This is a genomic window from Haemophilus sp. oral taxon 036 (genome assembly GCF_002998595.1).
Lineage (GTDB): Bacteria > Pseudomonadota > Gammaproteobacteria > Enterobacterales > Pasteurellaceae > Haemophilus > Haemophilus haemolyticus_K.
Map to the genome: position 1 here is coordinate 1,359,899 of NZ_CP027235.1, position 230,686 is coordinate 1,590,584.

A 230,686-nucleotide genomic window follows, 5' to 3' on the forward strand; every position below is an offset into this window, starting at 1 on the left:
AGCAGGGGAAAGTAGGGTGGTTACCACGTAGAAACCCACAAGACCAGAAAGTGCGGCGGAACCGTGTTTGTCTTTTGCAAGACCAAACGCGACACCCACAGCGAAGAGTAAGCCCATGTTGTCAATAATTGCTGCGCCAGATTTAATTAATAATGCCGCTAATTGACTGTTTGCCCCCCAACCATCCGGGTCGATCCAATAGCCAATACCCATTAATAATGCTGCAGCAGGTAGGGCTGCCACTGGCACCATTAAGGCTTGACCGATTTTTTGTGCGTAACTAAGTACACTCATATAATCTCCTTAATTTTTATATTTTGATGAAATCAAAAGGCTTGAGCCCATTCTTGCCTCAAGCCTTATACATTATTCTATGCCAAATTATTCAACGGTCAATTTTTTACCATCGTAGCTAATGGCTTTGACGCTGGTTAATGCTTTACCACCGTCTGTTTCACCACCGATGAGCAATACTTTATTGTTGTAAGACACAGAGAAGCCATAGCCAATATTCATTGGTAATTCACCAACGATACTCCATTTACCGTTATTTAAAGTGTAAACTTCGTTATGCCATGTTTTGGTTAAACCTTTATGTGCATGAAGTTTACCTTCTTTGAATTGTTTAATTGAACCAGGGAAGTTAGCTCCACCCGTGACTAAATAATGGCCATGGCTATAGCCTGCGAGAGCACCAGCTAAACCATCTTGTGATTTACCTTTTGGCGCAGGTAAGTCAGGTAAGTTTTTCCATTGCACACCTTTAGCAGTGAATTTACCTTGATGCGTTTCTGCGGTACGAAGACCTGGTTTAATTTCACCATTGACCACCACTAAGTCATTACCTTGGATGGTGAATGCCGCACCAGCACGACCAGAGAATGGAATACGACCTTCATTGCGCCATTTATTGGTTGATGGTTCATAGCTCAATAATTCTGTTGTGAAGAAATAATCTTCTGGGCGTTGATCAAAATAAGCTGCTGCGATTTCATCTTTTTTCGCTTTATCTTCGCCTGCTGCCACGGTGTCTTGAAAGAAACCATTAAATATAGAGAGGTTAGAACCACCTAAAATATAAACTTTATCACCATGAGATGCACTGCTTGAGCCCACTAAACCACGCGGAGAGCGAGTAGGAAGTTTCACCCAAGTATTATCAGCTGGATTGTAGCTGTAAGCGTCATTAACAAGTTGGAGTTCGCCCTTTTCATTTTTTTGCAAGCCACCGAATACATAAAGTTTTCCATCTACGGCTGCTGCAACAGGTTGGTTACGTTCACCACCAGGGAATGCAGCAATTTCTTTCCATTGTGCAGCAGGATCTTTTAAGTCTAAAGAATAGAATTTATTGCCACCAGAACCTAAGCCTACATATACGGTATCACCGATGAGTGCACCTGTTCCGCTTTTGATACCTACTGGTAAATCTGGATAGGCTTGTGCGCTAGCTGAAAATGCAACAGTTGCAAAAAGTGCGGCGCATAATGCTGTTTTTGTCAATGTCATAATAAACCTCATTTATTAAGTTATGTTTATGCTTTGCTATTCATAAAACTGCATTGAATAGGATTTATTTTATAAAAAAAGTGCGGTTATAAAAGCCTTGCTTTTTTTAACCGCACTTTAGTGTTAAGACATCAATAGATTTGGTACAAAAGTAATGATTTGTGGGAAAATCGTAATTAATACTAATGTTAAGAATATTGGTATTAAGAACGGCAATACACCTTTAGTCACAGTGGATACTGACATATTACCCACACGCGCCACCACAAACAGAGCCATACCCATTGGTGGTGTTAAGATACCGATCATCATATTCAAGGTAGTCATTACACCGAAGAATACTAAGTCGATATTAAATTGCATTGCGATTGGAATTAACATTGGTAACACTAAGAATTGCAATGCTAATGCATCAATGAACATACCCAAGAAGAGCAAGAGGGCATTGATCATGACTAATACCATAAGTGGAGAATCAGCTACGGCAACGAATACATCTGCAATACGCATTGCAACTTGTTCACGTGCGATCATATCTCCGAAGAAGGTCACAGTCATAATCATTAATGCAACCACACCAGTAATTGCCATCGCTTCAACACAGCTATTAAAGAGCATTTTCATAGTTAATTCTTTATAAACGAATTTACCAATGATGACGGAATAAGTCGCAGCAACAACGGCAGATTCTGTTGGGCTAAATAAGCCAGAGAAGATACCACCGATGATGAGCAATGGGGTTAAAATTGCCCAGAACGCTCTTTTGAATGATGTGCAAAGTTCTTCACGAGTTGCTTTTGGTGTTCTTGGATAGCCACGTTTTTTCGATACGTAGTAGTTCATGATCATCAAAGCAATTGTTACAAGTATGCCTGGTACAAAACCTGCAACGAAGAGTTTCGCAATAGATTCGTTGGCAATTACACCGTAAATAATCATGGCGATACTTGGTGGAACTAATGGACCGATGATACAAGATGCTGCAGTGATACCACCACAAATATCATCATCATAGCCTGCATCGCGCATAGCCTTGATTTCTAACTGACCTAAGCCACCCGCATCAGCAAGTGCAGAACCTGACATACCTGAGAACAATAAACTTGCGCCAATATTTACATGCCCCATACCACCAGTGTAGTGACCGAGTAAGGCTTTTGCGAAGTTAAAGATACGTTCTGTGATACCGCCAGTATTCATTAAAATACCCGTTAGAATATAGAACGGCACAGCAAGTAATGAGAAACTATCTAAACTCATGGTCAGTTTTTCAGCCGCTGCGTTTACTACGTTCCATCTGGTCATAGAGAAATAAAGCAATGTAGTGATAAATAATGACCAACCTACTGGCACACCGAGGAACATAATAACCAGCCAGAATATTAGCGCAACATATACAGAGTTAGAACCAAATTTCACATATTCTGTGATGCGTAATACTTTATACCACTCTGGGAACGTAAATAAAATGCCTAATAAAATGACCGCACTTATAATGAAGAACGTCGCCGGTAAATAGCTTTTATCTTCTTTAAAATTGTCTGCTTGTGCTTGGAAGAAGCGCACTAACATTAGGATAGAAATGATTGGCAGAGAAGCATAAATCCATTTCTCTGAAATTCCGCCTAATGCGTCAATAGGGAAATCTGCACTAAGGAACGTTTTAATACCAAAATGGATAAAGAAAATAATGCCGAGGAAAATCACTAACTGTACAAAAGAGTTTGTTACTTTTTTGACAGATGCAGGCATTAAATTGGTTAAGAAGTCGATGTAAACGTGTTCTTGTTTGCGGATAGCCACACTAATACCGAGCATACCTACATATACAAACAATAATTTAGCGAGTTCTTCACTCCAAATTAATGGTGATTGGAAAGCTTGGCGAAATAGGATTTGAGCAATAAGAATACCGAAGATGGCAAGGAATAGCGCGCCGCCAATCCATTCTTCAAGTTTGTTAAAAAATTTCATACTTCACTCCGAGAGATTGTGGAGAACGAAAACGAATGCGCCAACTAAATTGCTGGCGCATATAATAGGCGGTTATTTAATCGCTTGGATTTCTTTTAATGCTTTTTCACCTTTCTCACCAGTTTGTTTCACAAACTCAGCATAGAATGGTTTCATCGCATCTTTGAATGGCGCTAAATCCGGATGGGTTACTTTTACACCTTGTTTTTCAAAGAATTTCACCAAATCTTTTTCGCCATCTACGAATAATTTAGTGTGGTATTTTGCTGCATTTTCAGCGGCGTCTTTGACTACTTTTTGAAGATCTTCCGGTAATTCTTTATAAGTTTCGTTACTCACTAAATAAAGTTGGTCATTCAAGATGTGGTTAGTCATCGCTAAGAATTTTTGCACTTCATAGAATTTTTGTGCTTGTACGGTCGCTAATGGGTTTTCTTGACCATCGACAGAGTTAGTTTGAAGTGCAAGATATACCTCAGAGAATGCCATAGGTGTTGGCGATGCACCTACATATTTTGCGTATGCTAAGTTAGTTGCGGCATTGGGTACACGAAGTTTTAAACCTTTCATATCAGCAATGCTATTGATTGCTCTATTTGAAGTTGTTTGGCGAGTCCCATTATAGGCCTGAGAAAGTAGCGTGATGCCAAGCTCTTTATTCATTTTTTGAACTAAATCTTTACCAAATGCGGTTTCTTGTAATGCTTTTTGTGCAACGTTGTAGTCGGTAATGACATATGGTAACGCGAACACTGCTGCTTCAGGATAGAATAATTGGAAACGAGCTGATTCAGCAAAAGTGAAGTCAAGAGAACCGTCTTTTAATTGTTTTAACATTGCACGGTCGTCACCAAGTTGTGAACTCGGATAAAGTGAAACTTCAATTTTACCATGTGATTTTTCTTTTACTTCTTTCGCAAACATTTCAGCTGCTTTGTACTCATTAGATGAAGTACCTGCATTCATACCAAATTTTAAGTCATAATCTGCGGCAAAAACGGCTGAAGAAACGCCTAATGTGATAGCAGTTGTAAGGAAAAGTTTAGTAAATTTCATAATGTTCGCTCCTGTGTGAACCTATGTTGATATAAGCCATAATTGGCTTGGATTGAAAGTGAATGCCCGATGTTTTAGACATCAAAAAAACTACTCGGACGCTATTCTAAAGTAAAAAAATACTTTTTGAACTGCCCTTTGAAGTTTTATTTCAAAATTGAGAGGTGGATCACATTTGTAAAAAATACTTCAAAAAAACTTTTAAAATGGAGTTATGTTTTTATATAATGCTGAGCACTGACGAAAATGCAGGCTCAGTTATATTTTTGAGGATAATTGAGTCTAAATAATGCTAACGCCTAGATGGCTTGTAATAAAGCATTTGAGCATTATCGGCCTCAATATATTTAGGAGTGATATTATGTCGAAATTATCTCATCAAGATGTGCTTTCTCAAATTCAATATGGTCTCATTGCTTCTTGCCAACCTGTTGATGATGGCCCAATGGATAAACCAGAAATTGTTTCTGCTATGGCCCAAGCTTCCGTTGCTGGTGGCGCATCAGGTTTACGTATTGAAGGTGTAGATAACCTTAAAGCGACACGTCCTTTCGTAAACATTCCAATTATCGGTATTGTAAAACGTGACTTACCTGATAGTCCGATTCGTATTACGCCATTTCTGCAAGATATTGAAGATCTTGCCAATGCAGGGGCAGATATTATTGCGGTAGATGGCACTAGCCGCCCTCGTCCAGTTGATATTGAAAGTGCGGTGAAAAAAATCCATGAAATGGGCTGCTTGGCAATGGCAGATTGCTCTAATTTAGAAGAAGGCTTGTATTGTCAAAAACTCGGTTTTGATATTGTGGGCAGTACAATGTCTGGTTATACAGGTGGTCCAGTTCCTGAAGAACCTGATTATCAATTAGTAAAAGATTTAAAAGCTGCAGGTTGTTTTGTGATGGCAGAAGGTCGCTATAACACCCCTGAATTGGCAAAAGTGGCGATTGAAATTGGCGCAGATTGCGTAACCGTTGGTTCAGCCTTAACTCGCCTTGAGCATATCGTGAGTTGGTTTGCTAATTCTGTGAAATCTGCAAGATAGTCGTAAGACGTGTGAGAAAATACTTCATACTATTAAGGATAAGTTATGCGTTGTTTAGCTCTAGACATTGGCGGTACAAAAATCGCAGCGGCTATCGTAAAAAATGGCGAAGTTGAACAACGCCAACAAATTCATACGCCGCGTGAAAATGTGGTAGAAGGAATGCATCAAGCATTAGAACAACTTCTTACTCATTATGCGGGGCAATTTGATTATGTGGCGGTGGCTTCAACAGGCATTATAAATGACGGTGTTTTAACCGCACTTAATCCTAAAAATTTGGGTGGTTTGAATCAATTTCCACTAAAAGAAAGTATTGCTAAACACACGGATAAACCAATTGGCTTATTAAATGATGCGCAAGCCGCAACCTATGCGGAATACCAACTCCAAGATTCAGAAAAAGTATCAAACTTTGTTTTTATTACAGTTTCTACTGGCGTCGGTGGCGGCCTCATATTAAACCAACAATTACAAACTGGTCCAAAGGGAATCGCGGGGCATATCGGGCATACATTAGCGGATCCTAATGGTCCAATGTGTGGTTGTGGTCGTCGTGGTTGTGTAGAAGCCGTTGCTGCTGGTCGAGCTATTGAAGCGGTGTCTTCTCAATGGGACGATCCTTGCGAACCAAGAGAAGTTTTTGAACGTTTTAGAAAAAATGATGAAAAAGCTACCGCACTTATAGAACGTTCAGCCCAAGCCATTGCCAATTTAGTGGCGGATTTAGTGATTGGATTGGATGTGCAAAAAGTTGTTGTAGGTGGTAGTGTCGGGTTGGCTGAAGGTTATTTATCATTAGTCAAACGTTTCTTACAGGATATGCCTGCTGTATATAGCTGTGACATTGAATCAGCTAAATTTGGTCAAGATGCAGGATTAGTCGGCGCAGCTTATTGGGTGAAAGATGTTCTGCTTGATAAACCAAAAGGAACAATTTATGGCTAAATCCGGAAATGTGTTAAATACCATTAGTTCGCTTTACCACAGCCTCACCAAGTCAGAGAAAAAAATTGCTGATACGATTTTACGTTCGCCTGATTTGGTGTCTCAATGTCCCCTTTCAGAAATCGCTAAACATTTGGAAGTTGGAGAAGCTACGCTCGTCCGTTTTTGTCGAACCATTGGTTTTAAAGGTTTCAGCGATTTTAAATTAGAACTTTCCATTGAGCTTGCTACGAAAGATAACAATGATGAAACTGTGCTCGAAACAGAAATTATGCCGAGCGATGATTCTTTAACGATTGCACAAAAGTTGCAAGCGGCAGTTTCTAATGTAATGGAAGAAACGGTTAATTTATTAGATTTGAAACAGCTTGAGCAAGTGGTTAAAGCCATTAAAAAAGCACGTCGTATCTTTTTATTTGGCGTTGGGTCATCAGGTGTGACAGCTGAAGATGCGAAAAATAAATTGATGCGTATTGGTTTCCAAGTGGATGCAACAGGTAATAATCATTTTATGTATATGCAGGCGGCATTACTTACGCCTTCTGATGTGGCAATTGGTTTAAGTCATTCAGGATATTCCGCCGAAACAGCACATACACTCAAAATTGCTAAACAAAATGGCGCAACGACAGTGGCATTAACTCATAGTTTGCGTTCCCCCGTTACAGAATATGCTGATTATGTTTTGGTAAATGGTAATAAACAAGGGAAGCTACAAGGTGACTCCATTGGTACCAAAATTGCACAGCTTTTTGTATTAGATTTAATTTATGCTTTGTTAGTACAGGGCGAAGAAGAGCTTGCAGCTCAAACCAAGCAAAAAACTCTCAATGTGATTCTTGAACAACGTATAAAATAGGAGAAAACTTATGCGTGATTTAAAAGGTATTTTCAGTGCATTATTAGTGTCATTTAATGAAGATGGCACAATTAATGAAAAAGGTTTACGTCAAATTATCCGCCACAATATCGACAAAATGAAAGTTGATGGTTTATATGTGGGTGGTTCAACAGGCGAAAACTTTATGCTTTCAACTGAAGAGAAAAAAGAAATCTTCCGTATTGCAAAAGATGAAGCAAAAGATCAAATCGCGCTAATTGCTCAAGTGGGCAGCGTAAACTTAAAAGAAGCGGTGGAATTAGGTAAATATGCGACAGAATTAGGCTACGATAGCTTATCTGCAGTTACTCCGTTCTACTACAAATTTAGTTTCCCTGAAATCAAACATTATTACGACACCATTATTGCAGAAACGGGCAATAATATGATCGTGTATTCTATTCCGTTCTTAACTGGCGTGAATATGGGAATTGAACAATTTGGTGAACTTTACAAAAACCCGAAAGTATTAGGGGTAAAATTCACAGCAGGTGACTTCTATTTATTAGAACGTTTGAAAAAAGCTTATCCAAACCACTTAATTTGGGCAGGTTTCGATGAAATGATGTTACCTGCGGCCGCACTTGGTGTAGATGGTGCAATCGGTTCAACTTTCAACGTAAACGGCGTTCGTGCTCGTCAAATTTTTGAATTAACCAAAGCGGGTAAATTAGCCGAAGCGTTAGAAATTCAACACGTAACCAACGATTTAATCGAAGGCATTTTAGCGAACGGTTTATATTTAACCATCAAAGAATTGCTTAAATTAGAAGGTGTGGATGCGGGTTATTGCCGTGAGCCAATGACAGCAAAAGCAACAGATGCTCAGCTTGCAAAAGCAAAAGAGTTGAAAGCGAAATTTTTATAATTAATGGAATATCGTGAGAACCTAGGGGAGTGATTTCCCTAGGTTACTCATAATTTATCCCTATTGGGGTAGCAATTCTCGTTTCCTGCTTCTCAGTTTTTCTATTTCGTAGTGGGGAACCATTATGTTTGACCGTTGGTTTGTTTGTCCACGGTATTAAAAATAAAGGAAGTATAGTATGCGTCTTATCCCTCTACACAACGAACACCAGGTGAGTCGTTGGGCTGCACGCCATATTGTTGATCGTATCAATCATTTTAATCCTACGGTTGAACGTCCATTCGTTCTCGGCTTACCAACTGGTGGCACACCATTAAAAACTTACCAAGAATTAATCGCACTTTGTAAAGCGGGAGAGGTGAGCTTTAAGCATGTGGTAACATTCAATATGGACGAATATGTGGGTTTACCAGAGGAACATCCTGAAAGTTATCATAGTTTTATGTATAACAATTTTTTCAATCATATCGATATTCATCCAGAAAATATCAATATTCTTAATGGCAACACGGATGATCATGATGCAGAATGTCGCCGTTATGAAGAAAAAATTAAATCTTACGGAAAAATTAATTTATTTATGGGCGGAGTGGGCAATGATGGTCATATTGCCTTTAATGAACCTGCCTCATCATTAAGTTCCCGTACTCGTATTAAAACGTTAACTCAAGACACGCTGATCGCAAATTCACGCTTTTTTGATAATGATGTAAATAAAGTGCCAAAGTATGCTTTAACTATTGGTGTAGGCACATTATTAGATGCCGAAGAAGTGATGATCCTTGCGACAGGACATCATAAGGCACTTGCTGTTCAAGCTGCTGTAGAAGGTGGTGTGAACCATATGTGGACAGTGAGTGCACTTCAATTACATCGCCATTTTGTGTTAGTTTGTGATGAACCTGCACAGCAAGAATTGAAAGTAAAAACGGTTAAATATTTTACTGAATTAGAACAACGCGCCATTCATAGCGTGTTATAAGATCCTGCCGCTCAAAAGAGTGGTAATTTTTCTGATTATTTTATTTAAGGACAAAAAATGAGATATGCATTAACAAATTGTGTGATTTACACAAAACATGATGTTTTACGTGATTTTGCTGTAATTATTAACGGTGAAATTATTGAAGCGGTAGTTCCACAAGCTGAATTAGAAACTGGTATCAAAACCATTGATTTGCAAGGTAATAATTTAACGGCTGGTTTTATTGATCTTCAATTAAATGGCTGCGGTGGCGTGATGTTTAACGATCAAACTAGCGTTGAAACCTTGGAAATTATGCAGGAAACTAACTTGAAATCAGGTTGTACAAGTTTCCTTCCTACTTTTATCACGGCACCAGATGAAAACATAAAAAGTGCGGTGAAAATTATGCGTGAATATTTAAACAAGCATAAAAACCAAGCTCTTGGTTTACATATTGAAGGGCCGTTTATCAGTGTTGAGAAAAAAGGGGTACACCGTCCTGAATATATTCGTGAAATTACGCCTGAAATGAAGGATTTCCTCTGTGAAAATGGTGATGTCATTACAAAAATTACCATTGCCGCAGAAAACCCAACCATTAACTATACGCCTGATTTTGTGAAAGCGGGCATTATTGTCTCTGTAGGGCATTCTAATGCGACTTATGAAGTCGCTAAAGCTGCATTCCACAAAGGCGCAACTTTTGCGACGCACTTGCATAATGCAATGTCGCCAATTAGTTCTGGACGTGCAATGGGCGTAGTGGGTGCAGTACTAGATTCTGATGTTTACACTGGTATTATCGTGGATGGTGTGCATATCAATTACGGCAATGTTCGCATTGATAAAAAAATCAAAGGTGACAAACTTTGTATTGTGACGGACTCTCTTGCTGCAGCAGGTGCGCCACCTGAATTGGAAACCTTCACCTTCGTAGGAAAAACCATTTATATCCGAGATGGCCGCTGTTTTGATGCGAACGGTACGATCGCTGGTGCATCAATTACCATGATAGAATCTATTAAGAATGCAGTAGAGTTTGTAGAAATTCCACTTGTTGAAGCAATTCGAATGAGTAACCTTTATCCAGCACGAGCAATTGGTGTGGATGATCGTTTAGGTTCGGTAGAAAAAGGAAAAATCGCGAATTTAGCCGTGTTTACGTCAGATTATAAAGTGACAGCAACCGTGCTCAATGGTGAATGGAAACCTAATTGATTTAAAGTGCTGTAAATTTTTCTGATCTTTTATAGCCCAACCAATCGGTTGGGTTATTTTTTGCTTTACTACTTTAATAAGAATAATTTTCATCTATAATATAAAAACCAAGTTAATTACTAGGAGATAGATATGGCAAAAGATGAAGTAGGGCATAATTTTCTTGCACGTTTAGGTAAAACTCGTTTGCGTCCAGGCGGTAAAAAAGCGACAGATTGGTTAATTGCCAATGGCGATTTTAGCCAAGATAAAAAAGTGTTAGAGGTTGCCTGTAATATGGGAACGACAGCCATTGGATTGGCGAAACAATTTGGTTGTCATATTGAAGGTGTTGATTTAGACGAACATGCGTTAGAAAAAGCACAAGCAAATATTGAAGCAAATGGCTTGCAAGAAAAAATTCATGTACAGCGTGCGAATGCGATGAAGTTGCCTTTCGAGGATGAAAGTTTTGATATTGTCATCAATGAAGCGATGCTCACGATGTTACCCGTGGAAGCGAAGAAAAAAGCCATTGCAGAATATTTTCGAGTGTTAAAACCGAATGGTTTATTGCTTACTCACGATGTTATGCTAGTGGGGAATGATCATCAAACTATTCTAGAAAATATGCGCAAAGCGATTAACGTGACGGTTACGCCATTAACGAAAGATGGCTGGAAAGGAATATTCCAAGAAAGTGGCTTTAGAAATGTTGATACTTTCTCTGGTGAGATGACCTTACTTTCACCAAAAGGAATGATTTATGATGAGGGAATTCTTGGGACGTTAAAAATCATCCGTAATGCTATGAAAGCGGAAAATCGTGAGCAATTTAAAAGAATGTTCAAAACCTTTAATGATCCTGAACATAAATTACATTTTATTGCTGTATGTAGCCAAAAATAATATAAAAAACAAAGGCCTAGTTTTCTAGGCCTTTATCTTTCATTATTTAGCACAATTACATTCTGAATGGGCTATTTTTTGTTCAAAACGTTCTGCAACGAAATCCCAGTTTACCACGTTCCAGAATTCTTTAATGTAGTCTGGACGACGGTTTTGGAATTTTAAGTAGTAAGCGTGTTCCCAAACGTCTAAACCTAAAAGTGGGAAACCTTCACAACCTGCCACTTCTTTACCCATTAATGGGTTATCTTGGTTTGCTGTTGATACCACGGCTAATTTACCTTCAGCAGTTAATACTAACCACGCCCAACCTGAACCAAAACGAGTTGCGGCTGCTTTTTCAAATTCAGCTTTAAATGTTTCTACAGAACCGAAATCACGTTCAATCGCATCTTTTAATGTACCTTGTAAAGTAGTACCTTTTTTCAAACTTTTCCAAAATAAACTGTGGTTTGTGTGACCGCCTGCATTATTGCGTAATGCACCACGTTTTTCTGCAGGGATTTTGTCAAGGTTAGAAACTAATTGACCTGGGCACATTTCCACTAATTCAGCGGGTAAACCTTCTAATGCAGCGTTTGCATTGTTTACATAAGCTTGATGGTGTTTGCTGTGGTGGATTTCCATTGTTTGCGCATCGAAATGTGGTTCTAATGCATCGTAGGCGTAGCCTAATTCAGGTAGAGTGTAAGCCATAATTTATTCCTTCTATGTAAAGACAAATTTCGTTGAGGGTTTTGGTCTATAACCAAAAGTGAGCAAATAATAGCAAAAAATTTGATTTAGATCATTAAATGTTTTTCCTTTTGCATTAATAGACGAATTTATTAAACCTTGTTTTAAATCAATAAACCTATCGATCTACACCTAAATAGTTATTTGTTTTGAGGGCTAAAATCTCGTCAAATATTTCCCTTGTGATAGAATATCGCCACTTTTTATTTTCCCTTTGCAATTATGTTTGAACCACACAAGTTATCTCTGCAAAATTTATCCTGCCAACGTGGTGAGCGAGTACTTTTTCGTGCTTTGACTTGCGATTTTAATAGCGGTGATTTTGTGCAAATTGAAGGGCATAACGGCATAGGTAAAACCAGTTTATTACGTATTCTTGCGGGTTTAGCCCAACCTTTAGAAGGCGAAGTGCGGTGGGATGCTGAAGCAATTTCTAAACAACGTGAACAGTATCATCAGAATTTGCTTTATTTAGGTCATCTTTCGGGCGTAAAACCAGAGTTAACCGCATGGGAAAATTTGCAGTTTTATCAACGAATTAGCCAAGCGGAACAAAATACTGATATTTTGTGGGATTTGCTTGAGAAAGTGGGATTGTTAGGTCGTGAAGATTTGCCAGCTGCACAACTTTCTGCAGGACAACAAAAGCGTATCGCATTAGGTCGCTTATGGCTGTCTCAAGCGCCCTTATGGATTTTAGATGAGCCGTTTACTGCGATTGATAAAAAAGGCGTGGAAATTCTAACCGTACTTTTTGATGAGCATGCTCAACGAGGTGGTATTGTGTTGTTAACCAGCCACCAAGAAGTGCCAAGTTCTCATCTGCAAAAATTGAATTTAGCGGCTTATAAAGCGGAATAACTTAATGATTTTTTTAGAAATAATTAAACGAGAACTTCAAATTGCGATGCGCAAAAATGCGGAAATTTTAAATCCGCTATGGTTCTTTTTGCTTGTGATTACTTTGTTTCCGCTTGTTATTGGGCCAGATCCAAAATTGCTTTCCCGTATCGCACCGGGTATTGCATGGGTAGCAGCATTACTTTCAGCATTGCTTTCTTTTGAACGTTTATTCCGTGATGATTTTATTGATGGTTCTCTTGAACAATTAATGTTAATTGCACAGCCCTTGCCTATGACGGCTTTAGCCAAGGTAGTTGCTCATTGGTTGCTCACTGGTTTGCCACTTATTTTGCTATCACCCATTGCCGCTTTGTTGCTTTCTCTTGAGGTCAATATTTGGTGGGCATTGGTTTTGACATTGTTACTGGGCACCCCAGTATTGAGTTGTATTGGTGCAATTGGCGTGGCTTTAACGGTGGGATTGCGAAAAGGGGGCGTGTTGTTGAGTTTGCTTGTTGTTCCGTTGTTTATTCCTGTTTTAATTTTTGCCTCATCAGTATTAGAGGCAGCAGGACTAAATGTGCCTTATGGGGGGCAACTGGCGATTTTAGGTGCCATGATGGTTGGCGCAGTAACGCTTTCGCCTTTTGCCATCGCCGCGGCACTGCGAATTAGTTTAGATAATTAATTTCATTTCACCGTATAAAAGTGCGGTGGTTTTTCTCTTTAATTTTTAAGGATCTTTTTTATGTGGAAGTGGTTACATCCTTATGCAAAACCTGAAACTCAGTATCATATCTGCGGTAAATTGAGTCCGTTATTTGCATTTTTAACGCTTATTTTACTCGGTGTTGGCATTGTATGGGGCTTAGCATTCGCCCCAGCAGATTACCAACAGGGTAATAGTTTCCGAATTATGTATGTTCATGTGCCGACAGCGATTTGGTCAATGGGAGTGTACGGTTCAATGGCGATTGCGGCTGTGGTTGCCCTTGTGTGGCAAATTAAGCAAGCTCACCTCGCCATGATTGCAATGGCACCAATTGGAGCATTGTTTACTTTCTTATCGCTTGTTACGGGCGCAATTTGGGGTAAACCAATGTGGGGCACTTGGTGGGTGTGGGATGCTCGCTTAACTGCAGAATTGATTTTATTCTTTCTTTATCTTGGTATTTTAGCGCTTTATTCTGCTTTTTCAGATCGTAATGTAGGGGCAAAAGCAGCCGGAATTTTATGCATTACAACGGTCGTGATTTTACCGATTATTCATTTTTCTGTGGAATGGTGGAACACGCTACATCAAGGTGCGAGTATCACTAAACTGGAAAAACCATCCATTGCAATTCCAATGTTGGTTCCATTAATTTTGTGTATCTTCGGTTTTTTAACCTTGTATATTTGGCTTACTTTAGTGCGTTATCGTGTGGAATTATTGAAAGAAGATGCGAAACGTCCTTGGGTTAAAGCATTGGCTCAAACACTGAAATAAAGTGCGGTTAGTTTTTTAGCGATTTTTTATAAGGAATATTTTATGTTTTTCCAGACTTGGAGTGATTTTTTTAATATGGGTGGCTACGGTTTTTACGTATGGTTATCCTATGCAATAAGTTTAGTGGCAGTTATTGCCTTAATTGTTCAAAGTGTAAAACAACGCAAGACCGTGTTACAAAATGTATTGCGTGAGCAACAACGCGAAGAACGTTTACAACAAGCAAATAAAGGGAACACACTATGAATCCAAGACGTAAATCCAGATTTAAATTAGTCATTTTTGTTGTGCTCGGCATTGCTATTGCAAGTGGGTTGATGCTGTATGCGTTGCGTCAAAATATCGACTTGTTTTATACGCCATCTGAAGTGATTCAAGGTAAGGATAATAACCCGAATCAAAAACCCGAAGTGGGACAACGTATTCGTGTTGGCGGTATGGTGGTTGAAGGCTCAGTAGTGCGTGATCCAAAAAGCTTGAAAGTGCGATTCGATTTGAATGATATTGGCCCTGCGATCACTGTGGAATATGAAGGCATTTTGCCGGATCTTTTCCGTGAAGGACAAGGTATTGTGGCTCAAGGTGTATTAACTCAGCCAACCGTTTTAACCGCGACAGAAGTATTGGCTAAACACGATGAAAATTATGTGCCACCAGAACTTGGTGAAAAAATGCAAAAAGTGCATAAACCAATGGGGATTGGTGATGCTGATTTAAAAGGCGAAAGCACACGTGATCGTCAAGAAAAAGAAGGCGCAAAATGATTGCTGAATTAGGAAATTATGCGCTGGCTTTAAGTTTGGCCGTATCGCTTATGTTGGCGATTTTCCCTTTGTGGGGGGCAGAAAAGGGCAATGTACAATTAATGGCATTAGCTCGCCCAATGACTTATGGTTTATTGGCAAGTTTAAGCATTGCTTTTGCTGCATTATTTTATTTATTCGCAGTAAATGATTTTAGTGTTCAGTATGTCGTGAATAACTCTAATACGGCTTTACCTATTTATTATCGTTTGTCTGCCGTATGGGGTTCTCATGAAGGTTCTTTATTACTGTGGATTTGGTTACTGGCCGTTTGGTCATCTGCTGTTGCTTTATTGAGTAAACATTTACCTCAAGAAGCGGTTGCTCGTGTACTTGGTATAATGGGGATTATTAGCGTCGGTTTTGTGTTGTTCGTCTTGTTCACCTCAAATCCTTTTACGCGTACTTTCCCAGATTTCCCAGTGGACGGAAAAGAACTTAATCCAATGTTGCAAGATGTAGGATTAATTTTCCATCCGCCATTACTTTATATGGGCTATGTTGGTTTTTCTGTGGCATTTGCGTTTTCGATCTCATCCTTAATGACCGGAAAATTAGATTCAGCTTGGGCGCGTTGGTCACGTCCTTGGACGCTTGCTGCTTGGGTGTTTTTGACTTTAGGTATCGTACTCGGTTCTTGGTGGGCTTATTATGAGCTTGGCTGGGGCGGCTGGTGGTTCTGGGATCCAGTTGAAAACTCCTCGTTTATGCCTTGGCTTGCTGGTACTGCATTGATTCACTCTCTTTCTGTGACAGAAAAACGAGGTTCTTTCAAAGCTTGGACGGTATTACTTGCGATTTTAGCCTTTTCACTTTGTCTGCTCGGCACGTTCTTAGTTCGTTCTGGCATCTTAGTTTCAGTTCACGCATTTGCATCGGATCCAACTCGCGGTTTGTATATTTTAGCTTACCTTGTTGTGGTGATCGGTGGTTCGCTTGCGCTCTATGCGTATAAAGGAAGTCAAATTCGCTCCCGTGATAATGCAGAACGCTATTCACGTGAAAGTATGTTGTTATTAAATAATATCTTATTAATGACCGCACTTTGCGTTGTATTCTTAGGAACGTTGTTACCACTTGTTCACAAACAACTTGGTTTAGGTTCTATTTCTATTGGTGCGCCATTCTTTGATCAAATGTTCTTAATTATTATGACACCATTTGCATTATTGCTTGGTATTGGACCTTTGGTGAAATGGCGTAGAGACCAATTTTCTGCAATTCGTACGCCTGTTGTTATCAGCGTATTTGTTATGCTGATTGCAGGTTTTGCGTTACCTTACTTCTTGCAAGATAAAATTACCATAAGTTCGGTGCTGGGTTCAATGATGACTGTAATTATTGCGTTACTTGCGCTTTATGAATTGCAACAACGTGCGACGCATCGTGAATCATTCTTTGTTGGCGTACGCAAACTATCTCGTTCTCATTGGGGAATGATGTTAGCTCACTTAGGCGTAGCAATGACTGTGTGGGGGATCGCCTTTAGCCAAAACTTCAGCGTAGAACGTGATGTTCGAATGAAGGTCGGCGAGAGTGCACAAATCGGTCGTTACGATTTTAAATTCGCTGGTGTGACGGATGCAAATGGCCCAAACTATATTGGTGGAAAAGCTCAAATTGATATTTCAAAAGATGGGAAACCAGAAGCAAGCTTATTTGCAGAAAAACGTTTTTACACAGTAAGTCGGATGTCTATGACGGAAGCCGCTATTGCTGGTGGTTTAACTCGTGACCTCTATGTGGCTCTCGGTGAAAAGATTGATGATAATTCTTGGGCGTTACGCTTATATTACAAGCCGTTTATTCGCTGGATTTGGATTGGCGGCTTGTTTATGGCGTTAGGTGGATTGTTGTGTATGTTCGATCGACGCTATCGATTTAACGCTTTATTGAAAAAATAATATGACGGCGCACCTTGATTAAGGTGTGCCTTAACTTTTAATTAGCTTATGTGAACAATGCGGGCTTTTATAAAAGTCTACTTTAGTTTTTTATATTTAAAGTGCGGTAAAAAATGAAAAAAAAATTACTCGTTCCTCTTATTCTCTTTTTATCGATAACAATTGCATTTTTAGTGCAATTAAAACGCAATGCGCAAGGTGAAGATATTAAAGCACTAGAATCTGCTTTGGTTGGAAAGCCTGTGCCGGCAAAAAATTTAACGGAGCTTTTTGAAAATAAAGCTTACACGAATGAGTTGTTTCAACAAGGTAAGCCAGTTTTGCTTAATGTCTGGGCGACGTGGTGTCCGACTTGTTATGCCGAACATCAATATTTAAACAAACTTGCTAAAGACGGTGTGCGAATTATCGGTTTAGATTATAAAGATGAATCACCTAAAGCAATGAAGTGGTTAAAAGATCTTGGCAATCCTTATAAAGTTGTTTTAAAAGATGAAAAAGGTTCTTTCGGTTTGGATTTAGGAGTATATGGGGCACCAGAAACTTTCATTGTAGATGGAAAAGGTGTGATTCATTATCGTTATGCTGGAGATGTAAACGAAAAAGTTTGGACTCAGACTTTAAAACCAATTTATGACAAACTTTCGGAGCAACAATAATGAAAAAAACATGGCTATTTTTGACCGCACTTTTGTTTAGCTCAGTGGCGTTTTCAGCTATTGACGCATTAAATTTTAGTTCTCCACAGCAAGAGAGTGATTACCACCAATTAACACAATCTTTGCGTTGCCCTCAATGTCAAAATAACAATATTGCGGATTCTAACGCAACTATTGCTGTGGATATGCGAGGCAAAGTATTTGAGCTTTTACAAGAAGGCAAATCGAAAAATGATGTAGTGGATTATATGGTGGCACGCTACGGCAATTTTGTAACTTACGATCCCCCTATGACAGCGAGTACATTAGTGCTATGGATTGCGCCATTATTGCTTGTGTTGTTAGGTGTGGTATTTTTATTAAGACGTAAACCAAAAGCTCAAAACGCGGTGAAATCCCAAGATGTTTTAACTGATGAAGATAATACGCGTTTGGCAGAATTATTAAACAAGGATAAATAGATGAATTTTGCATTAATTTTTATATTAACCACTTTAGTTGTGGCGTTAATTTGTTTTTATCCTTTATTGCGTCAATTCAAAGCGAAACATGGGCAAAAACGTGATGATTTAAATAAGGCCTTATATTTCTCACGCTTGGAAGAAATTGAGCAAGATAATTCCCAAGGTTTAGTTGAAAATGTTGAGCAGCTCAAACAAGAATTACAGAAAACTTTGCTTGATGATGTGCCGAGCAAGGTTCAAGAGAATGTGGATTCTTCAGGCAAATCTTATGGAAAAGTGTGGTTTGTATCTGGCGTGTTGGCGCTAGGAATTATCGCGGGCTCTTCTTATTTTATGGTTGGCTCTTGGCAAGCTGAGTCTATGTTAGAGCAAACTTATGAGAAATTGCCCTATTTCTTTGATCGAATGAAAGATGAAGATAAAAATCCATTTTCTGATGCAGAAATGCAGCAATTTTCTACCGCACTTCGAATCGATTTGCAGAAAAATCCAACTGATGCAAAAAAATGGTGGATGCTCGGTCAGATTGGAATGAATTTAGGTGATGTACGTTTAGCATTTGATAGTTATCAGAAGGCCAACAAGTTAGAACCAGATAATGTGCAATATAAATTAGGCTATGCTCGCGTGTTGATGTTCTCTGATGATGCGACTGATAAACTAAAAGGTGGCGATTTATTACGTGAAGTGATTCGTCAAGATCATACTAACGTTGAGGCCCTAAGTTTGCTCGCATTCCGTTATTTTGAAACGGAAGATTATAAAATGGCAGCAGTGACTTGGGCGATGATGCTGCGCTTAATGCCGAAAGATGATGAGAGGGTTCCATTAATTGAAAAAAGTATTCGTGCCGCGCGTGATGCTTTAGAAGCGCAAAACGAAGAAAAATCAAAAAGTATTACCCCTGAAAAATAACCTAGAGCATTGTAGTACTTTCTGATATAGTGCGGTAAAAATGATTATTGGTGATGAACCTATTTATTAGGTTTTCATTATGTTACTATCATAATTAATACAAATTAATTCGAACAGATAATTTATCGCTTGAAATGTTACTCTTTTTTAAGCCTGATGGTTTGAGGTTAGAGCGATATCAATATAGTAAAGACTAAGGAAAAAATAAACATGAAGCATCAATCTTATATTTCGGTTCCGTTATTTTTTCTTATGGTTAGCAGCCTTGTTATTGCTCGGGTTTCTATTGCAAGTAATATTACTTATGTTGATTCGACAGATCAAAAAAGCTTTTCGTCTGAAATTTCAGATAATGATGTACAGCTTTTGGGGCAGAGTATTGAATTAAAAGTTTATAAAATGGATGAGATGAGTTCATCTCAAACTATTTATGAATCTCCAGCTGGGATTTGTAAAGGGTTTAAGGCTAGAGGTGTAAACTATACAAATTCAACCCACAATTATCTTTCACCCAATGATAAAACAGAATATTATGGCAGCGTAACTGGCGCTACAATTTATGGTGGGAAGAATACGCAAAATTTAAGTTATGTACCCGTTTATTCTATTTCTGATAAAAAAGTATCTGATCGCATTCAAATTATAGAAAATAAGAAATTGAAGGAAAAGGCTGTTAATAATGTATCAGAAGGGAAAGCGGTGTTAACAGAAGTAATTTGTAAATAGAGGTGGATATGAAAAAAAATATTTTAGTATTAGGTATAACATGTTTATTAGTCGCATGTTCTTCTGATAATAAGCCAGATAATGGCATTTATGATATGAAAACAGTTCAGGAATATAACGCCCGAGTGCAGAGTGGAAATACTGTTGTGGCCTCACAAAAAGCTCGGGTCTCTAAACAAGAAGAAACACCACTAAAAATGAATGCGAGTGATGAGAAAGCGAAAGTAAGAATTATTAGCCCTACTCTTCCTGTGGTCCCCGCTGTTGGTGTCGGTTATTATCATTATCATAATTGGTAATAGAAATTTGTGAATTTAGACAGCTATATTTTTATAGCTGTTTTTTTTTGATTGTAAGGGTTAGAAAGGACGATAATTTTATAGCAAAAAGCGAGCTTAAGCTCGCTTTTTTATAATGAATCTAGCTCTTATAGACTCGTTACCGCAAATAACACCCAAACGGTATAAATTGTGGCTAAACCATAAAAGATAAATCCACCAGCTGGCACATGCACTTTAAGATCATGCATACCGTGGTGAATACGGTGTAAACCACACCACATTGGGAAAATAGTAAGCACTAAAATAACTAATTTACCAATCCAAGAATAAGCAAAAGTAATTAAATTATGTGCATCAACTAAACCAAATGGTAATAACAAACCGATGATTAAAATAACGACAGGGAAGAAAATTGCACTCACTGTGCCGCCTGCACCGAACATTAACCATACTGGCGGTTCGCCGGAGCGTTTTGGATTTTGATCAACCATTTTTTCTCTCCCTTAAATATAAACTAAAACTAAAGCAATCACGCTAACTAATGCGGTTACCGTCCAAAGTGCATTTCTTACAACAGTGTGTGGTAAGCGTTCATTTTTCACAATGATATTCATTACTTTTGGTGTCATTAAGAAATATGTTACCGTATGGTAAAGCGTTGCGATAAGCGTAATAATATTTAAGAACACCACAATTGGGTTTCTTAAAAACTCAATAAAACTCAAGATGCCTAAGCCTGGCATTGGATTGCTTGCGAGGCAAAGAACACCATAAAGCAACACGATACAAAACCATACAGCAAAGATTGAAGTCGCTTCACGTAGCATATAAGCTTTGTAGAAGTCCAATTTTTGCCACCAAGTCGCTGTCATTGGACGAATATATTTTTTACGTTTACTAACTGTTACTGACATTCCTTCCCCCTTAGCTTTTTGGTTTTAGCATAGAGATAACATAATCTTTGGCGCTTTCCACTTTTCCTTGGTTAATTGCAGAAGCAGGATCCACATGTTTTGGACAAACTTCTGAGCAATAGCCAACGAAAGTACAACTCCAAACCCCATTTTTACCATTTAATAATGACATACGTTTTGCTTTACCATGGTCACGGTTATCAAGATTATAACGATGAGCCATAGTAATAGCTGCAGGGCCTAAGAATTCAGGATTTAAACCAAATTGAGGGCAAGCGGCATAGCATAAACCACAGTTGATACACATTGAGAATTGACGATATTTCTCAAGCTGTGCTGGCGTTTGTTTAGTACGGCTTACTTGCAATTCTTTTGATGGATGTGGTTTACCATCTAATGCAGGTGCTTCGTTACCAATAATATAAGGTTTAATTGCCTCTAAACTTTCGATAAAGTGGCTTAAATCAACCACCAAGTCGCGTTCAATTGGGAAGTTTGCTAACGGCTCAATACGCATATGGCCGCTGTAATCACGTAAGAACGTTTTACAAGCCAATTTCGGTTTGTTATTCACCATCATCCCACAGGAACCGCAGATCGCCATGCGGCAAGACCAACGATAAGAAAGAGAGGGTTCAAGTTTATCCTTAATATAACCTAACGCATCAAGCAAGGAGGTTTGGTTATCATAAGGTACTTGATACGTACTTAGATGTGGCTCTTGATCGATTTCAGGATTGTAGCGTAATACTTCAACATTCATTACTGGTGAATTAGCCATTTGCTTGCTCCTTAGCTTTCGCAGCGGCTTCTTGAGCTTCTGCTTCCGCACCGTAAACACGTTTTGCAGGTTGAGATTTAGTAATTTTCACCGGGCTGTATTCGATGCGCGGTGCACTATTCTCATTGTAGAAAGCAAGTGTGTGTTTTAAATAATTTACATCATCACGTTCAGTGTAATCTAAGCGTTGGTGAGCCCCACGAGATTCTTTACGTTCAATCGCTGAATTTGCAATAGATTGTGCAACATCTAGGATGTAGCCTAACTCAACTGTATAAAGTACATCTGTATTGAACACGCTTGAGTTATCTGCTACACGAATACGTTTGTAACGTTCTTTTAATTCTGCAATTTTATCTACTGATTTTTGCATGCTTGCTTGGTCACGGTAAATACCACAGCCTTCTTCCATTACAGAACCCATTTCGTCACGGATTTCAGACCAAGATTCATTACCTTCTTGTTTATGAAGTGCTTCTAAACGAGCAACAACATCTTTTGCTTGAGCATCAACCGCACTTTGATTTACAGATTGAGCCTCTACAGCACGTTGTGCCGCATATTCGCCAGCAACACGACCTAACACAACAAGTTCAGCTAAAGAGTTAGATCCTAAACGGTTTGCACCATGTAAACCTGAAGATGCACACTCACCTACAGCAAATAAACCTTTGATACGAGTTTCGCTATTGAAATCAACTTCAATACCGCCCATCGTATAGTGAACAACTGGACGAACAGGGATTGGCTCATTCACTGGATTTACACCTTCATAAGCACTTGCTAATTCACAAATGAATGGCAGACGTTCATGTAAATATTTTTCACCAAGATGACGTAAATCTAAATGCACAACATCTACGCCTTTCGCAGTTTTTAAGGTATTACCTTTTTTCCATTCTTGCCAGAATGCTTGAGAAACTTTATCGCGAGGACCAAGTTCCATATATTTATTTTGTGGTTTGCCAATTGGTGTTTCTGGTCCTAGACCGTAATCTTGAAGATAGCGATAACCATCTTTATTCACTAAGATACCGCCTTCACCACGACAACCTTCTGTCATTAAAATACCAGTATTCGGTAAACCTGTTGGGTGATATTGAACAAACTCCATATCACGAAGTGGTACGCCATGACGATACGCCATAGATAAGCCGTCACCTGTTACAATACCGCCGTTGGTATTGAATTTAAATGCACGACAGCCACCACCCGTTGCAATCACAACCGCATTTGCATTAATTTGAACAAGGGAACCTTCCATCATGTTCATTGCAACCATACCACGAGCATGGCCATCATCAACAAGAATATCTAATACGAAGTGTTCATCAAAACGTTGGATTTGTGGATATTGAATAGAAGTTTGGAAAAGCGTGTGTAATAAGTGAAAACCTGTTTTATCAGCGGCGAACCAAGTACGCTCAATTTTCATTCCACCGAAACGACGTACGTTTACATCGCCATCAGCTTTACGGCTCCAAGGACATCCCCAACGTTCTAATTGAGTCATTTCTACTGGTGAATGTTGTACGAAATATTCGACAACATCCTGTTCGCAAAGCCAGTCACCACCTGCAACGGTATCTTGGAAGTGTTTATCGTAAGAATCTTCCTCTTTGATAACTGCCGCTGCGCCACCTTCTGCTGCCACGGTATGGCTACGCATTGGGTACACTTTTGAAACTAATGCAATTTTTAAGTTAGGATTTGCTTCTGCTGCTGCAATCGCTGCACGTAAACCGCCGCCACCAGCGCCAACAATCGCAATATCGACATTAACTGTTTGCACGATATCCTCCAATAAATGTAGAAAGTAAAAAATAGAAATCACCCTAAAAGGGTAATCTAGTGAGTCCATTCTGCCATTTTTTGTTACAAATTAATAACGTTTTTTATGTAGGGAAAGGGGAAAAGAACGATTTTGTGATCTACCTCAAAAAAGCTTAGATTGAGTTGAGAAGGGCTCTCGTTTACAATGATGCAAATTTAAAAATGGGAATAAAAATGACCGCACTTACTCATTGGCAACCTTCTGCCGATATAAAAAATCTTCTTAAACGTGCAAAAATTATTGCTGAAATTCGTCAATTTTTTACAGAGCGAGGATTGCTTGAAGTTGAGACGCCAGTTCTGAGTGAATTTGGCGTTACTGATTTGCACCTTTCCACATTTAGCACAGAATTTTTTGCACCTTTTGGCGAACAATCGAAAACACTTTGGCTTTCTACAAGCCCTGAATATCACATGAAACGCTTGCTTGCCGCAGGCAGTGGACCGATATTTCAAATTAGTAAAGTGTTCCGTAATGAAGAAGCCGGTAATCGCCACAATCCAGAATTTACTATGTTGGAATGGTATCGACCGCACTTTAATATGCATCGTTTAATTAATGAAGTAGATGATTTACTCCAACAAATTTTAGATTGCCCATCTGCAGAAAGTTTAAGCTACCAATTTGTTTTCCAAGAATATGTAGGTTTAGATCCTTTATCTGCAGAACGTTCAGAATTAATCGAAGCGGCGCGTAAACATAACTTTATGGCTGAAGATAATGAAGAGCGCGATACTTTATTACAGTTCTTATTTAGTGAAGTCGTTGAACCTCAAATAGGAAAAGATCGACCTGTTGCGGTTTATCATTTTCCTTCAACACAAGCCGCCCTAGCACAAGTTAGCCCAGAAGATCAGCGAGTTGCAGAACGCTTTGAGTTTTATTACAAAGGATTAGAACTGGCAAATGGTTTCCATGAATTGACAGATGCACGAGAACAAAGACATCGTTTTGAATTAGATAATCAGCAAAGGAAGAAACATGGATTGCCAATTCGAGACGTTGACGAACGTTTTCTAGCTGCATTAGAAGCAGGTTTACCAAACTCTTCTGGCGTGGCGCTGGGAGTCGATCGCCTAATTATGGTTGCGTTAGGTTGTGAGAAAATTAATGAAGTGATTTCTTTTTCCGTGGATAATGCCTAGACGAGAAGTGCGGTAAAAAATCTACCGCACTTTTGATTTTTAGTGACTGATCCATAATGGCAATCGTATAGTAACAGCAAGCCCGCCTAGTGGACTTTTTTCCGCCCAAACTTTACCCTGATGCTCTTTAATAACATTAGATACAATCGCCAGTCCCAGCCCTGTGCCACCAGTCGTCCTAGTTCGTGTTTCATCAACTCGATAAAACGGTTTGAAGATTTTTTCAAATTCATCTGGATGGACTCCAGATCCGTTGTCATCTATACGGATCCTGAGAAATTCTTCTTCTTCTTCTTCTTCTTCTTCTTGTATAAAAATATGAAGTTCGATCTTATCCTTGGTGTATTTAAGTGCATTTGTCACAATATTTTCAACCGCACTTTCCAGCAATCTAAAATTGCCGTTAAGTTGTAATTCATTTTTGGGTAAACGAATATTTGTGAGAAACGTTATACCACGTTGCTCTGCCTCAAATTTTGCATCGTTGATAATATCAGTCCAAAGCGTATTAGCATAAAAAATATCCCGTTCCATTTGGCTATTCATTTGCTGGCGTGAAAGTAGGAGCAATTCACTAATCATTTTATCCATTCGCCCAATTTCTCTTTCAATGCGTTTTACGCTATCTGTTTCACCACATTCATGGCGAACAAGCGCTGTAGCTAGTTGTAAACGTGCTAGTGGTGTTTTAAGCTCATGTGAAATGGAAGACAGTAAAGATTGTTGATTGGAGATAAGATTGTCAATCGCCGTTGACATTCTATTAAAACTTCTTCCAACTTGTCGAAGCTCAAGAGGGCCTGATAGGGATAAGTTACGATCAATTTTAAAGTTCCCTAAGGCGACAGAATTTGCGGCTTCTTGTAAACGAGATATTGGGTTGACAATGGTTTTTGTGAACCACCAGAGTAATGGTGTAGTAATTAATAAGATTAAGAAACCAAGCATAGCTGGGTTATCAAATAAATAATTTAAAATTGCTTGTTGTGGATTTATATGATTAATGAAGAATAAAGCATATTTGTCAGGTTTATCACTAAGATAAATTTGGAATGGGCCAACAATTTGTAAATCATTGAAAGTTTTTTGTTTGGGATGAGAAAAATCATCAGAAACAACAGAGAATGCTAAAATCGCATCACGCTCTTCCGGTAATTCACCTAATATATTTTGGGTTTGTAAATTGACTAAAACAGGACGATATGGGTTGTATTTATCTGTTGGCAATACGGGGGCCTCTACGAGTAGATTACTAAGTTGTTTATTCCGTATTGTATCCATAATTCTTTTCTGGTAGTTGATTACTTCAGATTCTTTTAAAGGAGTATAAATTCGAAGATCAAAATAAGGCATGATAACAATAAGTGTCATCATGGCAAAGAATGCTATCCAGAAAACTGAAAATGTACGTATGGCTAATTGGTTAATATTAAAAATCTTAGTGAGTTTCATTATTCTATGGCACTAAAAGATATCCACGTCCACGTAATGTTCTAAACCAAGGTAGATCATTCTCTCGGAGAGGGAGTTTTTTACGTAGATTTGACATATGCATATCAATGGAACGGTCAAAGGGAGTAAGAGGCTTGCCCAATACTTTCTCACTGAGTTCATCTCTGGTTGCGCTACCATTTGGAGATTGAATTAATTGGTAAAATAGTAAAAATTCGGTGCTAGTTAAATTTAAATCTTTACCTTGATAAATAGCTCGTTGAGAAATTGGATGTAATTCAATCCCGTGAAAGGATATTACTGAATTTTCATTTTCAGAATTTTTTGTAGATTCCCCGTTTTCTGTTTTGAGGAGGACGCTACGGCGTAAAATAGCTTTTATACGGGCAATAAGTTCACGATCATTAAATGGTTTAGGCAAATAATCATCCGCACCCAATTCTAAACCAAGCACGCGATCAATGTCTTCGCCTCTTGCAGTGAGCATCATCACTGGCACATTAGAGACTTTACGAATTTCTTTTAATGTATCAAGACCATTTAACTTCGGCATCATCACATCAAGTAAAACCAACTCATGGCTTTCATCAAGTTTTTGTAATGCCTCTAATCCATTATTTGCTGTTTGAACATCAAACCCTTCTAGCGTTAAAAGGGATGAAAGCAATTCTGTCAATTCAACGTCATCATCAACGAGCAAGAGTTTTGACATTGGGGATTCCTTTTTATCAATCGTTCTTGTTGTAGTGCGGTGAAAATAGAAAGATTATTTCCAGAATTGCCACCAGCTTGATTTTGGTTGCTCACCAGTTTGAATAATGGTGTTGTTCTCGCCTTGTTGCGAAACTTCTGGCAAAGGTTTATCAAGATTGGTTTCTGTCACAATACCACGTTGATCAAATTTTACAGTGAAAGTATGTTGAACAGGTGTTTCATAAGCACGTTGTTGTAAGAACACATAATACCAAGTCTGACTATCATAAGGATCGATTAATACTGGTGTACCCAACAAATATTGTACTTGTTGAGCAGTCATGCCTTCTTTAACTTGAGCAACTGTAGTCGCTTCTAAATAGTTGCCTTGCGGTACATCAATTCGATATACAACTTTTTCAACGGTGGAACAAGAAGCGACGCTTAATGCTAAAAAGGTTGCGCCTAAAAGTGTTTTAACTTGCATTTTCTTTACCTTATTTGTGCAAAAGTACTGTCAAATAATACCCAAGTTTGAGCATATTTCCAAATTAATTCTCTGATTTTAAAGCCTTTTGTAATTGATCTTTTAAATTCGGCGGTAAACCCTTGATAGTAAGTGTATCCGTCATCGGTTCCCATTGAATTCGAGTATTTAATAAATCAGCATCGAAACTAATACTCACCCCCTTTCCTGAACCCGTGAATTTCGTTAGGGATTTTAAGGTTGAACGTACTGGCGGAATGCTGTCTTCCAAGCCATAATTCTGTTCTCCCGCAAAGGTAACAAAAGGCTGTTCGTTTAGAGTGGGTAAGGAATCAGAAAGTTCCTGTAATTCAATTTCATCACCGCCAGCAAGTTGAGCTTTGCAATATTCAAACACTTGTTTTTTCACCGCTTGAGTTTGCTCTTTGTTAAGTTCACCTTGATCACAATAATCACTCACTGCTTGCAATAAACATTGGTTTTGGACTTGTGGATTTAATCCTTCTTCGGCACCTAAAAAATCCATGAAAAAATCACTAATTTTGCGACCGACACGGCCTTTTATGAAAGTTAAATAACGATTAGAGTTTGCATTCACCTGCAAATCCGTCAAATTCACTCTTGCCGCAATATCAAACTGAGTAATATCAAGATATTCTGTACGGCGAATATCTAAATACTCATCGACTAACATACTACGACGGCTATCAAGCAATGCAATAAACAAATAATCTGTCGCTAAGAAATTATATTGACATAAAATCAAAGTACCACTTTCAGCAAAATTATATTTACCTAGCTCATCTGCAAGCAATTTTGTTGAATATTGACTAAAACCTAAAAACTCAATTTCTTGTTCCAATAAACGATTTAAATGTTGTGCAAAGATAGACTTTTCCTGAAACACGCCAAAAGCCTTAGCTTTATTTTGATAGCCTTGATGAAGTTGCAACATCATTTGTTCTACTTCTGGCGTAATTGACAACAACTCATCGCGTAATACGCTTTCCATTTTTATGCTGTCGCCATCCACATTTTTGACTAACTGATGCAAAACAATTTGATTAACGGTAATACTCATTTTTGTCACCTTTGAAAAACTTGCTGCAAATTATAACCGCACTTTTTAAGCAAGAAAAAAGAAATTATTTAGGTTCTACCAAATAATCAGGTATCATAAGCCAAATTTTTTGTTTTATTTTTAACATTATGGCTCAACATTCTAAATATTCTGATGCTCAATTAAGTGCGATTGTAAACGATATGATCGCAGTGCTAGAAAAGCATAAAGCCCCTGTAGATCTCTCCTTAATCGCACTTGGGAACATGGCAAGTAATTTATTAACCACCAGTGTGCCACAAACTCAACGCGAACCATTAGCTCAAGCGTTTTCTAATTCCTTAATTAATGCGGTAAAAACACGTTAATATGAAATGGATTAAAAAAGGCACCTTCAGCGGCAAACAATACCGCGATGACGTTTCACGAAAAATTTCGTGGGGCCATTGGTTTGCCTTTTTTAATATTATTGTTGCTATTCTTATTGGCACTCGTTATGCCTTTATCATTGACTGGCCGGATACTCTCGCAGGAAAACTTTATTTCTTTGTGAGTTTGCTCGGGCATTTCAGTTTCAACGTTTTTGCGTTGTACTTACTCGTTGTCTTTCCACTGAGTTTCATTGTTAAAAATCACCGCACTTTTCGCGGATTAACCGTGATATTTTCCACGATTTGTACAACCTTATTATTATTTGATACCGCCGTTTTCAATCGTTTTAATCTGCATTTATCCTCTGTTGTATGGAATTTGCTGGTCAACCCAGAAAATGGTGAAATGTCACGCGATTGGCAAATTTTCTTTGCACCAATGCCAATAATTTTACTGGCACAAATGTTATTTTCTCGCTGGAGTTGGGAAAAATTACGCAGTCTTGAACGCCAAAAATGGCTAAAAGGCACTGGTATATTCTTAACCGCAACGTTCATTGCGACGCATTTAATTTATGCTTGGGCGGATGCTTATTTGTATCGCCCGATCACCATGCAACGCTCTAATTTCCCTTTATCTTATCCAATGACAGCTCGTTCTTTTTTAGAAAAACACGGTTTCTTGGATGGAGAAGAATATACGCAAAAATTGGCGCAAGAAGGCCGTTTAGATGCCTTAAAAATTGATTATCCGAAAAAAGAACTCACTTATGCACCAATTACGCATAAACCTAATATTCTGATCGTAACGGTTTCGGGTTTACGCCATGATGCGATTTCTAATGAAAAGATGCCAAAACTTGCTGAATTTGCAACAAGTTCAACGGAATTTACTAATCATTACAGCACAGGCAACAGTAATAACGCAGGCTTAATTGGGTTATTTTACGGGCTAAATGCAAATTACACCGATAGCATTTTAAGCAATCATACCCAATCTGTTTTAATCAAAAAATTACGTGCTGAAAATTATCAATTGGGTTTATTTTCTGCTACGAATTTCAAAGATAGCGTATTCCGCCAAGCATTATTTCGTGAAATGAAACTTTCATCGAATAAAACCAACAAACCAAATAATGAAAGTGCGGTAAAAAATCTCAATGATTTTATTAAAGCACAAAAAACTGACTCACCTTGGTTTGCTTATTTGGATTTAGCCTTGGAGGCTAAAAAACCATCAGACTATGACCGCACTTTGCAGGATATTGATTCTCTTTTAGCAAAAGCGTTAGAAGCTACACCGCTTGAAAATACATTAGTCATTATCACGTCAGAGCATGGTTTAACCTTTAATGAAATTAATGAAAAAGAGCGAGAAAACTACTTTGGGCGCGATGAAGTTCAAGTGCCATTGCTTGTATATTGGAAAGATTTACCAGTAGGCAAACAAAATGGATTAAGCAGTCATACCGATATTTTACCTGCATTGATGAGACAAATTTTCCATGTAGAAAATAGATTAATGGATTATACACAAGGGTCTAATTTATTTGACCTGAGCGGGCGTGATTGGGTTCAAGCGTCTAATTTCAATTGGAATGTAATTATTCAATCAGATGGCACTCAATATCATATTAATCGTAAAGGTAACTACAAAAAATTTAACCCTAACTATGAGGAGCAATCTTCGGATAGACCGCCGTTAGGCTTATTCTTGGAAACGTTTCAACTTGAAAATCAATTTTTTGAAAAATAGATAGATAAAATAATATGAACGATGAACAGCAAAATTTAAACCAATCTGAAAATACGAAAAAACCTTTTTTCCAATCTTTATTTGGTCGTTTTTTTCAAGGTGAACTAAAAAATCGTGAAGAACTTGTGGAAGTAATTCGCGATTCAGAACAAAACGATTTAATTGATCAAAATACTCGTGAAATGATTGAAGGCGTGATGGAAATCGCGGAGCTTCGTGTTCGCGATATTATGATTCCTCGTTCACAAATTATTTTTATTGAAGATCAACAAGATTTAAATACTTGTTTAAACACAATTATTGAATCCGCTCATTCTCGTTTCCCTGTGATTGCCGATGCGGATGATCGCGATAATATCGTAGGTATTTTACATGCGAAAGATTTATTGAAATTTTTACGTGAAGATGCCGAAGAGTTTGATTTATCTTCATTATTGCGCCCCGTCGTGATTGTGCCAGAAAGCAAAAGAGTGGATCGTATGTTGAAAGATTTCCGCTCTGAGCGTTTCCATATGGCTATTGTGGTGGACGAATTTGGTGCGGTATCAGGCCTTGTTACCATTGAAGATATTTTGGAACAAATTGTTGGCGATATTGAAGATGAGTTTGATGAAGAAGAAGTCGCGGATATTCGTCAGCTTTCTCGTCATACCTATGCTGTGCGTGCGCTCACAGATATTGATGATTTCAATGCGCAATTTAATACAGATTTTGATGATGAAGAAGTCGATACCATTGGTGGGCTGATTATGCAAACTTTTGGTTATTTACCAAAACGTGGTGAAGAAATTACGTTGGAAAATCTTCAATTTAAAGTCACCTCGGCAGATAGTCGCCGATTGATTCAACTTCGAGTCACAGTGCCAGATGAACATTTGGCAGAAATGGATGATGTGGAAGAAAAAGCCGAATAGCATTTTATCATCCTCAATGATGGCGCGCGTTTTCTAACGCGTGCTTTTTATTTACTTGAAATGGGATTTCAAATTCCAATACAAAAGATGCTCGTAAGGGCGTGCAAAATATATTGAATTTATGAATAAATATTTTACTTATCTTATTGCGATTATATCTGGTTTAGTCGGTGTTTTTGCTTTTTCGCCATTTGATTATTGGCCTTTAGCCTATGTTTCTTTACTCGGTTTACTTTATGTCGCTAAAAATCCTAAAAAATCCACCGCACTTTTAGCGACGTTTTTGTGGTCGATGGGATTTTTCTGCTTTGGGGTAAGTTGGCTTAATGTCAGTATTCACCAATTTGGCGGCGCGTCTTTAGGTGTGAGTTATTTCCTTGTCGGTTTACTTGCGGCTTATCTTGCACTATACCCGATGCTCTTTACCTATTTGGTTCAGCATTTCCAAGTTCAAAGTGCGGTAATTTTTGCCGTGATTTGGACATTTACAGAGTTTTTACGTGGTTGGATTTTTACTGGTTTTCCTTGGCTTCAGTTTGGTTATACACAAATTGACAGCCCATTTTATGGCATCGCCCCGATTTTTGGGGTAACAGGATTGACGTTCTTTAGCGTTTGGGCAAGTGCGGTAATTTTTAATCTCGTTTCGTCTTTGTTTAAAACGAGAAATCTTAAATTAGTCTTGGCGAACGTTTTGTTATTGATCATAGTGGGAGGGGGGAGTGCTTATTCATCCCGAATTCACTTTGTAAAATCTGTTAAAGATAAGGCAATTTCAGTCACGCTTGCTCAAGGAAATATTGAACAAAATCTCAAATGGGATCCAGCTTATTTTTATTCTACTTTGGAGATTTATCAAAAATTAATCGCAGAAAATCTTGGTAAAACAGATTTAATTATTTTGCCTGAATCCGCATTGCCAACTCTTGAAAATGCGATTACGCCATTTTTTGAAGAATTAGATCGAGTTGCTAAAGAAACGAAAACGGAGATAATGGTTGGAACGGTATTCCAAGATATGAAATCTGGTAAATTGCTTAATTCCATTATGACCGCTGGAAACCCAGACTTTCCTTATCAGCCAGATACGTCAAATCGTTATAGTAAGCATCATCTAGTGCCTTTCGGTGAATATGTTCCGCTAGAAAGTATTTTGCGACCACTTAATTCAGTGTTTAATTTACCGATGTCTGCATTTCAAAGCGGGGATGCGATTCAGCCATCTTTAATGGCAAAAAAACGCACTTTTTCGCCAGCAATTTGCTATGAGATTATTTTTGGTGAACAAGTGCGGCAAAATTTGAAACAAGATACAGATTATTTGCTCACAATTTCTAATGACGCTTGGTTTGGTGATTCGATTGGACCTTGGCAACATTTACAGATGGCAAGAATGCGCGCTTTAGAATTGGGGAAACCGCTTATTCGTGCAACGAATACGGGGATTTCAGTCTTTGTTGATGCACAAGGTAAGGTGTTAGCGCAGGCACCGCAGTTTATTGAAACAACGTTGACGCATAAAATTGCACCTGCGGAAGGTAAAACGCCTTATTCTGTGTTGGGAAATATGCCTTTATATGCTTTATCATTGTTGTTTTTAGTATTACACGGCATGATGGCGTTTGTTCGTCGTAAGATGAACCTTTCACAAAAACGCTAGTCAAAACGACCGCACTTTTTATTTATAAACGAGATTTTAATGAATCAAAATCTAATTGAAGTTAAGGATCTCACCTTTAAACGCGGTGAACGCGTGATTTACGATAACCTGAATTTGCAAGTAAAAAAGGGAAAAATCACTGCGATCATGGGGCCGTCGGGGATTGGTAAAACCACCTTACTTAAATTGATCGGTGGGCAGTTAATACCAGAACAAGGTGAAATTTTGTTTGATGGGCAAGATATTTGTCGCCTATCTAATAGTGAACTGTACGAAGTACGCAAGCGGATGGGGATGTTATTTCAATCCGGTGCGCTTTTTACGGATATTTCTACTTTTGATAATGTCGCCTTTCCAATTCGTGAACATACGAATTTGCCTGAAAGTTTAATTCGTCAAATTGTGTTGATGAAATTAGAGGCGGTTGGGTTGCGAGGCGCTGCCGCATTGATACCTTCAGAACTTTCTGGTGGTATGGCTCGTCGAGCTGCATTAGCACGCGCTATTGCTCTTGATCCAGATTTAATTATGTTTGATGAGCCATTTACAGGGCAAGATCCGATCAGTATGGGCGTAATTTTGAGCCTAATTAAACGATTAAATGAAGCGTTAAATTTGACTTCTATCGTAGTGTCACACGATGTGGAGGAAGTATTGAGTATTGCAGATTATGCCTATATTATTGCAGACCAAAAAGTCATCGCAGAAGGGACATCTGAGCAGCTTTTACAAAGCCAAGATCCGCGAGTGGTGCAATTCTTAAAAGGTGAATCTGATGGTCCAGTGCGCTTTAAGTACCCAGCGCAAGATTATGTGAAGGAATTGTTTGAATGATCGTCAATTTTATTTCTGCTTTAGGAAAACAGGTGATCGACTTTTTCCGTGCATTAGGGCGAGCAGGTTTTATGTTATTTGGCGCATTGATCGGCAAGCCACAAATTCGTAAGCATTTTCCTTTGCTTGTGAAGCAAATGCATGTTTTAGGTGTTCAATCGTTACTCATTATTTTGTTGTCTGGTTTATTTATTGGAATGGTATTAGGACTACAAGGTTATGTCGTGTTAGTCGATTTTTCTGCTGAAACAAGTCTGGGGCAGCTTGTAGCACTTTCTCTTTTGAGAGAATTAGGCCCTGTTGTTACCGCACTTTTATTTGCTGGTCGAGCGGGGTCTGCATTGACGGCTGAAATAGGCTTAATGAAAGCCACTGAACAACTTTCTAGTCTTGAAATGATGGCTGTTGATCCTTTACGTCGAGTGATTGCACCTCGTTTTTGGGCAGGCGTTATTTCCATGCCAATTTTGTCAATCTTGTTTATCACGATTGGTATTTGGGGTGGTTCCTTAGTTGGTGTGGATTGGAAAGGTGTTGATTCAGGCAGCTTTTGGTCTGTGATGCAAAATTCTGTGAGTTGGAGCTATGATATTTTAAATGGTTTTATTAAAGCGGTTTTCTTTGCGGTAGCCGTAACTTGGATTGCGCTGTTCAATGGTTATGATTGTATGCCAACATCAGAAGGTATCAGCCAAGCTACAACACGAACAGTTGTGCATGCCTCTCTTGTTGTTCTAGGATTAGATTTTATTTTGACTGCTATTATGTTTGGAGCAGGTTAAGGATTTTTTATGAGACAAACAATTAAATATGAATTTTGGGTCGGGTTATTTTTATTACTTGGTATTGGCGCCTTAGTTTTTTTAGGTTTACGCGTAGCCAACGTACAAGGTTTTGGTGAGACGAAATCTTATACTGTGACGGCAACTTTTGATAATATTGGTGGACTAAAAGTACGTGCACCATTAAAAGTCGGTGGGGTCGTTATTGGGCGAGTGAGTGCTATTACGCTTGATGAAAAAAGCTATTTACCAAAAGTTAGTATTGCGATTAACCAAGAATATAATGAAATCCCAGAAAACAGTTCTTTATCAATTAAGACATCTGGCTTATTGGGTGAGCAATATATTGCATTGACAATGGGATTTGATGATGGTGAATCGGCTATGCTTAAAGAAGGTAGCCAAATTCAAGATACAAAATCTGCAATGGTGTTGGAGGATTTAATCGGCCAATTCCTTTACGGCGATAAAAAATCTGATGGTAACAGTGAAAAGACTGAGCCTACAGTACAATAACAACTAACATTTATTTAGGAGATTTATGATGAAATTTTTCCAAGTGAAAAAATGGTTTGCAATTTTAACCTTAGTATTTACCGCACTTTTTGCTGCAGGTACTGCTATGGCTGAAACAAATCCTTATGTATTAATGCAACAAGCGTCAGATAAATTGTTTTCTGATATTCAGGCAAATCAAAGCCAGATTAAAAAGAATCCAAATTATTTACGTACTATCGTTCGTAATGATTTACTGCCTTATGTTCAAGTCAATTATGCAGGTTCTTTAGTTTTAGGTTCTCATTTCAAATCTACTACGCCTGAACAACGTGAAAAATTCTTTAAAGCTTTTGGTGATTTTATTGAACAAGCTTATGCACAAGTATTAACGGCATATTCAAATCAACAAATCCAAATTGAGCCAGAAAAAGCATTAGGTGATAAAAACTTAGTAAATATTCGTGTGAATATTATTCAAACCAATGGTGCAGCACCAATTAAATTAGATTTTAAATGGCGTAAGAATGGTAAAACGGGTGAATGGTTAGCTTATGACATGGTTGCTGAGGGCGTGAGTATGGTTGTAACAAAACAACAAGAATGGAGTAGTATCTTACGTCAACAGGGTATTGATGCATTAACGGCTCAAGTACAAAAATCAGCCGCTCAACCTGTAACATTCAGCAAATAATTTTGTTGCCATGTTAAATTGGGATTTAAAGAAAAATGATGATAAGATAGCGCTCCTTTTGTCAGGGGAGCTATCTCGCAACACGTTGTTGCCTATGTGGCAGCAACGTGACGTTTTTTTATCTGCTAATGCGTTGGATAAAACAGTTGTTGAATGGGATTTGTCTGGTATTCAACATATTGATTCAGCCGGTTTTGCAGCGCTTTGTGATTTTTTAAGAGAGTGTCAAATGCTTAACAAAACAGTGCGATTAGTTTATCCACCAAAACAATTATTAACCCTTGCAGATCTTGTTGGTTTGTCTGATTGGATCGCAAATTTTACAGATATTAATTAAACGGAAATTTGATGGAACTTCAAGAAATTGAACGAATTTTAAAAGATGCGCTAAACGTAGAAGAGGTTTATGCTCAAGGTGAAAATGCGCATTTTGGCGTGATTGTAGTGAGTGATGAAATTGCTGCACTGTCTCGCGTAAAACAACAACAAACAATTTATGCTCCGTTAATGGCTTATTTTACCACTGGCGAAATTCACGCGTTAACAATTAAAACTTATACCACTGAAAAGTGGAAACGTGATCGTGCATTAAACCAACTTAATTAAGGATTCAAAAATGGAAAAATTTCGTGTTTATGGGCAATCTCGTTTAAGTGGAACCGTGAATATTTCAGGTGCAAAAAATGCCGCACTTCCAATTCTTTTTGCCGCTATTTTAGCAACAGAACCAGTTAAACTCACGAACGTTCCTGCGCTTAAAGATATTGAGACCACGTTGAAAATTTTACGTAAATTAGGCGTGGTGATAGATCGTGATGAAACTGGCGCAGTTTTATTAGATGCATCAAATATCGATCATTTCACCGCACCTTATGAATTGGTTAAAACCATGCGTGCTTCGATTTGGGCATTGGCGCCTTTAGTCGCTCGTTTTCATCAAGGCCAAGTATCTTTGCCTGGTGGTTGCTCTATCGGTGCTCGTCCAGTTGATCTCCATATTAGTGGTTTAGAAAAATTAGGCGCGGACATCGTTCTTGAAGAAGGCTATGTAAAAGCACAAGTATTAGATCGTCTTGTGGGAACTCGCATTGTAATGGAAAAAGTGAGCGTAGGTGCAACTTTATCTATTATGATGGCAGCAACGCTTGCGAAAGGAACCACCGTAATTGAAAACGCGGCTCGTGAGCCTGAAATTGTAGATACCGCTGATTTCCTCAATAAGATGGGCGCGAAAATATCTGGTGCAGGTTCTGATCACATTACGATTGAAGGTGTTGAACGTTTAACTGGTTGTGAACATAGTGTCGTACCAGATCGTATTGAAACGGGTACATTCTTAATTGCCGCAGCAATTTCGGGCGGTCGTGTTGTTTGTCAAAATACTAAGGCTGATACTTTAGATGCAGTGATCGATAAACTTCGTGAAGCTGGCGCTCAAGTTGATGTTACTGAGAATAGTATCACTTTAGATATGCTTGGAAATCGCCCTAAAGCAGTGAATATTCGTACTGCACCACATCCAGGTTTCCCTACTGATATGCAGGCGCAATTCACCTTATTAAATATGGTAGCAGAGGGCACAAGTATTATTACTGAAACGATTTTTGAAAATCGCTTTATGCATATTCCTGAATTAATTCGCATGGGCGGAAAAGCTGAAATTGAAGGAAATACTGCCGTATGTCATGGTGTTGAACAGTTATCTGGTGCAGAAGTGATGGCGACAGATTTACGCGCATCAATCAGTTTGGTTCTTGCAGGTTGTATCGCAACAGGTGAAACCATAGTAGATCGTATTTATCATATCGATCGTGGTTATGAACATATAGAAGAGAAACTTCGTTGTTTAGGTGCTAGAATTGAACGTTTCTCTGGAGAGAGCTAAGTTTAATAAAATAAACTAACTATTAGATTCATTTAATATAGGGGCTAATTTCGAGTTTTTCAGAAATTAGCCCTCTGTTTATCAGTAATTATTACTTTTTAAAAAACTTAAACTCCGTCCATTGATAATATCGCTCGCCTGCTTTTTGAATTCCGCCGTAATTTTGCCATTCAGGATGATTAGTCGTGTCAGGTAAACATTGAGTTTCCAGTGCTACGCCAGAAAAATCAGCATATTTTCCGCCGTTTCTCGTTGGTGTACCGGCAAGATAATTACCCGTATAAACCTGCAATGCGGCTTGCGAGGTTCTTACTTCTAAACTTAAATCACCAGTTGGAGAAGTCAGTAACACGCAAGGCTTTTGCCAAGCTTTGTTGACAATAAACGAATGATCGTAACCTTTTGTTGCTTGCTGATCCCCTTGCAAAAAATCTTGTTTGATGGGTTTAGCAATACGGAAGTCAAAACTCGTATTCACTACGTGCTTTAATGGAGAATTAGGAATCCCATCATTATCTACAGGCAGATAAAAATCACCATTTAAACGTAATGTATGTTCACGCACGTCACTGCCTTGCTCTGCATTTTCTAAATTGAAATAAGCATGGTTCGTTAGGTTCAATGCGGTATCCTTATCACACATCCCTGCATATTCAATTTTTACGCTATTATCATCTGTTATCGTATAGGTTACAGATACATCCACATTACCAGGAAAACCTTGATCACCATCCACTGAATATAATGAAAAACACACAAAATTCTCACCGCACTCTTGAATTTTCCAACGGCGTTTATCAAAGCCCTCTCCACCGTGAAGCTGGTGTTTTCCTTGATTACTTCTCAATTGAATGAGTTCACCATTCAATTCAAATTGTGCATTTGCAATACGATTTGCGTAACGCCCAACACTTGCGCCTAAATAGCTTTGATGAGTGGGATAATCCTCTACCTTACAACCCAATAAAACTTCGCGTAAAGTGCCATTTACTGGCACTTTACAGGAAAGCCAAGTTGCGCCCCAATCCATAAATTGAACACGCATCCCATTTTCATTTTGCAGTGTTACAAGCTGATAAGGTGCACCATCAGGCGCATTAAAAGTGGTTTGTTCTAACATCATTTTCTCTTAAATCACTCGAACACCTTGTGATGCAGTGCACACATAAAAAGTTTCTTTTAAACCAGTCGTTTTCTCGTAATTATCCGCAATAATTTTACGAACTGCATCGACTTTATCATGTGGTGCAAGTGCTACAATACAACCACCAAAACCGCCGCCCGTCATACGTGCCCCGCCACCTTTGCCAATAACAAGTTGGGCCAATTCAACTAAATAATCAATTTGTGGCACGGTGATTTCAAAATCATCACGCATTGAATCATGAGATTCCACCATTAACTCACCTAAACGGGTCAAATCATTCTTCTTCAATGCTTCCACTGCATCGAGTACTCGTTGATTTTCTGTGACGACATGACGAGCACGTTTTGCTGCTAATGGTGAAAGTGCGGTCAATTCTGCTTCTCTTTTTCGGAATTGTTCAACTGAAACATCACGCAATGCTTTTACTCCAAAAAATTTTGCTGCGTCTTCACATTGCTGACGGCGAGTATTGTATTCACCCGTTACCAAATCGTGCGGTACGTTTGAGTTCACAATAATAACGGCGACATCTTGTGGCACGGGTGTTGGAATGGTTTCAAGACTACGACAATCGATCATCAGTAAGTGATTTTCCTGCCCAAGTGCGGAAATTAACTGATCCATATTGCCACAATTTGCGCCAACAAATTGGTTTTCCGCTTTTTGCCCATTCAATGCAATATCCGTGTGAGAAAGTGGTAAATCGCCAAGTTGTTGGCAAAATTTACCCACCGCAACTTCTAACGCTGCAGATGAACTTAATCCAGAAGAAAGCGGCACATTTCCAGAAATCACTAAATTTGCACCTTGTTGAAAGTGCGGGTAACGTTCTTGGATAAATTTTACAACCCCACGCACGTAATTAGCCCACTTGTGTTCACTCTTAGGAATTTCAGTATTGAGAGAAAATTCATCAGTTTCATCAAGATCCGCTGCATAAACATTCCAAATATGATCATCTCGTTTTGTACCAGAAACGGCCGTACCAAAATTAATCGCACAAGGCATAACAAAGCCGTCGTTGTAGTCGGTATGTTCGCCGATGATATTTACTCGGCCAGGTGCATAGATGGTAATTTCTGGCAAATTTTTATTCTGTTTATTGAAAATTTGTTGAGCATTTTGGATTGGGGTCATATTTCTATCCTTTATATTAAATCTGTACTCGATCTACCCCCTCTTTTGTAAAGAGAGGGACTGGCTATATTATTTAGTTCTTTCTTTATAATGAACTTCACTCAAAGCACATAATCGCTCTGCGGCCTGTTCCGCCGTTAAATCGCGTTGGCTTTCGCCTAACATTTCATATCCCACCATAAATTTACGCACGGTTGCTGAGCGTAAAAGAGGAGGGTAAAAATGAGCATGTAGCTGCCAATGTTCGTTATCTTCGCCATTAAATGGTGCGGCATGGAATCCCATTGAATATGGGAAAGAGGTCTCAAATAGATTGTCGTATTTGGTCGTCAATTTTTTCAAAATAACCGCAAGATCTTTTGATTGTTCGTCACTTAATTCAGTTAAACGTTTTACATGAGCTTTTGGTAAAAGCAATGTTTCAAATGGCCAAACAGCCCAATAAGGCACTAAAGCTACCCAATGCTCAGTTTCAACGACAATACGTTCCTGTAACTCCAGTTCTCGTTTCACATAATCAACCAACATTACAGAACCATGTTCTAGTAAATAATCACGTTGTGTGCGATCTTCACGAGCAACTTCATTTGGTAAGAAACTGTTCGCCCAGATTTGGCCATGCGGATGTGGGTTCGAACAACCCATTGCCGCCCCTTTGTTTTCAAAAATTTGCACCCATTGGTATTTCGCGCCAAGTTCACGAAGTTGCTCTTGCCATACTTTAATCACTTCTTCAATCTCAAGTGCGGTCAATAATGGCAATGTTTTACTATGATCTGGAGAGAAACAAATGACTCGACTTTCACCACGAGCTTGAGAACTCTGGAAAAGTGGATCTGAGGATTTTTCAGGGGCTGGCGTATCTTCTAAAAGCGCGGAAAAATCATTTTTAAACACATAAGGTTTACGATAATCTGGATTTAATTCACCTGTAATACGCTTATTACTCGGGCAAAGATAACAAGTTGGATCATAACTTGGTTTTTGTTCTTCATTCACTTTTTCTTGTTGCCCTTGCCATGGACGCTTAGCACGATGTGGTGATACCAAAACCCATTGATCAATTAACGGATTATAGCGACGATGTGGATGCTCTGTTGGTTCAAAAATATCACTCATAATTGGCTCCCTTTCTAAATTGTAAACGATTACACAAAATACTGCGCATAAGATAGCAAATTCAAAAAAATAAACCGTGATCAGTATCACATAATGGGAAAATCTCTGAAAGTTTTTTGTGATCTCGGTTACAAATCAGAAAGTAACCGCTTTCAATTTTATTTAGAAAGAACATAATAAGAAACGTGATTTCATTATGGAGAGCATTCTATGAGCACCATTCATGATGTAGCCGAATTAGCCCATGTATCTATTGCTACTGTTTCTCGCGTTGTAAATCAACATCCCTCAGTGAGTGAAGATACCCGCCTTGCCGTAAGACAAGCAATTGAGCAACTTAATTATCAACCAAATGCAAATGCTAAAGCCCTTGCAATACAAAACACCGATACGATTGGTGTGGTTGTTACCGATGTAACAGACTCGTTTTTTGCTATTTTAGTGAAAGCCGTAGATAAAGTTGCAGAAGCACACCGTAAAACAATCTTGATTGGTATTGGCTATCACCATGCAGAGAAGGAACGTGAAGCTATTGATACTTTACTTCGCAAGCGTTGTAGTTGTTTAGTTGTGCATTCCAAAGCATTATCTGATGATGAACTTAGCCATTATTTGAAAACAGTACCAGGAATGGTGATTATCAACCGAGTGATTCAAGGCTATGAAAATCGTTGCGTAAGTTTAGACAATAAAAAAGGAACCTACTTAGCAACGGAAATGCTTATCCGTTGTGGTCATAAACATATCGCATATATTGGATCTAACCATGCAATTTTCGATGAAATTGAGCGTCGAGATGGTTATCTGACTGCATTAAAAGATCACAATTATCCAATTATTGAGCATGCCATCACGCACAATTCACCAGACTTCGAAGGTGGAGAAAAAGCTATGATTGATTTGCTTAGTTATAACAAAGATCTCACTGCAGTTGTGGCTTATAATGATTCGATGGCTGCGGGAGCCATTTCAGTTCTCAATGAAAACAATATTAGTGTACCAAGCCAATTTTCAATCATTGGTTTTGACGATATGCCAATTGCTCGTTATTTAATTCCTAAATTGACGACTATTCGCTATCCTATTGATTTAATGGCAACTTATGCAGCTAATCTAGCATTAAGCCTTGTCGATAATGAGGTGAGAACGCCATCAACAATTCAGTTTAACCCAACATTAGTACGTCGTTTTTCTGTGAAATCTATCTAAATTTGAAGATAAACACACTCATAAAATGTGATAGTGATCACAAATCCGAATTTTTAATGTAATCGTTTTCATTTTATGTGAGTTTGATCACAGATTCCGAGTAAATTATTCGCTAATATGGCATCAATTGCAGAATGTCATGCAATATTTATCTCTAACATCAACATTCCAAAATAGGAGCGTTATTATGAAAAAAACAGCAGTATTAAGTGCGGTTGCTTTGGCTATCGGTTTAGGAGCAGTATCTTCAAGTTTTGCAGCTGATAGTAAAATCGGCGTCACTATTTACAAATATGATGATAATTTTATGTCATTAATGCGTAAAGAAATCGACAAAGAGGCTAAAGCAGTTGGCGGTATTAAACTTTTAATGAATGACTCCCAAAATGCACAATCAATTCAAAATGACCAAGTTGATGTATTACTTTCCAAAGGTGTGAAAGCTCTTGCAATTAACTTAGTTGACCCAGCTGCAGCACCAACCATTATTGGCAAAGCAAAACCAGATAACATTCCTGTTGTATTCTTTAATAAAGACCCAGGTGCAAAAGCTATCGGTTCTTATGAACACGCTTACTATGTAGGTACTGATCCAAAAGAATCAGGCTTAATTCAAGGGGATTTAATTGCAAAACAATGGAAAGCGAATCCAGCCCTAGACTTAAATAAAGATGGTAAAATCCAATTCGTATTATTAAAAGGTGAACCAGGTCACCCAGATGCTGAAGCGCGTACAAAATTTGTAGTTGAAGAACTTAATGCGAAAGGTATCCAAACTGAACAATTATTTATTGATACTGGTATGTGGGATGCTGCAATGGCGAAAGATAAAGTAGATGCTTGGTTATCTAGCTCTAAAGCGAACGACATTGAAGTAATTATTTCTAACAACGATGGTATGGCACTAGGCGCATTAGAAGCAACCAAAGCACATGGTAAAAAACTACCTATCTTCGGTGTGGACGCATTACCAGAAGCATTACAACTAATCAAAAAAGGGGAGCTTGCTGGTACTGTGTTAAACGATGGTGTGAACCAAGGTAAAGCAGTTGTTCAATTATCTAACAACTTAGCACAAGGCAAAGCAGCTACTGAAGGCACAAAATGGGAATTAAAAGATCGTGTTGTACGTATCCCTTATGTTGGTGTAGATAAAGACAACTTAGGCGACTTCTTAAAATAATTTCTCATCAATTTTTGTTGTAATCCAAGGGGAAGTTGCCCTTCCCCTTTTTAACGAGGTTGGATATGACATCTCAAACTCAAAGCCAAGACAGCCAAGTGCTGCTCACAATGACCAATGTCTGCAAGTCCTTTCCTGGCGTAAAAGCCTTAGATAACGCAAACTTAACGGTTCGTTCACATTCTGTTCATGCTTTAATGGGTGAGAACGGCGCGGGCAAATCTACATTGCTAAAATGCTTATTCGGCATTTATGCCAAAGATGAAGGTGAAATCCTTTTCTTAGGTCAACCTGTCAATTTTAAAACATCTAAAGAAGCCCTTGAGAATGGTATTTCAATGGTGCACCAAGAACTCAACCTCGTGCGCCAAACTAGCGTAATGGATAACTTGTGGCTTGGACGCTATCCACTTAAAGGACCTTTTGTCGATCACGCAAAAATGTACCGTGATACTAAAGCGATTTTTGATGAATTGGATATTGATGTAGATCCTAAAGAAAAAGTCGCCAAACTTTCAGTTTCTCAAATGCAGATGATCGAAATTGCGAAGGCGTTCTCGTATAACGCTAAAATCGTAATCATGGATGAACCCACATCCTCGCTTTCTGAAAAAGAAGTTGAGCATCTGTTTAAAATTATCGACAAATTAAAACAACGCGGTTGCGGCATTATTTATATTTCTCACAAAATGGATGAAATCTTCAAAATCTGTGATGAAATTACTATTCTACGCGACGGTAAATGGATCAACACGGTAAACGTGAAAGAATCCAGCATGGAACAAATTGTCGGAATGATGGTAGGGCGTGAATTAACACAGCGTTTCCCTGAAAAAACAAATACGCCAAAAGAAGTAATTTTACAGGTGGAAAATCTTACCGCTAAAAATCAACCATCCATTCAAGACGTATCTTTTGAATTACGAAAAGGTGAAATTCTCGGTATTGCAGGCCTTGTGGGGGCTAAACGTACTGATATTGTTGAAGCTGTTTTTGGCGTACGTGAATTAACCGAAGGAACTATCAAGTTACACGGAAAAACCGTAAAAAATCATACCGCACTTGAAGCGATTAATAATGGCTTTGCATTAGTAACTGAAGAGCGTCGCTCAACTGGTATTTACTCTAATTTAAGCATTGAATTTAACTCATTGATTTCAAATATGAAATCTTATCTCACCCCATGGAAATTACTTAGCACGAAGAAAATGAAAAGTGATACCCAGTGGGTAATTGATTCAATGAATGTTAAAACGCCATCACATAGAACAACAATTGGTTCTCTTTCTGGCGGTAACCAACAAAAGGTCATTATCGGTCGTTGGCTTTTAACTCAACCTGAAATTCTGATGCTTGATGAGCCGACTCGCGGTATCGACATTGGAGCAAAATTTGAAATTTACCAACTCATTCAAGAGCTCGCTAAAAAAGATAAAGGCATTATTATGATTTCATCAGAAATGCCTGAATTACTAGGTGTAACTGACCGTATTTTAGTGATGAGTAACGGTAAATTGGCGGGTATTGTAGAAACTGCAAAAACTTCACAAGAAGAAATTTTGCAACTCGCTGCGAAATATTTATAACAAAAGGAACAGATTATGAGTGCCTTACAAAAAAACAAATCCTTTGATTTCTTAAAGCAAAATGCCATTTATTTTGTGCTATTGATTTTGCTCGGTATTATTATTGCGCAAGATCCAACATTCTTAAATTTGATGAACTTTAGTAATATTTTAACTCAATCTTCAGTTCGTTTAATTATTGCACTTGGGGTTGCTGGTTTATTAATTACACAAGGAACGGACTTATCTGCTGGTCGTCAAGTAGGTTTGGCTGCAGTTATCTCTGCAACTATGTTGCAATCAATGGAAAATATGAACCGCGTATTTCCTGAAATGGGTGAAATTCCAATCCCAGTTGTTATTCTTGCCGTTTGTGCTGTAGGAGCAATTATTGGTTTAATAAATGGATTGGTTATTGCTTACTTAAATGTAACACCGTTTATTGCAACTATGGGAACCATGATTATCGTATATGGTTTCAACTCACTATACTATGATGCTGTAGGTGGATCGCCAATCGCTGGTTTTAGTGAAAATTTCTCAACATTTGCTCAAGGCTTTTTCCGAATTGGGAGTTTCAAACTTTCTTATATTACTATTTATGCTGCAATTGCTTCATTTTTGGTATGGATAATGTGGAACAAAACCCGTTTTGGTAAAAATATCTTTGCTATTGGTGGAAATCCGGAAGCAGCAAAAGTTTCAGGCGTGAATGTTGCACGTAATTTAGTTGTGATTTATATGATCGCCGGTGTGTTTTATGCCTTTGGTGGTATGCTCGAAGCGGGCCGTATCGGTTCTGCAACTAACAACTTAGGTTTTATGTATGAATTAGATGCGATTGCCGCTTGCGTAGTGGGTGGCGTATCCTTCGCGGGTGGTGTAGGTACCGTAATTGGTGTAATCACAGGTGTTATCATCTTTACAGTTATCAACTACGGCTTAACTTATATCGGTGTAAACCCTTACTGGCAATACATCATCAAAGGTAGCATTATTATTTTAGCGGTAGCCATTGACTCATTAAAATATGCGAAGAAGAAATAATTATTCTAGATAAAAAGAGTAGAGAAAATAACCGCACTTTGTAAAGTGCGGTTATTTTTTTGGGAATATTTTATATAATATTCATTATATAAAATAAACATCTATATTTAGAAAAACTAAACCTAGCTAATTTTATGGTTAATTAAAAGGTTACATTAAGATTTGTCCATAAGCGACGACCATCTTCAACAGTCCAGCTCCCCCCATTTGTATTTACTCTTTCACCTATTTCATTACCAATATTCAGAATAGCAATACTTAATGAGACGTTTGGATTAAATTTATAAGTAGAACCTAAATCTATAGTAGTATAAGCTCCACGAGTACGATATTGATGTTTGTTGTCGCCATTTCGAGGGTTTGCCCAAATTTGTTTACCTTTGTAAGCAACTCGTGTATAAGCACTAAAGGAATCATTTATTTCCCAATTTAATTTTGCACTGGCTGAATGTTTTGGGGTGTTATCAAGCGGTAACCCTCGCAAACTTATTTTAGAGGCTGAGATATCTTCATCTGATTGACGTTTAGAATCTTGATAAGTATAAGTTAAATCAGCATTCCAATAAGAATTAAATGGAATATGAGATGAAATCTCTATACCTTTAATATTAGCACGCCCAACATTAGCATATTTATAGAGTTTTGCTCCAGTTGCGGTATCTTGTAATCCGCTATAATAGCTTGTAAGTTTATTTTTGAAATCTGTATTAAATAATGTTATACCTGCGTTATATCCATTTTCATTGCTGTAAAGTAATGCGACTTCTTCATTTAAGCTAGTTTCTGGTTTTAAATTTTTGTTTCCGTAAATGACTCCAGCCCCAGCTTCAGTGGATGTTACATAACTTTCACTAATTTCTCGAATACTAGGTGCTTTAAAGGCTTTACCTAATCCACCTTTAATACTGAAATTATCATTAATGTGATATACCATATAAGCACGAGGACTCCAATAAGAACCATATTTTTCATGGTGATCTAAGCGAGAACCTAAAGTTAATAAAAAATCTTTGCTTAAATCAATGCGATCTTCTAAGAAAATTGCAGATTGTTTTATACTATTTTTACTACCTTCAAAAACTGCTCTTGAGGATTTTTTACCATTTGGTAATGATTTAATTTTTACTTGTGTGACCGAATCATCTTGTAATTTTGATTGCTGTACTTGCCCTCCAAAAACAAAGAAATGATTCGATAGCGGTAGCATAAATTTAGCATCAAAAACATTATTTTTAATTTCTGGTTTACGGCTATTTGTTACATTATTTGTACTTACTTCACGTTTTGCTATTTCCTGTAAGAAGCTTAATTCAGATGTTATAAACTCCCAGTCAGCTTGATGGGTTAATGACCAATGACTACGAGTAGCATGAGTTGAAGTAGGGTTATTTTTTGTAATGCTTGTGCCACGTGTTGTTGTTAAATCAATAGTTTTACCTGGAGTTTCATCTTTTTCTAAACTATGGCGTCCACCTTCTAAAATAAAGGTTTGTTTATTTACTGGGGTAAATGTAATTTTGGTATTGAGATTTTGATCTTTATTTTTATTAGATGCACCAATTAAATTATCTTCTTGGCGATAGTTACCTCCACCATAAATTTGAATGCCTAAAATATCTTTCATGATTGGGCCAGATACAAAAAAATTACCTTGGTAACCATTTCCAAAATCTGATTTATCATGAGCTGTAAACCCTGTTGAAATGGATCCTATCCATTTACTTGTTGCATTTTTGGTAATAATATTTACTACACCACCCATTGCATCTGAGCCGTAAAGTGATGACATTGGCCCCCTCACGATCTCAATACGTTCAATAGCATTAACAGGTGGAATAAAGCCTCCTTCAAAACCACCATTACCGTTTGGACGAGATTCTCGGGTATTTTGGCGATGTCCATCTACCATAATTAATGTGTAATCAGCAGGTAAGCCTCGAATTGAAATATCTGTTCTATTGGCATTGCTACCGCTTAAATTTACGCCAGGAATATCTTGTAAAGCATTTTCTAACCGATAAGATGGACGTTTTTTGAGTTGTTCTTGGTTAATTACGCTGATACTAGCGGGTGCATCACGAAATTCTTGAGATGAGCCTGATGCAGTTACAACAATTGGAGCAAGTATTTCTGTTTTTTGCTCGCTTGCGATTGCGGCTGTAGTTAGAAATGTAAGAATTGCTAGGTTCAAGGGTGATAGTTTCATTGTTATTGATTTCATGGGTTATCCTTAAATAGTTTATTGTTTCAAGCATGATACCTTTTAAGTAAAATTAAAAGTGCCAATCGAATTTCATCATAACTGTACGTGGACGACCATAGAAATTATTCATACCACGTGTTCTATTATAATTGTTCTCGAAATAAGTTTTATCAGTTAGATTTATGCCAATAAGGCTAAGATTAGCATTAGCTCCCAATGAATATTGGATATTGGCATCCCATAATGTATATCCAGCTTGCTCTATGTTATATAGACTACTTGTTGAACTTTGAGCTGATATTCCTCCTCCAATAGTCCATTTAGAGTTAGGAATTCGATATGATGTCGCTAATCGGAACATTTGTATCGGTGTGAAGTTACTGAAGTTATAAGGGTTAGCTTTTGAATTTTTAGCTAATCGTTCAGCATTAATTTCTTGTGCATTTTTATATTTACTTTTATTGTAAGTATAGCCTAGAAAGATTTGCCAATTCTCAGTAAGATTACCTGCAGTTTCAATTTCAAACCCTTTACTAACCACTCGACCAATTGGTTTCGCAATAGTTTCAAATGAGCCAAGTTTCCCTGATTTTCCAGGTATATAAGCAAAATCTACTACAGTTCGGTTTTTTTGTTCAATATGGAAGAATGCTATAGAACTATTTAAACGTTCTTCAAAGAAAGAGCCTTTCCATCCTATCTCAGTATTAGTTCCCATTAATGGAGGAAGAGCAGTTTTACTAGTAACATCGACATTGTCTTGTTGTTTAAAGATTTTTGTATAGCTCGCATATAGGCTCTGGTTATCTGTAAGATCATAAGTTATACCAAAGTAAGGAGTAAATTTATGCCCTTTAGCTCGTGCAGTATAATGCTCATGATCTTGTGCTAAACTAGATTGTGTTTGAAATGTACTTGCTGGTTTACCGTCATAAACGAGCATATCTTTGCTTTGTAATGTTGAGAAATGAGTAAATTGTAAACCTGTTAATAAATGCCATTTATCAGTAACATTAAAACGTGAACTCATTACTATTGAATGTGTACGGTTTTTGTTAAGATATTTAGAGTAATTGTAATTAGCAAGTTGCATATTATCTGGTTCTTGAACGTGTTTGTATAACTTGCGTCTACCATATTCGGTTGTACCGATTACTATTTTATTTCCATGTTCATCAACTTCATCAACTGGATCATAAATTGGCTCATGAGTTTCAGGATCTCTTGCTACAGTCCCGTCAGCATTATGTCTTAATACTAATTTATCTTTTTTGGAATCCTTGCAGCCAGACATATATACTTTATGATTACCTTTTTCATCATAAAGCCCCCAATTAGGTTCAGGAGTATTTTTTGTAAATGGTGATTTTTCACGCCCATTAGGATCTGGTTCACAAATACCTGCTAGATGCGCATGCACTCCTTCTGCTTCACTCTTAGGTTTTGCTCGATATGGAGTTTGAAAAATTTCAACATAATCAGATTCAATAGATTCGTTATTAAAACCATAACTCATATAAAAATCATGGGTACGATCTAATAATTGATAGTTACCTGAGAGATTTAGTTTAATTGCATATTGCTCATCTTTTTTACGATAATGAATAGGAGTTAAAGAGAATTTTCTATTCGTAGTACCTTTGGAATTAAGGGCAGAACCATACATCCAATTAGCAAACCTAGAATTAGCATCATTTGATATTCCAGATTCTTGCAATTTTTTGTCGACATAATCATTTTTATCTTGCTCAATACCAGGATCGAGCCAATCACTACATAAAAAATCTAGACCAACATCAGACATACATTGTTTAAATCCCTGTTTACGGGATTCGATACGCATATTTCTATAGTTAGTAAAATCTTTTTCATCAAGATGATGTTGAATATATTCTAATTTTTGTTTTTTATATTCAGCCTGAGCTTCATCACGGTAAGATTTTAATTTTTCTAATGCTTTATCTTTAGGCTCAAAAGGAATAACTTCCCCTTTTTCGGTTAAAAAGCCCGTAGCATCTTCTCCAGATAAACCAGCGGCATGTTCATCCTTAATAAAGTATTGGCCAATTTTCGCATCAGAATTATTTTGGGTATAAGATGCCTCAATACTAAATTCCCAATTATTATCTAGAAAGAATTTCGTTTCTGAAAAGAGATTGTATTTATCTCCTTTTAAGCGTGACCAACTTTCACCTAGGTAAGTATTTCTTGGTAAGACAATAGGATGATTACAAGCCGGACGAGAAGAAAAAGGAGCTATCTTAGGATCTTTACAAGGTAATATAACACCTGCAAAATCGGGAACTTCATCTGTTTTTTGATACATACCACCTAATGTAAACAAACCTTTATCATGAATATTGGTTTCAAGTACACCATAAATCAATTTTTTTCGGCTTTTTACATTATCTTTAAAGGAGTTTGTTTTTTCATCCACTCCAACTAAGCGTCCACGCACGCTTTTTTCAGTATTCATGGGACCCGATATATCAAGCATTGTTCTAATGCTTCCTCGTTGATCTGTTGTGAATTCTCCTAAATGTTGAAATTTTTCAGTTGGGCGTTTTCGGATAAGATTAATAGTTCCACCAGGCTCTGAATTAGATTGAGTCAATCCAGTTGCCCCACGTACAACTTCAATATGATCATAAACAGCTAAATCCGTACTTGGTAGGACATCAATTTTAGCTGTATAACCAGAGCGACCACCAACATTAGTTGTAATATTATCTTCTGCAATTTGATCTACATAGAATCCACGAGAAAGAAAACGAGTTTGTAAGCCTGAATCACGAACAACATTGATACCGGTAGCATTTCTCATAGCTTCTTCAAGAGAATGAATTGCACGATCATCAAGTTGTTTTCTTGTAATAACGCTAACTGATTGAGGTGTATTTTTCCCTGAAATATGTAATCCAGTTGCTGTATTCATTGATTTAATTGAATATCCTTTACTTCCAGATGTCGAATTAACAGGGCTTTCATCTACAACATTAATTTGTTCTAAAGATTCAGCAAAAGCAGAAATATGAAAAGAAAAAATTGCTAAAGATATAAGACTCATTGAAAAGACTGGAACATGGTTATTTTTTTGTTGATTTTGGGGTTTATTAAACATTGCATTATTCAACATAATTTACTCCTGTTATTTTTGTATCCATTACAATCCCTTTTAATTTTAATGATAACAATTATCAAAATCAATATTTTAATTACAAAAAGTAGAGAGACGTTTTAGATTTAGAAAAATAAAGCGACTTACTTTTACATAAGTCGCTTTCAGGAAGGGCTAATTAATGTTTAGGTCTGAAGAAAATCATTGTAAAGATTTGCCAGAAGAAGGCTAGTGCACCGAAGATGAATACCACATCACCGCCTAGACGTACCCAACGTAAGGTATCGAATAATGGCTGTTGCATAAATTCTTCACTACGTGCATACCATAAGCCTTCTGAGATACTTGCATATCCTTGGATAACGCCGATAGGTAGTAAGCTTGATACGATCATAAGCACTAAACCGCCGTTTAATAACCAGAAGCCCCATTTCATTAACTTATCGTTAAATGGTGTATCTGGACGTAAATAACGAGCAATTAAGAAGACGAAGCCTAATGCTAAGAAACCATATACCCCGAATAATGCGGCGTGAGCATGAACGGCAGTGGTATTTAAGCCTTGAACATAGTAGAGTGAAATTGGAGGGTTGATTAAGAAACCAAATACGCCAGCACCTAACATATTCCAGAATGCGACGGCTACGAAGCAGTAAAGAGGCCATTTTAAGCGTTCCATCCAAGGTGCTTTTTGTTTCATTGCCCAATGTTCCCACGCTTCGTGACCTAATAATACTAAAGGTACTACCTCAAGTGCAGAGAATGATGCACCCACAGCAATAATTGGAGTGGTTGCACCCGCGAAGTATAAGTGGTGGAAGGTACCAGGAATACCGCCGATTAAGAACAATGCTGCTTCAGTAATGGTTGCCACAGTTGCAGTACGACGTGAAACTAAACCTAAACTTACGAAGATGAATGAGAGTGCCGCTACAGAGAATACTTCGAAGAATCCTTCTACCCATAGGTGAACTACCCACCAACGCCAGTATTCCATCACAGAAATATGAGTGTGCTCGCCGTAGAATAATGCTGGACCATAGAATAACCCGATCGCAATGACGGAAGCGAAGAACAATGCTAATAAGTTTTTATCACCGGGTTGTTTGAATGCATTCACTGTGCCGCGAAGCATTAAGACTAACCAGAACAAGATGCCTGCGAATTTCACTGCTTGCCAGAAACGACCTAAGTCAATGAATTCGTAACCTTGGTGACCGAACATAAAGCTCCATTCTTCAGGAAGAATATGCGCAATCGCTAAGTAGCTACCAGTAAATGAACCCACTACTAATACCACTAATGCCCAGTAGAGAACATCTACACCCAATTTTTGGAATTTCGGATCTTTACCACCATTGATGATTGGTGCAAGGAATAAACCGCCAGCTAAGAATGCCATTGCAATCCAGAATAATGCTGCTTGAATATGCCATGTACGCACTAATGAATAAGGTAAGTATTGAGAAATATCAATACCATAGAATTCTTGACCTTCAACGGTATAGTGAGCAACAATCGCCCCTAAGTTCACTTGCAGTAAGAATAATGCAAGCACCGTAAAGAGATATTTGCCTAATGCGCGTTGAGAAGGGGTAAGTTGTAATTTTGTAAGCGGATCGAATTCAGGTGTTGCTGGTTCTTTTTCATCTTCACGTTTTTTGAATGACCAAATCCATACCACGAAACCAATACCTGCAATGAGGAATACGACACTTGCAATAGACCAAATGACGTTTTCTGGTGTTGGTACGTTGTTGATTAACGGCTCATGTGGCCAGTTGTTGGTGTAACTTGCGTGAGTATTTGGACGTTCAGCTGAGGCAGTCCACGCTGTCCAGAAGAAGAATTTAGCTAAGTCTTTACGAGCTTGTAAATCAGGAAGAGTATTATCCTTCATCGCAAAGTGTTCACGAGTCACTTTAGTTGCAGGATCATCACTATATAAAGAGATGTAGTATTGTGCCGTTTTTTCCATTGCTGCTAAACGGGTGTTAGAAAGCACAACGGTACCGTTTTCAACTTTACTACCACGATATTCTTTGGTTAAACGCGCTTTTAATAAAGTTTGTTGTTCATCATTTAAATCAGCGAAGTTTTTACCAAACTCTTGATTCGCTGTAATGTCCAACCAGTTGGTTAGTTCACGGTGAAGCCAATCCGCTGTCCAGTCTGGTGCTTGATATGCACCATGACCCCAAACTGACCCCACTTGCATACCGCCTGTAGTTTGCCAAGCGGTTTGACCATGTAAAATATCATCGTGTGTAATCACTTTTTCACCAGATTCAGAAACATATTGTTGCGGAATCGGCGGTGCTTCACGATATACTTCGAACCCGTAGTAGCCTAAAATTGAGAATGACCCAATCAATACGGCAACTAATAGGTACCAGAACTTTTTATACTGTCCCATTTTATCACTCCTAGGTTATTGAAAAATTAACTTCCTATTTAAAATCATAGGTAAATATTTTACATAAAGCAAAATACCCGACTAATTATATCGGGTATTATGGCGTTAAAATAATACCCCAAACAAAGTAATTGACTAAATTAGTAGGTTATTTTGATTGGAATCAAAAAAAGTGTGATTAAAAAATGATTTAACCACACTTAAATGTTTAGTAATCAGATGCTTATTCAAAATTAAAATTGGAGTGATTGGCGAGATTAAAATTGGTTTGTGTAATTCTAATACAAAGAGCGGTGAAATATCACCGCTCTTTTATCTTTAAAGTTAATTAACGTTCATTCCAACGTTTAATAGACTCACGAATCACTTCTTTCGCTTCTTCTACATTGCCCCAATGCGTTACTTTCGTTGAGCCAGGTTTCTTAAGCGCTTTATAGTTATTGAAATGGAACTCAATTTGTTTAATTAAGTTTGCCGGTAAATCTGCTAATGAATTGTATGCATTGCCTGTATCACGATCATCTGCAGGAACACAAACGATTTTGTCATCCACTTCACCATCATCAACAAATTTCATGACACCAATTACTTTAGCCTCAAGGAATACACCTGTTGCTAATGGTTGACGAGTGATTAATAACACATCTAACTCATCGCCATCTTCATCTAAAGTTTGTGGAATGAAACCATAGTTAGTTGGTTTTGCAAAAATTGCAGGCTCAACACGATCTAATTGGAATGCCGCAACTTTACGATTCCATTCAATTTTATGGCAGCTACCTTCTGGAATTTCGTTTACTACATTGATAATGCCAGCATCTACATCGCCTGGCGTTAAAATTTGATTAAAATCAGCCATTTTGTTTCCTTCATTTTATCAAGTTAAAAAACGTGACAAGTATAGCAGTTTTTCTGCTGACTCGCAGTCTCATTTGTAGAGAAAATCAGCAAATAGATTATTTCATAACTATTCATAATTTTGACCACACTTTATTCTAAACAAAACTAACGCAAACGTTTACTTCTCATTTTTATGATGTAAAATAGCGCGCCTTATTCACTTCAATTTTTCACTCAACTTTAAGGAACACTATGCCAACTTTAGAAAAAACATTTGAGCTCAAGCAACGTGGTTCAACTGTTCGTCAAGAAATTATCGCGGGTTTAACCACGTTCTTAGCAATGGTTTATTCTGTAATCGTGGTACCCAATATGCTAGGTGCTGCAGGTTTTCCGGCGGAATCTGTCTTTATTGCCACCTGCTTAGTTGCAGGATTAGGGTCTATCTTAATCGGCTTATGGGCAAATGCACCAATGGCAATTGGTTGTGCAATTTCTCTTACAGCTTTTACAGCATTTAGCCTAGTAATTGGTCAAAAGGTTGCCATTCCTGTTGCGCTAGGCGCAGTATTCTTAATGGGGGTTGTGTTTACCTTAATTTCTGCCACGGGTATTCGTGCATGGATCTTGCGTAATTTACCATCCAGTATCGCTCACGGAGCAGGCATTGGTATCGGACTCTTTTTACTTTTAATTGCGGCAAACGGCGTTGGTTTAGTCGTCAGCAACCAAGCTGGCTTACCAGTAAAATTAGGCGATTTCACCTCATTCCCAGTCATGATGTCCTTAATTGGTTTGGCGCTCATTATCGGCCTTGAAAAAATGAAAATTAAAGGCGGTATTTTATGGGTAATTATCGCTATTACTATCGTAGGTTTAATTTTTGATCCAAATGTAAAATTTGGCGGAGAGATTTTCAAAATGCCAACATTTGGTGAAAATTCTCTTTTCTTACAATTAGACTTTATGGGCGCACTACAACCAGCAATCTTGCCTGTCGTATTTGCTTTGGTGATGACCGCCGTATTTGATGCAACGGGTACAATTCGCGCAGTTGCAGGTCAAGCAGACTTGCTTGATAAGGATGGTCAAATTATCAATGGCGGTAAAGCTTTAACTTCAGACTCAATCAGTAGCTTATTCTCAGGCTTATTCGGTACAGCACCAGCTGCTGTTTATATTGAATCAGCAGCAGGAACAGCAGCAGGCGGTAAAACAGGTATTACTGCAATCGTTGTTGGTGTGTTATTCCTATTAATGCTTTTCTTTCAACCATTAGCTTTCTTAGTGCCTGGATACGCAACTGCCCCAGCATTAATGTATGTTGGTTTATTAATGTTAAGCAATGTAAGCAAATTAGATTTCGATGATTTCGTTGGCGCGATGAGCGGATTAATCTGCGCAGTATTTATCGTACTTACCGCAAACATCGTAACAGGCATTATGTTAGGTTTTGCGGCATTAGTGATTGGAAGAATCGTGAGTGGCGATATTAAACGCTTAAATGTAGGGACTGTGATTATTGCAATCGTACTCGTTGCATTCTATGCAGGCGGTTGGGCATTGTCATAATTAAATAACAAAAGGGAGTATCTCATTTGCTACTCCCTTTGCTTATTGATGTAAATGACAAATATTATATAACTTTACTGATAATTCTTCCGTCTTTAACTTGCGTCGTGATACATTCACCTTTCTTCACATCTTGAGTACTTATTATTGCTTTTCCTTGAGCATTTTCCGCAATGGAATAACCTCTTGCCAATACCTTCAACGGGCTTAAACCATCCAATTTTCCGCATAACGTTGCCAGTTTATTTTGACGTTCCGTCACTTGGCGATTTACGAAAAAATTTAACCGCACTTGTAACTGCTCTAAGCGTTGTTGGTGACGTTGCACTCGATATGGCAATGGATTTTGTTTCAAACGAGAAGAAAGTGCGGTGAATTTTTGTTGTGTATTTTCAAACTGACGTAACATAGCAAGTTGCAAGCGATGCGTAAGCTGTTCATTTTTCGCTTGTTGAGTGCGTAACTGATTCTGTGGATGTTGATTTTGCAATCGTAAGGTTAGTTGTTTCAAACGCTGGCTTTTTCGCGTAAATAAACGATCAAATGCCATATCTAAACGTTGTTGTTGATGGCGAAGTTGTTGCAATAATTCATCTTGATTACGACTCACTAATTCAGCCGCAGCAGAAGGAGTCGGCGCACGAAGATCTGCCACAAAATCTGCAATCGTTACATCCGTTTCATGACCTACCGCACTGATAATGGGTAAGGTTGAACGAAAAATCGCTCTCGCCACTTCTTCTTCATTAAAACACCAAAGATCTTCTAATGAACCACCACCACGTCCAACAATTAATACATCCACTTCTTGTCGCAGATTGGCAAGTTCAATCATTTGCACAATTTCTGCGATCGCCTCTTTACCCTGAACCGCAGTGGGATAAATAACAACTTTTAAACTTGGATCACGGCGTGCCAAGATATGCAAAATATCTTGCAATGCCGCACCTGTAGAAGACGTAATAATCCCAACCGCTTTACTAAAGTGCGGTAGATTTTTCTTAAGATTTTGAGAAAACAATCCTTCCGCAGCCAACTTCATTTTTAATGCTTCAAACTGCTGTTGCAACAGGCCTTCACCAGCTGGATGCATGGAATCAATAATAAGCTGATAATCACCACGAGGCTCATATAAACTCACATTGGCACGCACAAGCACTTGCATCCCATTTTGTGGACGAAAAGCAACACGCAAATTCTTCATACGAAACATTGCACAACGCACCTGTGCATTTTCATCTTTCAGGGTTAAATACCAATGCCCAGACACGGGTTGCGTAAAATTAGAAATTTCACCCGTTAGCCAAATTTGTGAAAAATTCCCTTCGAGCATCTGGCGCGCAGCAGAGTTGAGTTGAGAGACGGAATAAATATTGTCTGACATGTTATTCAATTAACGCCCAACCATCATCAACCCAGTTACAAATTGAATCCAACAGTAAATCCATTGAGGTTTCAGGATCTTCGGTTTCATTAACTAAATTAGATAGAAATGCCCAATCCAAACTTTCACCATCAGATAAGCGTTTCAATACTTCAGTCTCAATCACATTAAGTTCATCTAACCACTCACCATTAGCATAAATTCGCAGTGGATTTTCGGTGTAAAGCAATTTACAATTGTTGTCTTGAGAAAGGAATGCCCCATCCTCTTCTAAAATTGACCGCACTTCATCAGGATCACACATTTCATCAGAGACTAATAACTCGTAACGACGAGAACTCACTGCACTTGCTACGGCTTGCTTAAACAATGCATCAAAAGCTTCTGAATGAGCCAATTTATCTAATAAAAGCTGTTTCATCGCTTGAATATTTTCATCCGTAAGTTTACCTGTACGTTGTTCAGACTGTCTTAAACGTAGCGGCAAATCAAACTCGCTTAAATTCAAATCAGGATCTTGATGACAAAAACCTTTACTTATACCATCAATTAAATTGCTTAAATTTGGATAACGCAAACCAAAAGAAAAGGTTAAACAATCATCTTCAGCCACACCATAATGCGCCATACGCGCTGGAATATAGAGAATATCGCCCGGATTCATGACTTCATCAATCACCAATTCACCCATATCATCAAAAATTCGGATTGGCTGATTGGGTTTAAATTCGGTACTTGGATCACACCATTTACCTAATTGCCAACGACGATGACCATATCCTTGCACCAGGAATACATCATACTCATCATAATGTTTACCAACAGAGCCACCTTTCGGCGCGTAAGACACCATAATGTCGTCACGTTGCCACTGAGGAATAAAGCCAAATTTGTTCCAAAGCTGTCCTAATTCAGGCGACCATTGCTCCAAATTTTGAACTAACACCGACCATTTTTCAGGTAATTTTTGAAAATCCTTGTCGCTTAAAGGGCTAAAAAAAACTTTCCAATCATCATCAGAAAATGTCTTCACTAAACGAGCAGTAACATCTTCATTTTGTGCAAGCTCAATAATATCTTGTGGCTCAAACTGCCCAACAATTTCAGGCAAACCGTTACGAATCACAAGTGGCTTTTTCTGCCAATAATCGCGTAGAAAAATTTCTGGTGTGATATGTTCAGGTAAACAAAAATCAACAGATGAAAGTGCGGTCATTTTTAAGCTCCTTTTTCTTTGTCTTTGGCTGCTGCAGCTTGCTCTGCTGCACGTTTACGGCGAATTTCTTTCGGATCAGCAAGTAATGGACGGTAAATTTCAATACGATCGCCCTCTTTTAATACATCAGTCAATTTAATTGGACGACTGAAAATCCCAATTTTATTTGTGCTCAAATCAATATCAGGAAATTGGCTTAAAATCCCTGATTGTGTAATCGCCGTTTGCACGGTGATTCCTTCATCAACTTGAAAAGATTTCAAATAATAACGCTCCGGCAAAGCATAAGCGATTTCAATGTTAATCTGATTCATTTTTACTTCTTCATAAAAAAAATTTCCGTTATTATAGCGGAAAAGTATAGCGAATTTTAGGGGCTGTGGGTAAATAAGGAAAGAGTATGAATTGGGTATTTTTTGCGATAGGTTCTGCATTTTTTGCAGGGCTCACGGCGATCTTAGGCAAGCTTGGCGTAGAAGGGATGAATAGTAATCTTGCCACCTTTATTCGAACTCTTGTCATTTTATTTGTGACGGCAGGCATTCTATCTGCTCGTAACGAGTGGCAATTGCCACAGCATATTGCAGTAAAACCGTTTAGTTTTCTGATTTTATCAGGTATTGCAACTGGGTTGTCTTGGCTTTGTTATTATCGCGCGCTCCAACTTGCTCCTGCCTCTTGGGTTGCTCCGATTGATAAATTAAGTGTAGTTATTGCAATTATTCTAGGGGTTGTCATTTTAGGTGAGCCACTCAGCCTAAAATTAATTATCGGTAGTATTTTAATTCTATCAGGCGTGCTTGTTTTAGCGCTATAGTGAAAATATGATAAATCAAATCAGTGTTTACGATAAGGAAAATTTCTTTGAGCTTTACCAAAAGCTTCGTTCTAATCCTATTAGTTTAAATGAAGTTGTTGAGAAACCGACAATGCTTTCACTTTTGCCAGACTTACAAGGAAAAAAAATACTTGATCTTGGGTGTGGGGCTGGTGAACATTTAGCACTTTATTTATCAAGAGGCGCTAAATACGTAGTTGGAATCGATCTGTCCGCAAATATGTTAAAGCAAGCTAAAATTGATTTAGAAAAGTGCGGTGAATTTAAAGATTGTTTTTCTCTTTATCAATTATCTATGGAAAAACTTATTGAATTGCCAGAAGATAATTTTGATGTAATTACGAGTTCTTTTGCTTTTCATTATGTAAAAGAATTTCCTCAATTGTTATCTGCAATTTTTAATAAGTTGAAAGCAAATGGTGTGCTTGTTTTTTCTCAAGAACATCCTATCACGACCTGCCATAAGACAGGGGAACGTTGGGAAAAAAATGAGAATAAACAGCAAATTGCTTACCGTTTGAATCATTATCGAGATGAAGGAGAAAGAGAACGGAGTTGGTTTAAGCAGACTTTTAAGACTTATCATCGTACGACTGCAACGATTATTAATAATTTGATTAAAGTAGGTTTTCAAATTGAGCAAATGGAAGAACCTATGTTAGCAGATCAGGTTCAATGGCATCATGAATTTAAAGATTTACAGCATCGCCCCGTTTTGCTTTTTATACTTGCTAGGAAGGTTGTGTGATTTTGTGGCTAAAAAGATAAGAAATACCCGCATCTTGATGCGGGTATTATTTTTTAAAGATTGTTTAATTTCATTTTGGCCATTTGTTGTTCTAATTGGCTACCACTTTGTTGTGCTTGCTCAAAGCTGTTTTTAGCCGCAACTTTATCTCCTTTGGCGACTTGGATATCGCCAGTTAAAATCGCTTTACGAGCATTAAAACTTTCACCTTTCACTTGATTTAAGCTGGTTAACGCATTATCTAATTGACCTAATTGAAATTGCACCGCACTCAGACGTAATGCAACAATAGATGTTAATACTTCATCTTGAGACTGAGTTAATGCTTGATTTAAATTTGCTTCTGCTGCAGCAAAGTCTTGTTTTTCAGTCTCTTTTTTCGCTTCATCTAATAAAGCAAAGACAGCGTATGCCGTTTTACTGTTAGCTTGCACAAATTGTTCTATATTTGCTTTTTTAGCTTGTTCATCTTGTTGTGCAGAATAGATTAACGCATCATACTGTGCAGAAGCTTGAGCGATTTGTTCTGCTTGGTGGGCTTGCCAATAACGCCATCCAAACATACCACCAACACCTAAGATAAAAGCGACAATAATTGTTTTGCCATTTTCTTTCCACCAGTCTTTTAACTGGTTAATCTCTTGTTCTTCTTCAATGGAATAAGCCATGTTTTTCCCCTTTTAAATTAAAATTGAGTTTGAATATAGTCGATTACATTCACTAAATCTAAGGTTTGCTGATCTGAGCCACCTTGCAAGTGTTTAATAACGACTTGTTTATTTTGTACTTCGTTTTCTCCGATAACTAATGCTAATGTTGCTCCTGATTTATCTGCACGTTTGAATTGTTTTTTGAAATTACCGCCAGAGCAGTGCAACATGGTATTTAAGTGCGGTAATTCTGAGCGTACTTTTTCTGCTAATTCAAAAGCGGCTAATGTTGTGCCTTCACCTTGATAAACAACATAAATATCTACCGCACTTTTAACAGGAACATTTGGATTCACTTCTTGTACTAACAATACTAAACGTTCTAATCCCATCGCAAATCCGATGCTTGGCGTTGCGTGCCCGCCAAGTTGTTCTACTAAACCGTCATAACGACCGCCGCCACACACGGTACCTTGTGCACCAAGAGCGGAGGTTACCCATTCAAATACAGTTTTATTGTAATAATCTAAGCCACGAACGAGTTTAGGATTAATTTCATATTGAATACCCACTGCATCTAATAATGAACATAATTGTTCAAAATGCTCACGGCTTTCATCATCTAAATAATCAAGTAATTTTGGCGCGTTATCTAATACTTTTTGTAATTCTGGATTTTTGGTATCTAAAATACGAAGCGGATTTTTTACCAAGCGATCTTTTTCTTCATCGCTCATTAAATCTTGATGGTTTTCTAAGAATCCAACCAAAGCTGAGCGATAATTTGCTCGTGCTTCTAAAGAGCCAATTGAGTTAAGTTGAAGTGTCACATCTTGATCGATACCTAACGCTTTCCATAAACGATAGGTAAGCATGATTAATTCTGCATCGATTTCTGGATTCGCAATACCGAATACCTCAACACCTGCTTGATGGAATTGACGGTAACGACCTTTTTGTGGACGTTCATGACGGAACATTGGTCCCATATACCACAAGCGTTGTTCATTGTTATAGATCCAACCGTGTTCAATGGCAGCACGCACGCAACCTGCAGTGCCTTCAGGGCGTAAGGTTAATTGTTCATCGTTATCCCAAAATGTGTACATTTCTTTTGAAACAACATCGGTTACTTCACCGATTGCACGAGCAAATAATGGCGTGCTTTCTACAACTGGCATACGCACTTCGGAATAACCGTAATTGTTTAATACCTGGCGTACTTGCGCTTCAATCCATTGCCATAATGGAGATTCAGTAGGGGAGCAATCGTTCATTCCGCGAATTGCTTGAATAGTTTTAGCCACGAGCTTTCCTTAAATAATTCTGTTTTTAGGATCTTGTTGTGCGACTTTTGCACGAATTTTTGCTTCTAATTGGTTAACAATATCTTCGTTATCGAAGCGTTCTTTTTGGCGTTCGCCATTAAGATAATAACCGCTTTTTTTGTTACCACCAGTTACCCCGAGATCAGATACGAGCGCTTCGCCAGGACCATTCACTACGCAACCGATAATTGATACATCCATTGGTGTAATAATATCTTCAAGGCGTTGTTCTAACGCATTTACTGTACCGATTACATCAAACTCTTGGCGAGAGCACGTTGGGCACGCAATAAAATTAATGCCACGAGAGCGAATTCGTAAAGATTTAAGAATATCAAAACCTACTTTAATTTCCTCTACAGGATCGGCTGCTAATGATACACGTAATGTGTCACCAATACCCTCGGCAAGTAACATACCTAAACCTATTGCAGATTTAACCGCACCTGCACGTGCGCCCCCCGCCTCTGTAATACCTAAATGTAATGGCTGCTTGATAGATTTGGCAAGTAAACGATAAGCTTCTACCGCTAAGAACACATCAGAGGCTTTTACACTCACTTTAAATTGATCGAAATTAAGACGGTCCAGAATTTCTACATGACGTAATGCTGATTCTAATAATGCTTCTGGTGTTGGCTCGCTGTATTTTTCTTGCAGATCTTTTTCTAAAGAGCCAGCGTTTACGCCGATACGAATCGGAATATTTTTGTCACGAGCACAATCAACAACGGCACGGATGCGATCTTCACGACCAATATTGCCTGGATTGATACGTAAACAATCTACTCCATATTCTGCGACTTTTAGCGCGATACGATAGTCGAAATGAATATCTGCCACGAGCGGGACATTCACTTGTTGTTTAATTTGTTTAAATGCTTCTGCGGCATCCATTGTTGGAACAGATACGCGAACGATATCTGCGCCAACACGTTCTAATGATTTAATTTGAGCAACAGTCGCCTCCACATCAGTGGTGCGAGTATTTGTCATTGATTGCACGGCAATTGGTGCATCACCACCAACGGGTACATTTCCTACATAAATTTTTGTCGATTCACGACGCTTAATGCTTGGTTGAAAAGCTGACATCTTTTTCCTTATTAAGGCTGTGAAAGTTTGAATTTTGCAATGCGGCCATCCACTTTTAATGGATAATTTTCACCTTTATAGGTGATACGCACATTACTTGGTGCGCCAACAATTAATGAAAACTCATCTCCATTAAAAGTTAATACTTCACCTTTTTTGTACTCTTTTTGTGCTAATACTCGGCGATTTTTATCTTTTACGCTGAGCCAGCTCGTATTATTTAAAATTTCTACAATCAAGTCTCCTTTTACAGTAGGAGCTGCTGGAGAAATTGATGGATTTTCTACCGCACTTTGAGTGTCAGAAACTGATTTTTCATCGTTTTTTGTTTGTGGAACGGCATTTTCTTGTGCTATTTCTGGTAACACATTATTTGTTATTTCTACTGGTTGTGAGACTGCTGCGGTTGTTTCTGGTGCAGTTTTATTACTTTCTTCTGTCGTCACAAGAGCTGTGACTGGCTGATTGTTTTCGGTAGAGGCAACATAGCTTTGTACTAAGTCATCACGTTCTTGGTTATTTTGCTGATAACTTTGCCACCACCAAAGTCCAGTCATGCCAAGGACTAAAATAAGTACAATGATAGATAAACGCCCGACCCAACGAGAGTGGGAAGAATATTGATTTACTTCACGAGTTGAACGAGCATTTTTACTCAGATCGTTTTTATCGTTCTCTGCAAATGTAATATTTTCCCATACAGAATCAGGTAAGCGTAAGAATTTGGCATAACTACGCACGTAACCTTTTACAAAGATTGTAGGGGTAGATTTTTGAATAAATTCGTTGTTTTCAAGTTGTTGTAATATGGAGGGACGCAGCGAAATTTCTTTGGCGACGTCTTCGAGAGAAAGATTCAAGTTTTCACGTGCTTGGCGAAAAATCTCACCTGGTGAAAGTTCTTGCTCAGTTGTTGGATTCATAAATTCAATTAAATAATATGCGATAAATAAAGACTAAATTTTAAAGTCCAACGCTTGATTTGGCAATGCTTTATTTAAAGGTATTAAATTTTTCCGCTCGTTTACTATCTGTTTGTCGCAATTTTTGTAATGCTTGTTGATAAATATCCATTTTTTTAGCGGAATAAGCACAAAGGGCCATATTTTCAAATGTATCTGCTTGATGATAATAATTAGGTGAATTCAGTGCGAGTTGAAATTGCTGCTGAGCTTGTTCAAATTGCTTTTGACGACATAAAAATGTGCCAAAATTATTATGTAAATCCCCCTGTTGATTATTGAGCTTTAAAGCTATTTCATATTCACGATGTGCATTCTCTATTTCCCCTTGTCGCTGATAATAATGTGCAAGAGCTGAATGCACGAGATAGTAATCTTTATCGTGTTGAAGTGCTTTATCTAAGTTGATTTTAGCGAGTTGAGGATTATTTTGTTGAAGGTAACCGAGGGCAAGTTCTACGCGAGCTTTCGCTGCAGATTGTTGATTGAAATCTTGAATGGTTGATTGAGAAACGCAAGCAGAAAAAATGAAAGGGGAAATAACCGCACTGAGTTGTTTACTTATTTTTTGCATTTTTTCTCCTTTTAAGAGGGCAGGAAGAAATATTTAATATGCTTTAATTTGTATGAAAACATAGGGCATGTGAACTTGATTAATTCACATGCCTAGAATATTAATTAACTTCTGTCACCCCAATATTTTGTCCAAATTGGCGTTTCATTGCCGTACGTTTAGTACGATCGATAACATCTCCTGCTAACTGTCCGCAAGCTGCATCAATGTCATCTCCTCGCGTTTTACGAATAATCACGGTAAAGCCATATTCCATTAAGGTTTTTTGGAATCGGTCAATACGTGTATTCGAGCTTTTTGCATAAGGCGCTTCAGGGAACGGATTCCACGGAATTAAATTAATTTTACAAGGCGTATTTTTTAATACTTCTGCAAGTTGATGAGCATGTTCTACGCTATCATTTACATGATCGAGCATGACATATTCAATTGTCACTTTGCCGTGATTCGCATTTGATACACTCAAATAACGATTTACTGAGTCAATCAAAGTTTTGATATTATATTTTTTGTTGATTGGCACAATTTCATCACGTAATTCATCGTTTGGCGCATGTAATGATATAGCCAAAGCCACATCGATCATTTTGCTTAAATTATCCAATGCCGGCACAACGCCAGAAGTCGATAAAGTGACACGACGTTTTGATAAACCATAAGCAAAGTCATCTAACATAATTTCCATTGCGGGGACAACATTAGCAACATTTAATAAGGGTTCACCCATTCCCATCATTACCACATTTGTAATTGGTCTAATGCCAGTCACTCCAAAGTTGCCAATAATTTTAGAGGCTCTCCAAACTTGGCCGATAATTTCTGAAACCGTCAAATTTCGATTAAATCCTTGTTGTGCTGTTGAACAGAATGTACAAGCTAAGGCACAGCCAACTTGGGAAGATACACAAAGCGTAGCGCGATCTGCTTCGGGAATATACACGGTTTCAACTTGCTGTTCGCCCACTTGCATTGCCCATTTTATCGTGCCATCGGCTGAACGCTGTTCAACGGCAACTTCTGGGGCTTTAATTTCTGCAACAGCCTTAAGTTTTTCACGTAATTTTTTATTAATGTTTGTCATATTGTCGAAGTTATCTTCGCCAAAATGATAAATCCATTTTACTAACTGATCTGCTCGGAATGGTTTTTCGCCGAGTTCTTTAAAAAATTCGCGCATTTGTTGGCGCGTTAAATCCATTAGATTAATTTTTTTAGCTGGTGCATCTGATTGCACAGACAATAATTCTGACATTTTAGCCTCGTTATTACACATTGTGGCGATAGCGTTGTGTTGGTGTTTTATCAAAAAACTCACAACGAAAAATTCGCAATTAAAAAATGAACGGCGATTGTACAGATTTGTCACCGCATAATCTAGCGGAATTGAAAAACGATAGAAAATATCACCGCACTTTTTTGCGATCTAGATCGCAAATATTTCCAATTACAGCGTAAAAAGTGCGGTAAAATGTAAGCCTATTTTCTAAGGTGACCAATAATGTTTAAAAAAGCTTTATTTATTTTATCTTTGTGTCCTTCTTTTGCGGGGGCACAGTCTTATGTTGTGTATGATTTTACGCATAATCGAGTGTTGGAAAGCCATGCGCCTGATAGCGTTCAGCCCATTGCTTCTGTAACGAAATTAATGACGGCGAACGTTTTTCTAGAGAATAATACAAATCCTAATTGTACCATTGCGATAACCAGTGACGATCGTGATTACATTAAAGGTACAAGCACCAAGTTGCCGATGAATGTTCCGATGGCTTGCAGAGAATTATTAAAGGCGATGCTTGTGCATTCTGATAACTATGCCGCTCATGCGCTTTCTCGTGCTGCAGGAATGAGCAGAATACAATTTATTCATAAAATGAATGAAAAAGCTCGCCAATTAGGCATGTATTCTACTCGTTTTCATGATAGTTCTGGTTTATCGAGTAGCAATATTTCCAGTCCTATGGATTTAGTTAAACTTGCTAAACATTCTTTAAATAAGCCTGAAATTCGACAATTATCTAACATCAGCGCTACGAATATTCAAGCTGGAAGACATAGCGTATTAATGAAAAATACAAATAAATTAGTGCGTGATGAAATTTTTGATGCGGTAGTAAATAAGACAGGCTACATTCGAGAATCTGGTTATAACCTTGTTTTTATCAATAAACACCCATGTAAAAGTTCCACCATTGGTGTAATTAGTCTCAATAATTCTTCTTCTGCATATCGTTCTAGCTTTACTAAAAACAAATTAGAAAAATATGGTTGTACGGCATTGAATGGACGAACCATTCATGATGTTGAAGGTGAGGCACAATATGAAGATGGCTATGATGAAGAAGGCTTAAATGACCTAATAAAGAAAGTATCAGGCTAATAGAATAACCATTGAACACATAGGGAAAATCTATCACATTTTTTGTTATTCTCTATGTAATTAAAAATAATCACATAATTTGATAATTATTTTCATTTGAAAAACGTAATAAAAATAGTACTATTACCCATGATGAATAATTGTTGAGCAGTTGAGCGATTATTCAGGCATCCAACCTCTATACTTTTTTATAAGGACATATTATGCGTAATTCATTAAAAATTATGACCGCACTTGCACTTGGTTTGTTTGCAATGCAGGCTAATGCAAAATTCAAAGTCGTCACCACCTTCACTGTGATTCAAGATATCGCACAAAATGTGGCGGGTAATGCGGCTACAGTGGAATCTATCACCAAACCAGGTGCTGAAATTCATGAATATGAACCTACTCCAAAAGATATTGTGAAAGCACAGTCTGCCGATTTAATTCTATGGAACGGCTTAAATTTGGAACGTTGGTTTGAACGTTTCTTCCAAAATATTAAAGACAAACCAGCAGTAGTGGTGACTGAAGGTATTCAACCATTGTCTATTTATGAAGGCCCGTATAAAGATGCGCCTAATCCACATGCGTGGATGTCGCCATCTAATGCATTAATTTATATTGAAAATATTAAAAATGCATTGGTGAAATACGATCCACAAAATGCAGCAGTGTACGAAAAAAATGCCGCTGATTATGCTCAAAAAATCAAACAACTTGATGAACCACTTCGTGCAAAATTGGCACAAATTCCAGAAGCTCAACGCTGGCTTGTGACAAGTGAAGGTGCTTTCAGTTATTTGGCGAAAGATTACAACTTAAAAGAAGGTTATTTATGGCCAATCAATGCTGAACAACAAGGCACACCACAACAAGTGCGTAAAGTGATTGATTTAGTTCGTAAAAACAATATTCCTGTTGTGTTTAGTGAAAGTACAATTTCAGCAAAACCAGCACAACAAGTAGCGAAAGAAAGTGGCGCAAAATACGGTGGCGTGTTGTACGTTGATTCACTTTCTGCGAAAAAAGGCCCTGTGCCAACTTATATTGATTTGCTTAACGTAACTGTATCAACCATTGTTAAAGGATTCGGAAAATAATGGACTCTTTCTCGACATCAATTTGGGTTAATGATGTAACTGTTCGTTACAACAATGGCCACACAGCTATTCACAATATGACGTTCTCATTAAACAGTGGAACTATTTGTGCATTAGTGGGTGTGAATGGCAGTGGTAAATCCACGTTATTTAAAAGCATAATGGGGCTTGTGAAGCCACAACAAGGTGAAATCAAACTTTGTGATCTGCCAATTTCCCAAGCACTGAAACGTAATTTGGTTGCTTATGTTCCACAATCTGAAGAAGTAGACTGGCAATTTCCTGTGTCAGTGTATGATGTCGTGATGATGGGGCGTTATGGGTACATGAATTTCCTTCGTATCCCCAAAGCGATTGATAAACAAAAAGTTCAAGAGGCGATGCAGCGAGTGAACATTGAACATCTCGCGCATCGTCAAATCGGTGAGTTATCTGGCGGGCAGAAAAAACGCGTGTTTTTGGCCCGCGCTTTAGCACAACAAAGTCCAATTATTTTATTGGATGAACCTTTCACTGGCGTTGATGTAAAAACTGAAAATGCCATTGTTGATCTTCTCCAACAGCTTCGAGAAGAAGGCCATCTTATTCTTGTTTCAACCCATAACTTAGGGTCTGTCCCAGATTTCTGTGATCAAGTAGTGATGATTAATCGTACGGTGATTGCAGCAGGGAAAACGGAAGATACCTTTAACCAACATAATTTGGAAATTGTGTTTGGTGGGGTATTACGCCATATTAAATTGTTGGGTGAGGATTTACATAACGATGAAGATAAACGTGCGGTTACTGTCTTAACGGATGATGAAAAAGCCGTTGTATTCTATGGCGAAACTAAGCAAGATCCTCCAGCGCCAACAACACAGGATTGTCATTTTGAAGACTGTCCTTGTAAAAGTGCGGTCAAAAAAGAGAAGGATTAAGGCATGTTAGCATTATTATTAGAACCTTTCTCCTATGATTATATGCTCAAGGCGATGATCTTGAGTACCGCAGTTGGTGGGATTTGTGCTTTTCTGTCTTCGTATTTAATGCTTAAAGGCTGGTCTTTGATTGGCGATGCACTTTCTCATTCTGTTGTGCCTGGTGTCGCGATAGCTTATGCCTTTTCTTTGCCTTATGCACTTGGTGCATTTTTTGCCGGGATTTTAGCCGCACTTTCCATTCTTTGGATTAAATCCATTTCTAAACTGAAAGAAGATGCTGTTATCGGGTTTATTTTTAGCACTTTCTTTGCATTAGGTCTATTGATCATTTCTTTAAATCCAACCGCAGTAAATGTGCAAAGTATCATTTTAGGCAATATTTTAGGCATTGCTGACGAAGACATTTACCAAGTGGCAATTATCATCGGAGTTTGTTTAGTATTGCTTTTATTATTTTGGAAGGATTTATTGCTGATTTTTTTTGATGAAACACAAGCGATTACAGTCGGTCTTTCTCCATTATTTTATAAAATTTTATTTTTCACATTATTGAGTGCTTGTGTGGTTGCTGCCTTGCAAACTGTAGGCGCGATTTTAGTGATTGCGATGGTCGTTACCCCAGGTGCGACAGCATATTTACTCACAGATAAATTCAAAACCTTGTCAATCATCGCTATTATTTTAGGGGCGGTGACAAGTTTTGTTGGGGTCTATATTAGCTATTATTTAGATGGTGCCACTGGCGGTGTGATTGTCACATTGCAAACCATATTGTTTTTAGCTGCTTTTTTATTTTCACCAAAATATGGCTTACTTACTCGCAATAAAAAGGCGGTAGAAAATGTTTGATTGGCTTTTAGAACCGCTACAATTTGAGTTTATGCAAAATGCTTTGTTGACCGCATTTATTGTTTCAATTATTTGTGCGTTGCTTTCTTGCTATTTAGTCTTGAAAGGTTGGTCATTAATGGGCGATGCGATTTCCCATGCGGTGTTGCCTGGTATTGTGCTTGCGTATTTGGCAGGAATTCCTTTAGCGATTGGCGCATTTTTCTCAGGCATTTTTTGCTCGCTTGGCGTGGGATATTTGAAAGAAAATAGTCGCATAAAAGAAGATACCGCAATGGGCATTGTATTTTCTGGAATGTTTGCTATTGGTCTTGTTATGTTCACCAAAATTCAAACAGAGCAGCATTTAACGCATATTTTGTTTGGTAATGTGTTGGGCGTAAGTCATCAAGAGCTTATTCAAAGTGCGGTTATTTCTGCGATAATTTTTTGTATGATTGTCTTTAAACGTAAAGACTTTTTGCTTTATTGTTTTGACCCAAGTCATGCTCGTGTTGCAGGACTTTCTCCTAAAATTTTACATTATGGATTATTAATGCTGCTTGCTTTAACCATTGTAAGCACGATGCAAGTGGTAGGCGTTATTTTGGTGGTGGCAATGTTAATTGCACCAGGAATTACCGCACTTACGCTCACAAAATCTTTTGATAAAATGTTATGGATTGCTATTGTCAGTTCCATTACATCAAGCCTAATTGGTGTAATATTGAGCTATCATTTTGATGCGTCAACTGGTGCTTGTATTATTTTATTACAAGCGATATTTTTCATAGGAGCATTATTTTTGAGTCGCATAAAGCAAAAAACGTACTAAGTTTTTATTACTTAACTTATTATTCAAAATGGTTTTTGAAATTTATTTCTTATTTTGTTAGAATTCATGCGCTTTTTATCTCTTATATAGGAATGAAAAGTGAGTTCGGATGAAGGTAGCTGGAGAGTGGGGAATTGACCCCACACCGACGATGTAAAATCTTTCAGGTGCGATGGCAGGGACTGTTACTGGACGAACCCTTGGAGAGATCCATTTTAGAAATGGACGCCGAAGGCGCAAAAGAGCGGTTAATTTTTCAATCGTTTTTCAAACGCTCAGGCAAAAGGACAGGGGCAAAAGACAATCTATCGTAAGTGTGGAAATTATCTATCTTTTCACCGCACTTTCTTTTCCATTGTATCTTTTCGTCTTCTTGTCGTGTTTATTTTTGATTTAAACGACGAGGAATCACATGACAATTGAGTCAATTCTTTCAGCTATTGATAGCTTTATTTGGGGCGCACCGCTACTCATACTCTTATCGGGAACGGGGCTCTATTTAACGCTACGTTTAGGCTTTATTCAAGTTCGCTATTTACCACGAGCGCTAGGTTATTTATTTAAAAAAGATAAAGGTGGAAAAGGGGATGTATCATCTTTTGCCGCACTTTGTACTGCATTAGCCGCAACAATTGGAACAGGGAATATTGTAGGCGTTGCAACTGCTGTACAAGCAGGTGGACCTGGCGCTATTTTTTGGATGTGGTTGGTCGCCTTGTTAGGAATGGCAACAAAATATGCCGAATGTTTACTCGCAGTTAAATATCGTGTTCGTGATAAAAATGGCTTTATGGCTGGCGGTCCAATGTATTACATTGAACGCGGTCTAGGTATCAAGTGGCTAGCAAAATTATTTGCATTATTTGGTGTAATGGTGGCCTTTTTCGGGATCGGTACATTCCCACAGGTCAATGCGATTACCCATGCAATGCAAGATACTTTTAATATTCCTGTTTTAGTTACCGCAATTATTGTAACGCTTTTAGTCGGTTTAATCATTCTTGGTGGTGTAAAACGTATCGCAACCGCATCATCGGTAATTGTGCCGTTTATGGCGATTTTATACGTTACAACTTCACTGGTTATTATCCTTTTAAATATAGAAAAAGTACCAGATGCGATCTCATTAATTATTTATAGTGCTTTTGATCCGCAAGCTGCGCTAGGCGGGGTTGTTGGCTTTACCGTAATGAAGGCTATTCAATCAGGCGTCGCTCGAGGTATTTTCTCCAATGAATCAGGTTTAGGAAGTGCACCAATTGCAGCCGCAGCGGCACAAACTCGTGAACCTGTCCGACAAGGCTTAATTTCCATGACAGGTACATTCTTGGATACCATCATCGTTTGTACAATGACAGGTATTGTATTAGTGTTAACAGGCGCTTGGAATAACCCTGAGTTAGCGGGTGCAACAGTAACAAACTACGCCTTTGCACAAGGTTTAGGGACATCAATTGGCGCAACAATTGTAACTGTCGGTTTATTATTTTTTGCATTCACAACTATTTTAGGCTGGTGTTACTATGGTGAACGTTGTTTTGTTTATCTCGTTGGTATTCGTGGCGTAAAACTATATCGTTTAGCTTATATTGTGTTGGTGGGGTTAGGCTCATTCTTACACTTAAATTTAATATGGATTATCTCCGATATCGTAAATGGTTTAATGGCCTTTCCAAATCTCATCGCTCTCATTGGATTGCGAAAAATTGTGATTGAAGAAACAAAAGATTATTTCCAACGCTTGAAAATAAATCATCACGATCAAGATGAAATCGTAGAATAATCAAATAAAAAAAAGGTGTGGATACAGTCAATATCCACACCTTTTTCTTATCACAATTTCTCATCTTAACAACTTATCTTAGAAAGAAAAGCAGCTTTTTTCAGAAATTAGACATAGATCATATTTTTAAAAATTACTTTGAGATTTCCTCTTAAAACCCTTGAAAACCCGAATTAAGAAAGCTATTTTGTAGTTAAAGAAAACTATAAATCACGCAACAAAGAGGTAAATGCTATGACACTTAATATCACCAGCAAACAAATGGAAATCACCCCTGCAATTCGTGAACACGTGGAGGAAAGACTCGCGAAATTAGGTAAATGGCAAACACAGTTAATTACCCCCCATTTTGTTTTAAACAAAGTACCGAATGGATTTACTGTAGAGGCATCTATTGGCACGCCACTGGGCAATTTATTGGCAAGTGCAACCTCAGATGATATGTATAAAGCAATTAATGAAGTTGAAGAAAAATTAGAGCGCCAGCTTAATAAACTTCAACATAAAAGTGAATCTCGCCGAGCAGATGAACGCTTAAAAGATTCGTTTGAAAGTTAATATTGAAAATAAACTAAAGAAAGAAAAGCAAAAGAGCGGTGAAATTTCACCGCTCTTTTTTCTTACTAGGATTAGATTTGTGTTAAATCTACATTTTTGGTTTCTTTTGATGCTAATAATGCCAATAGCGTCATGAGGGCATTGATTGCTAAATAAATACCTACGCCCATCACACCAAATGATGCATTAATTTTTAAAGAAATCATCGCTGCAATCGTTGCACCAATAATGGATGCTAAATTATAGGCGAGAGATGCGCCTGAATAACGGACTTCTGTTGGGAATAATTCTGGTAATAGCGCAGCCATTGGGCCAAATGTCATCCCCATGATCGCCATACCAATTACTAAAAATGCAAATACACTCATTGGAGTACCATTTTCTAAGAAGAATGGCATGGTTAAACCGAGCACACCAACAGCAACAGTCACCCAAATCAACCATTTACGGCGACCGATTTTATCGGCATAAACACCAGAAATACTGATAAAAATACCAAATACAATAGCACTAATTAATAACAAGCCAGTAAATGTATTTGCTGGGATGCCTAAGCCAAGCGCATAACCTGCTTCAGAAATCTTTGGTGCGGTTCGAGAATATGCCTGAGCAAAAGCCGTCATAATGTAAAATAGAGAATAAGTTGCAACCATGATAAATGTGCCAATAATCATTGGTTTTAAGTGTTTAGTAAAAACAACACTCACTGGTGCATTCAATTTTTTCCCTTTTTGCTCCGCTTCCACAAATACATGGCTTTCATGTAAAGTTAAGCGAACATATAAGCCAACCGCAACTAATAAAACGGAAGATACAAACGGAATACGCCATGCCCATTCCACAAGAGCATCTTGCCCGAGGAAATAGCTAACTAAGAAGAATGTTGCATTCGCTACAAATAAGCCAATTGGCGCACCTAATTGAGGGAAAGTACCGTACCAAGCTCGTTTGCCTTCTGGCGCATTTTCTGTTGCGACTAAAGCTGCACCGCCCCATTCACCACCAAGTCCAATTCCTTGGCCAACACGGCATACGCAAAGCAAAATTGGCGCCCAGATACCGATTTGAGCATAGTTAGGAAGTAAGCCAATTACTACTGTTGAACCACCCATTAAAACAAGGGAGGCAACCAAGGTTTTTTTACGACCGATTTTATCGCCAAAGTGACCAAATAATGCAGAACCAATAGGACGTGCAAAAAATGCTAAAGCAAGCGTAGAAAGAGAAAGTAAATCATTAGAAAGCGGATCATCGCTATGGAAGAATTGCGTATTGAAAACTAATACAGCGGCAGCTGCATAGATATAATAATCAAAGAATTCGATTGCCGTACCGACCATCGAGGCTAACGCCACTTTCATCGGATTATTACGAAGTTGTGTAGACATTGTGTTTCCTTAGTAGTTTCTTATAAAGATAAAGGATCGAATCCTAGCATTTTAACTAAGGTCTAGCAATTTTTAATACGCAACTTTCTATTCTTTTAGAGAAATATTTTGAATTTTCTAAATGTGAGTTATGCCCAGCGGAAGGAATGGTTACTAAATCTATTTGATTTTCTTTGGCTAGAACCTGGAACTTATGATCTCGTTCCCCACAAAAATAAAAAAATGGCAAAGAACTTAACCGCACTTTTTCACTAAAATCAGGTTGTTTGGATAGACTTGTCGCCATCAGCATCTTGCCAATATTTTCACCGCAATTTGATTTTCGTTTTTCAACTAACTGCAGTCTTTCTTCTGCAGTCAAATGAGAAAATACGGGCTGTTGATACCAATCATTTAATACATTTTCTGGCGATTCTTGTACAAAACGTTGCGCCCAAGCAAAATCCTGCTGAAAACGAGCCTGCTTTTCTTCGTCTGTTTTTAAACCTAGATTCGCCCCTTCTAAAATAACACCTTGCAAATTAGATCTTTCCACCTGAGCCTGCAGCACATAATACAAAGCGATCCGTCCACCTAGAGAATACCCAACAAGAAAATACGGTTTATTTTTCACCGCACTTTTAATTTGTTGAGCCAAATACTCCGCCGTTTCTTCAAAATTTGTGACTTCAATATCTTTAGCTTGCCCGTGAAAAGGCAAATCTAGCGCAATACAATTAAAGTGCGGTAGATTTTCAATGACTTTTTGCCAGTCCTCTTTTGTACCAAGAAGTCCGTGAAGAAAAATGATGTTTATCATTGAAGGGATTATTGATAGAAATAATAAAATATGGCGGACTAAAGCCCGCCTACAGAATACTTAAGCACCAATCACTGCGTGGCTAATTTGCTCGATTAAGCGTTTATACAAACTGCTACCATCACTCGGATTCGTTTTAATTTCAATTAACGTTGCCTTGCGACGACTATAAGCCTGTTTAACAACAGAATTAAGATCTGCCCAAGTATAAGGATGAGCGTATTTAAGATCGAACATTGCCGCGATTTGAGAAAAATCGCCATTATGCGGTAATCGATAGAACTGATCTTTGACTTGTTCATCCACTGGTAACATATCAAAAATCGCGCCACCATTATTATTGATCACAAAGATTACCGTTGGTTGCGTAACATTTTTGAATAATGCGAAAGAATTTAGATCATATAAAGTGGACGTATCGCCAATCACCGCAACAACAGGTTTATTTGAACCAATACCAATTCCAGCAGCCGTAGCCAACAAACCATCAATTCCACTCGCGCCACGATTGGTATAAACAGGATAACTTTCTGGTAATTGCGTTAGCGCATCAACCAGACGAACAAGTAAACTATTACCTAAAAATAAAACACCGTTATAAGGTAAAAGTGTTGGTAAACGTAATGCAAGTGAAGCTTCCGTTAAATTTCCGCCTACTTGCTGTTCAATAAAGGTCGCACAGAACTTAGATAAAGCTAACGGCTCAAGCAACCAAGGCTTTTGGCGTAAAGGTGGATGCGCACGCAACCAATGATGTGCTTTAGCATTGAATCTTGTCAATGAATGATGGTAAGGATCCAATGCTTTACCGCTTTGTTCAACCAACCAAAATTCACCTTTAAACGCTTGTAAGAATTGATTAATTCGTTTACTAATAAAGCGTGCACCAAATTGAATCACAATATCAGCTTGCAGAAGTTTTTCACGAACAGTTTGGTTTGCGAGCCAAATATCTTCATAAGGCGTCGTTGGAACAACACCAGATTGAATATCCGTCAGTAACACCCAGCCCATAGCGCTTGCCCAAGAATTAATGCCCATCGCTTGTTCTGCAGGTAATTGACCAACCACAACGACACCACGTTTGGTACGCCAATGATCCCAGTTTTCATGCATTAATACTTCGTTCTGTTGAGCTTCCACATTCATCCAAGGCTTAGTTTGAATTAACCAGCGTTGTAACGGCAGCAGCCAAAGGTGAGAATCTACTTCCTCATCAGTTGCATCATAAAGTGGCTCGGCAAATGGCACATTAATATGAACAACACCACCTTGTTGTTTTTGTTGAAAGGCAGCCTGTTCAAGTAGAGAAATCAACCATTGCGCAGAATAATCCTCGTTCGGTTTAGGTAAATTAACATTTGCAACCGGATACTGACCAAACATATTTTGCTGCAAAATAGCCTGATTTGCACCGCACTCCCAAAGTTCTGGTGGACGATCAGCAGTTAAAACAAATAGATTAACACCAGTTTGGCGTGCTTCAATAATTGCGGGATAAAGGTTTGCAGTTGCCGTGCCTGATGTCACAATAATGGCAACAGGTGATTGAGTTGCCTTAGCAATACCCAAGGCAAAAAAACCTAAACCACGTTCATCAAAATGCGTATGACAAGTGACTGAACCCGCATTTTGCAAACGTACGGCTTCAAGAGTTAAAGGTGTCGAACGCGAACCTGGCGCGATACAAACGTGAGAAACGCCTTGGCGTACCAAGGTTTCTAAAATCACTTTCGACCAACAACGATTAAATACGCTTACCGACATTTTTTTCTCCGTTATCATTTTCTTCTGCAAACAAGGAAATCAACCCTGCTGCTTTACGTTCAATTTCTTTCCATTCTTCCAATGGCTGCGAGCCCGCCACAATGCCAGCGCCAGCAAATACTCGGATACGATGACCTTCAATAAAGGCAGAACGAATCGCCACACAAAACTCTGAACATACATCACTCATCACCCCCAATGTTCCCGCATACCAGCCTCGATCAAAGGTTTCAATTTCTGACAAACTCATTTTGGCTTGTTGCTGTGGCAAACCAGATACCGCAGCTGTAGGATGAATCGCTTTTAATATATTTACATCTGCATAATGTGCGGACAAATTTGCACGAATTTTACGAATCAAATGTTGTACTTTACGTAACAGTTTCAATTCCACATTGCTTACGTCAAAACTTTCTACTTGCTTACGTAAATTCTGCGAAATATCTTCTACGACCAACCAATTTTCTTTTAAATTTTTCTCGTCATTTAACAACCAATTGGCTTGAGATTGCGTTTCTTCCTCACTTTCAGAAACCGATGCAGTCCCCGCCAAAGCTTCGGTTAGCAACAAGTTATACTCACGAGCAAATAGGCGTTCTGGCGTAGAACCGACAAAAACTGAATGAGGATGTTCAGCCCACAAAAAATGATAACAACCTTGATTTTGTTTTTCGCTTTCTGCTAAAAAATCGTACGCATTAATCGCTTGCTTTAAATGAAAAGTGGTTTCATTGGCTAATACAATTTTTGTCAATTCCCCACTTTTAATTTCTACCAAAGCCTGATTTACCCAATCGCACCAAGTTCTTTCATTCGCTCGAGGCTCTGTATGCAAAGGAATTTGTTTTGGCAAAGCAGAAAGTGCGGTGAGATTTTCAAAAGTTTTGAGGTGGGCTAAAGTATCATTCGCACTTTGTTCATCTTTCACAAAAAATGATACCAATGCGCCTTTCTCATCCTGTTCAACAAGAATTTTTGGTAATACAAATTGTGCGGTACCTTGAAATTGCAAACCGCCTACTAGTGGGAAACCACTTTCTTCAATAAACTCTTGTGCTAAATTTAACTGTGAAAATGACCGAGCTTCACCAAGGGCAGCCAATGCTTTTGGTTCATCACGAAAATGTAAATAAAATTGTGGATACGCAGATTGACCTTTCAGCCACGCCAACAAATCGACCTTGTCCAGTTTCACCTGAAAACGGACAAGTTCATTCGTTGATTGCTGTAAATATGCGTGAATTTGCGATTTTAACTCGCCTATTGCCTGCGCTAAATAACTCATTAGATTTTGTTTTAAATACACAAAAAATTAGCCGTATTCTACCGCAGATTGTTAATGACAAAAAATTTTTTTACAAAATCTTTTCAATATTGAAAATTCAGCGTAAATTAACCGCACTTTTCTCGAAAAATTTATTAGAAACAAAAGGATTTCACTATGCGATTATTCCCAAAATCCGACAAATTAGAACACGTGTGTTATGACATTCGCGGCCCCGTGCACAAAGAAGCACTACGCTTAGAAGAAGAAGGCAATAAAATTTTAAAACTTAATATCGGCAATCCCGCACCTTTCGGCTTTGAAGCACCCGATGAAATTTTGGTGGATGTATTACGTAATTTGCCGTCAGCGCAAGGCTACTGTGATTCAAAAGGTTTATATTCTGCTCGTAAAGCCATTGTTCAATATTATCAATCAAAAGGGATTCATGGCGCGACCGTCAATGATGTGTATATTGGTAACGGCGTCTCTGAGCTTATTACAATGGCTATGCAAGCATTACTCAATGATGGTGATGAAGTACTCGTGCCGATGCCTGATTATCCCCTTTGGACTGCTGCGGTAACACTTTCTGGCGGTAAAGCTGTTCATTACCTTTGTGATGAAGAAGCAAATTGGTTCCCCGCTATTGATGATATTAAAGCCAAGGTGAATGCGAAAACTAAAGCGATTGTCATCATCAACCCGAACAACCCAACGGGTGCAGTGTATAGCAAAGAATTATTACAAGAAATTGTAGAAATCGCTCGCCAAAATAATTTGATTATCTTCGCCGACGAAATCTACGACAAAATTTTATATGATGGCGCAGTACATCATCACATTGCCGCGCTTGCTCCTGATTTATTAACCGTTACGCTGAATGGTTTATCAAAAGCTTATCGAGTTGCGGGCTTCCGCCAAGGTTGGATGATTTTAAATGGCCCAAAACATAATGCGAAAGGTTATATTGAAGGCTTGGATATGCTGGCATCAATGCGTTTATGCGCTAACGTACCAATGCAACATGCAATTCAAACCGCACTAGGTGGCTATCAAAGTATTAATGAATTTATTTTACCGGGCGGCCGATTACTTGAGCAACGTAACAAAGCCTATGATCTCATCACTCAAATTCCAGGCATTACTTGCGTGAAACCAATGGGAGCAATGTATATGTTCCCGAAAATTGATGTGAAAAAATTCAATATTCACAGTGATGAAAAAATGGTGCTGGATTTGCTCCGCCAAGAAAAAGTGCTACTTGTGCACGGTAAAGGATTTAATTGGCATTCACCTGATCACTTCCGTGTTGTTACCCTTCCTTATGTGAATCAACTTGAAGAAGCCATTACAAAATTAGGAAGATTTTTGGAAAGTTATCATCAGTAATGATGGGGTTGAACGGGATTTAAAAAGGGGGAGGACTAGAATCATTCCCCTTTTTATATTATAAGCCGTTGAGATATTCGGTACCTAAATTTCTCATTTGACGCAATATCCATGCTTGTTTTTTACGTATTAAAGCACTTGGTTTATTCGCATTATAAATAATCGGGTTAGGTAAAATAGCTGCAAGAAGCGCAGCTTCATTTGAGGTTAAATTTTTTGCTGCCTTTTTGAAATAATAGTGACTTGCCGCTTCAATACCGAATATTCCATTACCAAACTCAGCAATATTTAAATAGACTTCTAAAATTCTTTTTTTAGACCAAGTGATTTCAAGTAGTAGGGTTGCAGGAACTTCTAATCCTTTACGTAACCAATTTTGCCCATGCCAAAGAATGAGATTTTTTGCAGTTTGCTGAGAGATTGTAGAGGCACCACGAACCCTTTTAGGGAATTTTTCGTTGTATTTTATGGCTCGTTGAATCGCCTCGAAATCAAAACCAAAGTGATCAGGAAAGCGTTGATCTTCAGATGCAATAACAGCGAGTTGAACAGAGGGAGATATGTTTTCTAAATTAACCCAATCATATTGCGTTTTATAACGAAAATCACCTTGTAGAATATGCCCAATTTTTTGTTGTACCATATAGGCTGAAAATGGGATAGGCAGAAAACGAAAAATGAATAAAAAAATAAAAATGGTGAGGAAAAATAGAAAGGCAACGCGTTGCCAATTTTTTTGCCACCAGTGGGGAAGAGATAAGTGAGACAGTGCGGTAAAAATCCGTTTACTTTTTTTCAATGTTATCAAGATGTTCTTTCACCCATTTCATAAAATCTGAATCCATTATTTTTATCATATTAGAACCACGTGTAATAGTGGCGGCACTTGTATTCAAATTTTGTTGAATTTCACGTTGAGAAAGATTTTTATCTAATAATTGTGAAACAATTTGTAGGCGTAATCCCACTGCGTCGCGTTCGTCAGCAGTTAATAACAAGGTTAGCAATTCTTGAGCTTTGTTTTCTTTAAAAGCAGTCTGTAGCATGGACAAAAATGCATTCCATTGTTCTAAATTGCGACTAATATACATGTTATCACCTTATACTATTAAACTAGTGCGTTTAGTATAGCCGATCCCATTCTTCTTGGCTAAACATTTGTGGATTTTCTTTTTGTTGTAAAATTTGATAGTAAAAATCGTAGACAATAGTATTTTGAACATAATCACGAGTTTCATAAAACGGAATTGATGCGACAAATTCATCTAATGTTAGCTTATTATTGGCACGGTAGAGCCATTGATTTACTCGATTTGTACCAGCATTGTAAGATGCGGCAATTAATATTCTATTATTGGGATATAGGTTATTAAGGTCATTCAAATGTGCCGTGCCGAGCAAAATATTATTTAATGGCTTAAATAAATCTTGTTCATTTAAATATGGAATTTGATTATTTTCAGCGGTTAATTTAGCGGTTGCTGGTAAAAGTTGCATGAGTCCTTTGGCATTTGCTGATGATAGAGCCATTGGATTCCAAGCGCTTTCCTGACGAGCAATCGCCATAGAAAAGGTTTTACTGATGTTTAAGTTCTTTAACGCAATATCAAAATAATCAGAATAAGCATTCGGCAGACGCAAATTAAGATAATCCCAAGCTTTAGCGACAATGGTACTATCAACTGACAATTCATACCATTGTTGTTCTTGTGCATATTTTGCAAGTTTTAGCTGTGTATTGAAATCAGTATTATCTAATAATACTCGCCAATGTTGTTTGGCTAATCCGTATCGCCCCAGCTCACGTAATTCAGAAATTATATTAAATGCGCTCTCAAATGATTTTTGTTCTTCTATGCTAAGATTAGGTGAGTGAGGGATGTCAATTTTATAAATTTTTTTTAATTGAGCTGCCGCCAACATAGGATAAAAACCACGTTCTTGAGAAAGCGCGGTAAGTTTTTCTGTTATATTTTGTTGATCATTTTTGGCTATCCAGTAACGCCATTCTTGTTTTTCTTTTGCTGTATCAGAAAGTAAAGAAAGCCAGGGTGTGAGGTTATTTTTTTGCCAAATAGCCATTCGTAAACGACGTTCAGTAAGATTATCGGTTTTTAATTGGGCTATTTGTGTATCACGCCATGCTTGGAAATCAGTATTTTCATTATCAAAAAAACGTGTCAAAAATGCGATTTTCCATTGTTTTACCTCATCTTCTGAAAGTTGCCAAATTTCAGCCCATTGTTGATAAGGTACAAAACTTGGGTTCTGTATTTTTTCTGGACGTGTTTTTAGATACCGAGGGAAGGCCTCAAGTAAAACATCTTTTTTTAAGGTAGAGGGATCGCTATTTTCTATAATTTCAGGTAACTTAGCCGGATCCTCTATTTGAACCACTTTATCCTGTAAATCTTTATCTTGTATAGTTTTATCTGAAATATCTTTGGAATCACTGATAAGATTTTTCAATTTTTGTTTTAACTCTTTCAATGATTTGGTTATAAATAGGGGATTTTGAGCGATAAGTTTGTCGAGTTCATTGTTTGCCAGAGATATATTTTTTTCATCATTAGATTTCAAAAATCGAATTTTTGTTTCCCAAAAACGTAAAATGAGATCCATTTGTAAAGGATACTCTGGGATTGATCTAATTAAATTCTTCGTAAGCTCTTGGGTGTTTTCAGAAAATTGTTGATTTCTAACCGCACTTTTTAATAGGTTTTCAATTTGTAAGAAAGTCTCACGTTGCGCTAAGTGAGTCAAATACGATTGGTGTTGTGTTTGTTTCCAAATTTGCTTTTCTTGTTCTAGATTAATAACGGAGGGATTATTGGTTATAGTAGGCTCTTCAGCCAATGTGGAAAGTATAGTAAAAACAGTGAGGAAAATAAGAACTTGTTTTTTCATAGAATGAAATGTTTTTTATTCATGGAATCGTATATGAGAGTGTGAAATATACTGATTTCACACACATTTTTATTTTTGGATAAGCCTTTCGAATTCACATATCTAGAAATGCTAAAACACTTTTTTGAATGGTTTTATAATTACTTCACCGTATACGCCTGCTTCCACATAAGGATCTTGCGCAGCCCAATTTTTGGCTGCTTGCAGGTTTTCAAATTGTGCAATGACTGTTGAACCTGTAAAACCTGCTTCACCAGGATTTTCATCATCAATTGCTGGATTTGGGCCAGCAATGAGCAGACGATTTTCTTTTTGAAGTTGTTTTAAGCGGGCTAAATGTTGCTCACGCACGGCAAGACGTTTTTCTAACGTATTTGGAATATCTTGAGCAAAAATAACGTAGTACATAATGGCTCCTTTTATTGATTAGTTTGTTCAGATTCAAGTTCTGCAATCAAAGCTAGTGCTTTTTCTAATTCATGATTATTTTCACGCGGAATTGTACGTGATTTACCATTGCTATCGACAGCAACAAAAGTAAATACTGCATCTGTCACGCAATAGCGTTCACCAATAGGTTCACTAGCAACTTTTTTTACCCAAACTTCTACTTTTATTTTAATGGATGAGCGGCCTATTTTTAGACATTGCCCGTAACAACAAACGACATCTCCAACTGAAATAGGTTTGATGAAATTCATACTTTCAACAGCAACGGTTACGACTCGACCATGAGCTATTTCTTTAGCTAAAATGGCTCCCCCCATATCCATTTGAGACATAATCCAACCGCCGAATATATCACCATTGGCGTTAGTGTTTGATGGCATTGCAAGTGTTCTTAATAAGAGAACACCTTTTGACTGTCGACCGTTTTTATCAATAAGAAAATTAGAAGACATTATTTTTCTCCGTCTTTTGAATGCGTTTTATCTTTGGGTAAATAGCGATAAATATATGCACCTGAAATAAGAGTCGCAACCACAGTCATTCCAAGAATACCAAAAGATTTGAAATCTACCCATGCCTCTTCTGACATATTATGGCTAATATAAATATTTACCAACATACAAATAATAAAAAATAGTGCCCAGCCGAGATTTAGATTATTCCATACTTTATCTGGTAATTGCACTTCTTTTCCTAGTAACTTTTTTACTAAGGGTATTTTAAATTGGAATTGTGCAATTAATAAAATAATAGCAAATAATGCATTAATAATTGTTACTTTCCATTGAAGATAGCGAATTTCATTGAAATATGCAGTTAATAAACCGAAGAAAATAACTGAACCAGCCATGATTTTTTGTTGTTTTTCAATTTTGCTATATTTCCATTTCAAAACAATTAGCTGAATAATGGTTGCGATCACAAGTACAATGGCTGCATCGCGTACGCCGGCAAGTTTGTATGTAACAAAAAATAGTACTAAAGGGATAAATTCAAGTAGTTGTTTCATCTTTATTCTTCCTTTATAAATAAACTATAAAAGCGATAAGTTATTACTAACATAAAAACATTTAATACGGCGCTAAGGATGCTGATTACCATATCAAATAATACATTATTTGAAAATGTAGTAAGTTGGAAAACTAGGATAGGAGCTAGGAAATAAACCAATAGTGTATAAATAAATAATACATTCTTACGAGAACTTCCTTTAATCCAAATTTTTTGGATTGTTTGTTTTATATCATCTTGGGTTGAAAGGTAGTGTACTGCAGTTAAATTTAAGCGTACAAAGAACCATATTCCTACGAGCATTGCGATAAGTGATATTATTGATGGAGAGGATTTTGTTAATAATGCAGCGAATGCCTCACTTAATCCAAGTAGCATTGGGGCTGTCATGATTAAATTAAGTACAATAACACCAAGAAAACGACGTAATGCGAGAGTAAACGCTTTAGTTAAAGTTTGGTAGTTTTGCTGGCTAATACTATGGATTGAAATGAGTCCCCATGCAGAGATAAAACTTGTTAAAAGTTGTGTGATAGCAATAGAAAAGGCTATGTTTTCAATATTTATATTGGCTAGTTCACTTAAATTATTATGGGATTCATTATTGAGTGGGGAGCTTAATAGTGCTCCTACATTTTGTGAAATAAATAAAATTAAGACAAATTGAAACATGACTTTTTGTTGGTTTCTAAAAAAATTCCAACTATCTTGTAATATGTGGGTAAAGTTGATTTGCATGGGGGGTTCTCTATAAAAATATGTGGTGATTATACAGGGTTTGTTTGGGATTGTCTTAAATTGTAAAAATTACCATATTCGTTTATCTTAAACTATAATCAAGCTTACAGGCGAAAAGATGGCTTACGAAATGTAAAAATCCCTAAGACTTTCGACTTAGGGATTATTCAATTCTGATGGCGGAGGAATAGGGATTCGAACCCTAGGAGGGCGTAAACCCTCGCCGGTTTTCAAGACCGGTGCCTTCAACCACTCGACCATTCCTCCGTGATTGATGGGCGTAGTATAATGAATATTTTATTGATGTAAACAGAAATCTCATGATTTAAGTTTAGGTGATGATAATTTATTCATTTTGATGAAATTAATTCTATCAATACCATTGACTTTTTTCCCCCTAACCCTTACTTTACAAGAGACTTTTTACTTATTTTACAAGGAGCTTTTATGCAATCACGTCTTATTGTGGATGCGCAGCAGGAATCGCTACTCAGCACACATAAAGTGTTGCGTAACACGTATTTTTTATTGGGATTAACCATGGCATTTTCAGCGGTTGTTGCGTTTATTTCAATGAGTCTAAGCTTGCCATATCCAAATATTATTGTGTTATTAGTGGGGTTTTATGGCTTACTTTTCTTAACAAATAAATTAGCTGATCGCCCTGCTGGTATTTTGGCTGTCTTTGCTTTCACTGGATTTATGGGATACACCATCGGGCCAATTTTAAATATGTATGTGGCACGTGGAATGGAAGATTTGATTATGCTTGCATTTGCAGGAACTGCAATTGTGTTCTTCGCATGTTCAGCCTATGTATTAACCACGAAAAAAGATATGTCATTCTTATCAAGCGCAATGTTCGCATTATTTATTGTGCTATTACTTGGTATGATGGCAAGTTTCTTCTTCCAAATTCCTGCGTTATCAGTCGCAATTAGTGCATTATTTGTTGTGTTCTCTACAATGACTATTTTGTACGAAACGAGTAATATCATCCATGGTGGTGAAACGAATTACATTCGCGCAACCGTGAATATTTATGTTTCAATCTACAATTTATTCTTGAGTTTATTAAGATTACTTTCTATCTTCTCAAGCGATGAATAATGATTGAATTTTGACGTTGTGACCCCACTTTTCAGTGGGGTTATTTTTTGGAATAGGCAATGGAAAAACAAATTTTTGAACATGCAGTCAACCTTGAGGAAGAACAATATCAGCCTAAGCAAGAGTTTCATCATGTAGAAACAAAGCTGGATGAACCCTTGGAAGGGGAATTACTTGATGCTCAACTTGAACAGGCATTGAAACCAAAATCAGGTTTTGGAAAAACTTTATTAAAATTTACCGCACTTTTATTTAGTGCGGCGACAGTTGCTCAATCTGTCCAGTGGATTTGGGATAGCTATCAACAACATCAATGGATTTATCTTGCTTTTGCTTTAGTCAGTTTAATTGTCATTTTATTGGGTATTAAAGAGATTATTGGTGAGTGGCGACGTTTAGTTCGTTTAAAAAAACGTGAGCAATTGCAACAACAAAGTCAGCAAATTTGGTTAGAGAGTGCGGTAAAAAATGGTGATGTTTTTTCTGTTCAGAGCGCAGAAAAAAGTAAAGTTCTTTGCTTAGATATTGCAAAATCTCTACGTTTGGAAAATGATTCTCCCGCGGTAATTCAATGGCAACATCAATTAAATGAAGTTTATTCAGCGCAAGAAATTGCTCATTTATTCAGCCGTAATGTTTTGTCTTCTTTTGATTCACAAGCTAAAAAATTGATTAGTAAAATGGCAGCTGAATCAGCGGTGATTGTTGCGATTAGTCCACTTGCTGTGGTGGATATGTTTTTTATTGCGTGGAGAAATCTTCGATTAATGAATAAGATTGCTGAGATTTATGGAATTGAATTAGGGTATTTTTCACGTATTCGATTGTTAAGAATGGTATTGGTCAATATTGCTTTTGCTGGAGCAACCGAAGTGGCACAAGATATTGGAATGGATTGGCTTTCTCAAGATGTAACAGCAAAACTTTCTGCGCGCATAGCTCAAGGAATCGGCGTGGGATTGCTCACTGCTAGATTAGGCGTGAAAGCAATGGAGCTTTGTCGCCCATTAGCATTTCAATTAAATGAAAAACCAAAGCTCTCACATATTCAACAGGAATTACTTAGCTCGGTGAAAGATATTGTTCTCGGTAAAAATAAAATTTACAAAAAGGAGCAAGTCTGATGAAAATCGAGGTTGTTTATCAACATAGCGATTTTATTATTATCAACAAGCCGGAAGGTATTAGCGTTCATAAAGATCAAGCAGAACAAGGTTTAACAGAACTTGTTGCAAAACAACTGAATGTGCCTCAAGTCTGGTTAGTTCATCGCTTGGATAAAGTTACATCGGGTTTATTGATTTTGGCATTGAATACTGAAAGTGCGGCTGAATTTTCACGACTTTTTTCTGAACACAAAATTCATAAAACTTATTTGGCATTAAGTAACCAAAAGCCTAAAAAGAAACAAGGTTTGATTATCGGGGATATGAAGAAAGCTCGAGATGGCGCATGGAAACTTTGTCAAACAAAAGAAAACCCCGCAATTACGCGTTTTGAAAGTGTAAGCTGTGAGCCTAATTTACGTTTATTTATTTTAAAACCACAAACAGGGAAAACGCATCAATTACGTGTTGCGATGAAAAGTTTAGGTAGTCCGATTTTGGGTGATGGACTTTATGCTAAAAACACTGAAAAAATTGACCGCACTTATTTGCATGCTGCCCAATTGGAATTTGATTATTTGAATGATTTTATTTCGGTAACTTATTTACCCTCTCAAGGTCAATTTTGGATTAAATCCAGTGTGTTTGAGCAAATTAAGGCTTATCTGGCAAAGCCGTTTTTATCAAAATAGAAATCTCTATATAATAAAGCCAATTTTACTCTTTAATAGGAACAAAAATGAAATTTATCTCTTTTAATATAAATGGTTTACGTGCTCGTCCACATCAACTTGAAGCTATTATTGAAAGATATCAGCCAGATGTAATCGGCTTGCAAGAAATTAAAGTCGCTGATGAGGCTTTTCCTTATGAAATTACAGAAAACTTAGGTTATCACGTATTTCATCACGGACAGAAAGGTCACTATGGCGTAGCATTATTGACTAAACAAGAACCTAAAGCGGTTCGTCGTGGTTTTCCAACAGACAATGAAGATGCGCAGAAACGCATTATTATGGCTGATCTTGAAACTAATTTTGGTTTGTTGACTGTCATTAATGGCTATTTTCCTCAGGGGGAGAGCCGTGCGCACGAGACTAAATTTCCAGCTAAAGAGAAATTTTATGCAGATCTTCAACAGTATTTAGAAAAAGAACACGACAAATCGAATCCTATTTTAATTATGGGTGATATGAATATTAGCCCAAGTGATTTAGATATTGGTATCGGAGATGAAAATCGTAAACGTTGGTTACGCACAGGTAAATGTTCTTTTTTACCTGAAGAACGAGCGTGGTATCAACATTTGTACGATTACGGATTAGAAGATAGTTTCCGTAAGCTGAACCCGACAGCAAATGATAAATTCTCGTGGTTTGATTACCGTTCTAAAGGTTTTGATGATAATCGAGGTTTACGAATTGATCATATTTTAGTAAGTCAAAAATTAGCTGAACGCTGTGTCGATGTGGGCATTGCGTTGGATATTCGAGCAATGGAAAAACCTTCTGATCACGCACCGATTTGGGCTGAATTTAAATAGGAAAGCGAAATGGATATGGCAAATTGGCAGAATTATCGTTCTACCGTGAATGGTATGCCTGCCGTGTTTACTGCAAATATTGAAGATGTTGAAAAATATCACGGTAAAGATCTCGATAAAATAGTGCAATTCACTATCGCTTATAAAGCAGATGATGAAACCGGTTTGCCTTCAGAAGTTGAATACGATAAGTTAATTAATCGGGTATTTAAAATTCTGGCGCAATTAACCGCACTTCCGAATGTATTTTTTGCGGGACATTTTATTTGTAATTCCCAAGCTAAAATGCATTTTTACTGTGAGCATGAAAATCTTGTTGTAGAAACTTTACAACAAATTGATTTTGTTAAAGATATTAATGTGCAAAAGGATTTAAGTTGGGATACTTATTTTGACTTTTTGCTCGCTTCACCATTAGAGATTAAGTTAAATGCAACGGAAGAGTTGCTTGATTTATTGAAAAATAAAGGTCGTAATTTAAGTGATACCTATCTGGTAGAACATAGTTTTCATTTTGATGAAGAAGAAAAAATGTTTCCTTTTATGGATGAGCTCAGTTTAGGGGATTATTCTTTCACGACGTTACAATATTCTGCGCAAGCGATTCAGTTTAATGAAGATGATGAGCCTTATTTCTTGGTGAAATTAGAGCAAGAAATTTCATTAGATAATGGTGAAATTTTTGAACAAGTAGAACGTTTTGAAAAACTTGCTGGTCAATTTTCGGGAGAGTATATTGGCTGGGAATGTGATTCTTTAATGGATGCGAACAAGCAGTTGAATTAGGTGTTTGTATATTCACAACTCATAAAAAAGAGAGATATTTATCTCTCTTTTTTAATGTAATTTAACTTTTCGGCGCATTTTACGCATTAATAAAAATACCCATGGCCATAATATTCCAGAGGCCAATGCGCCAAAGATTTCTTGCCAGTTAAAAAATGCGGTATGCAGGGAGAATTCGACTAAAAAAATAGATAATCTAACAATAAACACAAACGCAATCACTAAAAGACTTTGAAACCAAAGCGATAAATTTCTGAGTACGAGATAATTTTTTGCCACAAAATAAATTGTCACAGAAAGGACTAAAGCATGAATGCCTAATGTAGAACCTAGGATTAAATCCCATACAAGTCCTAATAAAAATGTCCATCCAATACTGACTTTATTTGGAATAGCCAGAACCCAGTAAAGTAAAACGAGAACTAACCAAGCAGGCTTAAATGCCTGAAAACCAAGTGGCCAGGGTGCGAGTTCTAGCACTAATGCCACGACAAAGAAGCTTAAAATTGTGAGCCATTGTAAAATAAAGCGAGTTTGCATTAGTCTTCTTCCCTATGTTCTTGTTGTTCTGACGGTACAGCTTCTTCATTTTGTGGTGCATCGGTTGGAATTTCAGGTTCAACCGTTGATTTATCCTTATTTTCTTGAAGATTATCGTCTGTTAACGGGGCTTTTTTTACTTTGTAATCAGCTTCATTCGCTTGGCTTTCTAAACGTTTTTGTACTAAATTACGCACCTCTTCTGGAGACATCGATTTTACTTTAGACATATCTAAATTGCTTGGCCAAAGTAGTAATACATAACGTAAGCGTTCAAGGGCAGCGAGAGGTTTAGCTTTGACCGTCGCAAAGTAATTGGAACCATCGCGCGAAACGCTTTGTACAATCGCTACTGGATAGCCTTCAAGGAAACGACCACCAAGACCAGACGTTACAAGTAAGTCACCTTTTTCAATATCCACAGAACGAGGTACATTATCAAGAGTTAGCTCATCGGTATGCCCTGTACCACTCGCAATGACGCGAACATCGTTACGTAGAACTTGTACTGGAATAGAATGAGTGACATCAGTTAAGAGTAGTACTCGGCTAGTGTTCTCGCCCACAGAAATAATTTGACCAATAACGCCTTTTTCATCAATTACAGGCTGACCAACATAAGCACCGTCTTTTTCGCCTTGGTTAATAACAATTTGTTGACGATAAATGTCAGTTTCTGCAGTTAAAATTTCCGCAATCTTTTTGTATTCATCGGTGCGTAAAGGAGAGTTTAACAATAAACGTAAACGCTGATTCTCGACTTTGAGTTGATCTAGTAAGAGTAAATCTGCATTTTTTTCACGTAATTGTTCGCGTAACACTTTATTTTCGATTTGTAATTTACTGGTATCCACTAAATTATCTGATACCCCATCTAATACTGTACGAGGGCTATTGGCAAGATAATAGAGGCCACCCACTGCAGTTTCCATGGCACTGCGCGCTTTAGTCATGGAATTCGTTTGACCATCAGCTAAGATTAAAGAAAGGGAAGCCGCTACAGCTAATAATAATCGAATGCCAAGCGGGGGGGCTTTACCGAAAATAGGCTTCATTAAGCGTCCTACGTTGAGATAAAAAGATTAAAAGGAAAAGTGCGGTCATTTTTAACCGCACTTTTTATTTTTGGTCTAAATTAAATTTCGTCACTAAAAATGTCGCCACCGTGCATATCGATCATTTCTAACGCTTCACCACCACCGCGAGCAACACAGGTTAATGGATCTTCAGCAATGATGACTGGCACTCCCGATTCTTTAGAAAGGAGAATATCGATATTGCGTAGTAGTGCACCACCACCAGTTAATACCATACCACGTTCAAAAATGTCTGCTGCATGTTCTGGCTGACATTCTTCAAGTGCGGTTCGAACGGCTGCAACAATACCATTTAAGGGCTGTTGAATAGCTTCTAACACATCACGTGAGGTTAAGGTGAATGAACGAGGCGCACCTTCAGCAAGGTTATGACCATGCACTTCCATTTCTTTAATTTCATCACCTTCTTGAATGTAGGCTGTACCGATTTCCTGTTTGATACGTTCTGCTGTTGGTTCACCGATAACAGAACCAAAAGTGCGGCGAACATAAGAAATAATCGCCTCATCAAAACGGTCACCACCGATACGAACTGAAGAAGAATATACGATACCGTTTAAGGAAATAACAGCGACTTCAGTTGTACCGCCACCGATATCAATTACCATAGAACCAACTGCAGTAGAAACAGGTAATTTAGCGCCGATTGCGGCTGCCATTGGTTCTTCAATTAAATACACTTCACGCGCACCAGCCCCGATTGCAGATTCTTTAATTGCGCGACGTTCTACTTGAGTTGCTCCAGCAGGTACACAGACCAGTACACGAGGGCTTGGACGCATAAAATTACCGCTGTGAACTTGTTTAATAAAGTATTGCAACATTTTTTCTGTAACAAAGAAGTCTGCGATTACGCCATCTTTCATTGGGCGAATGGCAGCGATGCTTTTCGGTGTACGTCCAAGCATTAATTTTGCTTCTTTACCTACAGCCGCGATGCTTTTTAGTGAACCAACGCGATCTTGTCGAATGGCAACAACCGAAGGCTCATCTAAGACAATACCTTGACCTTTCACATAAATTAACGTGTTTGCAGTACCTAAGTCGATAGAAAGATCGTTTGAGAAAAGTCCACGAATTTTTTTAAATAACATAATTATCCTATTCTAAAATCAGAGTTAATTTTGCTTGGCTGAAAATGTGAAATTATCTCATTGCCAAGCACGCAAAAAATTGTGCTAAATGTACCAAAAAATGTGTTGAAATTACAGTTGTTTTTCGTGTTTTTTACATTAGTTGCCACTGGCCTTTCTCTTGCAGAGTCAGTTGTTGTTGATGTAAAGCTTTCAGCGTTGAACGGTGGCCAACACTGATTAGCGTGGTTTTTGGTAGCTCTTGTTTTAATAGTTGATACATCGCAAATTCTAAACCTTCATCCATACTTGCTGTGGCTTCATCTAAGAAGGCTACGGCAGGTTTGTGTAGAATCAAACGAGCAAATGCTAAACGCTGTTGCTCACCAAGCGAAAGAATACGCGTCCAGTCTTGTTCTTTTTCTAATTGTTCAGCCAGGTGTCCTAGTTGCACTTTATTTAATATTTCTATCGCTTGCGTATGTGAAATATTGTCTGGCTTATTGGGATAAGTTAATGCCGACATCAAATTTCCTTGTGGCACATAGGGTTTTTGCGATAAGAAAAGTTGACTGTTTGTTGGACAACTTACTTCACCTTCTGCGTAGCTCCAGAGTCCAGCGATTGTTCGTAAAAGTGTCGTTTTCCCTGCACCAGATTTTCCTTGAATGAGTAAACTCGTTCCTTGCGGTAGCGTAATGTTGAGATTTTCTACCAGAGTGTGACCTAATGGATTTTTAACACTTAAGTTTTTGAAAATCACATCTGTAGGGTGATTGTGGATTTGTGCTTGCGATTCATGATTCACCATTTCAATGATATAGCTGAAACCGGTTAAACGATCGAGCGTCGCTTTATATCCAGCAAAACTGTCGTAAGTATTACGGAAAAATGAAAGATTGCTGTGCAATTTTCCAAATACTTGTAAAGTTTGCATTAAATCACCGAGTTTTATTTGTTTTTCAAAGTAACGACCAACTTGAATTAACAATGGAAAAACAACAGAAACTTGGCTTACTATTAAGTTAAATCCTGAAAATTTTAGCGTTCTAAATACTATTACCCACATGTTATGGATGACAGCATTGAATTGGTGGTAAAGCTGATTTTTTTCTACCTTTTCACCTGCGTAAAAAGCAATGCTTTCGGCATATTCTTTTATGCGAATTAAAGAATAACGGTAGTTTGCGTTTAAGCGTTCATTAATAAAATTCAAAGAGATTAATGGACGACCGAGCCAAAATGCGATGAGGGTGGTGAAAATGACATAGCCAAACACTAAGAACACCATCATATGTGGAATTTCCACGCCAAGTACCATCATTGGACCCGCTAATCCCCATAACAAAATCGTGTAAGAGATCATCGAGGTAACCGCATCAATGACTCCAGTACTTAAAGAAAGCGTGGTTTTTACATAAGATTGGACATCTTGTTGAATTCGTTGATCGGGGTTATCTAGGTTTTCTGATAAATACTGTGTTTTGTAATAGGCGCGATGTGCCATCCATTTATCAACAAGTTGTTCGTTAAGCCACTCAATCCAGTTGATGACGAAACGTTGCTCTAAATAATAGCTTACTAATGCCGCAGAAACAGAACTTGCGGCAATGACGCAGAACAAGCCCATTTGTTGCCAAAATACATGTTCATTAAATTCTTGCAATGATGTATACATATTTTTGTACCACTCAGAATGTACAAGGCTGATACGCACACTGAGTAATGTCATCGCAACAATAAGCAGAAAGAATAGGATAGGTTTTATGCTGCGTTTAGGTGAAAGATAGCCACCTGCAAACATCCAAAATTGTTTTCCCCATTGGGTAAAACGTACCAAAAGAAAAATCCCAAAACTAAAGACGACTGAGGTGATGGCTAGCGTTTGTAAAATCCAAATAAGAGAAGTAATGGCTTCTTGGCCGTAATCCATAAATATTCCATCCGAGATAAAAGTGCGGTGAAAAATAACCGCACTTTTTGTAAAAGGGTCAAAAATTTTCGGTATTGTAGAGTCTATGCTCAATTTCGCAAGAAAAAATGTGATGAACGTAGCATTTTTTGAGTTTGGTTAAGGTTTTCAAAAAACAACTTGGATATAATCCGAAGGAGTTAGATTTCATTTTTAAGGGGTCAATATGAGTGATATTGCAATCACGATTAGTCTTCTTGCCCTCGTTGCCGTAATCGGTTTATGGATCGGGCATTGGAAGATCCGTGGGGTTGGACTTGGCATCGGTGGTGTGCTGTTTGGTGGTATCATTGTGGCTCATTTCACCAATCAATATGGTTTGCAACTAGATGCGCGTACGTTGCATTTTGTGCAGGAATTTGGCTTGATTTTGTTCGTTTATACGATTGGAATTCAAGTTGGGCCTGGCTTTTTTGCATCTTTAAGAAAATCAGGTTTAAAACTCAATGCTTTTGCCATTTTAATCGTTGTACTTGGTTCTGTTGCTGCGGTAATAGTGCATAAGGTTGCGGATGTTCCGTTAGATATCGCTCTTGGTATTTACGCAGGGGCGGTAACTAATACGCCAGCCCTTGGTGCTGGTCAGCAAATTTTGACTGAACTTGGTGTGCAACAAACTACAGTAACAATGGGGATGTCTTATGCGATGGCTTACCCATTCGGGATTTGTGGTATTTTGCTTGCAATGTGGTTAATCCGCTTATTTTTTAAAGTCAAAGTAGACGATGAAGCCGCTCGTTTTAATGCAGAGAGCGGTCAAGAAAAAGAAAGTTTACACAATATTTCTTTAAAAGTGACGAACCAAAATCTGGATGGTCTTACGTTAATTCAAATTCCAGGATTTAGTGATGAAGAAGTCGTATGTTCACGTTTAAAACGCGATGATATGGAAATCGTTCCAAAGGCAAGTACTGAGATTCGTACCAACGATATTTTACAACTAGTTGGGGATGATAATTCGCTTGCCAAAATGCGTTTGATTCTCGGGCACGAAGTTGATGCACCAACCGTTGCCTATAGTGTCGAAATTCGTTCCGAGCGAGTGGTAGTGACGAACGAAAAAGTATTGGGCAAAAAGATCCGTGCGTTAGGCATTCATCAAAAATATGGGGTGGTTATTTCACGCTTAAATCGTGCGGGGATTGAGTTGGTTCCAACTGGAAATACTACGCTGCAATTTGGCGATGTGCTACATATGGTCGGACGTACCGATGTACTAAATCAAGCCATTTCAGTGATTGGTAACGCACAACAAAAATTGCTTCAAGTGCAGATGTTACCTGTGTTTATCGGTATTGGTTTAGGTGTGCTTGTTGGTTCGATTCCATTCTATATTCCGGGTTTCCCAGTTGCGTTAAAATTAGGGCTTGCTGGCGGGCCATTGGTGGTTGCGTTGATCTTAGCGAGAATTGGTACGATTGGTAAACTTTACTGGTTTATGCCACCTAGTGCTAACTTGGCATTGCGTGAAATAGGGATTGTTCTTTTCTTGGCAGTGGTAGGTTTAAAATCAGGTGGAAGTTTCTTTGATACCTTATTGAATGGCTCAGGCCTTGAATGGATGGGATACGGTATTTTTATCACCTTTATTCCATTAATGATTACCGGTATTTTGGCTCGTCTATATGGCAAACTGAATTACCTTACAATCTGTGGTTTACTTGCTGGATCAATGACAGATCCACCAGCTTTAGCATTTGCTAATGAAATTAAAGAAGATAACGGTGCAGCAGCACTTTCTTATGCCACTGTGTATCCATTGGTGATGTTCTTGCGGATAATGTCGCCACAGTTATTGGCTGTGTTATTGTGGGCAGCATAGTCCAAATTAGTTCAATTTATACAAACAAAAGCGCGGTTAATTTCGCGCTTATTTTTTGCGTGGATTTTGCGCGAGAGGGTATTCAATGATAGAATCTCGCACTTTTATTGCGAAGCGAGAACAAAATGGCATTAGTTGAATTTTTGATGGAAACCTTAGATGGGTTAAAGGGAACAGATATTGTACATTTTGATGTACGTGGAAAATCCTCGATTACGGATAATATGATTATTTGCACGGGTACATCGAGCCGCCAAGTTTCTGCAATGGCAGATAATTTAATTACAGAATGTAAAAAAGCAGGTTTTGAAACTTTTGGTGAAGAAGGTAAAAATACTGCAGATTGGATTGTGGTGGACCTTGGTCAAGCAATCGTACATATCATGCAACGTGACGCGCGTGAAATGTATCAATTAGAGAAACTTTGGGCGTAAATTTTAGTAAAGTGCGGTGAAAAATAACCGCACTTTTTAGATAAGGATGACTTGTGAAAATCACGTTAATTGCTGTTGGAACAAAAATGCCTTCTTGGGTTACAACGGGTTTTGAGGAATATCAACGCCGTTTCCCAAAAGATATGCCTTTTGAACTGATTGAAATCCCAGCAGGTAAGCGTGGAAAAAATGCTGATATTAAACGTATTTTAGAGCAAGAAGGTAAGGCGATGTTAGCCGCCTGTGGAAAAGGCAAAGTCGTGACGTTAGATATTCCAGGTAAACCTTGGACCACACCACAGTTAGCCGAGCAACTAGAAGCCTGGAAAAACGATGGCCGTGATGTATGTTTGTTGATCGGTGGGCCAGAGGGGCTTTCGCCAGAATGTAAAGCAGCCGCAGAGCAAAGTTGGTCGCTTTCACCATTGACATTACCTCACCCGCTTGTTCGTGTTGTGGTAGCTGAAAGTTTGTATCGTGCGTGGTCGCTCACGACTAATCATCCTTATCATCGAGAATAGTAAATCCTCATTTTAGTCAGATGAATTTAAAACGATTCTTCAATACGCCAACTCATGAGCCGTTCCGCGATAAAAAAGCGGAGCGTAACCTTTTTGCACGCCGAACTTTAGTGGCTTTTTTAGGGATTTTGCTACTAACAGGCGTGTTATTCGCCAATATTTATCAGCTACAGATTGTTAATTTCGATACTTACCAAACGCGTTCTAATGGTAACCGAATTAAATTATTACCTTTACCTCCAACGCGTGGCTTAATCTATGATCGTTACGGTAAATTATTAGCCGAAAATCTTACTTTTTTTGGTTTATACATTGTGCCAGAAAAAACTGAAAATTTAGACCGCACTTTAGATGAATTACGCTACATTGTGGGATTAACGGATAATGACATTGAAAATTTTAAAAAGGAACGTCGCCGCGGAACGCGTTACACGCCTATTTTATTGAAACCCAACTTAACAGAAGAACAAATCGCACGTTTTGCAGTGAGTAGCTATCAATATCCGAGTTTAGATGTACGTCCTTATTTCAAACGAAATTATTTATATGGTGAAACTATGAGCCATATTCTGGGATATGTGGGAAAAATTAATGATAAAGATGTAGAGCGCCTGAAGAAAGAGGAAAAATTTGCTAATTACTCTGGAACGAGTGATATGGGAAAATTAGGTATTGAGCGTTATTATGAAGATAGTTTACATGGTGTAACGGGATTTGAAGAGGTTGAAATTAATAACCGTGGAAAGGTAATTCGTAAATTACGAGAACAACCAGCTGTAGCAGGAAAAAGTATTCATCTCACCATTGATTTAGAATTACAGCGCTATATTACGGAGCTTTTATCTGGGCAAAAAGGTGCAATTATTGTTCTAGATCCAAAAGATAGTGGCGTGTTAGCAATGGTCTCGACACCGAGTTATGATAATAATCTTTTTGTGGATGGCATTTCATCTGAAGATTATAAACGTTTATTAAATGATCCAGCTCGTCCATTGTATAGCCGGGCTACACAGGGTGTATATCCCCCCGCTTCTACAGTGAAACCTTTTATTTCCGTAGCCGCACAAACTGAAAATGTGATTACGCAAAATACAACCATTTTTGACCCAGGTTATTGGATTTTACCGAATACCTCAAAACGTTTTCGCGATTGGAAAAAATCAGGTCATGGCTATACGGATTTAAATAAGGCGATTACAGAATCATCCGATACTTATTTTTATCAAGTTGCTCATAATATGGGGATAGACCGTCTTTCGGAATGGATGAAACGCTTTGGTTTCGGCATGCCAACAGGCATTGAAATTCAGGAAGAAGCGGCTGCCAATATGCCAAGTCGTGAATGGAAACAAAAACGCTATAAACGTCCTTGGGTATTGGGTGATACGATTTCAGTTGGTATTGGGCAAGGTTATTGGACTGCTACGCCGTTACAAGTAGCAAAAGCAACAGCAATATTAGTCAATAACGGTAAAGTAAATACACCACATTTAATGAAAGCTATTGAAGGTGCGGAATTATCACTTTATAAAGATCCATTGATTTATCCTGATATTAGTGAGCCAAAACAAAATTATTGGGATGCAGCAAAACGTGGAATGTATAATGTTGTTAATTCTGCTGCAGGCACTGGACGAAAGGCATTTGCCGGTGCTAATTATAGAGTTGCGGGTAAGTCTGGTACGGCACAAGTTTTTAGTCTCAAAGAAAATGAAAAATACAATGCGGCTGGATTGAAAAAAGAATTGCACGATCACGCATGGTTTACCGCATATGCACCTTATGAAAACCCTAGATTGGTTGTGACAGTTATTTTAGAGAATGCGGGTGGTGGTTCAAGTAATGCCGCACCGTTAGCGCGTAAAGTGATGGATTACTATTTAAATCAGCGTTTACCACAAGTTGAAAAATATAATGCAAATATTCAGCAAAAAGAAGATTTACCACAAGAGAGCGAGCAGATAAATGGAAGATAAAATCCCTTTCTGGTTGCGTGTATGGCAACGTTTGCATATTGATTTTTGGCTTTTTATTGGCTTAGTTACAATAACAGCCTATGGCATGCTTGTGCTTTATAGCGCCACTGGTGCGAGTGAAACCATGTTCCAAAACCGTATTATACAGGTGACGCTTGGATTTATGGTCATGCTGATTATTGCGCAATTTCCGCCTAAGTTTTATCAACGTATTGCGCCATATTTATATCTAATTGGATTTGCAATGTTAGTTTTAGTGGATGCGATTGGTACGACAAGTAAAGGAGCTCAACGTTGGCTCGATCTTGGTTTTATTCGTTTCCAACCCTCTGAAATTGTGAAGCTTGCAGTGCCATTAATGGTCGCTGTGTATTTAGGTAATCGTCCACTTCCACCTAAATTAAGTGAAACATTTATTGCGATTGCAATGATTATGATTCCGACTTTACTTGTAGCTATACAACCAGATTTAGGTACATCAATTTTGGTAAGTGCGTCAGGTTTATTTGTAGTATTTTTAGCTGGAATGAGTTGGTGGTTGATTTTAGCTGCAGTGATTGGCTTAGCTGGATTTATTCCGATCATGTGGCTATATCTAATGCACGATTATCAACGCACTCGCGTTCTCACATTATTGGACCCAGAAAAAGACCCTCTCGGTGCTGGCTATCATATTTTACAATCAAAAATTGCGATTGGGTCTGGTGGCCTTTGGGGAAAAGGCTGGATGCAGGGTACGCAATCTCAGCTTGAGTTTTTACCCGAACCTCATACAGATTTTATTTTTGCTGTAATGAGTGAAGAACATGGAATGGTTGGTTTTCTTATTTTGATCTCCATTTATATGTTTATTATTGTACGTGGTTTGATTATTGCCGTGAATGCTCAAACTTCTTTTGGGCGAATTCTTGCTGGTGCAACGACGTTAATTTTCTTTGTTTATGTGTTTGTTAACATAGGCATGGTAAGTGGTATTTTGCCTGTAGTGGGGGTGCCATTACCTTTATTCAGCTATGGCGGAACGTCTTACGTTGCTATTATGGCTGCTTTTGGCTTGGTGATGTCAGTTCATACACATCAAGTAAAATTTATGAAAGGGAACTAATTTCATTTTTGCTTTTCTTAAAAGAGTAAATAAATGAAAATAGTCAACGCTTATGAAATTAAAAACATTATTAAATCTGACCGCACTTGTTTTGTTTGCTATAATTACTAGCTTTTCAGCACATGCGGACACTCACAAAATGTATGGTATCCAAGGGGATAAACTTTCGATTATAACCACAGTACCTGCCCCTAGTACTTATTCCGTGAAAGGGCAAACTTATACGACCAAAACTGAAGACGATGCTAAAGCCTATACGAAAGAAGGGATGGCAAGTTACTATCATCTCAAATTTAATGGGCGTAGAACTGCAAGTGGTGATGTTTATAATTCAACGCAATTTACTGCGGCACATAAAACATTGCCAATAAATTCTTATGCTTTGGTAACCAATTTGCATAACAATCGTAAAGTTATCGTACGTATTAATGATCGTGGGCCTTTTAGTGATAAACGTTTAATTGATCTTTCTCATGCGGCGGCGAAAGAAATAGGATTAATTTCTCGCGGTATGGGGCAAGTTAGAATTGAAGCCTTACATGTTGCAAAAAATGGACAACTATCTGGCGCAGCGACGAAAACGTTAGAAAAGCATGCTAAAACACAAGAAGCGATGGATCGTTTAGTGGTAAAAAAAGATGCTTCGACAATAAAAAATACAAACGTGGTAAATAGCCAAAAAGGGAGGGATAGTTATAGATTGAAAATGCTTGAACTGGCTTCACATAGTCAAGCAGATAAATTTATTACTCAGTTGGCTTTAGATAACGTTACCGCTGAAGTTAATCGAACAGGCGAAAAATACGAAATTCATATTGGACCTTTTGATACAAAAGAGAAGATGGTTCAAGTAAGAAATCAATTACAAAAAATGGCAGTAAACAAGCCACTAATTGTTTACACATATAAAAATTAATTGTAGGAACACACTATGTTGAAAAGAACAACAAAAATCGCATTTTTATCAAGTTTTGTGGCACTTAGTGCTTTTTCGGTATCTGCAGAGGATATGCAGTTTGGCGTAACTCCACCTCAAATTACTGCTCAAACTTATGTATTGATGGATTACAATTCAGGCGCAATTTTAGCCGCACTTAATCCTGACGAGCGTCAATATCCTGCATCTTTAACTAAAATGATGACAAGTTATGTGGTAGGGAGCGCTTTAAAACAGGGTAAAATTCACAATACCGATATGGTAACCATTGGTGAGAGTGCTTGGGGGCGTAATTTCCCAGACTCATCAAAAATGTTTTTAGATTTAAATACACAAGTATCTGTAGCAGATTTGAATCGTGGTGTGATTGTTGTTTCTGGTAATGATGCGACAGTGGCATTAGCTGAACACATTTCTGGCAATGTACCGAACTTTGTAGAAACAATGAACAAATATGTTCAACAATTTGGTTTGAAAAACACGAATTTCACCACGCCGCATGGTTTAGACGATCCTAATCAATATTCTTCTGCTCGTGATATGGCGCTTATTGGTGCACATATTATTCGTGATTTACCTGAAGAATATAAAATTTACTCCGAAAAAGATTTTACATTTAATAAAATCAAACAGCCTAATCGTAATGGTTTATTATGGGATAAAACCATTAATGTTGATGGAATGAAAACAGGCCATACTAGCCAAGCTGGATATAACTTAGTTGCTTCAGCGACTACACCAAACAATATGCGTTTAATTTCTGTAGTAATGGGTGTTCCAACTTACAAAGGCCGTGAAGTAGAAAGTAAAAAACTTTTACAATGGGGTTTTGCTAATTTCGAAACATTTAAAACTTTAGAGGCTGGCAAAGAAATTTCAGAACAACCTGTTTATTATGGTAATAAAGGTAGTGTGAAATTAGGAACGTTACAAGATAGCTTTATCACAGTTCCGAAAGGCAAACAAAATGAGCTTAAAGCTCGATATGAGTTAGAAAGTAAAAACTTACAAGCGCCTTTAGCAAAAGGCCAAGTCGTAGGTAAAGTGATTTATCAATTAGAAGGTAAAGATATTGCAGCGGTAAACTTACAAGTGATGGATGAAGTGGGTGAAGCGAGTATTTTCGGAAAAGCTTGGGATTGGCTCGTGCTCACTGTAAAAGGCTTATTTGCATAAAATATGCCAGAAACTTACCGCACTTTTTTCATTTTTAACTGAGGCATTCGTAATGTGTGGGGGGGTATCATCCACACATCATTTTTATTATTGGGAAATAATATGACAACAGAAAACGATTACGCAAAACTTAAAGAATTAATGGAATTTCCAGCAAAAATGACATTTAAAGTTGCTGGAATTAATCGCGAGGGGTTAGCGCAAGATCTAATTCAGGTCGTCCAAAAATATGTTAAAGGCGATTATATTCCTAAGGAAAAACGGAGTAGTAAAGGTACCTATAATTCGGTTTCAATCGACATTATTGCTGAAAACTTTGAGCAGGTAGAAACACTTTATAAAGAACTTGCTAAAGTTGAAGGCGTAAAAATGGTTATCTAGCATGAATAATTCCCTTATCGTTCGCCAGTTAGGGTTGCAAGATTACCAAGAAATTTGGCATAAAATGCAGAATTTTACAGATAGCCGCACCGTGGAAACGCAAGACGAAATTTGGTTAGTGCAACATCCTCCTGTATTTACCCAAGGGCAAGCAGGTAAACCTGAGCATCTTTTACAACGTAGTGAAATACCTGTAGTGCAGTCGGATCGTGGTGGGCAAATAACCTATCATGCACCCGGTCAGCAAGTGATGTATGTGCTCATTGATATTAAGCGTCATGAGAATTTAAATGTACGTCAATTAGTTACCGCACTTGAACAAACGGTGGTAAAAACTTTAGCTGAATATGGTATTGAAAGTTATCCAAAACCTGATGCACCAGGCGTGTATGTGGATGGAAAAAAGATTTGTTCTCTTGGACTGCGTATTCGTCGTGGGTGCTCTTTTCACGGGTTAGCATTGAATATCAATATGGATCTGAATCCATTTCATTATATTAATCCATGTGGCTATGTTGGTCTTGAAATGTGTCAATTAGCGGATTTTGTTAATCAAGATGAAGCTAATTGCGATAAGGTTTCACCAAAATTAATTAAACACTTTGCTGAGCTTTTAGGCTATAATGTAACAAATTTGTAATATTTAATGATCAAAAATGCCCTGTTTGGGCATTTTTATTTAGGAACGCTTATGTCAACGCATTTCAAAATGGAACGCGGTGTAAAATATCGCGATGCGGCAAAAACGTCGATTATTCCAGTAAAAAATATTGATCCAAACCAAGAGCTATTGAAAAAGCCTGAATGGATGAAAATTAAACTTCCGGCAAATTCACTTAAAATTGAAAGCATCAAAAATGGAATGCGTCGTCATGGTTTGCATTCTGTGTGTGAAGAAGCTTCTTGTCCAAATTTACACGAATGTTTTAATCATGGAACAGCAACTTTTATGATTTTAGGTGCAATTTGTACGCGCCGTTGTCCATTCTGTGATGTCGCGCATGGGAAGCCATTACCACCCGATCCTGAAGAACCACAAAAATTAGCTGAAACAATTCAAGATATGAAACTTAAATATGTGGTGATTACATCGGTGGATCGCGATGATTTGCCTGATCGTGGCGCAGGTCATTTTGCAGAATGTGTAAAAGCTGTGCGCGAACTTAATCCTGACATTAAGATTGAAATTTTAGTGCCCGATTTCCGTGGTCGCATTACACAGGCATTGGAAAAATTAAAAGATAATCCGCCAGATGTTTTTAACCATAATTTAGAAAATGTCCCGCGCCTATATAAAGAGATTCGTCCTGGGGCAGATTACGAATGGTCACTTAAATTATTGCGTGAATTTAAAGAAATGTTCCCGAATATCCCAACTAAATCTGGTTTAATGGTGGGATTAGGTGAAACTAACGAGGAAATTTTAAAAGTCATGCAAGATTTACGTGATAATGGTGTGACAATGCTCACGTTGGGGCAATATCTTCAACCTAGCCGCCATCATTTGCCTGTTGCGCGTTATGTACCGCCAGCTGAATTTGATGAATTCCGTGAAAAAGCCAATGCAATGGGATTTGAACATGCGGCTTGTGGGCCATTTGTTCGTTCTTCTTATCATGCTGATTTACAAGCCAGTGGCGGATTAGTGAAATAATTTAAAACTGCTCTGAATTAAGCCGCACTTTTTGCTTGTCACGAAAGTGCGGTTTATTTTTGATGTTTTTTTTCACCGAATATTTACTAGCCAGAATTATTGCAAGCCTGTAAAATAGCCGACCGCTTTATTCAACTAATTATTTATAACACCTGACGATATTGTAGAAAATGACTCAAAAATTACATATTAAAACTTGGGGCTGCCAGATGAATGAATACGATTCATCTAAAATGGCAGATCTTTTATTAAGTACTCATGGATTAGAACTTACCGAAATTCCTGAAGAAGCAGACGTATTATTATTGAATACCTGTTCTATTCGTGAAAAAGCACAAGAAAAAGTTTTCCACCAACTTGGTCGTTGGAAAGAGTTAAAGAAAAATAATCCAAATTTAGTGATTGGCGTGGGCGGCTGTGTGGCTTCTCAAGAAGGGGAACATATTCGTCATCGTGCGCCTTATGTAGATATTATTTTTGGTCCACAAACTTTGCACCGTCTGCCCGAAATGATTAACCAAATTCGTGGTGGTAAGAGTTCTGTTGTAGATGTAAGTTTCCCTGAAATTGAGAAATTTGACCGCTTACCTGAACCTCGAGCAGAAGGTCCAACGGCATTTGTTTCGATTATGGAAGGCTGTAATAAATACTGTACTTTCTGTGTTGTACCTTATACACGCGGTGAAGAAGTCAGCCGTCCTGTGGATGATGTCTTATTTGAAATTGCGCAACTTGCGGATCAAGGTGTGCGTGAGGTTAACTTACTTGGTCAAAACGTGAATGCTTACCGTGGTCCGACACATGATGGTCAAATTTGTAGCTTTGCTGAGTTGCTTCGTCTCGTGGCCTCTATCGATGGTATTGACCGTTTACGTTTCACAACTAGCCATCCAATAGAATTTACAGATGATATTATTGATGTATATCGTGATACGCCTGAATTGGTGAGTTTTTTACATCTCCCAGTCCAAGCAGGTTCTGACCGTGTATTAACGATGATGAAACGTGGTCATACAGCATTAGAATATAAATCTATTATTCGTAAACTTCGTGCTGTGCGCCCAGATATTCAAATCAGCTCTGACTTTATTGTTGGTTTCCCGGGTGAAACGGCGGAAGATTTTGAGCAAACTATGAATTTGATTGCACAAGTGAACTTTGATATGAGTTTCAGTTTTGTGTACTCAGCCCGACCAGGTACGCCAGCTGCAGATATGCCAGATGATGTAACGGAAGATGAAAAGAAACAGCGCCTTTATGTGTTACAGGAGCGTATTAATCAACAAGCCGCACAATTTAGCCGTCGCATGCTTGGCACAGAACAACGCGTATTAGTTGAAGGGCCATCGAAGAAAGATATCATGGAATTAACGGGACGCACTGAAACGAACCGTATTGTCAATTTCCAAGGTTCTCCAGAAATGATTGGAAAATTTGTGGACGTGAAAATCACTGATGTTTATACCAATTCTCTACGTGGCGAAGTGGTGCGTACTGAAGATGAAATGGGATTACGTATTGCACAGTCTCCACAAGAAGTGATGAATCGTACACGTAAAGAAGATGAATTAGGTGTAGGGCGTTATCACGGCTAATTAAAATCTTGAAATATTTAACCGCACTTTGAGAAATTAAAGTGCGGTTATTTTTTGTTGAATATTCAGGGCTTCAATTATTTAGAGAGAAATGTATGACGATATTTTAAATGTGACCCAATAAAAAGAATAAGGCTACATAATCCTAACATTGCGCCAATATAGCCAATTTTGTCTAGCCCTATATGGGTTGCTACAAGATTTCCAAATAATGCCCCAGTGCCGATACCTGCATTATAAATACCAGAGTAAATAGCCGTAGCCACATCTGTTGCATCAGGTGCAAGTCTTAATACGCGTATTTGTAAAGCAAGACCAATACAACCAACACCAATACCCCAAAGAAAAGAAAGGGTAAGCATTGTGATGATATATTTTGTTGAAAGGAGTAATAGTAAGAGAGAAAGGCTTTGTAAAGCCATTGCGACAACAACAAATTTAGTAGGGCCAAAACGGTGTAGTCGATTGAATAAAAGGCTAGCTAAAATGCCAGATATACCAAAAATAAGAAGTACAAAAGTTGCAAAATTTGGATCCAAATGGCCTATTTCAATCATAAAAGGCTCAATATAAGTATAAGCCGTAAAATGTGCGGCAACAATCAGCATTGTGGCGATATAAAGCCCAATGAGTAACGGACGCTTAGCGAGCATTGGTAAGCTTGCAATAGAACCAGCGTTTTTACTTGGTAGTTTTGGTAAGAGTTGAATTATTAGTAGCATAACGAAGAATGCTAAAAGTGCAATAATTCCGAAAGTAACACGCCAGCCTACGAGTTGTCCTATAATTCTTCCAATAGGCAACCCTAAAATTGTTGCAAGGGATGTTCCTATAGCAAGCATTCCTAGCGCTTGTGTCTTTTTATCTTTTGGTGCGATTCGCATCACAAGCGAAGCCGTAATAGACCAGAATACAGAATGGGCAATAGCAATACAAACTCGAGCAATAAGTAGAATCCAGAAATTCCATGCTATAACAGATAAAATATGCCCTATGATGAAAATAATAAAGAGCTTGATAAGTAAATTTTTCCGCTCCATTTCACCTGTTAGAAGCATTGCTGGAAGAGATACAATAAGTACTGTCCAGGCATATACTGTCATCATTAGTCCTGTATCGGCAGTTTGCATATCAAAACTGGTTGCTATATCACTTAACATTGCAACAGGGACGAATTCAGTTGTATTAAAAATAAACCCTGCAAATGCCATTAATAGGACTCGCCATGATTGAATTTTTCTTATATTTAGTGGTGACATTAATGTAGCTTCTCTTTTATGATGTCTATGAGTTGATGACGAAATTCTCTTGTAAAATTAAATTTATATTGAGGTGAATAACAATCCCCAAAGAATCGGATTGGTAAGATAAGATTTTGATAATTTTTATTTGTAGAACGTACTGTAAGATTTATATCACATTGCATTTGATTTAATGAGACGACACCCGTACCACTTCCCAAAAGTGCGGGGGTTTTTAATTCAAATTTTTCAGCATTTAATTGATCTTTTAACAGTGAGAGTTGTATTTGAAATTGTTCAAACTGTGTATTTAATTCTTTATTCGCTAATAAATCATTGCTGTAATTAATTGGGAAATATTGTGAGACAATATCTAACAAATTTACACCGATAATTTCGCCATTTTTTGCCTGAAAATTGAATTTTCCTTGTGTTATTTCAGAATTCTTAAAACCTAAATTGATTTTAAAATCAGTGTAACCACTCAAGGCTTCAGGAAAGCTCAATAGGCTAAGCAATGGCTTGACTGGAAATTCCTTACCAGAAAAATTGATCATGCTTTGATCACCCACACTCTGATAATTAACTACAGCTAAACAATTATTATCACATTGTGGTTTGATATAGGTAACAAGCCGTTTTAATGGCTTGTTAAAATCACCATGAGCTTCAATATAACCAAGTGATTGATTATTTAATTTGGCATTGACAAACTGGATGAGAGATGATTTTTCATTAGAGAGGTTAATATTAGCTTTAGTAAAAGTAAAATCAAAGGTTTTATTTTTCCCATAAAATGGTTTTTCTAACTTAATAGATATTTGATTATTACCATTTAAAATTATTTTTTTTGCCAATAATTGCGTTAAAGAAAGCGCTGAAAAATGCATTTTTATATCGGCTATATTTTGTGCTTTATTGCTTAATTTGAGCTGTTTAAGTTGAAGTGAGGAAAGGTTAATATTACCGTAAAAAAGTGGCAAAAGGTTGAATTGACTTTCGATCTTTTGCACAGAAAATTGTTCAGACTGAACTTTCTCGAGAGAAAGTGCGGGTGGAAATAGAGATAGATTGACTGATTGAACCGCAATGTTTTGTTGTGCTAGTTGTGCAGCGATAGAACTTTGTGCTCGATAAAGTTGGATATACAAAAAAGAAAAGATCGCCAAAGCGACGATCCCTACGCCAAGCGCGAACTTTTTCATCGATTATTCCTTGTCTTCGTCAATTCGACTCGCAACCGCACTTTGTTGATTTTTATATTTTGCATCTTTGCGACTACTGTATGGTCGTTTCGCTTCGCCACTTAATATTTCAAAGCTTAATGCGCCAATCACCATGTTTGGACGTAATGCTAATGGTAATTTCCCTGAATTATAAAATTCCAATACGATTTTTCCTTCCCAACCTGGATCAATACGGTGTGCTGTGACGTGTACCATTAAGCCTAAACGTGCTAAAGAAGAGCGACCATCTAACCAACCGATAATATTGGCGGGTAATTTTACGGATTCAAGTGTGGTTGCTAACGCTAAAGTACCGGGATGTAGGAAAAATGCTTCGCCTTCAGGCACAATAATTTCATCGCTCATTACCGATTCGAGCTGGGCGGATACTTCTTCTTTCGGGCCGCTTAAATCAATGAAAGGCGCTGAATGCTCACGAAATACGCGGAAAGAATTACCCAAGCGAACATCAATCGTCGCACCGTTGATTTTGTCATTACTTGGACGAGGCGTTAAAGAAATAATGCCATCATCGAGATAGCGTTCAATATCAGTATCGCAAAGACGCATAAGATTTCCTATTTTTGATTCAATAAATGAAGGATTTGAGCTTTTAACATATTGATTGCAATACGGTTTTTACCTCCGCGAGGAATGACAATATCCGCATATTGTTTAGATGGCTCAATAAATTGTAAGAACATTGGGCGCACGGTTGCACGATATTGATCAATAACCGATTGTAGGGAACGACCGCGTTCTTCCATATCACGTTGTAAACGACGAATAAAACAAATGTCTAATGGTGTGTCCACGAATACGGAAATATCCGCAAGTTGACGAACGCGTTCATCCGTAAGCAGTAAAATCCCTTCTAAAATCACAATACGTTTTGGTGTAAATGTTGTGGTTTCACCCGTACGAGTATGTTCAACATAGCTATAAACAGGCACATTAACTGCTTTTCCTGATTTTAAATCTTTTAAATGTTGAATGAGCAAATCGCGATCCATTGAGCTTGGATGGTCGTAATTTGTTTTTATGCGTTCGCTCATTTCTAAATGGCTTTGATCTTTGTAGTAACTGTCTTCTGCAATAATACCAATTTCTTGGCAGCCTAATTCATTACAGAGTTCTTTGTGAACGGTAGAGGCGATAGAACTTTTTCCTGATGCGGATGCGCCAGTGATGGCGATGATGATACAAGAATCTGACATAGTTTTGCGAGGTATAGAAAAATTTGATGAATTATAAAGAAAAGTGCGGTGAATTTCACGTTTATTTTTTTACTTGAATTTTTAAAACTGTGAACTTCATCACGGTATTACTTCCTCTTTTCGAGTAGGATTCAAACATTCTATCCAATAAGGAGTATTTATTATGAAGTTCAACAAAATTTCTCTTTCTGTTTCTGCCACACTTTTAGCGGCTGGCTTAGCAATTTCTGGTTCGGCTAGTGCAAAGGGGAGATTGGTAGTGTATTGTAGTGCAACAAATGCGCTATGCGAAGCAACAACGAAGGCATTTGGTGAAAAATATGATGTGAAAACATCCTTTATTCGTAATGGTTCAGGCAGTACTTTTGCCAAAGTTGAAGCTGAAAAAAATAATCCTCAAGCGGATGTTTGGTTTGGTGGTACCTTTGACCCTCAAGCACAAGCGGCTGAATTAGGGTTAATTGAGCCTTATAAATCTAAACACATTGATGAAATCGTTGAACGTTTCCGTGATCCTGCGAAAACAAAAGGTCACTATGTTTCCTCAATTTATATGGGGATCTTAGGTTTTGGTGTGAATACTGAACGTTTGGCAAAATTAGGCATTAAAGAAGTGCCGAAATGCTGGAAAGACCTAACAGATCCTCGCTTAAAAGGCGAAGTTCAAATTGCAGACCCTCAAAGTGCGGGTACAGCTTACACGGCATTGGCAACTTTTGTTCAATTATGGGGCGAAAAAGAGGCATTCGATTTCCTAAAAGCATTACATCCTAACGTTTCTCAATATACTAAATCGGGTATCACGCCATCACGTAACTCTGCGCGCGGTGAAGCGACAATTGGGATAGGTTTCTTACATGATTATGCATTAGAAAAACGCAATGGTGCACCGTTAGAATTAGTCGTGCCTTGCGAAGGAACAGGTTATGAGTTAGGTGGCGTGAGTATCTTAAAGGGTGCGCGTAATATTGATAATGCAAAATTATTCGTCGATTGGGCTTTATCAAAAGAAGGCCAAGAATTAGCTTGGAAACAAGGGGATTCTTTACAAATCTTAACTAACACGACCGCAGAACAATCACCAACTGCATTTGATCCAAATAAACTTAAATTAATCAATTATGACTTTGAAAAATACGGTGCAACAGAACAACGTAAAGCTTTAATTGAAAAATGGGTACAAGAAGTTAAATTAGCGAAATAGCGCTGAATAAGTGCGGCAAAAAATACTGAAGTTTTTGACCGCACTTTTTTGTATTTTTAATGTGATTTCGTTTTCCCTCTAAGAGATTGCAAAATTTTCATTCATAAGGGAGTTATAATCAGATGAAACTATCAAAAATCGCAGTAACCCTGTCTGGTGTGATGCTAAGTGGATTAGTGTTAAGTAACCCATCTTTTGCAAAAGGACGTCTAGTCATTTATTGCAGCGCGCAAAATACGATGTGCGAGCAAGAAGCGATGGCATTTGAGAAAAAATTTGATGTTAAAACAAGTTTTATTCGTGGTGGCACGGGAACCATTTTAGCGAAAATTGATGCTGAAAAAGATAATCCGCAAGGTGATGTTTGGTATGGTGGAACGATGGATCCTCATTCTCAAGCAGGGGAAATGGGGTTATTAGAACCTTATAAATCATCCAATCTTCCTCAGATCGTAGAAAAATTCCGTGATCCAGCCAAAATGAAAGGGAATTATTCTTCAGCGATTTATTTAGGTGTGTTAGGTTTTGGCGTGAATCCAGAACGTTTGAAAAAATTGAATTTACCTATTCCAAAATGCTGGAAGGATTTAGCTAACCCAATTTACAAAAATGAAATTCAAGCCGCAGATCCACAAAGTTCTGGTACGGGTTACACTCAGCTAGCAACTTATATGCAACTTTGGGGAGAAGACGAAGCGTTTAAATTCTTAAAAGAGTTGAATAAAAACGTATCGCAATATACCAAATCTGGTAATACGGCAACACGTAATACAGCTCGTGGAGAAACGGCAATTGGCATTGGTTTCTTACATGAATATTCTTTAGAAAAAGCGAAAGGCGCACCAGTAGAATTAGTTGTACCTTGTGAAGGTACTGGCTATGAAATTGGCGGTGTGAGTGTCATTAAAGGTGCGCGTAATTTAGATAATGCGAAACTTTTTGTTGATTGGGCGTTATCCAAAGAGGCGCAAGAACTAACTTGGCAAAAAGGTGAAGCGTATTCCATTTTAACCAACACCACTGCACAACAATCGCCTTATGCGTTAGATTTTAAATCTATTAATTTAATTAACTATGATTTTGATAAATACGGTGCGACTGATTTACGTAAACGCTTAATCACAAAATGGGTTGATGAAGTAAAATTAGCTAAATAATGATGTCACTAACGAAGTGATATGTCGCATATCGCTTCGTTTTTTTACCTTATGCGAGGTTGTATGAACGCAAAAAAACTTTCCATAATGCATTCTGCTTATTTTTGGATTATTTTATCCTTATTGGCGTTTGCACTTCTGCCTTCCAATGCACTTGATTACGGTTTGTTTGAAAGTACTTCAGATGAATATTTAGATGCAATGGGCTGGGCTTCTTTCAATTTAACTTGGGTTTGGTTCCTGCCTGTTATTGTGTATGGTGCTTTGCCGTTATTGAGATTGCCACAGCAAACCCAAGCAAAAACAGAGCTATTTTTGACCGCACTTTCTGTACTGTTTATGTTTATCAGTGCGACGCTGTACAAAATTAGTATGGGCTATTCTGTGATCGTGTTGCTTGTAGGATATACCGCATTGGCGACGCTTTCATTGGCCAAACTTAAAGTAATGCAAGGGGATAAGTTTATTATCGCTTCTTTACTTTGCATTATTTTGCTTATTTTCTTCTTTATCGTTTATCCAACATTGGCGATTTTCGTTTCAATGTTTTATGACGGTGATACGTTTGCGCCACAACAAGTGATGCGTATTTTAACGCAGAGCTATATTGTTCGCGTGATTACTAATTCTCTTTTCTTATCGGGCTTTGTGGGCGTCGTTTCGACTGTATTTGGTTTAGCCTTTGCGCTTTATACCACGCGTATCGCTCGTAGAACGGCATTTATCGGAAAAATTTTCTCTATTTTGCCAATTGTTACGCCACCATTTGTTGTGGGATTAGGGGTAACTTTGATGCTCGGCCGTTCTGGTTATGTAACCGAATTTTTAAGTACGAATTTTGGTTTCACCAATCATAACTGGCTTTATGGTTTTAATGGGATTGCGATTGCTCAAATTCTCGCATTTGCCCCTATTTCTTTTATGATTTTAGATGGCGCATTAAAATCCGTACATCCTTCTATTGAAGAAGCCTCTTATACGTTACGAGCCAATCGCTATCAAACTTTTTATAACATCATTTTCCCATTGTTACGCCCCGCATTGGCGAACTCATTTTTAATTGTATTTATCCAATCCCTTGCAGATTTTAGTAACCCATTGGTATTGGGTGGTAGCTTTGATGTGATTGCAACACAGATTTATTTCTATATTGCGGGTTCTCAATTAGATTACGCGTCAGCAAGTACCTTAGGTTCAATATTATTAATTTTCTCTCTAGCGATTTTTATCATTCAATACATTTGGATTGGTAACCGCTCTTATGTCACCGTTTCAGGTAAATCTTATCGTGGTGATGTGCAAGATCTTCCAACTGGTTTGAAATATACCATCATTGGTATGCTTGGATTCTGGGTAATCTTTAATATGGCGCTTTATGGAAGTATTTTCTACGGAAGCTTCACGGTAAACTGGGGCGTAGATTACACTTTAACCTTGAAAAACTATGGCATGTTATTCGGGCAAGGATTGAGCGATGGAGCGTGGCCGTCACTAATCAATACCTTAATTTATGCAGGTATTGCCGCACCATTAACCGCATTGTTTGGATTATTGATTGCGTACATTGTGGTGCGTAAAGATTTCCAAGGTAAAAAATCCCTTGAGTTCTTAACCATGCTTTGTTTTGCCGTGCCGGGTACAGTGGCGGGCGTGTCTTACATTTTAGCCTTCAACAATGCACCGCTTTATATTACGGGTACTGGCATTATCGTGATTATTTCAATGGTTATGCGTGACTTACCAATTGGTATGCGAGCAGCGATTGCGGGGTTAGGTCAGCTTGATAAATCTCTTGATGAAGCATCGCTTTCTTTAAAAGGGAGTTCGTGGAAAACCTTATGGTATATCGTCTTGCCATTATTAAAACCCGCATTGCTTTCAGCGCTTGTTACCAGTTTCGTTCGTGCAATGACGACGGTGAGCGCAATTATATTCTTAGTGACAGCAGATACTCGGGTCGCAACAGCTTATATCCTAAATCGCGTTGAAGATGGTGAATACGGTGTTGCTATTGCATACGGTTCAATCCTAATTGTTGTCATGATGGCAATTATTTTATTCTTCGACTGGATTGTAGGTGATACACGTATCTCTCGTTCTAAAGCGAAAAAAATGAATTAACTCGTTAAGTTGTAGGTAAATATTATGAGTAATAATGATTTCTTAGTATTAAAAAATATCACCAAAGCATTTGGTAAAGCTGTCGTCATTGATAATTTAGATTTAACGATCAAACGTGGCACGATGGTGACATTGTTAGGGCCATCAGGTTGCGGCAAAACTACCGTGTTGCGTTTAGTCGCGGGGTTAGAAAATCCAACATCAGGACAAATTTTTATTGATGGAGAAGATGTAACAAAATCATCTATTCAAAATCGAGATATTTGTATTGTTTTCCAATCTTATGCGCTTTTCCCGCATATGAGCATTGGCGATAACGTAGGCTACGGCTTAAAAATGCAAGGCATTGGCAAAGAAGAACGTGCTCAACGTGTAAAAGAAGCATTAGAATTAGTGGACTTAGCAGGATTCGAAGACCGCTTTGTAGATCAAATTTCGGGTGGTCAACAACAACGTGTTGCATTGGCTCGTGCTTTGGTATTGAAACCAAAAGTTCTATTGTTTGATGAACCATTAAGTAATTTGGATGCAAATTTACGTCGTTCAATGCGTGAAAAAATCCGTGAATTGCAACAACGTTTAGGCATTACCTCGCTTTATGTGACACACGACCAAACAGAGGCCTTTGCGGTATCTGATGAAGTTATCGTTATGCATAAAGGTAAAATTATGCAAAAAGCGCCAGCGAAAGAGCTTTATCTCCGACCAAATTCCTTGTTCTTAGCTAACTTTATGGGGGAATCCAGTATTTTCGATGGAAAATTAGAAAATAGCGTGGTGGATATTAATGGCTATCATGTGTCTTTAAAAGATGCTGCACAGTTTAATTTACCCGATGGTGAATGCTTAGTAGGTATTCGCCCAGAAGCAATTTATCTTGCTGCAGAGGGCAGTGATGCTCAGCGTTGCGAGATTAAAAGTGCGGTCTATATGGGCAACCATTGGGAAGTGGTCGCAAATTGGGTTGGAAAGGATTTATTGGTGAATTGTAAGCCAGAAGATTTTAATGCCGATTTAAAACAAGCTTATGTCAATTTATCTGATCACGGTATTTTCTTATTGAAGAAAGAGTAGTACAGCGCATAAAAGTACGGTGAATAATAGCCATACTTTTTTATTATCGTGCGAACTGACTAAGACATAATATGATGAAGTACTTCAGGATATGTTAGTTGAATAAAAATGCGTTCTTACATCGCCTATCCTAACAATCGGATAGGCGAGAGTAAGGATTATTTTGAAAGGAATAAGGCGGCCGCACCACGCACACCACCAGAATCCCCGTGTTTGGCTTTTTTAATCGGCGAAACTTGAGCCGAACGCATAAGGTAGGTTGGTAATGCTTTAGGAAGTGCTTGATAAAGGTAATCAAAATTAGATAACCCACCACCTAACACAATCATGTGTGGATCAAATGCCGTAATGATATTGCCAATAGAAATCGCTGCCAATTCAACAAAAAGATTCACAAAATCTACCGCACTTTCATTGCCGTGATAGAACAAATCAATAATTTCACGAGCAGATAATGTTTTGCCTTTCAAATCTCGATAAAGCATTTCAAAACCGCGACCAGACAGATAATTATCCAAACAAGCTTTATTGCCACAACCACATTGATAAATGGGGGCTTTATCCCATCCCAATAATTTCAAGGCATGATAATTTAGTTGTAAATGACCAAGCTCTCCCGCCATTCCCACTTGACCTGAATGAACTTTACCATTTAAGACAAAGCCACCACCAAAACCAGTTCCAAGAATTAAACCAAGTACAGTCGGATATTGTTGATTTTCCGCATCCCACGCTTCAGATAACGCAAAACAATTTGCATCATTTTCTGCCCGCACTTCACGCCCTAAACGTGCAGACAGATCGCGTAAAATTGGTTTATTATCTGCCACACGAATATTGGTAATTTCGGCTAATCCAGTTTGTTGATTTACAAAACCTGGTATGCCCAAACCTACGGTGCCTATCTCACCAAACTTTTCATCAGCACGATTCACTAAATCCACAATCGTGTTAAGCCATTCTTCATAGTCGGTTTTAGGTGTTGGCACTCGTTCAGAATATAATTTTTCTAATTTTTCATTGAATACGGCAAGCTCTATTTTTGTGCCACCAATATCTAAACCATAATACATAGTCTGCTCCTTTATAAAGAAGTGCGGTTAAAATTAGGAAAAATTTTAACCGCACTTAAATCATGATTTAGTGGCAAAAATTGCCTTTTTCTTTAAAAAAGCAAAAATAATGCTATTAATCAACCATGCCAGCAATGTCGCCACGAATAAATCTATTGGGTAATGCATGCCTAATCGCACGCGACTAATCAACATTAACAAGCCCCACACTGCAATACCCGCCACCAGCAATTTTGCTTTAAAAGAACGGTTACCCAATAATTGGGTAAAGCCAACAGCAAGCATTAGCCAAGTTGCCGCAAAAATCGTATGTCCAGAAGGGAACGAATAACCCGTTTCATTTTCATAATGATGAACTAACCAAGCTGGCGTGATAGCATCCATCGAATAAAAATTCTTAGCTATTTCTGCACGCAAAGTGCGGTCATTTTTATAAAAGTTTTCAGGCGTTGAATGAGTTTGCTCAGCTAGATAAACGGTGAACGGACGAGGCTCTTCAAACAATGCTTTTGCCCCCGTTTTTGCGGCTTGAGTGGCAATAACTGAAATCCCCATCACAATTACGCCTAATATCCATTGTTTTGGATTTTTGAATAAAAACGCAAACAAAAGCGCAAATAACACACAGGTGATCAATGCATAAGGTACACTTCCTGTTTCAGTGAGTAAATAAAGCCAATAATCAGCTTCAGTTAATTGGCTATTGCCATGCCACTGATAGGAAATACCCCAGATAAAAAATGGTACAAGACAAAGTAATAACGTATATAATGACAGCCTTTTGAACATGCTCGCCCCTTGAGAATAAAAAATAACGCGCGCATTTTAGCAGAAATGATGACGAATAAGGATCACTTTATGGCAAAAATTCAGTTAGTTACGCAAGCCAATTTACCCACTGAATACGGTCTTTTCAGAATGGTGGGGTTTGAATTTCCAGATACTAAAAAAGAGCACATAGCCTTAGTGATGGGCGATATTTCTAATGCGGATGAACCTGTATTAGCGCGCATCCATTCTGAATGTTTAACTGGCGATGCACTCCATAGCTTAAAATGCGATTGTGGTTTCCAACTAGCGACAGCATTGAAACAAATTCAAGAAGAGGGTCGCGGTGTCTTAATTTATCATCGTGAAGAAGGTCGCGGAATTGGTTTGATTAATAAAATCCGCGCTTATTCTTTACAAGATAAAGGAATGGATACGATTGAAGCCAATCTTGCTTTAGGTTTCAAAGCAGATGAACGTAACTTCGAAGTCTGTGCCGATATGTTCGAATTACTTGGGGTAAAAAAAGTTCGCTTGATGACCAACAACCCAGAAAAAGTAGAAACCATGAAAAAAGCAGGTATCAACGTGGTTGAACGAGTTCCTCTTAATGTGGGCGAAAACCGCTACAACACAAAATATCTTGATACAAAAGCGAAAAAAATGGGGCATTACATTGTGCATAACAATGATGAACAACATTTAATGAGCTGTCCACATTGCCAAGAAGAGATTATTTAATAAAATAATACATGTAAAAAAAGCCATACTGTTATATTGAACAGTGTGGCTTTTTTATTTAAACTTTATGTCATGGAATAATCAAAAGATTTTTTAGCATATTGCTAAAAACGAGAAACCCCGTCTCGTATTCCAAAGATCGGGGCTTATCAGGAGTAAGTAAAATGAAAAAAAACGCTCTTTTTCATTTTCTTGATTATCTGTTGTTTAGTTAGCTGTTCTGGTACAGTTATCTAAGATAATCGCTACGGGGACGATGTCGGAGTTGTCCCCAATGCTTCCAATCTTAAAGAATTCTTTCCTTGATTGCAAGCGTGATTACTAATTTTTAACCTTTCGCCATAAATCTTTACTATAAATGGTTCCAACAGAATTTACTTGCGCGCCCATTATACTTGGCGCGAGATAAACGGGCGTACTATATTGAAAAATGGGTAACACTAAATATTCTTGTTGAACTATCCCTTTTAATTTCGCGTAATTTTCTAACCGCATTTTTTCGGATGTCGTCGTCATTGCTCTTTCAAATAAACGATCAAATTCTGCATTTTTATAGCCATTTTTGTTATCAGGGCTTTTTGAATAGAACAAATTTAAGAAAGCGACGGGATCATTAAAATCAGCACACCAGCCAGAACGAATTAATTGAAAATCCCCTTTTGTGCGAGCTGTTTGCAATTCTTGCCAACCCATCCCTTGATTTTCAACTCGTAATAAATCTGATTGAGATAATTGGTGATTTAATCGCGTTGCAATAGTTTGATTCAGAGACGAATCATCATAACGAATGCGTAATTTTAATGGGTGAGTTTCACTAATTTGGTTTTGAGAAAAAAGCTGTTCTGCAACAACGGGCTCCCAAACAGATTCTTGCTCACCGAGCATAGATTTAGGTAAAAAAGTATTACTTGGATGAAGATGAGCAATATCTGCAACCAAATTTTTCGTAGAAATCATCGAAGCTATCGCTTTTCTTACCGCACTTTTTTGTAATATAGGATCGGCAAGATTAAATTCATAGAAGTAAGTACAAAGCTGCGGATAATCTTGGATATTCTGATCAGTTTTTTTCGGATTCAATACCACATCAAAATCAGATAAATCTGCATCTGCTGCAATTTTTTGATACTTCACTTGCTGAAATATCACTTTTTCTTTTGCCCAATAATAAGGATTGGCAGTTAAAACGTACTGATTTTCAGCCTGACTTTGTAATTGATAAGCACCATTGCTGATAAACGTTTCAGTCGATTTCGTATAGCGAGGCAAAAGGCTGACGTGCGCCAGCATAGAAGGTAAATATGGTGATGCTTTATCTAATTCAATGCGTAAAGTGCGGTCATTTTCGGCAAATAATCCAAGCGATTTCACAGCTTGTGTTTTTTCCAATACTGCCTTCGCATTTTTCACATTCATGAAAGCCAAATAATTTTTAAGTGGGCTTTCAGATTGAGAAAGTGCTTGCCAAGATTGCACAAAATCAGATGCGGTTACGGCTTCACCATTTGACCATTTGGCATTTTCACGCAAAGTAAAAATCCACGTTTTATTATCTTTAGTTTGCCAGCTTTCTGCTACGGCAGGAACAAGATTACCTTGCACATCATAAGCCGTTAAGCCTTCAAAAAGATCGCGTAATAATTGGGTTTGTTCTTCGTTTTTTGCTTGCCAAGGTTGCAAAGTCAAATCGCCATAAACGCCACGTTTTAATTCAACACGGTTAGATTCCAATTGAGGATTTTTCGGTGCCTCAACTTGTGGCGAAACAGGCTTGGGATTATCCAATTTATCACAAGCCACCACCGTAAAAATAATGGAAAAAATAACCGCACTTCGCTGGCACAAAGTTAGAAAATTATTCATTCTCGGTTTTAACCCAAAATAAAAAGAACCAAAATTTAATACAAATCAATGCCGCAATAACGCTACGCCCCATTACGCTTGGCGTGAAATAAAAACCAATAAGCAACATAGTGGTCGCAAAACTCAAAATGCAAATTTTAGTATTTTTCTTTAATGTACGATTTTCATTAAAAGACTTAAGATGTTTTTGATAAATACTTGTGCCTAAAAACCATTGTTCTAAGCGTTTTGAACCTTTTGCAAAGAAAAATAAAGTAAGTAATAAAAAAGGCGTGGTCGGTAAAATAGGAAGGAAAATTCCAATGATGCCAAGTGCAAGAGAAAGAAAACCTAAAACAATGTAAATAAACTTCATAATGTTCCTAATAAAAAGAAAATGCGAACCATTATTGCTGATTTTTTAGATTTTTCAACCTTGATATTATAGAATTTGCCGTCACATAAAAAGTAGTTTTCAAAAAAGGAACATTTATGTCTATGTCAAATCCATTACTTAACATTCAAGGCTTACCGCCATTTTCACAAATCAAGCCAGAACATATTCAACCGGCTATTGAAAAATTAATTCAAGATTGTCGCGATACGATAGAACAAGTGTTAAAACAACCGCACTTTACTTGGGAAAATTTCATTTTACCTTTAACGGAAACCAATGATCGCTTAAATCGTGCTTGGTCACCCGTTTCTCATCTCAATTCAGTAAAAAATAGTGCTGAATTACGTGAAGCCTATCAAGCGTGCTTGCCTTTACTTTCTGAATACAGCACTTGGGTTGGTCAGCATAAAGGGCTTTATAATGCCTATTTAGCGTTAAAAAACAGTGCTGAATTTGCGGACTATTCTATTGCGCAAAAGAAAGCCATTGAAAATGCACTGCGTGATTTTGAACTTTCAGGTATCGGGCTTTCCGAAGAAAAACAACAACGCTACGGTGAAATTGTCGCGCGCTTATCGGAATTAAATTCACAATTTAGCAATAACGTATTAGATGCCACAATGGGTTGGGAAAAACTCATTGAAAACGAAGCTGAACTTGTAGGCTTACCAGAATCCGCACTGCAAGCAGCACAACAATCTGCCGAAAGTAAAGGATTAAAAGGTTATCGTTTTACATTAGAAATCCCAAGTTATTTACCTGTAATGACTTACTGTGAAAATCGTGCATTGCGTGAAGAAATGTACCGTGCTTATGCAACACGCGCCTCTGAACAAGGTCCTAACGCAGGCAAATGGGACAACAGTAAAGTGATGGAAGAAATTCTTACGTTACGCGTGGAATTGGCAAAATTACTCGGTTTTCATACTTACACCGAACTTTCACTTGCTACCAAAATGGCAGAAAATCCACAACAAGTGCTTGATTTCTTAGATCATCTTGCCGAACGTGCCAAACCACAAGGCGAAAAAGAGTTACAAGAATTGAAAGATTACTGCGAAAAAGAATTTGGTGTCACTGAACTTGCACCTTGGGATATTGGTTTTTACAGCGAAAAACAAAAACAACATTTATACGCCATTAATGATGAAGAACTTCGCCCATATTTCCCTGAAAATCGCGTAATTTCGGGACTTTTTGAATTGATTAAACGCATTTTCAATATTCGTGCAGTTGAACGCAAAGGCGTGGATACTTGGCATAAAGATGTGCGCTTCTTTGATTTAATTGATGAAAACGATCAACTCCGTGGCAGTTTCTATCTTGATTTATATGCACGCGAACACAAACGTGGTGGTGCGTGGATGGATGATTGTATTGGGCGCAAACGTAAACTGGATGGCAGCATTCAAACCCCAGTGGCGTATTTAACTTGCAACTTCAACGCACCGATAGGGAATAAGCCAGCGTTATTTACGCACGATGAAGTTACCACGCTATTCCACGAATTTGGTCACGGCATTCATCATATGCTTACGCAAATTGATGTCTCCGATGTCGCGGGTATTAACGGTGTGCCTTGGGATGCTGTAGAATTACCAAGTCAATTTATGGAAAACTGGTGCTGGGAAGAAGAGGCATTAGCGTTTATTTCAGGACATTACGAAACAGGCGAGCCGTTGCCAAAAGAAAAACTCACGCAATTGTTAAAAGCGAAAAATTTCCAAGCCGCGATGTTTATTTTACGTCAGCTTGAATTTGGTATTTTTGATTTCCGTTTACATCACACCTTTGATGTGGAAAAAACCAATCAAATTTTGGATACACTTAAATCAGTGAAATCACAAGTTGCCGTCATAAAAGGCGTGGATTGGGCAAGAACCCCTCACAGTTTCAGCCATATTTTTGCTGGGGGCTACGCTGCAGGTTATTACAGCTATTTATGGGCTGAAGTCTTATCGGCTGATGCTTATTCACGCTTTGAAGAAGAAGGTATTTTCAACCCAATCACCGGCAAATCATTCTTAGATGAAATTCTCACCCGTGGCGGCTCAGAAGAACCAATGGAACTCTTCAAACGCTTCCGAGGCCGAGAACCGCAATTAGATGCCTTGTTAAGACATAAAGGCATAGCCAATCATTAATCATTAGGCGGACTTAAGTCCGCCTTTTTGTTCCACTTATTTTTATTTGCTATAAAAATAATCAATATTGTTTAAATATTTTACAGTCTTTTTTATTTAATTTACGTGCTTAATCATGTTGGTAATGCCAGTTAGAAAAAGGGATTTTATGCTGAATTGTGATTGCCGATGGAACAGCGGAATGTAAATGTAATGTAAAGAATTGTAAATTTACTTTATTCCCTTAAAAAAAACACTATAATTCACGCGTCTTTAGATTAATCAGGAATAATGTATGGTTATTTGGTTATCTAAAGAACTTTTAGAACCATATTTAACCATCATCGATTTAACTATTTTAGGATAAAACAAATGAATCGAATTTATAAAACTATCTGGAATGCTGCTACTCAATCATGGACTGTGGCAGGAGAATTAGCATCTGCAAAAGGCAAAAGTGCATCAAAAACAGTTTCAACATTAGCCGCACTTTCTGTGGCATCTGTATTAGGCGTATCAAGTGCAATGGCAGCAGATAATGCAGTGCCAAAATTAACATCTGTCGAACAGACTCCTGCTACTAATATTGTTACTAAAGATGGAAAAACGATTATTATAATTAATAACGATAGTACAAATGGAGTTACGACTGAAACAAATAGTAAGGATGGTATTCCTAAACATATTATTGTAGTTGGTTCACAAAATAAGCAAGTTTATGATGGGCAAATTTTAATTGGTTATGAAATCAATAGCCCAGCTGAAGTTTATGGTAAAAATGGGAAATCAGCAGGTAAAGCAGGGGACGTTGCTATCGGTCATCACATTACCTTAGGTGGTTCTGATGGTACAACTGCTGGTGATACAGCTAAAAATGTTCAAGATTCATTTAGTACTGCGGTAGGTTATGGTTCTCAGGCTGTAGGCCCTGTTGTAGCAATGGGGGTTGGTGCTCGTTCAGATATGCGAGCATACCAAGGTTGGGATTCAGTTAAAGAAGGTATTGTTGCAGTCGGACCTTTCGCTTTGGCCGCAGATAATAAAAATGGCACTACTGCTATAGGTGCACTTTCGGCTGCAAACTATGATAATTCTGTTGCTATAGGTGCACTTTCTGGCGCAGCAGCGGATTGGGAAGATCGCGGTATTGGTGAACAATTTAATCCTGGAATTGATCAAGCAGGTAAAGATAAAGCTAAATATCAAATTTTAGAAAGTTATGGTCCAAGTAATGTCCGTCAAGGTCTCACTTCGGTTGGTTATAAAGCTGGTGCGCGTGGTGGTGCTTCAACAGCTTTAGGTTTTGAAGCCGTAACTGGTGCTGCAAACATGACGGTAGGTCAAAACTCAACGGCTGTCGGTGTACGTGCACACGCTGTAAAAGATAACTCCCTTGCGATAGGTGATAATGCGCTTGCAGGTGGTTTAACTAAGGCTGAAGCCGATCAACTGCAAAAGAAAAATGATGGTGAAATTGCTCGTTTACAAGCATTGTGGGAGAGAGCTAAAGACGTATTAGATAAGGCTCAAGATCGTCTAAAAGATGATGGCTCTGCTGAAAATAAATTCAAAGTAGCTTCTGCGACAGCTACATTGGAAAGAATCAATCTAGCAATCGAACGAGCGAAGAAAGATGCAACTCGTCTTTCCAATAAAGATAGTAATACTCAATTTTCTATAGCGATTGGTTCTAGCGCTCATGCTAACAACTATCAAACAACGGCAATTGGTCGCTTAGCAAAAGCTTACGGAGCAGGTTCAAATGCTGTTGGTTATGAGGCTAGAGCTGAAGGTGATCGCTCAAATGCTATAGGTTATAAAACAATTGTTGGTAAAACATTCGGTAACACACGTACAGACAGCACTGCTATCGGTACAAATAATATTGTAGATACCAAAGAAGTGATGGTTTTAGGTAACAATGTTGAAATTGATAATAACGGTAAAACACGTAACGGAGCAGTAGTATTAGGTCATAATAGTACAGGTAAAGAACATACTGTTAAAGCTGTGAATTCAGCAACAGTTGGTAAAACTACTTACTCAGGGTTTAAGGGTAATTTAGGTGGTGAAGATAAAGATGGTAAACCTGCTGATGCCGCTGGAGATAAACAAGGTCGCTTTGTTTCTATTGGTAAAAAAGGTGAGGAACGTCAAATCAAACACGTTGCAGCTGGTTGGATTGATGCAGACTCAACCGATGCAATCAATGGTTCGCAGCTTTATGGTATGACATCTGCGCTTGACACTCGTGTGACTAAAAATGAGGACGATATTAAAAATCTTGATGGTCGTGTAACTAAAAATGAAGGTGATATTGCAAATATTAATACTAAGTTAGGTGATATCAATACAAACGTCACGGCTCTTGGCAACCGTGCATGGACTATCTCTGATGGTAAAAATGAAAACCCAATTAAAGATGATAAAGTCACATTTAAAGGTGAAAATGGTGTAACAGTAAGCTTAGGTAAAGATAACACTGTAACTATTAAAGGTGGTTTAACTGATGCCGATAAGCAAAATATTGCAAATGATATCAGCAATAATATTGAGAATGTATTGAATAATAAGGATGTTGGTTTTGCAATTAAACAAAATGGCAAAAACACCTTAGATGCTAACGGCAATCCATTAACCAAAACAGAAAAAGTCACCCCGAAAGATACCGTTAACTTCAAAAATGGTAACGGCACAACGGTGAAAGCGGTAACGAAAAAAGGTGCAACACCAACTGCATCTGATGAAACCTCAATTTCTGTTGATGTAGATGGCATTAAATTCACGGATAAAAATGGTAACAATGTTGTTCGTGATGATAATGGCAATTACGTAAAAGCGGATGCTAACGGCAACCCAACAGGCGAAAAAGTGGATAACAAAGATGTTATAATGAACATTAATAACCCTGCTGGTGGAAATACTGTGATCAATAACCTTCAAGTAAATGGCGGTAAAGTTGAAGCAGGATCGAAAGATGCAGTAAATGGTGATCAATTACATAAAGTTGCTCAGCAAGTAAATAAAAATACTCAAGCAATCGATCATATTAACAATCGTTTAGGTGATATTGATGGTAAAATGGGTAAATTGAACAACAAAATTGATGGTGTGGATAAACGCGCAAGCCGTGGTATCGCGACTGCTGGTGCAATGGGTATGTTACCGCAGCCACATATTTCAGGTCGTTCAATGGTTTCTGCGGCAACGACAAGCTATCGTGGTCAGCAATCTTTAGCGGTGGGTTATTCTCGCTTATCTGATAATGGTAAACACATTATCAAATTCAGCGGTGCATCTAACCTTTCTGGTAAAAAAGATGCGATGGTTGGTGCCGCATACGGATACCAATGGTAATCTAATAACAATAATAAATCTCTAAAGTAAGTGAAGCGCCCGGCAAATGCTGGGCGCTTTTTTATCTACAATATGTTAAAGAAATGATGGTTCATGATAAAATCTGGGAATAAGGTTTAGATGAAACTTGGAGTAATATAAATGAGCAAAATTCTAGCCGTGAAAGCCGCCAAAGCGAGCGTGCTCACATTATCTGATGGTAAACAAATTACAACGGCTATTCGTAAACATTCGGTATCGCACATTCGGGTTGAACGTTTGGGCCCTGTTGGGGATGAAGTGGCGAACATTAAACATCATGGTGGGGTTGATAAAGCTATTTTTTTCAATGGACAAAAAAGTTTAGAAAAACTGACCGCACTTTTGGCTTTGTCGTATGATTATTTACAAGATTCACGTTTTGGCGAAAATTTTGTGGTGTCTGATTTGGATGAAAATAATGTTTGTATTGGCGATCAGTTTCGTATTGGCGAAGCGTTAATTGAAGTTTGCCAACCCCGCAAGCCGTGTAATACGTTATCTCAAAATACGAATGTACCAGAAACACGAAAAGTGGTGGTAGAAATGGGGTTGGTGGGATGGTATGCGCGTGTATTAGAGGCAGGTGAAATTCATCAAGATGATGAACTGGTCTTGGTTAAACGTCCTTATCCAGCATTAACTGTGATGGCAGTGCATGAACTGCTTTCAAAACCAGCCAATACTTTAAATAAAGCCTTTTTAGAACAAACCTTACAGTGTGATGTGTTAGCGGAGGGTTATAAAACCACTTTGCGTAAGCAAGCAGATAGACTGGCTCAAGATTCTTCACTAAGTGCCTTTTTTAATACACCTGAATTTTAATGAGGGTAGAAAGTCAGGCAAAGTTTAAATCTATGCTATAATTTTTCCATCATTCAATTTTCAATAAAGGATAAATCATGAAAAAATGGTTGTTAGTGGTCGCTGCTGCATTAGTTGTTTCAGCTTGTGCGAATAAAGATGTGTATTTTAATGGGGCGGAAGGTTCGCATTCTGGAATCAAATTTGATAAAAATACACGTCATTGGGGAATGAACCCATAAAGCGCGGTAGGTTTTAGCCCTATTTTCATTCATAAAAAAGCGCTGGTTTCCCAGCGCTTATTTTTATTTGCATTTATTATTTATATTGAACCGCAATATCGCTTTCGCTGACGCTATCACCATAAACTGGCAATAATGTTTTTTCATAGGCTTGTTTTAATACGCCTTCTTTAGAAAGTTTCACAATTTCAGTATTTAACCAATTGAGTAAATCTGGCGCATCTTTGCGTACTGCAGGGGCAATAACATCTTGATCGCCAAAACTTTTTACGCCTACTGTGTAGCCTGGGTTTTGTTTTGCCCAAGCAAATAAGAAGGTGTTGTCATTAGAAAGTGCATCACCACGTCCGTCACGTAATGCTTCAAAGGTTTCAGTATTTTGTTCAAATTTAAGTAATTTGATGTTGGGATAATTTTTGGTAAAGAAAATATCCGCGGTAGTCCCTTTATCCACAATCAGGGTTTTATCTTTTAATTGTTCAAGGTTTGTGATGACTTCACCATTTTTAGACACCACGCCAAGTGCAACTTTCATATAAGGGTTAGCAAAATCGACCACTTCTTTACGTGCTGCGGTGACAGTAAAATTCGCTAGAATAATATCTACTTTCTTGGAAAGTAAATATTCAGCGCGGTTTGCCGCATCTACAAGCACAAATTCCACTTTATTTTCATCGCCTAATAGATCCTTCGTAATCGCTTTACCGATTTCCACATCAAAACCTTGGCTTTTTCCTTGGGTATCTACATAGCCAAATGGCGGTTTATCACTGAATACGCCAATGCGTACTTTGCCTGCTTGTTTGATTTGTTCAATTGCAGAAGCTTGTTTCGTTTCTTTGACCTGTTCTTTATCGTTACAGGCCGATAATCCAAAAGCAAGTGCTGCCGTGGCAAAAAGTGCGGTTAATTTTTTAAATGTTTTCTTCATAGTTTGTCCCTCTTGGTTCATAGTTTAAGATGTTTAAGAATGTTTTCGCCCGATCCGTGGTCGGATTCGTGAAGAAATCTTCAGGCTTGGCTTGTTCGATAATTTGACCTTTATCCATAAATACAATGCGATGTGCGACTTGACGTGCAAAATTCATTTCATGTGTCACAATCAACATTGTCATGCCATCTTTGGCTAGACCTAAAATAACATCGAGTACTTCGCGTACCATTTCTGGATCCAATGCAGCGGTCACTTCATCAAATAGAATAATTTCAGGATTCATACATAGGGTACGCACAATGGCTATGCGTTGCTTTTGCCCACCTGAAAGCTCGCGTGGATAGGCATTTTTACGCTCATATAATCCCACTCGTTTGAGTAATTCATCTGCTTGTTTTTCTGCTTCAGCACGATCGCGTTTTTGTACTTTTAATGGTCCAAGTAGAATGTTGTCGATCACCGATAAATGAGCAAATAATTCATAACTTTGAAACACCATACCAATACGTTGGCGCGCTTTTACCCAACTGATGTCTTTGCCAAGTAGGCCTGCATTTTGCAGTAATAATTGACCACTCTTTATTGGTTCTAAGCCATTTAGTGTGCGTAAAAAAGTGCTTTTCCCACAGCCAGATGGCCCTAAAATTACGACAACTTCCCCTTTTTCGACAGAAAGACTTATTCCTTTTAATGCTTCTACATCGCCATAATTTTTAACAAGATTTTTGATTTCTAATAATGCCATTTTGGTTCCTTAATTTTCCCAACGCGTTTCTAAATAACGAGAAAATAATGAAAGTGGATAACAAATTACAAAATATAAACAGAAAATTACACCGTATATCCAAAGGGCAGCGGACTGATTAGTGAAAAGAGAATGTTCAATAATTTGTTGACCAACTTTGATAACTTCAACCACACCAATTAACATGGCAAGTGAACTGGTTTTTATCATACGTGTGAATAAGTTAATCATACTTGGTGTCACTCGTTTTAGGCTTTGAGGAAGTAAAATATAAATGAACGTTTGCAAGGGCGTTAAGCCTAGGGCGTAAGCCGATTCAATTTGGTGCTTTTCAATGGAGGTGAGCGCACCACGCACGAGATCCCCCATTTCTGCAGTTCCCCAAAAAATAAAGACAAGAATACAGACGGTGACACTATCTAAATGGATATCAAACCATTTTGCTAATCCAAAATAGGCAAGAAACAACAACACTAATAATGGGATAAGGCGTACAAATTCAAGATAAAAGCCTGTAATTGCTTTGATAATATTATTTTTACTTGTCATCAGTACGCCTAAAATAATCCCGAAGAAGCAAGCAAAAAATACTGAAATAAATGCAATTTCAGCGGTAATCCAAAGCCCATGGAGTAAGCGGTTTAATTGGTTACCTTGGAATAATAATTCAAGCCCCATATTTTGCTCTCCGAGTACGTTTTTCTAAATAGCGAATCAAAATTGACATCGGTAATAAAATAATTAGATAAAATACAACCAATAAAAATAAGGACTCATTTGTTTTGTAATCCATACCAATGATTTCTTTTGCAATAAACATTAATTCTGCGACAGCAACTGCGCTGATAACGGAGGTTTCTTTCATTAAAAATAAACAGTTTGCTCCAATAGCTGGCATGGAAATAGCAAAGGCTTGAGGTAAAATCACATAGCGGAAAGCCTGAAAAGGCGTTAAACCGATGCTGAGTGCAGATTCTATTTGCCCTTTTGAGACTGCTTCTAATCCCCCGCGAATGGCCTCAGCCATATAGCTCCCACCTAAAAAAGCCAATCCAATTACACCACAAGTGAACCCATCTAATTTAATGCCAACTTTAGATAAGCCAAAATAAAGGAAAAACACTTGAATTAAAAGTGGGGTATTACGAGAAAGCTCAATGTAGCTTTTAACTAGCCAACTTAATGATTTCACTTGGTAAGTACTTATCACTGCACAAATAGTACCGATAATCAGCGAAAGTAAGATTCCCCAAAAGGAGAGAGCAAGTGTCATTAATGTTGCATCTACAAATCGCGGAAAAACGTTAATGATATAATCCCAGTTCATTTTCTTTTTATGAAAGCATTGTTTGTAAAAAGATAATAAAAGAGATTTTTTATGTTGAGAAAGAATTGAAATGAATGATTTATAGCGAAATGGAATAAGATGAGATAAAGAAAATGCGGTGAAAAGTCACCGCACTTATTTATTATTCTACTTTCACAATCCATCCTTCAGGCGCTTCGACATCACCGAACTGGATGCCTGTGAGCTCTTCATAAAGGCGACGTGTTACTGGGCCAACTTCAGTTTCAGAATAGAACACATGGAATTTACCTTTATGTTGGATTCCGCCAACGGGTGAAATGACCGCTGCAGTGCCACAGGCACCCGCTTCAGCAAATTGATCTAGCTGATCGATATAAACATCGCCTTCAATTGCTTCCATACCTAAACGCTCTTTTGCGATATGTAAAAGAGAGTATTTGGTGATACTTGGTAAAATAGATTCTGATTTTGGTGTGATGAATTTATTATCTTTTGTGATTCCAAAGAAGTTTGCCGCACCGACTTCTTCAATTTTAGTGTGAGTCTTTGGATCTAAATAAATGGCATCAGCAAATTTACGTTCTGGCGTACCTTGTTCTGCTGCTAATACGTGTGGAAGAAGGCTTGCAGCGTAGTTACCACCCACTTTTACGCCACCGGTTCCCATTGGTGCAGCGCGATCGTATTCGGTGGTAATAAAGTTAGATGGTGTTAAACCACCTTTGAAATAGGCACCAACTGGGCAGCAGAATACAGAGAAAATAAATTCTGGCGCAGCTTTTACACCAATATTTTCACCCACACCAATTAAAAATGGGCGTAAGTATAGAGTTGCACCAGAACCGTAAGGTCCGACCCATTCTTCGTTTGCTTTCACTACTTCTTTACATGCACGGATGAATAATTCTGTTGGCACTTGTGGCATGAGTAAACGATCTGAAGTATGCTGCATGCGTTTTGCATTTTCTTGTGGACGGAATAAGTTGATTGAGCCGTCTTTGCAACGATAAGCTTTTAAGCCCTCAAAGCATTGTTGGCCGTAGTGAAGTGCGGTAGAACCTTCGTGAATATGTAAGGTATTGTCTGTGGTGAGTTTGCCTTCGTCCCATTTTCCATCTTTCCAGTGAGCGATGAAACGGTAATCTGTTTTGATATAACTAAAACCAAGGTTATTCCAGTCTAAGTCTTTCATTTTGCTTCCTTAATTTATTTTTATGAATGAAATAGGGGTTAATCTACATCATTATTATGGGAATTTGAATCTTAAATTTTCAAAATTGGTTAATTTTTAGAAAATTAACTAATAATTGTGAAATTTGTGAAGTCGATCAGAAAATCAAGATGTAACTGTGATAGAATCAGGAAGAAAAAAACGCCACTCAAGAAGAGTAGCGTTTAACCAATAAGGTTTAAATATACAGGAAGTAAATGAGTAACTTGATTTTGTTACTCAAGTTCGGTTACCCGAACTATATGCAAACACAACATCATACTTAAGTCCGAAACTCATTAACTAGTAAGGAATTACCAATCATTAAGTATGGCTGTATTGTAAGGAAAAAGGGTAGAAAAGGACAAATGACGTTTTTTTATCTGAAGTATTAGAAAAACTAATCCGAATTAAATCTTGTCTATTATAGACAAAAATTTTATGAATGGAAATACTTATGTATAAACGTTTGCCACCGTTGAATTCGCTAAAAGCTTTTGAGTCAGCTGCTCGCTATTTAAGTTTTACTAAAGCGGCAGATGAGCTTTGTGTGACACAAGCGGCAGTTAGTCATCAAATTAAATTATTAGAAGAGTTCTTAGGAATTGAATTATTTAAGCGAAAGAATCGTTCTTTAGAATTAACAGAGCTTGGAAAAGCTTATTTTGTTGATATTAATAAAATTCTACGTCGTTTAAATGAAGCAACAGAGCGATTGTTAACGTTAAAAACGGATCCGCATTTAAATATTAGTGTGCCACAAACTTTTGGTATCCAATGGCTCGTGCCACATTTAAGTGAATTTAATCAGCTTTATCCGCAAATTGAGGTTCGTTTAACTGGTGTGGATCAAGATGAAGGCTTGTTAAATAAAGAAATTGATCTTGCTATTTATTATGGTTTGGGTAATTGGCAGAATCTTCAAGTGGATCGTCTTGGCGGAGAAAATTTATTGATTTTGGCGTCGCCTGAATTGTTAGCAGAAAATCCAATTATTCAGCCTGAAGATTTAAAAAAACACACATTAATTCATATTCATACGCGTGATAATTGGCAAGCGATGGCAAATCATTTACAGTTAGACGATTTAAATATTCAGCAAGGGCCGTTATTTAGCCATACATTTATGGCGTTACAGGCGGCTATTCATGGGCAAGGCATTGTATTAGCTAATCGCTTATTAGCCTTGCAAGAAATTGAAAATGGCTTATTAAAAGTGGTGTTGCCAACTAATTTGCCTGATCCAAAATCATTTTATGTGGTCAATCACCTTGATCGCCTTGATGACCAAAAAATTCAAGCATTCCGTCAGTGGATTATTAACTCAATTAAACAAGAAGAAAATGAATAAACTCGCATTATATTGTCGCCCAGGTTTTGAGAAAGAAGTCGCCGCAGAGATCACCGATCAAGCAAGTAATTTAGGTGTATTTGGTTTTGCACGAGTACAAGATAATTCGGGCTATGTCATTTTTGAATGTTATCAACCTGATGAGGCTGATCGCCTTGCCCGAGATATTCCTTTTAATCGTTTGATTTTTGCTCGTCAGATGATGGTTATTTCCGACTTATTGGAAGATTTAGATCCCGCTGATCGTATTAGTCCCATCGTCGCGGCGTTTGAAGAATTATCACAACAAATTAATTTTGCTCAATCTAGCGAGCTTTTTGTAGAAACTGCAGATACAAATGAAGCGAAGGAGCTTTCCACTTTTTGTCGTAAATTTACCGTGCCTTTACGTCAGGCATTGAAAAAACAAGGTTGGCTTTCGGCAAAGGCGAGTCAAAAGAGCGGTGAATTTTTACATTGTTTTTTTGTGAAACCGAATTGCTGTTATGTGGGATATTCTTATGTAGATAATCATTCTCCTCATTTTATGGGAATCCCTCGTTTAAAATTTCCGGCAGATGCGCCGAGTCGATCTACGTTAAAACTGGAAGAAGCTATTTTGACTTTTATTCCGCGTAAAGAAGAGAATAAACGTTTAAATGAAAATATGATTGGCGTTGATTTAGGGGCTTGCCCTGGCGGTTGGACGTATCAATTAGTCAAACGCGGTTTATTTGTTTATGCAGTTGATCACGGAAAAATGGCAGCGAGTTTGCATGATACGGGACGCATTGAACATTGTGCGGAAGATGGGTTTAGATTTCAGCCTCCTAAAAGGAAAAAAGTGGATTGGTTAGTCTGCGATATGGTGGAACAACCAAGCCGTATTTCTTTATTAATTGGCAAATGGTTGTTGAATGGTTGGTGCCGAGAAACGATCTTCAATTTAAAATTACCCATGAAAAAACGTTATCAAGAAGTGATATTATGTTTAGAAAACTTAGCTGTGATGTTGGCGGAGCAGAATTTAAATTTTGATCTTCAAGCAAAACATTTATATCACGATCGTGAAGAAATCACGGTACATATAGCATTAAAACCTTGAGTGAATTGTTTTCATAACCAAAAAGGACGTCGCGAATGAATTTACACGAATACCAAGCAAAACAACTATTTGAGCATTATAGATTACCTGTAAAAAATGGGGCAGTCTGTCAATCTGTTGATGAAGTAGATTTGGTACTGGCTCAACTTTCTGGCGATAAGTGGGCGGCGAAATGCCAAGTTCATGCTGGTGGGCGTGGTAAAGCGGGTGGCGTAAAATTGGTACATGATATAGAGGAAGCAAGAGCTTTTGCAGAAAAATGGCTGGGACAACGTTTAGTCACTTTTCAAACGGATAAATCGGGTCAGCCAGTAAACCAGATTTATTTTGAAGAAACTTGCGATATTGATAAAGAATTTTACTTAAGTGCGGTCGTTGATCGCGCTTCTCAAAAAGTGGTGTTTATTGCTTCTCCTGCTGGTGGAATGAATATTGAAGAAATCGCGCAAAATTCACCGCACTTACTTCACAAAGTCACCATTGATCCTTTATTTGGAGGATTGCCTTATCAAGGGCGTGAATTAGCGTTTAAATTAGGATTAAGTGGTGCGCAAAACAAACAGTTTACCGATATTTTTATGGGATTATCTCGGTTGTTTCTAGAAAAAGATTTATCTTTAGTGGAAGTCAATCCGCTTGTTCTGACTAAACAAGGCAATTTGGTTTGTCTCGATGCCAAAATATCAGTTGATGATAACGCTTTATTTCGTCATAAAGATTTATTGGCACTGCAAGATTTAACTCAAAATGATGCTCGTGAAGCAGAAGCTGAAAAATTCCAGTTAAACTATGTGGCTTTAGAGGGCGACATTGGTTGTATGGTAAACGGGGCAGGGCTTGCAATGGGAACTATGGATATTGTGAAACTCTATGGTGGGAAGCCTGCGAATTTTCTTGATGTCGGTGGTGGTGCAACGAAAGAGCGGGTTGCTGAAGCATTCAAAATCATTTTAACCGATCCTTCTGTGAAGGTGATTTTAGTGAATATTTTTGGTGGCATTGTTCGTTGTGATTTGATTGCTGAAGGCGTGATTGCTGCAGTAAATGAAGTGGGCGTGAGAGTGCCTGTGGTTGTGCGATTAGAAGGAACGAATGCTGAAATCGGTCGCCAAATTTTAGCGGAAAGCGACGTTAATATTCTTACCGCACAGAGTTTACAACAAGCCGCAGAATTAGCCGTGAATGCAGCAAAAGGAGAACACTAATGGCGATTTTAATTGATAAAAATACCAAAGTGATTTGCCAAGGTTTTACTGGTGGACAAGGGACTTTTCATTCTGAACAAGCATTAGCCTATGGAACGCAATTAGTCGGTGGCGTATCACCAAATAAAGGTGGAAGCACTCATCTTGGTTTGCCTGTATTTAATACGGTTCGTGAAGCTGTCGAAAATACGGGGGCAACAGCGACAGTCATTTATGTACCAGCACCATTTTGTAAAGATGCCATAATTGAAGCCATTGATGCAGGGATTAAGTTAATTGTCTGCATTACTGAGGGCATTCCTACATTGGATATGCTTAAGGTAAAACAAAAATTAAATGAAACTGGCGTTGTAATGATTGGGCCAAATTGCCCAGGTGTGATTACGCCTGATGAGTGTAAAATCGGCATCATGCCAGGACACATACATAAAAAAGGCAAAGTGGGGATTGTTTCTCGTTCTGGTACTTTAACGTATGAAGCGGTAAAACAAACTACAGATGAAGGCTTTGGTCAATCTACTTGTGTGGGTATCGGTGGCGATCCCATTCTAGGTTCTAGTTTTATTGATATTCTCGAAAGATTTCAACAAGATCTCGAAACAGAAGCCATTGTGATGATTGGTGAGATCGGCGGTTCCGCAGAGGAAGAAGCGGCAACCTTCATTAAGGATAACGTCACCAAACCCGTGGTTACCTATATTGCGGGTATCACTGCACCAAAAGGTAAACGGATGGGACATGCGGGGGCGATTATTAGTGGCGGAAAAGGTACTGCCGAAGAAAAAATTGCAGCGCTTGAGGCCGCAGGTGTGACTTGTGTAAAAAGCCTAGCTGAAATTGGTGCAGCCTTGAGAAAGGTATTAAAATAATTTCAGAAAATTAACCACACTTTAGTTTGATAAGGCGTAGATTGACTCTCTACGCCTTTATTTTTATATGCTCGCCATTATAAAGTGAGCGCAAAACTGCTATAATCAGCGCACACTTTTTAAGGAAGAAACAGATGAGCCAATTTTTTTATATCCACCCTGAAAATCCACAAGCGCGCTTGATTAATCAAGCCGTAGAGATTTTACAAAAAGGCGGTGTGATTGTGTATCCGACGGATTCGGGATATGCCTTAGGCTGTATGATGGGCGATAAACATGCAATGGATCGCATTGTAGCAATTCGTAAATTGCCAGAAGGACATAATTTTACGTTGGTGTGTAGTGATTTATCGGAGCTTTCAACTTATGCAACGGTAAGTAATACTGCGTATCGTTTGATTAAAAATAATACGCCAGGGCGTTATACTTTTATTCTTACAGCAACGAAAGAATTACCGCGTCGTTTAATGACATCAAAACGTAAAACCATTGGTTTACGCGTACCAGATAATAAAATCGCTTTAGATTTACTTTCAGCCTTAGGTGAGCCGATTTTATCTTGTTCGTTAATGTTGCCAGGTGAAGAACATACCACTCAATCTGATCCTGAGGAAATTCGAGATCGTTTAGAGCACCAAGTCGATTTAATTATTCATGGTGGATATTTAGGGCAAGAGCCTACAACAGTGGTGGATTTAACGGAAGAATCTCCAGTGATTTTGCGCGAAGGAAGTGGAAGTACCGCTCCTTTTATTTAACTTATAGACGCTTGTGAAAGCGACCTTTCCATTATTTAAGGAAAACAATGAAACCTAGTCAAAAACAAACTCAAAGACAACCGCACTTTTCCAAAGATTCAGCAAAGAAAAGTGATTTTTCAACTAAAAATGATAGACGTTCAGTGTCTCGTACTGCTCGCGTAGAAACAGCAAATACGAAAAAAAGTGCGGTTAATGCTGACAACAAATTTTTATCTAAGCCAAAAGCAAAACCTGTTGTAAAAGCCTCTAATCAACCTAAAGCAGAGGGCGAAAAATTACAGAAAGTTTTAGCGCGTGCTGGACAAGGATCTCGTCGTGAAATTGAAACGATGATTGCCGCCGGCCGAGTGAGTGTAGAGGGTAAAATTGCGACTTTAGGTGATCGTATTGACGTACATTCTGGCATGAAAGTGCGTATTGATGGCCAAATCATTAATCTTAGCCACGCACAAAAAGAAATTTGCCGCGTGTTAATGTATTACAAACCTGAAGGTGAACTTTGTACTCGTAGTGACCCAGAAGGGCGCGCGACCGTGTTTGACCGTTTGCCACGTTTAACCGGCTCTCGTTGGATTGCTGTGGGGCGTTTAGATATTAATACATCGGGTTTGTTGCTTTTCACTACTGATGGTGAGCTAGCAAATCGCCTAATGCACCCAAGCCGTGAAGTTGAACGTGAATATTCGGTGCGTGTATTTGGTCAAGTTGATGATGCAATGTTAGCGCGTTTACGCAAGGGCGTTCAGCTTGAAGATGGCCCTGCCAACTTTAAAGAAATTAAATTTACAGGCGGTGTGGGTATTAACCAATGGTATGACGTAACCTTGATGGAAGGACGTAACCGTGAGGTTCGCCGTTTGTGGGAATCCCAAGGGATCCAAGTCAGCCGTCTGATTCGTATTCGTTACGGCAATATCAAACTGATGAAAGGTTTGCCTCGTGGTGGCTGGGAAGAAATGGATCTTGAAAACGTCAATTACTTGCGTGAACTTGTGGGATTACCGGTTGAAACTGAAACGAAATTAGATGTTACACAGCCACGTCGCCGTCCAAAATCAGGACAAATTCGTAAAGCGGTAAAACGTTATTCTGAATTGAGCAAACGTTATAAAAAATAAGGACTTTTTTTATGAAAATGCAGCAACTGCGCTATATTGTTGAGATTGTAAATCAACATTTGAGTGTCACAGAAGCCGCGAATGCGCTTTATACCTCTCAGCCCGGTATAAGTAAGCAAGTGCGTCTGTTAGAGGATGAACTTGGACTTGAGATTTTTGAGCGAAATGGCAAACATATTAAGGCAGTGACACCTGCTGGCAAGAAAATTGTTGCGATTGCGCGTGAATTATTAGTGAAAGCCCAGGGGATTCGTGCGGTAGCAGATGAATATACGCAACCTAATCATGGGGTACTACGTATTGCGACAACGAATACGCAGGCTCGTTATATGCTACCTGCAGTTGTTGAACGTTTTTCTAAACAATATCCAGATGTGAGTTTACATATTCATCAAGGTTCACCAACACAAATTCACGATGCGTTAATGTCCGGTGAGGTGGATCTGGCGATTACAACTGAAGCGCCACATTTGTATGATGATTTAATTCAATTACCTTGTTATTGGTGGAACCGTTCCGTCATTGTAAAACCAGATCACCCTTTAGTTAATGCAGAAAAACTAACGATTGAAGCACTAGGAAAATATCCTCTTGTTACTTACACCTTTGGTTTTACAGGCGTATCCGATCTAGATTATGCTTTTAATAGCGCAGGAATATTGCCTAATATTGTATTCACAGCTACTGATGCGGATGTCATTAAGACTTATGTTCGCTTAGGATTAGGTGTGGGTATTATGGCATCTATGGCGCATACTGAGCTTGACAAGGATCTTGTTGCAATTGATGCGAGTCATTTATTCCGTGCCAGTATGACAAATATTGCTTTTAAACATAGTACGTTTTTACGTAATTATATGTATGATTTTATGGAATATTTTTCGCCACACTTAACGCGTCCTGTTGTTGAAAAGGCGGAACATTTGCGTGATAACAATGCCGTGAAGCGATTATTTGAAGGCATTGAATTAGAAGTGAAATAATTTTATTTATATGGTGTAAAGTGCGGTTGAAATTTAATAAGAATTTCAACCGCACTTTTTTATACTAAAAATAGAACTGGAACAAGGTTCATCACACCAACTGTCGCGATGGAAAGCAATAATCTTGACGCGCCAAAAATAAAACCACGATTAGTGCCATTATCAAATTTTACTAATAAGTTTGCCATCGCTGTGAGGGCATATACTTCAATGATGGTAAAAATGACAAGATAGGCATAGGCGGAAAATACGGAAAGATAACGTAAGGTGATAAACCAAGGCACGATAATTCCAATAGCCAACAGAGGGGCAACCCATGCGGCTTGTTTGATCGTTAAATTAATTTTTCGGGAAAAATAGCTTTGTAATAGTACGGTAAGTAAGCCATTGCCAAATAATGCTATCGGCGAATGTTCAGGCATGCCAAGTTTATTGTTAAATAAAAATGGGAAAATGACAAAGAAAGAGCTCGCAATGGTAAGAGGTAAAAAGAGCATTAAATGCACCATAAGAAATTCTTTTGTAATAATTTCTTTAATTTGAGTAAAACGAAATTTCACTAACGTTTGCAAGGTTTGAATTTGATAGAAAGGCTTCACCATTAAGGCGAATAATACGGCTTCCATTGAAAAGCAGACCCAAATGAGCAAGTCGATATGTTCGTATTTAATAAATGGGATGACTAAAAGCGGCGCAAACATGGATGACATGGAGGTCACTTTTAGATATTTCCCTTGTAAGCGCGTTTTTTCTTTGTATTCATCTCCAGCCAACACAAGCAAACACGCTTTGGCATTGGTTCCAAATAAACAACTGCCTAAACCAAAACAAGTGGTCGCAATAAGAAGTAATAAATAATTATCTGCTGCGAGAAAGAAAATATAAGCTATCACATCTAAAAAACAGCCGAGCAACATCATTTTGGCTAAACCATAACGATCGCCCCAAATACCAGCAAGAATAGAAAGGGCTTGGTTTGAGAAAAAGAGCAGTGATAAGGAAAAGGCGATTTCGCTGTTGCTCAATCCTTTACTTTGTAGATAAATCAGAAATACCGTTTGCACAGAAAAAAATGCAAGGGTGGAAAAGAAACGCCGAGTAAGTAAAAGTTTTTGTAAATTCATAGAGTCAAATGATAAAAAAGAAAAGCACGCGTTGGATAACGCGCGCCATAAGTTTTATAAGTGCGGTTGAAATTGATATTAAAATTTTACCGCACTTGAAAGATTAAAACAGATCGTGATATTTCACTAAATCCTTACGCTGAATAGCAAATACGCCTAGTCCGCCATTTTTAAGTTCTACCCATTCAAACGGAACATCTGGATATTGCTCAATTAAGCTCACCATGCTATTGCCCACTTCACACACCAATACACCATTTTCGGTTAAGTAATCTGGCGCTTGTTTTAAAATTTGTTTGGTAATGTTTAAGCCATCATAGCCAGAACCCAAGGCTAACTCCGGTTCAAAATGGAATTCTTCTGGCATATCGGCGAGATCTTCTTCGTCCACATAAGGTGGATTGGTCACGATAAGATCGTATTTTTGTCCTAAAATATTTTCAAATAAGTTTGACTGAATCGGGAATACGCGATGCTCTAATTGATGACGTGAAATATTGATCTCCGCGACATTAAGTGCATCAACTGATAAATCGACTGCATCCACTTCCGCATTCGGGAAAGCATAAGCACAAGCAATGGCAATACAACCGCTACCTGTGCATAGATCGAGAATATGATTCGGCTCTTGTGAAATTAAATCTTCAAAGCGATCTTGAATTAACGCACTAATTGGAGAACGTGGAATAATGGTTCGTTCATCTACATAAAATTCGTGACCGCAGAACCAAGCACTATTTGTTAAATATGCCACTGGTACGCGTTGTTCGATTCGGGTTAATACAAGTTGAACTAAGGTTTCTTTTTCAGATGGGGTTAATCGACTGTTAAATAATTCAGTAGGTAAATCAATGGGTAAATGTAAGCCACTTAAAACGAGTTGCAGGCTTTCATCCCAAGGATTATCGTGCCCTTGCCCGAAGTAAATATCAGATCGATTGAGAATGCTATACGTCCAACGCAGAAAATCTTGGATGGTTTGCAGTTCGTTTGCAACATTATCTTCCAAGATAGTTGCAACTAATTCTTGGTTATGTGAGGTTTCCATCGCATTTCTCCATAAAAGTGAGTAGAAAAGTTAGCATAAAATTCGGTATGAAAATTTGGCGTAGTTATACCACAGATGAGAATGTAGAACTATGATATGATACGCAAAATTTGAAATTAATGAGAAAAAATGCAAGACGAATTTGATTTATTCCGTGCGGAAACTAAAGGCATTAAGCCAATTAAACAAGATACTTTTGTTGCTCCTCGCCAAAAACGTGATCAGAAAAAAATAGAATTGAAAGAATTACGAGCGAAAGAAGATACATTGTTCTATTTTTCTGATGAATATGAGCCGTTACTGAATGAGCATGATGGTGTTGTGAAATATTTACGTGATGGGGAAGATTCCCATTTATTAAAACAGCTTCGTCGCGGAGATTTTTCGCCAGAATTGTTTTTAGATTTACATGGTTTAACCCGTGAACAAGCTAAGCAAGAATTAGCCGCACTTTTACTGGCTTGTGAAAATGAGTATGTTGATTGTGCCAGTATCATGACAGGCTATGGCACCTTTACATTGAAAAAACAAATTCCACGTTGGCTAGTTCAACATCCCAAAGTGCGGGCATTACATCAAGCGCCAAGAGAATGGGGCGGTGAGGCGGCAATTTTGATTTTAGTGGATGTGTAAAATATTAAGAAAATTGACCGCACTTTTATCATATCCCCTAGTTTTTGCAAATAGGGGATATTTTAATTAGCTAATGTAAGTTATAGCACAGCCAAAGCCGCATCATAATTCGGCTCATTTTTAATTTCAGAGACTAATTCGCTGTGTATGACATTATTATTTTCATCAAGAATAATGACTGCACGCGCAGTTAATCCTGCAATTGGACCTGTAGTGATATTAACGCCTAACGTATCATGTACGGATTTATGACGGAAGGTTGATAGTGTTTGTACATTTTTAATTCCTTCGGCACCGCAAAAGCGTGCTTGTGCAAAAGGGAGATCAGCTGAAATACAGAGTACGACAGTATTTTCTAATGTGGCTGCTCTTTGATTAAATACTCGTACAGACGTTGCACATACACCAGTATCAATACTTGGGAAAATATTAAGGACTTTACGTTTACCAGAAAAATCCCTTAAGCTTACATCAGCTAGATCTTTATTTGTAAAGTGTACATTTTCTACTTTTTCGCCTTTTTGTGGAAAATGGCCTTTTACTTCAATGGGATTACCCATCATTGTTACTTTTGTCATAAAAGCTCCTATTTTATGAGAGGGAGATGTAGCACCTTAGAAAGTGCGGTGAAAAATCGATCATTTTCTTTTGGTAAACCAATACTTATACGAAGATGATTTGGCATTCCATAGCCTGCTATTGGACGAACAATCACACCTTCATGCAATAAGGAATCATAAATTGGTGCAGCAGGTTGTTTAAAATTAATCGTAATAAAATTTCCTTTTGAAGGAATATATTCTAAGTTGTGCTTTTGGCAGAATGTTTCGTAGCGAATCATTTCTGAGCGGTTATTTTCCGCCACTTTTTCAACAAAATGATCATCATTCATCACGGCAACTGCTGCAGTTAATGCTAATGCATTACAGTTAAAAGGTTGACGAACACGATTTAATAAATCGGCAATTTCGGGATTAGATACTGCGTAACCGATACGTAATCCAGCCAATCCGTAAGCTTTAGAAAGTGAGCGAGAAACAATAAGATTAGGGTATTTTTTTAAAAGACTAAAAGAATCTATTCGCTCTTCTTTTTGGGTAAATTCTGTGTAAGCCTCATCTAACACAACAATGACAGTTTCAGGAATTTGCGCTAAAAAAACATCGATTTCTTGCTCAGTTAAAAAGTTACCTGTGGGATTGTTTGGGTTCGCAATATAAATAAGTTTCGTTTTATCAGAAAGAGCGGCTAAAAATCCGTTTAAATCATGTCCCCAATTTTTAGCGGGAATTTCTTTTGCTACTGCATTAATTGCTTTAGTGACTAGTGGATAGACAATAAAGGCATATTGTGAATAAATGACTTCATCATGTTCACTAGCAAAAGTATGGGCAAAGAGTTCCAATAAATCATTTGATCCGTTTCCAAGCGTAATTTGGTTAGGTTGAACACCAAATTTTTGAGCAATAGTTTGTTTGAGTTCAAAACCATTGGCATCAGGATAACGTGTGAGTTGATTTAGTTGTGCATTTATAGCGCGTTTAGCACTTTCGGGAAAGCCAAATGGATTTTCATTTGAGGCGAGTTTAATAATATTTGAAATGCCGAGCTCACGTTCGAGTTCTTCTATTGGCTTTCCTGCTTGGTAAGGTGAAAGGGATTTCACCCCTTGATTGGCGATGTTAATGTACTGCATTGTTTTTATACGTTTTTTTATTAATATTGTGGATATTATAGAAACAGGCGTTAAGCCTGTTCTGATTAGCTATTTTCTGCTTCAAATTTTTTCATAAATTTAATCAGCGCTTCTACCCCTTCTAATGGCATGGCGTTGTAAATAGATGCACGCATTCCTCCAAGGACTTTGTGTCCTTTTAATGCTTGTAAGCCTGCTGCAGTTGATTCAGCTACAAATTTTGCATCTAGTTCAGCATTACCAGTGATAAAAGTCACATTCATAGTTGAGCGATTTTCTTTTGCAACAACATTTCTATATAGTTTGCTTGAATCAATGTAATTATAAAGCGTTTGTGCTTTTAATGTGTTGCGTTTAGCAATAATGTCTAAGCCACCTATTGATTGAATATGTTTAAATACTAGAGAACATAAATACCATGCAAAGGTTGGTGGCGTATTTATCATTGAATCGGCATCACGCTGCACTGCATAGTTCCAAATAGAGGGAGTGTCTTTGCGGGCATGATCAATTAAATCGTCACGAATAATGACTAATGTAATCCCTGCTGGGCCAAGATTTTTTTGTGCACCGGCATAAATCACCCCAAATTTGCTGATATCTATTTGGCGAGAGAGGATATTTGATGACATATCTGCAACTAATACAGCATCTCCTACTTTAGGAATATCAAAAATTTCAACTCCGCTAATAGTTTCATTCGGACAATAGTGAACATAGTCATATTTTTCCGCAATATCACTAAAATCGAGTTGAGTAATACGCGTTTTGTCTCCGTTTTCTACAATTGTAATTTCATCAATTTCTCCGAAATTACGTGCTTCTTTTGCTGCTGTGGCAGACCAATGTCCACTATTTAAATAAAGTGCTTTCCCTTTTTTCCCAATTAAATTCATTGGGATTGCGGCAAATTGACCACGAGCACCACCTTGTAAGAAAAGTACACGGTAGTTATCAGGAATATGATAAATATTACGCAAATCTTTTTCAGCTTGAGTGATAAGCTCCATAAAGTATTTGCCACGATGACTGACTTCCATGACAGATACCCCTTGATCAAGCCAATTTGTGAGCTCACTTTGTGCTTTATGAAGAACTTCTGGGAAAATCATTGCAGGACCTGCACTAAAATTAAAGACTTGTGACATTGTGTTTCCTTATTTTTATGAATGATATTGGTCTCTTTTTATCACTACAAAAGCGGATAATCAACGCTTTTTAAATAAATCAATCAATTTTGGGGAATGTTGTTAAAAGTTATTGGTAAGGTTTTGACGAATAGATGAAAAAAAGCTAAATTAGTGAAGTTCACTTTGTCTATTTAAAAGAGAGTTATTATGGAAAATGTAAATAAGCAATCTTTCCAGGATGTGTTGGAGTATGTCCGAATGTATCGTTTAAAGAATAAGATTAAACGTGATATGGAAGACAACAACCGTAAAATTCGTGATAACCAAAAACGAGTATTATTGTTAGATAATTTGAATCAATATATTCGTGACGATATGAGCATTGAAGAAGTGCGCGGAATTATTGAAAGTATGCGAGATGATTATGAAGGACGAGTGGATGATTATACTATTCGTAATGCAGAGCTTTCAAAGCAGCGTCGAGAAACAAGTGCTAAGATGAAAGAACAGAAAAAAGCACATGCTGAATTGATGAAATCAGGTGGAATCGCTTAAATGATAAACCGATTCTGAATAAGAATCGGTTTATTTTTTTATTAAGCTTTTTTCAAAAATTCAGATTTAAGCATAATTTTGCCGCAATCTACGTTGTGATCGCCATTAACTAGGCGAATATTTTTGAATTTTGTTCCTTTTTTTAATACTTCTGATGAGCCTTTTAATTTTAGATCTTTAATGAGTAGCACATCATCACCATCGGTAAGTAAATTACCATTACTATCTTTGACGATGAGTTGATCATCATCAGTTTCAATTTGTTCATTACTATTCCATTCATTACCACAATCAGGGCATACAAAATTAACCGTGTCGTGATAAACATATTCACTTTGGCATTTTGGACAAGCAGGCATTTGATCCATTGGGTTTTCCTTCTTGGTTAGCATATAATAGGCGCGCGAGTATAGCAAAAAATGTCAAGTTCGCCAAAATAAACAAAGGTGGGCTTTTTTTCGATAAAGTTTTGGGAGAAATTACGTGAAAAAAAATTTTTTAGTGCTGGGATTGGGGTTAGCGATGTTGAGCAGTTCTACGTTTGCACATAATTTACAAATAGATCAATTGTTACCTGCTGTGAAAGTATCTGATTATGGGGAAATTGTGTTAAATGGAAAGGATATTGCATTCCAATCTTGGACATCTTCTACGCTACCTGGAAAAGTGAGAATCGTGCATCATTTAGCGGGAAGAACTTCAGCAAAAGAGAAAAATCAAGCAATGATTGATGCAATTAAGGCGTCACATTTTAATCCTGTAAAATATCAAACAACAACAATTATTAATGCTGATGATGCTATTGTTGGTACAGGAATGTTTGTGAAAAGTAGTGCGGAGAAAGGCAAAGTAGAGAATCCACATAGCCAAGTCGTGTTAGATGATAAAAGTGCGGTAAAAAATGCATGGGCTTTAAATGCCAAAGAAAGTGCGATTATCGTATTAGATAAAAATGGTAAAGTAAAATTTGTAAAGGAAGGCCAGTTGTCGGCCTCTGATATTCAAACAGTGCTTTCATTAGTAAGAGAATTTACTCATTAATGATAAAGGCGGAAAAAATCCGCCTTTATTGTAGTTAATTTCTAACTGAATACACTTTAAATTTTCCTGTTTGAGCAACAACTTCGTAATCACCGAAATGTTGTCTAAGTAATTCGGGATAAGGCAAGAATGCATTGGCGACAATGCGTAATTCTCCACCTTGATTGAGGTGCCATTTTGCTTGCGTGATGAGTTCTGTCACTGCTCGATAGGCGGTATCAATACCATCATGGAATGGTGGATTCGAAATAATCAAATCAAATTTTCCTTCTATATTAGAAAAGACATCACTGGCGTAAACCTCGCCTTGTAATTGATTTTCAGAAAGTGTTTTTCGTGCTGATTCTAACGCCATCGCATGAATATCAGTCATTGTAATTTGTGCGTTAGGCGCGCGTTTTTTGATCATAGAGCCAATTACTCCCGCCCCACAGCCAAGATCGAGTACTTTTCCTTTTATTTTATTATCAATGGTTGAAAGTAACAGTTCTGTGCCTGTATCTAATTCCGCTGCACTAAATACACCAGGTAAACTATATATAGTTAAGTCTTGTATCGTAGGATGTTGGTAGGTTTTCCAGAAATTTTTAAGTTCAAAGTGCGGTTTGTTTTTTAGTGAAAAATGATATAACCCACAACGACGAGCAGAGTCAATTTTCGATATTTCACCATAGGGTGCTAATGTTTTTTCTACTGAACGCACACCACAACGGTTTTCGCCAATAATTAATATTTCTTGGCCAATAGGCGCCTGAGCTAATAGTTGAAGTAGTTGGAAATTGACTTCTTGTTTGTTTTTAGTCCAATAATAAACGATTAAATCAGCTTTACCTTGAAATTCAACAGAAAAATTGACCGCACTTTGCGTTCTTGCATAGTCAAAATAGCAACTCCAAATTTGGATTGATTGGCATTTAGAGGCTAATGTTTGAGGAAAATTATCAGAAATACCGCCAGCAAATAATACCGATCTTCCATCAAAAAATGAAAAATGTCGTTCTAAAACTTGGCTTTCTAGAGAAATCACGCTTTGAAATCCTGTAGGTTATTAGTTAAAATTACGCGCTATTTTAGCAAAATTATTAATAAAAATTGATTAAAACTATTTTAGGAAAATCCTTTATGAAAAAAATTCTCTCTGCAGCCTTAATGGCAACGTTACTATCTGGATGTCAAGTTCTCGACCTTGTTCAAGGTACGCCTCAAAAGGCATCTAAAATATCGAAGCCGGTATTAACGCCAGCTCAAACTGAAGTATTACAAAAGTTAGATGCGCAGTTTCAGCGTATTTCAGCTAAAGGCATCGAAATTGAATTCAATGGCGAGAAATATGTGAAACAAACACAAGCAGTAAAAGGTGACGATCCTCGTTTTGTGAGTCTAGCATTAAGTAAAAATAGTGAGTCACGTAAAGCCGTGTTAAGTGATACATTCTATTTAACTGATGTTTCTCATGAGAAAGCTATTACGGAACGTTATTTTGCAAAAAATAAAGAGACCTGCCAGTTACAGGCTGTGAAATCAGATATTCATGATTATTATGCTTGTGCCAGTGATAAATTTAAACGTTATGTTGTTTTAGTGCATAAAGATAAAAATATTATTGCTTATCGTAGTTATACCTCATATCAAGTAGAACCTACACAGGCTGAAGAACGTGCGATTATTAAGGCATTAGTCGATTATCCATTTGATAGTATTGCTCGTTAATATGAATAGACGCGATCTTCTTTTACAAGAAATGGGCATTTCTCAGTGGATGTTATATCGTCCAGAGGTGCTACAAGGTTCAGTAGGAATTAGTGTTGCTGAGAATATCCGCTTTATCACTGTTTCTGATGAAAATATAAGTGGCTCGCCTTTGTTGGCGGATGTGCTACTCAGCCTTGATCTTAAAAAAGAAGATTGCTTATGTTTGAATTACGATCAAATCCAGCATATCGAATGTAAGCAGCCTATTCGTTATTGGTTATTATCAGAAAATAGCGACAAAATTGACCGCACTTTATCATTTTGTATGCAGGCTGAGCGTGTTTATCGCTCGCCAAGTTGGCAACAATTTCAATCTAATCACCAAGCCAAACGAGAGTTGTGGCAACAAATTCAGCAGCCTTAATTATGTCTATTATTTCTCAAATTGAAGCCAGTGATTTCGACCGATTGTATGAAATCGAGCAGCAAACACATCTTGTGCCTTGGTCGCGGGGGACGTTAAAAAATAATCAAGGGGAGCGTTATATCAATTTAAAATTAATAGAGAATAATCAGATTATTGGTTTTGCTATTTGCCAAACAGTATTGGATGAAGCGACTTTGTTTAATATTGCTATTTTACCGTCCCATCAAGGTAATGGATTGGGGAAATTATTGTTGAATGAGTTAATCGCTCGCTTGAAAGAAAAAGGTGTACAGACCCTATGGCTAGAAGTCAGAGAGTCTAACCCCGCTCGTTTCTTGTATGAAAAAATTGGTTTTAATGAAGTCGATATTCGAAAAAATTATTATCCAAAACCCAGTGGTGGACGAGAAAATGCCGTAGTAATGGCCTGTTATTTATAGATACAAATGATATAGCCTAGAATGTTTATCCTAGGCTATATTTTTTTATGCTTCTTCTGCAGGAAAAACAAAGGGATTTAATCCGCTGCGTGCGAGACCTTTTTCTTCCATTTCAATATCTAAGAAAATAGAAGCCAAATCGTCGGCTACTGGTTCTACATGAGGATCTTTTTCTTGGAACATGATTTTCAAGTAACTTTCACAGTTGCCACAGGTTTCGGCACGAACAAGTGCGAGCTCTTCATTTAATGACCACATTTCGAGTTTGTCGTGGCTATTACAGTTGGTGCATTGTGCGCGAACTAAATTCCATTCACTTTCACATAAATTACAATGTAAGTAGCGTAAACCTTGTGATGTACCAATTTGTACAATACTCGCAACAGGTAATGAGCCACAAACAGGGCAGTGATGGAGATTTTCAGTATTTTCCAGTTGGCTATTATGTGGAATTTGTTGAGTGAGTTGTAACCAATAGAGAGACAGGGCTGCCCAAATGAAAACAGACTTATTACTACTTACTAAGTTAAATTCTTGAGTAAGAAGTTTAGTTGCCATATCTTCTAATTCTGAAGATGATGCTTTTTCAAGCTGTTCAATGGTTGCTAATACTTGTTCATTAGCTTTAGGTTTTATTTCGTGAATAATTTCTGCGAGATATTCTCTCCAAATATTATTTCGTTGAAAAGTTTTTGCATTTAAGGGCTCAATTTCATTTAACTGTTTAAATGGATGAGTAGGTAAAGGATTTTTTTCTAATGTAGAAAGTTGGCTTTCTACAATATCTGCAGCAAAATTTAAGTAATCGCTTAGTAGATGATTTTTCGCTAAATCACGTAGACGTTTTGCACGACGCTGGTAAAGGTTTTTAGGATTCGCAAATAAAACAGGTGGAACATCATAAGCGTTCTTTTTTTGTTTAATTTCATCCTCTGAAAGAATTTTAATGCTCATAAGATACTCTTGATTGTCACTAATAAAAAGTGCGGTTATTTAACCGCACTTTTTCATACTAGGGGGTTATTTTCCAAAGCCTTTAAATAATACTTTGGTTTTCCCACCTTTGTCATTTTTTTCGTTAATAAGGTCATTCTCTAGTGCTTCTAACACCTCTTCACGATACCATTTTGGATGGTGTTTTTTCGCCCAGCGAACAGTTACCCATCCTTCAACAATACCACGAATAGAGCCCTTGATCCAAAATGCCATATACATATGTACTAGGATGCCAGTGAATAGCATGAAAGCACTTAATGAGTGAAGCAAAATTGCAATACGCAATACTGGAATTGAGAAGTAATGTGAGAAGTATTGGCGCCACATAATGATGCCTGTTACTAATAATGTCACCATAGCTAAATTTAATGTCCAAAATAACATTTTTTGGCCAAAGTTATATTTACCATTATCAGCTACAGCATGCTCATTACCTTTTAATACTTCTAATATGCCTTTTGCCCAGCGAATATCATTTTTTTCTGGAATATTATGATCCCAGTATAATAAAGCTAAGTAAATAAAAGCAAAGAACATTAATATCCCCGTGAACGGGTGAACTGCACGTGCAATTTGTGGTGTTCCCAAAATTTCTGTTAACCACGCAAAATCTGGGAAGAAAAAGGCAACCCCAGTGAACATTGTCATAAAAAAGCAAATTACCAACATCCAGTGGCTGATACGCGCAGGCGTTCTATGGCGGATAACGCGAGTATCGTTGCTAATTTCAATTTTACTCATGGTTTTCCCCCTTAGTTGATTTTTCTTCTTCAAATTCGTGGTGATGATCTTCCACATCTTCTTCTACATTTGGACCAACAGTTAAGTAGTGTGCGATTTCTGCAAGGGCTAAACCACCCATTGCCACTGCCGCAACTGGTTTTAACACATCTTTCCATAAAGTAACGCTTGGATCAATACTTGGGTTTTTCGGAAGACCTGAATAAAGTTCAGGTTTATCTGCATGGTGTAATACATACATTACATGCGTACCACCAACACCTTCAGGATCGTAAAGCCCCGCATTTTCATAACCACGTGCTTTTAATTCAGCAATGCGTTGTTCTGCGTATACTTTCATTTCTTCCTTAGAACCGAAACGAATTGCACCAGTTGGACAGGTTTTCACGCAAGCAGGCTCTTGACCTACAGATACGCGATCCACGCAAAGGGTACATTTGTATACTCGATTATCTTCAGGATTCATTCGAGGAATATTGAATGGACATCCCGCGATACAATAGCCACAACCAATACATTTATCAGATTGGAAATCTACAATACCATTGGCGTATTGGATGATTGCGCCCGGTGATGGACAAGCTTTCAAACAGCCTGGTTCAGCACAGTGCATACAACCATCTTTACGAATTAACCATTCTAAACGATCGTTTTCTTCTACTTCGTTAAAACGCATTACTGTCCATGCTTTTGCATTGAGATCAACAGGGTTATCATAGATCCCGACACACTGAGCATTGACATCAGAGCGGATATCATTCCACTCTGAACAGCCTACCTGACAAGCTTTACAGCCAATACAGGTAGTAACATCGATTAATTTTGCGACTTCAACTTTATGATCTCGCGCGTGTGGTGCAGGTGTTAAGCCTGAAGTTGCGGAGATTTTAATAACGTCTTGCGTTTGAACGCCTTGAGCAGTTCCTGCCATATTATGCCTCCCCAACTTTTTCAATATTCACCAAGAATGTTTTGTATTCTGGTGTTTGCGTGTTTGCCTCACCCCAAGATGGTGTTAAGGTATTAGTAGCAAATCCACGATTACCTTTACCATTTAAGGCTTTCATATTCCAGTGAATTGGAAGACCTACATGGTGTACGGTACGTCCATCAATTTCGAGATCTTTAAGACGTTTCGTAACTACGGCAACAGCTTTAATATAGCCACGACGAGAAGTAATTTTTACCATATCGCCTTTTTGGATGCCTTTTTCTGCCGCTAATTTTTCACCGATTTCCACAAATTGTTGTGGTTGTGCGATGATATTTAATGCAGATTGTGCAGTCCAACTATGGAAGTGTTCCGTTAATCGGTAAGTTGTTGCCACGAATGGGAACTCTTTATTTGAACCGATAAATTCTTTATCTTCAGGATAAATACGTACTGTAGGATCACTTACCACTGCAGCGTGTAATGGGTTAGTATCTATTGGGCTTTCAACTGGTTCATAGTGTTCAGGCATCGGACCATTTGCAATTTTATCAACTGCAAACAAACGACCTACACCTTCAGCAGACATAATAAATGGTCCAGTATCAGAACCTGGTGGTTGTGTACCATAGTCTGCTACATCATGCCAGTTCCAGTTTTTACCATTCCATTTGATTAATTGGCGGTTTTTATCCCAAGGATTACCATTGATATCTAATGATGCGCGGCTATAAAGTACACGACGGTTTGCAGGCCATGCAAAGCCCCAACCAATGGTGCAACCTAAACCTGATGGGTCTGAGTTATCACGATTTGCGGTTTGGTTACCTTTTTCTGTCCATTGACCAACGTATAACCAGTTACCAGATGTTGTTGTACCATCATCACGTAAATGTGCGAATCCATTGAGTAATTGACCTTTTTTGTACATCAAGTTACCGTTTGGATCATAAAGATCTTCAAGCGCATAACCATTTAATTCTTTAGCTAATTCTACCGCACTTGGTGAGTGTGGTTGAGCATAGTCCCAAGTCATTGCTTCAAAGGATTCAATACCGCGACCACCTTCTTTTTGATAAAGATGATGCATTTCTTCACGAATCATAGAAAGAATTTCAACATCTGGTAATGCTTCACCTGGCTGATCACAACCTTTCCAGTGCCATTGCGCCCAACGTCCTGAGTTTACAATTGAACCATCTTCTTCTGCGAAACAGGTTGTTGGTAGGCGGAAGACTTCAGTTTGAATTTCTGAAGAATTCACGTTGTTTGATTCACCAAAGTTTTTCCAGAATTCAGAGGATTCAGTTTGAAGCGGATCCATCACGATTAAGAATTTTAACTTACTCATTCCTGCAACAGTTTTGTTTTTGTTCGGTAATGAGTTTAACACGTTAAAGCCTTGTAAAATCCAACCGTGTAATTTGCCTTCATTCATCAATTTAACGTGAGTAATCGGGTCATATAAGCGATCTGCTTTTGGTAAGAAATCAAACCCCCAACCATTTTCTTTGGTTGCTTTATCACCGTAGAAGGTTTTCATCATACTAACAAAGAATTTTGAAGTATGACGATAATAGTTCACTTGGTTTGGAACAATATCTTTTGGTGTAATCGCGTTGATGTATTGCTCATAAGAGGTATCTTTATCGTTTGGTAAACGCATGTAACCAGGTAAAGACATTGGCAATAGGCCCATATCTGTTGTACCTTGCACATTGGAGTGACCACGTAATGCATTAATACCACCACCAGGCATACCCATATTACCTAAAAGTAATTGGATCATTGCCATTGAGCGAATATTTTGTGTACCGATTGAATGCTCAGTAAAACCTAACGCATATAGGTGCGTCATCGTTTTATTTGGGGCTGCGGTTTTACCAATTTCTTCACAGATTTGTAAGAAGAGTTTTTGTTTTACACCCGTGATACGTTCAACCATTTCTGGGGTATAACGTGAAACATGATCTTTTAAGATATTAATGACACAACGAGGGTGTTGTAAGGTCATATCACGTTTAGCATTCCCGTTCTCATCAAATTGATAGTTCCATTTAGATTTATCGTAGTTACGTTTTTCTTCGTTATAACCTACAAATAAACCATCTTCAAATTTGAAACCTTCGTCAACTAAGAATGAAGCATTAGTATAGTGTTTAACGTATTCATGTTGAATTTGGTTTGTTTCCAATAAGTAACGGATAACACCCATTAAAAATGCGATATCTGAACCAGAACGAATTGGCGCATGTAAATCTGCAACAGAGGCTGTACGGTTAAAGCGTGGATCGATAACGATAAGTTTCGCACCGTTTTTCTTTGCTTCAATTGCCCAACGGAAGCCAACAGGGTGAGCTTCTGCAGGGTTACCGCCTTGAACAATGATAAGGTTGGCATTTTTAATATCAACCCAGTTATTTGTCATCGCACCGCGACCAAATGATGGAGCAAGACTTGCTACCGTTGGTCCGTGTCAAGTATTCGCTTGGTTACACATCGGTACCATACCCAACATCCGCACCCATTTATGAGTCAGTAGTGCGGCTTCGTTGCTTATGGCTGATGCAGTCATAATACCTGTAGTTGTCCAACGGTTCACGGTTTTGCCACTTGCATCTTTTTCAACGAAGTTAGCATCACGATCGTCTTTCAGTAAGCGAGCAATGCGTTTAATTGCATCTTGCCAAGAAATTCGTTCCCATTTATCAGAACCAGGTGCACGATATTGAGGATATAAGGAACGGCTTTCACTATTTACATAGTCTAATGCACCAGCACCTTTAGGGCAAAGTGCACCACGACTTACTGGATGATCTGGATCACCTTCAAGGTGAAATAATTTAGAACGAGTATTTGTGCTGGTGTGGCCACTTAATGTATCAGCAGGTTTTCCAGTGCTATATAACAACATACCGCAGCTTACGGCACAATATGTACAGGTGTTACGAGATTCGAATGCGCGTAATAATTTATATTCACGCGGTGCAGCCAATGCACTTGTAGGCGCAAAGCCCAACATTGCGGCTGAAGTTCCCGCCATACCACCTGCACAGACCTTAAAGAATTTTCTTCTTGAGATCTGCATAATCACTCCTTTACATTAACAGTGAGCGTTAATGTGTTTTAGATTTTTAGATAGTAAAAAATTCGCTTAGATAATTTGATTGATTTCGATAAAATAGCCTTATCGAAAGGTAACATAAAAAGGCGATAGCAAAAAACACCAATTTAAGCGGGCCTAAGGATAACGATTTTTTAACCATAAATCTATAATCAAATTACATTAGATTGCTAAAAATAAGTGATCTAGATCATAAAAATGAAACAAATTTAACAAAATTGTTACATGCGTGTAATGGATATAACAAGAAATGAACTGGCTTTTACGACACTCAATCTATTTGTTTAGAACAAATAAAAAAGAAGAAAAAATTACCGCACTTTTAACCGAGAAAGAGGATGATCTTGCTGTTGAAATCCCCGTTTCTCTTGTTTATAACGATATTTCTCATGCCGTGATGATGTGCTCACCAAAGAATTTAGAAGATTTTGCATTGGGGTTTTCTCTAACAGAGGGAATTATTGATAAACCTTCGGATATTTATGGTATTGACGTGATAGAAGCCTGTAATGGTATAGAAGTTCAAATTGAACTTTCTAGTCGAAAATTTATGGCATTAAAAGAACATCGTCGAAACCTTACTGGGAGAACTGGTTGTGGTATTTGTGGTACAGAGCAGCTTAATCAAGTTTATAAACACTTCCCAAAATTAGAGCAAACCTTTCAGTTTGATATTAATCGGTTAGATAGTTGCTTAACTACATTACAAATTCATCAACAACTTGCTCAACAAACAGGAGCGACACACGCTTGTGCTTTTTTTGATTTACAAGGCAATATGCTTGCAATTCGTGAGGATGTAGGGCGACATGTTGCACTAGATAAGCTACTTGGTTGGTATGCAAAAACTGATAAACCTCAGGGATTTATTTTAGCCTCTAGTCGCGCGAGTTATGAAATGGTTCAAAAAACAATAGCTTGCGGTATAGAGATGTTAATGACAATTTCTGCGGCTACAGATTTGGCGGTGAAAATGGCGAATGAGCATAATTTAACCCTAATTGGGTTTGCGAGAGAAGGGCGGGGGAATATTTACTGTGGTAAAGAGCGGTTGAAATTTTAGTGAATATAAAACAGGAAATAGGGTAATGTGCCTCTTCTATTTCCTGTTTTGTTTAGGGATATTTAACCTCTTTCTTTAATGTCTGATATCCATTGTTGAATCAAGCGTTTACCTTCTTTATCAGATCCAAATTTTATAAAATTCATATCTATAAGCTTAAGTTTGTCTGCGGGTGTAAAGCCTGGTGCTGGTTGGGCATAAATATTGGTCGGTAACTGATAAGAATCGCCAAATCGCCAAGGAATTTCTTGAGCTTCTTTGCTTAACACGAAATCAATAAATAATTTTGCGTTATCTAAATTACGCGCCCCTTTAATAATGCTTGCAGCCCCTAATGCGTATCCAACACCTTCACAAGGTAAAACACCTTCAACGGGTGCGCCTTTATTCTTTTCTTTAGCATAATTGAGCATGAAACCTATATCAATTGCGACATCACCCGTTGCCAAATAACTAGTTGCGAGCCCACTTTTTGTATATTGGGAAACATTGTGATCCAAGGCTTTTAAGTAATCATTCGTTTTTTCTTCACCCCATAGAGAAATGAGCGTGCTTAATAACGAATAACCGGTTCCTGAAACACGTGGGTCTGCGTATTGAATTTCATTTTTGAATTCAGGTTTGGTTAAATCGGCGAAACATTTTGGTGGCGTAATCCCCAATGAGGCTAGTTTTTTAGTGTTAATGCCAATTCCCATTTCCATTAGGTAAATAACAGATGTGAAATCACCGCGCTGAGCCATTAAGGATTTGAATTCGGGCATAATCTGTTTTTGTATTGGGGAGCGGTATTTTTCAAGCAAGTTCAACTCGGCTGCTTGTAAATGCGGTTCAATAGTGCCCCCATACCAAACATCTGCTTGAGGATTTTCTTTTTCAGACTTGATTTTACCTAAAATGGTCCCTGTGCTATTACGAATGAACTGTGTTTCTATTTGATATTTTTGAGCAAATGCTTTTGTCACTTGTTCACAAGTTGTATTTTGAACACTGCAATAGACGGTAAGTTTACCTGCAGCTTGAGCGGTAGAGGTAGCACTTAGTACAGCTAGTCCAAGAAGTGAAGTGAGTTTTAATGATGTTTGGAGAGGTTGTGCCATATTTTTCCTTATGATTATAGTGTCATGTTAAGCCAAGTCGCTAGGCAATATAAAATTTTAAAAAAATTTTGTAAAGAGAGGTAATACCCGTTTTAGAGCGTATTCATTGCATTAATGATTTTAATTTCATCAAAATTGACAATATCTTCTTGGAATATTGTGCGTTCTTGAATTTTCCCCTCTTGTAATAATTTTTCTCGTTGTGTGCCTAAAAGCAATGGCGTGTCTGGTGTGTACCATTTTTTCTCTTGGCGGAAAATTAAATTACCAATAGAACAATCTGTTACTTTTCCATTTTTGATAATAATAATTTCATCACAAGCACCACGTTGAGCAAATAATGTATTAATTAAACTGCGATCGGAATATTTCAAGCTATATTCGATATCGTCATAAATTACAGGTTGAAAAGTGCGGTAAATTTTTCGATGGTATTCAAAATATTGAATTTGTGTGATTTCGGCATTGTAATCAATGCGGCAGCGAACTACTCTATTTTGTAAGGGCGCAGGAAGTTGAATGAGTGAAAAAAGATTAAAAATTTTCACCGCACTTTTGCCATAATATTCACGTAAACTACGTTCATATCGCGCTTGGTGTAAATCGATATTTTGAATTTTCCCGTTTTTAATACAAAGGGTTTCAAATAGAGGATACATTAATCAGCACCTTCAATCGGTAAATAGACTTTTTCTAACAATTCTTCATATTCATCTTGCACATTGCTATGAATGGTAATTCCACCTCCACTATGAAAATAAAATTTTTCATCTATTTGAGAAATAAATCGAATTGCCACCGCACTTTGTAGTGTTTTACCATCAAATATGCCAAAGATTCCTGTGTAATAACCGCGTTTTTGTTTTTCTGCGTGCTGAATAATTTGTATGGTTTTTTCTTTTGGTGCGCCACTAATAGACCCAGCAGGCAAGAGTTTCGCTAAAATATCGCCAATTTGATTTTGCCAGTTTTTATTCAATTTTCCGTAAATTTCAGAACTGGTTTGTAGTATTTCGCCTTTTTGTGTTTTGATGCGATCGATATAACGAAATTTTTTAACACGAATGTTTTCTGCGACCATTGATAAATCATTACGCATCAAATCAACAATCGTGTAATGTTCGCGTTGTTCTTTTTCATTTGTGAGTAACTGATTTTCTGCATCGGGCAGAGATGCATTAATAGTCCCTTTCATGGGATAAGTAAAAATGCGGTTGTCATGAATATTGACAAAACATTCTGGTGAGAAGCAAACAAATTGATCTTGTAACCACAATTTATAAGGTGCATTGGTTTGATGAAAAATTTGTTCAAGTGAAAGATTGCCTGAAATTTCAGTAGGATAAGTTAGATTCAATAAATAAGAATTGCCTTTCTGTAATTCACTTTGAACAAGTTTAAAACCTTGTTGATAACGCGAGAAGGGCATTGGATGTTTGGTAAAATTAAGAGGGATAGATTGTGGAGAAATTGTGTGATTTCTTTTCCCTAAAATATCAAAATAAATGCCTTGTTGTGCGCAATTTTTTAGAGGATAAATCAATGGTTTTTCTTTTTCAAAATCAATGAGAAAGAAAAATGGCGTACGTTGTTTGCCATAATGATTAGCCTGTTCAATAAAATGTTGCATTGTGCTTTGTGTCATTTTGCGTAAAATTGCCCGATTATAACGAATGCCGAGCGGTTATGAAATTACTTATCATTAATAATCACGATTCTTTTACTTTTAACTTGGTGGATTTAATTCGAAAATTAAATGTGCCTTATGATGTTTTAAACGTGGAAGATTTAAAGGAAAGTACTGCGGAAAAATATAGTCATATATTGATTTCACCAGGGCCTGATGTACCACAAGTTTATTCTCAACTTTTTTCCATGTTGGAAAAATATCATCAGAAAAAATCTATTTTAGGTGTGTGTTTAGGGCATCAAACCTTATGTGAATTTTTTGGTGGTACATTGTATAACTTAGAGAAAGTCCGTCATGGCCAGAAACGAATTTTAAAAGTGCGGTCAAATTCTCCATTATTTTTTAGCCTTCCAAGCGAATTTAATATCGGGCTATATCATTCTTGGGGCGTACAGAAAAAAGATTTTCCTAGTTGCCTAGAAGTTACCGCACTTTGTGATGAAGGCGTGGTCATGGCTATGCAGCATAAATCTTTACCAATTTATGGCGTTCAGTTTCACCCAGAGTCTTATATGTCAGACTTCGGTGAGCAAATTTTGCGTAATTGGTTGAATATTCCTGCTGCGATTAATCAATAATAGCGCTTGCTTATTAAGCTAAAATACGTATTATAGACGTCTATACGTCAATACATCCAAATTTAAAAGAAAAAGAGAGAAAATATGTCTAGCTATTTATTTACATCTGAATCTGTATCTGAAGGGCATCCAGATAAAATTGCCGATCAAATTTCTGATGCGGTACTTGATGAAATCCTAAAACAAGATCCAAAAGCACGAGTAGCTTGTGAGACCTATGTAAAAACCGGTATGGCATTAGTTGGTGGCGAAATTACCACATCAGCATGGGTCGATATTGAGAATTTAACGCGTAAAGTGATTTGTGATATTGGTTATGAACATTCTGAAATGGGGTTTGATGGTCATTCTTGTGCGGTGCTTAATGCGATTGGTAAACAATCTGCAGATATTAATCAAGGTGTTGATCGTGAAAATCCATTAGATCAAGGCGCAGGCGACCAAGGTATCATGTTTGGTTATGCCACCAATGAAACGGATGTATTAATGCCAGCAGCTATTACTTATGCTCATCGTTTAATGGAAAAACAAGCTGAAGTGCGTAAAAGCGGTAAATTAGCATGGTTACGCCCAGATGCGAAAAGCCAAGTAACGTTAAAATATGAAGATAATAAAATTGTTGGTGTGGATGCGGTTGTGCTTTCTACTCAACATTCTGAAGAAGTTAGCCAAAAAGATTTGCATGAAGGTGTGATGGAAGAAATTATCAAACCGGTATTACCAAGTGAATGGCTTTCTAAAGAAACAAAATTCTTCATTAACCCGACTGGTCGTTTTGTTATTGGTGGACCGATGGGGGATTGTGGTTTAACTGGTCGTAAAATTATTGTAGATACTTACGGTGGTGCTGCTCGTCACGGTGGTGGCGCATTCTCAGGAAAAGATCCATCTAAAGTTGACCGTTCAGCAGCTTATGCTGCACGCTATGTCGCAAAAAATATTGTGGCAGCTGGTTTGGCAGATCGTTGTGAAATCCAACTTTCTTATGCGATTGGTGTGGCTGATCCAACATCTATCATGGTCGAAACCTTTGGAACTGGAAAAGTTGCGAATGAATTATTAGTGTCGTTAGTTCGTGAATTCTTTGATTTACGCCCTTATGGCTTAATTAAAATGTTAGATTTAATTCAACCAATCTATCGTGAAACGGCAGCTTATGGTCATTTCGGTCGTGAGCAATTCCCTTGGGAAAAAGTGGATCGTGCAGCAGAATTACGTGTTGCAGCAGGATTAAAATAATCTTATTTTTTAATTTAGTAAATTATATAAAAGCCGCTTATCTAGCGGTTTTTTCTTTTCAATCATGACATCAATAGAGCAAATTCCATTTCGTCATTTAAAAATGCAAGTGCAACGTAAATTGAATCAGTCTTTGTCGCTTGCAGAGGCTTATTTTAAGCGAAAATTTACAATGCCTGAGGTAAATTATGAGTTGCGTGGCATAAAGGCGGGAGTAGCTTACCTACAAAAAAATGAAATAAAATTTAACCGCACTTTGTTATTAGAAAATGCGGATGAATTTATTCGACAAGTCGTGCCACATGAGCTTGCGCATTTGATTGTGTATCAAATGGTTGGTCGTGTAAAACCTCATGGGAAAGAGTGGCAGCTTGTAATGAATGAAATTTTTAAGCTTTCTGCGGATACTTGTCATCAGTTTGATATAAAAAATGTGCAAGGTAAAAATTTTGAATATCGTTGTGCGTGCCAAACACATTTTCTAAGTATTCGCCGACATAATAGAATAGTAAAAGAAAAGATTGAATATTTATGTAGAAAATGTAAAGGAAAATTAGTTTTTGTCGATGAAACAGAATAATTTTTGTGATATATTCTTCCAGTTTATTCAATAAATAAAGGAGTTATCCAATGAAAAAATCTTTATTAGCCGTTATTGTTGGTGCATTTGCCTTTGCTTCTGCCGCAAATGCGAATATCTATGCTGAAGGCGATATCGGTTTATCTCAAACTCAAGCAAACGGTAGTAATAATACTCGAGTTGAACCTCGTGTAGCGGTTGGTTATAAATTAGGAAATACGCGTGTTGCGGGTGATTATACTCATCATGGAAAAGTTGATGGTGCGAAAATTCACGGTTTAGGTGCATCAGTATTATATGATTTTGATACAAATTCTAAAGTTGAACCTTATGTAGGCGCGCGTGTTGCAGCTAACCAATTCAGATATGATAATAGAGCTAACCAAGTATATAAAAGTTCTTCTGAAACTAAAATTGGCTATGGTGTTGTAGCAGGTGCTAAATATAAATTAGATGGTAACTGGTATGCAAATGGCGGTGTTGAGTATAACCGTCTAGGTAGTTTTGATAATACCAAAGTTAATAACTATGGTGCGAAAGTTGGTGTGGGTTACGGATTCTAATTTTTAGAGTACCCAAAACCTCCTTAAGAAAACACTTTTGGTTTAACGGTGATTGCTTATGGTGATCACCGTTATTCATTTCTAGATATTTTAGGAAAATGTTTGAATAAAATACGGTGAAAATTCACCGCACTTTGCTTTTCCCCTTGAAATCTTTCTTTTTATTCTTATATCTGTGACGTTCAATTTTTATCTTTATGAAGGAAAAAATTATGTCACAAAATCAAGAAACTCGCGGCTTCCAATCTGAAGTCAAACAACTACTCCAATTAATGATTCATTCTTTGTATTCCAACAAAGAAATTTTCTTACGTGAATTAATTTCTAATGCCTCTGATGCAGCAGATAAATTACGCTTTAAAGCACTTTCCAACCCTGCTTTATATGAAGGTGATGGCGACTTGCGTGTGCGCGTGAGCGTTGATGCGGATAAAGGCACTATCACAATTAGTGATAACGGCATAGGTATGACTCGCGAGCAAGTCATCGATCATTTGGGGACGATTGCAAAATCAGGAACAAAAGAATTTTTAACCGCACTTGGCCAAGACCAAGCAAAAAACAGCCAGCTTATTGGGCAATTTGGTGTGGGTTTTTATTCAGCTTTTATTGTGGCAGATAAAGTGACTGTAAAAACTAGAGCGGCTGGCGAAGAGGCGGATAAAGCCGTACTTTGGGAATCTGCGGGTGAAGGTGAATATTCTGTGGCGGATATTGAGAAAAAATCCCGTGGCACAGATGTGATTTTACAGTTACGCGAAGATGAAAAAGAATTTTTAAACGAATGGCGTTTGCGTGAAATTATCGGTAAATATTCTGACCATATTGGCTTGCCAGTGGAAATGCTGACGAAAGAATATGATGATGAAGGCAAAGAGTGCGGTGAAAAATGGGAGAAAATTAATAAATCCGATGCACTTTGGACGCGTTCTAAAAATGATGTTTCCGATGAGGAATATAAAGAGTTTTACAAACACTTAAGCCATGATTTTGCTGATCCTGTCACTTGGGCGCATAACAAAGTTGAAGGAAATCAATCATATACTAGTTTGCTTTATGTGCCAGCTAAAGCACCTTGGGATTTATTTAATCGCGAACATAAACATGGCTTAAAACTTTATGTTCAACGCGTATTTATTATGGATGATGCTGAACAATTTATGCCGAATTATCTACGTTTTATGCGTGGTTTAATCGATAGCAATGACTTGCCATTAAATGTATCTCGTGAAATTTTGCAAGATAACAAAATTACTGCGGCATTACGCAAAGCATTAACTAAGCGTTCATTACAAATGCTAGAAAAATTAGCAAAAGATGATGCAGAAAAATATCTTCAATTCTGGAAAGAGTTTGGTTTAGTCTTGAAAGAAGGCCCTGCAGAAGATTTTGCTAACAAAGAAACTGTCGCGAAGTTATTGCGTTTTGCTTCGACACATAATGATAGCAGCGAACAAACTGTCTCTTTAGAAGATTACATCTCGCGTATGAAAGAGGGGCAAAAAGCTATCTATTACATTACAGCGGATAGTTATGTTGCAGCGAAAAATAGCCCACACTTGGAATTATTCAATAAAAAAAGCATTGAGGTTTTGTTGCTTTCCGATCGCATTGATGAATGGATGTTAAGCTATTTAACTGAATTCGACGGTAAACAATTACAAAGTATCACGAAAGCAGATTTGGATTTAGGCGATTTAGCCGATAAAGAGTCTGAAACACAAAAACAACAAGATGAAGCCTTTGGTAGTTTTATTGAGCGTGTGAAAAACTTGCTTGGCGAACGTGTGAAAATGGTGCGTTTAACTCACAATTTAACAGATACACCAGCGGTGGTTTCTACGGATAATGATCAAATGACGACCCAAATGGCGAAATTGTTTGCCGCCGCAGGGCAACCTGTACCAGAAGTAAAATACACCTTTGAACTTAATCCAGAACACCACTTAGTGAAAAAAGTGGCTGATATTGCAGATGAAACTGAATTTTCTGATTGGGTGGAATTGCTGCTCGAACAAGCTATGTTAGCAGAGCGCGGATCTTTGGAAAACCCAGCTGTGTTTATTAAGCGCATAAATAAATTATTAGGCTAACTAAAAATCAATAAGCCCGATTAAATCGGGCTTATTTATTGGGATAGTATTTAGGATAATCCTCAATCCATTTTTTCATTGTTTTTTGTTGCTTGAGTGTATTCGCAAAATTAAATGTTTTTCGTTTATTATTAAATTTAGCACCTAAAATAATGACTTTTCTTTCGTCTTCGGCCACTTCATATAAAAAATAGATATTATTGATTGTAATATATTTATAGCCTGTCTTTCCCCAGAATGGTCTAAGTTGCGGGATATTCATTAAAATCATTTTTAGTTTATCAAGATCGTCTTGAGTTAGATAAGTCACGATAAATTGTTTTAGAAGATTTTTTTAAGACAATCCCCGGATGTTTCGGCGATATAAACATCGTATGTTGGCGGCATAATTAACTCTATTTTTTAAAATCGAATGGCTCAATTTTATTATTTAAAATAGCTTGCCAAGTTTCCGCACTTGCTTTTGCAGCTAATTGTCGTTCTTCCAAACTAAAAGCATATTCTTCCTTGTCTTTTTTTTTCGTTTTGAGTAAATCAGAAATTTGTTCAAAAGTGAGTTCCATTTGAGACTCCTTACTGTGAATATTGACAATATTATGCCTGACTAATCGAATTTTTTCATCTGTTTTTTCATCGAATTATTGGCCGTTTTTCAGGTATAATGCTGTAATTAAATGGCGAGAAAAGAGAGAAAAATATGATTACAGTTTACGGCATTAAAAATTGCGATACAGTAAAAAAAGCATTGAAATGGTTGGCGGATCACAATATTGAACACAAACTGCACGACTACCGTGTTGATGGTTTAGATTCGAATTTTTTAGTTCAAGCGGAAGCTCAATTTGGCTGGGATGTGTTGGTGAATAAACGTAGTACAACTTGGCGTAATTTGGATGAGCAAGTTAAAAATTCCCTTGATAAAACGACCGCACTTTCCGTGTTGGCAGAGAATCCAACTTTAATTAAACGCCCAATTATTTTACAAGATGGGAAGGCACTAATTGGATTTAATGAAAAGGAATATCAGGTTGCTTTTGCCTAGAGTGCGGTTATTTTCTTAGGAGTTTTTATGAGAGAAAAAGTGGTTTCGTTGGCGCAAGATTTAATTCGTCGCCCATCTATTAGCCCTAATGACGAAGGTTGTCAGCAAATTATTTCAGAACGTTTAGAAAAGTTAGGTTTTCAAATTGAATGGATGCCTTTTAGTGATACGCTGAATTTTTGGGCAAAACACGGAACGGGTGAGCCAGTTATTGCTTTTGCAGGTCATACGGATGTTGTGCCTACTGGTGATGAAAATCAGTGGTCGTTTCCGCCGTTTTCTGCTGAGATTATTGATGGCATGCTTTATGGTCGTGGTGCGGCGGATATGAAAGGCTCCCTTGCTGCAATGATTGTGGCGGCAGAAGAATATGTAAAAGCAAATCCTAATCATAAAGGCACAATTGCATTATTGATTACGTCTGATGAAGAGGCCGCCGCAAAAGATGGTACTGTGCGTGTGGTTGAGACTTTAATGGCGCGTGATGAAAAAATTACTTATTGTATGGTTGGTGAGCCATCGAGTGCTAAAAACTTAGGCGATGTTGTCAAAAATGGTCGCCGCGGCTCAATTACAGGAAACCTTTATATTCAGGGGATTCAAGGACACGTGGCATATCCGCATTTAGCCGAAAATCCAATCCATAAAGCAGCCCCATTCTTGCAAGAATTAACGACCTATCAATGGGATGAAGGTAATGAGTTTTTCCCTCCAACAAGCCTACAAATTGCTAATATTCACGCAGGTACGGGAAGCAATAATGTGATTCCAGGCGAGTTATATATTCAGTTCAATTTGCGTTATTGCACAGAAGTAACGGATGAAATCATCAAGCAAAAAGTGGCTGAAATGCTAGAAAAACATAATTTGAAATATCGTATTGAATGGAATTTATCAGGTAAACCGTTTTTAACAAAACCAGGTAAATTATTAGATTCGATAACTAGCGCAATTGAGGAAATCACAGGCATAACGCCAAAGGCTGAAACAGGTGGTGGCACCTCAGACGGTCGTTTTATTGCATTGATGGGCGCAGAAGTAGTGGAATTTGGGCCACTTAACGCAACAATTCATAAAGTCAACGAATGTGTCAGTGTAGAAGATCTTGGCAAGTGCGGTGAGATTTATCACAAAATGTTAGTGAATTTATTGGATAGCTAAAATGAAATTAACGCCAGAAATACTTACAGGAAAGTCTCGTGAGCATTTAGTCAATTTACCGGCAACTCATTCATCAAATCATTTTTTGCAGACACAAGCTGTGCAAGCATTTCAAGGTTTGCAACAAAGTGCGGAGAAAAATGGCTTTAATTTACAGCCTGCGAGCAGTTTTCGTGATTTTGAACGCCAACAGCTTATTTGGAACAGCAAATTTAAGGGCGAGAGAAAAGTCCATGATGACGCAGGCAAAGCATTAGAGTTGAGCCAATTAGATGACTGGCAAAAATGTCAGGCAATTTTACGTTGGTCTGCATTGCCAGGGGCTAGCCGTCATCATTGGGGAACGGAAGTGGATATTTTCGATCCTGATCTTTTGCCATCGGGGCAATCTTTACAACTGGAGCCTTGGGAATATGAAAAAGGCGGCTATTTCTTTGAATTGAGTGAATTTCTTACCGAAAATTTACCGCACTTTGATTTTGCTTTACCTTTTATAAATATGCAGTCCAATAAGAAAGTGGGGCGGGAGCCTTGGCATATCAGTTATTTTCCGTTAGCTGAATTGGCAAGCCAGCAATTTTCTCCAGACATTTTGCAACAGGCATGGAAAGAGGAAAATATTTTAGGCGCAGACTGTTTAATATCAAATCTTGAACAAATTTTTTCAGAATATATTGTTTAAAAATAAAGCCTTATCGTGAAGATAAGGCTTTATTCTTAGGCGTAGAACAGCCCTTTTCCATGCAAATAAATTGGCAGCTCATCGCCAATAGATAAATCGGGGAAAATGATGTTCTCAATCCATATTGCGTAGCCATTAATTTCAATTTGAATAGTGGTAATTTTCCCTTTAAATTCGATTTGTTTTACTTGCCCTTTAAAAAGTGCGGTTGGATTTTCTGATGTTTTAAACAGGCTAAATTGTTCTGGACGAAGCAAAATCTTACCTTGTTTCAGCGAGATTGATTTGTTTTTTACAGGAATATTACCTAATTGGCATTGAACTGTGTTTTCATCAATCAGATTCGCCGACAACAGGATGTTGTCACCAATAAAACTTGCGGTTTCAATATGATTAGGTGACCAATAAAGTGTACGAGGCGTGTCGATTTGTAAAATTTTTCCTTGTTGGATAACCGCGATTTTATCCGCATAACGTAATGCTTCATCACGATCATGGGTGACGAAAATCGCAGATGCCCCACTTTGACGCAGTGCTTTTAGCATATCATGACGAATTTGCTGGCGAAGATGTTCATCTAAGGCACTAAAAGGTTCGTCTAATAAAATCAGTTCTGGATTCGGCGCTAGTGCTCGAGCTAGCGCCACGCGTTGTTGTTGTCCGCCTGAGAGTTGGTGAGGAAAACGTTCTGCCAGTTCACTAATTCCAGTGAGTTGCATTGCCTGCTCAATCCGTATTTTCTCTTCATCTGTTTTCCCTTTTCCATTCCCCAATCCGTAAGCAATGTTGCGATAGACATTTAAGTGAGGGAAAAGCACACCTTCTTGCACCACATAACCTAGATGGCGCTGTTGCGTTGGTACATTAGCATTCTCGCCAAAAATTAACCGCTCTTTTAGCCAAATTTCGCCCGTATTGGGTTGCTCAAATCCTGCGATCGCTCGCAATAACGTTGTTTTTCCACAACCAGAAGCGCCAAGCAAAAAGAGGATTTCACCTCGTTGCAAGGTAAAGGAAATATCGTGAAGAACTTGTTGTTCATTAAAAAATTTATTGAGATTTTTAACGGCTAATAACGGATTATTTATCATTTTATTTAAATGCATATTTTTTCAATAAAAACACAGGAATCCCTGAAAAGAGAACGAGCATTAAGGCATAAGGCGTTGCCGCAGCGTATTGTGCATCACTAGTATATTCCCAAACGGCAATCGAAAGGGTTTTGATGTCGTTTGGCGTGAGCAAAAGTGTTGCAGTAAGCTCTTTCATTAAATTCAAAAATACTAGAGAGAATGCCGCCGCAATGCCTGGTAGCATTGCTGGTAATGTTAAAGTTCGGAAAATATAGAATGGGCTTCGCCCTAGGCTTTGTCCGACTTTCTCAATATTATCAGAAAGTTGCTCAAGTGAGGCTCTAAGTGTGGTTTGTGCCATTGGTAAATAGAGCATAAAGTAAGCTACGATAATAACTAAAAAGGTTTGATATAAGCTGTTAGCATAGTTGATCGTAAAGTAGATCAGCGATAATGCGATAACTAAGCCAGGTACGGCGTGTAATAGGTAAGGTAAGCGATCGATCCAAACGGTTAATTTGCTACGATAACGTACGGCGGCCCAAACTAATGGCAAGGCACAAATTACAGTAAGCAATGCGCCTAAGCCTGAAATGATAAATGAATTGCTGAATGCCGATAAAAATTCTGAAAAATCACCCGCACTTTCGAGTGAAGTTCCCACAATAAGCCAGTAAATTAACATAATTACAGGCACGCCAATGCTTAAGATGAATATGCTAGAGAAAAAACCGAAAGTTAAACATTGTTTGCCAAAAGAAAGCGTTTTTACTGGATAAGGACGAGTGACGCCTTTGCCACTGTTGTAAAGCGTTTGTTTACCGCGGAAAAATGTTTCTCCCAGAACAATAATGCTACAAATTGCCATTAATACAGCGGAAAGTAGTGCAGCGGTGCTGTTATTAAAAGACATTTCATATTCTTGGAAAATAGCTGTGGTGAATGTTTGGTAATTTAAAATAGAAACCGCACCGAAATCCACGAGCATATGTAATGCTATTAGTAATAAACTACTACCGATAGCCGGTTTTAATTGCGGAAAAATAGCGTACCAAAAAGTGTAAGTTTGGCTTTTTCCTAATGAAAGGCTTACTTCTTCAAGAGAGCGATCTAGTCGTTTAAGTGTGGCTGAAATAGGCAAGTAAGCGAGTGGGAAAGAACTTAATGTCATGATGCCAATTGTTCCCCAAAAACCTTCTACTCGAAAGGTTAGACTGATCCAAGTAAAACAGCTCACAAAGGCAGGAATACAAAGCGGCAAACTCATCGCCACTTCAAAAAATGATTTGCCGAAAAAACGGTAGCGTTCAAGTAAAAATGCACAAAGCGTACCGAGAAAAATGGATCCAATAGTTACGCAGACCATGAGAAGCATTGTGTTGCTCAGTAATTCCGCCATTCTCGGGCGAATAAGAAGCTCAAGGCTACGACCTAATCCGACTTCAATCGCACGGAAAAGAATATATAGAAATGGTAATAAGAGCGGTAAACCAATAAGTAAAATAATGATGGTGAGCCAAAGTGGGGGAGTTCGGGTCAAAAGATAGTCCTTTATATGTGGCAACTGTATCTCCACTTTGGGTGAAAATACAGTTGCGACGTTAGCGGGCTTATTTTAAACCAGCTTCTTCAATTAATTTATTTGCTTGTTCTTTATCTTGAGCAGTAGTTGCTGAAACTACTGGTGCTTGCAATTTAGCATAAGGTTCCATATTGAATGGAGAAGTCACATCTGTACGTAATGGATATTCTGCACGTACAGCAACTAAGGCTTCTTGACCTTTTTTGCTTGCTAAGAAGTCCACGAATTTTTTCGCTTCTTCTTTATTTTTAGATGATTTTAAGATTGCAGCACCTGAGTAAGTAACTAACGCACCAGGGTCTTTATGACGAATAAAGTACAAGCGAGTTTTTAAGTTTTCTGCGCCTTTTTCTTTTGCTAATGCATACCAGTAGTAGTTATTAATTAAGGCTGCAGGTACTTCGCCATTTTCAACAGCTTGTAATGCAACACTGTTTTTCGCGTAAAGTTTACCATTTTCTTTTAAGCCTTTTAACCAATTAAGCGCAACTTTCTCGCCTTTTAGTTTAACAATGGCTACAACTTGTTCTAAGAATGCACCAGAGGTTGGTACATAACCGATTTTATCTTTCCATTTTGGTGTCGCGTAATCAAGTACTGATTTTTCCATATCTTTTTCAGATAATTTAGTGTGATCATAAACCACAACACGAGAACGACCACTTAATGCAATCCAATCTTTTTTAGGCGCAACTGGTACACCTTGGTGAGAGGTTTGTTTGATTGTATTGGCTGAAAGTGGTTCTAATAAACCAGCTTCAGAAAGTGCGGCGAATGGGGATGTTTGTTCTGAATAGAATACATCGGCTGGGCTTTTATCACCTTCTTCTTTAAGTTGACCAGCTAACTGTTCGCTTTTAGCACTATTTAAAGTGACTTTAATGCCGGTTTCTTGCGTAAATGCATCAGCTACGGCTTTTGCTGCTTCTTTATGTTGGCCGTTGTAAACGGTAATGTCGGCAAAGCTACTTGCTGAGAATGTAAGTGCGGCGGCGAGTGTCGCAATTTTGAATGATTTTAATGTCATTGAAAACTCCTTGTTTTTGAGAATAGATCTTAATTTATATTGAATTGGCTTCATTCTATTTCTAAAATTCAATAAATGCAAATGGTTTTCAATTTTAGTTTTGCGATTGGGACAAAAAAAGGAGATCTAATCGATCTCCCTTAGAATGTTATTTGCTTTCAATTTTACTTTTTGCTTATAGTGTAGCAGGTTGAATGTAACCTAAGTCTGCTAATACTGTACAAATAGAATTACATAACCCTGAACAATCAAACCCTTCATCAATGAGTTTCTCGTTATTGTTCATATCTTTGTAGCCATTTTCAATTAAATATGCTTTAAGTGACGAATTAAGCGTTGCTTTAGTTATTGGTTTTTCCATTTGAGACATCATATATAGATGGAGTTCATTTAAATTTTCAACTCCTCCATTATACATATTACCTGCACCGATATATTGATCTGCACCTTCTAATAAAGTTTTTACATATTGAGTAAATCGTTTTGGTATGTAGGTTTTGTTATCTTCAAATGTATATGTTTGATAAGGTGTGAGAAAAACATTGATATATCCTAGAACGGCAGCTAGCAATACAGAAGAGTAAATTTTATCCTCTGTGAGGCTTGCAAATTCTTTATGTTCAGCAACGTAATTAATTAATGATTGAATAGTGAAATGACCTACTTGATGGATAAAGTATTCAAGTAATTTTTCTACGTCTTTATTATTGAATATATGGCTCAGATTATTTTCTTTGTTCTGTCCAATAAAAGTTAATTTATTTAATAATGCTTTATCAATAGTTTCTGTACGATTAATTTTATCTTGTAAATGAGCATGGCATAGTAAACTTCTTCTAAATGCTACATCGTAAAGATAATCGAGGCATTGCTCACGTGCAACATAATCTGTTTCGGATAATTGATTGATCATGTCACGTAAATGTTGTGGCATCCAAGAAATATATGAAAGTTGAAAATCCGTATCGCCAATATAAGCCAATTGATGTTGATGTAGGCTATCCACAAATTGATTCAAATAGAGAGGGTGGTTGTGATATTCGAGATATTCATGTGCGATGTAATGATCACCTTTAGTTTGAATACTATCGAAGTTATTGATTCGGCTCTTATTATTGTTTTTTTCAGACTCAATCGATTTAATTGCATCTGAGAATAACTGAACAACGGCTTTACCACGACGAGTTTGTTCAGAGAGCGGTAAATCCTGAGTGTATTTATTCGCATAAAGCATAATATCCCGTGCAACTTCGCGGCTTTTCCAACCGGGATAGGTGTTGTAAGAAATATAAGCAATACCGTTAGGGGTTAAATTCTCACGGCAAACCTCAAGAATTTTATCTTTGACATTATCAGGTACCCAAGAATAAATACCATGCACGATGATGTAGTCAAACATACCAAATTCAGGCGTAATATCGAGAATATTTTTTGTTTCTAAACGAACGTTTGTTAATCCCATTGATTGAATAATTTCATTACCTTGAGTAATTTGACTATCTGATAAATCAATGCCTACAAATTCAGTATCTGGATAATAAACCGCTTGAGAAATTAAGTTTCCACCAAAAGAAGAACCTAATTCTAATACTTTAGCGCCTTTGAGTGCTGGAGGGGTTAATCCCCATAATGTTGCATTCCCTTCTAAAAGCGCAATGCTCGTATAAGAAAATGGTTTTGAGTAGTATCTAAGTTCGTCGTAAGGGTTATTTTGTTCAGTCATAATATATCCAGCTTGTCACATAATTAAGAATGTATATTATAGAGAGGATATGGGGGAAAACAAAGCGATGATTATTTCCCATGAAGTTTTAATTACGCTAGAATAACTGCAATTTTCACCAGCTTAGTATCCTCATGCTTTCATTTACTCTCGAACCTCAAGATAATGCACGTTTGCAATCTTTATGCGGTGCATTTGATGATCATCTAAAACTTATCGAAAAAGAATTTAACCTTGTCATTGCTCGTCATAATTTCACTTTTAATATTGATACTGTGGAAGAGGATCCAAAACCTTATCATGTAAAATTGATAAAAAGTGCGGTGAAATTAATCCAAGATTTATATGTTGAAACTGCGCCCGTAAAAGGTAAAGTGAAAGAGTTAGATTTGGAAGATGTGCATATGGCTTTGCAAGAAAGTCGCATGCTATCTCAAGTTGAATCGAACCGTGCTGAAAATAATATTTTCAGTACAACGATTAAAACTAAACGAGGTGTGATTAAACCTCGAGGCGAAAATCAAGTTCAATATTTGCATAATATTTTAACTCACGATATTAGTTTTGGTATTGGCCCAGCAGGAACGGGGAAAACATTCTTAGCGGTTGCTGCGGCAGTTGAGGCCTTAGAACGTCAAGAAATTCGTCGCGTTTTACTTACTCGCCCTGCGGTGGAAGCGGGCGAAAAGCTAGGTTTTTTACCAGGGGATTTAGGTCAGAAAATCGAACCTTATTTACGTCCGCTTTATGATGCTTTGTTTGAAATGTTAGGTTTTGAGCGAGTGCAAAAATTAATGGAACGTAATGTTATTGAAATTGCCCCTTTGGCTTATATGCGAGGGCGTACGCTCAATGATAGTTTTATTATTTTAGATGAAAGCCAAAACACGACAGTTGAGCAAATGAAAATGTTTTTAACCCGTATTGGTTTTAATTCTAAAGCCGTGATTACGGGCGATATTACGCAAATTGATTTACCTCGTAGCACAAAATCTGGTTTACGCCATGCGATTGAAGTGTTGGAAAAAGTACCAGAATTAAGTTTTAACTATTTTGATAGCAAAGATATTGTGCGCCATCCGGTGGTGGCTAAAGTCGTGCAAGCATACGAAGAATGGGAAGTGCAAGATGAAATTCGTCGAAAAGAATTAGTGGAGCTTCGTAAAGCCGAACGTGAAAAAGAACGGTCAGAAATTGAAAAGAATTTAGGAGAGTAAAATGGGAAGTATATTCGTTGATCTGCAAATTGCCACAGAAAATATAGAGGGTTTGCCAACAGAAGAACAGATTGTGCAGTGGGCAACAGCTGCAGTTCAACCGGAAGGGGATGAAGTTGAAATGACGGTTCGTATTGTGGATGAAGCCGAAAGCCATGAATTAAATTTAACTTATCGTGGCAAGGATCGCCCGACTAACGTGCTTTCATTTCCGTTTGAATGCCCCGATGAGGTGGAGTTGCCATTGTTAGGGGATCTTGTCATTTGTCGTCAAGTTGTGGAGCGAGAAGCTGCAGAACAAGAGAAAGCATTAATAGCACATTGGGCGCATATGGTTGTGCATGGTAGCTTACATTTACTCGGTTACGATCATATTGAAGACGATGAAGCTGAAGAAATGGAAAGTTTAGAAACCCAAATTATGCAAGGATTAGGCTTTGATGATCCTTATCTAGCAGAGAAATAATCTTTATTCGGAGTAATGATGTATGATGTATAAAGCGGTATTTAGTGATTTTGATGGCACCTTATTAACTCCTCAACATACTATTTCCCCTCGAACTGTTGCAGCAATTAAGCGTTTAACGGCAAATGGTATTCCTTTTGTGCCAATTTCGGCACGTTCTCCTTTAGGTATTTTGCCTTATTGGAAACAGCTTGAAACGAATAATGTGCTTGTTGCATTTAGTGGCGCACTTATTTTGAATCAACGCCTTGAACTAATTTATAGCGTACAAATTGATCCAAAGGATATTTTAGATATTAATACCGTTTTGGCGGATCACCCTTTGCTTGGTGTGAATTATTATACAAATAATGACTGCCATGCTCGCGATGTAGAAAATAAATGGGTGATTTATGAACGCAGCGTCACCAAAATTGAAATTCACCCTTTTGATGAAGTAGCGGCTCGTTCGCCACATAAAATTCAAATTATTGGGGAAGCAGAAGAAATCATTGAGATTGAAATTATTTTAAAGGAAAAATTTCCACATCTGAGTATTTGTCGTTCTCATGCTAATTTTTTAGAGGTGATGCACAAGAGTGCAACCAAAGGAAGTGCGGTGCGTTTTTTGGAAGATTATTTTGGCGTAAAAGACGATGAAGTGATTGCGTTTGGTGATAATTTTAATGATTTGGATATGCTAGAACATGTCGGGCTTGGGGTGGCAATGGGAAATGCACCTGATGAAATTAAACAAGCTGCAAATGTAGTCACCGCGACCAATAATGAAGATGGGTTAGCATTAATTTTAGAAGAAAAATTTCCTGAATAATTGGCAAGAAAAAGGCTCTCAAACGAGAGCCTTTTAGTTATGAATTTTTTGATTCTTTTGAATTATACATATCTTCAATTTGCTTACGATAACGTTCTAAAATCACTTTTCTACGCAATTTTAATGTTGGTGTAATTTCACCCAATTTAATGCTAAAGGCTTGAGAAAGTAACGTGAATTTTTTTACTTGCTCGAAATGAGCCAGTTCTTTTTGCACCGCATTAATACGCTGCTCAAACATTTTTAGAATTTCAGAATTTTTTAATAATTCTAAACGGTCGTGATATTTAATATTGAGCTGCTTAGCGTACTCTTCCAAACTATCAAAGCAAGGCACAATAAGTGCAGATACATATTTTTTCGCATCGGCGATGATCGCAATTTGTTCGATAAATTTATCTTTACCGATTTTGCTTTCGATATATTGCGGCGCGATATATTTGCCGTTTGAGGTTTTCATTAATTCTTTAATACGATCGGTAATAAATAAATTACCCTGTTCATCAAACTCTCCCGCATCGCCAGTTTTTAAGAAACCATCTTCTGTAAAGGCTTGAGCCGTTTCTTCAGGCTTTTTGTAATAGCCTTTCATCACCATTCCGCCACGCACGAGGATTTCATTATTTTCCCCAATTTTCACTTCCGCTTTTGGCATGAGTGTGCCGATTGAATTTGGGTTAAATTGGAAATCATGCCAGCAAGAAACGGTCGCAGTTGTTTCTGTCATGCCATAGCCTAATTTGATGTTGATACCAATAGCATGGAAAAATAGCCCAATAGCAGGTTCTAATTTTGCTCCTCCGCAAGGCATCATTTTTATACGCCCCCCCAATAATTGGCGAAGTTTTGAGAGCACTAATTTATCTGCCAAAGCAAATTGTTTTTTCAATAAGAACGGAATAGCTTTGTTATTTGCACGTAAATCAAAATGTTTCCGTCCTACAGAAATTGCCCAATGGAACATTATTTGGCGAAGTTTTGGTGCTTTTTGAACTTTATCCAATACGGCGGCATAAATTTTTTCGTAAAAACGTGGTACGGCACACATTAAAGTTGGGCGAATTTCTGTTAAAGCTGATCGCACTTGATTGGTGTCTTCTAAATAGCAAAGTATTGCACCTCTATGAAGAATATAAGCCGCCCATGCCCGTTCAAAAATATGAGAGAATGGTAAAAAAGAAAGTGAAATATCCTGATCTGTCACATTAAGTGAAAGATCATGAGCTTCTAATTGGTGAGCGAGATTAGCGTAATCTAACATGACACCTTTAGGCTCTCCCGTTGTACCTGAGGTATAAATAATCGTAAATAAATCCGATAATTGTTTTTGGTTTAAGCGTTGGGTTAGTTCATCTTGTTGGGCGTTTGAACCTGTTTCAATAAAACTTTCCCAAGTGCAAGAAAGAGGATCTTGTTGTAATTGAATGGTTGATTTCATTGCCACGATTTTTTGTAATTGTGGACAATGATGAGCAATTTCCAATGCTTGATCGTATTGCTCTTGATCGCCGACGAATAGAATTTTTGCATCGGCGTGATTTAGGATAAATTCTGCTTGCTGGGCTGTATTGGTTACGTAAATAGGTACTGTGATTGCTCGAATTTGTAAGGTAGCAATATCAGCGATTGTCCAACGTTCCATATTATGGGCAAAAATGGCGATTTTATCTTGCACACCAATATTGTGAGCAAGCAATGCTCGAGAAAGTTGATTGAGTTGCTCTTGAAAGTTTTTCCAAGAAATGTCTCTCCACAAGCCGTGTTCTTTATAGCGAAGTGCGGTCATATTTGCACGAGTTTTGGCTTGTTGTTGAATACGATGAACAAAATGGAGATCGAGATTCATATTAACCCTATTTTTGATTTTTTATTGAGCGAACAGTTGTGCGCTAATATAATCTTAAATAGGAATAAAAGCTAGAAGAATATTGATTGTTTTAAATTATTTTTAGTGATCCATTGTTCATTTTTAGATCGTAAATTAAATTCTAGATAATAAAAAACCGCTCCGAAGAGCGGTTAATTTTTTCAAAGTTTTAATTAGCCTTTGTAGTTGTAAATGTGAGCTACTAAGTCTAATACTTTGTTTGAGTAACCAGTTTCGTTATCGTACCAAGATACTAATTTAACGAAAGAATCAGTTAATGCGATACCAGCATCTGCATCAAATACAGAAGTTAAAGCACAACCGTTGAAGTCAGTAGAAACAACTGCATCTTCAGTGTAACCTAATACGCCTTTTAATTCGCCATTGAAAGTTTTACCTTCAGCTGCATCTTTGATTGCTTGTTTGATTGCATCGTAAGAAGCTGGTTTTTCAAGGTTAACAGTTAAGTCAACAACAGATACGTTTGGAGTTGGAACACGGAAAGCCATACCAGTTAATTTACCGTTTAATGCAGGTAATACTTTACCTACTGCTTTCGCTGCACCTGTTGAAGATGGAATGATGTTTTGTGATGCACCGCGGCCTCCGCGCCAGTCTTTAGCAGATGGGCCATCCACAGTTTTTTGAGTTGCAGTTGTTGCGTGAACAGTGGTCATTAAACCATCTTTGATACCGAAAGTTTCATGAACAACACGTGCTAAAGGAGCTAAACAGTTTGTTGTACAAGATGCGTTAGAAACGATATCTTGACCTGCGTATGCGTTGAAGTTTACACCACGAACGAACATAGGGGTTGCATCTTTAGATGGACCAGTTAATACAACTTTTTTCGCGCCTGCAGTGATGTGTTTACGAGCAGTTTCATCAGTTAAGAATAAACCAGTCGCTTCAACAGCGATATCAACACCGATTGCACCCCAGTTTAAGTTTGCTGGATCACGTTCTGCAGTTACACGGATAGTTTTACCATTAACCACTAAGTTACCATCTTTCACTTCAACAGTGCCGTCGAAACTACCGTGAGTTGAATCATATTTCAACATATAAGCCATGTATTCAACGTCGATTAAGTCGTTAATACCTACAACTTCGATGTCATCACGGTGTTGTGCTGCACGGAATACGATACGGCCGATACGACCAAAACCATTGATACCAATTTTAATTGCCATAAGATTTTCACCTTTTATTTAAGTTAAACAAATCTGTTTGCTTTGAGTAATACTGCTCACTCAGTAAGACAGCGCACAGAGTATAGCACGAGCATTTTTATAAAACTATAAACCCTACTACTTTTTTGTGATCTATATCAAATCATCATTAGAATGAAAAAGTGCTGTAAAAAATCACCGCACTTTTGATGATTTTTTATAGAGAAATCTGCATAATAGACTGAAATTGTTAGAGAAGGTTAAATGATCTATGTCCCAAGGTAATCTTTATATTTTATCTGCACCAAGTGGTGCGGGAAAATCTTCGTTAATTTCAGCATTATTGGCATCAGATAGTTCAACTCAAAAAATGGTGTCTGTGTCACATACGACCCGTGCCTCACGTCCAGGTGAAGTTGAAGGCGTACACTATTATTTTGTATCAAAAGAAGAGTTTGAATCACTCATTGAGCAAGATTTATTTTTAGAATATGCCAAAGTTTTTGGTGGAAATTATTATGGAACCTCTTTACCTGCGATTGAAGAAAATTTAGCAAAAGGCATTGATGTATTTTTAGATATTGATTGGCAGGGCGCTCAACAAATCCGTAAAAAAGTGCCTTCAGTAAAAAGCATTTTTATTTTACCGCCTTCATTGCCTGAATTAGAACGTCGTTTAATTGGTCGTGGGCAAGATAGTGAAGAGGTTATCGCTGAACGAATGTCAAAAGCGATAAGTGAAATTTCGCATTATGACGAATATGATTATGTCATTGTGAATGATGATTTTGAGAAAGCATTAAAAGATTTGCAAAGTATTTTGCAATCGGAACGCTTAACTAAAGATTATCAACAAAAACAAAATGCAATGTTAATTCAACAGCTACTAGCAAAATAGGGCGAAATTGAGTATTATAACGCCCTTTCAATAGAGTAATTTTTGACAAATCGGAGTAAATTATGGCTCGTGTTACTGTGCAAGATGCAGTAGAAAAAATTGGTAACCGTTTTGATTTAATTTTAACGGCTGCGCGTCGTGCAAGACAATTACAACTTAACCAAAGTGCGCCGTTAGTGCCGGAAGATAATGACAAACCAACAGTAATCGCATTGCGTGAAATCGAAAAAGGTTTGATTAATCAAGATATTATGGATGCACAAGAATTCCAAGAAATGGCTAAAGTGCAAGAAACAGAAGAAGCAGCTGTTGCATTAATTACAGAGTAATCTTTTAAAAGTGCGGTAAAAAATCACGATATTTTAACCGCACTTTCTCTTTCAATAATAAGTAGGTCTCCTTTGGAACTGTTTGCGGATTTAGATCGAATTATTCAAGGGTATTTGCCCGCAGATAAAATTGAACTCATCAAGCGTGCGTTTGTGATTGCAAGAGATGCGCATGAAGGACAATTTCGCTCCAGTGGCGAACCTTACATTACCCATCCTGTTGCAGTAGCCTCCATTATTGCTCAACTACATTTAGATCACGAAGCGGTAATGGCTGCGCTTTTGCACGATGTTATTGAAGATACACCTTATACGGAAGAACAACTGAAAGAAGAGTTCGGTGCTAGTGTGGCTGAAATTGTGGATGGTGTATCAAAACTCGATAAGTTGAAATTTCGTACTCGCCAAGAAGCACAAGTCGAGAATTTTCGCAAAATGATTTTGGCGATGACGCGTGATATTCGCGTTGTGTTAATCAAGCTTGCTGACCGCACGCATAATATGCGCACGCTTGGTTCGTTACGACCAGATAAACGCCGCCGTATTGCGAAAGAAACGCTTGAAATCTATTGTCCGCTTGCTCATCGTTTAGGTATTGAGCATATCAAAAATGAATTAGAAGACTTATCTTTTCAAGCAATGCATCCACATCGTTATGAAGTGTTGAAAAAACTAATTGATGTGGCGCGGAGTAACCGACAAGATTTAATCGAACGTATTTCACAAGAGATTAAAGTGCGGTTAGAAAATGCGGGGATTTTTGCTCGTGTCTGGGGACGTGAAAAACACCTTTACAAGATTTATCAAAAAATGCGCATAAAGGATCAAGAATTCCACTCTATTATGGATATTTATGCGTTCCGTGTGATTGTAAAAAATGTGGATGATTGTTATCGCGTTTTGGGGCAAATGCATAATCTTTATAAGCCACGCCCTGGTCGAGTAAAGGATTATATCGCGGTACCTAAAGCAAATGGCTATCAATCTTTGCAAACTTCAATGATTGGGCCGAAAGGAGTTTCCGTAGAAGTTCATATCCATACAGAGGATATGGAACAAGTCGCCGAAATGGGCATTACGGCGCATTGGGTTTATAAAGAAAATGGTAAAAACGACAGTACAACTGCACAAATTCGCGCACAACGCTGGTTGCAAAGTTTGGTCGAAATTCAACAAAGTGTAGGTAATTCGTTTGAGTTTATTGAGAATGTAAAATCAGAGTTTTTCCCGAAAGAAATTTATGTTTTTACACCAAAAGGTCGAATTGTTGAATTGCCAATGGGCGCAACGGCAGTGGATTTCGCTTATGCCGTGCATTCAGATGTGGGGAATACTTGTGTTGGCGTGACTGTTGAGCATAAACCTTATCCGCTTTCGCAAGCCCTTGAGTCTGGTCAAACGGTCAATATCATCACCGATCCAAATGCACATCCTGAAGCCGCATGGTTAAATTTCGTGGTAACGGCTCGTGCGAAAACACGGATTCGCCATTATCTCAAACAGCGTTGTGAAGAGGATGCGGTGAAATTAGGGGAAGTTGAGCTTAATGCAGCATTACAGCCTCATAATTTAGGTGATTTTTCTATTCAACAAATTAGAACTGTATTAGATTCTTTAGCACTTTCTTCTTTAGATGAATTATTACGAGAAATTGGTTTGGGTAATCAGTCTGCCTCCATCATTGCGCATCAATTTGTGGGTGTGCCGTTAGAATCTGCTAATACTCAGAATTTTGAATTTGAATCAAAAATACTCACTATTGCACCAATGCAAGTGGGTAAAACACAATTTGCTCAATGTTGCCATCCAATTCCGGGCGATCCTATTGTGGGATGTCGTACCGAAGAAAACACCGTTGTTGTACACCATCAACATTGTGCCAGTTTGAAAAATGCTTGTCGCCAATCGTTGGCTAAATGGGATAACGTTCAAAGCTCGGTGAATTTTGAGGCTGAATTACAAATAGAAATATTGAATGAGCAGAATGCCTTGCTTAGTTTAATGACTGCAATTTCTGCGAGCGAAAGCAGTCTTCAAAATATTTGGACGGAAGAATTAGAGAACAATTTATTGCTTGTGATTTTGCAGGTTTGTGTAAAAGATATCAAACACCTTGCCAATATCGTTCATCGCATTAAAGGCATCACTGGCGTCGTTAATGTCAAACGCAATATTAATGAGCTATGAGCCTTGAACTTCTTGATGCCGTACCTTTGACCAGCCTCTCTGGTGTTGGTGCGGCCATTTCTAATAAACTGGCTAAAATCGGCATTCATAACCTGCAAGATTTACTCTTTCATTTACCTATTCGCTATGAAGATCGTACGCGAATTACGCCAATCGGTCATCTTCGTCCCGAACAATATTTTACCATTGAAGGAATTGTCCAAACCAGTGAGGTCGCTTTTGGCCGTCGCCCGATTCTGTCTGTGAGTTTGTCAGATGGTACATCGAAAATTATGTTACGTTTTTTCAATTTTAATGCGGGAATGCGTAATAGTTTTCAAGCAGGTGTGCGGGTAAAGGCCTTTGGCGAAGTGAAACGTGGGCGTCATATGCCAGAAATTCATCATCCAGAATATCAAATTGTGCGAGATAATGCGCCTATTGTATTGGAAGAAACGCTAACGCCGATTTATTCCACGACGGAAGGGCTCAAACAAAATTCATTACGAAAATTAACGGATCAGGCTTTGGCATTGCTCGACAAAGTTCAGATTGCAGAAATTTTGCCTAATGAATTTAATCCACATCAATATAGCTTAAAAGAGGCATTGCGATTGTTGCATCGTCCGCCGCCTGATATTTCATTAGAAATGTTAGAGCAAGGTAAGCATCCTGCACAACAGCGCTTAATCTTTGAAGAGCTGCTGGCACATAATTTAGCTATGCAAAAAGTGCGGTTAGGAACGCAGCAATTTTCTGCCTTACCGCTACATTATCAAACAGATTTGAAACAGCGATTTTTATCCACCTTGCCATTTCAACCCACTAATGCGCAAAAGCGAGTTGTGTCGGATATTGAACAAGATCTTATTAAAGATTATCCGATGATGCGCTTAGTGCAAGGGGATGTCGGCTCGGGAAAAACATTGGTTGCCGCATTGGCTGCTTTAATGGCAATTGATAATGGCAAACAAGTCGCCTTAATGGCGCCAACAGAAATTCTTGCAGAACAGCACGCGAATAATTTTCGACGTTGGTTTGAGCCTTTAGGCATTGAAGTAGGTTGGTTAGCTGGTAAAGTAAAAGGAAAATCAAGACAAGCAGAGCTTGAAAAAATTAAAACTGGAGCAGTGCAAATGGTGGTGGGGACGCACGCTTTATTCCAAGAAGAAGTGGAGTTTTCCGACTTAGCATTAGTGATTATTGATGAACAACACCGTTTTGGGGTGCATCAACGATTAATGTTGCGAGAGAAGGGCGAAAAAGCAGGATTTTATCCCCATCAGTTAATTATGACGGCCACGCCGATACCAAGAACGTTGGCAATGACCGTCTATGCCGATTTGGATACATCAATTATTGATGAATTGCCTCCAGGACGTACGCCGATAACAACCGTAGTGGTTTCTGAAGAACGTCGGGCTGAAATTGTGATGCGTGTAAAAAACGCTTGTGTTAATGAAAAACGCCAAGCTTATTGGGTGTGTACGTTAATTGATGAATCAGAGGTTTTAGAAGCTCAAGCTGCTGAAGCGATTTGGGAAGATTTAACGAAAGCATTACCTATGTTAAATATTGGGCTAGTGCACGGGCGCATGAAACCACAAGAAAAACAAGATGTCATGATGCGTTTTAAAAATGCAGAATTGGATTTATTGGTGGCAACGACAGTAATTGAAGTAGGTGTTGATGTTCCGAATGCGAGTTTGATGATTATTGAAAATGCAGAGCGTTTAGGTTTATCGCAACTTCATCAGTTACGAGGGCGAGTGGGTCGAGGCAGCACGGCTTCTTTTTGTGTACTAATGTATAAACCTCCGCTAGGCAAAGTTTCGCAAAAACGCCTGCAAGTGTTACGAGATAGCCAAGATGGGTTTGCTATTTCGGAAAAAGACTTAGAAATTCGTGGGCCAGGCGAAGTACTTGGAACGAAACAAACGGGCATTGCTGAATTGCGAGTAGCAAATTTAATGCGAGATAGAAAAATGATACCAACGGTGCAATTTTATGCAAAATCACTTATCCAAAAATACCCTGATCTAGCGGAAAGTCTTATTCGTCGTTGGTTAAATAATAAAGAGATTTACTCGAACGCTTAAAAGTGCGGTCAATTTTCAAAGAGATTTAAATGAATAAAAAAGAAAAACGCCCAACTGTGCTCTTTTTTGATTCTGGAGTGGGTGGATTTAGCGTATATCGCGAAGCCAAAAAATTATTACCAAATTGGCATTATCTCTATTGTTTTGATAATGCTGGTTTTCCTTATTCAGAACGAGAAGAAGAAAGTATTATTCAGCGTACTTTAGCGGTTTGCCAACTTATTAATCAACGTTATCCATTAGATGCAATCGTGATAGCTTGCAATACAGCGAGTACAGTTGTGCTTCCACCTTTGCGAGCTGCGTTTGATATTCCTATCGTTGGGACTGTACCCGCTATTAAACCTGCATCAGAAATGACAAAGACAAAACATATTGGTTTATTAGCTACAAAGGGTACAGTAAAGCGTCATTATGTCGATGATTTGATTGATAAATTTGCGCAAGATTGTGTTGTTGAGAGATTGGGAACCACAAAATTAGTAGAAATTGCGGAGCAAAAAATTCGTGGTCATTCCGTTGAGCTAATTGATTTAAAAGATGAGTTATCTCCATGGGCAGACATGGCAGATTTGGATACATTAGTTTTAGGTTGTACTCACTTTCCACTCATCAAAGATGAAATTCAGTTGTGCTTGCCACAAATTAAATATTTTATGGATCCTGGAGCGGCGATTGCTAAGCGGATAAAATATTTGCTCGATGGTAAAAGTGTACGTGCTCAAGGTGAAAAACATAATCAAATGTTTTGTACTGAACATTTTCCAGAAGAATCTCAATTTAAAAAAGCTTTACACCTATGGGGATTTGAATCTTTAGATGTAATAAAAATAGACTAAAATTGATATTAAATAGACCTTTTTGTATTAACTTTATCCAAAAGATCATTTTTTTAAATATTTTTACAAAAAAGTACTTGCAAGGGCTTTGAAAATCCCTATAATGCACCGCACACAACGACGCACTGTTGTGAAGTTTTTAAGTTTCCAAGTGCGTCGTTGTTTTTTGCTCTTTAACAATATATCAGACAATCTGTGTGGGCACTTGTTGATTGACTTGTTTTAAAATATTTTTAATTTTGAAGTCTTAATAGGTGCTTAACTGAAAATTCATAATTACTTTTTAAGTAGTGTTTTATTTATAGCTAAGCAGTTTATTGAGCGATTGAACTTGAATTGAAGAGTTTGATCATGGCTCAGATTGAACGCTGGCGGCAGGCTTAACACATGCAAGTCGAACGGTAGCAGGAGGAAGCTTGCTTTCTTGCTGACGAGTGGCGGACGGGTGAGTAATGCTTGGGAATCTGGCTTATGGAGGGGGATAACTACGGGAAACTGTAGCTAATACCGCGTAGTATCGGAAGATGAAAGTGCGGGACCGCAAGGCCGCATGCCATGAGATGAGCCCAAGTGGGATTAGGTAGTTGGTGGGGTAAAGGCCTACCAAGCCTGCGATCTCTAGCTGGTCTGAGAGGATGGCCAGCCACACTGGAACTGAGACACGGTCCAGACTCCTACGGGAGGCAGCAGTGGGGAATATTGCGCAATGGGGGGAACCCTGACGCAGCCATGCCGCGTGAATGAAGAAGGCCTTCGGGTTGTAAAGTTCTTTCGGTATTGAGGAAGGAGTGTATGTTAATAGCATACATTATTGACGTTAAATACAGAAGAAGCACCGGCTAACTCCGTGCCAGCAGCCGCGGTAATACGGAGGGTGCGAGCGTTAATCGGAATAACTGGGCGTAAAGGGCACGCAGGCGGTTATTTAAGTGAGGTGTGAAAGCCCCGGGCTTAACCTGGGAATTGCATTTCAGACTGGGTAACTAGAGTACTTTAGGGAGGGGTGGAATTCCACGTGTAGCGGTGAAATGCGTAGAGATGTGGAGGAATACCGAAGGCGAAGGCAGCCCCTTGGGAATGTACTGACGCTCATGTGCGAAAGCGTGGGGAGCAAACAGGATTAGATACCCTGGTAGTCCACGCTGTAAACGCTGTCGATTTGGGGATTGGGCTTAAAGCTTGGTGCCCGTAGCTAACGTGATAAATCGACCGCCTGGGGAGTACGGCCGCAAGGTTAAAACTCAAATGAATTGACGGGGGCCCGCACAAGCGGTGGAGCATGTGGTTTAATTCGATGCAACGCGAAGAACCTTACCTACTCTTGACATCCATGGAATCCTGTAGAGATACGGGAGTGCCTTCGGGAACCATGAGACAGGTGCTGCATGGCTGTCGTCAGCTCGTGTTGTGAAATGTTGGGTTAAGTCCCGCAACGAGCGCAACCCTTATCCTTTGTTGCCAGCGATTCGGTCGGGAACTCAAAGGAGACTGCCAGTGATAAACTGGAGGAAGGTGGGGATGACGTCAAGTCATCATGGCCCTTACGAGTAGGGCTACACACGTGCTACAATGGCGTATACAGAGGGTGGCGATGCCGCGAGGTGGAGCGAATCTCAGAAAGTACGTCTAAGTCCGGATTGGAGTCTGCAACTCGACTCCATGAAGTCGGAATCGCTAGTAATCGCGAATCAGAATGTCGCGGTGAATACGTTCCCGGGCCTTGTACACACCGCCCGTCACACCATGGGAGTGGGTTGTACCAGAAGTAGATAGCTTAACCTTTTGGAGGGCGTTTACCACGGTATGATTCATGACTGGGGTGAAGTCGTAACAAGGTAACCGTAGGGGAACCTGCGGTTGGATCACCTCCTTACCAAAGACGAGAGACAGCGAGTGCTCACACAGATTGACTGATAGTTGTAGACAAATGAGCAGAAGAAAACATTACCCTTGGGTCTGTAGCTCAGGTGGTTAGAGCGCACCCCTGATAAGGGTGAGGTCGGTGGTTCAAGTCCACTCAGACCCACCACTCTGAGAGTGAGTGATGTAAAGGAGTAATGATTTATGATGAAATGGGGATATAGCTCAGCTGGGAGAGCGCCTGCCTTGCACGCAGGAGGTCAGCGGTTCGATCCCGCTTATCTCCACCACTTATCATCGTTAAGTAAATTTATTCATTTAGTTTATTTAACGATGATAACTGAGAAGTTTTATCAACTGTTCTTTAAAAAATTGGAAACAAGCTGAAAACAAGAGATTTTCGAGAGAAAGTCTGAGTAGGCAAGATAGGAAAGTGAAAAAGAGGGAACTGAGAAGGAAACTCTGAAAGCAAACCTGTTTTGTGATAAATCTTGATTGAACAAAAGCAATCAAGTGTTTAGTTGAATGAAAATACGCATCAAATTGACCGCACTTTGAAGTAAAAACTTAAAGTGATTGAAAACATTTGAGGTTGTATAGTTAAGTGACTAAGCGTACAAGGTGGATGCCTTGGCAATCAGAGGCGAAGAAGGACGTGCTAATCTGCGAAAAGCTTGGATGAGTCGATAAGAGGCGTTTAATCCAAGATATCCGAATGGGGAAACCCAGTGGGTGAAGAATCCACTATCAACAAGTGAATACATAGCTTGTTGAGGCAAACCGGGAGAACTGAAACATCTAAGTACCCCGAGGAAAAGAAATCAACCGAGATTTCGTCAGTAGCGGCGAGCGAAAGCGAAAGAGCCTGTTAATGATAACAGTAGAGATAGAGGAATAAGCTGGGAAGCTTAGCGACACAGGGTGATAGCCCCGTACTCAAAATCCAGGCTGTGGTACTAAGTTAACGAGAAGTAGGGCGGGACACGTGATATCCTGTTTGAAGATGGGGGGACCATCCTCCAAGGCTAAATACTCCTGATTGACCGATAGTGAACCAGTACTGTGAAGGAAAGGCGAAAAGAACCCCGGTGAGGGGAGTGAAATAGAACCTGAAACCTTGTACGTACAAGCAGTGGGAGCCCGCAAGGGTGACTGCGTACCTTTTGTATAATGGGTCAGCGACTTATATTTTGTAGCGAGGTTAACCGAATAGGGGAGCCGAAGGGAAACCGAGTCTTAACTGGGCGACTAGTTGCAAGGTATAGACCCGAAACCCGGTGATCTAGCCATGGGCAGGTTGAAGGTTGGGTAACACTAACTGGAGGACCGAACCGACTAATGTTGAAAAATTAGCGGATGACTTGTGGCTGGGGGTGAAAGGCCAATCAAACCGGGAGATAGCTGGTTCTCCCCGAAATCTATTTAGGTAGAGCCTTGAGCGGACACCTTTGGGGGTAGAGCACTGTTTCGGCTAGGGGTCCATCCCGGATTACCAACCCGATGCAAACTACGAATACCAAAGAGTGATACTCAGGAGACACACGGCGGGTGCTAACGTCCGTCGTGGAGAGGGAAACAACCCAGACCGCCAGCTAAGGTCCCAAAGTCTATATTAAGTGGGAAACGAAGTGGGAAGGCTTAGACAGCTAGGATGTTGGCTTAGAAGCAGCCATCATTTAAAGAAAGCGTAATAGCTCACTAGTCGAGTCGGCCTGCGCGGAAGATGTAACGGGGCTGAAATATAGCACCGAAGCTGCGGCATCAGACGTAAGTCTGTTGGGTAGGGGAGCGTTGTGTAAGCGGATGAAGGTGTGTTGAGAAGCATGCTGGACGTATCACAAGTGCGAATGCTGACATAAGTAACGATAAAACGGGTGAAAAACCCGTTCGCCGGAAGACCAAGGGTTCCTGTCCAACGTTAATCGGGGCAGGGTGAGTCGGCCCCTAAGGCGAGGCTGAAGAGCGTAGTCGATGGGAAACAGGTTAATATTCCTGTACTTGGTAAAGCTGCGATGTGGGGACGGAGTAGGTTAGGTTATCGCACTGTTGGATATGTGCGTTTAAGTTGGTAGGTGGGAAGTTTAGGCAAATCCGGACTTCCTTAACACTGAGAGATGATGACGAGGCTCTAAGGAGCTGAAGTAACTGATACCACACTTCCAGGAAAAGCCACTAAGCGAAAGGCTTTACTAAACCGTATTGAAAACCGACACAGGTGGTCAGGTAGAGAATACTCAGGCGCTTGAGAGAACTCGGGTGAAGGAACTAGGCAAAATAGCACCGTAACTTCGGGAGAAGGTGCGCCGGCGTAGATTGTAAGGGCTAGCCCCTGAAGGTTGAACCGGTCGAAGATACCAGCTGGCTGCAACTGTTTATTAAAAACACAGCACTCTGCAAACACGAAAGTGGACGTATAGGGTGTGATGCCTGCCCGGTGCTGGAAGGTTAATTGATGGTGTAATCGAAAGAGAAGCTCCTGATCGAAGCCCCAGTAAACGGCGGCCGTAACTATAACGGTCCTAAGGTAGCGAAATTCCTTGTCGGGTAAGTTCCGACCTGCACGAATGGCATAATGATGGCCAGGCTGTCTCCACCCGAGACTCAGTGAAATTGAAATCGCCGTGAAGATGCGGTGTACCCGCGGCTAGACGGAAAGACCCCGTGAACCTTTACTATAGCTTGACACTGAACATTGAATTTTGATGTGTAGGATAGGTGGGAGACTATGAAGATGATACGCCAGTATTGTTGGAGTCGACCTTGAAATACCACCCTTTAACGTTTGATGTTCTAACGAAGATTGCGGAACGCGGTCTCGGACAGTGTCTGGTGGGTAGTTTGACTGGGGCGGTCTCCTCCCAAAGAGTAACGGAGGAGCACGAAGGTTTGCTAATCACGGTCGGACATCGTGAGGTTAGTGCAATGGTATAAGCAAGCTTAACTGCGAGACAGACAAGTCGAGCAGGTACGAAAGTAGGTCATAGTGATCCGGTGGTTCTGAATGGAAGGGCCATCGCTCAACGGATAAAAGGTACTCCGGGGATAACAGGCTGATACCGCCCAAGAGTTCATATCGACGGCGGTGTTTGGCACCTCGATGTCGGCTCATCACATCCTGGGGCTGAAGTAGGTCCCAAGGGTATGGCTGTTCGCCATTTAAAGTGGTACGCGAGCTGGGTTTAGAACGTCGTGAGACAGTTCGGTCCCTATCTGCCGTGGGCGTTGGAGAATTGGTTGGGGCTGCTCCTAGTACGAGAGGACCGGAGTGGACGCACCACTGGTGTTCCGGTTGTGTCGCCAGACGCATTGCCGGGTAGCTAAGTGCGGAAGAGATAAGTGCTGAAAGCATCTAAGCACGAAACTTGCCAAGAGATGAGTTCTCCCAGGTTATAAACCTGTAAGGGTTGTTTAAGACTAAGACGTAGATAGGCAGGGTGTGTAAGTGATGTGAGTCATTGAGCTAACCTGTACTAATTGCCCGAGAGGCTTAACTATACAACGCTCAAGTGTTTTTGGAAAACAGAGTGAAAGAAAAAGAAATTAACTAAATGTTCAGCTTGTAGCCAATGAAGAACATAGATAGAAATTAGAATAAAAGTTATCAAAGAATTATCTGGCGGCGATAGTGCGGTGGAACCACCTGACACCATACCGAACTCAGAAGTGAAACGCTGTAATGCCGATGGTAGTGTGGGGCTTCCCCATGTGAGAGTAGGGCACCGCCAGGTTACCAAATACAAAGCTAAATTAAATAAAAACAGAAGAACCCCAGTCGAAAGGCTGGGGTTTTTGTTTTTTCTATAGAATATTAATTCGAATATTTTGTATTTTAAGGTATTATATCTATCATCTAATTTTCTATTTTGTATGAATATTTTTAATGAAACCAACCTTTCTAGAATTTAGACATCTTAAAACTTTATTGGCCTTAAAAGAGACGGGGAGCGTTTCTTTGGCTGCAAAGCGAGTGTATCTAACCCAATCAGCCCTTTCTCACCAAATTAAATTAATAGAAGAACAGTTTGGTTTACCTTTGTTTGAGCGTAAAAGTAATCCACTTCGTTTTACTTCTGCGGGAGAGCGTTTAATTCGTCTTGCTAATGAAGTGATGCCAAAAATCGTAGATGCTGAACGTGATCTTGCTCGAGTTAAACATGGCGATGCAGGTCAGCTTCGCATAGCTGTGGAATGTCATACTTGTTTTGATTGGTTAATGCCTGCCATGGACGAATTTCGTCGGCATTGGGGACTAGTTGAGTTGGATATTGTATCCGGTTTTCATACGGATCCTGTTGGTTTATTGCTTTCTCACCGAGCAGATTGGGCGATAGTATCAGAAGTAGAGCATAATGATGATGTAATTTTTAAACCGCTCTTTTCTTATGAGATGGTTGGAATTTGCTCAAAAGATCACCCTTTAGCAGAAAAAGAAATTTGGGATGCGGAAGATTTTGCAGATGAAACTTGGGTAACTTACCCGGTTCCTGATGATATGTTAGATCTATTGCGTAAAGTGCTTAAACCAAAAGGAATTAATCCTACTCGCCGCACAACAGAATTGACTATTGCTATGATTCAATTAGTTGCTAGTCGTCGTGGCATTGCAACTATCCCTTATTGGGCTGCATTGCCTTATTTAGAAAAGGGCTATGTCGTGGCAAGAAAAGTCACAAAAGAAGGTTTATATAGCAATCTATATGCGGCTATTCGTAAAGAAGATGAATCCCTTTCTTATTTAGAAGATTTTTATCAAACCGTAAAAGCTCAAAGTTTTTCAACTTTACCTGGGCTATCTGTTTTAGATTTATAGAAGTAATAAATGAATTTTTCTCAACAAAATCAGCAGCCTCACCTGATTAGTGTGGCGGCTAAAGCTGCTTTTCCTTATAGTGCGCCAATGATTGCAGGATTTTTATTTCTTGGTGTGGCATACGGTATTTATATGAAGGCACTAGGTTTCGGATTTTTATATCCTACTTTGATGGCTTTACTTATTTATGCCGGTTCTGTTGAGTTTATTGCTGCTGGAGCACTTATTGCACCTTTTTCTCCCATCAGTGTGTTATTAATTACCTTGATGATCAGTACTCGTCAGATTTTCTATGGCATATCAATGTTAGAAAAATATGGCGTACACATTGGTCATAAACGTTGGTATTTAATTACCACCCTTGTTGATGAATCTTTTTCTTTAAATTATATGGCCAAAATTCCACCGCACTTAGATAAAGGTTGGTATATGTTTTTTGTCAGCTTATATTTGCATATTTATTGGGTGGTTGGTGCTGCAATTGGTAACTTATTTGGCTCTGTTTTACCTTTTGATTTAAAAGGTGTGGAATTCTCTATGACCGCTCTTTTCTTAGTCATTTTTGCAGAAAATTGGATAAAGGAAAAATCCCATGAAAGCTCTCTCTTAGGTTTAGGGATTGCATTGGCTTTTTTACTGATTGTAGGCAAAGAATATTTCTTGATTCCAACATTAATTGGTATCTGGTTAATTCTAACTATGCGTGGACCTAAATTAGACACAAAATTGGAGTCGCTAAAATGACACTTGCAGAACAGATTATGACGATTGGAATTTGTGTGCTTACAGTACAATTTACGCGCTTATTTCCATTTTTTGTTTTCCCAGCTAATCGTCCGATTCCACAATATATTCGCTATCTTGGGAAAGTTTTACCTCCAGCTATGTTTGGTATGCTTGTAGTTTATTGCTATAAGAATATTGATGTTTTAACTGGTTATCATGGTATCCCTGATTTTCTTGCAGGCATACTGGTGCTAGGGTTGCATTTCTGGAAGAAAAATATGTTTCTATCTATTGCGGTTGGCACGCTTTTCTATATGGTTTTAGTACAACTTGTCTTCATTTAGAATAAAATCATAACTTTCATTTCTCTAGAATTCTCTTGAATCTAAAGTTACTTCATAGTTTATAATCAATCTAATTTCTAGAATAATAGAAATTGGAATTCTAGTTATTACAAAAGATAGAACCTCGTTTTATTAAATTCTTTTATTGTTCATAGTACGATCATCTAGATAACTAAAAGAATTTAGCCGGTGACAAAGTGCGGGTTGAGCTAGCTAATGTTATCCAATTCCCCCAAATTGGATAAGCTTCCCAAGATTTTAGATGTGCGCACTCGTCACCGGCTTTTTATGCACTAATGATTGTGAAAATACCTTTATTTTTCATAAGAAAAAATAATTTCATCTTGCAATCGGTTGCTTTTTTTTCTGATCTTTTCCTTGTTTTAAAAATCTTTTATCATGGCGCCCGTTTTTATTTTTAATCGAAGAGAACAGAATTATGGAATTGAATTTAGTTGAATTATTGGGTTATATCGCAACCTTTTTTGTTGCAATATCGTTTTTGTTTAAATCTATCGTACATCTACGCATAGTGAACAGCATTGGCGCAATTTTATTTGTCATCTATAGCGTAATTATCGCCGCTTATCCTGTAGCATTATTAAATGCATTTTTATCTGTTGTGAATGTTTATCAACTTTGGCGATTAAGACAAGAAAAAGTCTCTAAATAAAAGAAAAGCGTTGAATTAAATTTCAACGCTTTTTTTCTGGAAAAGTGCGGTGAAATTTCACCGCACTTTGTCGTTTTAATGTTCACGAGTTTTGTAAAAAACGACATCAGGATAACGTTCTTGAGCTAAATTCAGATTTACCATTGTTGGCGCAATATAGGTTAAGTTATCTCCACCATCTAAAGCTAAATTTTGCTCATTTTTGCGTTTAAATTCTTCGAATTTTTTCGCATCGGCACATTCCACCCAGCGTGCGGTTGCAACGTTCACATTTTCATAAACCGCTTCTACGTTATATTCAGTTTTTAGACGAGAAACCACCACATCAAACTGCAAGACACCCACAGCACCAACGATTAAATCGTTATTCATTAATGGGCGAAATACCTGAACAGCACCTTCTTCTGAAAGTTGTACTAAACCTTTAAGTAATTGCTTTTGTTTGAGAGGATCTCTCAAGCGAATACGGCGGAATAGCTCTGGCGCAAAGTTTGGAATCCCAGTAAATTTCAAGGTTTCGCCTTGCGTAAAGGTATCGCCAATTTGGATCGTACCATGATTATGTAAACCAATAATATCACCTGCGTAAGCTTCTTCGGCGTGAGCACGGTCGCCAGCCATAAAGGTGAGTGCGTCAGAAATCACCACATCTTTACCAATTCGAACATGTTTTAATTTCATGCCTTTTTCATATTTGCCCGAAACCACACGCATAAATGCAACTCGGTCGCGGTGTTTTGGATCCATATTAGCTTGAATTTTAAATACGAAACCACTGAATTTTTCTTCTGAACTTTCAACGGTTCTTGTATCTGCTTGACGAGATTGTGGTTTTGGCGCCCATTGTGTTAAACCATCAAGGAAATGATCCACGCCAAAATTACCTAATGCTGTTCCGAAAAATACAGGTGTAAGTTCACCTTTAATAAAGGCATCATGTTCAAATTCGTTACTTGCACCTTGCACTAATTCCAATTCATCGCGAAGTTGTTGTGCTAAATCATCGCCAACAGCGGCATCTAATTCAGGGCTATTTAAACCTTTCACAATGCGAACTTCTTGAATGGTTGAGCCTTGACCGGATTGATAAAGATAGGTTTCATCTTTAGCGATATGATAAACACCTTTAAATAATTTTCCGCAACCAATCGGCCATGTAATTGGCGCACAACGAATTTTCAGAATATTTTCCACTTCATCTAATAATTCCATCGGATCGCGAATATCGCGGTCGAGTTTGTTCATGAAGGTGATGATTGGCGTATCACGTAAGCGAGTTACTTCCATTAGTTTAATTGTGCGTTCCTCAACCCCTTTTGCGGAGTCGATAACCATTAAGCAGCTATCCACAGCAGTTAAAGTGCGGTAAGTATCTTCAGAGAAATCTTCGTGCCCCGGGGTATCAAGTAAGTTCACCAAGCAATCGTTATAAGGAAATTGCATTACGGAAGTGGTAATCGAAATTCCACGTTGTTTTTCCATTTCCATCCAGTCGGATTTGGCATGCGCAGTCGAGCCTTTGCCTTTTACAGAACCAGCTGTTTGAATCGCATTTCCGTATAAAAGTACTTTTTCGGTGATGGTTGTTTTACCTGCATCGGGGTGGGAAATAATTGCAAAAGTGCGACGTTTATTAACTTCTTCTAATGGATAACTCATTGTTTCTTCTTTATTCAATTAAAAATGTGGGCTATTTTCGCTGATTTTAGGTTTTTGCTCAAACGAATTTGTAAATAAAGTGCGGTTAGTTTTCTTAGAAAAATTGGTCTGCTTTGTACAAAGACAAATTTTCGCTTATACTACGCAAGTTTTTTACGCTAACAATATAGGAAAAATTATGGGTTTCTTAACAGGTAAACGCATTTTAGTAACTGGTCTTGCAAGCAATCGTTCTATCGCTTACGGGATCGCAAAATCAATGAAAGAACAAGGTGCAGAACTTGCTTTCACTTATTTAAATGATAAATTACAACCACGCGTAGAAGAATTTGCAAAAGAATTTGGTTCTGACATCGTCCTTCCTTTAGACGTAGCGACCGATGAAAGTATCCAAAACTGCTTTGCAGAATTAAGCAAACGTTGGGAAAATTTGATGGTTTCGTACACGCTATCGCATTCGCACCAGGCGACCAATTAGATGGCGATTACGTAAACGCAGCAACTCGTGAAGGCTACCGTATTGCTCACGACATCAGTGCATTCAGCTTTGTAGCAATGGCACAAGCGGCACGTCCTTACTTAAATCCAAACGCTGCATTATTAACCCTTTCTTACTTAGGTGCTGAGCGCGCAATTCCTAACTACAACGTCATGTGTTTAGCGAAAGCATCTCTTGAAGCGGCAACTCGCGTGATGGCGGCTGATTTAGGTAAAGAAGGTATTCGTGTAAATGCGATCTCTGCTGGTCCTATCCGTACCTTAGCAGCATCAGGTATTAAAAACTTAAAGAAAATGCTTTCTGCATTTGAGAAAACCGCAGCATTACGCCGCACTGTTACTATCGAAGATGTGGGTAACTCAGCAGCATTCTTATGCTCTGATTTAGCATCGGGTATTACTGGTGAAATCGTTCACGTAGATGCAGGTTTCAGCATCACCGCAATGGGCGAATTAGGCGAAGAATAATTTTTCTTACATTCTTTTTTAGGCAGGCTTTTCAGTCTGCCTTTTCTCTTTTTTAAAATATAACTATGTTTCAAGATAATCCTTTACTCGCACAGCTTAAACAACAAATCCACGACAGCAAAGAGCATGTAGAAGGCGTGGTAAAAAGCACAGATAAAGCCTATGGTTTTTTAGAGTGCGATAAGAAGACTTATTTCATTGCACCGCCTTCAATGAAAAAGGTGATGCACGGTGACAAAATCAAAGCCACTATTGAAAAGCAAGGCGATAAAGAGCAAGCTGAACCTGAAGAATTAATTGAGCCAATGCTCACGCGCTTTATTGCCAAAGTGCGGTTCAATAAAGACAAGAAATTGCAAGTTTTGGTTGATCATCCAAGTATCAACCAACCCATTGGTGCGCAACAAGCTAAATCCGTCAAAGAAGAATTACAAGAAGGCGACTGGGTCGTCGCAAATTTGAAAACGCACCCATTACGTGATGATCGCTTTTTCTATGCCACTATTAATCAGTTTATTTGCCGAGCCGATGATGAATTCGCTCCTTGGTGGGTAACATTGGCACGTCATGAGCAATCTCGTTATCCTGTTCAAGGCGCTGAAAGTTATGAAATGTTAGATCAACAAACTCGTGAAGATCTGACCGCACTTCATTTTGTGACGATTGACTCTGAAAGTACAATGGATATGGACGATGCCTTATATATCGAGCCTATCGAACAAAATGCAGTACAAACAGGTTGGGAATTAGTTGTTGCGATTGCGGATCCAACTGCCTATATTGCGTTAGATTCTCAAATTGAAAAAGATGCGAGACAGCGTTGTTTCACCAATTATTTGCCAGGCTTTAACATCCCAATGTTGCCACGCGAATTATCTGATGAATTATGTTCGTTAATCGCAAATGAAACGCGTCCAGCGCTTGTTTGTTATATCGAAACGGATCTTGAAGGCAATATTACGGCCAAACCGCATTTTGTTTCGGCTTATGTTCAATCTAAAGCGAAATTGGCTTATAACAAAGTGTCGGATTATTTAGAACAGGCAGACAATTCATGGCAACCCGAAACATCAGAAATTGCACAGCAAATTGATTGGTTACATCAATTTACTCAAGCACGTATTCAATGGCGTAAAACCCATTCCTTGTTATTTAAAGAGAAACCAGACTACTCTTTTATTCTCGCTGAAAATGGCAAAGTGAAAGAAATTAAAGCGGAATATCGCCGTATTGCAAATCAAATCGTGGAAGAATCCATGATCATTGCCAACATTTGTGCCGCCCAATTCTTAGCGGAGCATGCTAAAACCGGTATTTTCAATACACACACTGGTTTTGATAAAAAATTCTTAGAAAATGCACATAATTTCTTAATGGCAAATTTAGCCAATGAAGAAAATCAAGCTGAACTTGCTGAACGTTATTCGGTAGAAAATTTGGCAACCTTAAAAGGTTATTGCCAAATGCGTCATGATATTGAACCGATTGAAGGTGACTATTTAGAATTCCGTTTACGTCGTTATTTAACTTTCGCCGAATTTAAATCGGAATTAGCACCGCACTTTGGTCTTGGTTTAGAAGGGTATGCGACATGGACATCACCAATTCGTAAGTATTCTGATATGGTGAACCATCGTTTAATTAAAGCCGTATTGACACAACAAGCTTGTAATAAGCCACAAGATGAGGTGCTGGCTCGTTTACAAGAGGCTCGTCGCCAAAATCGCTTAGTAGAACGTGATATTGCAGATTGGTTATATTGCCGTTATCTTGCTGATAAAGTTGCATCAAATGCTGAATTTGAGGCGGAAGTGCAAGATGTGATGCGTGGTGGATTACGTGTGCAATTATTAGAAAATGGCGCCTCAATGTTTATACCTGCTTCAACTTTACATAATAATAAAGAAGAAATGCAGGTGAATTCTGATGAGATTGCCCTTTATATTAAAGGTGAGCGCATTTACAAAATAGGTGATATTGTGAAAGTGAAACTTACGGAAGTGAAAGAAGCAACTCGCAGTATTGTCGGTGAAATCGTTCAATAAAATTGTTCTTCTTTAAACCGATTTTCAGTGATTGAAAATCGGTTTTTTCTTTTTTAAAAACTTTCTTCGTTTATACCGCACTTTTTATCCAAAAGTTCTGAAGTGTAATTAAGCATAATGCACGCCAAATTATTCCGTTTGTAATGCCTTTTTGTGTTCTGAAAAATTGATGTATGTCAATTTTAATAGTAAAAGCACTAATTAATTTATCTGCTTATCAAAGCGATATTGTTAAAAACTATAAGTATTCAAATTTATCTGTTTTATAGTTAGTTGCGCAAACGTTTGCTTTTGTGTTTTTATCGTATTAGAATGCCTCGATCTTTTATTTGGGAGGAGATTATTTCATGAGTTCGGAAAATTTTAGTTTAAAACCCGTTCCTTTAAATGAACGAAAAGGTATGATTGCCTTAACATTTGTGATGTTAGGTTTAACATTCTTTTCAGCAAGTATGTGGACGGGGGGAACATTAGGTACGTCGTTAACTTATAATGATTTCTGGCTTGCCGTTATTCTAGGTAACTTAATGTTAGGTATTTATACTTCTTTTCTTGGGTATATCGGGGCTAAAACAGGATTAACTACGCATATTTTAGCGCGATATTCATTTGGTATTCGAGGATCTTGGTTACCCTCCTTATTGCTTGGCGGCACTCAAGTTGGTTGGTTTGGTGTTGGCGTGGCGATGTTTGCAATCCCAGTTAATAAAGTAACGGGTATTGATGTGAATTATTTAATTCTTGGCTCAGGTTTATTGATGACGATTACAGTCTTCTTTGGTATTTCAGCGCTGACGATTCTCTCCACTATTGCTGTACCAGCTATTGCCATATTAGGTTCTTACTCAGTTTATCTTGCCGTTACTAATGGCGGTGGTTTAGAAGTATTACAACATATTGTGCCAAAAGAAAGCATTCCACTCTCAATGGCGATCACATTAGTTGTAGGCTCTTTTATTAGTGCAGGCTCATTAACAGCCGATTTTGTCCGATTTGGTCGAAAAGCAAAGCAAGCAATCATTATTAGTATGATTGCTTTCTTTTTAGGTAACTCATTGATGTTTATTTTTGGTGCTGCAGGCGCGGCAGTGACTGGAATGGCAGATATTTCTGATGTGATGGTTGCTCAAGGCCTTATTATTCCAGCCATTATTGTGCTCGGTTTAAATATTTGGACAACAAATGATAACGCGCTTTATGCTTCGGGTTTAGGTTTTGCGAATATTACAGGATTAAGTAGCCGAATTTTATCCGTCGTCAATGGTATTATCGGAACCTTATGTGCCTTGTGGTTATATAATAATTTCGTCGGTTGGCTTACTTTCTTATCTTCAGCAATTCCTCCCGTTGGTGGTGTCATTATTGCTGATTATATTTTACGTCGTAAAGCTTATGAAAATTTTGAACAAGCTAGATTCTTAAATATAAATTGGACTGCTATTGTTTCAGTTATTGTTGGTGTGGCTTGTGGTAAATTATTACCAGGCATTATTCCTGTAAATGCAGTAATTGGTGGGGCTGTTACCTATTTTGTTTTAACACCATTACTCGGTAAAAAATTAGCGATGAAATAAGGAAAAAGAATGTTAGTTAAAAATGTACATATTCATAATCGCGAAGGGTTATGGCAGATTTTAATTGAAGAAGGAAAAATTAGTCGAATTTTTTCTCAAGATGAGGTTTTTAATTATTCAGGTGAGATACTCGATGGTGAAGAAGGGATTGTTTATCCTCCATTCGTCGAGCCTCATATTCATTTAGATGCGACACAAACCGCAGGGCAGCCAAATTGGAATCAATCGGGTACCTTATTTGAAGGGATTGAACGTTGGGCTGAGCGTAAATCATTATTAAGCCATGAAGATGTAAAATCTCGCGCATGGAAGACATTAAAATGGCAGATTGCAAATGGGGTTCAGTATGTCCGTACTCATGTTGATGTCTCTGATCCAACATTAACTGCGCTAAAAGCCATGCTTGAAGTCAAAAAAGAAATCGCACCTTGGGTGGATTTACAGATTGTAGCATTTCCACAAGAAGGTATTTTGTCTTATCCAAATGGTGAGAAATTATTAGATCAGGCTATGGAGATGGGCGCTGATGTTGTTGGCGGTATCCCTCATTTTGAATTTACCCGTGAGTATGGTGTAGAGTCGATGCATATCGCTTTTGATATTGCTAGCAAGTACAACAAGCAGATTGATATTCATTGTGATGAGATTGATGATGAACAATCTCGTTTTGTTGAAACGGTTGCGGCATTAGCTTTGAAATATGACATGGGTGAAAAAGTGACAGCAAGCCATACAACAGCCATGCATTCATATAATAATGCTTATGCATCACGCCTTTTCCGATTACTAAAAATGTCAAAAATTCATTTCGTGGCAAATCCATTAGTGAATATTCATCTTCAAGGACGCTTTGATACCTATCCAAAACGTCGTGGTGTAACACGAGTAAAAGAGATGCTCAAAAATAATATCAATGTTTGTTTTGGGCATGATGATGTGTTTGATCCTTGGTATCCACTCGGTACAGCGAATATGCTACAGGTATTACACATGGGATTACATGTTTGCCAGTTAATGGGATATGGTCAAATTAATGATGGTTTGAAACTGGTCACTGAAAATAGTGCGAAAGCATTAGGTTTAACGGATTATGGAATCCAAGAAGGTAACAGTGCAAACTTTATTGTATTACCTGCAGAAAATGGCTTTGATGCCGTACGCCGCCAAGTTCCTACACGCTATTCTATTCGTCATGGTAAGGTGATTTCTGAGACACAGCTGGCAAAAACTACCATTCATTTATCCGATAGTGAACAAGTGAACTATCGTTAGCCACTGCAAGTGCGGTCAAAATTTAAGAGAAATTTGAACCGCACTTTTATCTTATTTCTTACCTAATTGTGGCAATACTGAATCTTTAATTGCGCTTAATAAACCTGTTTGTGCATAGATACCAAGTTTGCCTCGGGTGTCAGATACATCTAAATTACGCATTGTTAATTGACCGATACGATCACTTGGATCAAATGGAGCATCTTCCACTTTTTCCATACTTAAACGCTCTGCTTCGTAGGTTAAGTTCGGTGATTCGGTATTTAAGATAGTGAAGTCGTTACCACGACGAAGTTCAAGTGTTACTGTACCCGTAATTGCTTTTGCCACCCAACGTTGTGCTGTTTCACGCAGCATTAATGCTTGTGGATCAAACCAACGGCCTTGGTATAACAAACGGCCTAAACGGATACCATTAATACGATATTGTTCGATGGTATCTTCATTGTGAATACCAGTTACTAAACGTTCGTAAGCGATATGCAATAATGCCATCCCCGGCGCTTCATAAATACCACGAGATTTTGCTTCAATAATACGATTTTCGATTTGGTCAGACATCCCTAAACCATGACGGCCACCGACACGATTGGCTTCTAGAATAATATCAACTGCATTATCAAAGCGTTTACCATTTAATGCGACAGGGATGCCTTCTTCAAAAGTGACAGTGACTGTTTCTGGTTTAATTTCTACATTGTCATCCCAAAATGCTACACCCATAATTGGTTTAACAATTTTCATGCCTGTGCTTAATTGCTCCAAGTCTTTTGCTTCATGAGTTGCACCCAGCATATTGGAATCTGTCGAGTATGCTTTTTCAACTGACATTTTATAGTCAAAACCATTTTCGATAAGAAATTGAGACATTTCAAAGCGGCCACCAAGTTCTTCAATAAATTGCGCATCTAACCAAGGTTTATAGATTTTTAAATTCGGGTTTGTTAATAAACCATAACGATAGAAACGTTCGATGTCATTCCCTTTGAATGTTGAGCCATCCCCCCAAATATTTACATCGTCTTCTTTCATTGCTGCAACGAGCATCGTTCCGGTTACAGCGCGACCAAGTGGCGTCGTATTGAAGTAAGGAATTCCGCCTGTAGAAATATGGAATGCACCGCATTGAATTGCCGCAATGCCTTCATGAGCAAGCTGAGCACGACAATCAATTAATCGCGCATTTTCAGCACCATACGCCATTGCTTTTTTAGGGATTGCGCTGTAATCATCTTCATCAGGTTGACCTAAATTAGCGGTGTATGCATAAGGCACTGCACCTTTTTGACGCATCCAAAGTAATGCTGCACTAGTGTCTAGTCCGCCAGAAAAAGCGATACCGACTTTTTGCCCTTCAGGTAAATGTTGTAGAATTGTATTTGACATATCTTTTCCTTGTTTATAATTTAGATTGAATAATTAATCATTTTATTTGAATAAAAAGTCATTTAAATATAACCGCACTTTTTATGTTTGTCTAGCCTTTTATGTATTTAGACTAAAAATCTTTAGTTGTCATCATGCATAAAAATCCCCGCTGTAAATAGCAGGGATTTTGATCTCTATTTTGTTAATAAATCCAGCGCTTCCTGATATTTATCAACAGTTTTCTGAATAATATTTTCTGGTACTTTCGGTGCAGGCGCTTGTTTATTCCAGCCGCTATTTTCTAACCAATCGCGTACAAATTGTTTATCGAATGAGGGAGGATTAATCCCTTCTTGATAAGTATCGATAGACCAAAAACGGCTAGAGTCAGGTGTTAATACTTCATCCATTAAGGTGAGCGTACCATTTTCATCTAAACCAAATTCAAATTTTGTATCGCAAATAATAATGCCTTTAGTCAGTGCATATTCTGCAGCTGCAGTATAAAGTGCGATAGCTTTTTCTTTTACTTGTGCGGCTAAATCAGCCCCGATGAGTTTTTCACATTCAGCATAGCTGATATTTATATCGTGATTGCCTACGGCTTCTTTACTTGATGGGGTGAAAATAGGTTCTGGTAATTTACTGGCTTCAACTAAGCCTTCAGGTAATTTTAATCCGCAGATGGTTCCAGTTTGTTTGTAATCTTTTAAACCACTGCCAGTTAAATAGCCACGTACGATAGATTCAATTTTAATGGGATTCAAACGTTTACACACTACAGCTCGATCTTTGATTAAATCGGCTTCTTCTTTTGGCAACACATCATAAACACTCTCGCCAGTGAAATGATTCGGCATAATGTGAGCAAGTTTGTTAAACCAAAAATTGGAAATTTGGGTCAGGATTTCACCTTTTCGTGGAATGGGATCATCTAAAATAACATCAAACGCAGATAAGCGGTCAGAAGCAACCATTAGCATGCGTTTATCATCGATTTCATAGAGATCACGTACTTTACCTGAATAGATTTTTTTTAGACTTAGAGTAGGGAGTTGTTGTGTCATCGTTTTGCACCTGTATGAAAGTAAAAACTGGCGCGTATTGTACCGCACTTTTAAAGCAAACGTTTGCTATTTTTTTAAAGAAATAAAAAAATCCCCTGAAATTTCAGGGGATGTGTAGTTTTTTCGCTTCAAAATATTTGCTTACTATTAGAAATATACCGCGATTAATTATTGTGCGGGTGGATTTGGGTTATCCAATACATCCCAGACGCTTTCTTGTCGAGGAGCAATTTCTGTTTCAGCTGGTGGAGTAGCTGGCGATGTAGAAGCATTTGGTGTGCCTCCACAGAAATTTTGCCCATTATTCACCCAAACTGGGATCACTCGATTGCTGTCACAATCCCAGCTGCCATGTTGGGTAATACCAACCCATTTCATATTCGCAGGTTTATTTAGCTTCAATTTCTCAATATAAGTATGGCTTAAATAATCTTTATAAATCTGTAATGCGCCTGATGCGCCAGTAAGTTTTGTTTCACCATTATCATCGCGACCAAGCCAAACCGTGCTGATATTTTTTCCATCGATCCCCACGAACCAAGTATCACGCGCATCATTTGTTGTCCCTGTTTTACCGGCTAAACGTAAATCCGCATAATCATTTTGCAAGCTACGAGCTGTACCACGTTCAACAGTTTGTTGCATCGCAAATAACGTTTGGAATGCGGCTTCTTGCGGCACCACTTGTTTTGCGGTTTTATCATGTTGATAAATGATATTTCCTTGGCGATCTGCAATGGTATCGACGGTTGTGAGCTCAATCCGTCCACCTTGATTCGCAATAGTTTGATAAAGTTTTGTGACATCATAAGGTGAGATAGTATAAGCCCCGAGCAACATAGCGGGCACTTTTGGAATTTCCACATTATCCCATCCCATTGCTTTTTGTGTATCAATGACTTTGCTCAAGCCGACTTTCATCCCAATATTCACAGTTGGAATATTTAAAGAACGCGCTAAGGCATCCATTAACATCACTGAACCACTATATTTTTTGTCATAGTTGCGCGGTTGCCACGGTGGGCTACCTTTGACATTAATCGTAATTGGCTGGTTATTAATTGGGGTATTCAAACGGAACTGTTCAGGATTCGAAAGTGCGGTCAAATAAATTGATGGTTTGACTAAAGAACCAATCTGACGTTTTGCCATTAATGCACGATTAAAGCCTGCATATTGCGTTTGCAAACCACCTACTACCGCACGAATTTCACCCACACGGTAATCCGCAACAATCATGGCTCCTTCTAAATATGGATTTTTAGTTTTCAGTTGTAGTTGTGAAACTGTATTCACCACTGCATTTTCTGCTTGGGCTTGTTGTTTTAAATCCATTGTGGTGAAAATACGTGCGCCAAGTAAACTGGATATTTTATGTTCGCCTAGTTCACGACGTAAATCCGCCTGTAAAGTCTGAATAAATGACGGATATTTACGGGAGATTTGTCCTTTTTGTTGAACACCTAAAGGTCGTTGGCTTAATAATTGGTAAAGTTCATCGCCGATCATTTTATGTTCAAGCATGAGCTTTAAAACAATATTACGACGCTCTAAGGCATTCTGAGGATTACGCCAAGGATTATAAAGTGAAGGACCTTTGACCATCCCGACTAAAAGTGCAATTTGATCTAAGCTGATTTCACGAATTGAACGACCAAAATAGAATTGGCTAGCTAATTCAAAACCGTGAATTTGCGTATCGCCATTTTGTCCGAGATAAATTTCATTGAGATAGGTTTCGAGAATGCGGTTTTTATCATAACGCCAATCTAACACCAATGACATCAAGGCTTCGTTCGCTTTACGGGTAATCGTACGTTCGCTTGATAAAAATAAATTTTTTACGAGTTGTTGAGTGAGCGTACTACCACCTTGTACCGTTTGCCCCGCACGGATATTGGTAATTAATGCTCGTATAATCCCCACTGGGTTTATACCATGATGATCATAAAAACGGCGATCTTCCGTTAAAATTAAGGCGTCAATCAATAAGCGCGGGTAATTTTGTAAAGGAATTGCAAGGCGATCTTCATTATCAGATTCCAACATTGCAATCAATTTTGGTGCAAGGCGAAATTCATCGATTGCTTTTACGGAAACGAGATCTTCAATTCGATTGAGTTTGTTATCGACAAAACGTAAACGTAAAACTCGTTGTGGTTCTGGTTTATCAGGGAAAGGGAACGCGCGGCGAAGAACCACAATGGTATCATCTTCTAATTTGAAATCGCCTGGTGCGGCTACCATGGTCGTTTGGCGATATTCGTTATCTAATAAAATTTGAATCACTTCATCGAAAGCGAGATTATCTGAAATTTTCACACTTTCAATGCGGCTATACACTTCAGCGGGCAAACGCCAAATTTGCCCGTCCATTTTTGAACGGATTTGCCAATCTAAATATCCGCCATAAAATACAGTTAATACCGCACCAGTAAACGCTACTTTTAATAGAAAGCTTTTGAAAGAACGGCGTTTTTTAGGTGTTTTTTCTTCGGGATTTTTTTGAACGTTTTCGGTGGTCATAGTCGGTTAAGAGATAAAATCAACGTAAGCTTCGAGGAAATGGATAAAATCTTTCGTGCCACAAAAAGCAATGCTTTCTTCATCATAATAATGAAAATCGTCTTCCAGAATTTCATCGGTTTCAATGGCGAGATTATTCGCTCGTACCATTATTTCATCAGCATCTAAAAACAATGTATATTCTGCGCCGATTAAGATCTCTTCTTGATTTTCAGAGAGGGATTGCGCAGTAGAAAGTGCGGTCAAAATCGCCTTTGGATTTGACCGCACTTCAGTATTGAACCAGTTAGCAAGGGCAATGTGTTCCATCGAACATTTTACGGATACATTGCCTTGATAATGTGTAAATTGAAAATCCATCTTAGATACTAAAGGATGAACCACAGCCACAAGTGCTGGTAGCATTTGGATTATTTACAGTAAAGCGTGAACCTTCTAAACCTTCAGTGTAATCGACGGTACCACCGATTAAATACTGTAAACTCATTGGGTCAATCACAAGTTGAACCCCTGATTTTTCAATTGTTAAATCGCCTTCATTCACTTTTTCATCAAAAGTAAAACCATATTGGAAACCGCTGCAACCGCCTCCCGTGATATATACGCGTAATTTCAAATTAGTGTTTTCTTCTTCGCTGATTAAACTTTTTACTTTATTCGCTGCTGCATCAGTAAATGTCAATGGTACTGCAATGTTATCTGTCATAATTATTTCCCGCTTCCCGAAAATTTGAATTTCGTTATTATCTAATAACCATTTACTCCATTCAAGTGTAATCCAGTTTTTTCCTAGAAATCGTGCTATAATCTCGCAAAAATTTTTTCAAAAAAGGTGAAATAAAATGGCTATTCCAATTAGAACAGAAAAAGAAATTGTAAAACTACGTGAGGCCTGTAAATTGGCTTCGGATGTGCTGGTGATGATTGAACCTTACGTAAAAGCAGGGGTAACTACAGGCGAACTTGATCGAATTTGCCATGAATATATGGTGAATGAACAAAAGGTTATCCCTGCGTGTTTGAATTATCACGGTTTCCCAAAGGCGACCTGTATTTCCATTAACGAAGTTGTCTGTCACGGTATTCCAAGTGACGATAAAGTGCTTAAAAATGGCGATATTGTGAATATTGATGTCACGGTGATTAAAGACGGTTATTTTGGCGATAACTCAAAAATGTATATCGTGGGCGGTGAAACGAATATTCGTAGTAAAAAGTTAGTGGAAGCGGCACAAGAAGCCCTATACGTGGGATTGCGCACAGTAAAACCAGGTATTCGTTTAAATGAAATAGGTAAAGCCGTGCAAAAATATACTGAAAGTCAAACTTTCAGCGTTGTGCGTGAATATTGCGGACATGGTGTTGGTACAGAATTTCACTGCGAACCTCAAGTATTGCATTATTACGCAGATGATGGTGGTGTAATTTTAAAACCAGGTATGGTGTTCACGATTGAACCAATGATTAATGCGGGCAAAAAAGAGGTGCGCGTTATGGGAGATGGTTGGACAGTAAAAACCAAAGATCGTAGCCATTCAGCACAATACGAACATCAACTTGTTGTCACAGAAACTGGTTGTGAAGTGATGACTATCCGCGATGAAGAAATTGCAGAAGGTCGAATTTCACGCATTATGGTGAATGTGTAATTGACATTAAATGATAAGATAAGGGCGTAGATATACGCCCTTTTTGTTTTTCTTTATAATAAAGCGATTTCGATTTAACAAAAGACAATTAATATGCTGTTTTCTCCGACACTATCTTCTCCTTTAACGCCAAGTGCGGTCAAAATTGAACGAGAAAATCTTAAGCAATTTGAGCTAGAGAATTTTTCTCGTTATTCCATTTTTGAGCTTATTGAAAATCGCAGTGATTTTTATGATGCCTTATTGATTCAACTTTGGCAGGAAATGGGATTAAGTGAATTGCAGGGGATTGCTTTAATTGCAGTGGGCGGTTATGGACGGCGTGAGATGTTTCCTTTGTCGGATCTCGATTTTTTAATTTTGGTGAAGCAAATACCTAGCCAAGATATTGAAGAAAAGATCACCCAATTTATCCAATTTTTATGGGATTGTGGCTTTGAGGTGGGAAATAGTGTTCGAACCTTAGAACAATGCGAGTCGGAAGGAAAACAAGATATTACGATCGCCACCAATTTATTAGAAGCCAGATTTCTTGTTGGAAATCGACCGCACTTTGATGCGCTAAATGAATTGGTAAAGCGTGCTGATTTTTGGTCGAAAGAAGATTTTTTTAATGCCAAAGTGCAAGAGCAAATAGAACGTTATCAGCGTTATCACAATACGGCTTATAACCTTGAGCCAGATATTAAGTACAGCCCTGGTGGTTTGCGTGATTTGCATTTGTTGTATTGGGTGGCTTTGCGCCATTCGGGGGCGCTGACCCTTGAGGCCATTTTACAAAGCGGTTTTATTTATCCTCAAGAATATCAGCAACTACAAGAAAGTCGTGCATTTTTATTTAAAGTTCGGTTCGCTTTGCATTTGATTTTGAAACGCTACGATAATCGCCTGTTGTTTGATCGTCAAATTAAAGTCAGCGAATTGTTGGGTTTCCGAGGGGAAGGGAATCAATCTGTGGAAAAAATGATGAAATGTTTTTTCCAAGCATTGCACCGAATTTCGCTTATTAGTAATTTGCTGATTCAGCATTATCGAGAAAATGTGCTTTCATCAAATCAGGACAGCATGATTCATCAGTTAGACGATGATTTTCAACTGATTAACCAATGCTTGTGTTTGCGTAATAGTCTTGTTTTTCAAGAAAAACCAGAACGAATTTTAGATCTATTCTTTTATTTAACGCAGTACGAACAGGCCAATATTCATTCTGATACTTTGCGTCAATTACAAATTTCCTTAGATCAACTACCACAAAAATTATGTGAAATTCCTGAGGCTCGAGAAAAATTTCTACGTTTGTTTAATCAACCTAATGCGATTAAGCGTGCGTTTATGCCGATGCACCAATATGGCGTATTAACTACGTATCTTCCGCAATGGCAAGCCATTGAGGGTTTAATGCAATTTGATTTATTCCATATTTATACGGTGGATGAGCATACATTGCGAGTGATGTTGAAATTGGAAAGTTTTCTGTCACAGGAAAGTGCGCAAGAACATCCCATTGTCCATCGAATTTTTAGCCAACTTTCTGACCGCACTTTGCTTTATATTGCAGCGTTATTCCACGATATTGCAAAAGGGCGGGGTGGTGATCATGCAGAACTTGGCGCAGAAGACGTAGCAGACTTTGCGCAATTACATGGTTTAGATCGTCGAGAAATTGATACCCTTGCTTGGTTAGTTCAATCTCATTTGCTGATGTCAATTACTGCGCAACGCCGTGATATTCATGATCCTGAAGTCGTCATGAATTTTGCGGAAGCCGTGCAAAATCAAGTTCGGCTAGATTATCTCACCTGTTTAACGGTAGCGGATATTTGTGCAACCAATGGTAATTTATGGAATAGTTGGAAACGTTCGCTTTTTGCCTCTTTATATGAATTTACCGAACAGCAATTTGCACAAGGCATGAAAGAATTACTTGATTACTCTGAAAAATCGGAAGAAAACCGAAAACTTGCACAACAAATTTTAACGCAGGATTATTTAGATATTGCACCAATCTCGATTGAGCAATTATGGGCTCGTTGTCCTGAAGATTATTTTGTGCGTAATACGCCAAAGCAAATCGCGTGGCATACAAGTTTGCTGGTGGACTTCGCTGAGGCATTATTAGTGAAAATTAGTAATCGCTTTTCACTTGGTGGCACGGAAGTGTTTATTTATTGCCAAGATCAACCGCACTTATTTAATAAAGTGGTGAGTACCATTGGCGCCAAAAAATTCAGTATCCATGATGCACAGATTATTACGACACAAGATGGTTATGTTTTTGATAGCTTTATCATCACGGAACTTAACGGTGAATTAGTGGAATTTGATCGTCGCCGAGAACTAGAGCAAGCCCTAACAGTAGCCCTTCAAAGTGAAAAATTGCCTGCGCTTTCTATTGCGCCTAATCGCCAGCTTCAACATTTTACTGTGCAAACAGACGTGCGTTTTTTACATGAAAACAAAAAAGAGCATACTGAAATGGAACTGGTTGCGTTGGATAAACCGGGGTTATTAGCGCAAGTGAGCCAGATTTTTAGTGAGTTAAATCTCAATTTATTGAATGCGAAAATTACCACTGTGGGCGAGAAAGCCGAGGACTTTTTTATTTTGACGAATCAATTAGGGAAAGCTCTTGCAAGAGAGGAGAGAGAAAACTTGCGCCATGTGATTATCCAAGATGTTACATCATAAGCCAAAATGCGGTGGAACACACCGCATTTTAACACTAAGCAATCGCTGAAAAAGCAATATCTGCAGCCGAAAGCGTTCTCTCTATATCTTCATCGGTGTGGGCGAGCGACATAAATCCTGCCTCAAAAGCAGATGGCGCAAGGTATATCCCCTGTTCTAACATTTTATGGAAGAAAATTTTAAATTTCTCGGTGTCGCATTTCATGACTTCAGCATAGGATGTTATTTCCTGTTGTTCAGTGAAGAAAATACCAAACATACCGCCTACATAGTTTACGACAAAAGGTACATGATGTTTTTCGGCAAGGGATTTTAATCCTAGACAAAGTTTCTCTGTTTTTATTGCAAGTTGTTGTTCATTGCCTGGTTTTTTCAATTCGTTTAAGCAAGCTAAACCTGCCGCCATTGCAATAGGATTACCAGAAAGTGTTCCTGCTTGATATACTGGACCGGTTGGGGCAAGATATTCCATGATAGCTTTTTTACCCCCTACCGCACCGACAGGCATTCCACCACCGATAACTTTACCTAGAGTTGTAAGATCAGGTGTTACACCATAATAAGATTGTGCTCCAGCAAGTGCCACACGAAAACCTGTCATAACCTCATCAATGATGAAAAGTGCGCCATATTTGTCGCAAAGTTCTCGTATTCCTTGTAAAAATCCCGATTTTGGTGGAACACAATTCATATTGCCAGCTACAGGCTCGATGATGACACAAGAAATACTATCAGGATATTGTTCAAATAGAGCTTTTACTGAGTCAAGATTATTGTATTCTGCCGTTAATGTATATTTCGCAAAATCTTCAGGTACGCCTGGAGAGCTTGGTTGACCAAGTGTTAATGCGCCCGAGCCTGCTTTTACAAGCAATGAGTCTGAATGACCATGGTAACAACCTTCAAATTTTAAGATTTTATCACGACCAGTATAACCACGAGCAAGGCGAATTGCCGTCATCGTTGCTTCGGTGCCTGAACTTACCATACGCACCATTTCAATAGAAGGGACAATATTACAGACCAGTTCTGCTAAATCAATTTCAGAAGGGGTGGGAGCACCAAAACTTAAACCATTTTCAGCCGCTTTAAGTACAGCATTTAAGATCGATGGATGATTATGGCCTAAAATCATTGGCCCCCAAGAACCAACATAGTCAACATATTGTTTTCCATTAGTATCATAAATATAGGCACCTTGCGCTTTTTGAATGAATACGGGGGTACCACCAACGCCTTTAAAGGCGCGTACAGGGGAATTTACTCCACCTGGAATAAAGGACTGTGCACGAGAAAAAAGTGCGGTTGAATCTGTCATTGTTTTTTCCTTTCTTATAAAAATGACGGTATTGTACTGAAAAATAGACTCTTTGTTAAAAATATCTTTATTGGTAAATTTCCCTTATGTTATCCTTTACAAAAAATTTTAGGGTCAAATTATGTTGAGTCTTTTAGTTGCGTTTTTAGGCGCATTTATTACGCTTATCGTAATGCGTCCAATTGCAAATAAAATTGGATTAGTTGATAAACCAAATTATCGCAAACGCCACCAGGGCGCAATTCCGCTAATCGGTGGCGTATCGCTTTTTGTTGGAAATCTTTGCTATTACCTGATGGAATGGGATCAACTTCGATTACCGTATCTTTATTTGTTCAGTATTTTTGTTTTATTGGCGATAGGGATTTTAGATGATCGCTTTGATATCAGTCCTTTCTTAAGAGCGGGGATTCAAGCAATTCTGGCGATTTTAATGATCGATCTTGGGAATGTTTATCTGGATCATCTAGGTCAGATTTTAGGACCTTTCCAGTTAACGCTTGGTTCAATTGGTTTGATTATTACCGTATTTGCCACTATCGCGATTATTAATGCCTTTAATATGATTGATGGTATTGATGGATTGCTCGGTGGGCTTTCTTGCGTTTCTTTTGCCGCGATTGGTTTCTTGATGTATCGAGATGGGCAAATGGATATGGCGCATTGGAGTTTTGCTTTAATTGCGTCGATTTTACCTTATTTGATGCTAAATCTAGGGATTCCATTTGGACCGAAATATAAGGTGTTTATGGGCGATGCAGGGAGTACATTAATTGGTTTTACCATTATTTGGATTTTGTTATTGAGTACGCAAGGAAAAGGGCATCCGATGAATCCTGTAACCGCACTTTGGATTATTGCGATTCCTTTGATTGACATGGTTGCGATTATTTATCGCCGTGTACGTAAAGGTAAAAGCCCATTCCGCCCAGATCGTTTACATGTCCATCATTTAATGGTGAGAGCGGGTTTGACATCAAGACAAGCCTTTTTATTGATTACGTTTGTTTCTGCAGTTTGTGCAACGATTGGTATTTTAGGGGAAATTTATTATGTGAATGAGTGGGCGATGTTTGTTGGCTTTTTCATTTTATTTTTCCTTTATGTCTATTCAATTACGCGTGCATGGCGAATTACCCGTTGGGTAAGAAGAATGAAACGTCGCGCAAAACGGTTGAAGAAAGCATAAAAAATAAAGGTTTGTGTTATTAAATCGCAAGCCTTTATTTTTTGAGAAAATTCACCGCACTTTAGAATTTGGGCGATATGTTTTGTAGATAGAAAAAATCCCCAGCCTTTTGGCTAGGGATTGAAATTTGGAGCGGGAAACGAGGCTCGAACTCGCGACCCCGACCTTGGCAAGGTCGTGCTCTACCAACTGAGCTATTCCCGCAGTTCACATCAGTGAATGAGCCCGCATTATACAAATATTTTTAGGGCTTGCAAGGGCAATTTCATAAAAAGAAATTTTTTGTTGAAGTTTTCGTCAATCTAATTTCATGAAATGTTCGCGATAATAAGCTAGCTCTTTAATCGATTCTCGAATGTCATCTAGCGCCAAATGTGTATTCTCTTTTTTAAAGCCTTCTAAAATTTCAGGTTTCCAACGTGCTGCAAGTTCTTTTAATGTGCTCACGTCTAAATGACGATAATGAAAATAATCGGCTAAATCAGGCATATATTTCACTAAGAAGCGCTTATCTTGGGCAATACTGTTACCGCAAATTGGCGACGCACCTTTCGGCACCCATTTTTTTAAAAAGTCTAAGGTTTGTAATTCTGCTGCACGTTCGGTGAGTTTGCTGGCTTTTACGCGTTCAATTAAGCCGTTTTCACTATGTGTTTTTTGGCACCAATCATTCATTTTATTGAGTAATTCATCAGACTGATGAACAGCCAATACAGGGCCTTCAGCCAAAATATTCAAATTTTTATCTGTCACAATAGTCGCAATTTCAATAATACGTTCTTTTTCCGGATCTAAACCGGTCATTTCTAAATCAATCCAAATAAGATTTTGTTTATCGAATGGCATAATATCAGGTATCCTATGCAAAAATTTTTTTCATTTTACCAAAAACAAGGGAAAAAACGACCGCACTTTTATGGCTAAACGTAAATTAACTCAGAACCAAACCAGAAGAATTCAATCGAATAATGCGAAAACATTACATCGCCATAAGAAAAAAGAGATTGAATGGTCAGATGAAATGCTTGGCGAATCACAAGAAGGTGTTGTGGTCACGCGTTATTCGATTCATGCTGATGTCGAAAATAAACAAGGCGAAATTTATCGTTGTAATTTGCGCCGTACCTTGTCGAGTTTGGTGGTGGGAGATAAAGTCGTTTGGCGTAAAGGCAATGAACAATTACAAGGTGTGAGTGGTGTGATTGAGGCAATTCACCCTCGAGAAAATGAAATTTCCCGCCCTGACTATTATGATGGTTTGAAACCCATTGCGGCGAATATTGATCGTATTATTATTGTATCAGCAGTATTACCAACGCTTTCCTTAAATATTATCGATCGTTATCTTGTTGTGTGTGAAATTGCGGGAATCACGCCTCTCATTGTTTTGAATAAAGTGGATTTATTGGCGCAAGAACAGCGTCAAGAAATTGAAGACCAACTCAAAATTTACCAAGATATTGGCTATGAAATTTTAATGATTTCAGCAAAGAGCGGTGAAAATATGGAAAAATTAACCGCACTTTTGGCACAAGGCACGGCGATTTTTGTTGGGCAATCGGGTGTCGGTAAATCGAGTTTAATTAATCATATTTTGCCTAGCGTAAACGCTCAAGTAGGTGATGTTAGTGAAACATCAGGATTAGGGCAGCATACGACGACATCATCGCGTCTTTATCATTTGCCACAAGGTGGTAATTTAATTGATTCGCCAGGAATTAGAGAATTTGGGCTTTGGCATTTAGATGCGGAGCAAATCACAAAAGGGTATCGAGAATTTCAATATGTTTTGGGAACCTGTAAATTCCGTGATTGTAAACATTTGAGCGATCCAGGATGTGCATTACGTGAAGCGGTCGAGCAAGGGAAAATTTCACCAGTGCGTTATGATAATTATCATCGATTAATTGAAAGTTTAAGTGAAACCAAATCACAACGTCATTTTTCAGCAGTTTAACGATTGCGTGAAGCGGCTAAAAAATAGGCATATTTGTTGTTTTTTCACGATTTAGTTCAAGTTTTTTGTGTTTATTGTTGATTATTTTGCTTTGAACAAGGATACTAAGGTGATTTCTTAGTTTTTATTTTTTAACTATTATTTAGTAGAGGTAGCATTATGTACTCAAAAGATGTCGAAATCACTGCGCCAAATGGCTTACATACTCGCCCAGCTGCGCAATTTGTGAAAGAAGCAAAGGCATTTTTATCTGATATTACTGTGACTTCAGCAGGAAAAAGCGCAAGTGCGAAAAGTTTATTTAAGCTACAGACGTTAGGTTTAACACAAGGAACTGTGATCACCATTTCTGCAGAAGGTGAAGATGAGCAACAGGCTGTAGACCATTTAGTTGCTTTAATTCCAACCTTAGAATAATACTGACTTAGCCATAAAATTGAGAATTTTATGGCTATTGTTTATCTATCTCTTTTTTAATTATTTCGGAAGGTATCTATGATTTCTGGCATTCTCGCATCCCCAGGTATTGCCTTTGGTAAGGCACTTGTTCTTAAAGAAGAAAAGATTGTTCTTGATACGCAAAAAATTACTGATGATCAAATTGATGCAGAAGTCGATCGATTTTATGAAGGTCGTGCATTGGCGGTGGAACAACTTAATTCAATCAGAGAGCGTGCATTAATTTCTTTAGGCGAAGAAAAAGCCGCGATCTTTGAAGGTCACTTGATGATTCTTGAGGATGAAGAATTAGAAGAAGAAATACTTGATTATCTTCGTTCAAATAAAGTCAATGCCGCAGTTGCAGCGAGCAAAATTATTGATCAACAAGTCACAATGTTGTCGGAGATCGATGATGAATATTTAAAAGAGCGTGCTGGTGATATTCGTGATATTGGTAACCGTTTAATTAAAAATATTTTGGGCATGTACATAATAGATCTTGGCGATATTCAAGAAGAATCAATTCTTGTCGCTTATGATCTGACTCCTTCAGAAACAGCTCAACTTAATCTTGAAAAAGTATTAGGGGTTGTCACTGATATTGGTGGTAGAACCTCTCATACTTCTATTATGGCGCGTTCTTTAGAATTACCAGCAATTGTAGGCACAAATAATGTGACCGAATTGGTGAATACTGGTGATTACTTAATTTTAGATGCCATAAATAATCAAGTTTATATCAATCCAACACAATCTCAGATTGATGAATTAAAAACACTTGAAGCTAAAATTTCTGAGGAAAAAGCAGAGTTAGCTAAATTAAAAGATCTCCCCGCAATCACATTGGATGGACACAAGGTTGATGTGGTCGCGAATATCGGAACAATCCGTGATTGTGAAGGAGCAGATCGCAATGGCGCGGAAGGTATTGGTTTATACCGAACGGAATTCTTATTTATGGATCGTGAACAGCTTCCGACGGAAGAAGAGCAATTCATCGCCTATAAAGAAGTCGTAGAAGCAATGAACGGGCGTTTAACTGTGCTTCGTACTATGGATATTGGTGGCGATAAGGAGCTTCCATATTTAGATTTACCAAAAGAAATGAATCCATTCTTAGGATGGCGTGCGATTCGCATTGCGTTAGATCGCCGTGAAATTTTAAATGCACAATTACGCGCAGTATTACGAGCTTCAGCGTTTGGTAAATTAGCGGTGATGTTCCCGATGATTATTTCTGTAGAAGAAATTCGAGAATTAAAAGCGGTTATTGAAGCATTAAAAGTGGAATTACGTGCAGAAGGCAAAGCTTTTGATGAGCATATCCAAGTGGGTGTCATGGTTGAAACACCGTCAGCTGCTGTAAATGCAAAATTCTTAGCAAAAGAAGTCGATTTCTTCAGTATCGGTACTAACGATTTAACCCAATATACTTTGGCGGTGGATCGAGGCAATGAGTTAATTTCACATCTTTATAATCCGATGCAGCCATCTGTGCTTGGTTTAATTAAACAAGTAATTGATGCTTCTCACGCAGAGGGTAAATGGACGGGAATGTGCGGTGAATTAGCGGGTGATGAACGTGCAACCTTATTGTTACTTGGTATGGGATTAGATGAATTTAGTATGAGTGCTATTTCTGTACCTAGAATTAAAAAATTAATCCGTAATGTGAATTTCCAAGATGCAAAAGCTCTTGCTAATGCCGCATTACAAAAACCGACTGCTTCGGAAATTGAGCAGTTAATCGAAGAATTTTTGGCGGAAAATGCATTAAATTAGACAAAATTGTTTGATTTTACGTTAAAATAACAGCCATCTATGAATTGATAGGAGATTAAAATGGGCTTATTTGACAAGTTATTCGGTTCAAAAGAAAACAAATCTGTGGAAGTTGAAATTTATGCACCTATCTCTGGTGAGATTGTAAATATTGAAGATGTTCCCGATGTAGTTTTCTCTGAAAAAATCGTGGGTGATGGTGTTGCTATTCGTCCTACCGGTAACAAAATCGTTGCGCCAGTGGATGGTGTGATTGGTAAAATTTTTGAAACCAATCATGCTTTCTCAATGGAATCAAAAGAAGGTGTAGAATTATTTGTACACTTTGGCATTGATACCGTTGAGTTGAAAGGTGAAGGCTTTACTCGTATTGCGCAAGAAGGTCAATCTGTTAAGCGTGGAGATACCGTGATTGAATTTGATCTTCCTTTATTAGAATCAAAAGCAAAATCTGTATTAACCCCCGTTGTTATTTCCAATATGGATGAAATTTCTTGCATCGTGAAAAAATCAGGTGAAGTCGTCGCTGGAGAGTCAGTGGTATTAAGCTTAACTAAATAATTTCTTTACGATAAAAAAGTCCGCCTTTGTGCGGATTTTTTATTTATGTAAATAAAACTGTGGTGTAGATAGGATTCAAGGGAAAAATTAAAAATGATCTATAAACTTACTGGCTCACTCCAAAATTACGTATGGGGAGGGCATCAATATATTCCTCAATTACTAAATATTCCTGCGGAAGAAAATCAATATTATGCTGAATGGTGGTTGGGCGCTCATAATTCTTCGCCTTCAACCATTGAAGTTGATGGTAAAAATTTGTTACTTACTGAATTTTTACAAAAAAATCCTACCGCACTTGGTGCACAAAGCCGAGCAAGTTTTGGTGATGAATTACCCTATTTATTAAAAATTCTTGATGTCGCCCAACCTCTTTCTATTCAACTTCATCCAACGAAAACACAAGCTGAGATAGGTTTTGCGGAAGAAAATGCGAAAGGCATTGATTTAAAAGCATCAACACGTACTTATAAAGATAACAATTATAAACCTGAAATGATGATCGCTTTATCTGATTTCTGGTTGTTGCATGGTTTTAAAAATAAATCGGATATTATCGAAGCTTTAGAGGCACGCTCATCTTTAGCCCCGCTTGCAAAAAAATTACATAAACAAGATTTACATGCTTTCTATGCCGATATTATGCAAGCAGAACAAGCTCAGCTACACCAATGGCTTTCTCCAATTCTGTTGGAAAATCAAACTGCTTATGAGGCTAATAATCTGGATTTAACTAATCCAGATTATTGGGTGCTTTATACCATTGATGCAATGAATATTTCTTTAGATAAATTAGATGCAGGTTTAATTTGCTTCTATTTGTTTAATATTGTGCACCTCAAAAAAGGTGAGGGAATTTACCAAGATGCTGGCATTCCGCATGCTTATTTACGCGGGCAAAATATTGAACTGATGGCTTGTTCAGATAATGTGATTCGAGGTGGTTTAACGCCTAAATATGTGGATATTCCAGAATTGCTTAAAATTATAGATTGTCGTGAAGTGGAGCCTAAAATTATCCCGTCGGCACCTCAAGACGCGCGTATATTTACTTATGCTACGCCGGCACAAGATTTCGCTTTGCAAAATATTCAATATGAATGTGGTGAAACTCATCATTTAAAAGCACAAAGTGCGAGTATTTTATTGGTGATGAATGGCCAGTTGAATTTACGCTCAGAAACGACCGCACTTTCTTTGAAACAAGGTGAGGCAGCTTTCATTACTGCGAATGCTTCTTATGAGGTGGAAGGTTTAATTGAAGGCTATGCAGTAGTGGCAAAATTGCCTTAATTTTATACAAAATAGGCTATAAAAGTGCGGGTGGATTTGATAGACTTTTTTCATTAAATCTACCCTAATAAAGGAGAAAAAATATGCTTGATGGATTCGCTATTTCCACATTAATTTTTGTGATATTAGTCGCATTAATTTTGTTTTCTACAGTAAAAACCGTACCACAAGGTTATAACTGGACAATCGAACGTTTTGGTCGTTACACAAGAACATTAATGCCAGGGCTAAATTTAGTGGTGCCTTTTGTTGATCGTATTGGTCGTAAAATTAATATGATGGAACAAGTTTTAGACATTCCTTCCCAAGAAGTGATTTCTAAAGATAACGCCAATGTTTCTATTGACGCGGTTTGTTTTGTCCAAGTGATTGATGCCCGAAGTGCGGCTTATGAAGTAAACCATTTGGAACAAGCTATCATCAATTTAACCATGACAAATATTCGAACCGTGCTTGGCTCGATGGAGCTTGATGAAATGCTTTCCCAACGTGATTCTATTAATAGTCGATTATTGGCTATTGTGGATGAAGCGACAAATCCATGGGGGATTAAAGTAACCCGTATTGAAATTCGTGATGTTCGTCCGCCTCGTGAATTGATTGATTCTATGAATGCTCAAATGAAAGCGGAACGAAATAAACGTGCTGAAGTATTAGAGGCTGAGGGGATTCGTCAGGCTCAGATTCTTCGTGCTGAAGGTGAAAAACAAGCTAGAATTTTAAAAGCGGAAGGGGAGCGACAAGAAGCCTTTTTACAAGCTGAAGCTCGAGAACGAGCAGCAGAAGCTGAAGCAAAAGCAACGCAAATGGTATCAGAAGCAATTACCAGCGGTGACACCAAAGCGATTAACTACTTTATTGCACAAAAATATACGGAAGCATTGAAAGAAATCGGAAGTTCAGGAAACAGTAAAGTCGTGCTTATGCCATTAGAAGCTGGCAATTTAATTGGTTCTGTTGCTGGTATTGCGGAGTTATTAAAGGGCGATAAGAAATCTTAATTTAGATAAAGTGCGGTGATTTTTTTAATCGTTTATCACCGCACTTTTGTAATAAAAAGCCTTTACAACAAATAGGAGAATCTATGGCGGATTGGTTAATAAATTGGACGCTTTGGCACTGGCTGATTTTAGGTTTTATTTTGCTTATTGGTGAAGTGCTTACACCTGGGATATTTTTGCTATGGTGGGGATTAGCAGCTTTAGTGACGGCATTTGTACAATTTCTTTTTCCCAGCCTTTCTCTTGCCTCACTTGCTATTTTTTACGCGCTATTAGCTTGCATACTTTCAGTGATTTGGTGGAAATATCAACATGGTAAAGATCGCCATGATCAATATCATTCAACATTAAATCAGCGAGATCATGCGTTACTTGGTAAACAAGGTGTTGTTCAAGAACTTGGCGTGAATGGAATTGGTTGAGGCGCGTTTGGCGACACAACTTGGCGCATTCAAGGTGATAATCTCACGGTTGGAGCATTGATTGAAGTTGAACGTGTGGATGGTATTACGCTGATTGTAAAAAATATTTCTAATTAGTTTAGGATTTTAATTAATAATAAACAAGACAGGCGCTAGGCCTGTCTTTTTTTGTATGATTAAAATGTTCTTCTAAAATTTACCGCACTTTGAGATTAACCTAGCGTAGCTAAAATAATTTGCTCTTGATCAATGTGAATCCAAACCTGTTGCCCGATTTGCCATTGATTTGGTTGGTGGAGCGTGGCACAAAATTCAATGTCGCTGTCAGCAAATTGAAGGATGGCTTCTTCTTCATTTAGTGATTTGATATTTACAGGGAACTGATTAGCCTGATTTTCTAGTGGTTTTTCACTAATTTTCACCCAAGGTGCTTTGAACATCAACATCACTTCTTTTTCCGTAATGAGTTTCAAACGAGCCGAGCTTTTAGTGGTAATAGAAACTTGCAATGGGGTTGGTAATCCTTGCACATTCACATCCACAACACAACGAGAGTCAATGATTCGTTGTTGTGCCACTCGTCCAAAAAATTGATTGCGTGCGCTACTTTGTAAAGAAAAACGTGCAGTTGCCGTGAGTAAACTATCTAACGGAACAGATTCATCTTGTAAAATATGAAAAGCGTGTTCTTGCGTACGTTCTAATAAATCATAAAGCTGCAGCAAACGCTCGGCATAAGAGGTAAGTGCCGTACCTCCGCCATTTTTTCCACCTGTATTTCGTTCAAGCAATGGGCGAGGGCTGATTTTATTCATCGCTTCTAAATGATCCCACGCACTTTTATAGCTCACTTTTGCATTTTTCGCTGCTTGATTAATCGAACCGCATTGTTGAATTTCTTTGAGTAAACGCACTCGTTTTGGATCGATAAAAAGTTCTTGTTGAAGTTTAATGGTGAGTAAGATCTCGGTATTTTTCATTTTTCTGTTCCTTATCACAATACGGACATTTTACTATGAAAATAGATGAGATAAAACGCTCTGGCGGATAAACTATCTTTGAATAATATTAATTAACTGTTTTTTTAAACAGTTGATTGTTGAAATATATTATGAACTTCAGTAAACTGTTCGTCAGTTTTTAAACAAGCATTAATGCGTTATTGATATTTATGAAAACGGCTTTTTTCCAACCTGATATTCCTACCCAACCCAATGATCACAAAATTTTAGGCAATGTATTACCCGGCGCTGATGCATTGGCGATTAGTGAAATTGCAGAGCAAAATCAAAATTTAACAGTAGTGGTGACACCAGATACGCGAAGTGCGGTGCGTTTATCACGTGTTTTATCGGAATTAATCAGCCAAAATGTATGCCTTTTTCCTGATTGGGAAACCTTACCTTACGATACCTTTTCTCCCCATCAAGAAATCATTTCCTCTCGTTTAAGTGCGCTTTTCCATTTACAAAATGCGAAAAAAGGCATTTTCTTATTGCCGATTTCGACATTAATGCAACGCCTTTGCCCGCCACAATATTTACAACACAATGTGCTTCTGATTAAAAAAGGCGATCGTTTGGTCATCGATAAAATGCGCTTACAATTGGAAGCCGCGGGCTATCGTGCTGTGGAGCAAGTATTGGAACATGGTGAATATGCGGTTCGTGGAGCCTTGTTGGATCTTTTTCCAATGGGAAGTGCGGTGCCTTTTCGTCTTGATTTTTTTGATGATGAAATTGATTCCATTCGCACTTTTGACGTGGATACGCAACGTACTCTTGATGAAATTAACTCAATTAATCTTTTGCCTGCTCACGAATTTCCAACGGATGACAAAGGGATTGAATTTTTCCGTGCGCAATTTCGTGAAACTTTTGGTGAAATTCGCCGAGATCCCGAACATATTTATCAGCAAATCAGTAAAGGTACCTTGATTTCTGGCATTGAATATTGGCAACCACTTTTCTTTTCTGAAATGGCGACTTTGTTTGATTATTTGCCAGAACAAACGCTGTTTGTGGATATGGAAAACAATCAAACGCAAGGAGAACGTTTTTATCAAGATGTAAAACAGCGTTATGAACAACGTAAAGTGGATCCGATGCGTCCCCTTTTATCGCCTGAAAAATTATGGCTTAATGTTGATGAAGTCAATCGCCGATTGAAATCTTATCCACGCATTACATTTAAAGCGGAAAAAGTGCGGTCATCGGTACGCCAGAAAAATTTACCTGTTGCTGCTTTACCAGAAGTGACCGTTCAATCCCAGCAAAAAGAACCATTGGGGCAATTACGCCAATTTATTGAGCATTTTAAAGGAAATATACTGTTTTCTGTGGAGACGGAAGGTCGCCGAGAGACTTTGCTTGATTTGCTTTCACCATTAAAACTCAAGCCAAAACAAATTCAATTCTTGGAACAGGCTGAAAATGAAAAATTTAGCTTGTTAGTCAGCTCTCTTGAACAAGGTTTTATTATTGAACAATCGCTTCCTGTCGCGATTCTTGGCGAAGCTAATTTACTTGGCGAACGTGTTCAACAACGTTCTAGAGATAAACGTAAAACGATTAATCCTGACACGCTTGTGCGCAATCTTGCCGAGCTGAAAATAGGGCAACCCGTTGTGCATCTTGATCATGGTGTGGGGCGTTATGGCGGTTTGGTCACCTTAGATACAGGTGGCATTAAAGCAGAATATTTGCTGCTAAATTATGCAAATGAATCAAAACTTTATGTGCCAGTCACTTCATTACATTTGATTAGCCGTTATGTCGGTGGTTCTGATGAAAGTGCGCCATTACATAAATTGGGTAACGAGGCTTGGGCGAAATCACGCCAAAAAGCAGCGGAGAAAATTCGTGATGTTGCGGCCGAGTTACTAGATGTTTACGCACAACGTGAAGCGAAGAAAGGCTTTGCCTTTAAATATGATCGTGAAGAATTTCAACAGTTTGCCGCAACTTTTCCTTTTGAAGAAACCTACGATCAGGAAATGGCAATTAATGCGGTAATTTCTGATATGTGTCAGCCAAAAGCAATGGATCGCCTTGTTTGCGGTGATGTAGGTTTTGGTAAAACTGAAGTGGCAATGCGTGCCGCATTTTTGGCTGTGATGAATCATAAGCAAGTTACAGTGCTAGTGCCAACTACACTGTTAGCCCAACAGCATTATGAGAATTTTAAGGATCGTTTTGCAAATTTGCCGGTGAACGTAGAAGTGTTATCCCGTTTTAAAACTGCAAAAGAACAAAAACAAATTCTGGAAAATCTTGCAGAAGGCAAAGTCGATATATTGATTGGTACCCATAAATTAATTCAATCAGATGTAAAATTTAATGATCTTGGTTTGTTGATTATTGATGAAGAACATCGTTTCGGTGTGGGCCAAAAAGAGAAAATTAAACAGCTCCGTGCGAATATCGATATTCTTACGCTAACGGCAACGCCAATTCCGCGTACGCTCAATATGGCGATGAATGGTATTCGTGATCTTTCCATTATTTCTACGCCACCTGCTCGCCGATTAAGTATTAAAACCTTTGTCCGCCAGAATGACGATCTTGTTGTACGAGAAGCAATTTTGCGTGAAATCTTACGTGGCGGGCAGGTTTATTATCTCCATAATGATGTCGCAAGTATTGAAAATACAGCAGAAAAACTCACCGCACTTGTACCTGAAGCACGAGTGATTGTGGGGCACGGACAAATGCGAGAACGTGAGTTAGAACGTGTGATGAGTGATTTTTATCATCAGCGTTATAACGTCTTAGTTTGTTCAACCATTATCGAAACGGGTATTGATGTGCCAACGGCAAATACCATTATTATTGAACGAGCAGATCATTTTGGTTTGGCTCAGTTGCATCAATTACGTGGACGAGTCGGGCGTTCACATCATCAGGCTTATGCTTATTTGCTTACGCCACCGCCAAAAATGATGACAAAAGATGCTGAACGCCGCCTAGATGCGTTAGAAAATCTTGATAACCTTGGGGCTGGTTTTATCTTGGCTACTCATGATTTAGAGATTCGTGGCGCAGGCGAATTACTTGGAAATGAACAAAGCGGACAAATTGAAAGCATCGGTTTTTCGCTTTATATGGAATTATTGGATGCGGCGGTTAAAGCATTAAAAGAAGGGCGTGAACCATCATTAGAAGAATTGACTCAACAACAAGCAGATATTGAATTGCGCGTGCCTGCTTTATTGCCAGATGATTATCTAGGTGATGTGAATATGCGTTTATCCTTTTATAAACGAATTGCCGCAGCAGAGAGTAAATCAGAATTGGATGAGTTAAAAGTTGAGTTGATAGATCGATTCGGATTATTGCCTGATGCGACAAAAAATCTACTGCAAATTGCAGAATTGCGTTTGTTGGTTGAGCCGTTGAAAGTTGTGCGAATTGATGCAGGAATGCAAGGCGGTTTTATTGAGTTTTCACCAAAAGCACAAGTGAATCCAGATAAATTTATTCAATTAATTCAAAAAGAACCTATTGTGTATCGATTTGATGGCCCATTGAAATTTAAGTTTATGAAAGACCTATCTGATAACAAAGTGCGGTTAGAATTTGTGGTAGATTTGTTGAAAGTAATTGCCTCATAAAAAAGAAGTCCGATCATCATGATCGGACTTTTTGTCTATATATTCGGTGGAAGAGTTATTGTACTAATAAGTAAAAATTGTTGTCTCCACGTAAAATATTTAAGGCCACAGCCGATGGCTCCTCATCAAGCGCTTTGCTTAATTCAGCCGTGTTTTCAACCTGCTGGCGGTTTATGCCAATAATAATATCGCCAGCTTTTAAACCACGTTGGGCTGCGAGGGAGTTCGGTTGAATTTTGGTGATTTCAATCCCTTTGATGCCTTTTGCATCATAGTTTTTCAATGTTGCTCCATCTAATGCTGGCAATTCCGTTTTAGAGGAAAGTTGATTTCCATCATCCGCTTGTAATTTCACTTTAACATCGTGAGATTTACCATCGCGTAAGTAAGTTAAACTGATCTCTTTTCCTGCACCAGAGGTGGCAATTTTTGCTCGCATTTCTGCGAAACTTGAGATTTTTTGACCATTCATCGCCGTGATAATATCCCCCGCTTTAATGCCAGCTTTTTCAGCAGCAGATTTCGGTAAAACTTCACTTACAAATGCGCCTTGTTGTGCGCTTACATTAAAGGCTTTGGCTAAATCAGCATTGAGTTCGCCACCTTTAATACCAAGCAATCCTCGGCGTACTTCACCAAATTCTAAAATTTGTTGCACTAAATTGTTTGCTTGATTACTTGGAATCGCAAAGGCAATTCCTGCATTGCCACCGCTTGGCGAAATAATCGCGGTGTTGATACCAATGAGTTCACCATTTAGGTTGACTAATGCACCACCTGAATTACCGCGGTTTACCGCAGCATCAGTTTGAATATAGTTTTCATAAGCACCGCTATCAGAGCCAGTTGAGCGACCTAATGCAGAAACAATACCAGATGTCACAGTTTGACCTAAACCAAATGGATTACCAATTGCAACAGTGAAATCGCCTACTCGTAATTTATCGGAATCAGCAAATTTGATTTCTGTTAAATTACTTGGTTTTTCAAGCTGTACTAACGCAATATCTGATTGCTCATCTTTACCCACTAATTTGGCTTTAAACTCACGGCCATCTTGTAATTGCACGGTAATTTTATCTGCCCCGTCAATAACATGATTATTCGTTAAAACATAGCCTTTATTTGCATTAATAATGACGCCAGAACCTAAACCACGGAAGTTACGTTTTGATTCACCGCCTCCACCAAATTGTTCAGCAAAACGATCACCGAAGAAGAATTTAAATTCTTCAGGAATATCGTCTTGAAAAGGAGAACGTGAGTCAACTTTTGCTTTTCCTTCAACAGAAAGTGTCACTACTGCAGGTTGAACTTTTTCTAACATGGGTGCCAAACTATTTTGCTCTGAAATAAAACTTGGTAAACCAGCTTGAGTCACAAATGGTGTAGTCAAGACACTTAATCCGAGAGCAATACTGCTTAATACAAAACGTGTTTTTTTCATAAAATACTCCAAAATAGATTTCAGATAACGTGCTCTATGAGACAAAGAAATAAAAAAAATGTTCAATCATGGATTTATTTCTCATATTTATTGAAAGTCTCTAAAGGAAATCGGAGCAGTACAAAAACGCCTTACAAGTAGCAAATTCTGCAAATTTATGGTCTAATACGCAGAATTTTCTAGTCAATAAAAAGGTCGAAAAATGAGCTGGATTAACCGAATTTTTAGTAAGAGTCCGTCTTCTTCTACTCGAAAAGCAAATGTGCCGGAAGGCGTGTGGACTAAATGTACTTCTTGTGAACAAGTACTTTATAGTGAAGAACTCAAACGTAATCTTTATGTTTGCCCTAAATGCGGTCATCATATGCGTATTGACGCACGTGAGCGTTTATTAAAATTATTGGACGAAGGTTCAAGCCAAGAAATTGCGGCAGATTTAGAACCAAAAGATATTTTAAAATTTAAAGATTCAAAGAAATATAAAGATCGTATCAGTGCGGCGCAAAAAGAAACAGGTGAAAAAGATGCGTTAATTACCATGACTGGTACACTTTATAATATGCCAATTGTTGTGGCTGCGTCGAACTTTGCTTTTATGGGCGGTTCAATGGGGTCTGTTGTGGGTGCAAAATTTGTTAAAGCGGCTGAAAAAGCTATGGAAATGAATTGTCCGTTTGTGTGTTTCTCTGCGAGTGGTGGTGCACGTATGCAGGAAGCATTATTCTCTTTAATGCAAATGGCAAAAACCAGTGCAGTACTTGCCCAAATGCGTGAAAAAGGCGTACCATTTATTTCAGTATTAACAGATCCAACTTTAGGCGGCGTATCAGCAAGTTTTGCGATGTTGGGTGATTTAAATATTGCCGAGCCAAAAGCTTTAATTGGGTTTGCGGGGCCTCGCGTTATTGAACAAACAGTACGTGAAAAATTGCCAGAAGGTTTCCAACGTAGTGAGTTTTTACTTGAGAAAGGGGCAATTGATATGATCGTGAAACGTTCAGAAATGCGTAAAACTTTAGCAAGTGTATTGAGTAAATTAACGAATCAACCTTCTCCTTTTGTAGAACCTGAACTCATTTCTGAAGATGAATAATATGCAACTTAAAGCCACTTCGCCACTCGCTGAGTGGCTTTCTTATTTAGAAAAAAGCCATTTTAAACCTATTGATCTTGGTTTAGATCGTATTAAATCCGTGGCAGAAAAATTGGATTTACTTCATCCCGCCCCTTATGTGATAACGGTGGGGGGGACGAATGGTAAAGGCACGACTTGCCGTTTGTTAGAAACGATTCTGCTTAATCACGGATTACGTGTGGGCGTGTATTCTTCGCCTCATTTACTACGTTATAACGAGCGAGTACGCATTCAAAATCAAGATTTACCAGATGAAGCACATACCGCCTCTTTTGCCTTTATTGATGAAAACAAAACAGAATCGCTGACTTATTTTGAATTTAGCACCCTTTCTGCATTGCATTTATTTAAGCAATCAAAATTAGATGTGGTGATTTTAGAAGTGGGGTTAGGTGGCCGTTTAGATGCGACCAATATTGTGGATAGCCATCTTGCGGTGATTACTAGCATCGATATTGATCACACCGATTTTCTTGGGGATACCAGAGAGGCCATTGCTTTTGAAAAAGCAGGAATTTTCCGCAAAAATTGCCCTGTCGTGATTGGCGAACCTAATGTGCCACAAACAATGTTAGATCAGGCTGGAAAATTACATTGCCAAGTTTCCCGACGTGATGTGGATTGGTCATTTGAGCAAAATGCTGAAAATTGGCAATGGCAAAATAAAAAAGTGCGGTTAGAAAATTTGCCGTTTTGTCAGATTCCATTGGCGAATGCTGCAACGGCTCTTGCAGCCGTTCAATGTTTACCTTTTGATATTTCGGAACAGACTTTGCGAAAATCTTTGCAAGAGGTAGAACTGGTTGGTCGTTTTCAAGCAATAAAAGCAGATAGACGTGAAAAATTAGCGGATTATCTTGGCGTACCAGTTGAAACCTTGCCAATAATCATCGTTGATGTGGGGCATAATCCTCATGCTGCAAAATATTTATCTGAAAAATTGGCCGCACTTAAACATAGCATAGAAGGCAAAATTATTGCCGTATGTGGGATGCTCAAAGACAAAGATGCAAATGGTGTATTTGCGCATTTAACGTCTATTATTGATGAATGGCATTGTGTCACCTTAGGCGGCTATCGCGGGCAGTCAGGCGATGAATTAGCTGATAAACTGAAAAGTCATTTCCCACATGTTCAAGCTACATCAGATAATTCTGTTATGGATGGTATGCGTACTGCACTCAAAAGTGCGGTAAAAAATGATGTTGTTTTAGTCTTTGGATCTTTCCACACCGTAGCCGAATTTTGGTCGGTTATAGAGTAAACATCAATTTACCTTATTTATAGGGGAGGGCAGTGGTTCTGGCTCTCCCAAAAAATAAGGCTCAACACCTAATATCAAATCCAAAACCGCTTTTATACGCGCAAAAACTTCTCTTATTCGAGTAGATAGAGGTAATTCAGGTTGTTTGGCTACAAAACAAATTGCATCAATATCATGTGCTTTAGCAATTAAAAGTGCGCGTTCGCAATGAAATTTTTGACTGACAATCGTAAATGCTTGTACTTGGAAAATTTTATCTGCGCGGATAACGGAATCTAGCGTACGAAAACCAGCAAAATCGCGGAACATAGAGGCTTCTGATACGCCCATTTTTCGTAAATCACGAAACATTGCTCTTGGTTCGTTATATTGGACAGTGCGATTGTCGCCACTTAGTAAAAGGTAATTGACTTTTTGATGATCGATCAACTCTTTTGCTGCGGCTAAACGATACTCGTAATAAGCATTAGGTTTTCCACCAATAATATATTTCGATGTGCCCAACACAAGAGCATATGCTCGAGGGGGGATTTCATCAATACTCGTGAATATCTTATCACGCACATAAAAACTTACGCCTTTATCGACAAGCAAGCAAAGCATAATCAGTGCAAAGATTGTATAGATCGATATACGAAAAAGTGCGGTTAATTTTGATGGTAATTTTTTTATTATCATGTCTGTAAACATAATGAAAAATTCCCCGCACTTCAAGGAGAATTTGATGGATTTTATGAATTGCATTGATGTGTGATAATTTAGCCGTTTAGACGGCTAAAATTTCTTGACAACCTAATCGACTTACTGATAGTTTAGGCGCCATTCTCATTATTACGATAGGTTTCCAATGTCTGTGCAAAATGTAGTGCTTTTTGACACACAGCCTTTAACCATGACGCTTGGTGGCAAGCTTTCCCATATCAATGTCGCGTATCAAACTTATGGTACGCTCAATGCCGAAAAAAATAATGCGGTATTAATTTGCCATGCTTTGACTGGCGATGCTGAGCCTTATTTCGATGATGGTCGCGATGGCTGGTGGCAGAATTTTATGGGCAAAGGTTTAGCATTGGATACGGATCGTTATTTTTTTATTAGCTCAAACGTATTAGGTGGTTGCAAGGGAACAACAGGGCCTTCATCAATTAATCCGCAAACGGGTAAACCTTATGGTAGCCAATTTCCTAATATTGTCTTGCAAGATATTGTCAAAGTACAAAAAGCCTTGCTTGATCATCTTGGCATTAGTCATTTAAAAGCCATTATTGGTGGATCTTTTGGCGGTATGCAAGCGAATCAATGGGCGATTGATTATCCTGATTTTATGGATAATATCGTGAATCTTTGCTCATCCATTTATTTTAGTGCGGAAGCCATAGGCTTTAACCATGTTATGCGTCAAGCGGTCATTAATGACCCTAATTTTAATGGTGGCGATTACTATGATGGTACACCGCCGGATCAAGGACTATCTATTGCTCGTATGCTAGGTATGTTGACTTACCGTACTGATTTACAGCTTGCAAAAGCGTTTGGACGAGCAACAAAATCAGATGGCAGCTTTTGGGGTGACTACTTTCAAGTTGAATCCTACCTTTCTTACCAAGGTAAAAAATTTTTAGAACGTTTTGATGCCAATAGTTATTTGCATTTGTTACGTGCGTTGGATATGTATGATCCAAGCATTGGGTATGAAAATGTCAAAGAGGCATTATCACGCATTAAAGCGCGTTATACGCTGGTTTCTGTGACAACGGACCAGCTCTTTAAGCCAGTTGACCTTTATAAAAGTAAACAGCTTTTAGAACAAAGTGGAGTCGATTTACATTTTTACGAATTCCCATCAGATTACGGACACGATGCGTTTTTAGTGGATTATGATCAGTTTGAAAAACGAATTAGGGATGGTTTAGCGGGTAATTAGATATAAAAAAGTGCGGTGAAATTTCACCGCACTTCTTCTTTTATAATAGGTTATTCTTCAGAACCGCTTTCTTCCAAGGAATCTTCTTCATCTGCATCACAAACACGTTCTAAACTTACTACGTGTTCATCATCTGCAGTACGAATTAAACGGACACCTTGAGTGTTACGGCCTACGATGCTTACCTCGCTTACGCGTGTGCGAACAAGGGTTCCAGCATCGGTAATCAACATAATTTGGTCTGTTTCTTCTACTTGAGTTGCGGCAACGACTTTACCATTGCGCTCACTCACTTTAATCGAAATCACACCTTTTGTATTACGTGATTTAGTTGGGTATTCACTTAATTGTGTGCGTTTTCCGTAGCCGTTTTGCGTTGCGGTTAAAATTGCACCTTCACCTTTTGGCACAACGAGAGAAACCACTTTATCGATATTTAAGTCTAATGATGCTTCGGCGTTGTCATCAGAAATATCTTCAATTTCTACCGTACTTTCATCGTCAGAAATATCGTTTGTTAAAGCTAGTTTAATACCGCGAACACCTGTCGCTAAACGACCCATTGCACGCACTGCATTTTCTGCAAAACGTACCACACGACCTTGTGATGAGAACAACATAATTTCGTTGCTACCATCGGTAATATCCACGCCGATTAATTCATCTTCGTCACGTAAATTTAATGCGATGATACCGTTTGAACGTGGACGGCTAAATTCGGTTAAGGCGATTTTCTTCACAATACCGCCAGCAGTTGCCATAACCACGAATTTATCTTCTTCGTAAGCAGAAACTGGCAAGATTGCAGTAATACGTTCGTTTTCTTGTAACGGAAGAATATTCACAATTGGACGACCGCGTGCGCCACGGCTTGCTTGTGGAAGTTGATATACTTTCAACCAATATAAACGACCACGGCTAGAGAAACAGAGGATCGTATCGTGAGTATTTGCCACCAGTAATTTTTCGATGAAATCTTCTTCTTTCATCTTCGTTGCAGATTTACCTTTACCGCCACGACGTTGTGCTTCATAGTCAGTTAGTGGTTGGTATTTCACATAACCTTCGTGAGAAAGCGTCACAACTACGTCTTCTTGTGCGATTAAATCTTCTAAATCAATATCGCCAGAAGCAGCGGTAATTTCAGTTAAACGATCATCACCGAATTGTGCTTTCACTTCTTCCAATTCTTCACGAATCACTTCCATTAAACGTTCTGCGCTACTTAAAATATGAAGAAGATCCGCAATTTTAACTAATAATTCCTCATATTCTTTTACAACTTCTTCAAAGGCAATGCCCGTTAAACGGTGTAAACGAAGTTCTAAAATTGCGTTTACTTGCGCTGGTGATAAGTAATATTGTTCACCTTGAATACCTAGATTTTCTTCTAAATCATCAGGACGAGCAGAAACATCAAGAAGATTAATAATGTCGCTATGTAACGTCCAAGAGCGTGAACTGATTGCTGTTGCAGCCTCTTCACGGTTTTTAGAGTTACGAATGATCGCAATCATTTCATCGATATTAGAACGAGCAACCGCTAAACCTTCCAAAATGTGCGTACGTTCACGCGCTTTGCGAAGCTCAAAGATAGAACGACGTGTAACCACTTCACGGCGGTGTAAAACGAAGGATTCAATGATTTCTTTAAGATTAAATAAACGTGGCTGACCGTGATCCAATGCCACCATATTGATACCAAAGGTCACTTGCATTTGGGTTAGCGAGTAAAGATGGTTTAATACCACTTCACCTACTGCATCACGTTTAATATCAATTTCAATACGGATCCCTTCTTTGTTTGAAAGGTCAGTAATATTGCTGATACCTTCGATTTTTTTCTCGCGAATTAATTCGGCGATTTTCTCGACTAATTTTGCTTTATTTACTTGGTATGGCAATTCAGACACGATAATTTGCTCGCGTCCTTTTTCGTTGGTTTCTACTGTTGCACGAGCACGAACATAAACTTTACCACGACCAGTGCGGTAGGCCTCTTCAATTCCTTTACGACCATTAATTAATGCCGCGGTTGGGAAGTCTGGGCCTGGAATATGTTGCATTAATTCATCAATGGTAATT

General features: G+C 38.2%; 211 protein-coding genes, 4 tRNA genes, 3 rRNA genes, 2 pseudogenes and 1 riboswitch (2 of these 221 cut by a window edge). Of the genes and pseudogenes, 127 read left to right on the top strand and 93 right to left on the bottom strand.

Going from position 1 to position 230,686, the window contains the following annotated elements; all coding sequences use genetic code 11:
- The 4 genes from nagE to C3V42_RS06655 form a co-directional block, all read right to left on the bottom strand.
- Window positions 1-294, bottom strand: partial view of an N-acetylglucosamine-specific PTS transporter subunit IIBC gene (nagE, locus tag C3V42_RS06640; RefSeq protein WP_106014047.1) — the 5' end (the start) only. It extends 1,170 nt beyond the left edge of the window; the window shows 294 of its 1,464 coding nt (coding positions 1-294); it begins with the start codon at window positions 292-294; the stop codon falls past the left edge of the window.
- An 87-nt stretch (window positions 295-381) separates the two neighbouring features.
- On the bottom strand, window positions 382-1,509 hold the full coding sequence (locus C3V42_RS06645) for an N-acetylneuraminate epimerase (RefSeq protein WP_164994227.1): 1,128 nt from the start codon (window positions 1,507-1,509) through the stop codon (window positions 382-384).
- 123 nt (window positions 1,510-1,632) lie between these two features.
- Window positions 1,633-3,483, bottom strand: coding sequence for a TRAP transporter large permease subunit (locus C3V42_RS06650; protein ID WP_106014049.1), 1,851 nt, complete (start codon window positions 3,481-3,483; stop codon window positions 1,633-1,635).
- A 72-nt stretch (window positions 3,484-3,555) separates the two neighbouring features.
- Complete coding sequence (locus tag C3V42_RS06655; RefSeq protein WP_106014050.1) at window positions 3,556-4,542, bottom strand: sialic acid TRAP transporter substrate-binding protein SiaP; 987 nt, start codon at window positions 4,540-4,542, stop codon at window positions 3,556-3,558.
- A gap of 358 nt (window positions 4,543-4,900) precedes the next feature.
- On the opposite strand from C3V42_RS06655, the gene C3V42_RS06660 reads away from it, so the two are divergent.
- The 7 genes from C3V42_RS06660 (at window position 4,901) to C3V42_RS06690 (ending at window position 11,356) form a co-directional block, all read left to right on the top strand.
- A complete protein-coding gene (locus C3V42_RS06660) occupies window positions 4,901-5,587 on the top strand; it encodes an N-acetylmannosamine-6-phosphate 2-epimerase (RefSeq protein ID WP_005646238.1) in 687 nt (228 codons plus the stop codon).
- 45 nt (window positions 5,588-5,632) lie between these two features.
- The gene (locus C3V42_RS06665) at window positions 5,633-6,535 is read left to right on the top strand and encodes an N-acetylmannosamine kinase (protein WP_106014051.1); all 903 of its coding nucleotides are present in this window, start codon (window positions 5,633-5,635) and stop codon (window positions 6,533-6,535) included.
- Window positions 6,528-7,394 (top strand): MurR/RpiR family transcriptional regulator, encoded by an 867-nt coding sequence (locus C3V42_RS06670; RefSeq protein ID WP_106014052.1) that lies wholly within the window; start codon window positions 6,528-6,530, stop codon window positions 7,392-7,394. Before C3V42_RS06665 ends, C3V42_RS06670 begins: the two co-directional genes overlap by 8 nt.
- Before the next feature lie 10 nt (window positions 7,395-7,404).
- Window positions 7,405-8,283, top strand: a complete 879-nt coding sequence (nanA, locus tag C3V42_RS06675; RefSeq protein ID WP_005631506.1) for an N-acetylneuraminate lyase — start codon at window positions 7,405-7,407, stop codon at window positions 8,281-8,283.
- Between the two features lie 178 nt (window positions 8,284-8,461).
- Complete coding sequence (gene nagB / locus C3V42_RS06680) at window positions 8,462-9,265, top strand: glucosamine-6-phosphate deaminase (RefSeq protein WP_106014053.1); 804 nt, start codon at window positions 8,462-8,464, stop codon at window positions 9,263-9,265.
- Between the two features lie 57 nt (window positions 9,266-9,322).
- Window positions 9,323-10,468, top strand: coding sequence for an N-acetylglucosamine-6-phosphate deacetylase (gene nagA, locus C3V42_RS06685; protein ID WP_106014054.1), 1,146 nt, complete (start codon window positions 9,323-9,325; stop codon window positions 10,466-10,468).
- Between the two features lie 132 nt (window positions 10,469-10,600).
- Window positions 10,601-11,356: a class I SAM-dependent methyltransferase gene (locus C3V42_RS06690; protein ID WP_032824169.1), complete on the top strand. Its 756-nt coding sequence runs from the start codon at window positions 10,601-10,603 to the stop codon at window positions 11,354-11,356.
- A gap of 42 nt (window positions 11,357-11,398) precedes the next feature.
- On the opposite strand, the gene sodA is transcribed toward C3V42_RS06690, so the two are convergent.
- A complete protein-coding gene (gene sodA, locus C3V42_RS06695; RefSeq protein ID WP_106014055.1) occupies window positions 11,399-12,052 on the bottom strand; it encodes a superoxide dismutase [Mn] in 654 nt (217 codons plus the stop codon).
- Between the two features lie 261 nt (window positions 12,053-12,313).
- Between sodA and ccmA the strand changes: the two genes are divergently transcribed.
- The 11 genes from ccmA (at window position 12,314) to C3V42_RS06750 (ending at window position 20,193) form a co-directional block, all read left to right on the top strand.
- The gene (ccmA, locus tag C3V42_RS06700; protein ID WP_106014056.1) at window positions 12,314-12,952 is read left to right on the top strand and encodes a cytochrome c biogenesis heme-transporting ATPase CcmA; all 639 of its coding nucleotides are present in this window, start codon (window positions 12,314-12,316) and stop codon (window positions 12,950-12,952) included.
- A gap of 4 nt (window positions 12,953-12,956) precedes the next feature.
- Window positions 12,957-13,622, top strand: coding sequence for a heme exporter protein CcmB (gene ccmB / locus C3V42_RS06705; protein WP_106014057.1), 666 nt, complete (start codon window positions 12,957-12,959; stop codon window positions 13,620-13,622).
- Between the two features lie 60 nt (window positions 13,623-13,682).
- Window positions 13,683-14,423: a heme ABC transporter permease gene (locus C3V42_RS06710; protein WP_065246611.1), complete on the top strand. Its 741-nt coding sequence runs from the start codon at window positions 13,683-13,685 to the stop codon at window positions 14,421-14,423.
- A 42-nt stretch (window positions 14,424-14,465) separates the two neighbouring features.
- Complete coding sequence (gene ccmD / locus C3V42_RS06715; RefSeq protein WP_005645660.1) at window positions 14,466-14,669, top strand: heme exporter protein CcmD; 204 nt, start codon at window positions 14,466-14,468, stop codon at window positions 14,667-14,669.
- Window positions 14,666-15,187: a cytochrome c maturation protein CcmE gene (gene ccmE / locus C3V42_RS06720; RefSeq protein ID WP_106014058.1), complete on the top strand. Its 522-nt coding sequence runs from the start codon at window positions 14,666-14,668 to the stop codon at window positions 15,185-15,187. The genes ccmD and ccmE overlap by 4 nt, the downstream gene beginning before the upstream one ends.
- Window positions 15,184-17,130, top strand: coding sequence for a heme lyase CcmF/NrfE family subunit (locus C3V42_RS06725; RefSeq protein WP_106014059.1), 1,947 nt, complete (start codon window positions 15,184-15,186; stop codon window positions 17,128-17,130). The genes ccmE and C3V42_RS06725 overlap by 4 nt, the downstream gene beginning before the upstream one ends.
- Before the next feature lie 113 nt (window positions 17,131-17,243).
- Window positions 17,244-17,789 (top strand): DsbE family thiol:disulfide interchange protein, encoded by a 546-nt coding sequence (locus tag C3V42_RS06730; RefSeq protein WP_046942240.1) that lies wholly within the window; start codon window positions 17,244-17,246, stop codon window positions 17,787-17,789.
- The gene (locus tag C3V42_RS06735) at window positions 17,789-18,250 is read left to right on the top strand and encodes a cytochrome c-type biogenesis protein CcmH (protein ID WP_106014060.1); all 462 of its coding nucleotides are present in this window, start codon (window positions 17,789-17,791) and stop codon (window positions 18,248-18,250) included. The genes C3V42_RS06730 and C3V42_RS06735 overlap by 1 nt, the downstream gene beginning before the upstream one ends.
- On the top strand, window positions 18,251-19,168 hold the full coding sequence (ccmI, locus tag C3V42_RS06740) for a c-type cytochrome biogenesis protein CcmI (RefSeq protein ID WP_106014061.1): 918 nt from the start codon (window positions 18,251-18,253) through the stop codon (window positions 19,166-19,168).
- A gap of 210 nt (window positions 19,169-19,378) precedes the next feature.
- A complete protein-coding gene (locus tag C3V42_RS06745) occupies window positions 19,379-19,894 on the top strand; it encodes a hypothetical protein (protein WP_106014062.1) in 516 nt (171 codons plus the stop codon).
- Between the two features lie 8 nt (window positions 19,895-19,902).
- The gene (locus C3V42_RS06750) at window positions 19,903-20,193 is read left to right on the top strand and encodes a hypothetical protein (protein ID WP_106014063.1); all 291 of its coding nucleotides are present in this window, start codon (window positions 19,903-19,905) and stop codon (window positions 20,191-20,193) included.
- Between the two features lie 128 nt (window positions 20,194-20,321).
- On the opposite strand, the gene frdD is transcribed toward C3V42_RS06750, so the two are convergent.
- From frdD to frdA, 4 genes are read right to left on the bottom strand one after another with little or no spacing between them, the layout of a single operon-like run.
- Window positions 20,322-20,666 (bottom strand): fumarate reductase subunit FrdD, encoded by a 345-nt coding sequence (frdD, locus tag C3V42_RS06755; protein ID WP_106014064.1) that lies wholly within the window; start codon window positions 20,664-20,666, stop codon window positions 20,322-20,324.
- Window positions 20,667-20,678: 12 nt separating this feature from the next.
- Complete coding sequence (gene frdC, locus C3V42_RS06760; RefSeq protein WP_106014065.1) at window positions 20,679-21,089, bottom strand: fumarate reductase subunit FrdC; 411 nt, start codon at window positions 21,087-21,089, stop codon at window positions 20,679-20,681.
- Between the two features lie 10 nt (window positions 21,090-21,099).
- A complete protein-coding gene (locus C3V42_RS06765) occupies window positions 21,100-21,870 on the bottom strand; it encodes a succinate dehydrogenase/fumarate reductase iron-sulfur subunit (RefSeq protein ID WP_005645965.1) in 771 nt (256 codons plus the stop codon).
- On the bottom strand, window positions 21,863-23,662 hold the full coding sequence (frdA, locus tag C3V42_RS06770; RefSeq protein ID WP_106014066.1) for a fumarate reductase (quinol) flavoprotein subunit: 1,800 nt from the start codon (window positions 23,660-23,662) through the stop codon (window positions 21,863-21,865). Before frdA ends, C3V42_RS06765 begins: the two co-directional genes overlap by 8 nt.
- 215 nt (window positions 23,663-23,877) lie before the next feature.
- On the opposite strand from frdA, the gene epmA reads away from it, so the two are divergent.
- Window positions 23,878-24,849 carry an elongation factor P--(R)-beta-lysine ligase gene (gene epmA / locus C3V42_RS06775; protein ID WP_106014067.1) on the top strand — a complete coding sequence of 324 codons (972 nt, stop codon included), beginning with the start codon at window positions 23,878-23,880 and terminating at the stop codon, window positions 24,847-24,849.
- A 39-nt stretch (window positions 24,850-24,888) separates the two neighbouring features.
- Here the strand turns inward: epmA and cpxA are convergent, their stop codons facing one another.
- From cpxA to yejK, 4 genes are all read right to left on the bottom strand, one after another.
- Window positions 24,889-26,301, bottom strand: a complete 1,413-nt coding sequence (gene cpxA / locus C3V42_RS06780; RefSeq protein WP_106014068.1) for an envelope stress sensor histidine kinase CpxA — start codon at window positions 26,299-26,301, stop codon at window positions 24,889-24,891.
- A 4-nt stretch (window positions 26,302-26,305) separates the two neighbouring features.
- Window positions 26,306-27,013, bottom strand: a complete 708-nt coding sequence (locus C3V42_RS06785) for a response regulator (RefSeq protein ID WP_106014069.1) — start codon at window positions 27,011-27,013, stop codon at window positions 26,306-26,308.
- A 54-nt stretch (window positions 27,014-27,067) separates the two neighbouring features.
- Window positions 27,068-27,481 carry an outer membrane protein assembly factor BamE gene (gene bamE, locus C3V42_RS06790; protein WP_106014070.1) on the bottom strand — a complete coding sequence of 138 codons (414 nt, stop codon included), beginning with the start codon at window positions 27,479-27,481 and terminating at the stop codon, window positions 27,068-27,070.
- A gap of 64 nt (window positions 27,482-27,545) precedes the next feature.
- Window positions 27,546-28,562, bottom strand: a complete 1,017-nt coding sequence (gene yejK, locus C3V42_RS06795; RefSeq protein ID WP_106014071.1) for a nucleoid-associated protein YejK — start codon at window positions 28,560-28,562, stop codon at window positions 27,546-27,548.
- Between the two features lie 128 nt (window positions 28,563-28,690).
- On the opposite strand from yejK, the gene C3V42_RS06800 reads away from it, so the two are divergent.
- The 11 genes from C3V42_RS06800 to murA all read left to right on the top strand — a co-directional run bounded on the left by C3V42_RS06800 (window position 28,691) and on the right by murA (window position 37,932).
- The gene (locus tag C3V42_RS06800; protein ID WP_106014072.1) at window positions 28,691-28,909 is read left to right on the top strand and encodes a YejL family protein; all 219 of its coding nucleotides are present in this window, start codon (window positions 28,691-28,693) and stop codon (window positions 28,907-28,909) included.
- A 1-nt stretch (window position 28,910) separates the two neighbouring features.
- On the top strand, window positions 28,911-30,668 hold the full coding sequence (locus tag C3V42_RS06805; protein WP_106014073.1) for a DUF3413 domain-containing protein: 1,758 nt from the start codon (window positions 28,911-28,913) through the stop codon (window positions 30,666-30,668).
- A 14-nt stretch (window positions 30,669-30,682) separates the two neighbouring features.
- Window positions 30,683-31,582 (top strand): CNNM family magnesium/cobalt transport protein CorC, encoded by a 900-nt coding sequence (gene corC / locus C3V42_RS06810; RefSeq protein WP_106014074.1) that lies wholly within the window; start codon window positions 30,683-30,685, stop codon window positions 31,580-31,582.
- Between the two features lie 121 nt (window positions 31,583-31,703).
- A complete protein-coding gene (gene lnt / locus C3V42_RS06815; RefSeq protein WP_106014075.1) occupies window positions 31,704-33,242 on the top strand; it encodes an apolipoprotein N-acyltransferase in 1,539 nt (512 codons plus the stop codon).
- Window positions 33,243-33,281: 39 nt separating this feature from the next.
- Window positions 33,282-34,076 carry a phospholipid ABC transporter ATP-binding protein MlaF gene (mlaF, locus tag C3V42_RS06820; protein ID WP_048953872.1) on the top strand — a complete coding sequence of 265 codons (795 nt, stop codon included), beginning with the start codon at window positions 33,282-33,284 and terminating at the stop codon, window positions 34,074-34,076.
- Window positions 34,073-34,858 (top strand): lipid asymmetry maintenance ABC transporter permease subunit MlaE, encoded by a 786-nt coding sequence (mlaE, locus tag C3V42_RS06825; RefSeq protein WP_048953869.1) that lies wholly within the window; start codon window positions 34,073-34,075, stop codon window positions 34,856-34,858. The genes mlaF and mlaE overlap by 4 nt, the downstream gene beginning before the upstream one ends.
- Before the next feature lie 9 nt (window positions 34,859-34,867).
- Entirely contained in the window at window positions 34,868-35,374 is a 507-nt protein-coding gene (gene mlaD, locus C3V42_RS06830) for an outer membrane lipid asymmetry maintenance protein MlaD (protein WP_046939092.1), read from the top strand.
- A 28-nt stretch (window positions 35,375-35,402) separates the two neighbouring features.
- Window positions 35,403-36,047, top strand: a complete 645-nt coding sequence (gene mlaC, locus C3V42_RS06835; RefSeq protein WP_193388688.1) for a phospholipid-binding protein MlaC — start codon at window positions 35,403-35,405, stop codon at window positions 36,045-36,047.
- 10 nt (window positions 36,048-36,057) lie between these two features.
- A complete protein-coding gene (locus C3V42_RS06840; protein WP_048953865.1) occupies window positions 36,058-36,384 on the top strand; it encodes a lipid asymmetry maintenance protein MlaB in 327 nt (108 codons plus the stop codon).
- A gap of 11 nt (window positions 36,385-36,395) precedes the next feature.
- Window positions 36,396-36,653 (top strand): BolA family protein, encoded by a 258-nt coding sequence (locus C3V42_RS06845; RefSeq protein ID WP_005631356.1) that lies wholly within the window; start codon window positions 36,396-36,398, stop codon window positions 36,651-36,653.
- 10 nt (window positions 36,654-36,663) lie between these two features.
- Window positions 36,664-37,932 (top strand): UDP-N-acetylglucosamine 1-carboxyvinyltransferase, encoded by a 1,269-nt coding sequence (gene murA, locus C3V42_RS06850; RefSeq protein ID WP_048953863.1) that lies wholly within the window; start codon window positions 36,664-36,666, stop codon window positions 37,930-37,932.
- Between the two features lie 91 nt (window positions 37,933-38,023).
- On the opposite strand, the gene galM is transcribed toward murA, so the two are convergent.
- The 3 genes from galM to galT all read right to left on the bottom strand — a co-directional run bounded on the left by galM (window position 38,024) and on the right by galT (window position 41,335).
- Entirely contained in the window at window positions 38,024-39,052 is a 1,029-nt protein-coding gene (gene galM / locus C3V42_RS06855; protein WP_048953861.1) for a galactose-1-epimerase, read from the bottom strand.
- Between the two features lie 9 nt (window positions 39,053-39,061).
- Window positions 39,062-40,216, bottom strand: coding sequence for a galactokinase (gene galK / locus C3V42_RS06860; RefSeq protein ID WP_048953859.1), 1,155 nt, complete (start codon window positions 40,214-40,216; stop codon window positions 39,062-39,064).
- A 69-nt stretch (window positions 40,217-40,285) separates the two neighbouring features.
- Entirely contained in the window at window positions 40,286-41,335 is a 1,050-nt protein-coding gene (gene galT / locus C3V42_RS06865) for a galactose-1-phosphate uridylyltransferase (RefSeq protein ID WP_048953858.1), read from the bottom strand.
- Between the two features lie 210 nt (window positions 41,336-41,545).
- Here galT and C3V42_RS06870 point away from each other — a divergent pair, with 210 nt between their 5' ends.
- From C3V42_RS06870 to mglC, 4 genes are all read left to right on the top strand, one after another.
- Window positions 41,546-42,544, top strand: coding sequence for a substrate-binding domain-containing protein (locus tag C3V42_RS06870; RefSeq protein WP_048953857.1), 999 nt, complete (start codon window positions 41,546-41,548; stop codon window positions 42,542-42,544).
- 187 nt (window positions 42,545-42,731) lie between these two features.
- On the top strand, window positions 42,732-43,727 hold the full coding sequence (gene mglB, locus C3V42_RS06875; RefSeq protein WP_048953856.1) for a galactose/glucose ABC transporter substrate-binding protein MglB: 996 nt from the start codon (window positions 42,732-42,734) through the stop codon (window positions 43,725-43,727).
- Window positions 43,728-43,792: 65 nt separating this feature from the next.
- Window positions 43,793-45,313: a galactose/methyl galactoside ABC transporter ATP-binding protein MglA gene (mglA, locus tag C3V42_RS06880; protein ID WP_048953855.1), complete on the top strand. Its 1,521-nt coding sequence runs from the start codon at window positions 43,793-43,795 to the stop codon at window positions 45,311-45,313.
- Window positions 45,314-45,328: 15 nt separating this feature from the next.
- On the top strand, window positions 45,329-46,339 hold the full coding sequence (gene mglC, locus C3V42_RS06885; protein ID WP_048953854.1) for a galactose/methyl galactoside ABC transporter permease MglC: 1,011 nt from the start codon (window positions 45,329-45,331) through the stop codon (window positions 46,337-46,339).
- 142 nt (window positions 46,340-46,481) lie between these two features.
- Here the strand turns inward: mglC and C3V42_RS06890 are convergent, their stop codons facing one another.
- From C3V42_RS06890 to C3V42_RS06905, 4 genes are all read right to left on the bottom strand, one after another.
- Complete coding sequence (locus tag C3V42_RS06890) at window positions 46,482-48,560, bottom strand: TonB-dependent receptor (protein ID WP_048953853.1); 2,079 nt, start codon at window positions 48,558-48,560, stop codon at window positions 46,482-46,484.
- Window positions 48,561-48,612: 52 nt separating this feature from the next.
- Window positions 48,613-51,678 carry a TonB-dependent receptor gene (locus C3V42_RS06895; protein ID WP_239660848.1) on the bottom strand — a complete coding sequence of 1,022 codons (3,066 nt, stop codon included), beginning with the start codon at window positions 51,676-51,678 and terminating at the stop codon, window positions 48,613-48,615.
- 160 nt (window positions 51,679-51,838) lie between these two features.
- Entirely contained in the window at window positions 51,839-54,076 is a 2,238-nt protein-coding gene (locus C3V42_RS06900) for a nitric-oxide reductase large subunit (RefSeq protein ID WP_048953852.1), read from the bottom strand.
- 328 nt (window positions 54,077-54,404) lie between these two features.
- The gene (locus tag C3V42_RS06905; RefSeq protein WP_048953851.1) at window positions 54,405-54,935 is read right to left on the bottom strand and encodes an inorganic diphosphatase; all 531 of its coding nucleotides are present in this window, start codon (window positions 54,933-54,935) and stop codon (window positions 54,405-54,407) included.
- 233 nt (window positions 54,936-55,168) lie between these two features.
- Between C3V42_RS06905 and C3V42_RS06910 the strand changes: the two genes are divergently transcribed.
- On the top strand, window positions 55,169-56,488 hold the full coding sequence (locus C3V42_RS06910; protein WP_048953850.1) for an NCS2 family permease: 1,320 nt from the start codon (window positions 55,169-55,171) through the stop codon (window positions 56,486-56,488).
- Window positions 56,489-56,552: 64 nt separating this feature from the next.
- Here the strand turns inward: C3V42_RS06910 and xseA are convergent, their stop codons facing one another.
- The 3 genes from xseA to C3V42_RS06925 are packed head-to-tail and all read right to left on the bottom strand — an operon-like array spanning window position 56,553 to window position 59,402.
- On the bottom strand, window positions 56,553-57,872 hold the full coding sequence (gene xseA / locus C3V42_RS06915) for an exodeoxyribonuclease VII large subunit (RefSeq protein WP_106014076.1): 1,320 nt from the start codon (window positions 57,870-57,872) through the stop codon (window positions 56,553-56,555).
- A 1-nt stretch (window position 57,873) separates the two neighbouring features.
- Entirely contained in the window at window positions 57,874-59,088 is a 1,215-nt protein-coding gene (locus tag C3V42_RS06920) for a cupin domain-containing protein (RefSeq protein WP_106014077.1), read from the bottom strand.
- Window positions 59,089-59,090: 2 nt separating this feature from the next.
- Window positions 59,091-59,402, bottom strand: coding sequence for an RnfH family protein (locus tag C3V42_RS06925; RefSeq protein WP_106014078.1), 312 nt, complete (start codon window positions 59,400-59,402; stop codon window positions 59,091-59,093).
- A gap of 86 nt (window positions 59,403-59,488) precedes the next feature.
- On the opposite strand from C3V42_RS06925, the gene C3V42_RS06930 reads away from it, so the two are divergent.
- Both C3V42_RS06930 and C3V42_RS06935 read left to right on the top strand, forming a co-directional pair.
- On the top strand, window positions 59,489-59,905 hold the full coding sequence (locus C3V42_RS06930; protein ID WP_048953844.1) for an EamA family transporter: 417 nt from the start codon (window positions 59,489-59,491) through the stop codon (window positions 59,903-59,905).
- 7 nt (window positions 59,906-59,912) lie between these two features.
- Entirely contained in the window at window positions 59,913-60,674 is a 762-nt protein-coding gene (locus C3V42_RS06935; RefSeq protein WP_048953843.1) for a class I SAM-dependent methyltransferase, read from the top strand.
- A 53-nt stretch (window positions 60,675-60,727) separates the two neighbouring features.
- Here C3V42_RS06935 and C3V42_RS06940 read toward each other — a convergent pair whose 3' ends face one another.
- From C3V42_RS06940 to C3V42_RS06965, 6 genes are all read right to left on the bottom strand, one after another.
- Window positions 60,728-61,342 carry a YfgM family protein gene (locus tag C3V42_RS06940; RefSeq protein ID WP_048953841.1) on the bottom strand — a complete coding sequence of 205 codons (615 nt, stop codon included), beginning with the start codon at window positions 61,340-61,342 and terminating at the stop codon, window positions 60,728-60,730.
- A gap of 17 nt (window positions 61,343-61,359) precedes the next feature.
- The gene (hisS, locus tag C3V42_RS06945; protein ID WP_048953839.1) at window positions 61,360-62,631 is read right to left on the bottom strand and encodes a histidine--tRNA ligase; all 1,272 of its coding nucleotides are present in this window, start codon (window positions 62,629-62,631) and stop codon (window positions 61,360-61,362) included.
- A 9-nt stretch (window positions 62,632-62,640) separates the two neighbouring features.
- Window positions 62,641-63,747: a flavodoxin-dependent (E)-4-hydroxy-3-methylbut-2-enyl-diphosphate synthase gene (gene ispG / locus C3V42_RS06950; protein WP_106014079.1), complete on the bottom strand. Its 1,107-nt coding sequence runs from the start codon at window positions 63,745-63,747 to the stop codon at window positions 62,641-62,643.
- 11 nt (window positions 63,748-63,758) lie between these two features.
- Window positions 63,759-64,670, bottom strand: a complete 912-nt coding sequence (locus tag C3V42_RS06955; protein WP_106014080.1) for a RodZ family helix-turn-helix domain-containing protein — start codon at window positions 64,668-64,670, stop codon at window positions 63,759-63,761.
- 70 nt (window positions 64,671-64,740) lie between these two features.
- Window positions 64,741-65,283 carry a type IV pilus biogenesis/stability protein PilW gene (gene pilW, locus C3V42_RS06960; protein WP_106014081.1) on the bottom strand — a complete coding sequence of 181 codons (543 nt, stop codon included), beginning with the start codon at window positions 65,281-65,283 and terminating at the stop codon, window positions 64,741-64,743.
- A 100-nt stretch (window positions 65,284-65,383) separates the two neighbouring features.
- The gene (locus tag C3V42_RS06965) at window positions 65,384-66,535 is read right to left on the bottom strand and encodes a bifunctional tRNA (adenosine(37)-C2)-methyltransferase TrmG/ribosomal RNA large subunit methyltransferase RlmN (protein WP_164994229.1); all 1,152 of its coding nucleotides are present in this window, start codon (window positions 66,533-66,535) and stop codon (window positions 65,384-65,386) included.
- A 246-nt stretch (window positions 66,536-66,781) separates the two neighbouring features.
- Between C3V42_RS06965 and C3V42_RS06970 the strand changes: the two genes are divergently transcribed.
- The 7 genes from C3V42_RS06970 (at window position 66,782) to raiA (ending at window position 73,672) form a co-directional block, all read left to right on the top strand.
- Entirely contained in the window at window positions 66,782-67,660 is an 879-nt protein-coding gene (locus tag C3V42_RS06970; RefSeq protein ID WP_106014083.1) for a serine hydrolase, read from the top strand.
- Window positions 67,661-67,884: 224 nt separating this feature from the next.
- On the top strand, window positions 67,885-68,745 hold the full coding sequence (locus tag C3V42_RS06975; RefSeq protein ID WP_226385911.1) for a metal ABC transporter substrate-binding protein: 861 nt from the start codon (window positions 67,885-67,887) through the stop codon (window positions 68,743-68,745).
- Entirely contained in the window at window positions 68,745-69,665 is a 921-nt protein-coding gene (locus tag C3V42_RS06980; protein WP_005637461.1) for an ATP-binding cassette domain-containing protein, read from the top strand. Before C3V42_RS06975 ends, C3V42_RS06980 begins: the two co-directional genes overlap by 1 nt.
- Window positions 69,666-69,668: 3 nt before the next feature.
- Complete coding sequence (locus tag C3V42_RS06985; protein ID WP_046942622.1) at window positions 69,669-70,517, top strand: metal ABC transporter permease; 849 nt, start codon at window positions 69,669-69,671, stop codon at window positions 70,515-70,517.
- Complete coding sequence (locus C3V42_RS06990) at window positions 70,510-71,331, top strand: metal ABC transporter permease (protein WP_106014084.1); 822 nt, start codon at window positions 70,510-70,512, stop codon at window positions 71,329-71,331. Before C3V42_RS06985 ends, C3V42_RS06990 begins: the two co-directional genes overlap by 8 nt.
- 190 nt (window positions 71,332-71,521) lie before the next feature.
- Window positions 71,522-71,632: riboswitch (glycine riboswitch) on the top strand.
- 111 nt (window positions 71,633-71,743) lie between these two features.
- A complete protein-coding gene (locus C3V42_RS06995) occupies window positions 71,744-73,114 on the top strand; it encodes a sodium:alanine symporter family protein (protein WP_106014085.1) in 1,371 nt (456 codons plus the stop codon).
- Window positions 73,115-73,348: 234 nt separating this feature from the next.
- On the top strand, window positions 73,349-73,672 hold the full coding sequence (raiA, locus tag C3V42_RS07000) for a ribosome-associated translation inhibitor RaiA (RefSeq protein ID WP_106014086.1): 324 nt from the start codon (window positions 73,349-73,351) through the stop codon (window positions 73,670-73,672).
- Between the two features lie 71 nt (window positions 73,673-73,743).
- On the opposite strand, the gene C3V42_RS07005 is transcribed toward raiA, so the two are convergent.
- The 4 genes from C3V42_RS07005 to C3V42_RS07020 are packed head-to-tail and all read right to left on the bottom strand — an operon-like array spanning window position 73,744 to window position 78,911.
- Entirely contained in the window at window positions 73,744-75,060 is a 1,317-nt protein-coding gene (locus tag C3V42_RS07005) for an MFS transporter (RefSeq protein WP_046942200.1), read from the bottom strand.
- Between the two features lie 55 nt (window positions 75,061-75,115).
- On the bottom strand, window positions 75,116-75,859 hold the full coding sequence (gene menH, locus C3V42_RS07010) for a 2-succinyl-6-hydroxy-2,4-cyclohexadiene-1-carboxylate synthase (protein ID WP_106014087.1): 744 nt from the start codon (window positions 75,857-75,859) through the stop codon (window positions 75,116-75,118).
- A 60-nt stretch (window positions 75,860-75,919) separates the two neighbouring features.
- The gene (menD, locus tag C3V42_RS07015) at window positions 75,920-77,626 is read right to left on the bottom strand and encodes a 2-succinyl-5-enolpyruvyl-6-hydroxy-3-cyclohexene-1-carboxylic-acid synthase (RefSeq protein WP_106014088.1); all 1,707 of its coding nucleotides are present in this window, start codon (window positions 77,624-77,626) and stop codon (window positions 75,920-75,922) included.
- On the bottom strand, window positions 77,607-78,911 hold the full coding sequence (locus C3V42_RS07020; RefSeq protein WP_164994230.1) for an isochorismate synthase MenF: 1,305 nt from the start codon (window positions 78,909-78,911) through the stop codon (window positions 77,607-77,609). The genes menD and C3V42_RS07020 overlap by 20 nt, the downstream gene beginning before the upstream one ends.
- 156 nt (window positions 78,912-79,067) lie before the next feature.
- Between C3V42_RS07020 and C3V42_RS07030 the strand changes: the two genes are divergently transcribed.
- Window positions 79,068-80,282 (top strand): pyridoxal phosphate-dependent aminotransferase, encoded by a 1,215-nt coding sequence (locus tag C3V42_RS07030; RefSeq protein WP_106014091.1) that lies wholly within the window; start codon window positions 79,068-79,070, stop codon window positions 80,280-80,282.
- Window positions 80,283-80,340: 58 nt separating this feature from the next.
- Here C3V42_RS07030 and mtgA read toward each other — a convergent pair whose 3' ends face one another.
- The 8 genes from mtgA to C3V42_RS07070 form a co-directional block, all read right to left on the bottom strand.
- Window positions 80,341-81,081: a monofunctional biosynthetic peptidoglycan transglycosylase gene (gene mtgA, locus C3V42_RS07035; RefSeq protein WP_106014324.1), complete on the bottom strand. Its 741-nt coding sequence runs from the start codon at window positions 81,079-81,081 to the stop codon at window positions 80,341-80,343.
- Complete coding sequence (trpR, locus tag C3V42_RS07040; RefSeq protein WP_048953822.1) at window positions 81,068-81,373, bottom strand: trp operon repressor; 306 nt, start codon at window positions 81,371-81,373, stop codon at window positions 81,068-81,070. Before trpR ends, mtgA begins: the two co-directional genes overlap by 14 nt.
- 31 nt (window positions 81,374-81,404) lie before the next feature.
- On the bottom strand, window positions 81,405-83,189 hold the full coding sequence (locus C3V42_RS07045; RefSeq protein WP_106014092.1) for a transglycosylase SLT domain-containing protein: 1,785 nt from the start codon (window positions 83,187-83,189) through the stop codon (window positions 81,405-81,407).
- A 111-nt stretch (window positions 83,190-83,300) separates the two neighbouring features.
- Complete coding sequence (locus C3V42_RS07050; RefSeq protein ID WP_048953820.1) at window positions 83,301-83,597, bottom strand: YciI family protein; 297 nt, start codon at window positions 83,595-83,597, stop codon at window positions 83,301-83,303.
- An 11-nt stretch (window positions 83,598-83,608) separates the two neighbouring features.
- A complete protein-coding gene (yciA, locus tag C3V42_RS07055) occupies window positions 83,609-84,091 on the bottom strand; it encodes an acyl-CoA thioester hydrolase YciA (protein ID WP_065265285.1) in 483 nt (160 codons plus the stop codon).
- Window positions 84,091-84,648, bottom strand: a complete 558-nt coding sequence (locus C3V42_RS07060) for a septation protein A (protein ID WP_106014093.1) — start codon at window positions 84,646-84,648, stop codon at window positions 84,091-84,093. Before C3V42_RS07060 ends, yciA begins: the two co-directional genes overlap by 1 nt.
- 2 nt (window positions 84,649-84,650) lie before the next feature.
- Window positions 84,651-85,388, bottom strand: coding sequence for a hypothetical protein (locus C3V42_RS07065; protein WP_106014094.1), 738 nt, complete (start codon window positions 85,386-85,388; stop codon window positions 84,651-84,653).
- A gap of 177 nt (window positions 85,389-85,565) precedes the next feature.
- Window positions 85,566-85,655: transfer RNA gene (locus C3V42_RS07070), tRNA-Ser, on the bottom strand.
- A gap of 180 nt (window positions 85,656-85,835) precedes the next feature.
- Between C3V42_RS07070 and C3V42_RS07075 the strand changes: the two genes are divergently transcribed.
- The 5 genes from C3V42_RS07075 to C3V42_RS07095 are packed head-to-tail and all read left to right on the top strand — an operon-like array spanning window position 85,836 to window position 89,933.
- Window positions 85,836-86,498, top strand: a complete 663-nt coding sequence (locus C3V42_RS07075) for a Bax inhibitor-1 family protein (protein ID WP_106014095.1) — start codon at window positions 85,836-85,838, stop codon at window positions 86,496-86,498.
- A gap of 59 nt (window positions 86,499-86,557) precedes the next feature.
- A complete protein-coding gene (locus tag C3V42_RS07080) occupies window positions 86,558-87,622 on the top strand; it encodes a YcjF family protein (protein ID WP_106014096.1) in 1,065 nt (354 codons plus the stop codon).
- Window positions 87,622-88,296: a TIGR01621 family pseudouridine synthase gene (locus C3V42_RS07085; protein WP_009766794.1), complete on the top strand. Its 675-nt coding sequence runs from the start codon at window positions 87,622-87,624 to the stop codon at window positions 88,294-88,296. Before C3V42_RS07080 ends, C3V42_RS07085 begins: the two co-directional genes overlap by 1 nt.
- A 47-nt stretch (window positions 88,297-88,343) precedes the next feature.
- A complete protein-coding gene (gene xthA, locus C3V42_RS07090) occupies window positions 88,344-89,147 on the top strand; it encodes an exodeoxyribonuclease III (RefSeq protein ID WP_106014097.1) in 804 nt (267 codons plus the stop codon).
- A 9-nt stretch (window positions 89,148-89,156) separates the two neighbouring features.
- Entirely contained in the window at window positions 89,157-89,933 is a 777-nt protein-coding gene (locus C3V42_RS07095) for a TIGR01619 family protein (RefSeq protein ID WP_106014098.1), read from the top strand.
- A gap of 51 nt (window positions 89,934-89,984) precedes the next feature.
- On the opposite strand, the gene mreD is transcribed toward C3V42_RS07095, so the two are convergent.
- From mreD to C3V42_RS07115, 4 genes are all read right to left on the bottom strand, one after another.
- Window positions 89,985-90,473 carry a rod shape-determining protein MreD gene (gene mreD, locus C3V42_RS07100; protein ID WP_106014099.1) on the bottom strand — a complete coding sequence of 163 codons (489 nt, stop codon included), beginning with the start codon at window positions 90,471-90,473 and terminating at the stop codon, window positions 89,985-89,987.
- Window positions 90,473-91,528 (bottom strand): rod shape-determining protein MreC, encoded by a 1,056-nt coding sequence (mreC, locus tag C3V42_RS07105; RefSeq protein WP_106014100.1) that lies wholly within the window; start codon window positions 91,526-91,528, stop codon window positions 90,473-90,475. The genes mreD and mreC overlap by 1 nt, the downstream gene beginning before the upstream one ends.
- 80 nt (window positions 91,529-91,608) lie before the next feature.
- Window positions 91,609-92,664: a rod shape-determining protein gene (locus C3V42_RS07110; protein WP_005637582.1), complete on the bottom strand. Its 1,056-nt coding sequence runs from the start codon at window positions 92,662-92,664 to the stop codon at window positions 91,609-91,611.
- A 133-nt stretch (window positions 92,665-92,797) separates the two neighbouring features.
- Entirely contained in the window at window positions 92,798-94,576 is a 1,779-nt protein-coding gene (locus tag C3V42_RS07115) for an ABC transporter ATP-binding protein/permease (RefSeq protein WP_106014101.1), read from the bottom strand.
- 205 nt (window positions 94,577-94,781) lie between these two features.
- On the opposite strand from C3V42_RS07115, the gene C3V42_RS07120 reads away from it, so the two are divergent.
- The 11 genes from C3V42_RS07120 to miaB all read left to right on the top strand — a co-directional run bounded on the left by C3V42_RS07120 (window position 94,782) and on the right by miaB (window position 106,216).
- Window positions 94,782-96,437 carry a putative transporter gene (locus tag C3V42_RS07120; protein ID WP_106014102.1) on the top strand — a complete coding sequence of 552 codons (1,656 nt, stop codon included), beginning with the start codon at window positions 94,782-94,784 and terminating at the stop codon, window positions 96,435-96,437.
- Window positions 96,438-96,562: 125 nt separating this feature from the next.
- Window positions 96,563-96,871, top strand: a complete 309-nt coding sequence (gene rsfS, locus C3V42_RS07125; protein ID WP_005635481.1) for a ribosome silencing factor — start codon at window positions 96,563-96,565, stop codon at window positions 96,869-96,871.
- Between the two features lie 53 nt (window positions 96,872-96,924).
- Window positions 96,925-97,392: a 23S rRNA (pseudouridine(1915)-N(3))-methyltransferase RlmH gene (rlmH, locus tag C3V42_RS07130; RefSeq protein WP_005649848.1), complete on the top strand. Its 468-nt coding sequence runs from the start codon at window positions 96,925-96,927 to the stop codon at window positions 97,390-97,392.
- A 20-nt stretch (window positions 97,393-97,412) separates the two neighbouring features.
- Window positions 97,413-99,368: a penicillin-binding protein 2 gene (gene mrdA, locus C3V42_RS07135; protein ID WP_106014103.1), complete on the top strand. Its 1,956-nt coding sequence runs from the start codon at window positions 97,413-97,415 to the stop codon at window positions 99,366-99,368.
- Window positions 99,358-100,473 carry a rod shape-determining protein RodA gene (gene rodA / locus C3V42_RS07140; RefSeq protein WP_106014104.1) on the top strand — a complete coding sequence of 372 codons (1,116 nt, stop codon included), beginning with the start codon at window positions 99,358-99,360 and terminating at the stop codon, window positions 100,471-100,473. The genes mrdA and rodA overlap by 11 nt, the downstream gene beginning before the upstream one ends.
- A gap of 52 nt (window positions 100,474-100,525) precedes the next feature.
- On the top strand, window positions 100,526-101,389 hold the full coding sequence (locus C3V42_RS07145) for a septal ring lytic transglycosylase RlpA family protein (RefSeq protein ID WP_106014105.1): 864 nt from the start codon (window positions 100,526-100,528) through the stop codon (window positions 101,387-101,389).
- 15 nt (window positions 101,390-101,404) lie between these two features.
- Window positions 101,405-102,586 carry a D-alanyl-D-alanine carboxypeptidase family protein gene (locus C3V42_RS07150; protein ID WP_005637600.1) on the top strand — a complete coding sequence of 394 codons (1,182 nt, stop codon included), beginning with the start codon at window positions 101,405-101,407 and terminating at the stop codon, window positions 102,584-102,586.
- A gap of 102 nt (window positions 102,587-102,688) precedes the next feature.
- Complete coding sequence (gene ybeD / locus C3V42_RS07155; protein WP_005646399.1) at window positions 102,689-102,967, top strand: DUF493 family protein YbeD; 279 nt, start codon at window positions 102,689-102,691, stop codon at window positions 102,965-102,967.
- 1 nt (window position 102,968) lies between these two features.
- Window positions 102,969-103,607, top strand: coding sequence for a lipoyl(octanoyl) transferase LipB (gene lipB, locus C3V42_RS07160; protein ID WP_106014106.1), 639 nt, complete (start codon window positions 102,969-102,971; stop codon window positions 103,605-103,607).
- 51 nt (window positions 103,608-103,658) lie between these two features.
- A complete protein-coding gene (lipA, locus tag C3V42_RS07165) occupies window positions 103,659-104,621 on the top strand; it encodes a lipoyl synthase (protein ID WP_106014107.1) in 963 nt (320 codons plus the stop codon).
- A gap of 170 nt (window positions 104,622-104,791) precedes the next feature.
- Window positions 104,792-106,216, top strand: coding sequence for a tRNA (N6-isopentenyl adenosine(37)-C2)-methylthiotransferase MiaB (gene miaB, locus C3V42_RS07170; RefSeq protein WP_005630294.1), 1,425 nt, complete (start codon window positions 104,792-104,794; stop codon window positions 106,214-106,216).
- 77 nt (window positions 106,217-106,293) lie between these two features.
- Here the strand turns inward: miaB and C3V42_RS07175 are convergent, their stop codons facing one another.
- From C3V42_RS07175 to udk, 4 genes are read right to left on the bottom strand one after another with little or no spacing between them, the layout of a single operon-like run.
- Window positions 106,294-107,475: a sugar transporter gene (locus C3V42_RS07175; protein WP_106014108.1), complete on the bottom strand. Its 1,182-nt coding sequence runs from the start codon at window positions 107,473-107,475 to the stop codon at window positions 106,294-106,296.
- On the bottom strand, window positions 107,475-108,662 hold the full coding sequence (locus C3V42_RS07180) for a hypothetical protein (RefSeq protein ID WP_106014109.1): 1,188 nt from the start codon (window positions 108,660-108,662) through the stop codon (window positions 107,475-107,477). The genes C3V42_RS07175 and C3V42_RS07180 overlap by 1 nt, the downstream gene beginning before the upstream one ends.
- 3 nt (window positions 108,663-108,665) lie before the next feature.
- Complete coding sequence (gene dcd / locus C3V42_RS07185; protein WP_005627962.1) at window positions 108,666-109,253, bottom strand: dCTP deaminase; 588 nt, start codon at window positions 109,251-109,253, stop codon at window positions 108,666-108,668.
- Between the two features lie 8 nt (window positions 109,254-109,261).
- Window positions 109,262-109,900, bottom strand: a complete 639-nt coding sequence (udk, locus tag C3V42_RS07190; RefSeq protein ID WP_106014110.1) for a uridine kinase — start codon at window positions 109,898-109,900, stop codon at window positions 109,262-109,264.
- A 163-nt stretch (window positions 109,901-110,063) separates the two neighbouring features.
- Here udk and C3V42_RS07195 point away from each other — a divergent pair, with 163 nt between their 5' ends.
- The 4 genes from C3V42_RS07195 (at window position 110,064) to fbpC (C3V42_RS07210) (ending at window position 115,456) form a co-directional block, all read left to right on the top strand.
- Complete coding sequence (locus tag C3V42_RS07195) at window positions 110,064-111,104, top strand: ABC transporter substrate-binding protein (RefSeq protein WP_106014111.1); 1,041 nt, start codon at window positions 110,064-110,066, stop codon at window positions 111,102-111,104.
- A 122-nt stretch (window positions 111,105-111,226) separates the two neighbouring features.
- On the top strand, window positions 111,227-112,261 hold the full coding sequence (locus C3V42_RS07200) for an ABC transporter substrate-binding protein (protein WP_005627956.1): 1,035 nt from the start codon (window positions 111,227-111,229) through the stop codon (window positions 112,259-112,261).
- Between the two features lie 63 nt (window positions 112,262-112,324).
- The gene (locus C3V42_RS07205) at window positions 112,325-114,382 is read left to right on the top strand and encodes an iron ABC transporter permease (protein WP_164994231.1); all 2,058 of its coding nucleotides are present in this window, start codon (window positions 112,325-112,327) and stop codon (window positions 114,380-114,382) included.
- A 24-nt stretch (window positions 114,383-114,406) separates the two neighbouring features.
- A complete protein-coding gene (fbpC, locus tag C3V42_RS07210) occupies window positions 114,407-115,456 on the top strand; it encodes a ferric ABC transporter ATP-binding protein (RefSeq protein ID WP_106014112.1) in 1,050 nt (349 codons plus the stop codon).
- Window positions 115,457-115,614: 158 nt separating this feature from the next.
- Here fbpC (C3V42_RS07210) and nagK read toward each other — a convergent pair whose 3' ends face one another.
- Together nagK and C3V42_RS07220 are read right to left on the bottom strand one after the other, a co-directional pair.
- The gene (gene nagK, locus C3V42_RS07215) at window positions 115,615-116,529 is read right to left on the bottom strand and encodes an N-acetylglucosamine kinase (RefSeq protein WP_106014113.1); all 915 of its coding nucleotides are present in this window, start codon (window positions 116,527-116,529) and stop codon (window positions 115,615-115,617) included.
- Window positions 116,530-116,589: 60 nt separating this feature from the next.
- Entirely contained in the window at window positions 116,590-117,318 is a 729-nt protein-coding gene (locus C3V42_RS07220) for a phosphatase PAP2 family protein (RefSeq protein ID WP_106014114.1), read from the bottom strand.
- A 69-nt stretch (window positions 117,319-117,387) separates the two neighbouring features.
- Here C3V42_RS07220 and ribA point away from each other — a divergent pair, with 69 nt between their 5' ends.
- On the top strand, window positions 117,388-118,038 hold the full coding sequence (gene ribA / locus C3V42_RS07225) for a GTP cyclohydrolase II (RefSeq protein ID WP_048953783.1): 651 nt from the start codon (window positions 117,388-117,390) through the stop codon (window positions 118,036-118,038).
- A gap of 321 nt (window positions 118,039-118,359) precedes the next feature.
- On the opposite strand, the gene C3V42_RS07230 is transcribed toward ribA, so the two are convergent.
- Entirely contained in the window at window positions 118,360-119,901 is a 1,542-nt protein-coding gene (locus tag C3V42_RS07230; RefSeq protein WP_106014115.1) for a peptide ABC transporter substrate-binding protein, read from the bottom strand.
- Entirely contained in the window at window positions 119,894-120,256 is a 363-nt protein-coding gene (locus C3V42_RS07235; protein WP_009500077.1) for a YbaN family protein, read from the bottom strand. Before C3V42_RS07235 ends, C3V42_RS07230 begins: the two co-directional genes overlap by 8 nt.
- A 122-nt stretch (window positions 120,257-120,378) precedes the next feature.
- On the opposite strand from C3V42_RS07235, the gene prlC reads away from it, so the two are divergent.
- From prlC to C3V42_RS07255, 4 genes are all read left to right on the top strand, one after another.
- The gene (gene prlC, locus C3V42_RS07240) at window positions 120,379-122,421 is read left to right on the top strand and encodes an oligopeptidase A (RefSeq protein ID WP_106014325.1); all 2,043 of its coding nucleotides are present in this window, start codon (window positions 120,379-120,381) and stop codon (window positions 122,419-122,421) included.
- 351 nt (window positions 122,422-122,772) lie between these two features.
- Window positions 122,773-125,757 carry an ESPR-type extended signal peptide-containing protein gene (locus C3V42_RS07245; protein ID WP_106014116.1) on the top strand — a complete coding sequence of 995 codons (2,985 nt, stop codon included), beginning with the start codon at window positions 122,773-122,775 and terminating at the stop codon, window positions 125,755-125,757.
- Window positions 125,758-125,898: 141 nt separating this feature from the next.
- Window positions 125,899-126,600, top strand: a complete 702-nt coding sequence (locus tag C3V42_RS07250; protein WP_065265260.1) for an MOSC domain-containing protein — start codon at window positions 125,899-125,901, stop codon at window positions 126,598-126,600.
- A gap of 77 nt (window positions 126,601-126,677) precedes the next feature.
- Window positions 126,678-126,821: a hypothetical protein gene (locus tag C3V42_RS07255; protein ID WP_048953769.1), complete on the top strand. Its 144-nt coding sequence runs from the start codon at window positions 126,678-126,680 to the stop codon at window positions 126,819-126,821.
- 76 nt (window positions 126,822-126,897) lie between these two features.
- On the opposite strand, the gene C3V42_RS07260 is transcribed toward C3V42_RS07255, so the two are convergent.
- The 5 genes from C3V42_RS07260 to C3V42_RS07280 form a co-directional block, all read right to left on the bottom strand.
- Window positions 126,898-127,752 (bottom strand): cysteine ABC transporter substrate-binding protein, encoded by an 855-nt coding sequence (locus C3V42_RS07260; protein WP_065265259.1) that lies wholly within the window; start codon window positions 127,750-127,752, stop codon window positions 126,898-126,900.
- On the bottom strand, window positions 127,736-128,500 hold the full coding sequence (locus C3V42_RS07265) for an amino acid ABC transporter ATP-binding protein (protein ID WP_065265258.1): 765 nt from the start codon (window positions 128,498-128,500) through the stop codon (window positions 127,736-127,738). Before C3V42_RS07265 ends, C3V42_RS07260 begins: the two co-directional genes overlap by 17 nt.
- A gap of 9 nt (window positions 128,501-128,509) precedes the next feature.
- Complete coding sequence (locus C3V42_RS07270; RefSeq protein WP_106014117.1) at window positions 128,510-129,178, bottom strand: amino acid ABC transporter permease; 669 nt, start codon at window positions 129,176-129,178, stop codon at window positions 128,510-128,512.
- On the bottom strand, window positions 129,168-129,827 hold the full coding sequence (locus C3V42_RS07275) for an amino acid ABC transporter permease (protein ID WP_065265256.1): 660 nt from the start codon (window positions 129,825-129,827) through the stop codon (window positions 129,168-129,170). The genes C3V42_RS07270 and C3V42_RS07275 overlap by 11 nt, the downstream gene beginning before the upstream one ends.
- A gap of 142 nt (window positions 129,828-129,969) precedes the next feature.
- Complete coding sequence (locus C3V42_RS07280; RefSeq protein ID WP_005626306.1) at window positions 129,970-131,001, bottom strand: branched-chain amino acid aminotransferase; 1,032 nt, start codon at window positions 130,999-131,001, stop codon at window positions 129,970-129,972.
- A 475-nt stretch (window positions 131,002-131,476) separates the two neighbouring features.
- On the opposite strand from C3V42_RS07280, the gene C3V42_RS07285 reads away from it, so the two are divergent.
- The 7 genes from C3V42_RS07285 (at window position 131,477) to cysB (ending at window position 138,390) form a co-directional block, all read left to right on the top strand.
- Window positions 131,477-132,370, top strand: coding sequence for a transcriptional regulator GcvA (locus tag C3V42_RS07285; protein WP_106014118.1), 894 nt, complete (start codon window positions 131,477-131,479; stop codon window positions 132,368-132,370).
- The gene (rlmM, locus tag C3V42_RS07290) at window positions 132,363-133,454 is read left to right on the top strand and encodes a 23S rRNA (cytidine(2498)-2'-O)-methyltransferase RlmM (protein ID WP_106014119.1); all 1,092 of its coding nucleotides are present in this window, start codon (window positions 132,363-132,365) and stop codon (window positions 133,452-133,454) included. Before C3V42_RS07285 ends, rlmM begins: the two co-directional genes overlap by 8 nt.
- A 35-nt stretch (window positions 133,455-133,489) precedes the next feature.
- Entirely contained in the window at window positions 133,490-134,659 is a 1,170-nt protein-coding gene (sucC, locus tag C3V42_RS07295) for an ADP-forming succinate--CoA ligase subunit beta (protein ID WP_106014120.1), read from the top strand.
- Window positions 134,659-135,528 (top strand): succinate--CoA ligase subunit alpha, encoded by an 870-nt coding sequence (sucD, locus tag C3V42_RS07300; protein WP_106014121.1) that lies wholly within the window; start codon window positions 134,659-134,661, stop codon window positions 135,526-135,528. The genes sucC and sucD overlap by 1 nt, the downstream gene beginning before the upstream one ends.
- 134 nt (window positions 135,529-135,662) lie before the next feature.
- The gene (locus C3V42_RS07305) at window positions 135,663-136,286 is read left to right on the top strand and encodes an L-threonylcarbamoyladenylate synthase (protein ID WP_005638700.1); all 624 of its coding nucleotides are present in this window, start codon (window positions 135,663-135,665) and stop codon (window positions 136,284-136,286) included.
- A gap of 47 nt (window positions 136,287-136,333) precedes the next feature.
- Window positions 136,334-137,407: a 23S rRNA pseudouridine(2605) synthase RluB gene (rluB, locus tag C3V42_RS07310; RefSeq protein WP_106014122.1), complete on the top strand. Its 1,074-nt coding sequence runs from the start codon at window positions 136,334-136,336 to the stop codon at window positions 137,405-137,407.
- Window positions 137,408-137,418: 11 nt separating this feature from the next.
- Window positions 137,419-138,390, top strand: coding sequence for an HTH-type transcriptional regulator CysB (cysB, locus tag C3V42_RS07315; protein WP_065265248.1), 972 nt, complete (start codon window positions 137,419-137,421; stop codon window positions 138,388-138,390).
- Between the two features lie 59 nt (window positions 138,391-138,449).
- Here cysB and C3V42_RS07320 read toward each other — a convergent pair whose 3' ends face one another.
- Window positions 138,450-139,514 carry an MFS transporter gene (locus C3V42_RS07320; protein ID WP_106014123.1) on the bottom strand — a complete coding sequence of 355 codons (1,065 nt, stop codon included), beginning with the start codon at window positions 139,512-139,514 and terminating at the stop codon, window positions 138,450-138,452.
- Between the two features lie 103 nt (window positions 139,515-139,617).
- Entirely contained in the window at window positions 139,618-140,562 is a 945-nt protein-coding gene (gene prmB, locus C3V42_RS07325; protein WP_106014124.1) for a 50S ribosomal protein L3 N(5)-glutamine methyltransferase, read from the bottom strand.
- 129 nt (window positions 140,563-140,691) lie between these two features.
- Here prmB and smrB point away from each other — a divergent pair, with 129 nt between their 5' ends.
- Window positions 140,692-141,195: an endonuclease SmrB gene (gene smrB, locus C3V42_RS07330; protein WP_106014125.1), complete on the top strand. Its 504-nt coding sequence runs from the start codon at window positions 140,692-140,694 to the stop codon at window positions 141,193-141,195.
- Between the two features lie 80 nt (window positions 141,196-141,275).
- Here the strand turns inward: smrB and tpx are convergent, their stop codons facing one another.
- From tpx to serC, 3 genes are all read right to left on the bottom strand, one after another.
- A complete protein-coding gene (tpx, locus tag C3V42_RS07335; protein WP_106014126.1) occupies window positions 141,276-141,773 on the bottom strand; it encodes a thiol peroxidase in 498 nt (165 codons plus the stop codon).
- 8 nt (window positions 141,774-141,781) lie between these two features.
- Window positions 141,782-142,891 (bottom strand): histidinol-phosphate transaminase, encoded by a 1,110-nt coding sequence (hisC, locus tag C3V42_RS07340; protein ID WP_106014127.1) that lies wholly within the window; start codon window positions 142,889-142,891, stop codon window positions 141,782-141,784.
- A 65-nt stretch (window positions 142,892-142,956) separates the two neighbouring features.
- Entirely contained in the window at window positions 142,957-144,039 is a 1,083-nt protein-coding gene (serC, locus tag C3V42_RS07345) for a 3-phosphoserine/phosphohydroxythreonine transaminase (RefSeq protein WP_106014128.1), read from the bottom strand.
- A 189-nt stretch (window positions 144,040-144,228) separates the two neighbouring features.
- Here serC and C3V42_RS07350 point away from each other — a divergent pair, with 189 nt between their 5' ends.
- Window positions 144,229-144,576, top strand: a complete 348-nt coding sequence (locus tag C3V42_RS07350) for a DUF496 family protein (RefSeq protein ID WP_065265242.1) — start codon at window positions 144,229-144,231, stop codon at window positions 144,574-144,576.
- 41 nt (window positions 144,577-144,617) lie between these two features.
- On the opposite strand, the gene C3V42_RS07355 is transcribed toward C3V42_RS07350, so the two are convergent.
- Entirely contained in the window at window positions 144,618-144,944 is a 327-nt protein-coding gene (locus tag C3V42_RS07355) for a zinc ribbon domain-containing protein YjdM (RefSeq protein ID WP_106014129.1), read from the bottom strand.
- Window positions 144,945-145,059: 115 nt separating this feature from the next.
- Between C3V42_RS07355 and C3V42_RS07360 the strand changes: the two genes are divergently transcribed.
- A complete protein-coding gene (locus C3V42_RS07360) occupies window positions 145,060-145,617 on the top strand; it encodes a YtfJ family protein (RefSeq protein WP_106014130.1) in 558 nt (185 codons plus the stop codon).
- 34 nt (window positions 145,618-145,651) lie between these two features.
- Here the strand turns inward: C3V42_RS07360 and rsmC are convergent, their stop codons facing one another.
- Entirely contained in the window at window positions 145,652-146,644 is a 993-nt protein-coding gene (rsmC, locus tag C3V42_RS07365; protein WP_106014131.1) for a 16S rRNA (guanine(1207)-N(2))-methyltransferase RsmC, read from the bottom strand.
- Window positions 146,645-146,739: 95 nt separating this feature from the next.
- Between rsmC and C3V42_RS07370 the strand changes: the two genes are divergently transcribed.
- The 3 genes from C3V42_RS07370 to rimI are packed head-to-tail and all read left to right on the top strand — an operon-like array spanning window position 146,740 to window position 148,176.
- Complete coding sequence (locus C3V42_RS07370) at window positions 146,740-147,327, top strand: lipoprotein (protein WP_106014132.1); 588 nt, start codon at window positions 146,740-146,742, stop codon at window positions 147,325-147,327.
- A gap of 1 nt (window position 147,328) precedes the next feature.
- A complete protein-coding gene (gene holD, locus C3V42_RS07375) occupies window positions 147,329-147,733 on the top strand; it encodes a DNA polymerase III subunit psi (protein ID WP_106014133.1) in 405 nt (134 codons plus the stop codon).
- A 2-nt stretch (window positions 147,734-147,735) separates the two neighbouring features.
- A complete protein-coding gene (gene rimI, locus C3V42_RS07380) occupies window positions 147,736-148,176 on the top strand; it encodes a ribosomal protein S18-alanine N-acetyltransferase (protein ID WP_106014134.1) in 441 nt (146 codons plus the stop codon).
- 45 nt (window positions 148,177-148,221) lie between these two features.
- On the opposite strand, the gene fdhE is transcribed toward rimI, so the two are convergent.
- The 4 genes from fdhE to fdnG all read right to left on the bottom strand — a co-directional run bounded on the left by fdhE (window position 148,222) and on the right by fdnG (window position 153,932).
- Entirely contained in the window at window positions 148,222-149,130 is a 909-nt protein-coding gene (gene fdhE, locus C3V42_RS07385) for a formate dehydrogenase accessory protein FdhE (RefSeq protein WP_106014135.1), read from the bottom strand.
- Between the two features lie 66 nt (window positions 149,131-149,196).
- On the bottom strand, window positions 149,197-149,913 hold the full coding sequence (locus C3V42_RS07390; protein ID WP_048953726.1) for a formate dehydrogenase subunit gamma: 717 nt from the start codon (window positions 149,911-149,913) through the stop codon (window positions 149,197-149,199).
- Window positions 149,906-150,844, bottom strand: coding sequence for a formate dehydrogenase subunit beta (gene fdxH, locus C3V42_RS07395; RefSeq protein ID WP_048953725.1), 939 nt, complete (start codon window positions 150,842-150,844; stop codon window positions 149,906-149,908). Before fdxH ends, C3V42_RS07390 begins: the two co-directional genes overlap by 8 nt.
- A 1-nt stretch (window position 150,845) precedes the next feature.
- A complete protein-coding gene (fdnG, locus tag C3V42_RS07400) occupies window positions 150,846-153,932 on the bottom strand; it encodes a formate dehydrogenase-N subunit alpha (RefSeq protein WP_164994232.1) in 3,087 nt (1,028 codons plus the stop codon).
- A 286-nt stretch (window positions 153,933-154,218) separates the two neighbouring features.
- Here fdnG and fdhD point away from each other — a divergent pair, with 286 nt between their 5' ends.
- On the top strand, window positions 154,219-155,031 hold the full coding sequence (fdhD, locus tag C3V42_RS07410) for a formate dehydrogenase accessory sulfurtransferase FdhD (RefSeq protein WP_106014137.1): 813 nt from the start codon (window positions 154,219-154,221) through the stop codon (window positions 155,029-155,031).
- 62 nt (window positions 155,032-155,093) lie between these two features.
- On the opposite strand, the gene C3V42_RS07415 is transcribed toward fdhD, so the two are convergent.
- The 3 genes from C3V42_RS07415 to C3V42_RS07425 form a co-directional block, all read right to left on the bottom strand.
- The gene (locus C3V42_RS07415; protein ID WP_106014138.1) at window positions 155,094-156,131 is read right to left on the bottom strand and encodes an ABC transporter substrate-binding protein; all 1,038 of its coding nucleotides are present in this window, start codon (window positions 156,129-156,131) and stop codon (window positions 155,094-155,096) included.
- A gap of 92 nt (window positions 156,132-156,223) precedes the next feature.
- Window positions 156,224-156,790, bottom strand: coding sequence for an aminotransferase class IV family protein (locus C3V42_RS07420; protein WP_106014139.1), 567 nt, complete (start codon window positions 156,788-156,790; stop codon window positions 156,224-156,226).
- Complete coding sequence (locus tag C3V42_RS07425; RefSeq protein ID WP_106014140.1) at window positions 156,790-157,776, bottom strand: aminodeoxychorismate synthase component I; 987 nt, start codon at window positions 157,774-157,776, stop codon at window positions 156,790-156,792. The genes C3V42_RS07420 and C3V42_RS07425 overlap by 1 nt, the downstream gene beginning before the upstream one ends.
- Before the next feature lie 41 nt (window positions 157,777-157,817).
- On the opposite strand from C3V42_RS07425, the gene C3V42_RS07430 reads away from it, so the two are divergent.
- The 5 genes from C3V42_RS07430 to htpG all read left to right on the top strand — a co-directional run bounded on the left by C3V42_RS07430 (window position 157,818) and on the right by htpG (window position 162,874).
- A complete protein-coding gene (locus C3V42_RS07430) occupies window positions 157,818-158,399 on the top strand; it encodes an anthranilate synthase component II (protein WP_106014141.1) in 582 nt (193 codons plus the stop codon).
- An 84-nt stretch (window positions 158,400-158,483) separates the two neighbouring features.
- A complete protein-coding gene (gene metK, locus C3V42_RS07435; RefSeq protein WP_005627231.1) occupies window positions 158,484-159,638 on the top strand; it encodes a methionine adenosyltransferase in 1,155 nt (384 codons plus the stop codon).
- 64 nt (window positions 159,639-159,702) lie between these two features.
- Entirely contained in the window at window positions 159,703-160,218 is a 516-nt protein-coding gene (locus tag C3V42_RS07440; protein ID WP_106014142.1) for a SprT family zinc-dependent metalloprotease, read from the top strand.
- A 50-nt stretch (window positions 160,219-160,268) separates the two neighbouring features.
- Window positions 160,269-160,781: an OmpW family outer membrane protein gene (locus C3V42_RS07445; RefSeq protein ID WP_106014143.1), complete on the top strand. Its 513-nt coding sequence runs from the start codon at window positions 160,269-160,271 to the stop codon at window positions 160,779-160,781.
- Window positions 160,782-160,993: 212 nt separating this feature from the next.
- Entirely contained in the window at window positions 160,994-162,874 is a 1,881-nt protein-coding gene (htpG, locus tag C3V42_RS07450; protein WP_164994233.1) for a molecular chaperone HtpG, read from the top strand.
- A 31-nt stretch (window positions 162,875-162,905) separates the two neighbouring features.
- On the opposite strand, the gene C3V42_RS07455 is transcribed toward htpG, so the two are convergent.
- Window positions 162,906-163,184, bottom strand: a complete 279-nt coding sequence (locus C3V42_RS07455; protein WP_240610345.1) for a hypothetical protein — start codon at window positions 163,182-163,184, stop codon at window positions 162,906-162,908.
- A gap of 85 nt (window positions 163,185-163,269) precedes the next feature.
- Window positions 163,270-163,437 carry a hypothetical protein gene (locus tag C3V42_RS08670; RefSeq protein ID WP_164994234.1) on the bottom strand — a complete coding sequence of 56 codons (168 nt, stop codon included), beginning with the start codon at window positions 163,435-163,437 and terminating at the stop codon, window positions 163,270-163,272.
- A 134-nt stretch (window positions 163,438-163,571) separates the two neighbouring features.
- Between C3V42_RS08670 and C3V42_RS07460 the strand changes: the two genes are divergently transcribed.
- The 3 genes from C3V42_RS07460 to C3V42_RS07470 are packed head-to-tail and all read left to right on the top strand — an operon-like array spanning window position 163,572 to window position 165,759.
- The gene (locus C3V42_RS07460) at window positions 163,572-163,916 is read left to right on the top strand and encodes an ArsC family reductase (protein ID WP_106014145.1); all 345 of its coding nucleotides are present in this window, start codon (window positions 163,572-163,574) and stop codon (window positions 163,914-163,916) included.
- A gap of 27 nt (window positions 163,917-163,943) precedes the next feature.
- Complete coding sequence (gene dapE / locus C3V42_RS07465) at window positions 163,944-165,077, top strand: succinyl-diaminopimelate desuccinylase (RefSeq protein ID WP_106014146.1); 1,134 nt, start codon at window positions 163,944-163,946, stop codon at window positions 165,075-165,077.
- 1 nt (window position 165,078) lies between these two features.
- Window positions 165,079-165,759, top strand: coding sequence for a D-alanyl-D-alanine carboxypeptidase family protein (locus tag C3V42_RS07470; RefSeq protein ID WP_106014147.1), 681 nt, complete (start codon window positions 165,079-165,081; stop codon window positions 165,757-165,759).
- Window positions 165,760-165,794: 35 nt separating this feature from the next.
- On the opposite strand, the gene fbpC (C3V42_RS07475) is transcribed toward C3V42_RS07470, so the two are convergent.
- The 4 genes from fbpC (C3V42_RS07475) to C3V42_RS07490 form a co-directional block, all read right to left on the bottom strand.
- Entirely contained in the window at window positions 165,795-166,865 is a 1,071-nt protein-coding gene (gene fbpC / locus C3V42_RS07475; RefSeq protein ID WP_164994235.1) for a Fe(3+) ABC transporter ATP-binding protein FbpC, read from the bottom strand.
- On the bottom strand, window positions 166,852-168,372 hold the full coding sequence (locus tag C3V42_RS07480) for an iron ABC transporter permease (RefSeq protein ID WP_106014148.1): 1,521 nt from the start codon (window positions 168,370-168,372) through the stop codon (window positions 166,852-166,854). The genes fbpC (C3V42_RS07475) and C3V42_RS07480 overlap by 14 nt, the downstream gene beginning before the upstream one ends.
- 70 nt (window positions 168,373-168,442) lie before the next feature.
- Window positions 168,443-169,441, bottom strand: a complete 999-nt coding sequence (locus C3V42_RS07485; RefSeq protein WP_106014149.1) for an iron ABC transporter substrate-binding protein — start codon at window positions 169,439-169,441, stop codon at window positions 168,443-168,445.
- Window positions 169,442-169,616: 175 nt separating this feature from the next.
- On the bottom strand, window positions 169,617-171,164 hold the full coding sequence (locus C3V42_RS07490; protein ID WP_106014150.1) for a class I SAM-dependent methyltransferase: 1,548 nt from the start codon (window positions 171,162-171,164) through the stop codon (window positions 169,617-169,619).
- Between the two features lie 134 nt (window positions 171,165-171,298).
- Between C3V42_RS07490 and C3V42_RS07495 the strand changes: the two genes are divergently transcribed.
- From C3V42_RS07495 to C3V42_RS07505, 3 genes are read left to right on the top strand one after another with little or no spacing between them, the layout of a single operon-like run.
- Window positions 171,299-172,381 carry a PhoH family protein gene (locus C3V42_RS07495; RefSeq protein WP_106014151.1) on the top strand — a complete coding sequence of 361 codons (1,083 nt, stop codon included), beginning with the start codon at window positions 171,299-171,301 and terminating at the stop codon, window positions 172,379-172,381.
- Between the two features lies 1 nt (window position 172,382).
- Entirely contained in the window at window positions 172,383-172,847 is a 465-nt protein-coding gene (ybeY, locus tag C3V42_RS07500) for an rRNA maturation RNase YbeY (RefSeq protein WP_106014152.1), read from the top strand.
- 25 nt (window positions 172,848-172,872) lie between these two features.
- Window positions 172,873-173,658, top strand: a complete 786-nt coding sequence (locus tag C3V42_RS07505) for a Cof-type HAD-IIB family hydrolase (protein ID WP_164994251.1) — start codon at window positions 172,873-172,875, stop codon at window positions 173,656-173,658.
- Window positions 173,659-173,695: 37 nt separating this feature from the next.
- On the opposite strand, the gene C3V42_RS07510 is transcribed toward C3V42_RS07505, so the two are convergent.
- Both C3V42_RS07510 and gap read right to left on the bottom strand, forming a co-directional pair.
- The gene (locus C3V42_RS07510; protein WP_106014154.1) at window positions 173,696-175,504 is read right to left on the bottom strand and encodes a long-chain fatty acid--CoA ligase; all 1,809 of its coding nucleotides are present in this window, start codon (window positions 175,502-175,504) and stop codon (window positions 173,696-173,698) included.
- A 194-nt stretch (window positions 175,505-175,698) separates the two neighbouring features.
- Window positions 175,699-176,718 (bottom strand): type I glyceraldehyde-3-phosphate dehydrogenase, encoded by a 1,020-nt coding sequence (gene gap, locus C3V42_RS07515; RefSeq protein WP_106014155.1) that lies wholly within the window; start codon window positions 176,716-176,718, stop codon window positions 175,699-175,701.
- Window positions 176,719-176,968: 250 nt separating this feature from the next.
- Here gap and gmk point away from each other — a divergent pair, with 250 nt between their 5' ends.
- The 14 genes from gmk to C3V42_RS07585 all read left to right on the top strand — a co-directional run bounded on the left by gmk (window position 176,969) and on the right by C3V42_RS07585 (window position 191,441).
- Entirely contained in the window at window positions 176,969-177,595 is a 627-nt protein-coding gene (gene gmk, locus C3V42_RS07520) for a guanylate kinase (protein ID WP_106014156.1), read from the top strand.
- A gap of 62 nt (window positions 177,596-177,657) precedes the next feature.
- Window positions 177,658-177,924, top strand: a complete 267-nt coding sequence (gene rpoZ, locus C3V42_RS07525) for a DNA-directed RNA polymerase subunit omega (RefSeq protein WP_005625717.1) — start codon at window positions 177,658-177,660, stop codon at window positions 177,922-177,924.
- Window positions 177,925-177,996: 72 nt separating this feature from the next.
- Window positions 177,997-180,111 (top strand): bifunctional GTP diphosphokinase/guanosine-3',5'-bis pyrophosphate 3'-pyrophosphohydrolase, encoded by a 2,115-nt coding sequence (spoT, locus tag C3V42_RS07530; protein ID WP_106014157.1) that lies wholly within the window; start codon window positions 177,997-177,999, stop codon window positions 180,109-180,111.
- Window positions 180,108-182,189: an ATP-dependent DNA helicase RecG gene (recG, locus tag C3V42_RS07535; RefSeq protein ID WP_106014158.1), complete on the top strand. Its 2,082-nt coding sequence runs from the start codon at window positions 180,108-180,110 to the stop codon at window positions 182,187-182,189. Before spoT ends, recG begins: the two co-directional genes overlap by 4 nt.
- Window positions 182,190-182,218: 29 nt before the next feature.
- Window positions 182,219-183,028, top strand: a complete 810-nt coding sequence (gene murI / locus C3V42_RS07540) for a glutamate racemase (protein WP_106014159.1) — start codon at window positions 182,219-182,221, stop codon at window positions 183,026-183,028.
- Window positions 183,029-183,361: 333 nt separating this feature from the next.
- Window positions 183,362-184,901, top strand: a 16S ribosomal RNA gene (locus C3V42_RS07545).
- 79 nt (window positions 184,902-184,980) lie between these two features.
- Window positions 184,981-185,057, top strand: a tRNA-Ile gene (locus C3V42_RS07550).
- A gap of 45 nt (window positions 185,058-185,102) precedes the next feature.
- Window positions 185,103-185,178 (top strand) — tRNA-Ala (locus C3V42_RS07555).
- Between the two features lie 308 nt (window positions 185,179-185,486).
- Window positions 185,487-188,383 (top strand): 23S ribosomal RNA (locus C3V42_RS07560).
- Window positions 188,384-188,500: 117 nt separating this feature from the next.
- Window positions 188,501-188,616 (top strand): 5S ribosomal RNA (gene rrf / locus C3V42_RS07565).
- Together the 16S, 23S and 5S rRNA genes with 2 tRNA genes alongside form the textbook arrangement of a ribosomal RNA operon.
- Before the next feature lie 152 nt (window positions 188,617-188,768).
- On the top strand, window positions 188,769-189,698 hold the full coding sequence (locus tag C3V42_RS07570) for a LysR family transcriptional regulator (protein WP_046949617.1): 930 nt from the start codon (window positions 188,769-188,771) through the stop codon (window positions 189,696-189,698).
- Between the two features lie 9 nt (window positions 189,699-189,707).
- The gene (gene azlC, locus C3V42_RS07575) at window positions 189,708-190,442 is read left to right on the top strand and encodes an azaleucine resistance protein AzlC (protein WP_106014160.1); all 735 of its coding nucleotides are present in this window, start codon (window positions 189,708-189,710) and stop codon (window positions 190,440-190,442) included.
- Window positions 190,439-190,768, top strand: a complete 330-nt coding sequence (locus C3V42_RS07580; RefSeq protein ID WP_106014161.1) for a branched-chain amino acid transporter permease — start codon at window positions 190,439-190,441, stop codon at window positions 190,766-190,768. The genes azlC and C3V42_RS07580 overlap by 4 nt, the downstream gene beginning before the upstream one ends.
- A 439-nt stretch (window positions 190,769-191,207) precedes the next feature.
- Complete coding sequence (locus C3V42_RS07585; protein ID WP_106014162.1) at window positions 191,208-191,441, top strand: YgjV family protein; 234 nt, start codon at window positions 191,208-191,210, stop codon at window positions 191,439-191,441.
- A 75-nt stretch (window positions 191,442-191,516) separates the two neighbouring features.
- Here C3V42_RS07585 and prfC read toward each other — a convergent pair whose 3' ends face one another.
- Window positions 191,517-193,100 carry a peptide chain release factor 3 gene (gene prfC / locus C3V42_RS07590; RefSeq protein ID WP_106014163.1) on the bottom strand — a complete coding sequence of 528 codons (1,584 nt, stop codon included), beginning with the start codon at window positions 193,098-193,100 and terminating at the stop codon, window positions 191,517-191,519.
- A 259-nt stretch (window positions 193,101-193,359) separates the two neighbouring features.
- Here prfC and C3V42_RS07595 point away from each other — a divergent pair.
- The 4 genes and pseudogenes from C3V42_RS07595 to C3V42_RS07610 all read left to right on the top strand — a co-directional run bounded on the left by C3V42_RS07595 (window position 193,360) and on the right by C3V42_RS07610 (window position 198,957).
- Window positions 193,360-194,066, top strand: a pseudogene (locus C3V42_RS07595) (enoyl-ACP reductase).
- 65 nt (window positions 194,067-194,131) lie between these two features.
- The gene (gene rnb / locus C3V42_RS07600; protein WP_106014164.1) at window positions 194,132-196,111 is read left to right on the top strand and encodes an exoribonuclease II; all 1,980 of its coding nucleotides are present in this window, start codon (window positions 194,132-194,134) and stop codon (window positions 196,109-196,111) included.
- Between the two features lie 347 nt (window positions 196,112-196,458).
- Window positions 196,459-197,685 carry a cytosine permease gene (codB, locus tag C3V42_RS07605; protein ID WP_106014165.1) on the top strand — a complete coding sequence of 409 codons (1,227 nt, stop codon included), beginning with the start codon at window positions 196,459-196,461 and terminating at the stop codon, window positions 197,683-197,685.
- Window positions 197,686-197,694: 9 nt separating this feature from the next.
- A complete protein-coding gene (locus C3V42_RS07610) occupies window positions 197,695-198,957 on the top strand; it encodes a cytosine deaminase (protein ID WP_106014166.1) in 1,263 nt (420 codons plus the stop codon).
- Window positions 198,958-199,008: 51 nt separating this feature from the next.
- Here the strand turns inward: C3V42_RS07610 and argG are convergent, their stop codons facing one another.
- The 5 genes from argG to erpA all read right to left on the bottom strand — a co-directional run bounded on the left by argG (window position 199,009) and on the right by erpA (window position 204,624).
- On the bottom strand, window positions 199,009-200,343 hold the full coding sequence (gene argG, locus C3V42_RS07615; RefSeq protein WP_106014167.1) for an argininosuccinate synthase: 1,335 nt from the start codon (window positions 200,341-200,343) through the stop codon (window positions 199,009-199,011).
- A 176-nt stretch (window positions 200,344-200,519) separates the two neighbouring features.
- On the bottom strand, window positions 200,520-201,392 hold the full coding sequence (locus tag C3V42_RS07620) for a phosphoribosylaminoimidazolesuccinocarboxamide synthase (RefSeq protein WP_005632612.1): 873 nt from the start codon (window positions 201,390-201,392) through the stop codon (window positions 200,520-200,522).
- Between the two features lie 168 nt (window positions 201,393-201,560).
- Entirely contained in the window at window positions 201,561-203,918 is a 2,358-nt protein-coding gene (mrcB, locus tag C3V42_RS07625) for a penicillin-binding protein 1B (protein ID WP_106014168.1), read from the bottom strand.
- Between the two features lie 6 nt (window positions 203,919-203,924).
- Entirely contained in the window at window positions 203,925-204,278 is a 354-nt protein-coding gene (locus C3V42_RS07630; protein ID WP_106014169.1) for a YacL family protein, read from the bottom strand.
- Between the two features lies 1 nt (window position 204,279).
- Window positions 204,280-204,624, bottom strand: coding sequence for an iron-sulfur cluster insertion protein ErpA (erpA, locus tag C3V42_RS07635; RefSeq protein ID WP_005632606.1), 345 nt, complete (start codon window positions 204,622-204,624; stop codon window positions 204,280-204,282).
- 136 nt (window positions 204,625-204,760) lie between these two features.
- Here erpA and map point away from each other — a divergent pair, with 136 nt between their 5' ends.
- Both map and glnD read left to right on the top strand, forming a co-directional pair.
- Complete coding sequence (gene map / locus C3V42_RS07640) at window positions 204,761-205,567, top strand: type I methionyl aminopeptidase (protein ID WP_005638836.1); 807 nt, start codon at window positions 204,761-204,763, stop codon at window positions 205,565-205,567.
- 93 nt (window positions 205,568-205,660) lie between these two features.
- Window positions 205,661-208,255 carry a bifunctional uridylyltransferase/uridylyl-removing protein GlnD gene (glnD, locus tag C3V42_RS07645; RefSeq protein ID WP_106014170.1) on the top strand — a complete coding sequence of 865 codons (2,595 nt, stop codon included), beginning with the start codon at window positions 205,661-205,663 and terminating at the stop codon, window positions 208,253-208,255.
- 34 nt (window positions 208,256-208,289) lie between these two features.
- Here the strand turns inward: glnD and hemL are convergent, their stop codons facing one another.
- Window positions 208,290-209,573, bottom strand: coding sequence for a glutamate-1-semialdehyde 2,1-aminomutase (gene hemL / locus C3V42_RS07650; protein ID WP_106014171.1), 1,284 nt, complete (start codon window positions 209,571-209,573; stop codon window positions 208,290-208,292).
- A 121-nt stretch (window positions 209,574-209,694) separates the two neighbouring features.
- On the opposite strand from hemL, the gene wecA reads away from it, so the two are divergent.
- A complete protein-coding gene (gene wecA, locus C3V42_RS07655; RefSeq protein WP_106014172.1) occupies window positions 209,695-210,762 on the top strand; it encodes a UDP-N-acetylglucosamine--undecaprenyl-phosphate N-acetylglucosaminephosphotransferase in 1,068 nt (355 codons plus the stop codon).
- 128 nt (window positions 210,763-210,890) lie between these two features.
- On the opposite strand, the gene C3V42_RS07660 is transcribed toward wecA, so the two are convergent.
- Together C3V42_RS07660 and orn are read right to left on the bottom strand one after the other, a co-directional pair.
- Window positions 210,891-210,966: transfer RNA gene (locus tag C3V42_RS07660), tRNA-Gly, on the bottom strand.
- 93 nt (window positions 210,967-211,059) lie between these two features.
- Complete coding sequence (gene orn / locus C3V42_RS07665; RefSeq protein ID WP_009500975.1) at window positions 211,060-211,608, bottom strand: oligoribonuclease; 549 nt, start codon at window positions 211,606-211,608, stop codon at window positions 211,060-211,062.
- 70 nt (window positions 211,609-211,678) lie between these two features.
- Between orn and rsgA the strand changes: the two genes are divergently transcribed.
- The 7 genes and pseudogenes from rsgA to C3V42_RS07700 all read left to right on the top strand — a co-directional run bounded on the left by rsgA (window position 211,679) and on the right by C3V42_RS07700 (window position 218,336).
- Entirely contained in the window at window positions 211,679-212,719 is a 1,041-nt protein-coding gene (gene rsgA / locus C3V42_RS07670) for a small ribosomal subunit biogenesis GTPase RsgA (protein WP_106014173.1), read from the top strand.
- A 159-nt stretch (window positions 212,720-212,878) separates the two neighbouring features.
- Window positions 212,879-213,136 carry a phosphocarrier protein Hpr gene (gene ptsH / locus C3V42_RS07675; protein WP_009500977.1) on the top strand — a complete coding sequence of 86 codons (258 nt, stop codon included), beginning with the start codon at window positions 212,879-212,881 and terminating at the stop codon, window positions 213,134-213,136.
- A gap of 78 nt (window positions 213,137-213,214) precedes the next feature.
- The gene (gene ptsI / locus C3V42_RS07680) at window positions 213,215-214,942 is read left to right on the top strand and encodes a phosphoenolpyruvate-protein phosphotransferase PtsI (protein WP_106014174.1); all 1,728 of its coding nucleotides are present in this window, start codon (window positions 213,215-213,217) and stop codon (window positions 214,940-214,942) included.
- 60 nt (window positions 214,943-215,002) lie between these two features.
- Entirely contained in the window at window positions 215,003-215,503 is a 501-nt protein-coding gene (gene crr, locus C3V42_RS07685) for a PTS glucose transporter subunit IIA (protein ID WP_005635907.1), read from the top strand.
- Between the two features lie 93 nt (window positions 215,504-215,596).
- On the top strand, window positions 215,597-216,796 hold the full coding sequence (gene manA / locus C3V42_RS07690; RefSeq protein WP_106014175.1) for a mannose-6-phosphate isomerase, class I: 1,200 nt from the start codon (window positions 215,597-215,599) through the stop codon (window positions 216,794-216,796).
- Between the two features lie 83 nt (window positions 216,797-216,879).
- Window positions 216,880-217,797 carry an SPFH domain-containing protein gene (locus C3V42_RS07695; protein WP_005628412.1) on the top strand — a complete coding sequence of 306 codons (918 nt, stop codon included), beginning with the start codon at window positions 216,880-216,882 and terminating at the stop codon, window positions 217,795-217,797.
- A gap of 83 nt (window positions 217,798-217,880) precedes the next feature.
- A pseudogene (locus C3V42_RS07700) lies at window positions 217,881-218,336 on the top strand (NfeD family protein).
- A 95-nt stretch (window positions 218,337-218,431) separates the two neighbouring features.
- On the opposite strand, the gene C3V42_RS07705 reads toward C3V42_RS07700, so the two are convergent.
- Window positions 218,432-219,199: a TOBE domain-containing protein gene (locus C3V42_RS07705; RefSeq protein ID WP_048953063.1), complete on the bottom strand. Its 768-nt coding sequence runs from the start codon at window positions 219,197-219,199 to the stop codon at window positions 218,432-218,434.
- 191 nt (window positions 219,200-219,390) lie between these two features.
- Here C3V42_RS07705 and mfd point away from each other — a divergent pair, with 191 nt between their 5' ends.
- Window positions 219,391-222,831 carry a transcription-repair coupling factor gene (mfd, locus tag C3V42_RS07710; protein ID WP_106014176.1) on the top strand — a complete coding sequence of 1,147 codons (3,441 nt, stop codon included), beginning with the start codon at window positions 219,391-219,393 and terminating at the stop codon, window positions 222,829-222,831.
- Between the two features lie 55 nt (window positions 222,832-222,886).
- On the opposite strand, the gene C3V42_RS07715 is transcribed toward mfd, so the two are convergent.
- Complete coding sequence (locus C3V42_RS07715; protein WP_106014177.1) at window positions 222,887-224,278, bottom strand: DegQ family serine endoprotease; 1,392 nt, start codon at window positions 224,276-224,278, stop codon at window positions 222,887-222,889.
- A 202-nt stretch (window positions 224,279-224,480) separates the two neighbouring features.
- Between C3V42_RS07715 and accD the strand changes: the two genes are divergently transcribed.
- Together accD and folC are read left to right on the top strand one after the other, a co-directional pair.
- The gene (gene accD, locus C3V42_RS07720) at window positions 224,481-225,371 is read left to right on the top strand and encodes an acetyl-CoA carboxylase, carboxyltransferase subunit beta (RefSeq protein WP_106014178.1); all 891 of its coding nucleotides are present in this window, start codon (window positions 224,481-224,483) and stop codon (window positions 225,369-225,371) included.
- 1 nt (window position 225,372) lies between these two features.
- Entirely contained in the window at window positions 225,373-226,677 is a 1,305-nt protein-coding gene (folC, locus tag C3V42_RS07725) for a bifunctional tetrahydrofolate synthase/dihydrofolate synthase (RefSeq protein WP_065265138.1), read from the top strand.
- Between the two features lie 3 nt (window positions 226,678-226,680).
- Here folC and C3V42_RS07730 read toward each other — a convergent pair whose 3' ends face one another.
- Entirely contained in the window at window positions 226,681-227,367 is a 687-nt protein-coding gene (locus C3V42_RS07730; RefSeq protein WP_065265137.1) for an ElyC/SanA/YdcF family protein, read from the bottom strand.
- A gap of 157 nt (window positions 227,368-227,524) precedes the next feature.
- Between C3V42_RS07730 and C3V42_RS07735 the strand changes: the two genes are divergently transcribed.
- Window positions 227,525-228,601 (top strand): homoserine O-acetyltransferase, encoded by a 1,077-nt coding sequence (locus tag C3V42_RS07735; protein ID WP_065265136.1) that lies wholly within the window; start codon window positions 227,525-227,527, stop codon window positions 228,599-228,601.
- A 50-nt stretch (window positions 228,602-228,651) separates the two neighbouring features.
- Here the strand turns inward: C3V42_RS07735 and gyrA are convergent, their stop codons facing one another.
- Window positions 228,652-230,686, bottom strand: the 3' portion of a protein-coding gene (gyrA, locus tag C3V42_RS07740; RefSeq protein WP_106014179.1) for a DNA topoisomerase (ATP-hydrolyzing) subunit A. Its footprint extends 608 nt past the window's final position; 2,035 of the gene's 2,643 nt are visible here — the last part of the coding sequence; the start codon falls outside the window, past its right edge; its stop codon occupies window positions 228,652-228,654.

Excerpts from the sequence above, each read along its gene's own strand:
- mlaE (WP_048953869.1), top strand. The coding sequence starts at position 34,073 with ATGATCGTCAATTTTATTTCTGCTTTAGGAAAACAGGTGATCGACTTT.
- trpR (WP_048953822.1), bottom strand. The coding sequence starts at position 81,373 with ATGTATATTAGTCGCAATTTAGAACAATGGAATGCATTTTTGTCCATG.
- fbpC (WP_164994235.1), bottom strand. The coding sequence starts at position 166,865 with ATGCATTTAAATAAAATGATAAATAATCCGTTATTAGCCGTTAAAAAT.
- C3V42_RS06995 (WP_106014085.1), top strand. The coding sequence starts at position 71,744 with ATGACAATTGAGTCAATTCTTTCAGCTATTGATAGCTTTATTTGGGGC.
- wecA (WP_106014172.1), top strand. The coding sequence starts at position 209,695 with ATGTTGAGTCTTTTAGTTGCGTTTTTAGGCGCATTTATTACGCTTATC.
- C3V42_RS06970 (WP_106014083.1), top strand. The coding sequence starts at position 66,782 with ATGTTTAAAAAAGCTTTATTTATTTTATCTTTGTGTCCTTCTTTTGCG.
- C3V42_RS08670 (WP_164994234.1), bottom strand. The coding sequence starts at position 163,437 with ATGGAACTCACTTTTGAACAAATTTCTGATTTACTCAAAACGAAAAAA.
- C3V42_RS07200 (WP_005627956.1), top strand. The coding sequence starts at position 111,227 with ATGAAACTATCAAAAATCGCAGTAACCCTGTCTGGTGTGATGCTAAGT.
- mlaF (WP_048953872.1), top strand. The coding sequence starts at position 33,282 with ATGAATCAAAATCTAATTGAAGTTAAGGATCTCACCTTTAAACGCGGT.
- C3V42_RS06800 (WP_106014072.1), top strand. The coding sequence starts at position 28,691 with ATGGCTCAACATTCTAAATATTCTGATGCTCAATTAAGTGCGATTGTA.
- C3V42_RS07610 (WP_106014166.1), top strand. The coding sequence starts at position 197,695 with ATGTTAGTTAAAAATGTACATATTCATAATCGCGAAGGGTTATGGCAG.
- ribA (WP_048953783.1), top strand. The coding sequence starts at position 117,388 with ATGGCAAAAATTCAGTTAGTTACGCAAGCCAATTTACCCACTGAATAC.
- orn (WP_009500975.1), bottom strand. The coding sequence starts at position 211,608 with ATGCCATTCGATAAACAAAATCTTATTTGGATTGATTTAGAAATGACC.
- C3V42_RS07370 (WP_106014132.1), top strand. The coding sequence starts at position 146,740 with ATGAAAAAAATTCTCTCTGCAGCCTTAATGGCAACGTTACTATCTGGA.
- C3V42_RS06650 (WP_106014049.1), bottom strand. The coding sequence starts at position 3,483 with ATGAAATTTTTTAACAAACTTGAAGAATGGATTGGCGGCGCGCTATTC.
- codB (WP_106014165.1), top strand. The coding sequence starts at position 196,459 with ATGAGTTCGGAAAATTTTAGTTTAAAACCCGTTCCTTTAAATGAACGA.
- C3V42_RS07145 (WP_106014105.1), top strand. The coding sequence starts at position 100,526 with ATGAAATTAAAAACATTATTAAATCTGACCGCACTTGTTTTGTTTGCT.
- mlaD (WP_046939092.1), top strand. The coding sequence starts at position 34,868 with ATGAGACAAACAATTAAATATGAATTTTGGGTCGGGTTATTTTTATTA.
- C3V42_RS07045 (WP_106014092.1), bottom strand. The coding sequence starts at position 83,189 with ATGAAAAAACAAGTTCTTATTTTCCTCACTGTTTTTACTATACTTTCC.
- ptsI (WP_106014174.1), top strand. The coding sequence starts at position 213,215 with ATGATTTCTGGCATTCTCGCATCCCCAGGTATTGCCTTTGGTAAGGCA.
- recG (WP_106014158.1), top strand. The coding sequence starts at position 180,108 with ATGAGCCTTGAACTTCTTGATGCCGTACCTTTGACCAGCCTCTCTGGT.
- C3V42_RS07255 (WP_048953769.1), top strand. The coding sequence starts at position 126,678 with ATGAAAAAATGGTTGTTAGTGGTCGCTGCTGCATTAGTTGTTTCAGCT.
- C3V42_RS07460 (WP_106014145.1), top strand. The coding sequence starts at position 163,572 with ATGATTACAGTTTACGGCATTAAAAATTGCGATACAGTAAAAAAAGCA.
- rsfS (WP_005635481.1), top strand. The coding sequence starts at position 96,563 with ATGGCATTAGTTGAATTTTTGATGGAAACCTTAGATGGGTTAAAGGGA.
- ccmB (WP_106014057.1), top strand. The coding sequence starts at position 12,957 with ATGATTTTTTTAGAAATAATTAAACGAGAACTTCAAATTGCGATGCGC.
- C3V42_RS06765 (WP_005645965.1), bottom strand. The coding sequence starts at position 21,870 with ATGGCTAATTCACCAGTAATGAATGTTGAAGTATTACGCTACAATCCT.
- mreD (WP_106014099.1), bottom strand. The coding sequence starts at position 90,473 with ATGCAAACTCGCTTTATTTTACAATGGCTCACAATTTTAAGCTTCTTT.
- C3V42_RS06735 (WP_106014060.1), top strand. The coding sequence starts at position 17,789 with ATGAAAAAAACATGGCTATTTTTGACCGCACTTTTGTTTAGCTCAGTG.
- C3V42_RS06955 (WP_106014080.1), bottom strand. The coding sequence starts at position 64,670 with ATGAATCCAACAACTGAGCAAGAACTTTCACCAGGTGAGATTTTTCGC.
- C3V42_RS06845 (WP_005631356.1), top strand. The coding sequence starts at position 36,396 with ATGGAACTTCAAGAAATTGAACGAATTTTAAAAGATGCGCTAAACGTA.
- hemL (WP_106014171.1), bottom strand. The coding sequence starts at position 209,573 with ATGACAGATTCAACCGCACTTTTTTCTCGTGCACAGTCCTTTATTCCA.
- C3V42_RS07280 (WP_005626306.1), bottom strand. The coding sequence starts at position 131,001 with ATGAAAGACTTAGACTGGAATAACCTTGGTTTTAGTTATATCAAAACA.
- C3V42_RS07250 (WP_065265260.1), top strand. The coding sequence starts at position 125,899 with ATGAGCAAAATTCTAGCCGTGAAAGCCGCCAAAGCGAGCGTGCTCACA.
- fdhD (WP_106014137.1), top strand. The coding sequence starts at position 154,219 with ATGAACTGGCTTTTACGACACTCAATCTATTTGTTTAGAACAAATAAA.
- mrdA (WP_106014103.1), top strand. The coding sequence starts at position 97,413 with ATGAATTTAAAACGATTCTTCAATACGCCAACTCATGAGCCGTTCCGC.
- C3V42_RS07245 (WP_106014116.1), top strand. The coding sequence starts at position 122,773 with ATGAATCGAATTTATAAAACTATCTGGAATGCTGCTACTCAATCATGG.
- mglB (WP_048953856.1), top strand. The coding sequence starts at position 42,732 with ATGAAAAAAACAGCAGTATTAAGTGCGGTTGCTTTGGCTATCGGTTTA.
- C3V42_RS07730 (WP_065265137.1), bottom strand. The coding sequence starts at position 227,367 with ATGTTTACAGACATGATAATAAAAAAATTACCATCAAAATTAACCGCA.
- udk (WP_106014110.1), bottom strand. The coding sequence starts at position 109,900 with ATGTCAGATTCTTGTATCATCATCGCCATCACTGGCGCATCCGCATCA.
- C3V42_RS06840 (WP_048953865.1), top strand. The coding sequence starts at position 36,058 with ATGTTAAATTGGGATTTAAAGAAAAATGATGATAAGATAGCGCTCCTT.
- ybeD (WP_005646399.1), top strand. The coding sequence starts at position 102,689 with ATGACAACAGAAAACGATTACGCAAAACTTAAAGAATTAATGGAATTT.
- C3V42_RS07270 (WP_106014117.1), bottom strand. The coding sequence starts at position 129,178 with ATGGGGCTTGAATTATTATTCCAAGGTAACCAATTAAACCGCTTACTC.
- prmB (WP_106014124.1), bottom strand. The coding sequence starts at position 140,562 with ATGGAAACCTCACATAACCAAGAATTAGTTGCAACTATCTTGGAAGAT.
- fbpC (WP_106014112.1), top strand. The coding sequence starts at position 114,407 with ATGAGTAATAATGATTTCTTAGTATTAAAAAATATCACCAAAGCATTT.
- C3V42_RS07430 (WP_106014141.1), top strand. The coding sequence starts at position 157,818 with ATGAAATTACTTATCATTAATAATCACGATTCTTTTACTTTTAACTTG.
- C3V42_RS07060 (WP_106014093.1), bottom strand. The coding sequence starts at position 84,648 with ATGAAACAACTACTTGAATTTATCCCTTTAGTACTATTTTTTGTTACA.
- C3V42_RS07260 (WP_065265259.1), bottom strand. The coding sequence starts at position 127,752 with ATGAAGAAAACATTTAAAAAATTAACCGCACTTTTTGCCACGGCAGCA.
- cysB (WP_065265248.1), top strand. The coding sequence starts at position 137,419 with ATGAAAATGCAGCAACTGCGCTATATTGTTGAGATTGTAAATCAACAT.
- C3V42_RS07715 (WP_106014177.1), bottom strand. The coding sequence starts at position 224,278 with ATGAAAAAAACACGTTTTGTATTAAGCAGTATTGCTCTCGGATTAAGT.
- frdD (WP_106014064.1), bottom strand. The coding sequence starts at position 20,666 with ATGGTTGATCAAAATCCAAAACGCTCCGGCGAACCGCCAGTATGGTTA.
- pilW (WP_106014081.1), bottom strand. The coding sequence starts at position 65,283 with ATGCAAAAAATAAGTAAACAACTCAGTGCGGTTATTTCCCCTTTCATT.
- ccmD (WP_005645660.1), top strand. The coding sequence starts at position 14,466 with ATGTTTTTCCAGACTTGGAGTGATTTTTTTAATATGGGTGGCTACGGT.
- rluB (WP_106014122.1), top strand. The coding sequence starts at position 136,334 with ATGAAACCTAGTCAAAAACAAACTCAAAGACAACCGCACTTTTCCAAA.
- C3V42_RS07095 (WP_106014098.1), top strand. The coding sequence starts at position 89,157 with ATGGATATGGCAAATTGGCAGAATTATCGTTCTACCGTGAATGGTATG.
- galM (WP_048953861.1), bottom strand. The coding sequence starts at position 39,052 with ATGTTAGAACAAACCACTTTTAATGCGCCTGATGGTGCACCTTATCAG.
- nagK (WP_106014113.1), bottom strand. The coding sequence starts at position 116,529 with ATGTATTATGGTTTAGATATTGGTGGCACAAAAATAGAGCTTGCCGTA.
- C3V42_RS07220 (WP_106014114.1), bottom strand. The coding sequence starts at position 117,318 with ATGTTCAAAAGGCTGTCATTATATACGTTATTACTTTGTCTTGTACCA.
- C3V42_RS06725 (WP_106014059.1), top strand. The coding sequence starts at position 15,184 with ATGATTGCTGAATTAGGAAATTATGCGCTGGCTTTAAGTTTGGCCGTA.
- C3V42_RS07065 (WP_106014094.1), bottom strand. The coding sequence starts at position 85,388 with ATGCAAATCAACTTTACCCACATATTACAAGATAGTTGGAATTTTTTT.
- C3V42_RS06710 (WP_065246611.1), top strand. The coding sequence starts at position 13,683 with ATGTGGAAGTGGTTACATCCTTATGCAAAACCTGAAACTCAGTATCAT.
- C3V42_RS07350 (WP_065265242.1), top strand. The coding sequence starts at position 144,229 with ATGGAAAATGTAAATAAGCAATCTTTCCAGGATGTGTTGGAGTATGTC.
- epmA (WP_106014067.1), top strand. The coding sequence starts at position 23,878 with ATGACCGCACTTACTCATTGGCAACCTTCTGCCGATATAAAAAATCTT.
- C3V42_RS07030 (WP_106014091.1), top strand. The coding sequence starts at position 79,068 with ATGCGATTATTCCCAAAATCCGACAAATTAGAACACGTGTGTTATGAC.
- smrB (WP_106014125.1), top strand. The coding sequence starts at position 140,692 with ATGCAAGACGAATTTGATTTATTCCGTGCGGAAACTAAAGGCATTAAG.
- nanA (WP_005631506.1), top strand. The coding sequence starts at position 7,405 with ATGCGTGATTTAAAAGGTATTTTCAGTGCATTATTAGTGTCATTTAAT.
- mglC (WP_048953854.1), top strand. The coding sequence starts at position 45,329 with ATGAGTGCCTTACAAAAAAACAAATCCTTTGATTTCTTAAAGCAAAAT.
- C3V42_RS06665 (WP_106014051.1), top strand. The coding sequence starts at position 5,633 with ATGCGTTGTTTAGCTCTAGACATTGGCGGTACAAAAATCGCAGCGGCT.
- C3V42_RS07445 (WP_106014143.1), top strand. The coding sequence starts at position 160,269 with ATGAAAAAATCTTTATTAGCCGTTATTGTTGGTGCATTTGCCTTTGCT.
- gap (WP_106014155.1), bottom strand. The coding sequence starts at position 176,718 with ATGGCAATTAAAATTGGTATCAATGGTTTTGGTCGTATCGGCCGTATC.
- C3V42_RS06975 (WP_226385911.1), top strand. The coding sequence starts at position 67,885 with ATGACCGCACTTGCACTTGGTTTGTTTGCAATGCAGGCTAATGCAAAA.
- C3V42_RS07415 (WP_106014138.1), bottom strand. The coding sequence starts at position 156,131 with ATGGCACAACCTCTCCAAACATCATTAAAACTCACTTCACTTCTTGGA.
- azlC (WP_106014160.1), top strand. The coding sequence starts at position 189,708 with ATGAATTTTTCTCAACAAAATCAGCAGCCTCACCTGATTAGTGTGGCG.
- C3V42_RS07175 (WP_106014108.1), bottom strand. The coding sequence starts at position 107,475 with ATGTCACCACTAAATATAAGAAAAATTCAATCATGGCGAGTCCTATTA.
- nagA (WP_106014054.1), top strand. The coding sequence starts at position 9,323 with ATGAGATATGCATTAACAAATTGTGTGATTTACACAAAACATGATGTT.
- C3V42_RS07485 (WP_106014149.1), bottom strand. The coding sequence starts at position 169,441 with ATGACATTAAAATCATTCAAAATTGCGACACTCGCCGCCGCACTTACA.
- raiA (WP_106014086.1), top strand. The coding sequence starts at position 73,349 with ATGACACTTAATATCACCAGCAAACAAATGGAAATCACCCCTGCAATT.
- ccmA (WP_106014056.1), top strand. The coding sequence starts at position 12,314 with ATGTTTGAACCACACAAGTTATCTCTGCAAAATTTATCCTGCCAACGT.
- ccmE (WP_106014058.1), top strand. The coding sequence starts at position 14,666 with ATGAATCCAAGACGTAAATCCAGATTTAAATTAGTCATTTTTGTTGTG.
- galK (WP_048953859.1), bottom strand. The coding sequence starts at position 40,216 with ATGACCCCAATCCAAAATGCTCAACAAATTTTCAATAAACAGAATAAA.
- C3V42_RS06690 (WP_032824169.1), top strand. The coding sequence starts at position 10,601 with ATGGCAAAAGATGAAGTAGGGCATAATTTTCTTGCACGTTTAGGTAAA.
- C3V42_RS06645 (WP_164994227.1), bottom strand. The coding sequence starts at position 1,509 with ATGACATTGACAAAAACAGCATTATGCGCCGCACTTTTTGCAACTGTT.
- C3V42_RS06965 (WP_164994229.1), bottom strand. The coding sequence starts at position 66,535 with ATGTCAGAATTATTGTCTGTGCAATCAGATGCACCAGCTAAAAAAATT.
- mglA (WP_048953855.1), top strand. The coding sequence starts at position 43,793 with ATGACATCTCAAACTCAAAGCCAAGACAGCCAAGTGCTGCTCACAATG.
- C3V42_RS07695 (WP_005628412.1), top strand. The coding sequence starts at position 216,880 with ATGCTTGATGGATTCGCTATTTCCACATTAATTTTTGTGATATTAGTC.
- C3V42_RS06730 (WP_046942240.1), top strand. The coding sequence starts at position 17,244 with ATGAAAAAAAAATTACTCGTTCCTCTTATTCTCTTTTTATCGATAACA.
- xthA (WP_106014097.1), top strand. The coding sequence starts at position 88,344 with ATGAAATTTATCTCTTTTAATATAAATGGTTTACGTGCTCGTCCACAT.
- C3V42_RS06985 (WP_046942622.1), top strand. The coding sequence starts at position 69,669 with ATGTTAGCATTATTATTAGAACCTTTCTCCTATGATTATATGCTCAAG.
- map (WP_005638836.1), top strand. The coding sequence starts at position 204,761 with ATGGCTATTCCAATTAGAACAGAAAAAGAAATTGTAAAACTACGTGAG.
- C3V42_RS07505 (WP_164994251.1), top strand. The coding sequence starts at position 172,873 with ATGTATAAAGCGGTATTTAGTGATTTTGATGGCACCTTATTAACTCCT.
- C3V42_RS07580 (WP_106014161.1), top strand. The coding sequence starts at position 190,439 with ATGACACTTGCAGAACAGATTATGACGATTGGAATTTGTGTGCTTACA.
- crr (WP_005635907.1), top strand. The coding sequence starts at position 215,003 with ATGGGCTTATTTGACAAGTTATTCGGTTCAAAAGAAAACAAATCTGTG.
- galT (WP_048953858.1), bottom strand. The coding sequence starts at position 41,335 with ATGAGTGATATTTTTGAACCAACAGAGCATCCACATCGTCGCTATAAT.
- C3V42_RS06980 (WP_005637461.1), top strand. The coding sequence starts at position 68,745 with ATGGACTCTTTCTCGACATCAATTTGGGTTAATGATGTAACTGTTCGT.
- C3V42_RS07150 (WP_005637600.1), top strand. The coding sequence starts at position 101,405 with ATGTTGAAAAGAACAACAAAAATCGCATTTTTATCAAGTTTTGTGGCA.
- lipA (WP_106014107.1), top strand. The coding sequence starts at position 103,659 with ATGTCAACGCATTTCAAAATGGAACGCGGTGTAAAATATCGCGATGCG.
- rimI (WP_106014134.1), top strand. The coding sequence starts at position 147,736 with ATGTCTATTATTTCTCAAATTGAAGCCAGTGATTTCGACCGATTGTAT.
- C3V42_RS07355 (WP_106014129.1), bottom strand. The coding sequence starts at position 144,944 with ATGGATCAAATGCCTGCTTGTCCAAAATGCCAAAGTGAATATGTTTAT.
- ptsH (WP_009500977.1), top strand. The coding sequence starts at position 212,879 with ATGTACTCAAAAGATGTCGAAATCACTGCGCCAAATGGCTTACATACT.
- sodA (WP_106014055.1), bottom strand. The coding sequence starts at position 12,052 with ATGGCTTACACTCTACCTGAATTAGGCTACGCCTACGATGCATTAGAA.
- murI (WP_106014159.1), top strand. The coding sequence starts at position 182,219 with ATGAATAAAAAAGAAAAACGCCCAACTGTGCTCTTTTTTGATTCTGGA.
- C3V42_RS07110 (WP_005637582.1), bottom strand. The coding sequence starts at position 92,664 with ATGTTATTTAAAAAAATTCGTGGACTTTTCTCAAACGATCTTTCTATC.
- C3V42_RS06905 (WP_048953851.1), bottom strand. The coding sequence starts at position 54,935 with ATGGCTGATTTTAATCAAATTTTAACGCCAGGCGATGTAGATGCTGGC.
- metK (WP_005627231.1), top strand. The coding sequence starts at position 158,484 with ATGTCTAGCTATTTATTTACATCTGAATCTGTATCTGAAGGGCATCCA.
- C3V42_RS07390 (WP_048953726.1), bottom strand. The coding sequence starts at position 149,913 with ATGAGTAAAATTGAAATTAGCAACGATACTCGCGTTATCCGCCATAGA.
- C3V42_RS06890 (WP_048953853.1), bottom strand. The coding sequence starts at position 48,560 with ATGAAATCAATAACAATGAAACTATCACCCTTGAACCTAGCAATTCTT.
- C3V42_RS07230 (WP_106014115.1), bottom strand. The coding sequence starts at position 119,901 with ATGAATAATTTTCTAACTTTGTGCCAGCGAAGTGCGGTTATTTTTTCC.
- C3V42_RS06930 (WP_048953844.1), top strand. The coding sequence starts at position 59,489 with ATGAATTGGGTATTTTTTGCGATAGGTTCTGCATTTTTTGCAGGGCTC.
- C3V42_RS06895 (WP_239660848.1), bottom strand. The coding sequence starts at position 51,678 with ATGTTGAATAATGCAATGTTTAATAAACCCCAAAATCAACAAAAAAAT.
- C3V42_RS07510 (WP_106014154.1), bottom strand. The coding sequence starts at position 175,504 with ATGAATCTCGATCTCCATTTTGTTCATCGTATTCAACAACAAGCCAAA.
- C3V42_RS07195 (WP_106014111.1), top strand. The coding sequence starts at position 110,064 with ATGAAGTTCAACAAAATTTCTCTTTCTGTTTCTGCCACACTTTTAGCG.
- C3V42_RS06910 (WP_048953850.1), top strand. The coding sequence starts at position 55,169 with ATGCCAACTTTAGAAAAAACATTTGAGCTCAAGCAACGTGGTTCAACT.
- C3V42_RS07120 (WP_106014102.1), top strand. The coding sequence starts at position 94,782 with ATGAGTGATATTGCAATCACGATTAGTCTTCTTGCCCTCGTTGCCGTA.
- holD (WP_106014133.1), top strand. The coding sequence starts at position 147,329 with ATGAATAGACGCGATCTTCTTTTACAAGAAATGGGCATTTCTCAGTGG.
- C3V42_RS06785 (WP_106014069.1), bottom strand. The coding sequence starts at position 27,013 with ATGTCAAAACTCTTGCTCGTTGATGATGACGTTGAATTGACAGAATTG.
- C3V42_RS07005 (WP_046942200.1), bottom strand. The coding sequence starts at position 75,060 with ATGTCTACACAACTTCGTAATAATCCGATGAAAGTGGCGTTAGCCTCG.
- C3V42_RS07495 (WP_106014151.1), top strand. The coding sequence starts at position 171,299 with ATGCTTTCATTTACTCTCGAACCTCAAGATAATGCACGTTTGCAATCT.
- fdhE (WP_106014135.1), bottom strand. The coding sequence starts at position 149,130 with ATGAGCATTAAAATTCTTTCAGAGGATGAAATTAAACAAAAAAAGAAC.
- C3V42_RS06745 (WP_106014062.1), top strand. The coding sequence starts at position 19,379 with ATGAAGCATCAATCTTATATTTCGGTTCCGTTATTTTTTCTTATGGTT.
- C3V42_RS07470 (WP_106014147.1), top strand. The coding sequence starts at position 165,079 with ATGAAATTAACGCCAGAAATACTTACAGGAAAGTCTCGTGAGCATTTA.
- ccmI (WP_106014061.1), top strand. The coding sequence starts at position 18,251 with ATGAATTTTGCATTAATTTTTATATTAACCACTTTAGTTGTGGCGTTA.
- gmk (WP_106014156.1), top strand. The coding sequence starts at position 176,969 with ATGTCCCAAGGTAATCTTTATATTTTATCTGCACCAAGTGGTGCGGGA.
- C3V42_RS06940 (WP_048953841.1), bottom strand. The coding sequence starts at position 61,342 with ATGGCTTATTCCATTGAAGAAGAACAAGAGATTAACCAGTTAAAAGAC.
- C3V42_RS07205 (WP_164994231.1), top strand. The coding sequence starts at position 112,325 with ATGAACGCAAAAAAACTTTCCATAATGCATTCTGCTTATTTTTGGATT.
- folC (WP_065265138.1), top strand. The coding sequence starts at position 225,373 with ATGCAACTTAAAGCCACTTCGCCACTCGCTGAGTGGCTTTCTTATTTA.
- dapE (WP_106014146.1), top strand. The coding sequence starts at position 163,944 with ATGAGAGAAAAAGTGGTTTCGTTGGCGCAAGATTTAATTCGTCGCCCA.
- menH (WP_106014087.1), bottom strand. The coding sequence starts at position 75,859 with ATGATAAACATCATTTTTCTTCACGGACTTCTTGGTACAAAAGAGGAC.
- C3V42_RS07235 (WP_009500077.1), bottom strand. The coding sequence starts at position 120,256 with ATGAAGTTTATTTACATTGTTTTAGGTTTTCTTTCTCTTGCACTTGGC.
- C3V42_RS07305 (WP_005638700.1), top strand. The coding sequence starts at position 135,663 with ATGAGCCAATTTTTTTATATCCACCCTGAAAATCCACAAGCGCGCTTG.
- C3V42_RS07425 (WP_106014140.1), bottom strand. The coding sequence starts at position 157,776 with ATGACACAAAGCACAATGCAACATTTTATTGAACAGGCTAATCATTAT.
- erpA (WP_005632606.1), bottom strand. The coding sequence starts at position 204,624 with ATGACAGATAACATTGCAGTACCATTGACATTTACTGATGCAGCAGCG.
- tpx (WP_106014126.1), bottom strand. The coding sequence starts at position 141,773 with ATGACAAAAGTAACAATGATGGGTAATCCCATTGAAGTAAAAGGCCAT.
- prfC (WP_106014163.1), bottom strand. The coding sequence starts at position 193,100 with ATGAGTTATCCATTAGAAGAAGTTAATAAACGTCGCACTTTTGCAATT.
- C3V42_RS07080 (WP_106014096.1), top strand. The coding sequence starts at position 86,558 with ATGGAAAAACAAATTTTTGAACATGCAGTCAACCTTGAGGAAGAACAA.
- mfd (WP_106014176.1), top strand. The coding sequence starts at position 219,391 with ATGAAAACGGCTTTTTTCCAACCTGATATTCCTACCCAACCCAATGAT.
- rnb (WP_106014164.1), top strand. The coding sequence starts at position 194,132 with ATGTTTCAAGATAATCCTTTACTCGCACAGCTTAAACAACAAATCCAC.
- C3V42_RS07585 (WP_106014162.1), top strand. The coding sequence starts at position 191,208 with ATGGAATTGAATTTAGTTGAATTATTGGGTTATATCGCAACCTTTTTT.
- mlaC (WP_193388688.1), top strand. The coding sequence starts at position 35,403 with ATGAAATTTTTCCAAGTGAAAAAATGGTTTGCAATTTTAACCTTAGTA.
- dcd (WP_005627962.1), bottom strand. The coding sequence starts at position 109,253 with ATGCGTCTTTGCGATACTGATATTGAACGCTATCTCGATGATGGCATT.
- argG (WP_106014167.1), bottom strand. The coding sequence starts at position 200,343 with ATGTCAAATACAATTCTACAACATTTACCTGAAGGGCAAAAAGTCGGT.
- rlmM (WP_106014119.1), top strand. The coding sequence starts at position 132,363 with ATGAATAAACTCGCATTATATTGTCGCCCAGGTTTTGAGAAAGAAGTC.
- cpxA (WP_106014068.1), bottom strand. The coding sequence starts at position 26,301 with ATGAAACTCACTAAGATTTTTAATATTAACCAATTAGCCATACGTACA.
- rsgA (WP_106014173.1), top strand. The coding sequence starts at position 211,679 with ATGGCTAAACGTAAATTAACTCAGAACCAAACCAGAAGAATTCAATCG.
- prlC (WP_106014325.1), top strand. The coding sequence starts at position 120,379 with ATGTCAAATCCATTACTTAACATTCAAGGCTTACCGCCATTTTCACAA.
- C3V42_RS07570 (WP_046949617.1), top strand. The coding sequence starts at position 188,769 with ATGAAACCAACCTTTCTAGAATTTAGACATCTTAAAACTTTATTGGCC.
- C3V42_RS06805 (WP_106014073.1), top strand. The coding sequence starts at position 28,911 with ATGAAATGGATTAAAAAAGGCACCTTCAGCGGCAAACAATACCGCGAT.
- C3V42_RS07265 (WP_065265258.1), bottom strand. The coding sequence starts at position 128,500 with ATGGCATTATTAGAAATCAAAAATCTTGTTAAAAATTATGGCGATGTA.
- rpoZ (WP_005625717.1), top strand. The coding sequence starts at position 177,658 with ATGGCTCGTGTTACTGTGCAAGATGCAGTAGAAAAAATTGGTAACCGT.
- lipB (WP_106014106.1), top strand. The coding sequence starts at position 102,969 with ATGAATAATTCCCTTATCGTTCGCCAGTTAGGGTTGCAAGATTACCAA.
- C3V42_RS07285 (WP_106014118.1), top strand. The coding sequence starts at position 131,477 with ATGTATAAACGTTTGCCACCGTTGAATTCGCTAAAAGCTTTTGAGTCA.
- C3V42_RS06870 (WP_048953857.1), top strand. The coding sequence starts at position 41,546 with ATGAGCACCATTCATGATGTAGCCGAATTAGCCCATGTATCTATTGCT.
- glnD (WP_106014170.1), top strand. The coding sequence starts at position 205,661 with ATGCTGTTTTCTCCGACACTATCTTCTCCTTTAACGCCAAGTGCGGTC.
- frdC (WP_106014065.1), bottom strand. The coding sequence starts at position 21,089 with ATGTCAGTAACAGTTAGTAAACGTAAAAAATATATTCGTCCAATGACA.
- yciA (WP_065265285.1), bottom strand. The coding sequence starts at position 84,091 with ATGTCTTCTAATTTTCTTATTGATAAAAACGGTCGACAGTCAAAAGGT.
- C3V42_RS07620 (WP_005632612.1), bottom strand. The coding sequence starts at position 201,392 with ATGACACAACAACTCCCTACTCTAAGTCTAAAAAAAATCTATTCAGGT.
- C3V42_RS07420 (WP_106014139.1), bottom strand. The coding sequence starts at position 156,790 with ATGTATCCTCTATTTGAAACCCTTTGTATTAAAAACGGGAAAATTCAA.
- C3V42_RS06670 (WP_106014052.1), top strand. The coding sequence starts at position 6,528 with ATGGCTAAATCCGGAAATGTGTTAAATACCATTAGTTCGCTTTACCAC.
- xseA (WP_106014076.1), bottom strand. The coding sequence starts at position 57,872 with ATGTCAGACAATATTTATTCCGTCTCTCAACTCAACTCTGCTGCGCGC.
- C3V42_RS07275 (WP_065265256.1), bottom strand. The coding sequence starts at position 129,827 with ATGAACTGGGATTATATCATTAACGTTTTTCCGCGATTTGTAGATGCA.
- mreC (WP_106014100.1), bottom strand. The coding sequence starts at position 91,528 with ATGAAGCCTATTTTCGGTAAAGCCCCCCCGCTTGGCATTCGATTATTA.
- C3V42_RS07490 (WP_106014150.1), bottom strand. The coding sequence starts at position 171,164 with ATGACTGAACAAAATAACCCTTACGACGAACTTAGATACTACTCAAAA.
- sucD (WP_106014121.1), top strand. The coding sequence starts at position 134,659 with ATGGCGATTTTAATTGATAAAAATACCAAAGTGATTTGCCAAGGTTTT.
- nagB (WP_106014053.1), top strand. The coding sequence starts at position 8,462 with ATGCGTCTTATCCCTCTACACAACGAACACCAGGTGAGTCGTTGGGCT.
- C3V42_RS07320 (WP_106014123.1), bottom strand. The coding sequence starts at position 139,514 with ATGAATTTACAAAAACTTTTACTTACTCGGCGTTTCTTTTCCACCCTT.
- C3V42_RS07630 (WP_106014169.1), bottom strand. The coding sequence starts at position 204,278 with ATGGATTTTCAATTTACACATTATCAAGGCAATGTATCCGTAAAATGT.
- mrcB (WP_106014168.1), bottom strand. The coding sequence starts at position 203,918 with ATGACCACCGAAAACGTTCAAAAAAATCCCGAAGAAAAAACACCTAAA.
- C3V42_RS06935 (WP_048953843.1), top strand. The coding sequence starts at position 59,913 with ATGATAAATCAAATCAGTGTTTACGATAAGGAAAATTTCTTTGAGCTT.
- C3V42_RS06990 (WP_106014084.1), top strand. The coding sequence starts at position 70,510 with ATGTTTGATTGGCTTTTAGAACCGCTACAATTTGAGTTTATGCAAAAT.
- sucC (WP_106014120.1), top strand. The coding sequence starts at position 133,490 with ATGAATTTACACGAATACCAAGCAAAACAACTATTTGAGCATTATAGA.
- serC (WP_106014128.1), bottom strand. The coding sequence starts at position 144,039 with ATGTCACAAGTCTTTAATTTTAGTGCAGGTCCTGCAATGATTTTCCCA.
- C3V42_RS06925 (WP_106014078.1), bottom strand. The coding sequence starts at position 59,402 with ATGAATCAGATTAACATTGAAATCGCTTATGCTTTGCCGGAGCGTTAT.
- miaB (WP_005630294.1), top strand. The coding sequence starts at position 104,792 with ATGACTCAAAAATTACATATTAAAACTTGGGGCTGCCAGATGAATGAA.
- manA (WP_106014175.1), top strand. The coding sequence starts at position 215,597 with ATGATCTATAAACTTACTGGCTCACTCCAAAATTACGTATGGGGAGGG.
- yejK (WP_106014071.1), bottom strand. The coding sequence starts at position 28,562 with ATGAGTATTACCGTTAATCAAATTGTTTTGCATCAGTTAGTCAAAAAT.
- accD (WP_106014178.1), top strand. The coding sequence starts at position 224,481 with ATGAGCTGGATTAACCGAATTTTTAGTAAGAGTCCGTCTTCTTCTACT.
- rodA (WP_106014104.1), top strand. The coding sequence starts at position 99,358 with ATGGAAGATAAAATCCCTTTCTGGTTGCGTGTATGGCAACGTTTGCAT.
- hisC (WP_106014127.1), bottom strand. The coding sequence starts at position 142,891 with ATGCAGTACATTAACATCGCCAATCAAGGGGTGAAATCCCTTTCACCT.
- C3V42_RS07115 (WP_106014101.1), bottom strand. The coding sequence starts at position 94,576 with ATGGATTACGGCCAAGAAGCCATTACTTCTCTTATTTGGATTTTACAA.
- lnt (WP_106014075.1), top strand. The coding sequence starts at position 31,704 with ATGAATAAATATTTTACTTATCTTATTGCGATTATATCTGGTTTAGTC.
- C3V42_RS07020 (WP_164994230.1), bottom strand. The coding sequence starts at position 78,911 with ATGAGTTATTTAGCGCAGGCAATAGGCGAGTTAAAATCGCAAATTCAC.
- C3V42_RS07085 (WP_009766794.1), top strand. The coding sequence starts at position 87,622 with ATGAAAATCGAGGTTGTTTATCAACATAGCGATTTTATTATTATCAAC.
- C3V42_RS06900 (WP_048953852.1), bottom strand. The coding sequence starts at position 54,076 with ATGGGACAGTATAAAAAGTTCTGGTACCTATTAGTTGCCGTATTGATT.
- C3V42_RS07050 (WP_048953820.1), bottom strand. The coding sequence starts at position 83,597 with ATGTACTACGTTATTTTTGCTCAAGATATTCCAAATACGTTAGAAAAA.
- corC (WP_106014074.1), top strand. The coding sequence starts at position 30,683 with ATGAACGATGAACAGCAAAATTTAAACCAATCTGAAAATACGAAAAAA.
- murA (WP_048953863.1), top strand. The coding sequence starts at position 36,664 with ATGGAAAAATTTCGTGTTTATGGGCAATCTCGTTTAAGTGGAACCGTG.
- menD (WP_106014088.1), bottom strand. The coding sequence starts at position 77,626 with ATGTCGGTAAGCGTATTTAATCGTTGTTGGTCGAAAGTGATTTTAGAA.
- C3V42_RS07705 (WP_048953063.1), bottom strand. The coding sequence starts at position 219,199 with ATGAAAAATACCGAGATCTTACTCACCATTAAACTTCAACAAGAACTT.
- C3V42_RS06660 (WP_005646238.1), top strand. The coding sequence starts at position 4,901 with ATGTCGAAATTATCTCATCAAGATGTGCTTTCTCAAATTCAATATGGT.
- C3V42_RS07180 (WP_106014109.1), bottom strand. The coding sequence starts at position 108,662 with ATGAAAAAGTTCGCGCTTGGCGTAGGGATCGTCGCTTTGGCGATCTTT.
- htpG (WP_164994233.1), top strand. The coding sequence starts at position 160,994 with ATGTCACAAAATCAAGAAACTCGCGGCTTCCAATCTGAAGTCAAACAA.
- C3V42_RS07735 (WP_065265136.1), top strand. The coding sequence starts at position 227,525 with ATGTCTGTGCAAAATGTAGTGCTTTTTGACACACAGCCTTTAACCATG.
- bamE (WP_106014070.1), bottom strand. The coding sequence starts at position 27,481 with ATGCAAGTTAAAACACTTTTAGGCGCAACCTTTTTAGCATTAAGCGTC.
- C3V42_RS07440 (WP_106014142.1), top strand. The coding sequence starts at position 159,703 with ATGACATCAATAGAGCAAATTCCATTTCGTCATTTAAAAATGCAAGTG.
- C3V42_RS06750 (WP_106014063.1), top strand. The coding sequence starts at position 19,903 with ATGAAAAAAAATATTTTAGTATTAGGTATAACATGTTTATTAGTCGCA.
- C3V42_RS07075 (WP_106014095.1), top strand. The coding sequence starts at position 85,836 with ATGCAATCACGTCTTATTGTGGATGCGCAGCAGGAATCGCTACTCAGC.
- ybeY (WP_106014152.1), top strand. The coding sequence starts at position 172,383 with ATGGGAAGTATATTCGTTGATCTGCAAATTGCCACAGAAAATATAGAG.
- ispG (WP_106014079.1), bottom strand. The coding sequence starts at position 63,747 with ATGTCAGCTTTTCAACCAAGCATTAAGCGTCGTGAATCGACAAAAATT.
- C3V42_RS06920 (WP_106014077.1), bottom strand. The coding sequence starts at position 59,088 with ATGACCGCACTTTCATCTGTTGATTTTTGTTTACCTGAACATATCACA.
- fdxH (WP_048953725.1), bottom strand. The coding sequence starts at position 150,844 with ATGGCAGGAACTGCTCAAGGCGTTCAAACGCAAGACGTTATTAAAATC.